This window comes from Pseudalkalibacillus sp. Hm43, from assembly GCF_054170705.1.
Genome location: NZ_CM135129.1, coordinates 2,066,015 through 2,296,700 on the forward strand (window position 1 = coordinate 2,066,015; position 230,686 = coordinate 2,296,700).

At 45.3% G+C, this 230,686-nt stretch carries 226 protein-coding genes, 25 tRNA genes, 9 rRNA genes, 4 riboswitches and 1 other annotated feature (2 of these 265 cut by a window edge); of the genes, 38 read left to right on the top strand and 222 right to left on the bottom strand.

Going from position 1 to position 230,686, the window contains the following annotated elements:
* The 4 genes from ACXQIQ_RS10945 to ACXQIQ_RS10960 all read right to left on the bottom strand — a co-directional run.
* Positions 1 to 1,396 carry the start of a VWA domain-containing protein gene (locus tag ACXQIQ_RS10945; protein WP_439302210.1) on the bottom strand. Its footprint begins 3,284 nt before the window's first position, so only the first 1,396 of its 4,680 coding nucleotides appear in the window; the start codon lies at positions 1,394 to 1,396; its stop codon lies beyond the left edge, outside the window.
* A gap of 352 nt (positions 1,397 to 1,748) precedes the next feature.
* Positions 1,749 to 2,243, bottom strand: a complete 495-nt coding sequence (locus ACXQIQ_RS10950) for a S4 domain-containing protein (protein ID WP_439302211.1) — start codon at positions 2,241 to 2,243, stop codon at positions 1,749 to 1,751.
* Between the two features lie 136 nt (positions 2,244 to 2,379).
* Positions 2,380 to 2,526, bottom strand: coding sequence for a hypothetical protein (locus ACXQIQ_RS10955; protein ID WP_439302212.1), 147 nt, complete (start codon positions 2,524 to 2,526; stop codon positions 2,380 to 2,382).
* Between the two features lie 48 nt (positions 2,527 to 2,574).
* Positions 2,575 to 3,195, bottom strand: coding sequence for a flavodoxin family protein (locus tag ACXQIQ_RS10960; protein WP_439302213.1), 621 nt, complete (start codon positions 3,193 to 3,195; stop codon positions 2,575 to 2,577).
* A 114-nt stretch (positions 3,196 to 3,309) separates the two neighbouring features.
* Between ACXQIQ_RS10960 and ACXQIQ_RS10965 the strand changes: the two genes are divergently transcribed.
* Positions 3,310 to 3,810 (top strand): hypothetical protein, encoded by a 501-nt coding sequence (locus ACXQIQ_RS10965; RefSeq protein ID WP_439302214.1) that lies wholly within the window; start codon positions 3,310 to 3,312, stop codon positions 3,808 to 3,810.
* Between the two features lie 12 nt (positions 3,811 to 3,822).
* Here ACXQIQ_RS10965 and ACXQIQ_RS10970 read toward each other — a convergent pair whose 3' ends face one another.
* Positions 3,823 to 4,359, bottom strand: a complete 537-nt coding sequence (locus ACXQIQ_RS10970; protein ID WP_439302215.1) for a GrpB family protein — start codon at positions 4,357 to 4,359, stop codon at positions 3,823 to 3,825.
* 132 nt (positions 4,360 to 4,491) lie between these two features.
* A riboswitch (purine riboswitch) is annotated at positions 4,492 to 4,593 on the top strand.
* Positions 4,594 to 4,676: 83 nt separating this feature from the next.
* Between ACXQIQ_RS10970 and ade the strand changes: the two genes are divergently transcribed.
* Positions 4,677 to 6,410, top strand: coding sequence for an adenine deaminase (gene ade / locus ACXQIQ_RS10975; RefSeq protein ID WP_439302216.1), 1,734 nt, complete (start codon positions 4,677 to 4,679; stop codon positions 6,408 to 6,410).
* Positions 6,411 to 6,528: 118 nt separating this feature from the next.
* On the opposite strand, the gene ACXQIQ_RS10980 is transcribed toward ade, so the two are convergent.
* From ACXQIQ_RS10980 to ACXQIQ_RS11000, 5 genes are all read right to left on the bottom strand, one after another.
* Positions 6,529 to 6,870, bottom strand: a complete 342-nt coding sequence (locus ACXQIQ_RS10980; protein WP_439302217.1) for a PH domain-containing protein — start codon at positions 6,868 to 6,870, stop codon at positions 6,529 to 6,531.
* 66 nt (positions 6,871 to 6,936) lie between these two features.
* Entirely contained in the window at positions 6,937 to 8,214 is a 1,278-nt protein-coding gene (locus ACXQIQ_RS10985; RefSeq protein ID WP_439302218.1) for a DUF4179 domain-containing protein, read from the bottom strand.
* On the bottom strand, positions 8,211 to 8,729 hold the full coding sequence (locus tag ACXQIQ_RS10990) for an RNA polymerase sigma factor (protein ID WP_439302219.1): 519 nt from the start codon (positions 8,727 to 8,729) through the stop codon (positions 8,211 to 8,213). The genes ACXQIQ_RS10985 and ACXQIQ_RS10990 overlap by 4 nt, the downstream gene beginning before the upstream one ends.
* A 261-nt stretch (positions 8,730 to 8,990) precedes the next feature.
* Positions 8,991 to 10,004, bottom strand: coding sequence for a C45 family autoproteolytic acyltransferase/hydolase (locus ACXQIQ_RS10995; RefSeq protein ID WP_439302220.1), 1,014 nt, complete (start codon positions 10,002 to 10,004; stop codon positions 8,991 to 8,993).
* Between the two features lie 163 nt (positions 10,005 to 10,167).
* On the bottom strand, positions 10,168 to 10,854 hold the full coding sequence (locus tag ACXQIQ_RS11000) for a YetF domain-containing protein (protein WP_439302221.1): 687 nt from the start codon (positions 10,852 to 10,854) through the stop codon (positions 10,168 to 10,170).
* Positions 10,855 to 11,209: 355 nt separating this feature from the next.
* Between ACXQIQ_RS11000 and ACXQIQ_RS11005 the strand changes: the two genes are divergently transcribed.
* On the top strand, positions 11,210 to 11,500 hold the full coding sequence (locus tag ACXQIQ_RS11005; protein WP_439302222.1) for a hypothetical protein: 291 nt from the start codon (positions 11,210 to 11,212) through the stop codon (positions 11,498 to 11,500).
* 67 nt (positions 11,501 to 11,567) lie between these two features.
* On the opposite strand, the gene ACXQIQ_RS11010 is transcribed toward ACXQIQ_RS11005, so the two are convergent.
* From ACXQIQ_RS11010 to pdxR, 6 genes are all read right to left on the bottom strand, one after another.
* Positions 11,568 to 12,479: a diacylglycerol kinase gene (locus ACXQIQ_RS11010; protein ID WP_439302223.1), complete on the bottom strand. Its 912-nt coding sequence runs from the start codon at positions 12,477 to 12,479 to the stop codon at positions 11,568 to 11,570.
* A gap of 201 nt (positions 12,480 to 12,680) precedes the next feature.
* Positions 12,681 to 14,114, bottom strand: coding sequence for an Asp-tRNA(Asn)/Glu-tRNA(Gln) amidotransferase subunit GatB (gatB, locus tag ACXQIQ_RS11015; RefSeq protein ID WP_439302224.1), 1,434 nt, complete (start codon positions 14,112 to 14,114; stop codon positions 12,681 to 12,683).
* Positions 14,115 to 14,128: 14 nt separating this feature from the next.
* Positions 14,129 to 15,586 (bottom strand): Asp-tRNA(Asn)/Glu-tRNA(Gln) amidotransferase subunit GatA, encoded by a 1,458-nt coding sequence (gene gatA / locus ACXQIQ_RS11020; RefSeq protein ID WP_439302225.1) that lies wholly within the window; start codon positions 15,584 to 15,586, stop codon positions 14,129 to 14,131.
* 18 nt (positions 15,587 to 15,604) lie between these two features.
* A complete protein-coding gene (gatC, locus tag ACXQIQ_RS11025) occupies positions 15,605 to 15,895 on the bottom strand; it encodes an Asp-tRNA(Asn)/Glu-tRNA(Gln) amidotransferase subunit GatC (protein ID WP_439302226.1) in 291 nt (96 codons plus the stop codon).
* 140 nt (positions 15,896 to 16,035) lie between these two features.
* A complete protein-coding gene (locus tag ACXQIQ_RS11030; protein ID WP_439302227.1) occupies positions 16,036 to 16,254 on the bottom strand; it encodes a hypothetical protein in 219 nt (72 codons plus the stop codon).
* A 56-nt stretch (positions 16,255 to 16,310) separates the two neighbouring features.
* Entirely contained in the window at positions 16,311 to 17,753 is a 1,443-nt protein-coding gene (pdxR, locus tag ACXQIQ_RS11035) for a MocR-like pyridoxine biosynthesis transcription factor PdxR (RefSeq protein WP_439302228.1), read from the bottom strand.
* A gap of 146 nt (positions 17,754 to 17,899) precedes the next feature.
* Between pdxR and ACXQIQ_RS11040 the strand changes: the two genes are divergently transcribed.
* Positions 17,900 to 18,820, top strand: a complete 921-nt coding sequence (locus tag ACXQIQ_RS11040) for a DMT family transporter (RefSeq protein ID WP_439302229.1) — start codon at positions 17,900 to 17,902, stop codon at positions 18,818 to 18,820.
* A gap of 52 nt (positions 18,821 to 18,872) precedes the next feature.
* On the opposite strand, the gene ACXQIQ_RS11045 is transcribed toward ACXQIQ_RS11040, so the two are convergent.
* The 4 genes from ACXQIQ_RS11045 to pruA form a co-directional block, all read right to left on the bottom strand.
* Complete coding sequence (locus tag ACXQIQ_RS11045; RefSeq protein WP_439302230.1) at positions 18,873 to 19,502, bottom strand: YIP1 family protein; 630 nt, start codon at positions 19,500 to 19,502, stop codon at positions 18,873 to 18,875.
* 207 nt (positions 19,503 to 19,709) lie between these two features.
* Positions 19,710 to 21,218, bottom strand: a complete 1,509-nt coding sequence (gene putP / locus ACXQIQ_RS11050; protein WP_439302231.1) for a sodium/proline symporter PutP — start codon at positions 21,216 to 21,218, stop codon at positions 19,710 to 19,712.
* Positions 21,219 to 21,947: 729 nt separating this feature from the next.
* A complete protein-coding gene (locus ACXQIQ_RS11055; protein ID WP_439302263.1) occupies positions 21,948 to 22,424 on the bottom strand; it encodes a DUF2306 domain-containing protein in 477 nt (158 codons plus the stop codon).
* A gap of 177 nt (positions 22,425 to 22,601) precedes the next feature.
* Complete coding sequence (pruA, locus tag ACXQIQ_RS11060; protein ID WP_439302232.1) at positions 22,602 to 24,152, bottom strand: L-glutamate gamma-semialdehyde dehydrogenase; 1,551 nt, start codon at positions 24,150 to 24,152, stop codon at positions 22,602 to 22,604.
* Between the two features lie 257 nt (positions 24,153 to 24,409).
* On the opposite strand from pruA, the gene ACXQIQ_RS11065 reads away from it, so the two are divergent.
* Complete coding sequence (locus ACXQIQ_RS11065; RefSeq protein WP_439302233.1) at positions 24,410 to 24,694, top strand: hypothetical protein; 285 nt, start codon at positions 24,410 to 24,412, stop codon at positions 24,692 to 24,694.
* A gap of 33 nt (positions 24,695 to 24,727) precedes the next feature.
* Here ACXQIQ_RS11065 and ACXQIQ_RS11070 read toward each other — a convergent pair whose 3' ends face one another.
* The 4 genes from ACXQIQ_RS11070 to pcrB all read right to left on the bottom strand — a co-directional run bounded on the left by ACXQIQ_RS11070 (position 24,728) and on the right by pcrB (position 31,208).
* Positions 24,728 to 25,927 carry a CamS family sex pheromone protein gene (locus tag ACXQIQ_RS11070; protein WP_439302234.1) on the bottom strand — a complete coding sequence of 400 codons (1,200 nt, stop codon included), beginning with the start codon at positions 25,925 to 25,927 and terminating at the stop codon, positions 24,728 to 24,730.
* A 19-nt stretch (positions 25,928 to 25,946) separates the two neighbouring features.
* Complete coding sequence (ligA, locus tag ACXQIQ_RS11075; protein ID WP_439302235.1) at positions 25,947 to 27,953, bottom strand: NAD-dependent DNA ligase LigA; 2,007 nt, start codon at positions 27,951 to 27,953, stop codon at positions 25,947 to 25,949.
* A 267-nt stretch (positions 27,954 to 28,220) separates the two neighbouring features.
* Entirely contained in the window at positions 28,221 to 30,452 is a 2,232-nt protein-coding gene (pcrA, locus tag ACXQIQ_RS11080) for a DNA helicase PcrA (RefSeq protein WP_439302236.1), read from the bottom strand.
* Between the two features lie 69 nt (positions 30,453 to 30,521).
* The gene (gene pcrB / locus ACXQIQ_RS11085) at positions 30,522 to 31,208 is read right to left on the bottom strand and encodes a heptaprenylglyceryl phosphate synthase (protein WP_439302238.1); all 687 of its coding nucleotides are present in this window, start codon (positions 31,206 to 31,208) and stop codon (positions 30,522 to 30,524) included.
* A gap of 196 nt (positions 31,209 to 31,404) precedes the next feature.
* On the opposite strand from pcrB, the gene ACXQIQ_RS11090 reads away from it, so the two are divergent.
* A complete protein-coding gene (locus ACXQIQ_RS11090) occupies positions 31,405 to 31,590 on the top strand; it encodes a hypothetical protein (RefSeq protein ID WP_439302239.1) in 186 nt (61 codons plus the stop codon).
* A 50-nt stretch (positions 31,591 to 31,640) separates the two neighbouring features.
* On the opposite strand, the gene ACXQIQ_RS11095 is transcribed toward ACXQIQ_RS11090, so the two are convergent.
* From ACXQIQ_RS11095 to ACXQIQ_RS11105, 3 genes are all read right to left on the bottom strand, one after another.
* The gene (locus ACXQIQ_RS11095; protein WP_439302240.1) at positions 31,641 to 31,934 is read right to left on the bottom strand and encodes a YerC/YecD family TrpR-related protein; all 294 of its coding nucleotides are present in this window, start codon (positions 31,932 to 31,934) and stop codon (positions 31,641 to 31,643) included.
* 20 nt (positions 31,935 to 31,954) lie between these two features.
* Positions 31,955 to 33,013 carry a DUF3048 domain-containing protein gene (locus ACXQIQ_RS11100; protein WP_439302241.1) on the bottom strand — a complete coding sequence of 353 codons (1,059 nt, stop codon included), beginning with the start codon at positions 33,011 to 33,013 and terminating at the stop codon, positions 31,955 to 31,957.
* A 61-nt stretch (positions 33,014 to 33,074) separates the two neighbouring features.
* The gene (locus ACXQIQ_RS11105) at positions 33,075 to 34,787 is read right to left on the bottom strand and encodes an adenine deaminase C-terminal domain-containing protein (protein WP_439302242.1); all 1,713 of its coding nucleotides are present in this window, start codon (positions 34,785 to 34,787) and stop codon (positions 33,075 to 33,077) included.
* A 131-nt stretch (positions 34,788 to 34,918) separates the two neighbouring features.
* On the opposite strand from ACXQIQ_RS11105, the gene ACXQIQ_RS11110 reads away from it, so the two are divergent.
* Together ACXQIQ_RS11110 and ACXQIQ_RS11115 are read left to right on the top strand one after the other, a co-directional pair.
* Positions 34,919 to 35,176: a YgaP family membrane protein gene (locus tag ACXQIQ_RS11110; RefSeq protein ID WP_439302243.1), complete on the top strand. Its 258-nt coding sequence runs from the start codon at positions 34,919 to 34,921 to the stop codon at positions 35,174 to 35,176.
* Positions 35,177 to 35,616: 440 nt separating this feature from the next.
* The gene (locus ACXQIQ_RS11115) at positions 35,617 to 35,694 is read left to right on the top strand and encodes an EYxxD motif small membrane protein (protein ID WP_439302264.1); all 78 of its coding nucleotides are present in this window, start codon (positions 35,617 to 35,619) and stop codon (positions 35,692 to 35,694) included.
* Here ACXQIQ_RS11115 and purD read toward each other — a convergent pair.
* The 41 genes from purD to groES form a co-directional block, all read right to left on the bottom strand.
* Positions 35,660 to 36,946, bottom strand: a complete 1,287-nt coding sequence (gene purD, locus ACXQIQ_RS11120; RefSeq protein WP_439302244.1) for a phosphoribosylamine--glycine ligase — start codon at positions 36,944 to 36,946, stop codon at positions 35,660 to 35,662. The two genes, ACXQIQ_RS11115 and purD, sit on opposite strands and share 35 nt — an antisense overlap.
* 15 nt (positions 36,947 to 36,961) lie before the next feature.
* A complete protein-coding gene (gene purH / locus ACXQIQ_RS11125) occupies positions 36,962 to 38,488 on the bottom strand; it encodes a bifunctional phosphoribosylaminoimidazolecarboxamide formyltransferase/IMP cyclohydrolase (RefSeq protein WP_439302245.1) in 1,527 nt (508 codons plus the stop codon).
* Positions 38,489 to 38,503: 15 nt separating this feature from the next.
* Positions 38,504 to 39,088, bottom strand: a complete 585-nt coding sequence (purN, locus tag ACXQIQ_RS11130; RefSeq protein ID WP_439302246.1) for a phosphoribosylglycinamide formyltransferase — start codon at positions 39,086 to 39,088, stop codon at positions 38,504 to 38,506.
* The gene (gene purM, locus ACXQIQ_RS11135) at positions 39,085 to 40,125 is read right to left on the bottom strand and encodes a phosphoribosylformylglycinamidine cyclo-ligase (RefSeq protein ID WP_439302248.1); all 1,041 of its coding nucleotides are present in this window, start codon (positions 40,123 to 40,125) and stop codon (positions 39,085 to 39,087) included. The genes purN and purM overlap by 4 nt, the downstream gene beginning before the upstream one ends.
* A gap of 331 nt (positions 40,126 to 40,456) precedes the next feature.
* Positions 40,457 to 41,881: an amidophosphoribosyltransferase gene (gene purF / locus ACXQIQ_RS11140; protein WP_439302249.1), complete on the bottom strand. Its 1,425-nt coding sequence runs from the start codon at positions 41,879 to 41,881 to the stop codon at positions 40,457 to 40,459.
* Positions 41,857 to 44,082, bottom strand: a complete 2,226-nt coding sequence (purL, locus tag ACXQIQ_RS11145; RefSeq protein WP_439302250.1) for a phosphoribosylformylglycinamidine synthase subunit PurL — start codon at positions 44,080 to 44,082, stop codon at positions 41,857 to 41,859. Before purL ends, purF begins: the two co-directional genes overlap by 25 nt.
* On the bottom strand, positions 44,066 to 44,749 hold the full coding sequence (gene purQ / locus ACXQIQ_RS11150) for a phosphoribosylformylglycinamidine synthase subunit PurQ (RefSeq protein WP_439302251.1): 684 nt from the start codon (positions 44,747 to 44,749) through the stop codon (positions 44,066 to 44,068). The genes purL and purQ overlap by 17 nt, the downstream gene beginning before the upstream one ends.
* Positions 44,746 to 45,000 carry a phosphoribosylformylglycinamidine synthase subunit PurS gene (gene purS, locus ACXQIQ_RS11155; protein ID WP_349409291.1) on the bottom strand — a complete coding sequence of 85 codons (255 nt, stop codon included), beginning with the start codon at positions 44,998 to 45,000 and terminating at the stop codon, positions 44,746 to 44,748. The genes purQ and purS overlap by 4 nt, the downstream gene beginning before the upstream one ends.
* Before the next feature lie 325 nt (positions 45,001 to 45,325).
* The gene (gene purC / locus ACXQIQ_RS11160) at positions 45,326 to 46,039 is read right to left on the bottom strand and encodes a phosphoribosylaminoimidazolesuccinocarboxamide synthase (protein ID WP_439302252.1); all 714 of its coding nucleotides are present in this window, start codon (positions 46,037 to 46,039) and stop codon (positions 45,326 to 45,328) included.
* Between the two features lie 31 nt (positions 46,040 to 46,070).
* Entirely contained in the window at positions 46,071 to 47,366 is a 1,296-nt protein-coding gene (purB, locus tag ACXQIQ_RS11165) for an adenylosuccinate lyase (RefSeq protein ID WP_439302253.1), read from the bottom strand.
* Positions 47,363 to 48,517 carry a 5-(carboxyamino)imidazole ribonucleotide synthase gene (gene purK, locus ACXQIQ_RS11170; protein WP_439302254.1) on the bottom strand — a complete coding sequence of 385 codons (1,155 nt, stop codon included), beginning with the start codon at positions 48,515 to 48,517 and terminating at the stop codon, positions 47,363 to 47,365. Before purK ends, purB begins: the two co-directional genes overlap by 4 nt.
* Positions 48,514 to 49,002, bottom strand: coding sequence for a 5-(carboxyamino)imidazole ribonucleotide mutase (gene purE / locus ACXQIQ_RS11175; protein ID WP_439302265.1), 489 nt, complete (start codon positions 49,000 to 49,002; stop codon positions 48,514 to 48,516). Before purE ends, purK begins: the two co-directional genes overlap by 4 nt.
* A gap of 124 nt (positions 49,003 to 49,126) precedes the next feature.
* Positions 49,127 to 49,228: riboswitch (purine riboswitch) on the bottom strand.
* Positions 49,229 to 49,304: 76 nt separating this feature from the next.
* Positions 49,305 to 49,508, bottom strand: a complete 204-nt coding sequence (locus tag ACXQIQ_RS11180; RefSeq protein ID WP_439302255.1) for an NETI motif-containing protein — start codon at positions 49,506 to 49,508, stop codon at positions 49,305 to 49,307.
* A 6-nt stretch (positions 49,509 to 49,514) separates the two neighbouring features.
* A complete protein-coding gene (locus tag ACXQIQ_RS11185; RefSeq protein WP_439302256.1) occupies positions 49,515 to 50,042 on the bottom strand; it encodes a DUF2179 domain-containing protein in 528 nt (175 codons plus the stop codon).
* Positions 50,043 to 50,617: 575 nt separating this feature from the next.
* Positions 50,618 to 50,733 (bottom strand): 5S ribosomal RNA (rrf, locus tag ACXQIQ_RS11190).
* A 188-nt stretch (positions 50,734 to 50,921) separates the two neighbouring features.
* A 23S ribosomal RNA gene (locus ACXQIQ_RS11195) occupies positions 50,922 to 53,858 on the bottom strand.
* 169 nt (positions 53,859 to 54,027) lie between these two features.
* Positions 54,028 to 54,103, bottom strand: a tRNA-Ala gene (locus tag ACXQIQ_RS11200).
* A gap of 20 nt (positions 54,104 to 54,123) precedes the next feature.
* Positions 54,124 to 54,200 (bottom strand) — tRNA-Ile (locus tag ACXQIQ_RS11205).
* Positions 54,201 to 54,304: 104 nt separating this feature from the next.
* Positions 54,305 to 55,856: ribosomal RNA gene (locus ACXQIQ_RS11210) — 16S ribosomal RNA — on the bottom strand.
* Together the 16S, 23S and 5S rRNA genes with 2 tRNA genes alongside form the textbook arrangement of a ribosomal RNA operon.
* Before the next feature lie 479 nt (positions 55,857 to 56,335).
* Complete coding sequence (locus ACXQIQ_RS11215) at positions 56,336 to 57,667, bottom strand: VWA domain-containing protein (RefSeq protein WP_439302456.1); 1,332 nt, start codon at positions 57,665 to 57,667, stop codon at positions 56,336 to 56,338.
* Positions 57,668 to 57,705: 38 nt separating this feature from the next.
* Positions 57,706 to 58,002, bottom strand: coding sequence for a hypothetical protein (locus ACXQIQ_RS11220; protein WP_439302457.1), 297 nt, complete (start codon positions 58,000 to 58,002; stop codon positions 57,706 to 57,708).
* An 18-nt stretch (positions 58,003 to 58,020) separates the two neighbouring features.
* Positions 58,021 to 58,260: a hypothetical protein gene (locus ACXQIQ_RS11225; RefSeq protein ID WP_439302458.1), complete on the bottom strand. Its 240-nt coding sequence runs from the start codon at positions 58,258 to 58,260 to the stop codon at positions 58,021 to 58,023.
* Positions 58,261 to 58,485: 225 nt separating this feature from the next.
* Positions 58,486 to 58,797, bottom strand: a complete 312-nt coding sequence (locus tag ACXQIQ_RS11230) for a hypothetical protein (RefSeq protein ID WP_439302459.1) — start codon at positions 58,795 to 58,797, stop codon at positions 58,486 to 58,488.
* A gap of 20 nt (positions 58,798 to 58,817) precedes the next feature.
* Positions 58,818 to 60,056 carry a hypothetical protein gene (locus tag ACXQIQ_RS11235; protein WP_439302460.1) on the bottom strand — a complete coding sequence of 413 codons (1,239 nt, stop codon included), beginning with the start codon at positions 60,054 to 60,056 and terminating at the stop codon, positions 58,818 to 58,820.
* 50 nt (positions 60,057 to 60,106) lie between these two features.
* Complete coding sequence (locus ACXQIQ_RS11240) at positions 60,107 to 60,826, bottom strand: pilus assembly protein TadG-related protein (RefSeq protein WP_439302506.1); 720 nt, start codon at positions 60,824 to 60,826, stop codon at positions 60,107 to 60,109.
* Between the two features lie 5 nt (positions 60,827 to 60,831).
* The gene (locus ACXQIQ_RS11245; RefSeq protein WP_458025490.1) at positions 60,832 to 61,122 is read right to left on the bottom strand and encodes a hypothetical protein; all 291 of its coding nucleotides are present in this window, start codon (positions 61,120 to 61,122) and stop codon (positions 60,832 to 60,834) included.
* Between the two features lie 95 nt (positions 61,123 to 61,217).
* On the bottom strand, positions 61,218 to 61,424 hold the full coding sequence (locus tag ACXQIQ_RS11250) for a hypothetical protein (protein ID WP_439302462.1): 207 nt from the start codon (positions 61,422 to 61,424) through the stop codon (positions 61,218 to 61,220).
* 46 nt (positions 61,425 to 61,470) lie between these two features.
* Positions 61,471 to 62,409, bottom strand: coding sequence for a type II secretion system F family protein (locus ACXQIQ_RS11255; RefSeq protein ID WP_439302463.1), 939 nt, complete (start codon positions 62,407 to 62,409; stop codon positions 61,471 to 61,473).
* Positions 62,410 to 62,413: 4 nt separating this feature from the next.
* Entirely contained in the window at positions 62,414 to 63,346 is a 933-nt protein-coding gene (locus ACXQIQ_RS11260; protein WP_439302464.1) for a type II secretion system F family protein, read from the bottom strand.
* Positions 63,343 to 64,683: a CpaF family protein gene (locus ACXQIQ_RS11265; protein WP_439302465.1), complete on the bottom strand. Its 1,341-nt coding sequence runs from the start codon at positions 64,681 to 64,683 to the stop codon at positions 63,343 to 63,345. Before ACXQIQ_RS11265 ends, ACXQIQ_RS11260 begins: the two co-directional genes overlap by 4 nt.
* A gap of 16 nt (positions 64,684 to 64,699) precedes the next feature.
* Positions 64,700 to 65,821 (bottom strand): AAA family ATPase, encoded by a 1,122-nt coding sequence (locus ACXQIQ_RS11270; RefSeq protein WP_439302466.1) that lies wholly within the window; start codon positions 65,819 to 65,821, stop codon positions 64,700 to 64,702.
* A gap of 22 nt (positions 65,822 to 65,843) precedes the next feature.
* On the bottom strand, positions 65,844 to 66,587 hold the full coding sequence (gene cpaB, locus ACXQIQ_RS11275) for a Flp pilus assembly protein CpaB (protein WP_439302467.1): 744 nt from the start codon (positions 66,585 to 66,587) through the stop codon (positions 65,844 to 65,846).
* A 7-nt stretch (positions 66,588 to 66,594) separates the two neighbouring features.
* The gene (locus ACXQIQ_RS11280; protein ID WP_439302468.1) at positions 66,595 to 67,344 is read right to left on the bottom strand and encodes a hypothetical protein; all 750 of its coding nucleotides are present in this window, start codon (positions 67,342 to 67,344) and stop codon (positions 66,595 to 66,597) included.
* Between the two features lie 447 nt (positions 67,345 to 67,791).
* Entirely contained in the window at positions 67,792 to 69,087 is a 1,296-nt protein-coding gene (locus tag ACXQIQ_RS11285) for an NCS2 family permease (protein ID WP_439302469.1), read from the bottom strand.
* Between the two features lie 140 nt (positions 69,088 to 69,227).
* A riboswitch (purine riboswitch) is annotated at positions 69,228 to 69,329 on the bottom strand.
* 77 nt (positions 69,330 to 69,406) lie between these two features.
* Positions 69,407 to 70,945, bottom strand: coding sequence for a glutamine-hydrolyzing GMP synthase (gene guaA, locus ACXQIQ_RS11290; protein ID WP_439302470.1), 1,539 nt, complete (start codon positions 70,943 to 70,945; stop codon positions 69,407 to 69,409).
* Positions 70,946 to 71,049: 104 nt separating this feature from the next.
* A riboswitch (purine riboswitch) is annotated at positions 71,050 to 71,151 on the bottom strand.
* 65 nt (positions 71,152 to 71,216) lie between these two features.
* Complete coding sequence (locus ACXQIQ_RS11295) at positions 71,217 to 73,430, bottom strand: DUF4129 domain-containing transglutaminase family protein (protein WP_439302471.1); 2,214 nt, start codon at positions 73,428 to 73,430, stop codon at positions 71,217 to 71,219.
* Entirely contained in the window at positions 73,417 to 74,682 is a 1,266-nt protein-coding gene (locus ACXQIQ_RS11300; protein ID WP_439302472.1) for a DUF58 domain-containing protein, read from the bottom strand. The genes ACXQIQ_RS11295 and ACXQIQ_RS11300 overlap by 14 nt, the downstream gene beginning before the upstream one ends.
* Positions 74,679 to 75,653 (bottom strand): AAA family ATPase, encoded by a 975-nt coding sequence (locus ACXQIQ_RS11305; RefSeq protein ID WP_439302473.1) that lies wholly within the window; start codon positions 75,651 to 75,653, stop codon positions 74,679 to 74,681. Before ACXQIQ_RS11305 ends, ACXQIQ_RS11300 begins: the two co-directional genes overlap by 4 nt.
* 407 nt (positions 75,654 to 76,060) lie before the next feature.
* Positions 76,061 to 76,813: a hypothetical protein gene (locus ACXQIQ_RS11310; RefSeq protein WP_439302474.1), complete on the bottom strand. Its 753-nt coding sequence runs from the start codon at positions 76,811 to 76,813 to the stop codon at positions 76,061 to 76,063.
* 143 nt (positions 76,814 to 76,956) lie between these two features.
* Positions 76,957 to 78,600, bottom strand: a complete 1,644-nt coding sequence (gene groL / locus ACXQIQ_RS11315) for a chaperonin GroEL (RefSeq protein ID WP_439302475.1) — start codon at positions 78,598 to 78,600, stop codon at positions 76,957 to 76,959.
* 86 nt (positions 78,601 to 78,686) lie between these two features.
* Positions 78,687 to 78,971 (bottom strand): co-chaperone GroES, encoded by a 285-nt coding sequence (groES, locus tag ACXQIQ_RS11320; RefSeq protein WP_439302476.1) that lies wholly within the window; start codon positions 78,969 to 78,971, stop codon positions 78,687 to 78,689.
* 225 nt (positions 78,972 to 79,196) lie between these two features.
* Between groES and ACXQIQ_RS11325 the strand changes: the two genes are divergently transcribed.
* Both ACXQIQ_RS11325 and ACXQIQ_RS11330 read left to right on the top strand, forming a co-directional pair.
* Positions 79,197 to 79,904, top strand: coding sequence for a CPBP family intramembrane glutamic endopeptidase (locus ACXQIQ_RS11325; protein WP_439302477.1), 708 nt, complete (start codon positions 79,197 to 79,199; stop codon positions 79,902 to 79,904).
* Positions 79,905 to 79,906: 2 nt separating this feature from the next.
* Positions 79,907 to 80,113 carry a DUF4305 domain-containing protein gene (locus ACXQIQ_RS11330; RefSeq protein ID WP_226552732.1) on the top strand — a complete coding sequence of 69 codons (207 nt, stop codon included), beginning with the start codon at positions 79,907 to 79,909 and terminating at the stop codon, positions 80,111 to 80,113.
* A gap of 406 nt (positions 80,114 to 80,519) precedes the next feature.
* Here the strand turns inward: ACXQIQ_RS11330 and tatC are convergent, their stop codons facing one another.
* Genes tatC through moaC form a run of 4 tightly spaced genes read right to left on the bottom strand, consistent with a single transcriptional unit; the run spans position 80,520 to position 82,665 of the window.
* Complete coding sequence (gene tatC / locus ACXQIQ_RS11335; protein ID WP_439302478.1) at positions 80,520 to 81,272, bottom strand: twin-arginine translocase subunit TatC; 753 nt, start codon at positions 81,270 to 81,272, stop codon at positions 80,520 to 80,522.
* 18 nt (positions 81,273 to 81,290) lie between these two features.
* Positions 81,291 to 81,482, bottom strand: a complete 192-nt coding sequence (locus tag ACXQIQ_RS11340; protein ID WP_439302479.1) for a twin-arginine translocase TatA/TatE family subunit — start codon at positions 81,480 to 81,482, stop codon at positions 81,291 to 81,293.
* Positions 81,483 to 81,513: 31 nt separating this feature from the next.
* A complete protein-coding gene (locus tag ACXQIQ_RS11345; protein WP_439302480.1) occupies positions 81,514 to 82,155 on the bottom strand; it encodes a redox-sensing transcriptional repressor Rex in 642 nt (213 codons plus the stop codon).
* 24 nt (positions 82,156 to 82,179) lie between these two features.
* Positions 82,180 to 82,665: a cyclic pyranopterin monophosphate synthase MoaC gene (gene moaC, locus ACXQIQ_RS11350; RefSeq protein ID WP_439302481.1), complete on the bottom strand. Its 486-nt coding sequence runs from the start codon at positions 82,663 to 82,665 to the stop codon at positions 82,180 to 82,182.
* 220 nt (positions 82,666 to 82,885) lie between these two features.
* On the opposite strand from moaC, the gene ACXQIQ_RS11355 reads away from it, so the two are divergent.
* Both ACXQIQ_RS11355 and ACXQIQ_RS11360 read left to right on the top strand, forming a co-directional pair.
* Positions 82,886 to 84,814: an ABC-F family ATP-binding cassette domain-containing protein gene (locus tag ACXQIQ_RS11355; protein WP_439302482.1), complete on the top strand. Its 1,929-nt coding sequence runs from the start codon at positions 82,886 to 82,888 to the stop codon at positions 84,812 to 84,814.
* 522 nt (positions 84,815 to 85,336) lie between these two features.
* Positions 85,337 to 86,338 carry a hypothetical protein gene (locus ACXQIQ_RS11360; RefSeq protein ID WP_439302483.1) on the top strand — a complete coding sequence of 334 codons (1,002 nt, stop codon included), beginning with the start codon at positions 85,337 to 85,339 and terminating at the stop codon, positions 86,336 to 86,338.
* Positions 86,339 to 86,564: 226 nt separating this feature from the next.
* Here ACXQIQ_RS11360 and tsaD read toward each other — a convergent pair whose 3' ends face one another.
* The 42 genes from tsaD to ACXQIQ_RS11570 form a co-directional block, all read right to left on the bottom strand.
* Complete coding sequence (gene tsaD / locus ACXQIQ_RS11365; RefSeq protein ID WP_439302484.1) at positions 86,565 to 87,581, bottom strand: tRNA (adenosine(37)-N6)-threonylcarbamoyltransferase complex transferase subunit TsaD; 1,017 nt, start codon at positions 87,579 to 87,581, stop codon at positions 86,565 to 86,567.
* A complete protein-coding gene (rimI, locus tag ACXQIQ_RS11370; RefSeq protein WP_439302485.1) occupies positions 87,581 to 88,030 on the bottom strand; it encodes a ribosomal protein S18-alanine N-acetyltransferase in 450 nt (149 codons plus the stop codon). Before rimI ends, tsaD begins: the two co-directional genes overlap by 1 nt.
* A 9-nt stretch (positions 88,031 to 88,039) precedes the next feature.
* Positions 88,040 to 88,732, bottom strand: a complete 693-nt coding sequence (tsaB, locus tag ACXQIQ_RS11375) for a tRNA (adenosine(37)-N6)-threonylcarbamoyltransferase complex dimerization subunit type 1 TsaB (RefSeq protein ID WP_439302486.1) — start codon at positions 88,730 to 88,732, stop codon at positions 88,040 to 88,042.
* On the bottom strand, positions 88,713 to 89,183 hold the full coding sequence (tsaE, locus tag ACXQIQ_RS11380; RefSeq protein ID WP_439302487.1) for a tRNA (adenosine(37)-N6)-threonylcarbamoyltransferase complex ATPase subunit type 1 TsaE: 471 nt from the start codon (positions 89,181 to 89,183) through the stop codon (positions 88,713 to 88,715). The genes tsaB and tsaE overlap by 20 nt, the downstream gene beginning before the upstream one ends.
* Before the next feature lie 21 nt (positions 89,184 to 89,204).
* Positions 89,205 to 90,170 (bottom strand): thiamine-phosphate kinase, encoded by a 966-nt coding sequence (gene thiL, locus ACXQIQ_RS11385; protein ID WP_439302488.1) that lies wholly within the window; start codon positions 90,168 to 90,170, stop codon positions 89,205 to 89,207.
* 108 nt (positions 90,171 to 90,278) lie between these two features.
* Positions 90,279 to 91,229, bottom strand: coding sequence for a threonine ammonia-lyase (gene ilvA, locus ACXQIQ_RS11390; RefSeq protein ID WP_439302489.1), 951 nt, complete (start codon positions 91,227 to 91,229; stop codon positions 90,279 to 90,281).
* Positions 91,230 to 91,284: 55 nt separating this feature from the next.
* Positions 91,285 to 91,872, bottom strand: coding sequence for a 3-isopropylmalate dehydratase small subunit (gene leuD, locus ACXQIQ_RS11395; RefSeq protein ID WP_439302490.1), 588 nt, complete (start codon positions 91,870 to 91,872; stop codon positions 91,285 to 91,287).
* 15 nt (positions 91,873 to 91,887) lie between these two features.
* Positions 91,888 to 93,300: a 3-isopropylmalate dehydratase large subunit gene (gene leuC, locus ACXQIQ_RS11400; protein ID WP_439302491.1), complete on the bottom strand. Its 1,413-nt coding sequence runs from the start codon at positions 93,298 to 93,300 to the stop codon at positions 91,888 to 91,890.
* A gap of 87 nt (positions 93,301 to 93,387) precedes the next feature.
* On the bottom strand, positions 93,388 to 94,503 hold the full coding sequence (gene leuB, locus ACXQIQ_RS11405; protein ID WP_439302492.1) for a 3-isopropylmalate dehydrogenase: 1,116 nt from the start codon (positions 94,501 to 94,503) through the stop codon (positions 93,388 to 93,390).
* 34 nt (positions 94,504 to 94,537) lie between these two features.
* Positions 94,538 to 96,079 carry a 2-isopropylmalate synthase gene (locus tag ACXQIQ_RS11410; protein WP_439302493.1) on the bottom strand — a complete coding sequence of 514 codons (1,542 nt, stop codon included), beginning with the start codon at positions 96,077 to 96,079 and terminating at the stop codon, positions 94,538 to 94,540.
* Complete coding sequence (gene ilvC, locus ACXQIQ_RS11415; RefSeq protein WP_439302494.1) at positions 96,066 to 97,091, bottom strand: ketol-acid reductoisomerase; 1,026 nt, start codon at positions 97,089 to 97,091, stop codon at positions 96,066 to 96,068. Before ilvC ends, ACXQIQ_RS11410 begins: the two co-directional genes overlap by 14 nt.
* A gap of 23 nt (positions 97,092 to 97,114) precedes the next feature.
* Positions 97,115 to 97,639, bottom strand: a complete 525-nt coding sequence (gene ilvN, locus ACXQIQ_RS11420; protein WP_439302495.1) for an acetolactate synthase small subunit — start codon at positions 97,637 to 97,639, stop codon at positions 97,115 to 97,117.
* Positions 97,636 to 99,345: an acetolactate synthase large subunit gene (ilvB, locus tag ACXQIQ_RS11425; RefSeq protein ID WP_439302496.1), complete on the bottom strand. Its 1,710-nt coding sequence runs from the start codon at positions 99,343 to 99,345 to the stop codon at positions 97,636 to 97,638. Before ilvB ends, ilvN begins: the two co-directional genes overlap by 4 nt.
* A gap of 65 nt (positions 99,346 to 99,410) precedes the next feature.
* Positions 99,411 to 99,677, bottom strand: a complete 267-nt coding sequence (locus ACXQIQ_RS11430) for a hypothetical protein (protein ID WP_439302497.1) — start codon at positions 99,675 to 99,677, stop codon at positions 99,411 to 99,413.
* 30 nt (positions 99,678 to 99,707) lie between these two features.
* On the bottom strand, positions 99,708 to 101,375 hold the full coding sequence (ilvD, locus tag ACXQIQ_RS11435) for a dihydroxy-acid dehydratase (protein ID WP_439302498.1): 1,668 nt from the start codon (positions 101,373 to 101,375) through the stop codon (positions 99,708 to 99,710).
* A gap of 18 nt (positions 101,376 to 101,393) precedes the next feature.
* Positions 101,394 to 102,296, bottom strand: a complete 903-nt coding sequence (gene ilvE, locus ACXQIQ_RS11440; protein WP_439302499.1) for a branched-chain-amino-acid transaminase — start codon at positions 102,294 to 102,296, stop codon at positions 101,394 to 101,396.
* Positions 102,297 to 102,592: 296 nt separating this feature from the next.
* Complete coding sequence (locus ACXQIQ_RS11445) at positions 102,593 to 103,369, bottom strand: hypothetical protein (RefSeq protein ID WP_439302500.1); 777 nt, start codon at positions 103,367 to 103,369, stop codon at positions 102,593 to 102,595.
* Between the two features lie 126 nt (positions 103,370 to 103,495).
* A tRNA-Asp gene (locus tag ACXQIQ_RS11450) sits at positions 103,496 to 103,571 on the bottom strand.
* A 100-nt stretch (positions 103,572 to 103,671) separates the two neighbouring features.
* Positions 103,672 to 103,748 (bottom strand) — tRNA-Met (locus ACXQIQ_RS11455).
* Positions 103,749 to 103,896: 148 nt separating this feature from the next.
* Positions 103,897 to 105,036, bottom strand: a complete 1,140-nt coding sequence (locus ACXQIQ_RS11460; protein ID WP_439302501.1) for a trans-sulfuration enzyme family protein — start codon at positions 105,034 to 105,036, stop codon at positions 103,897 to 103,899.
* Positions 105,037 to 105,160: 124 nt separating this feature from the next.
* On the bottom strand, positions 105,161 to 106,498 hold the full coding sequence (locus ACXQIQ_RS11465) for a glycoside hydrolase family 30 protein (protein WP_439302507.1): 1,338 nt from the start codon (positions 106,496 to 106,498) through the stop codon (positions 105,161 to 105,163).
* A 21-nt stretch (positions 106,499 to 106,519) separates the two neighbouring features.
* Entirely contained in the window at positions 106,520 to 107,866 is a 1,347-nt protein-coding gene (locus ACXQIQ_RS11470) for a GH1 family beta-glucosidase (protein ID WP_439302502.1), read from the bottom strand.
* 14 nt (positions 107,867 to 107,880) lie between these two features.
* Positions 107,881 to 108,693, bottom strand: coding sequence for a carbohydrate ABC transporter permease (locus ACXQIQ_RS11475; protein ID WP_439302508.1), 813 nt, complete (start codon positions 108,691 to 108,693; stop codon positions 107,881 to 107,883).
* A gap of 116 nt (positions 108,694 to 108,809) precedes the next feature.
* Entirely contained in the window at positions 108,810 to 109,709 is a 900-nt protein-coding gene (locus ACXQIQ_RS11480; RefSeq protein WP_439302503.1) for a carbohydrate ABC transporter permease, read from the bottom strand.
* A gap of 56 nt (positions 109,710 to 109,765) precedes the next feature.
* Positions 109,766 to 111,079, bottom strand: coding sequence for an ABC transporter substrate-binding protein (locus ACXQIQ_RS11485; protein ID WP_439302504.1), 1,314 nt, complete (start codon positions 111,077 to 111,079; stop codon positions 109,766 to 109,768).
* A gap of 141 nt (positions 111,080 to 111,220) precedes the next feature.
* The gene (locus ACXQIQ_RS11490) at positions 111,221 to 112,228 is read right to left on the bottom strand and encodes a LacI family DNA-binding transcriptional regulator (protein ID WP_439302505.1); all 1,008 of its coding nucleotides are present in this window, start codon (positions 112,226 to 112,228) and stop codon (positions 111,221 to 111,223) included.
* Positions 112,229 to 112,520: 292 nt separating this feature from the next.
* Positions 112,521 to 112,636: ribosomal RNA gene (rrf, locus tag ACXQIQ_RS11495) — 5S ribosomal RNA — on the bottom strand.
* A 73-nt stretch (positions 112,637 to 112,709) separates the two neighbouring features.
* Positions 112,710 to 115,646 (bottom strand): 23S ribosomal RNA (locus ACXQIQ_RS11500).
* A 248-nt stretch (positions 115,647 to 115,894) separates the two neighbouring features.
* Positions 115,895 to 117,446 (bottom strand): 16S ribosomal RNA (locus ACXQIQ_RS11505).
* A gap of 258 nt (positions 117,447 to 117,704) precedes the next feature.
* Positions 117,705 to 117,781: transfer RNA gene (locus ACXQIQ_RS11510), tRNA-Ile, on the bottom strand.
* 10 nt (positions 117,782 to 117,791) lie between these two features.
* Positions 117,792 to 117,865, bottom strand: a tRNA-Gly gene (locus ACXQIQ_RS11515).
* An 8-nt stretch (positions 117,866 to 117,873) separates the two neighbouring features.
* Positions 117,874 to 117,950, bottom strand: a tRNA-Pro gene (locus tag ACXQIQ_RS11520).
* A 4-nt stretch (positions 117,951 to 117,954) separates the two neighbouring features.
* Positions 117,955 to 118,031 (bottom strand) — tRNA-Arg (locus ACXQIQ_RS11525).
* 30 nt (positions 118,032 to 118,061) lie between these two features.
* Positions 118,062 to 118,147, bottom strand: a tRNA-Leu gene (locus tag ACXQIQ_RS11530).
* Positions 118,148 to 118,210: 63 nt separating this feature from the next.
* Positions 118,211 to 118,296: transfer RNA gene (locus tag ACXQIQ_RS11535), tRNA-Leu, on the bottom strand.
* Between the two features lie 8 nt (positions 118,297 to 118,304).
* Positions 118,305 to 118,380, bottom strand: a tRNA-Lys gene (locus tag ACXQIQ_RS11540).
* A gap of 6 nt (positions 118,381 to 118,386) precedes the next feature.
* Positions 118,387 to 118,461 (bottom strand) — tRNA-Gln (locus ACXQIQ_RS11545).
* Positions 118,462 to 118,489: 28 nt separating this feature from the next.
* Positions 118,490 to 118,565: transfer RNA gene (locus ACXQIQ_RS11550), tRNA-Asp, on the bottom strand.
* A gap of 24 nt (positions 118,566 to 118,589) precedes the next feature.
* Positions 118,590 to 118,664: transfer RNA gene (locus ACXQIQ_RS11555), tRNA-Glu, on the bottom strand.
* A 17-nt stretch (positions 118,665 to 118,681) separates the two neighbouring features.
* Positions 118,682 to 118,772, bottom strand: a tRNA-Ser gene (locus ACXQIQ_RS11560).
* 3 nt (positions 118,773 to 118,775) lie between these two features.
* A tRNA-Asn gene (locus tag ACXQIQ_RS11565) sits at positions 118,776 to 118,850 on the bottom strand.
* Between the two features lie 171 nt (positions 118,851 to 119,021).
* Positions 119,022 to 119,471, bottom strand: a complete 450-nt coding sequence (locus ACXQIQ_RS11570) for a SprT family protein (RefSeq protein ID WP_439302350.1) — start codon at positions 119,469 to 119,471, stop codon at positions 119,022 to 119,024.
* A gap of 137 nt (positions 119,472 to 119,608) precedes the next feature.
* Here ACXQIQ_RS11570 and cmpA point away from each other — a divergent pair, with 137 nt between their 5' ends.
* Positions 119,609 to 119,722 (top strand): cortex morphogenetic protein CmpA, encoded by a 114-nt coding sequence (gene cmpA / locus ACXQIQ_RS11575; RefSeq protein WP_221569009.1) that lies wholly within the window; start codon positions 119,609 to 119,611, stop codon positions 119,720 to 119,722.
* A 19-nt stretch (positions 119,723 to 119,741) separates the two neighbouring features.
* Here the strand turns inward: cmpA and ACXQIQ_RS11580 are convergent, their stop codons facing one another.
* The 14 genes from ACXQIQ_RS11580 to acpS all read right to left on the bottom strand — a co-directional run bounded on the left by ACXQIQ_RS11580 (position 119,742) and on the right by acpS (position 131,039).
* On the bottom strand, positions 119,742 to 121,904 hold the full coding sequence (locus tag ACXQIQ_RS11580) for a Tex family protein (RefSeq protein WP_439302349.1): 2,163 nt from the start codon (positions 121,902 to 121,904) through the stop codon (positions 119,742 to 119,744).
* Positions 121,905 to 122,079: 175 nt separating this feature from the next.
* Complete coding sequence (locus ACXQIQ_RS11585) at positions 122,080 to 122,685, bottom strand: PP2C family serine/threonine-protein phosphatase (protein ID WP_439302348.1); 606 nt, start codon at positions 122,683 to 122,685, stop codon at positions 122,080 to 122,082.
* On the bottom strand, positions 122,678 to 123,430 hold the full coding sequence (gene sigB / locus ACXQIQ_RS11590) for an RNA polymerase sigma factor SigB (protein ID WP_439302354.1): 753 nt from the start codon (positions 123,428 to 123,430) through the stop codon (positions 122,678 to 122,680). Before sigB ends, ACXQIQ_RS11585 begins: the two co-directional genes overlap by 8 nt.
* 7 nt (positions 123,431 to 123,437) lie before the next feature.
* Positions 123,438 to 123,911: an anti-sigma B factor RsbW gene (gene rsbW / locus ACXQIQ_RS11595; protein ID WP_439302347.1), complete on the bottom strand. Its 474-nt coding sequence runs from the start codon at positions 123,909 to 123,911 to the stop codon at positions 123,438 to 123,440.
* Positions 123,908 to 124,243 (bottom strand): STAS domain-containing protein, encoded by a 336-nt coding sequence (locus ACXQIQ_RS11600; protein ID WP_439302346.1) that lies wholly within the window; start codon positions 124,241 to 124,243, stop codon positions 123,908 to 123,910. Before ACXQIQ_RS11600 ends, rsbW begins: the two co-directional genes overlap by 4 nt.
* A gap of 61 nt (positions 124,244 to 124,304) precedes the next feature.
* Positions 124,305 to 125,318 (bottom strand): PP2C family protein-serine/threonine phosphatase, encoded by a 1,014-nt coding sequence (locus tag ACXQIQ_RS11605; protein ID WP_439302345.1) that lies wholly within the window; start codon positions 125,316 to 125,318, stop codon positions 124,305 to 124,307.
* 11 nt (positions 125,319 to 125,329) lie between these two features.
* Positions 125,330 to 125,731, bottom strand: coding sequence for an anti-sigma regulatory factor (locus ACXQIQ_RS11610; RefSeq protein WP_439302344.1), 402 nt, complete (start codon positions 125,729 to 125,731; stop codon positions 125,330 to 125,332).
* 2 nt (positions 125,732 to 125,733) lie between these two features.
* Positions 125,734 to 126,090 carry an STAS domain-containing protein gene (locus ACXQIQ_RS11615; RefSeq protein WP_226552216.1) on the bottom strand — a complete coding sequence of 119 codons (357 nt, stop codon included), beginning with the start codon at positions 126,088 to 126,090 and terminating at the stop codon, positions 125,734 to 125,736.
* 11 nt (positions 126,091 to 126,101) lie between these two features.
* The gene (locus ACXQIQ_RS11620; RefSeq protein ID WP_439302343.1) at positions 126,102 to 126,926 is read right to left on the bottom strand and encodes an STAS domain-containing protein; all 825 of its coding nucleotides are present in this window, start codon (positions 126,924 to 126,926) and stop codon (positions 126,102 to 126,104) included.
* A 289-nt stretch (positions 126,927 to 127,215) separates the two neighbouring features.
* Positions 127,216 to 127,566: a type II toxin-antitoxin system PemK/MazF family toxin gene (locus ACXQIQ_RS11625; protein ID WP_221569017.1), complete on the bottom strand. Its 351-nt coding sequence runs from the start codon at positions 127,564 to 127,566 to the stop codon at positions 127,216 to 127,218.
* Positions 127,567 to 127,570: 4 nt separating this feature from the next.
* Positions 127,571 to 127,855: a CopG family ribbon-helix-helix protein gene (locus ACXQIQ_RS11630; RefSeq protein ID WP_439302353.1), complete on the bottom strand. Its 285-nt coding sequence runs from the start codon at positions 127,853 to 127,855 to the stop codon at positions 127,571 to 127,573.
* Positions 127,856 to 127,991: 136 nt separating this feature from the next.
* Positions 127,992 to 129,149: an alanine racemase gene (gene alr, locus ACXQIQ_RS11635; RefSeq protein WP_439302352.1), complete on the bottom strand. Its 1,158-nt coding sequence runs from the start codon at positions 129,147 to 129,149 to the stop codon at positions 127,992 to 127,994.
* A 249-nt stretch (positions 129,150 to 129,398) separates the two neighbouring features.
* Positions 129,399 to 130,409 (bottom strand): LolA family protein, encoded by a 1,011-nt coding sequence (locus ACXQIQ_RS11640; protein WP_439302342.1) that lies wholly within the window; start codon positions 130,407 to 130,409, stop codon positions 129,399 to 129,401.
* Between the two features lie 270 nt (positions 130,410 to 130,679).
* Positions 130,680 to 131,039, bottom strand: coding sequence for a holo-ACP synthase (gene acpS / locus ACXQIQ_RS11645; RefSeq protein ID WP_439302341.1), 360 nt, complete (start codon positions 131,037 to 131,039; stop codon positions 130,680 to 130,682).
* Between the two features lie 121 nt (positions 131,040 to 131,160).
* Here acpS and ACXQIQ_RS11650 point away from each other — a divergent pair, with 121 nt between their 5' ends.
* Entirely contained in the window at positions 131,161 to 131,751 is a 591-nt protein-coding gene (locus ACXQIQ_RS11650) for a rhomboid family intramembrane serine protease (RefSeq protein ID WP_439302340.1), read from the top strand.
* A 34-nt stretch (positions 131,752 to 131,785) separates the two neighbouring features.
* On the opposite strand, the gene ACXQIQ_RS11655 is transcribed toward ACXQIQ_RS11650, so the two are convergent.
* The 9 genes from ACXQIQ_RS11655 to ACXQIQ_RS11695 form a co-directional block, all read right to left on the bottom strand.
* On the bottom strand, positions 131,786 to 132,577 hold the full coding sequence (locus ACXQIQ_RS11655) for an STAS domain-containing protein (RefSeq protein ID WP_439302339.1): 792 nt from the start codon (positions 132,575 to 132,577) through the stop codon (positions 131,786 to 131,788).
* Positions 132,531 to 133,223: a cobalamin B12-binding domain-containing protein gene (locus ACXQIQ_RS11660; RefSeq protein ID WP_439302338.1), complete on the bottom strand. Its 693-nt coding sequence runs from the start codon at positions 133,221 to 133,223 to the stop codon at positions 132,531 to 132,533. The genes ACXQIQ_RS11655 and ACXQIQ_RS11660 overlap by 47 nt, the downstream gene beginning before the upstream one ends.
* A 16-nt stretch (positions 133,224 to 133,239) precedes the next feature.
* A complete protein-coding gene (locus ACXQIQ_RS11665; RefSeq protein ID WP_439302337.1) occupies positions 133,240 to 133,611 on the bottom strand; it encodes a globin family protein in 372 nt (123 codons plus the stop codon).
* Positions 133,608 to 133,913 (bottom strand): antibiotic biosynthesis monooxygenase family protein, encoded by a 306-nt coding sequence (locus tag ACXQIQ_RS11670; protein WP_439302336.1) that lies wholly within the window; start codon positions 133,911 to 133,913, stop codon positions 133,608 to 133,610. The genes ACXQIQ_RS11665 and ACXQIQ_RS11670 overlap by 4 nt, the downstream gene beginning before the upstream one ends.
* 141 nt (positions 133,914 to 134,054) lie before the next feature.
* On the bottom strand, positions 134,055 to 135,488 hold the full coding sequence (locus ACXQIQ_RS11675) for a PH domain-containing protein (RefSeq protein WP_439302335.1): 1,434 nt from the start codon (positions 135,486 to 135,488) through the stop codon (positions 134,055 to 134,057).
* A complete protein-coding gene (locus ACXQIQ_RS11680; RefSeq protein WP_439302334.1) occupies positions 135,481 to 135,960 on the bottom strand; it encodes a PH domain-containing protein in 480 nt (159 codons plus the stop codon). The genes ACXQIQ_RS11675 and ACXQIQ_RS11680 overlap by 8 nt, the downstream gene beginning before the upstream one ends.
* 153 nt (positions 135,961 to 136,113) lie before the next feature.
* Positions 136,114 to 137,355, bottom strand: coding sequence for a D-alanyl-D-alanine carboxypeptidase family protein (locus ACXQIQ_RS11685; RefSeq protein WP_439302333.1), 1,242 nt, complete (start codon positions 137,353 to 137,355; stop codon positions 136,114 to 136,116).
* 116 nt (positions 137,356 to 137,471) lie between these two features.
* The gene (locus ACXQIQ_RS11690) at positions 137,472 to 137,897 is read right to left on the bottom strand and encodes an NUDIX hydrolase (protein WP_439302332.1); all 426 of its coding nucleotides are present in this window, start codon (positions 137,895 to 137,897) and stop codon (positions 137,472 to 137,474) included.
* Positions 137,898 to 138,029: 132 nt separating this feature from the next.
* A complete protein-coding gene (locus ACXQIQ_RS11695) occupies positions 138,030 to 138,833 on the bottom strand; it encodes a hypothetical protein (protein ID WP_439302331.1) in 804 nt (267 codons plus the stop codon).
* A gap of 239 nt (positions 138,834 to 139,072) precedes the next feature.
* Here ACXQIQ_RS11695 and ACXQIQ_RS11700 point away from each other — a divergent pair, with 239 nt between their 5' ends.
* Together ACXQIQ_RS11700 and ACXQIQ_RS11705 are read left to right on the top strand one after the other, a co-directional pair.
* Entirely contained in the window at positions 139,073 to 140,329 is a 1,257-nt protein-coding gene (locus tag ACXQIQ_RS11700; RefSeq protein ID WP_439302330.1) for a helix-turn-helix domain-containing protein, read from the top strand.
* A gap of 12 nt (positions 140,330 to 140,341) precedes the next feature.
* On the top strand, positions 140,342 to 140,623 hold the full coding sequence (locus tag ACXQIQ_RS11705; RefSeq protein WP_439302329.1) for a hypothetical protein: 282 nt from the start codon (positions 140,342 to 140,344) through the stop codon (positions 140,621 to 140,623).
* A 27-nt stretch (positions 140,624 to 140,650) separates the two neighbouring features.
* On the opposite strand, the gene ACXQIQ_RS11710 is transcribed toward ACXQIQ_RS11705, so the two are convergent.
* The gene (locus ACXQIQ_RS11710; RefSeq protein ID WP_439302328.1) at positions 140,651 to 141,166 is read right to left on the bottom strand and encodes a DNA-3-methyladenine glycosylase I; all 516 of its coding nucleotides are present in this window, start codon (positions 141,164 to 141,166) and stop codon (positions 140,651 to 140,653) included.
* A gap of 148 nt (positions 141,167 to 141,314) precedes the next feature.
* Here ACXQIQ_RS11710 and ACXQIQ_RS11715 point away from each other — a divergent pair, with 148 nt between their 5' ends.
* Both ACXQIQ_RS11715 and ACXQIQ_RS11720 read left to right on the top strand, forming a co-directional pair.
* Positions 141,315 to 141,905, top strand: coding sequence for a sigma-70 family RNA polymerase sigma factor (locus ACXQIQ_RS11715; RefSeq protein ID WP_439302327.1), 591 nt, complete (start codon positions 141,315 to 141,317; stop codon positions 141,903 to 141,905).
* Positions 141,886 to 142,740 carry a hypothetical protein gene (locus ACXQIQ_RS11720; protein WP_458025508.1) on the top strand — a complete coding sequence of 285 codons (855 nt, stop codon included), beginning with the start codon at positions 141,886 to 141,888 and terminating at the stop codon, positions 142,738 to 142,740. Before ACXQIQ_RS11715 ends, ACXQIQ_RS11720 begins: the two co-directional genes overlap by 20 nt.
* A gap of 43 nt (positions 142,741 to 142,783) precedes the next feature.
* Here ACXQIQ_RS11720 and ACXQIQ_RS11725 read toward each other — a convergent pair whose 3' ends face one another.
* Together ACXQIQ_RS11725 and argS are read right to left on the bottom strand one after the other, a co-directional pair.
* Entirely contained in the window at positions 142,784 to 143,194 is a 411-nt protein-coding gene (locus ACXQIQ_RS11725; RefSeq protein WP_439302325.1) for a VOC family protein, read from the bottom strand.
* Positions 143,195 to 143,207: 13 nt separating this feature from the next.
* On the bottom strand, positions 143,208 to 144,908 hold the full coding sequence (gene argS, locus ACXQIQ_RS11730) for an arginine--tRNA ligase (RefSeq protein ID WP_439302324.1): 1,701 nt from the start codon (positions 144,906 to 144,908) through the stop codon (positions 143,208 to 143,210).
* Positions 144,909 to 144,957: 49 nt separating this feature from the next.
* Positions 144,958 to 145,173: a binding site (T-box leader), on the bottom strand.
* A gap of 222 nt (positions 145,174 to 145,395) precedes the next feature.
* Here argS and ACXQIQ_RS11735 point away from each other — a divergent pair.
* On the top strand, positions 145,396 to 147,243 hold the full coding sequence (locus ACXQIQ_RS11735; RefSeq protein ID WP_439302323.1) for an LTA synthase family protein: 1,848 nt from the start codon (positions 145,396 to 145,398) through the stop codon (positions 147,241 to 147,243).
* A 253-nt stretch (positions 147,244 to 147,496) separates the two neighbouring features.
* On the opposite strand, the gene ACXQIQ_RS11740 is transcribed toward ACXQIQ_RS11735, so the two are convergent.
* On the bottom strand, positions 147,497 to 148,795 hold the full coding sequence (locus tag ACXQIQ_RS11740; RefSeq protein ID WP_439302351.1) for a Glu/Leu/Phe/Val family dehydrogenase: 1,299 nt from the start codon (positions 148,793 to 148,795) through the stop codon (positions 147,497 to 147,499).
* Positions 148,796 to 149,208: 413 nt separating this feature from the next.
* On the opposite strand from ACXQIQ_RS11740, the gene motA reads away from it, so the two are divergent.
* Together motA and motB are read left to right on the top strand one after the other, a co-directional pair.
* Positions 149,209 to 150,012, top strand: coding sequence for a flagellar motor stator protein MotA (gene motA, locus ACXQIQ_RS11745; protein ID WP_439302322.1), 804 nt, complete (start codon positions 149,209 to 149,211; stop codon positions 150,010 to 150,012).
* Positions 150,005 to 150,763, top strand: coding sequence for a flagellar motor protein MotB (motB, locus tag ACXQIQ_RS11750; RefSeq protein WP_439302321.1), 759 nt, complete (start codon positions 150,005 to 150,007; stop codon positions 150,761 to 150,763). The genes motA and motB overlap by 8 nt, the downstream gene beginning before the upstream one ends.
* 50 nt (positions 150,764 to 150,813) lie before the next feature.
* Here the strand turns inward: motB and ACXQIQ_RS11755 are convergent, their stop codons facing one another.
* Together ACXQIQ_RS11755 and ACXQIQ_RS11760 are read right to left on the bottom strand one after the other, a co-directional pair.
* A complete protein-coding gene (locus ACXQIQ_RS11755; RefSeq protein WP_439302320.1) occupies positions 150,814 to 152,028 on the bottom strand; it encodes a hypothetical protein in 1,215 nt (404 codons plus the stop codon).
* Positions 152,015 to 152,563 (bottom strand): sigma-70 family RNA polymerase sigma factor, encoded by a 549-nt coding sequence (locus tag ACXQIQ_RS11760; RefSeq protein WP_439302319.1) that lies wholly within the window; start codon positions 152,561 to 152,563, stop codon positions 152,015 to 152,017. Before ACXQIQ_RS11760 ends, ACXQIQ_RS11755 begins: the two co-directional genes overlap by 14 nt.
* 193 nt (positions 152,564 to 152,756) lie before the next feature.
* On the opposite strand from ACXQIQ_RS11760, the gene ACXQIQ_RS11765 reads away from it, so the two are divergent.
* From ACXQIQ_RS11765 to ACXQIQ_RS11780, 4 genes are read left to right on the top strand one after another with little or no spacing between them, the layout of a single operon-like run.
* Positions 152,757 to 154,253: a spore germination protein gene (locus tag ACXQIQ_RS11765; RefSeq protein ID WP_439302318.1), complete on the top strand. Its 1,497-nt coding sequence runs from the start codon at positions 152,757 to 152,759 to the stop codon at positions 154,251 to 154,253.
* Positions 154,254 to 154,268: 15 nt separating this feature from the next.
* Complete coding sequence (locus ACXQIQ_RS11770; RefSeq protein WP_439302317.1) at positions 154,269 to 155,360, top strand: GerAB/ArcD/ProY family transporter; 1,092 nt, start codon at positions 154,269 to 154,271, stop codon at positions 155,358 to 155,360.
* The gene (locus ACXQIQ_RS11775) at positions 155,360 to 156,439 is read left to right on the top strand and encodes a Ger(x)C family spore germination protein (protein WP_439302316.1); all 1,080 of its coding nucleotides are present in this window, start codon (positions 155,360 to 155,362) and stop codon (positions 156,437 to 156,439) included. The genes ACXQIQ_RS11770 and ACXQIQ_RS11775 overlap by 1 nt, the downstream gene beginning before the upstream one ends.
* Positions 156,440 to 156,498: 59 nt before the next feature.
* Positions 156,499 to 156,837, top strand: coding sequence for a DUF3905 domain-containing protein (locus ACXQIQ_RS11780; RefSeq protein WP_439302315.1), 339 nt, complete (start codon positions 156,499 to 156,501; stop codon positions 156,835 to 156,837).
* Between the two features lie 45 nt (positions 156,838 to 156,882).
* On the opposite strand, the gene ACXQIQ_RS11785 is transcribed toward ACXQIQ_RS11780, so the two are convergent.
* From ACXQIQ_RS11785 to ACXQIQ_RS11795, 3 genes are all read right to left on the bottom strand, one after another.
* Positions 156,883 to 157,656 (bottom strand): SDR family NAD(P)-dependent oxidoreductase, encoded by a 774-nt coding sequence (locus ACXQIQ_RS11785; RefSeq protein WP_439302314.1) that lies wholly within the window; start codon positions 157,654 to 157,656, stop codon positions 156,883 to 156,885.
* Positions 157,657 to 157,770: 114 nt separating this feature from the next.
* Positions 157,771 to 160,410 (bottom strand): cyanophycin synthetase, encoded by a 2,640-nt coding sequence (cphA, locus tag ACXQIQ_RS11790; protein ID WP_439302313.1) that lies wholly within the window; start codon positions 160,408 to 160,410, stop codon positions 157,771 to 157,773.
* Positions 160,407 to 161,234, bottom strand: a complete 828-nt coding sequence (locus tag ACXQIQ_RS11795; RefSeq protein ID WP_439302312.1) for a cyanophycinase — start codon at positions 161,232 to 161,234, stop codon at positions 160,407 to 160,409. The genes cphA and ACXQIQ_RS11795 overlap by 4 nt, the downstream gene beginning before the upstream one ends.
* 288 nt (positions 161,235 to 161,522) lie before the next feature.
* Between ACXQIQ_RS11795 and ACXQIQ_RS11800 the strand changes: the two genes are divergently transcribed.
* Entirely contained in the window at positions 161,523 to 162,011 is a 489-nt protein-coding gene (locus ACXQIQ_RS11800) for a hypothetical protein (RefSeq protein WP_439302311.1), read from the top strand.
* A gap of 78 nt (positions 162,012 to 162,089) precedes the next feature.
* Here the strand turns inward: ACXQIQ_RS11800 and nadE are convergent, their stop codons facing one another.
* Positions 162,090 to 162,929 (bottom strand): ammonia-dependent NAD(+) synthetase, encoded by an 840-nt coding sequence (gene nadE, locus ACXQIQ_RS11805; protein ID WP_439302310.1) that lies wholly within the window; start codon positions 162,927 to 162,929, stop codon positions 162,090 to 162,092.
* A 279-nt stretch (positions 162,930 to 163,208) separates the two neighbouring features.
* Here nadE and ACXQIQ_RS11810 point away from each other — a divergent pair, with 279 nt between their 5' ends.
* Positions 163,209 to 163,271: a hypothetical protein gene (locus ACXQIQ_RS11810; protein WP_458026115.1), complete on the top strand. Its 63-nt coding sequence runs from the start codon at positions 163,209 to 163,211 to the stop codon at positions 163,269 to 163,271.
* A 303-nt stretch (positions 163,272 to 163,574) separates the two neighbouring features.
* On the opposite strand, the gene ACXQIQ_RS11815 is transcribed toward ACXQIQ_RS11810, so the two are convergent.
* From ACXQIQ_RS11815 to ACXQIQ_RS11825, 3 genes are all read right to left on the bottom strand, one after another.
* Positions 163,575 to 163,958 (bottom strand): DUF302 domain-containing protein, encoded by a 384-nt coding sequence (locus ACXQIQ_RS11815; protein WP_439302309.1) that lies wholly within the window; start codon positions 163,956 to 163,958, stop codon positions 163,575 to 163,577.
* A 105-nt stretch (positions 163,959 to 164,063) separates the two neighbouring features.
* Positions 164,064 to 165,107 carry a peroxiredoxin family protein gene (locus ACXQIQ_RS11820; protein ID WP_439302308.1) on the bottom strand — a complete coding sequence of 348 codons (1,044 nt, stop codon included), beginning with the start codon at positions 165,105 to 165,107 and terminating at the stop codon, positions 164,064 to 164,066.
* A 48-nt stretch (positions 165,108 to 165,155) separates the two neighbouring features.
* Complete coding sequence (locus ACXQIQ_RS11825) at positions 165,156 to 165,728, bottom strand: class I SAM-dependent methyltransferase (protein WP_439302307.1); 573 nt, start codon at positions 165,726 to 165,728, stop codon at positions 165,156 to 165,158.
* Between the two features lie 102 nt (positions 165,729 to 165,830).
* Between ACXQIQ_RS11825 and ACXQIQ_RS11830 the strand changes: the two genes are divergently transcribed.
* Complete coding sequence (locus tag ACXQIQ_RS11830) at positions 165,831 to 165,995, top strand: hypothetical protein (protein WP_439302306.1); 165 nt, start codon at positions 165,831 to 165,833, stop codon at positions 165,993 to 165,995.
* Here ACXQIQ_RS11830 and ACXQIQ_RS11835 read toward each other — a convergent pair.
* From ACXQIQ_RS11835 to ACXQIQ_RS11890, 12 genes are all read right to left on the bottom strand, one after another.
* A complete protein-coding gene (locus ACXQIQ_RS11835) occupies positions 165,988 to 166,767 on the bottom strand; it encodes a sulfite exporter TauE/SafE family protein (protein WP_439302305.1) in 780 nt (259 codons plus the stop codon). The two genes, ACXQIQ_RS11830 and ACXQIQ_RS11835, sit on opposite strands and share 8 nt — an antisense overlap.
* A 68-nt stretch (positions 166,768 to 166,835) precedes the next feature.
* The gene (locus tag ACXQIQ_RS11840; RefSeq protein WP_439302304.1) at positions 166,836 to 167,063 is read right to left on the bottom strand and encodes a sulfurtransferase TusA family protein; all 228 of its coding nucleotides are present in this window, start codon (positions 167,061 to 167,063) and stop codon (positions 166,836 to 166,838) included.
* A gap of 31 nt (positions 167,064 to 167,094) precedes the next feature.
* Positions 167,095 to 168,228 (bottom strand): MBL fold metallo-hydrolase, encoded by a 1,134-nt coding sequence (locus ACXQIQ_RS11845; protein WP_439302303.1) that lies wholly within the window; start codon positions 168,226 to 168,228, stop codon positions 167,095 to 167,097.
* A gap of 20 nt (positions 168,229 to 168,248) precedes the next feature.
* Positions 168,249 to 168,644, bottom strand: coding sequence for a DsrE/DsrF/DrsH-like family protein (locus tag ACXQIQ_RS11850; RefSeq protein ID WP_439302302.1), 396 nt, complete (start codon positions 168,642 to 168,644; stop codon positions 168,249 to 168,251).
* A gap of 24 nt (positions 168,645 to 168,668) precedes the next feature.
* On the bottom strand, positions 168,669 to 169,232 hold the full coding sequence (locus tag ACXQIQ_RS11855; protein WP_439302301.1) for a sulfurtransferase TusA family protein: 564 nt from the start codon (positions 169,230 to 169,232) through the stop codon (positions 168,669 to 168,671).
* Between the two features lie 27 nt (positions 169,233 to 169,259).
* A complete protein-coding gene (locus tag ACXQIQ_RS11860) occupies positions 169,260 to 169,568 on the bottom strand; it encodes a rhodanese-like domain-containing protein (RefSeq protein WP_439302300.1) in 309 nt (102 codons plus the stop codon).
* Positions 169,569 to 169,639: 71 nt separating this feature from the next.
* Positions 169,640 to 170,125: a DsrE/DsrF/DrsH-like family protein gene (locus ACXQIQ_RS11865; RefSeq protein ID WP_349409187.1), complete on the bottom strand. Its 486-nt coding sequence runs from the start codon at positions 170,123 to 170,125 to the stop codon at positions 169,640 to 169,642.
* A 142-nt stretch (positions 170,126 to 170,267) separates the two neighbouring features.
* On the bottom strand, positions 170,268 to 170,528 hold the full coding sequence (locus ACXQIQ_RS11870; protein WP_226552281.1) for a metal-sensitive transcriptional regulator: 261 nt from the start codon (positions 170,526 to 170,528) through the stop codon (positions 170,268 to 170,270).
* A gap of 237 nt (positions 170,529 to 170,765) precedes the next feature.
* Positions 170,766 to 172,895, bottom strand: a complete 2,130-nt coding sequence (locus tag ACXQIQ_RS11875) for a heavy metal translocating P-type ATPase (protein WP_439302299.1) — start codon at positions 172,893 to 172,895, stop codon at positions 170,766 to 170,768.
* A complete protein-coding gene (locus ACXQIQ_RS11880) occupies positions 172,882 to 173,256 on the bottom strand; it encodes an ArsR/SmtB family transcription factor (RefSeq protein ID WP_439302298.1) in 375 nt (124 codons plus the stop codon). The genes ACXQIQ_RS11875 and ACXQIQ_RS11880 overlap by 14 nt, the downstream gene beginning before the upstream one ends.
* A gap of 178 nt (positions 173,257 to 173,434) precedes the next feature.
* On the bottom strand, positions 173,435 to 174,052 hold the full coding sequence (locus tag ACXQIQ_RS11885; protein WP_439302297.1) for a Type 1 glutamine amidotransferase-like domain-containing protein: 618 nt from the start codon (positions 174,050 to 174,052) through the stop codon (positions 173,435 to 173,437).
* A gap of 9 nt (positions 174,053 to 174,061) precedes the next feature.
* Positions 174,062 to 174,745, bottom strand: a complete 684-nt coding sequence (locus ACXQIQ_RS11890) for a VC0807 family protein (protein ID WP_439302296.1) — start codon at positions 174,743 to 174,745, stop codon at positions 174,062 to 174,064.
* Between the two features lie 165 nt (positions 174,746 to 174,910).
* Between ACXQIQ_RS11890 and ACXQIQ_RS11895 the strand changes: the two genes are divergently transcribed.
* Complete coding sequence (locus ACXQIQ_RS11895; protein ID WP_439302295.1) at positions 174,911 to 176,467, top strand: hypothetical protein; 1,557 nt, start codon at positions 174,911 to 174,913, stop codon at positions 176,465 to 176,467.
* 62 nt (positions 176,468 to 176,529) lie between these two features.
* Here the strand turns inward: ACXQIQ_RS11895 and argH are convergent, their stop codons facing one another.
* Positions 176,530 to 177,924 carry an argininosuccinate lyase gene (gene argH / locus ACXQIQ_RS11900; protein WP_439302294.1) on the bottom strand — a complete coding sequence of 465 codons (1,395 nt, stop codon included), beginning with the start codon at positions 177,922 to 177,924 and terminating at the stop codon, positions 176,530 to 176,532.
* Positions 177,917 to 179,152, bottom strand: a complete 1,236-nt coding sequence (locus ACXQIQ_RS11905; RefSeq protein WP_439302293.1) for an argininosuccinate synthase — start codon at positions 179,150 to 179,152, stop codon at positions 177,917 to 177,919. Before ACXQIQ_RS11905 ends, argH begins: the two co-directional genes overlap by 8 nt.
* 165 nt (positions 179,153 to 179,317) lie before the next feature.
* On the opposite strand from ACXQIQ_RS11905, the gene ACXQIQ_RS11910 reads away from it, so the two are divergent.
* Entirely contained in the window at positions 179,318 to 180,832 is a 1,515-nt protein-coding gene (locus tag ACXQIQ_RS11910; RefSeq protein WP_439302292.1) for an HD domain-containing phosphohydrolase, read from the top strand.
* Between the two features lie 216 nt (positions 180,833 to 181,048).
* Positions 181,049 to 181,810, top strand: a complete 762-nt coding sequence (locus tag ACXQIQ_RS11915; RefSeq protein ID WP_439302291.1) for a SurA N-terminal domain-containing protein — start codon at positions 181,049 to 181,051, stop codon at positions 181,808 to 181,810.
* 277 nt (positions 181,811 to 182,087) lie between these two features.
* Here ACXQIQ_RS11915 and ACXQIQ_RS11920 read toward each other — a convergent pair whose 3' ends face one another.
* Both ACXQIQ_RS11920 and ACXQIQ_RS11925 read right to left on the bottom strand, forming a co-directional pair.
* Positions 182,088 to 183,140, bottom strand: coding sequence for a FecCD family ABC transporter permease (locus ACXQIQ_RS11920; protein ID WP_439302290.1), 1,053 nt, complete (start codon positions 183,138 to 183,140; stop codon positions 182,088 to 182,090).
* A complete protein-coding gene (locus tag ACXQIQ_RS11925) occupies positions 183,137 to 184,147 on the bottom strand; it encodes a FecCD family ABC transporter permease (RefSeq protein ID WP_439302289.1) in 1,011 nt (336 codons plus the stop codon). Before ACXQIQ_RS11925 ends, ACXQIQ_RS11920 begins: the two co-directional genes overlap by 4 nt.
* 174 nt (positions 184,148 to 184,321) lie before the next feature.
* On the opposite strand from ACXQIQ_RS11925, the gene ACXQIQ_RS11930 reads away from it, so the two are divergent.
* Positions 184,322 to 185,296 (top strand): ABC transporter substrate-binding protein, encoded by a 975-nt coding sequence (locus tag ACXQIQ_RS11930; RefSeq protein WP_439302288.1) that lies wholly within the window; start codon positions 184,322 to 184,324, stop codon positions 185,294 to 185,296.
* A gap of 42 nt (positions 185,297 to 185,338) precedes the next feature.
* Here ACXQIQ_RS11930 and ACXQIQ_RS11935 read toward each other — a convergent pair whose 3' ends face one another.
* From ACXQIQ_RS11935 to ACXQIQ_RS11965, 7 genes are all read right to left on the bottom strand, one after another.
* Positions 185,339 to 186,034: a hypothetical protein gene (locus tag ACXQIQ_RS11935; RefSeq protein ID WP_439302287.1), complete on the bottom strand. Its 696-nt coding sequence runs from the start codon at positions 186,032 to 186,034 to the stop codon at positions 185,339 to 185,341.
* Entirely contained in the window at positions 186,031 to 186,906 is an 876-nt protein-coding gene (locus ACXQIQ_RS11940; protein ID WP_439302286.1) for an ATP-binding cassette domain-containing protein, read from the bottom strand. Before ACXQIQ_RS11940 ends, ACXQIQ_RS11935 begins: the two co-directional genes overlap by 4 nt.
* Before the next feature lies 1 nt (position 186,907).
* Positions 186,908 to 187,276, bottom strand: coding sequence for a GntR family transcriptional regulator (locus ACXQIQ_RS11945; protein WP_439302285.1), 369 nt, complete (start codon positions 187,274 to 187,276; stop codon positions 186,908 to 186,910).
* 249 nt (positions 187,277 to 187,525) lie between these two features.
* Positions 187,526 to 189,040, bottom strand: a complete 1,515-nt coding sequence (locus ACXQIQ_RS11950; protein ID WP_439302284.1) for a sodium/proline symporter — start codon at positions 189,038 to 189,040, stop codon at positions 187,526 to 187,528.
* Complete coding sequence (locus ACXQIQ_RS11955) at positions 189,037 to 189,177, bottom strand: hypothetical protein (protein WP_439302283.1); 141 nt, start codon at positions 189,175 to 189,177, stop codon at positions 189,037 to 189,039. The genes ACXQIQ_RS11950 and ACXQIQ_RS11955 overlap by 4 nt, the downstream gene beginning before the upstream one ends.
* Before the next feature lie 20 nt (positions 189,178 to 189,197).
* Positions 189,198 to 190,139, bottom strand: a complete 942-nt coding sequence (locus ACXQIQ_RS11960; protein WP_439302282.1) for an ornithine cyclodeaminase family protein — start codon at positions 190,137 to 190,139, stop codon at positions 189,198 to 189,200.
* 64 nt (positions 190,140 to 190,203) lie between these two features.
* Positions 190,204 to 190,992 carry a VOC family protein gene (locus ACXQIQ_RS11965; RefSeq protein ID WP_439302281.1) on the bottom strand — a complete coding sequence of 263 codons (789 nt, stop codon included), beginning with the start codon at positions 190,990 to 190,992 and terminating at the stop codon, positions 190,204 to 190,206.
* Between the two features lie 136 nt (positions 190,993 to 191,128).
* On the opposite strand from ACXQIQ_RS11965, the gene ACXQIQ_RS11970 reads away from it, so the two are divergent.
* The gene (locus tag ACXQIQ_RS11970) at positions 191,129 to 191,713 is read left to right on the top strand and encodes a DUF6944 family repetitive protein (protein WP_439302280.1); all 585 of its coding nucleotides are present in this window, start codon (positions 191,129 to 191,131) and stop codon (positions 191,711 to 191,713) included.
* A 36-nt stretch (positions 191,714 to 191,749) separates the two neighbouring features.
* The gene (locus tag ACXQIQ_RS11975) at positions 191,750 to 191,890 is read left to right on the top strand and encodes a hypothetical protein (RefSeq protein ID WP_439302279.1); all 141 of its coding nucleotides are present in this window, start codon (positions 191,750 to 191,752) and stop codon (positions 191,888 to 191,890) included.
* 77 nt (positions 191,891 to 191,967) lie between these two features.
* Here the strand turns inward: ACXQIQ_RS11975 and ACXQIQ_RS11980 are convergent, their stop codons facing one another.
* Both ACXQIQ_RS11980 and ACXQIQ_RS11985 read right to left on the bottom strand, forming a co-directional pair.
* Entirely contained in the window at positions 191,968 to 192,105 is a 138-nt protein-coding gene (locus ACXQIQ_RS11980) for a hypothetical protein (protein WP_439302278.1), read from the bottom strand.
* A gap of 77 nt (positions 192,106 to 192,182) precedes the next feature.
* A complete protein-coding gene (locus tag ACXQIQ_RS11985; RefSeq protein ID WP_439302277.1) occupies positions 192,183 to 193,454 on the bottom strand; it encodes an MFS transporter in 1,272 nt (423 codons plus the stop codon).
* Positions 193,455 to 193,594: 140 nt separating this feature from the next.
* Here ACXQIQ_RS11985 and ACXQIQ_RS11990 point away from each other — a divergent pair, with 140 nt between their 5' ends.
* Positions 193,595 to 194,884: a GntP family permease gene (locus tag ACXQIQ_RS11990; RefSeq protein ID WP_439302276.1), complete on the top strand. Its 1,290-nt coding sequence runs from the start codon at positions 193,595 to 193,597 to the stop codon at positions 194,882 to 194,884.
* A 68-nt stretch (positions 194,885 to 194,952) separates the two neighbouring features.
* Here ACXQIQ_RS11990 and ACXQIQ_RS11995 read toward each other — a convergent pair whose 3' ends face one another.
* The 7 genes from ACXQIQ_RS11995 to sigW form a co-directional block, all read right to left on the bottom strand.
* Positions 194,953 to 195,729: a 3-hydroxybutyrate dehydrogenase gene (locus tag ACXQIQ_RS11995; protein WP_439302275.1), complete on the bottom strand. Its 777-nt coding sequence runs from the start codon at positions 195,727 to 195,729 to the stop codon at positions 194,953 to 194,955.
* A 91-nt stretch (positions 195,730 to 195,820) separates the two neighbouring features.
* Entirely contained in the window at positions 195,821 to 197,623 is a 1,803-nt protein-coding gene (glmS, locus tag ACXQIQ_RS12000) for a glutamine--fructose-6-phosphate transaminase (isomerizing) (RefSeq protein WP_439302274.1), read from the bottom strand.
* Positions 197,624 to 198,085: 462 nt separating this feature from the next.
* Positions 198,086 to 199,438, bottom strand: coding sequence for a phosphoglucosamine mutase (gene glmM, locus ACXQIQ_RS12005; protein WP_439302273.1), 1,353 nt, complete (start codon positions 199,436 to 199,438; stop codon positions 198,086 to 198,088).
* Between the two features lie 30 nt (positions 199,439 to 199,468).
* Complete coding sequence (locus tag ACXQIQ_RS12010) at positions 199,469 to 200,737, bottom strand: CdaR family protein (protein WP_439302272.1); 1,269 nt, start codon at positions 200,735 to 200,737, stop codon at positions 199,469 to 199,471.
* Complete coding sequence (gene cdaA, locus ACXQIQ_RS12015) at positions 200,730 to 201,554, bottom strand: diadenylate cyclase CdaA (protein ID WP_439302271.1); 825 nt, start codon at positions 201,552 to 201,554, stop codon at positions 200,730 to 200,732. Before cdaA ends, ACXQIQ_RS12010 begins: the two co-directional genes overlap by 8 nt.
* A 252-nt stretch (positions 201,555 to 201,806) precedes the next feature.
* The gene (locus ACXQIQ_RS12020) at positions 201,807 to 202,445 is read right to left on the bottom strand and encodes an anti-sigma factor (protein ID WP_439302270.1); all 639 of its coding nucleotides are present in this window, start codon (positions 202,443 to 202,445) and stop codon (positions 201,807 to 201,809) included.
* Between the two features lie 11 nt (positions 202,446 to 202,456).
* A complete protein-coding gene (gene sigW, locus ACXQIQ_RS12025) occupies positions 202,457 to 203,026 on the bottom strand; it encodes an RNA polymerase sigma factor SigW (RefSeq protein ID WP_439302269.1) in 570 nt (189 codons plus the stop codon).
* A 180-nt stretch (positions 203,027 to 203,206) separates the two neighbouring features.
* Between sigW and ACXQIQ_RS12030 the strand changes: the two genes are divergently transcribed.
* Positions 203,207 to 203,383 (top strand): Spo0E family sporulation regulatory protein-aspartic acid phosphatase, encoded by a 177-nt coding sequence (locus ACXQIQ_RS12030; RefSeq protein ID WP_439302268.1) that lies wholly within the window; start codon positions 203,207 to 203,209, stop codon positions 203,381 to 203,383.
* Between the two features lie 74 nt (positions 203,384 to 203,457).
* Here the strand turns inward: ACXQIQ_RS12030 and ACXQIQ_RS12035 are convergent, their stop codons facing one another.
* The 15 genes from ACXQIQ_RS12035 to ACXQIQ_RS12105 form a co-directional block, all read right to left on the bottom strand.
* On the bottom strand, positions 203,458 to 204,255 hold the full coding sequence (locus ACXQIQ_RS12035) for a glycosyltransferase family 2 protein (RefSeq protein ID WP_439302267.1): 798 nt from the start codon (positions 204,253 to 204,255) through the stop codon (positions 203,458 to 203,460).
* A gap of 116 nt (positions 204,256 to 204,371) precedes the next feature.
* Complete coding sequence (rocF, locus tag ACXQIQ_RS12040) at positions 204,372 to 205,271, bottom strand: arginase (RefSeq protein ID WP_439302266.1); 900 nt, start codon at positions 205,269 to 205,271, stop codon at positions 204,372 to 204,374.
* Positions 205,272 to 205,488: 217 nt separating this feature from the next.
* A tRNA-Ala gene (locus ACXQIQ_RS12045) sits at positions 205,489 to 205,564 on the bottom strand.
* A gap of 1 nt (position 205,565) precedes the next feature.
* Positions 205,566 to 205,639: transfer RNA gene (locus tag ACXQIQ_RS12050), tRNA-Gly, on the bottom strand.
* Between the two features lie 38 nt (positions 205,640 to 205,677).
* Positions 205,678 to 205,753 (bottom strand) — tRNA-Lys (locus ACXQIQ_RS12055).
* Between the two features lie 17 nt (positions 205,754 to 205,770).
* A tRNA-Tyr gene (locus ACXQIQ_RS12060) sits at positions 205,771 to 205,855 on the bottom strand.
* Between the two features lie 38 nt (positions 205,856 to 205,893).
* Positions 205,894 to 205,969 (bottom strand) — tRNA-Thr (locus ACXQIQ_RS12065).
* A gap of 78 nt (positions 205,970 to 206,047) precedes the next feature.
* Positions 206,048 to 206,123: transfer RNA gene (locus ACXQIQ_RS12070), tRNA-Val, on the bottom strand.
* 8 nt (positions 206,124 to 206,131) lie between these two features.
* A tRNA-Glu gene (locus ACXQIQ_RS12075) sits at positions 206,132 to 206,206 on the bottom strand.
* Positions 206,207 to 206,222: 16 nt separating this feature from the next.
* Positions 206,223 to 206,298 (bottom strand) — tRNA-Thr (locus ACXQIQ_RS12080).
* Between the two features lie 3 nt (positions 206,299 to 206,301).
* Positions 206,302 to 206,376 (bottom strand) — tRNA-Asn (locus tag ACXQIQ_RS12085).
* A 25-nt stretch (positions 206,377 to 206,401) separates the two neighbouring features.
* Positions 206,402 to 206,517, bottom strand: a 5S ribosomal RNA gene (gene rrf / locus ACXQIQ_RS12090).
* A gap of 202 nt (positions 206,518 to 206,719) precedes the next feature.
* A 23S ribosomal RNA gene (locus ACXQIQ_RS12095) occupies positions 206,720 to 209,656 on the bottom strand.
* 249 nt (positions 209,657 to 209,905) lie between these two features.
* Positions 209,906 to 211,457: ribosomal RNA gene (locus tag ACXQIQ_RS12100) — 16S ribosomal RNA — on the bottom strand.
* Positions 211,458 to 211,694: 237 nt separating this feature from the next.
* Positions 211,695 to 211,919, bottom strand: coding sequence for a hypothetical protein (locus ACXQIQ_RS12105; protein ID WP_226552480.1), 225 nt, complete (start codon positions 211,917 to 211,919; stop codon positions 211,695 to 211,697).
* Positions 211,920 to 212,080: 161 nt separating this feature from the next.
* On the opposite strand from ACXQIQ_RS12105, the gene pdaB reads away from it, so the two are divergent.
* Positions 212,081 to 212,845, top strand: coding sequence for a polysaccharide deacetylase family sporulation protein PdaB (gene pdaB / locus ACXQIQ_RS12110; RefSeq protein ID WP_439302403.1), 765 nt, complete (start codon positions 212,081 to 212,083; stop codon positions 212,843 to 212,845).
* A gap of 18 nt (positions 212,846 to 212,863) precedes the next feature.
* Here the strand turns inward: pdaB and ACXQIQ_RS12115 are convergent, their stop codons facing one another.
* The gene (locus ACXQIQ_RS12115; protein ID WP_439302402.1) at positions 212,864 to 213,448 is read right to left on the bottom strand and encodes a KinB-signaling pathway activation protein; all 585 of its coding nucleotides are present in this window, start codon (positions 213,446 to 213,448) and stop codon (positions 212,864 to 212,866) included.
* A gap of 143 nt (positions 213,449 to 213,591) precedes the next feature.
* Here ACXQIQ_RS12115 and gerD point away from each other — a divergent pair, with 143 nt between their 5' ends.
* Complete coding sequence (gerD, locus tag ACXQIQ_RS12120) at positions 213,592 to 214,218, top strand: spore germination lipoprotein GerD (RefSeq protein ID WP_439302401.1); 627 nt, start codon at positions 213,592 to 213,594, stop codon at positions 214,216 to 214,218.
* A 40-nt stretch (positions 214,219 to 214,258) separates the two neighbouring features.
* Here gerD and ACXQIQ_RS12125 read toward each other — a convergent pair whose 3' ends face one another.
* The 24 genes from ACXQIQ_RS12125 to rpsE form a co-directional block, all read right to left on the bottom strand.
* Positions 214,259 to 215,290 carry an Mrp/NBP35 family ATP-binding protein gene (locus ACXQIQ_RS12125; RefSeq protein ID WP_439302400.1) on the bottom strand — a complete coding sequence of 344 codons (1,032 nt, stop codon included), beginning with the start codon at positions 215,288 to 215,290 and terminating at the stop codon, positions 214,259 to 214,261.
* A gap of 123 nt (positions 215,291 to 215,413) precedes the next feature.
* Positions 215,414 to 216,139 (bottom strand): N-acetylmuramoyl-L-alanine amidase CwlD, encoded by a 726-nt coding sequence (cwlD, locus tag ACXQIQ_RS12130; RefSeq protein WP_458025521.1) that lies wholly within the window; start codon positions 216,137 to 216,139, stop codon positions 215,414 to 215,416.
* Between the two features lie 67 nt (positions 216,140 to 216,206).
* Positions 216,207 to 216,644 carry a DUF2521 family protein gene (locus tag ACXQIQ_RS12135; RefSeq protein ID WP_439302398.1) on the bottom strand — a complete coding sequence of 146 codons (438 nt, stop codon included), beginning with the start codon at positions 216,642 to 216,644 and terminating at the stop codon, positions 216,207 to 216,209.
* Positions 216,645 to 216,872: 228 nt separating this feature from the next.
* Complete coding sequence (locus ACXQIQ_RS12140) at positions 216,873 to 217,493, bottom strand: TetR family transcriptional regulator (protein WP_439302397.1); 621 nt, start codon at positions 217,491 to 217,493, stop codon at positions 216,873 to 216,875.
* Positions 217,447 to 218,721, bottom strand: coding sequence for an MFS transporter (locus ACXQIQ_RS12145; protein ID WP_439302396.1), 1,275 nt, complete (start codon positions 218,719 to 218,721; stop codon positions 217,447 to 217,449). Before ACXQIQ_RS12145 ends, ACXQIQ_RS12140 begins: the two co-directional genes overlap by 47 nt.
* Before the next feature lie 566 nt (positions 218,722 to 219,287).
* Positions 219,288 to 219,680, bottom strand: a complete 393-nt coding sequence (rpsI, locus tag ACXQIQ_RS12150; RefSeq protein ID WP_439302395.1) for a 30S ribosomal protein S9 — start codon at positions 219,678 to 219,680, stop codon at positions 219,288 to 219,290.
* Between the two features lie 19 nt (positions 219,681 to 219,699).
* A complete protein-coding gene (gene rplM, locus ACXQIQ_RS12155) occupies positions 219,700 to 220,122 on the bottom strand; it encodes a 50S ribosomal protein L13 (protein WP_226552479.1) in 423 nt (140 codons plus the stop codon).
* Between the two features lie 186 nt (positions 220,123 to 220,308).
* Positions 220,309 to 221,049: a tRNA pseudouridine(38-40) synthase TruA gene (gene truA / locus ACXQIQ_RS12160; RefSeq protein WP_439302404.1), complete on the bottom strand. Its 741-nt coding sequence runs from the start codon at positions 221,047 to 221,049 to the stop codon at positions 220,309 to 220,311.
* A 21-nt stretch (positions 221,050 to 221,070) separates the two neighbouring features.
* Complete coding sequence (locus tag ACXQIQ_RS12165) at positions 221,071 to 221,868, bottom strand: energy-coupling factor transporter transmembrane component T family protein (protein ID WP_439302394.1); 798 nt, start codon at positions 221,866 to 221,868, stop codon at positions 221,071 to 221,073.
* A complete protein-coding gene (locus ACXQIQ_RS12170) occupies positions 221,865 to 222,731 on the bottom strand; it encodes an energy-coupling factor ABC transporter ATP-binding protein (RefSeq protein ID WP_439302393.1) in 867 nt (288 codons plus the stop codon). The genes ACXQIQ_RS12165 and ACXQIQ_RS12170 overlap by 4 nt, the downstream gene beginning before the upstream one ends.
* Positions 222,707 to 223,546 carry an energy-coupling factor ABC transporter ATP-binding protein gene (locus tag ACXQIQ_RS12175; RefSeq protein WP_439302392.1) on the bottom strand — a complete coding sequence of 280 codons (840 nt, stop codon included), beginning with the start codon at positions 223,544 to 223,546 and terminating at the stop codon, positions 222,707 to 222,709. Before ACXQIQ_RS12175 ends, ACXQIQ_RS12170 begins: the two co-directional genes overlap by 25 nt.
* A 434-nt stretch (positions 223,547 to 223,980) precedes the next feature.
* On the bottom strand, positions 223,981 to 224,343 hold the full coding sequence (gene rplQ / locus ACXQIQ_RS12180) for a 50S ribosomal protein L17 (RefSeq protein WP_226552452.1): 363 nt from the start codon (positions 224,341 to 224,343) through the stop codon (positions 223,981 to 223,983).
* Between the two features lie 43 nt (positions 224,344 to 224,386).
* A complete protein-coding gene (locus ACXQIQ_RS12185; RefSeq protein WP_226552450.1) occupies positions 224,387 to 225,331 on the bottom strand; it encodes a DNA-directed RNA polymerase subunit alpha in 945 nt (314 codons plus the stop codon).
* A 180-nt stretch (positions 225,332 to 225,511) separates the two neighbouring features.
* Entirely contained in the window at positions 225,512 to 225,907 is a 396-nt protein-coding gene (gene rpsK / locus ACXQIQ_RS12190; RefSeq protein WP_349409142.1) for a 30S ribosomal protein S11, read from the bottom strand.
* Between the two features lie 19 nt (positions 225,908 to 225,926).
* On the bottom strand, positions 225,927 to 226,292 hold the full coding sequence (rpsM, locus tag ACXQIQ_RS12195; RefSeq protein WP_226552446.1) for a 30S ribosomal protein S13: 366 nt from the start codon (positions 226,290 to 226,292) through the stop codon (positions 225,927 to 225,929).
* Positions 226,293 to 226,313: 21 nt separating this feature from the next.
* Entirely contained in the window at positions 226,314 to 226,427 is a 114-nt protein-coding gene (gene rpmJ / locus ACXQIQ_RS12200; protein ID WP_003322638.1) for a 50S ribosomal protein L36, read from the bottom strand.
* A gap of 175 nt (positions 226,428 to 226,602) precedes the next feature.
* Entirely contained in the window at positions 226,603 to 226,821 is a 219-nt protein-coding gene (gene infA, locus ACXQIQ_RS12205; RefSeq protein WP_093073147.1) for a translation initiation factor IF-1, read from the bottom strand.
* Positions 226,814 to 227,134, bottom strand: coding sequence for a KOW domain-containing RNA-binding protein (locus ACXQIQ_RS12210; protein ID WP_226552443.1), 321 nt, complete (start codon positions 227,132 to 227,134; stop codon positions 226,814 to 226,816). Before ACXQIQ_RS12210 ends, infA begins: the two co-directional genes overlap by 8 nt.
* 17 nt (positions 227,135 to 227,151) lie before the next feature.
* Positions 227,152 to 227,898, bottom strand: coding sequence for a type I methionyl aminopeptidase (gene map / locus ACXQIQ_RS12215; RefSeq protein ID WP_439302391.1), 747 nt, complete (start codon positions 227,896 to 227,898; stop codon positions 227,152 to 227,154).
* A complete protein-coding gene (locus ACXQIQ_RS12220; protein ID WP_439302390.1) occupies positions 227,898 to 228,548 on the bottom strand; it encodes an adenylate kinase in 651 nt (216 codons plus the stop codon). The genes map and ACXQIQ_RS12220 overlap by 1 nt, the downstream gene beginning before the upstream one ends.
* A 72-nt stretch (positions 228,549 to 228,620) precedes the next feature.
* Positions 228,621 to 229,910: a preprotein translocase subunit SecY gene (gene secY, locus ACXQIQ_RS12225; RefSeq protein WP_439302389.1), complete on the bottom strand. Its 1,290-nt coding sequence runs from the start codon at positions 229,908 to 229,910 to the stop codon at positions 228,621 to 228,623.
* A complete protein-coding gene (rplO, locus tag ACXQIQ_RS12230; RefSeq protein WP_439302388.1) occupies positions 229,910 to 230,350 on the bottom strand; it encodes a 50S ribosomal protein L15 in 441 nt (146 codons plus the stop codon). Before rplO ends, secY begins: the two co-directional genes overlap by 1 nt.
* Before the next feature lie 33 nt (positions 230,351 to 230,383).
* Entirely contained in the window at positions 230,384 to 230,572 is a 189-nt protein-coding gene (gene rpmD / locus ACXQIQ_RS12235; RefSeq protein WP_226552433.1) for a 50S ribosomal protein L30, read from the bottom strand.
* A 13-nt stretch (positions 230,573 to 230,585) separates the two neighbouring features.
* Positions 230,586 to 230,686: the 3' portion of a 30S ribosomal protein S5 gene (gene rpsE, locus ACXQIQ_RS12240; protein WP_439302387.1), read on the bottom strand. Its footprint extends 400 nt past the window's final position; only the last 101 of its 501 coding nucleotides appear in the window; its start codon lies beyond the right edge, outside the window; the stop codon is at positions 230,586 to 230,588.

The window sequence follows — 230,686 nt, forward strand, 5'->3', positions numbered from 1 at the left end:
CTTCTACCCTTTGGCGAACTTCTCCATCAATATTGCTGGATTGAAGGAGTGAGACTTGGACATTCACGTCTTCAGGCTTACCGACTGTCGTATTTTCAGGAGACAACTGAATCGTTGCGTTTTCGATTTTGAATGTCGGTAGGACTGTAATTGGCTTTTTACTCGTTGCGGCAATCTTCCCAGTTTGTTTATCCTTGATTTGTACGATTACCTTATACTCCCCAGGTGCGTGATCTCTGACTTCCCAACGCAATTCCTCTTCCACATTGACCGCTTCAATGTCTCCACCAGGTGTTTCAATAAATGCAAGAACTTGTACATTCCCGGAGGCGGAATCGTAATTTGGTTTGATCAGCATGGTTTCATAAGCAGAGAATTCGGTGGCTGGAATCTTATCTGTTTCTGAAATCTTATATAGTTCGATATCTGAAATGGATACACTTGTAGCTTCAAGGTAAGATTTCAAAGATTGCAGTGCTAACAAGGTCAGATACGGATCGTCTTCCCAACTCCCGTTTTCTTTTTGAACGGAAAGGACCTTTTCATGCACCCGATTCACTGGCTGAAGGCCATCGGTTTGTAAAATAGCCTGATAGGCTGTCAGGGTCCGTTGGAAAGCGACACCTTCCATTCCCATAGTCTGATCTTCTTGTTGCAAAGAAAGAAGATAATCACCAGCATGCTTGAGAGAGGCTAAGATTTCTTTCGAGGTTGAACCGCTGGTTACGAGATAATCATTAAGAAGTAGAATGGTTCGTGAGGTGACGATGGCATTGCCTGGTCCTTTTTGATTGAAAGCCCAGCTGCCATCTTCAAGTTGTTCATTCAAGAGGTAGGTAATTGCTTTCTGAATTGAAGCATCATTACCTTCTATGTTGTTGATGAGTTCATTAAGTACTAAAACTGTGTCAAAAACATCACTTTCATATCCTTCCGCAGCTCCCCAACCCCCATCAGGATTTTGTGAGTTTAGGAGTTTGCGAATTGAGTTCTGGCGAGATTCACTATCTTTAATAAACGGGAGAGTTCTCACCATGAAATCGTTGTTAGGATATTCCTGACTTTCTAGCCAGGCTGATGCTTTTGTTAGTGCTCCTTCGTCGATTGAATAGGATTGAAGGTATTTTGCAATTTCAGAGGTGTTCCTTATTTTTTCGGCAGGAGCAGTACCCCAATTACCTTCTTCGTTTTGGTTCTCGATCAACCAGCTTTCTGCCTGTGTAATCACCTGTTCAACTGCTTCACTATCTGAAGCTGATACAGATGCTGTCATCCCTTCAGTCATGTTTTGCTGTTGAGCTTGTCCCATAGATGGAAACACAGTAAAGAAAATCAAATTACAAATTACTGCATAAAGTAATACTCTTTTACTGTACAACTGTTTAAAATTGAACACATTATATCCCTCCTTGTCATTTTTTCAATTTTAATATCGACCCTAAGAACCACTATCGAATGAGAACAAAGAACCATTTAATGGATTTATTTGTAATTTATAAGATTTTTTTCAAGTAATCTGGGTGTAAAGGCTATTCTAGTTAATAGAAACAAAGGGTCATAGTGCCTAGAACTAGAACTGCGTGGAATACGTTTTCTCATTTACAATTATATTGGGTATATAACCTTACCCCTGTAATGATTTTTTTGAAAAGATTTGAGGTGGAATTGTGAAGTGGTTAATGGGGTGGGCTCGTAAAAACGATAAAAAAAGCAAGCCCGAAGCGTTGACCGCTCAGGGCTTGTTTACGTTATAGCATAATCAAGATTTGGTCTGTGGTTTTTAACTTAGTCGAGGGTTTGATTGGTCGGTTGTTGATCTGGATCGTTCCTTCCTGGATGCGTTTGTTGATTTCCGTACGGCTCCATTCATCGATTTGTTTGGCAATCGTTTTATCGATTCGGAAGTTTCCTTCGACTTCAGATAACTCTATCTGGACTTGTTCAATCCCTTTATCCGCATATTCTTCAATAGGGATCTTACATACTTCGTTGGTTGCTTCTTTCTCCTCTTCCACCACTCTTGCGTGGCCGGTATAGGCCTGGTAGATCTCCAGCTTCTTGTTCCATGTATGGTTCTTTTCACATTTATAGATGGCGAACCGGTAGATGTTCTTTCCATTCGCGTTATGGCGGCGGATCATCGTGTCCGTGAACTGGACTGTCTTTCCACAGTTGCTGCAATGTTTTTCAATCGTCATATCTTGTGCCTCTTGAAGAGACCATGTCATTTGTACGTTCTGCATTTCCTTCACCTCGTTTTAGATGTAAGGAAACGTAACGCTTCTATTTGGACACCTTGCAGTATGAAGTTTTTTGAGCAATATAAAAAGGTTCCCCGAATAAGGGAACCTCAGAATCTGTACATGCTGCAGATTTCGGTTACGTTCCTTTGTAATGGGTTTGAGACAGACCGCTCCCGTTCAGCACGCCTTCAAAAAAGCTGCTTCGGTAAGCGTCTATATCCAAAATGTGTTCCATTACAAAGTAGTTGTTGGCATACAGGTAACCTGAAATCCTTTCTTCCAAATAGATTAACCTCAGTTTACTAGATTGTTCCAGTTTTGGCAATATGGTTTACGCCATCACATTCCCTTCAGCTGGGATCGGGTTTTCTTTCAGGATGCGTGCCATGTGCATAAGATTATGGGTCATCGTTTTGACATTGTTTTGTGTAAAGTCGTTATCGCGTCCTGCTTCCATATAAGACGGACCAGGACCCGCTTCTCCAACCCAATAGGTATCCACGTTCGGTGGTATCGTGAAACCGATGTGAGATAACGCATATAAAATCGAGCGGGCGGCGTTCTTCGCACCGTCTTCGTTTCCGGTGATGACGACGCCTCCGACTTTGTTGTAGTAAACCGCTTGTCCTTTTTCATTCGTATGATTGCTTGCGCCGTAAAGGCGTTCGATTGCGTGTGCCGCGATACTGCTCTTTTCACCTAACCAGAGCGGCGTTCCGATGATCAGGATGTCGGCTGCTTTCACTTTTTCATAGATTTCAGGCCAGTCATCCCCTTCGCCCGTGTTGTCGGTGATGCCGTAGCCGATGTTGTAATCCGCCAGCCGGACAATATCGTAGGTCACATCGTGATCCTTGAAGATCTTCAGGGATTCATCGATCAAGGCTTGAGTGTGGGACGTTTCATCGCTTTTCTTCAAAGAACAATTGAGTACGACAGTATGTAGTTGCAAGAATGATCTCCTCCTTTAACTTCGTATAGGGTTCATTCCCTTAATCCGAATACATTAATCCTCGGCTCAGTATGGTAAAATGTGGGCAACACATGGCATGGAGGTGTTGGGTTGATGCGCATGAGTTGGCAGATAGTTGTTTCGGCGTTGGTTCTTTTGATGGTCGGCTGTACGGCGGAGGAAACGATGGAGAAGAAGGTCGTTTTACCAGAAGATGCTCCTGACTTTGTAAAAGTGGAAGATATTGAAGCAATCGACTGGGACCGAACAGCAAGTGAATTCGGAGACCGGGGCATGATTGGAAATGAGGGTAAGACTGGGATCATTGGTGCTGATATGCCCGTTTTGGAAGGTCAGAAATGGATGTGGCACTTGTGGGATGTATCACCAGGTGAAGAAATGACAGTGGTCGGTGTACATAAAGATACAAAATCCGTTGAGAAAGTACTGACGAATCCTTCGAAAGAGACCTACTGGTCGTTGGAACTAGCTGGGCCGAATAACGGTGCTGATGTTCATCGACCTTCGAATGTACGTGTATCGAAAGAAGGGAAATGGGCTTTCCTCGTCTATGTGAATGGAGAATTGCACGACGTTGTGGTGAAGGAAGTATAAAACGCCCTGGATTCAATCCAGAGCGTTTTTCCTATTTAAGATCTGATCCACGAACACTTTCTTTCCATCAGTATAAGCTTTTTCGTTTGTCGGGTACTGTTGTGCAAGCTGTTGTTTATGTATCTCGTATTCTTTGGCTGTCTCTGGGTTCTCGTTCAAGTAATCTCGGAAAAAGGTATGCTCCTGCCACCAGCTCCCATTGTGTTCAACAACGTGGAGGATGTGGGTTTTGGTGAGATTCTCGAGACTTGAGAACTTCGCGAAAACCACCTTCCCCTCTAGAATGACCTTTTTCAAACGGTAGTAGCCGTTTTCTTTCAGCTTGTCCTCATCAAACTTTTCTACATCACTCATAGATTCTACACCAACAAGAATATCGATGATCGGCTTTGCTTCTATGCCATTGATGGCAGTGCTCCCCATATGCTGAATGTCAGTGGTATGTTCTCCTATGATGGAATCGAGCAGTTCTTTTTCTTTTAAAAATAACGCTTTCCAATCTGAATCGTGCGATGCTAAAACGACCTCTCCTTTATTCACTCCGAGCACAAAATCCCTCCCGTACTTTTTCGCATCACTCTAATCTACAGGGTTCTAGAAAAAACTTCACAGTCCTTCTTTTTAACTTTCCGTTGACACGGTCTTCATCGGCGTATAAAATGTGTCTTAATATTTTTTAATGCAAAATAATATAAACCCGCTCGTATAATATTGGAAATATGGTCCAAAAGTTTCTACCAAACTACCGTAAATGGTTTGACTACGAGAATGAAGGTCGGAGTCCTGTGCGTAAATAGTCTGCGATCCTCCTTCTCTATGTCAAACCCTAGGTATCTAGGGTTTTTATTTTTCTGGGAGGGGTCATTATGAAACAGAATAGAGATCAATTGAAAAAACGGATTGCCGTTGCAAGTGGGCAAATGCCTGCAGATACAGTTATTAAAAATGGAAGGATCATAGATGTCTTCAACCTTGAAGTCATTAAAGGGGATATTGCAATCGCTGACGGTATGTTCGTCGGCATCGGGTCGTACGAGGGCAAACAGATCATTGATGCGGAAAACCGTTATGTTTGTCCTTCGTTTATTGATGGTCATGTACATATCGAGTCGTCCATGGTGACACCGGCTGAATTCAGCAAAGTCGTCCTTCCCCATGGTGTTACGACTGTCATCACAGATCCGCATGAGATCGCCAATGTCTCAGGTGAAGAGGGTATCCGCTTTATGCTGGAGAACTCCGAGGGTCTTCCCCTGGACGTCTATTTCATGCTTCCTTCCTGTGTCCCTGCAACGTCTGTTGAGAATTCAGGAGCAAAATTGTCGGCGAATGATCTGGAGCCTTTTTACAATCATAAAAGGGTGCTCGGTTTGGCCGAGGTGATGGACTATCCAGCGTTACGCTCTGGCGCTGATACGATGGTCGATAAGCTTGTAATGACCTCTCAGCACACGGGCCAAATGGATGGTCACTTAGCCGGTCTGGATACGGACGCCATCAATGTCTATAAGGCTGCCGGGATTGGAACGGATCATGAATGCAATACAGTCGAGGATGCAATAGAAAGGTTACGGCGCGGGATGTATCTGTTGATCCGTGAAGGATCGGTTGCAAAAGACCTGAAGTCACTAATTCCTGTCGTGACTCCGAACAATGCCCGCCGTTGTCTCTTTTGTACGGATGATAAGCACCTGGACGATCTCATGGTGGAAGGTAGCATCGACCATAACGTTCGTTTAGCAATTGAGTGTGGGTTGGATCCGCTGATGGCGATCCAGATGGCCTCACTGAACGCCGCCGAATGTTACGGATTGAAGCAGAAAGGTGCGATAGCGCCAGGATATGAAGCAGACTTTTTACTATTGGATGATCTGGATTCTATCACGATAAAAGAAGTCTATAAGTCAGGGCAGCTGGTAGCACGTGATGGAGAGTATGTTGGAGATCTACAGGAAAAAGCAGAGCCAAGTTCTGAGCTGCAAAACACAGTGAGGATTCCAAGTTTAGATGAAGCCGACCTGCAGATCCCTATTCGGGATGATGGTACTGCGAATATCATTGGAATCATTCCGAATCAATTGAACACCACCCACCTTCAGGAGTCGGTTGAAATTGAGGATGGACAGTTTACATCTTCTCTGGAAAAAGATCAGCAAAAGTTGGTGGTCGTAGAACGACATAAGAACACAGGGAATGTGGGATTAGGAATCGTAAAAGGATTTGGATTGAAGAGTGGCGCAATCGCGACCACCATTGCACATGACTCCCATAACATTGTTGCAACGGGAACGAACGACGGAGATATCCTTAGAGCGATTCAAGCTCTACAGGAGATAAGAGGCGGGCTTGTCGTGGTTAAAGATGGTGATGTGGTGGCATCGCTCTCTTTGCCAATTTCAGGCTTGATGTCGGGTGAAGGATATCGTTCGATGGCTACCGGTCTCCAACAATTGAAGCAATCACTCGTGGATGTTGGATTTGAAGGTGGATTCAATCCATTCCTGACCCTATCCTTCCTGACACTGCCCGTCATTCCAGCCTTGAAACTGACAGACCTCGGACTCTTCGATGTGAACCAGTTTAAGCACATAAAAGTGTGAGTGCCAGGTACGACAATTTACCCCTTGCGCCACAAGGAATTGAAAAAAGTGCCTGGCACCGATTTCGACTCGTTGATACAACTGAGTTTGTGATCGGTGCCAGGCACTTCATTTTGTTTTAGAGTCGGTTGTTGACGGTTGTGGCGAACTTGTCGGGTTCTTCATCCATGATTTGTGTAAAGGTGAATTGATCCCCTTCCACCTTCAGATAATACCGCTTAGTAAATAGGCGTCTTTCTAGTTTGAATGTGTGTACATCCTGATAGGGGAAGAGTTCTGTGTACTCGCCGCCTTCCACATTTGCATCACTGATAAAGATAAGGCGTAAAGTAGTTGCTGCGAGCAATCCCGGACGTGGTACCTTGCTGTAATGGTAGACGTTGATGGAACAACGAATCGTCAATAAGATCTGTTCGTCTTCAACTAGTAGCTTTTCGATTGAATTTACAGTAGCATGCATGAAATCGCTCCTGACATTCTGTTTGTACTTATTACGAATCAATCCAAGAAAAGTTCCCTTTCATACTCACTTAAGCGGCACTGTGATTGAGTCTTCCAACGGTTCAATAGCTTCATACTCTGTAATGTGCAGGGACGAGTCCCCTTGCAGAACACCATCAAAACGAAGTTTTAAAACTTTGAGCAAACCATCTTCTGTCTCTTGATAGGATGGCGCATCGACTGATTCTAATGAAATCGAGCGTTCATCCCCGACTAGTTCTGCTTCCAGTACACTGAAACTCTCATCTGCGGTTAGAGTAATTTCGGTTTTTCCGTCCACTTCTTTACTCTGATTAACAGACACTTTTTGATTTCCTATCTGATATGAGCCTGGTTTTACCGGAATCTTCGTATCGGAAGAATAGGTAGTCAAAGCACCATCGAGATAAATCAACAACTCTTCCACATCACTTAATGGGTCGAACTCAACGTTGAATGTATAACCGAGCAACCCTGAAGAAGTCCCTTGTCCTTGCTTCCGTATAGTGTTTCCATCGGCTTTAAGGCGGACTTCAAATCCATCGGAGATCATCCCACTGTTCCATGCCTCTTCGTCTTTTACGTGAATTTTTCCAGTCAAGACAGTTTGGGTAGGTGTTGCCACCAAATCCTTAAAAACGAAGTCTGCACTGTCTGTCTCGATGGTCTCGTTGATCTTCTGCTTATACTTCGTCATCATCGCTTTCGAACGATCAATTTCAAAAGGAATCTCCACAGTAGTCCCAGGTTGATTATCCATGTGTAAATGAAAAGTCAATTCTTTCGCAAACGGATTCGGAGGCTTATACGATTGGGTAATTGTCACGGTTGTATTGTCCTCGCTTGTCATGGCTGTGCCCGAAGTTTCTCTGGTCTCAACAAGGAAACCGTCTATCGTAGCCCTTGTGCTGGAGTAGAGCTCATCAGCATTTTTATTAAGGTCATAAAGCGTGTAGAAGAGAATCAGTTGATTATCATCCAGCATCAAGCCATCGAGCGTGACCTTTCCTCCGTTCAGAAGTTCCGCACTTTTTCCGATGACCTGCCCTTTCCCTTGTTCGTTTAGCTCGCTCAGTGAGTCAGTGAGGATCTCATCATACCCAAGAATTTTCTTTCCGTAATAAGCAATCGTATCGAATTGGTAGGTGAAAAAGAATACAAAGATGAATGAAGCAGCAAGAAGGAAACCTTTTTTCCATTGATTGTTCCGTTTTGGTGGTGTCTCGTTCAACTTCTGACGAAGACGTGTTTCAAAAGAATCTGGCGCTTTCAAGGAGCGCATTTCTTCTCCATCTTCTTTCAGTTTCTTTTCAATTTCCTTCATAGGTATTCACCTCCCAATAATTCTTTCAGCTTCTTGAGACCGGTTGAAATCCTGGATTTGACCGTGCCAAGAGGGACTTTCGTGATCTGCGCAATGGTTTCATAATCATAATCCAGCCAGTATCTTAACTGAATCGCTTCCTTCTGGTCGTGATTCAAACGTTCTAAGTGGGTTTTCACGTCCAACTTGTAGATGGCAGTGTCTCCTTCTTTATTTAGGAATGATTCGGGCGTATTTTCCATGACCGTTACCTTTTTCCGTTTCCTTAATGTATCGTGACACTGGTTGACGAGAATCGTTTTGCTCCAGCTATAAAAGGATGCTCGTTTTTTCAGTTTGTTGATTTTTTCATAAAGGATGACGATCATGTCCTCTAACGCATCCATGGCGTCTTCTTCATGTCTTAAGTAGCTATAGGCAAGCCGATAATACTCATCTTTTCTGGCAAACACCAACTGTAACAGTGCTTCTTTATCCCCTCTTTGTGCTCGACGCACCAACTTATCGATCTCCAATGGCTCTCCCCCACTTTCTTACCTGTTAGAGTCGTGAACCCCACAAAAAGTTCATTCTTATTTATGATTTTTTTAAGCATCACTTAGAAGTGCCAGGCACCTTTTTAGAAGCCCTGATATTCAAGGAATCCTAAATGGTACCTGGCACCGATGAATTTTAATTAAACGTTTGTTTGATTTTACAAATGTTGATAGGACAGTGGTTTAGGTCATTTAATCAAATGTTTGTTTGAAATGTTGAGAAAGATGTCGATGGCCTTATTAAGCTTTTTTATATGTACTCATCATACCTTTTAACACATTTGTGGGTATCGGTTTCCCTTTTACCCAATCCTGGAATTTGAGCTCCAATGTCTCACCTTTCGCAACTTTGGTCAAGAGACGGTCTTCGTCAAACAGGTAAGCGAAGGTATGTAGTGTTCCGAAGAACTGCTCATAGTCTTCAAAGAACATCGGTGATTCTGGATCACTGAACCACTTGAAGACCTCTTCCCCATCTGCATGCTTCGTATCAATTGCTTCTTGTCTCGCTTTTGAATGGCCGAGCCGCTCTCGGTTGAAATGGCTCATTCCGGCATCCTGAAAGTGGTTCGTACATGCTAACGCCTCTTCTCCTGAGCGAACCACTACTTTTTCCGGTGCCGTTTCCACAACCGCATGATTTCCGTTTTGGTCCCCGATGGAATAATTGTAGGAGCAAGCGTGTGGGAGCTCTTTCAACAACTGGATACAGTCATCCGTCGATTTACACAGGTCCGCCATCATCCGGACGATTGTACTGCTCATAAACCCCGTCACCTGGTTCGCGTTGTTCACAAAGTGAAGAGCAGTCGCCACGCCATGCTCGTTGACGCTCTCATGACGTCCCATCTGGTGAAGGGTATATCCAGCACTTGCAGCAGCCTCCGTCGGCTGGCTGAAAACGAGCTGATGATCATAAATCGCAGGAGAAAAATCATAGTTCCGTACCAGATAATCCTGAGTGACTTTGGAAGAACAGCCGATGGCTTCCAGCTTCGGTAAGTCGTATCCGCTGAACAAGCGCAAAGCTCTCTCGAAGGACATCTCAAGTGCATCTCCTAAGCCTTGAATCTCATCTAGTAAATGTGGAGCGAAGCTTTTGAAAACCGCTGTTGTCTCGTTCACATCAAACGGCACGTGCATAAAGTCTTTCATCCAATATAGACTCTTTGGATCCAACTGCTTCCCCTGATTATAGCCAATCTGATACGCACTGCCTCTAAACTCCAACACCTTTACCTCGAAATTCCCCAAAACTGACGCCCCCTTATGGTATACTTTTCCATCAGTTTACCATAAAAGTACCTGGCACCGATTAGAAATGCTTGATTATCAAGGCTTCTAAATCGGTGCCAGGTACGGAATCTACGTTCAATCAAACGTTTGTTTGAAGTGCGTTTAAATTTGTCGAATGGCTCTACTCATCTTTCCGGTCTACGTAAAGGGAGCCATCTTTTTGCACCTCAGCGTAAAACACTTCCCCTGGTGAGGTGATGTCCACTTTCCGTAATTGCTGCTCCAACCATAGAACATTCAGGTTCAGTTTGGCTAAGTTCTCCTCGGACACTTCTCCATCAGAAATGACTTCTGTGCCGATTGGAATGACTTTCTTTGAACTCATCAAATTCAGGTCTGCCTTGGTCACCGTCTGCTTTTGCTCTTTTTTCATAACCGATAACGTTCCGTCCGTTTCGAAGATCGCATAATCTACATCGGCCAGGCTGAACACGTTTTTCGATCGTAGCATCATATTCAATGAATCCATGTCCAACCGGGCACTCGACATGGCTCCTTCTACAATCTTTCCTCCTTTAATGACGATGAGCGAATCTCCGTTCAGTAGCTTCCGGGATGATTGGAATTTGAGATTGAGATATCCAATGGCTACTGTGAACAGTGACCATCCTACAAGCCCATATAGCCCATTCCTTATACTGAGTGCATTGTCGGCTGCCAAAGACCCAGCGATGTTTCCGATCGCCACCGCAGACACAAAGTTATGGAAAGTGATCTGGCTCAGTTCTTTCCGTCCCATCAACCGCGTTAGTATCAGTAAAGCGACGAAAGACAGCACTAACCGAATCGATAATTCATAGAGGCTCATTTCTATCCGACCTTTCATAGTCATTATCGTTAATGTAACCTACTTTCCTACGAATAATGTTCGATACGAGGTTTAAGAAGGTATATAATGTCAATAAGAGGAGGTTTTGAGTATGGACTTTTTTGGTGCAGGGTTTCTTTTCTGGGGTTGTATCATCGCATCGCTAGTTATCTTGATCTACTCCATCACGAAGCGAGACTATTCTTATACCATGATTAGCGGGTTTATCCTGTTTCCCGCGACCCTTTACTTCCTTGGCTCACCCACTCTTTGGTGGATTGCACTCTTTCCATTCCTAATATTCAGCTTAGCCACATACATAAAAAGAAAAAGCAGCGTCTAGGAGGCTTTCATTATGACCGATATTGTTCTGTTGGTTGCCATCAGTTTCAGTTGGATCATTTTCAGTTGGCTGGTCATTTATTTTCACAAAAAAATGCAATGGTATATCCTCCCCTATTCCGTTTTCCAATTAGGTGCAACCCTTCTTGTATATAGCATCACTTTCGTCAAAGGATGGGCAGGCATAGCCTATGGCAGTATCGGACTGCTGATCATCAGCATTTCATTGTTTTTATTATTGATTGTAAAACTCTATTACCGCATGAAATATAAAGGCCTAATGGAAGAAACGGAATATATGTAGGCATGCTTTCAAGGTAAAAGTTCAATAAAAAAGAGTTGAATCCATAGTGGATCAACTCTTTTTTGCTTTAGTCGATATTCGTTTCGAAGCGATTTTTCGGGACGATCATCTGCAGGTGGTGTCTCAGGTTTACGAACTCCCCTGGTAAAAGCCCACCGTATTCCCCGTCGAGGTTCAGCTGCATCTTTTCATCCGTATGGATTTTCACGCGTCTCGCTTTTTCATAGATGACATGCTCATCTCGGATGTGGTCACCTTTGATAGCAAGGGTCGCCACGCGGATGAATTCAGCCAGGTTCGCTTTTTTCAAGATGACAAGGTCGAAGTACCCGTCGTTGAACTCAGACAGTGGTGCGAGTTTTTCAAAACCGCCGACCGAATTCGTATTCGCCACAAGGAATAACATAATATCGCCTTCGAACACTTTGTCATCGTACTCGATCTTGACGTTCGTCGGACGGATCGACGGCAGCATTTCCATCCCTTTCAGGTAATAGGCAAGCTGGCCAATCATCGTCTTCATCTGGCTCGGCACCGCATACGTCAACTCAGTCAGCTTACCGCCACCGGCGATGTTGACGAAGTATTTGCCATTTACGCGTCCGATATCAACCGGAATGTCGACGCCTTCACACAGCACGTTCACAGCCCCTTCAATCGTACGAGGGACGCCTAGGGCGCGTGCAAAGTCATTGGTCGTTCCTGCCGGGATGATGCCCATCTTCGGTCGGTTCGGAAGCTCGGCAATACCGTTGATGACTTCGTAGATCGTTCCGTCTCCCCCAGCTGCGATGACGAGATCGTACTCCCTCTCCACTGCTTTCGTTGCTGCTCTTGTTGCGTCACCTTCGTCGGCACAAGTGGCGTGAGTGGACGTTTCATAGCCTGCCTTCTCGAGTTTTTCGAGTATGTAAGGCAATTGACGTTTCACTTGTTCCCGCCCTGATGTCGGATTATAAATCAATCGTGCTCGTTTCATAAGGATCACCTTTTTTAACTTTCTATCTATCTGTTTACGTCATAGGCTCCAGTTTCGTGTCAGGTTTGTGCTAATTTTTTCTAACTCATCTTATTATAGTGACCTGTCATGCAAAATGCAAAGTCCTAATTTCACAGGACAAGCAGATTATTTTTCCAATCAGAAAGGAAGCCCGTTAATGGGGCTTCCCTGCACATTTCGTTATCGTTTGTCCATTTCTTCAACTAACAATTTGTTGACCATCGGCGGGTTCGCTTTCCCTTTCGTCGCCTTCATTACCTGGCCGACGAGGAAACCGAGTGCACGGTCTTTTCCGTTCTTGTAGTCTTCGATTGATTGTTCGTTTTCATCTAAAATGCCTGTCACGATCTTGCGAAGCTCACCTTCATCAGAGATTTGGACAAGTCCTTTCTCCTTAACGATGACTTCTGGGTCGCCACCGTTTTCAATGAGTTCCTTGAAGACTTTCTTCGCGATCTTAGAAGAGATCGTTCCTTTTTCAATCAGGTCGATCATTTTCGCGAGGCCATCTGGCGTTAACGCGACTTCGTCGATCTCCTTGTACTCTGCGTTCAAGTATGCGGACACTTCACCCATCATCCAGTTGGATGCGGCTTTCGCTTCTGCACCTTGTGCGAGCACTTCCTCAAAGAAATCGGACATTTTCTTCGACTGTGTTAAAACCATCGCGTCATAAGCAGGCAGCTTCATGTCTTCGATGTAGCGCTGCTTACGTACGTCCGGAAGCTCAGGGATTTCTGAGCGGACGCGTTCGATCCAATCTTCGTCGATGGAAAGACCAACGAGATCCGGCTCTGGGAAGTAACGATAGTCGTCAGATCCTTCTTTAACACGCATGAGGATCGTTTTCTTCGTTTGCTCATCAAAACGACGGGTCTCTTGCAGGATTTCTCCACCGCTAAGCAGTTCTTTTTCCTGACGGACTTGCTCGTGCGCAAGTCCTTTTTGAACGTTCGCAAAGGAGTTCAGGTTCTTCAGCTCTGCCTTCGTACCGAACTTCTCTTGTCCGACTGGACGGAGGGAGATGTTTGCGTCGCAACGCAATGAACCTTCTTCCATTTTACAATCGGAAACTTCCGTATATTGCAGGATCGCTTTCAATTTTTCCAAATAAGCGTATGCTTCTTCCGGCGTACGGATGTCCGGCTCGGATACGATCTCGACGAGCGGTGTTCCTTGACGATTCAAGTCCACAAGGGAGTGTGTGCCGTCGTCCGCGTGCATCGATTTACCAGCATCCTCTTCCATATGAAGACGCGTGATCCCGATTCTCTTTTTAACGCCATCAACTTCAATTTCAATCCATCCGTTTTGTCCGATCGGCTTATCAAATTGCGAGATCTGATACGCTTTCGGGTTGTCAGGATAGAAGTAGTTTTTACGGTCGAATTTCGTTTCGCGTGTGATTTCACAGTTCAGTGCCATCGCAGCGCGCATTGCGAAATCTACTGCTTGTTTGTTCACGACAGGTAGAACCCCTGGGTGTCCGAGACAGATCGGGCACACGTTCGTGTTCGGCGGTGCACCGAATTCTGTGGAACAGCTACAGAAGATCTTCGAGTTCGTTTTCAGTTCTGCGTGGACCTCAAGTCCAATGATCGTTTCAAAATGCATCTCTTCGTCCCCCCTTACAATTCCGGCTTGTTTTGATGATGGTCAGTCGCTTGCTCATAAGCGTGCGCTACGCGATAAACCGTGCTTTCATCAAATGCTTTTCCGATGATTTGTAGTCCGACTGGCAATCCGTTTGAAAGTCCGCATGGAACGGAGATCGCTGGTACGCCTGCAAGGTTCACAGGGATCGTCAGGATGTCGTTCGCATACATCGTCAATGGATCGTCGATTTTGGAACCGATTTTGAAGGCGGTCGTCGGCGTCGTCGGTCCAAGGATGACATCATATTTTTCAAAGACTTGGTCGAAGTCGTTCTTGATCAATGTACGTACTTTCTGAGCTTTCTTATAATATGCATCGTAAAAACCAGAGCTTAGCGCGAATGTTCCAAGCATGATTCGGCGTTTCACTTCGTCCCCGAACCCTTCGCTTCGCGTTTTGTTGTAAAGCTCAAGCAGGTTCTTCGCGTCTTCCGCTCTTACGCCGTAACGGACACCGTCAAAGCGTGCGAGGTTGGAGGATGCTTCGGATGAAGCGAGCAGGTAGTAAGTCGCTACACCATATTTGGAGTGAGGAAGGGATACTTCTTCCCACTCAGCACCCATGCCTTCTAAGACTTTGAGGGCTTCCATGATGCGGTTTCTGACTTCTTCATCTACACCTTCACCAATGTATTCCTTCGGTACAGCAATTTTGAGACCTTTTACATCGCCTGTGAGCGCTGATGTGTAGTCTTGCTTGTCCACGTTTGCAGATGTGGAGTCCATTGGGTCGTGACCTGCAATCGCTTGTAGCAAGAACGCATTGTCTTCAACCGTGTTCGTGATCGGTCCGATCTGGTCGAGTGAAGAAGCGAATGCCGTAAGTCCGAAACGGGATACGCGTCCGTATGTCGGTTTCAGTCCGACAACACCACAGAATGCAGCTGGTTGACGGATGGAACCACCTGTATCGGATCCTAATGAGAAAAAGACTTCTCCAGCAGCAACGGATGCTGCTGAACCACCAGATGATCCACCTGGTACATAGTCCGTGTTCCATGGGTTACGCGTTTTGAAAAATCCTGAGTTTTCGTTCGAGGATCCCATCGCGAATTCATCCATGTTCAATTTTCCGATTGTGACGGTTTCCGCTTCGTTCAGCTTCTGTACGACTGTCGCGTCATAGACCGGTACGAAGTTGTCTTGAAGCTTACTTCCGTTCGTCGTGCGGAGGCCTTTCGTCGAGATGTTGTCTTTGACTCCGATCGGTAGACCGAATAAGAGTCCGCGCATCTCGTCGGTCCCCATTTTACTATCAAGGAAGTTCGCCTGTTCGCGCGCCGCTTCTTCATTCAACGTCAAAAATGCTTTCACTTTCTCATCCACTTGGTGGATCCGAGAGAAGGAAGCATCAACGAGTTCACTGACTTTCATTTCTTTCTTATGTAAAGACTCGTGTAGCTCTGAGATCTTCTTATCAAATAATGACATCGTCCGTTTTCTCCCTCCCTACTCTAGAACTGCTGGAACTTTGATAAGTCCGTTCTGCTTGTCTGGTGTATTTTTGAGTGCTTCTTCGTTGTTGAGCCAAGGCTTCGTTTCATCCTCACGAAGAACATTCTTCATATCTAAAACGTGTGTGGTCGGTTCCACATTTTCTGTATCGAGTTCATTCAGCTGTTCGGCATAACCGATGATGTCGTCCAACTGTTTCGTAAACATGTCCGCTTCTTCATCTGTCATGTCCAGACGAGCAAGCTTCGCAACGTGCTTCACTTCTTCTTTCGAAATTCGAGACAAATCGTCCACCTCCAAAAAATCGTACGTATTGCAATATACTGATGATACCAAAAAGAACTGCAGAGAATCAACACAAGACCCAAACACACTCATGGCGTTTAATTCCAGGGAACTAGGATTCCACTTTGATTTCGCATCCCTCAGTCCACATTTCCGCTCTTTCGGGTTGTTTCTCTGCTTTTTCGAATCACTTCGTCGCACTTTCGCACCACTTCTTTGCTTTTTCGAACCGCTTCTCCGCTTTTTCGAACCGCTTCTCCGCTTTTTCGAACCGCTTCTTCGCTCTTTCGAACCACTTCTCCCTCTATTCGAACCGCTTCTCCACTCTTTCGAACCGCTTCTCCACTCTTTCGAACCACTTCTCACGCAAATGAAGTTTCATCAAGAACAAGGATCTGGATAACCGCCCGCCCCTTTAATTATTCGTCAGCTGTAAGGCGATCAACGTGGCAAGTTGAGTGATCCCTTCCGTATTTTCCCGGTCACTGAGTGTTGAGTAGCTGAGTCGGATCGATGGAGTTGGCGCATCGGTCACATAGCACGCGCTACCTGGTAAAAAAGAAATCGAGTGTCCTTTCGCTGCAACTTGCAAGGCTCCTACATCAACCGTCTCGGGTAGCTCCACCCACAGGTTCAATCCGCCTTTCGGAAGTTCATACTGCACTTTGCCTTCCAAATAGACTTCGAGAATTTCCGTCGTGATGTCCCTTCTGATCTGCAAGGCAATCCTGAGCTTCTCGAGATGGTCCTTCATCCGCTGCGTCCTCATGAACGGGAGGATCGCTTTCTGGTTCAACAAAGGGCTCCCGACGTCCATCGAAGCTTTCGAAATATACAAAGCTTCATATAGTGACTCGTCCGCAATTAACGCTCCGATCCGGATTCCCGGTGCCATCGTCTTACTGAACCCTTTCAGGAAAATACAATGCCCCGACGTATCAAAGTACTTGATTGGCTTCGGCGGCAGCATACCATCAAAGTACACTTCACTGAACGAATCATCCTCGACGATCAAGAAACCGTATGTTTCAGCAAGCTCGAGCAGTTCTTTCCGACGCTTCTCACTCATCGTCCGACCTGTCGGGTTCTGGAACGTCGGATTGACGTAAACGAGCTTCGGAGGAGCTACCTCGCATTGTTCCTCCAACACATCCATTCGCATTCCTTCTTCATCCATCGGGATCGGCAATATCGCATTCCCGCGGTTCATGAACGTATCAATTGCCGCCCCGTAACATGGACTTTCCACCGCCACCGTGTCTGTCGCGGTCAAAAACGTATTGGCCACAATGTTGATCCCCTGCTGGACACCGCTCGTAATCAGGATGTTCTCCGCTTCCGCCCTGTATCCGAGCTGATGTTCCAAATACTTTGTAACCTCACTTCTCAGCTCCTCATCCCCTTCCACCGGTCCATAAGTCGTTAAAATCATCGGGTTGTCATCGAGGATCTTCTTTGTCTGTTGCGCGAGAAAATGACTCGGCAACAGTCCAGGTGACACGACCGCTTTGGAAAAATCGTAATGGCTTTTCGTCCGGTTCACCAAATACTGAGACCGCTGAAGAAGCGTCGAGAAAACCTCCTGCTCATCACTTCCTTCTATAAACGGCTTCGTTTTGTGTTTACTTTTTACGAATGCCCCTTTTCCTTGAAGGATTTCGATATGTCCCTCTTCTTCCAACCGCTGATACACTTTGTTCACTGTGAGGTAATTGACCTTCAGTTCCGTTGACAGCTTCCGTAACGATGGCATTTTTTCACCGTCAGGCATAGATCCGGTCTGAATCCGGTTCAAAATCTGGTGGTAGATCTGCTGATGGATTGGCGTGGCGGATTCCTTTTGCACCACGAGCTTCATGATGACACCTCCTTTGCAATCTTTTTCTCTTACTCTTAGTAAACCTCACCGGCGAACCATTTTCAAGACTAAGTGTTATACATGAACACCAACTGTTATACACCTCAAGTTTTATACTTCTCTTACCGTTAAAAGGAGGTTTTCATATGATCTTTCTCAACTATTTGCTCGTATGTGTTATATTCGGCACCACTTTTCTGTTTATCAAAATTGGCATTGAAGCAGGAGCGACGCCGATCTTATCAGGTGGTGTCCGGTTCACCATCGCCGGTTTGCTCGTTCTTGCTTACTTCGCGATAAAACGAGACCAGGTGAAGCAAGCGTTACTCTCAAAACCACTGATTGTCGTGGGATTCTGCATTACGTTCATGACGTTCTCAACGTTATACTGGGCAGAGCAATTCATTACGTCTGGTCTTGCTGCGGTCCTGTCGGCTACCGGACCGATGATGATTCTGCTCATCCTAAGACAACGAAAAGAAGCTACGCTGGATTCTGTACAGATTCTCGGGCTCGGCATCGCACTCGTCGGTGTTCTTTTCATCTCATTACCCGGCTTTTCGAGCGCGATCTCATACATGTGGGTGATTGGTTGCATCGCGGTCTTAATTGGAGAATTCGGCTATGGATATGGCTCTGTTTTTTCAAAACGGTACTTTGCGACCGAGCATCGCTTCTCGCCTTTTCTTATGAATGGTGTGCAAATGTTCTACGGGGGACTAATGCTGATGGCTTTTTCTTTCATTGTGGAAAAACCAAGTTTCCCATCACTCGTTGCGAACCCGAACGCTCAGCTATCCATGCTTTACTTGATCCTCATCGGATCGATCGGTGGGCACGGGCTATACTATTGGCTCATCTCCAAGACGAATCCCGTCTTTCCGTCGACATGGTTGTATGTATCACCACTCATCGCCATTTTCGTAGGTTATCTGTTTTTAAAAGAAATGGTCACACCGTTGATGATATTAGGTGCGTTCTTCATCATATTCGGCGTGTTGTTATCCAACCGGCATTCGATTGTGAAGCTCGTACGGAACGGCGAAGTGACACGTTCAAATTTTTAACGATGTAAAAAAGGACCGATTTTTGCAGTTCGGTCCTTCTTTCTTACAGTATTCAAGTAACGATAAAGAAGATGAGCAATCCAATTAGAAAGATTGGGACAAGAACAACCAGTGCACTAAGCAAGATATTCCCTACTGCTTTCCATGAGGAGAACTGCTGAGCTTCAGCAATACTCTTAATGAGTATGATGATTCCCCATACCATTATTACAATATCAATAGCTCCAATAATAAAGAAAAGGGTAGTCATACCAGGATTGCTCCCAATCACGCCTAATTCTGACGTAAACATCTCACGCCCGAATATGAAGAGTTCGATAATCCAGATGATTAAACTTAGGATTGTAGGAACATACGCCCAAGCATAAGCAATCCTTATCTCCCTCTTACTTCCTGCTCCTCCGATCCATTTCCCCGTCCAGTGGATCAGAATGGCTCCTAGATGAATAGAAATGATTCCACCGATGGGACCTAAAATAATCGCTAAAAAAAGGATAGGCAATAGTGGCGTATCATCCCCCATTCCTGTTCCCGCAGCACGATTAAGTGTGCTTGTGATCCCTGCTATAACCGCAAGCAAATATATGTACTTGGTGCTTCCAGTGTCTAAAATCCTGCGGATAGTCTTACGTGGACTCGTCCAAATCGTCAAAAAAGCTTTGTTTAATACTGACTGATCCATCTTTTCCTCCTTTATATCACTTTCAGTACCAGGCACCATTTTTGAACCCCTAAGGCTCTAAGGACGAAAAATGGTGCCTGGTACTGATCTAAGATTCTCAGTTTAAATACCCAATATTTGGGTACAGTCAAACCATAAGCTTATTAATGGTATGAAAACAAAAAAGGACCGGCCCTTACAGGCCAGTCCTCGTCACTCTATATCGAATTAAACTTCGTCGACAACTTCGTCAAATTCGTTTTCGATTGTTTCTTTTGGTCCTTTACCCATCATACTTACGACCAAGATTGCAATAGTCGCAAGGATGAATCCTGGTACGATTTCGTAAAGGCTGAATGGAATGACTGCTGCAGATTGCTCTGCTCCTTCAGGTGGAGTAGATAGCATTTTCCAAACAACAACTGTTACAGCACCAGTAATGATACCAGCAAGCGCACCGTTACGCGTCATGCGCTTCCAGAATAGTGACAAGATGACAACAGGTCCGAATGCGGCACCGAATCCTGCCCAAGCATAACTAACAAGTGTCAATACTTTACTGTTCGGGTCGGATGCGATGAAGATTGCAATCAATGCAATTCCAAGTACGGCGAAACGGCCAATCCAAACGAGTTCTTTCTCGCTTGCATCTTTACGTAGGATCGCTTTGTAAAAGTCTTCTGCAAGAGCACTTGATGAAACAAGTAGCTGAGAGTCGACTGTACTCATGATCGCCGCTAGGATCGCTGCAAGTAAGATTCCAGATACCCAAGGGTTGAACAATACTTGCGTGAACAAGATGAATACTGTTTCAGCGTCTGCACCTTCAAGTGGGCTATCAGCAAAGTATGCGATACCCGCTAGACCAGTGAAGATGGCACCGAATAGTGAAATAACCATCCAACCGATTCCGATTACACGAGCTTTCGGAATGTCTTCTGGTGATCTTACCGCCATAAAACGAGTAAGGATGTGCGGTTGTCCAAAGTAACCCAGACCCCAGGCAAGTGATGACACGATTGCGAAGAATCCTGCTGCACCACCCATACCTGCCATGATGTCTACATATGCAGGGTCCATGTTACCGACCTGGTTGATCGTTTCATTCCAACCACCAAGTTCGTTAATGGCAACAATCGGTACGATGATCAATGCTAAGAACATCAAGATTCCTTGAATGAAGTCTGTCCAACTTACTGCGAGGAATCCTCCCAAGAACGTGTAAGAGATGATGACGATTGCACCAATCCAAAGTGCTGACGTATATGTCATATCAAATGAAGATTGGAATAGTTTCGCTCCTCCTACAAGTCCTGAAGCCGTATATACGGTAAAGAAGAATAGGATTACGATTGCTGAGATAACACGTAAAATTTTCGAGTTGTCACGGAAACGGTTCTCAAAGTAGTCCGGAATCGTGATGGAATCCTTTGAAACTTCCGTGTACGTACGAAGACGTTTCGCAACAAACTGCCAGTTCAAGTAAGCACCGACAGATAGACCGATTCCGATCCATGCTGCGCTCATTCCGCTTGCGTACATTGCACCTGGCAAACCGAGTAAGAGCCAGCCACTCATATCCGAGGCACCGGCACTGAGTGCTGCAACTCCCGGAGTCAGGCTTCTTCCACCAAGGACATAATCAGATAAGTTACTTGTTAGACGATAGGAAATGATTCCGATCGTCAACATGACGACTAGATAGATTATAAACGTTGTTAACGTAGGTAAATCCATGAATTAATTCTCTCCCTTCGATTCTACGAAATATGAAATGACTGATAGTATGACGACTAATGGCATGGGTACGAGTAACCAAAACCAAGTTGCTGCTGATAGACTGAATTCTTCCACGAGAGCACCTCCTGTACGTTTATATACAATCATTATGCAAAATGAAAACTTCCTCGCGATCCGCGATATTCCGCACTTGTTGTCACCATTAAAAACCATAACATAATATAATGTTAAGAACATTGTGATAATTATTAAATTACAAGTCGGATGTATATTTATTCAATTTAAATGGAAATGAAAGCCTTTTCTCGGGAATAATATAATATCTATTCAAAAAAATTTATGAAGATTAATTTAAGGATTTATTTACCAATTATCGTGATTTACAACATGTCATCCCTCCTATATTTTGCCCTAAACGTGAAAATTATTATGCAATAACACCTGCCGAAAGGCCTATTTTTAGCCGCTATACTTTTATATACCCACAAAAGCAAAATGAAACCCATTCATTTGGAAACTCCGAGAAGCGAGCAGTGCCAGGTACCAAAATGAACCCGTTGGCCCCCAACGGTTCTTTATTGGTACCTGGCACAGTTTTGCATCCTTACTCCTGCAAGGCTTCCCTGAGCGTACCTGGTACGCCCAAAGGGATGTCCAATCAAAAAACACCGCTGATCAGCGGTGTTTCTCATTTTAGTAGATGCATGTTTTATTCATTTCCCACATTTAAGAAGCTGTAGGAAGCTTCCGTTTCTTTGTACGTACATACTTTTTGGTCACTCGTGCAATCATCGGTGTTCCGATGATTGTAGGTAGGAACCAGAATAGGAGTACTGGTAGTTCATTCAGCACGGGAACCTTTTCAATGTTGACGACGATGGTCGCCGTTATGATACCTATGTAGGAGCCGAGCATGCCACCGATATGCAATCGCATCCAATTTTTCCACATCCGTTTTCGAGCAAGATAACCGATGAGTGCTAGCCCATAGGAAAACAGTGCGATGTAAAACAGATACGCGCTTTCATTCCAATTCCAGATTGACATGACGACTGCGGTGATAAATACCAACACATACGAACCGTGATAGACTTCCCCCAATAACGTATGCTTTCCCTTTCGTTTACGGGCTCGTGCTGCCAGCGCTCCGACAATGATACAGATCATCCCCGTAATGATATGTACAATCAAAAAATACTCCATCAACCTCACAACCCCTACTCTTTGTAAATATGGAACGTTTTTACATTACCATACATTAGGAGCTGTGAGACCCTCAAAACAGAATTTCACATAAAAAAGCCGAGGACGACCAAAACCTACCTAATATAAAAAACCCCCTCAACAAGTGAGGGGGTTCCGCATGTAAATCTATTCTTCTTACAATCCTTCAGACGTTGTCTTCGGTTGCATGTGTTGTACCAGGTAGTCTGGTCCTCCAGCTTTGGAGTCTGTACCGGACATGTTGAATCCACCGAATGGTTGGTATCCAACGATTGCACCTGTACAACCGCGGTTGAAGTAAAGGTTCCCAACATGGAAGTCTTCCTTCGCACGCTTGATCTTCTCACGGTCGTTCGTAAGAAGGGCACCTGTCAAACCGTACTCCGTGTTGTTTGCAATCTCAAGCAGGTGATCGAAGTCACGTGCTTTACTGAATGCTACAACTGGTCCGAAGATTTCTTCTTGCATGATGCGAGCTTTTGGATCTAGATCAGCAAAGATTGTTGGTTGGATGAAGTAACCTTTAGAGTCATCACCTTCACCACCAGCCATCAAGCGGCCTTCTTCTTTACCAACTTCGATATAGTCCATGATCTTGTCATATGCGCCTTTATCAATAACTGGTCCCATGTACGTGTTGTGGTCCATCGGGTTACCAGTAACGAGTTCTTTCGTCAATTTTACTGCGCGTTCCAATACTTCATCATAGATGTCTTGGTGGACGACTGCACGGGAACCAGCAGAACACTTCTGTCCAGCGAATCCGAATGCAGAGTATACGATTGATTGAGCAGCTAGATCAAGGTCAGCGTCAGCATCGACACATACTGTATCTTTTCCGCCCATCTCAACGATGACACGCTTCAACCATTTCTGGCCGTCTTGGATTTTCGCAGCGCGTTCCCAAATACGTGTACCGATGTCACGTGAACCTGTAAAGCTGACAAAACGTGTACGAGGGTGATCGACTAGATAGTCTCCCACTTCAGAACCGCTACCAGGCAAGTAGTTCAATACGCCTGCTGGCGTTCCAGCTTTCAACATCACGTCAGCAAACCAAGCTGCAACGACTGGTGTCGCACTTGCTGGCTTCAGGATGACAGTGTTACCCGTTACGATCGGTGCAACAGTTGTTCCAGCCATGATCGCAAATGGGAAGTTCCAAGGAGAAATCGTGATCCCTACTCCAAGTGGAATGTACTTGTATTGGTTGTGCTCAATTGGACGACTTTGGATCTGTTTACCGTCTTTAATTTCGAGCATTTGACGTCCATAATACTCTAGGAAGTCGATTGCTTCGGCTGTATCAGCGTCTGCTTCCTTCCACGGCTTACCTGCTTCTTTTACCAACAAAGCAGAGAATTCATGCTTACGGCGGCGAATTTCTGCAGCAGCACGGAATAGTACGTTTGCGCGCTCCTCAGGATCTACCTTGCGCCAAGTTTCAAAAGCTTTGTCCGCAGATTGCATTGCTTTTTCAGCAAGCTCCTGGTTCGCTTTGGAAACACGACCGATGACCTCTTCTTTATTTGCTGGATTGTAAGACACAATCTTCTCATCCGTAGAGACATATTCTCCGTTGATGATTAGGTCATAGTCTTTACCTAATAGTTCTTTCTCGACTTTTTTCAAAGCTTCTTCAAAAGCTTCACGATTTTCCTTAACGGAAAAATCGGTAAATGGCTCGTGTTTGTAAGGTACTACCATAAGATGAACCCCTCCAATTTCCCAATAGAGTAGTATTGAAAACGCATACATAGTTTTCAATTACAACCTCATTCTACCCTATTAAATCTCCGCTTTCAAACATTGAGGAATAGTCAGAATATTTTATTTAGCCTAGCCTAATATTTCTTCATTTTTCTCGTAAAATCTCCCGTTTTCACACTTTCACAAATGATGTTCCAAACAAAGGAAATTCGGGAATACAAAAACGTACAAGAATTCTTGCAAGGAGGGTCACCATGTCTGATGTCGACATCCTCATACCTGGCTATATCATTACATTTCTACTCATTTTCGCTCTTACACTCTTCTATGTGATCAAAAAACCCTATGTGTCGGTTCTCTTGATTCTGACCCTATTCGTTGTAGAAGAAGGCATCGTCACTGCGGTTTTCTTCAAGCTCGCCTTCCCGATCGGCAGCGGTATATTCGCGATCGCCTGGACTTACATCGGCTTGATCGGTATCGTAGTCGGCGTCATCATCCTATTGATTACGCTTTTGGTCAAAAGAAAAAATCCCTGAACCGCTATCGAACGGTTCAAGGATTCAATGAAATCAATAAATATGGACGACGGAGTCATCTTTCGATGGATCCGACACGATGAGGCTTTCCTGCTCATCGAGTGACGACTTGATGTTCACTTCGACAATCTCATCAGGGAAGTATTGCTTCACAAGATAATTTACATACTGCGTGAAGGATATAACCTCAGATTTCCCTTTGAACTGCATCGGAATTTCGATCGTCAGTTTCGAGATCTGGTCGTTTCGGTACAACGCTTCGCCGATTACACCGATATAGTTCGGGAAGTACTCTTTAATTTTACCTTCAAACTGGACGAACCGGTTGAAGTCCTCTCGATGATCTTCTTCCGCTTTGCCAGATGGGAAGAAGTAATACTTCTCATCGACGTCTTCCCAGTCCACTTTCGTCGAGCCGCCTTTCACGACAGCTTTTCCAAAGTAGTTCCCCGGTACGACTGAACCGTGCTCTTCCTCATAAAACAGGGAGATGACAATCGGTACATCCTGAAGTTCCGGATGCTGACGAAGCCTATTTACGACTTCCTGACCGGTTTTCGCCGCATACTTCTTCACGTCGTCCGCATCGAGTTTCTTGTCTCCCTTATGGATAAGGCCTTTCTCATCACGGACGGTGTAATAGTAAGTCGAGTTGAATGCCAACGCTAGCGATATGCCGCCCAGCTTGACGCTGTCTTTTCCACTGTCCTTAAGGTAGTTCTGCTCAAGGATATAAGAAAGGATCTTCGGATTGTTGCTGTGCATTTCTTTCTTTTGATCGACGCCGGCTTTTTCATACACCTCTTGGTCAAAGCCTGGGTTCAAGCCTTTTTGGATCAGGCCGGATCTTGCTTTCCCTTCTTTTTCACTCGAGCGCTTCAACCAGTTCCGGATCGTCGTCTTATCGAGGTACTGTCCTTCCTGGAAGTAGTAATCGTCGATTGCAAACGTACCCTTCGATAGTCGCATCAATCCGGTTTCCATTTCATCGATATCGATTCGGTTGTCGACACCATAACCGATTTCTCCACGTGCTGCACCGGGCTCATAGTTTTTCAACGACTTATAATATTTATCATCAGTCGTATTGATATTTTGAAGCGGAATCGCTTTTTCATTTTCGTTATCGCTTTCTTCTTCCACGACGGGATCTTTCTTCAAGTTGTCGAACGGAAGACAGCCAGACAAAAGGATTAAAGAGGCACTCAGAATTACGAATAGCTTTTTAAACATCCCCTAAACTGCACACTCCTTAGTTATTCAGCTTATTGATAAAAGTTTGTTCATCCCAGACGTCGATTCCGAGCTTCTCTGCCTTCGTAAGCTTCGAACCTGCGTCCTCTCCGACAATCAACAGGTCCGTGCTCTTGCTCACGCTGCCAGTCACTTTTCCACCAAGCCGTTCAATTTCTGCTTTCGCTTCGTTACGCGAGAGTTGATGCAGTTTTCCAGTCAGAACGATCGTCTTCCCGCTGAACGGGGAATCGATGTTTTCCGTTTCGCTGCGCTTCAACCCTTTATATTCCATATTGACGCCTACACGTCGCAAGTGATCCAATAAATCATCCACTTCAGGTTTTTCAAAATAGAGAACAACCGAATCCGCCATGATGTCACCGAATTCATGGATCGACGTGATGTCTTCACGAGTGGCTTTTTGCAAGTTTTCCATCGTTTCGAAGTGTTCTGCGAGCGTACGAGCCGCTTTCGCACCGACATTTCGAATCCCGAGTCCGAACAATAGCTTCTCGAGCGAGTTGTCTTTAGATGCATCAATTGCTGACAGCAAGTTATCAACGGATTTCTCACCCATCCGCTCAAGCTGGAGGAGTTCCTCCCGTTTCAACTCGTACAAGTCTGCAACATCCTCAATCAATTTTTCATTAAAAAGCTGGGTGATGACCTTCTCACCGAGGCCGTCAATGTTCATCGCATTCCTCGATACGAAGTGAATCAACCCTTCACGAATCTGAGCCGGACATTGCGGATTGATACAACGCAATGCAACTTCGTCTTCAATGCGGACTAGCTCGCTTTCACACTCCGGACAGTGCGTCGGCATGTGGAAGTCCTTTTCGTCACCTGTACGCTTCTCTTCAATGACGTTGACGACTTCCGGTATGATGTCGCCTGCTTTTTTGACAATGACATAGTCACCGATCTTGATGTCCTTCTCGCGGATCAAGTCTTCATTATGAAGCGACGCACGCTTGACAGTCGTTCCAGCCACTTGGACTGGCTCGAGAATTGCCGTCGGTGTCACGACTCCTGTACGTCCAACTGTCAGCTCGATGTCCTCAAGTCTCGTTACCACTTCTTCAGCAGGGAACTTGTACGCGACAGCCCAGCGCGGACTCTTCACGGTAGTTCCAAGCTCATCCTGTTGATCGAGTGAATCTACTTTAATGACGATGCCATCGATCTCATAGTTCAAGTCAGGTCGCTTTTCTACCCAGCCGTTCACATATTCGATCACGTCTTCAATCGTGTCACACCGTTTCCATTCCGGGTTCGTCTTGAAGCCGAGCTTGCTCAAGTAATCCAGGCTCTCGCTGTGGGATTCGATGTTCACGCCTTCATATTGACCGGCACCATAGACAAAAATGTCGAGGTTACGGCTCGCGGCGATTTTCGGATCCAGCTGACGCAATGAACCAGCGGCTGCGTTCCGAGGGTTTGCGAACAGCTCGACACCTTCTTCTTCACGGGCTTCATTCAGCTTTGTGAAAGACCTTTTCGGCATGAACGCCTCGCCACGGACTTCCAGCGTCGCTTCTTCTTTCAAACGGAGCGGAATAGAACGGATCGTCTTTAAATTATTCGTGATGTCTTCCCCTATTGTACCGTCGCCTCGGGTCGCCCCACGCGCAAAACGCCCGTTATCATAGAGAAGCGAAACAGCTAGACCGTCGATCTTCAATTCACACACGTATCGGACTTGGCCCCCGACCCCTTCACGCACACGACGATCGAAGTCACGAAGGTCCTGCTCGTTGAAGGCATTTCCGAGACTGAGCATCGGTGTACGGTGCTCGACCTTCTGAAACCCTTCGAGCGGCTCTCCACCGACACGTTGTGTGGGAGAATCCTCCTGACGCAGGTGCGGGTATTCTTGCTCGAGCTTCATGAGCTCATGGAGCTTCGCATCGTATTCCGCGTCGGGAACGGATGGTTTATCCAGTACGTGATACTCATAATTATATTGATTGAGGACCGTGCTTAATTCCTCGATTTTGGTCTTCGCTTGTTCCTCCGTCATCACTTTACCTCTTTCCTATATCAGATAAAATTTCTTCGAAATACACTCCCTTTCCGCGGCCGAACCGCGAGCCTCACTTGCACAGGATGTGCTGGCTTCGACGTTCACCACAGGATGTGGTGGGTGTTAGTCGAAGAACCTTAGTGATGGTTGACCCGTATGTTCGCTGTGGGGTCTCGCCTGGCTCGCTATTCCCGCAGGAGTGTCGTGTATTATCTTCGAAATTTCAAAATCATGAACAAAGCCAACAGTTCTCTTACTGTTAGATCATGCTTTCTCAATCGGCGCAAACTTCGCCAGCAAGCGCTTGATGCCTGTCGGTTGCGGAAACGCGATATCAAGCTCGAGTGAATCGCCTTCACCCTTCGTGCTCACAACCGTTCCGACACCCCACTTACCATGCTTCGCCTTATCGCCTACATTCCAATCCAGCCCTTCACCACTTGGACGGGCAGGCATTTTACGATGCGCACGTTGAGGAGCTCCTGGTCTAGAGGCAGCTCCGCCAGGTCCACCCGACGTTTTCATCCAAGGTAGGGTTTCCTTCTCTTCGTTCATCGATTCCACGAGCTCTTCCGGGATTTCGTTGATGAAGCGAGACGGTGCGTTCATCGTCGTTTTACCGTACAAAGTACGCATTTTCGCGTTCGTCAAGTACAGTTCTTCCTCTGCACGAGTGATTCCGACGTACGCAAGTCGGCGCTCTTCTTCCATCTCATCCTCTTCAAACAGAGAACGACTATGCGGGAAGATGCCTTCCTCAAGGCCCATCAAGAAGACGACCGGGAACTCAAGCCCCTTCGCTGAGTGCAACGTCATCAAAACGACGCCGTCTTTCTTCTTGTCTTCTTCGTCATCATCCATCTTATCGATGTCGGCGACGAGGGCGAGATCTGTCAAGAATGACACGAGGCTTTTGTCTTCGTTCTGCTTTTCAAATTCCTGTGTAACGGATAGGAATTCATCCAAGTTCTCGAGACGACTTTGCGATTCGATCGATTTTTCCTTTTTCAACTCTTCTTTATAACCGGTCTTGTCCAACACTTCTTCTGTCAGTTCAGTCACAGAGAGGTACTCCTGCATTTTCGACCAGTTCATCACTTGATCGCGGAACTCCGTTAGACGGTTCACGAAACGAGCACTCAAGCCCATCTGCTCGACTTCACCTAACGCTTCCATGACAGAAAGGTCATGCATCGCCGCATATTGGACGATTTTATCAAGCGTAGAAGATCCGATTCCACGTCTCGGTACGTTGATGATCCGGCTCAAGCTGATATCGTCATCTGGGTTGGAAATGAGACGCAAGTACGCCAGGACGTCCTTGATTTCTTTTCTGTCGTAGAACTTCGTACCTCCGACGATCTGGTATGTGATATTTGATTTGAGGAGCGCTTCCTCTATAACACGGGATTGGGCGTTCGTCCGGTATAAGATCGCCATTTCAGAAGGCTTTCGCCCCTCTTGTAGCATCTCCTTGATCTTCCCGACGACGAAAAAGCTCTCTGTCTGTTCACTATCCCCTTGATAGTAATGGATATTCTTACCTTCTGTATTTTCCGTCCACAGATTCTTCGGTTTTCGACCTGTGTTGTTCTGGATGACCTCGTTCGCCGCTTGAAGAATGCGTTTCGTCGAGCGGTAATTTTGCTCAAGCAAAATGACTTCTGCATCAGCATAGTCTTCTTCAAACGATAGGATGTTCGCGATGTCTGCTCCACGCCAGCGATAAATCGACTGATCCGAGTCACCGACGACACAAAGGTTACGGAATCGATCTGCTAACAGGTTGACGAGCACGTACTGCGCACGGTTCGTATCCTGATACTCATCGACATGGATGTATTGGAACTTCCGCTGATAATGCTCAAGCACTTCCGGTACACGCTGGAACAGCTTGATCGTCGACATGATCAAGTCGTCGAAGTCGAGCGCATGGTTTTTTCGAAGTTGCTTTTCGTACACTTCGTACACATCGGCTGCGACCTCTTCAAACAGTCCGGATGCGACTTTCTGGAAGTCATCCGCCGTTTTCAGTTCATTTTTCGCTGAACTGATCGTTCCGAGAATGCTACGCGCATCGAACTTTTTCGAATCGAGGTTCAAGTCCTTCAACGCCTGTTTGATCACTGACAGCTGATCCGTCGCATCGAGAATCGTGAAGTTGCGGTTGATGCCGATCCGGTCCGCATCTCTTCGTAAAATCCGTACGCACATCGAGTGGAACGTGGAAATCCAAATGTTGTCCGCTGCCGGTCCCGTGATGGCTGAGACCCTGTTCTGCATTTCGCGAGCCGCTTTGTTCGTAAACGTGATCGCGAGAATGTTCCACGGGGCGACTCCTTTTTCCACGAGCAGGTATGCAATCCGATGCGTCAGCACACGGGTCTTTCCACTTCCCGCTCCCGCCATGATCAATAATGGTCCTTCTGTATGTTTGACCGCTCTTTTCTGCTCAGGATTCAGTCCTGAGAGCAGTCTTTCAACGATTTGTTGCAATTTCAACACCACCTAAGCAAACGTATGTTCTTACTATTTATTTTACCCTAACGGTTCTGGTTTTACAATTTAACCTTTGACGACTTTTACCGTACTGAGTGCTGCGTCCAAGTCTTCATAAATGATATTGCCGACGACGATCGTGTCTGCGAATTGTGCCATCTCTCGTGCCTGTTCCTTGTCCTTGATTCCACCGCCATAAAAGAATCTCGTCTTATCGAGGACGGTGCTCACATCTTTTACAAGGTCGACTTCCCCATATGTACCGCTATACTCCAGGTAAAAGATCGGCAGACGGAACATGTGCTCAGCCATTTCGGCATAAGCTAGAACATCTTCCGTATCGAGATCTGAATTCGCTTCTGATCGTTGAGCAGCCTTCGACTCACCGTTGACGATGCAATACCCTTCCGTCACAAGCTCGTTCCAGTTGATGAGATGTCCGTACTCCTTGATCGCCTGATGGTGCAAGCCGACGATCCAATCTGGATTCTGGCTGTTCAGCACACTCGGCACAAAATAAAAATCGAACCCTGGTGTGATCGATTCGATGTTGGATACCTCCAACACACAGGGAACGGTGTATTTCCGTATACGAGAAAGAAGGTCGATCGTATTCTCAAGCGTAACCCCGTCACTTCCGCCGACGATGACCGCATCAGTACCGGATTCACAGATCTGATCGAGCGCTTCTGGCGTGATTTCCTTGTTCGGGTCCAGCTTGAACACATGCTTCCACTCTTTATATTCGAACATCGTGTGACCTCCTCAATTTACACTTCCTCTAAGGATTATAACAGAAATGATGGGGCGGAAAAACAAACGGCACAAAGGTGACTGGTGACAAAATCATGAAGTACTGCATCCTACCTATCTACGGACTTTTTTGGTATAATTTGGTTGTGTAGTACCGGATCGTCTGATAACTCGAATCAAGGAGGTCTTCTTACATATGAAAAAACATCAAATGTGGGCAGCGATTCTATCGTTCAGTGCAGGAATCTTAATCTACCTAGGGTATGCACTTGCTGAAAGGATCCAATATGCTCCCACGATCGGTTGGATCAGTGCCTTGATCTGCTTGATCATCGCTTACAAACACGCATTGAAAGCGCACCGGTATAAACAACTCTTATAACATGAAAAAACGTCTGCTTCCCACCCCGGATGCAGACGTTTCGTTGTTTATTATTTTTCCTTCAATCGGTCGAGCGCCATTTCGTACGTGTCGTTGCCGTAGTTCAGGCAACGTTTTACACGAGAAATCGTTGCTGTGCTCGCGCCTGTTTCATTTTCGATCTTATGATACGTAAACCCTTCACGTAGCATGCGCGCTACTTCCAGACGCTGTGCCAACGATTGAATCTCGTTGATCGTCGCAAGATCATCGAAGAAACGATAGCACTCCTCGCGGTCTTTCAATGTGAGGATCGCATCAAAGAGCTGATCGAGCGTTTTTCCTCTCAATTTATCAATTTGCATCCCTTGTCACTCCTTCCAATCTATTCCCATGTTACTTTCGAGCTGAAATCCGAGCCAGGAACGAAGTTGACCCACGTTTTACCTGGTACGAATGGAACTTCCACGCCATCCTTCACCGGTATGATGCGGCCATTGTCGTTCTTCCACTGGACTTGTTGCGCCTTCCCGTTCTGGATCAGAACCGCATTGCCACCGCTCGTCAGATTCACATCCCGGCGGCCGACGTTGTCCACGATCTTATGATTTGTAGATACGATCAAAACGTTTTCCAGTTCGACTGGTGTCTCCGTTTCCCGATCGACGGTCTGCTCATTATTCGTTGTATAACGGTGATAAAGTCCTTTATCGGTATCAAAGCGATATTCGACCTGGTATTTGCCGTAGACGACCTTCACATCTTCAGCAGGTTCGCCTTCCGTTGCTACTCCTTCCACATCTTCCTTGAAAGTGAAAGACGGAATTTCCTGTTCCAGCTCGTAGCCTTGCTTTTTCGACTCTTTCATGATGTTCTCATACGAGATGTATGAATTGTGCGGTGCTTTTCGGAAGCTGACACGCTTGAACAGTGTCCCATCGTAATACAACCCGTTGATGGAGTCAATATTGCCCGATGTGAGCATCGTCTTCGCATCAGGACTCCAACCGTGGTGCACATAAATGGAATCGAATCCATTCGCTAACCGGACATAGTAATCCCGTGCACTTCGGACAGGGCCGATGACGTCAGGCTCTTCACTTTGAAAAAGTGCGACCAATCGAGTGATGCGACCTTCTGCCAACACTTCATACACGAGATCGGCTTTATGTAAGCCGGACTGCTGACGGGCTTCCGGCGCATTGTTCACCATTACAGCCACAACGCGTGGATGTAACGCCTCATCTGTTCCTTTACCCGTTAATGGAAACGTGTATGCAAACTCAGGCTCTTCTGGTTCCTCTTCTGTCGGTTCTTCCGTTTTCGGTTCTGGATCCTTTTGATCCTTGGAATCTTGATCCGAAGACGCTTTCTCTGACTTACAAGCGGCAAGCAACAGGAACACGGCAACGAGACACGCAACCAGTAACCACTTTTTATTCATTTCAGTACAACACCCCTAGTTTTCCCTTTTTTCCCTTCTCTATCTCTCTCTACTTTATAGTTTAACGCATTACAACAGGAAAGAGTACCTCATTTTTTAAAACATCGACGATTCCGCTTGGTGTGATGCGGATGTACGGTAGATGTGTCGATGAGAAGAACAATAGGCTGTAGATCGGATCGACGAACGTGTAGCCTCGATCTTTCAACGCGTGAACGAGTCGATCTTGCTGTTCCATGACCACTTCCATAGGCTCAGTCGAAAATCCTCCATTCAGCGTGAGCGGAATTTCACAGACGACTTCTCCGTTTTCGACGAGCACGATGCCTCCACCAATTTCCTTCATCCGTTCAAAAGCAGCAAGCATATCCCTTTTGCTTTTACCGATCAGAAGGATGTCTCCGCTGTTGGAGTATGAGCTGACAAAACCGGACACGTGCGTCGCGAAGCCTTTCAGCATCGTACTGATGCGCCACTTTCCTTTGTGATCGACCAGACTGAAAAAGCATTCATCATGTTCCTTCGAGAGCTCCTCGACCCCAAAGTCCACCTCGGATTTATACGGTTTCGTAATGACCGCATTAACCATATCGATTCCGGCACGAGCCGTTTGATGAAGATCTTCTTCAGTAAGTGTCCAATCGAGCGTATACGGCTTGATGTCGTAACGGCTCCAGTCGAATTCGGTGGCCGGCTCATCCTGCACCCACACCCCTTTTGATAAAACCTTTTCAGGCGTCGGCTGACGTGGATCCTCAAGGATATTCAAATTCGCGAGGCGACCTGGTGCCACCATGCCATGCAGGTGGTCCATTCCGTAGTGGCGTGCGATGTTGTAGGACACCATCGCGTACGCGTCTTCCAGCGGCACCCCTTTATCAAGCGCAATCCTGAGCACCTCATCCGTCACCCCATTTTTATAAAAAGTAGGTGTCGAGCCGTCCGTCGTCATCATCACCCGGTCAAAGCTCGAAACGCCGATGCGGAGCATCTCCTCGAGGATTTCCGGAAGATCCGGGCGGATGGAAGAGTAGCGGAGGGACGTCGTATATCCGAGAGACATCCGGAGGACCGCTTCTTCACCCGTCATCGCCTCATGATCACAATCTACGCCGAGCACGGCCATCTTTGTGAGCGTGCGTTCAGAAGCACCCGGCAAATGTCCCTCGACTTTTTTGCCGCGACGTTTCGTCTCCTGCATCCAATGAAGGGTCTTGTCGTCCCCTTTCAATACTTGAGGCCAATTGGTCAGCTCGCCGCCCTGCAAGACATACGGATGATCGAGGAATTGACGGAACAGCTTATCCGAGAACACTTCCTCCTCATTTTGCAGTTTCGTCTGAGAGTCGTAACGGCACCACCAGTAAAAGGAATATGGTAATTCTTTGTTGATGTCATCCATGAAAGAAAGCGCTTTCTCGTGAGGCAAAGGAAGGAGCATCAAATTGTCGCTGATGAACGTTGTCGTCCCTCGTTTTGCTGCATAAGAAGCGAACGTCTGGGGATTATAAAGTTGAAATGGATGGACATGAGGTTCGATGTATCCAGGCACGATGTATTTGCCTTCGCAATCGACGATTTCACATCCCTCATGGTTGTGCGGCATTCGATCGCCGACATAGACAATCCGATCTTCATAAATCCAAATGTTTGCGTTCAACCACTGACGCAATACGTTGTTCAAATAGGTCGCATTCTGCAACACGATCGTAGGTGGCGTTTCACCCTGGATCACTTGTACATGGGTACGGAGCTGCTGCTTCGTCCAATTCATGAAATATCACCCCGGTTGTATGTATGTTTTTTACGATGAGATAAATGTCAGTATTTTTAAAATATACGCACGTTTAATCTTACCACAATCCTTTACATTCCTACAGTACCTAAACGAAGGAGGAACAAGGTATGAAGCCAAATATCGGTACCGGAAACGCTCTACTTCGGATCACGATCGGTCTGACGATGGTCGGTGTTGCTACCGCTCGCATGGGGCGTAAGTCCGGAGAAAACCACTTGATGATGATGCTGATCGGCTCGATGAAAGTCGCTGAAGGCATCACGAAATACTGCCCGATGACTGATCTATATAAGCGTGGCCAGGAATTCAACCACATGGACCTCGCCTCCATGACAAAAGAAGGCTCACCGATCAACCCGTCTTGATGAGGGTATGATGCGATGTGAGAGGTGCTCTTGCGGGGTGCGATATCCGCATTTTTCCGTTTTCGGGGTGCGCAAGACCTTCTTGCGGGGTGCGAAATCCGCATTTTTCCGTTTTCGGGGTGCGCAAGTGCCTCTTGCGGGGTGCGATATCCGCATTTTCCCGAGTTCGGGGTGCGCAAGTGCCTCTTGCGGGGTGCGAAATCCGCATTTTCCCGAGTTCGGGGTGCGCAAGTGCTTCTTGCGGGGTGCGAAATCCGCATTTTCCCGAGTTCGGGGTGCGCAAGAGCCCCACAGAATTAACTCCAACACTTTTTCTAATGAGAAAATCGCTGCTCTAGCGATTTTTCCGATTACAAATCAAAAAAGCTCCCGAATTGGGAGCTTTTACACTAAAGTTGAGGTGAATCTCAATGCAAGTTCTCATGGAATACTTGACCGACATGCTGTTCGTCTACATCATGATCATTGGAGCAATCGTCGCGTTTATTTACTTCCTCGTAAAGAAGAGACAGACTTGATGGCTTTATCTGCGATATCCGCCCGGTAAAAGCTGCCTACGCAATGGAGCTTGCCCATCTCTGCGTAGACGAGTTTCTGAGCAGCTTCCAGATCTGCCGCCTTGTGGGCCAACAGAAGGATCCGTCCGCCATCGGTGACCAGTCCGCCTGACTCACCGTTCTTCACACCTGCGTAAAATGTGAGCGCATCCGCCGAAACGACCTCCAGCCCTTTAACCCGAACGCCTTTGTGGTACGCTTCCGGATAGCCGCCGGATGCGAGTACAACACCGACATACGCATCATCAGACCACTTGAGCTCGATCTTTTTACCGTCCAATAATGATTCCATCACATCGAAAAGGTCGGTTTCCAGACGCGGCAGCACGACTTGCGTTTCCGGATCCCCGAAACGAGCGTTGAACTCGATCACTTTCGGACCATCTGCTGTGAGCATCAATCCTGCATACAAAATCCCTGTGAACGGTGATCCTTCCTTAACCAGCGCATCCGCCATCGGCTGCAAAATTCGCTCAACAGACTCCGCAACCACTTCCTCACCGATAAGCGGTACTGGCGAATAAGCGCCCATGCCACCGGTGTTCGGTCCGAGGTCGCCATCGAAGGCACGCTTGTGATCTTGCGAGATGACCATCGGCAGAACTGTGGAACCGTTCACGAACGCCATCAACGAGAATTCTTCCCCTTGTAAAAATTCCTCAATGACGACGCGCGCACTCGCGTCACCGAACTTCGTCTCGACCATCATCGAATGGAGCGCTTCTTCCGCTTCTTCCATCGTCATCGCGACGACGACACCTTTTCCTGCTGCGAGTCCGTCCGCTTTAATAACGATCGGTGCACCCTTTTTCAACAAGTAATCGCGTGCCTCCCCGTAATCGGTGAACGACGAGGAGAAGGCAGTCGGGATGCCATACTTGTCCATCAATTCGTTCGCATACGTTTTGCTGCCTTCAATGAGTGCTGCTGCCTTGGTCGGACCGAATACACGCAACCCGACCGCTTGGAAACGATCGACGATACCGTCCAACAACGGTTGCTCTGGACCGATTACCGTCAAGTCGACGCCGTTCTCTTTCGCGAATTGAACAAGGGCTTCATGGTCGGATTCCGGAATCGCGACGCAATCCGCGACATCTTCCATCCCGACATTCCCTGGTGCGACATACACTTTTGATACCCGCTCAGACTGTGCCATTTTCCATGCCATCGCATGTTCACGGCCACCTTTTCCAACGATTAGAACTTTCATCTAGACCCCTCCTCTTTAGTGTTTGAAGTGACGTACGCCTGTCATGACCATCGTGATCCCGTACTCGTCCGCTTTATCAATCGATTCCTGATCACGGATCGAACCGCCTGGTTGGATGATCGCGGTTACGCCAGCTTTTGCAGCTGCTTCCACCGTATCACTCATCGGGAAGAATGCATCAGACGCCATCGATGACCCTTCCACATTCGCACCTGCCTGCTCAAGCGCAATTTTCGCAGCACCGACACGATTCATTTGACCGGCACCTACGCCGATCGTACGGTTGTCCTTCGCAAGGACGATCGCGTTCGATTTCACGTGCTTGACGATCTGCCATCCAAGCTTCAAGTCCGCCCATTCCGCTTCCGTCGGCTCACGTTTGGTCGCCACCTTCAACTCCGCGTTGTCAAAACCATAGTGGTCTTCCTGCTGGATGAGCGCGCCACCTGAAACCGACTGAATGCGTCGGTTCACTTCCGTCGCCACCGTCTTCGGTTCAATCTGTAACAACCGTAAGTTTTTCTTTTCCGTTAAAATGGAGCGGGCTTCTTCAGAGAACGAAGGGGCGATGATGATTTCTAAGAAAATCTCGCGCATCATCTGAGCCGTTTCCGCATCGACCTCTTCATTCGTCGCAACGATTCCACCGAAGATTGAGATCGGATCTGCTTCGTACGCAAGCTGGTACGCTTCCGCTAACGTTTTACCAACACCGACGCCACACGGATTCGTATGCTTGACCGCTACGACTGCCGGCTCATCGAACTCCTGGATGATTTGAAGCGCTGCATCCGCATCGTTGAGGTTGTTGAACGAAAGCTCCTTCCCGTGAAGTTGCTTCGCTTTTGCAATCGTAGAAGGATCTCCGATCGGCACCTCGTAAAAAGCGGCCTGTTGATGCGGGTTTTCCCCATATCGTAACGACTGTTTTTTCTCATATGTAATTGTGTAAGTCTCCGGGAACTCTTCTTCCGTCAAATATTGAGCAATCAGCGCATCGTAAGCCGCTGTGTGACGGAACACTTTTGCCGCGAGACGTCGTTTCGTCTCAGCCGACACCGCACTGTTCGTCTTCAATTCTTCCAAAATCGGAGCATAATCCGCCGGATCGACCGCCACCGTCACGGACGCGTGGTTTTTCGCAGCCGAACGAAGCATGCTCGGACCGCCAATATCAATGTTCTCAATTGCATCTTCAAACGTCACATCTGGCTTGGAAATCGTCTCTTTGAACGGATAAAGGTTCACGACCACGAAATCAATCGGTGTGATATTGTGCTCCCCGATCTGTGCCATGTGATCTTCGTTCTCTCTCACCGCAAGCAAGCCACCGTGGATGTTCGGGTGGAGCGTCTTCACACGTCCGTCTAAAATTTCCGGAAACCCGGTCACATCAGATATGCCGGTAACCTTCAGTCCTGCTTCTTCTATCGCTTTCTTCGTGCCTCCTGTCGAGACGATCTCGATCCCTTGTTCAATCAAGCCTTCTACGAATGGAATCAGCCCTTCTTTGTTGGAAACACTCACTAATGCGCGCTTCATGCTCCTGCCCCTTTCTCAGTTTGAATTGACTTCAGCTGGATGTAATAGTTTTTGTAAAACCTTCGGGTAAAGCTCATGCTCCACCTCATGGATTCGTTTCCGCACATGGTTCTGCGTATCATCTTCATAGACCGGCACAGCGACCTGCTCGATGATCGGCCCTGTGTCCATCCCGTTATCGACGTAGTGGACGGTAACGCCGGTTTCGTTCACGCCTGCCTCCAGTGCCTGTCCAATCGCGTCCTTTCCAGGAAACTCAGGCAATAAAGAAGGGTGGATGTTGACCATCTTCCCCTCGAATTCGTTCAGCAACGTCGGACCGATCAAGCGCATGTAACCTGCCAGCGCGATGAAATCCACCTCTGCATCATTCAATTTTTCTAAGATCTCTGTTTCGAATGCTTCTTTATCGACGTACGTTTTCGGTGAAAAAACGAATGACGGGATGCCATGCTTTTCCGCTCGTTCAATGGCCTTCACCCCCGGCTTGTCACAAACGAGCAATGTGATTTCCGCTTCTAGCTCTCCCGTTTCAACCGCGTCAATGATCGCCTGGAAGTTCGATCCCGAGCCGGATGCGAATACCGCGATGTTCTTCAATCGAGATCTCCTCCTTTGTACGTAATGCCTTCCCCTTCTGTCACCTGTCCAATCTGGTACGCTCTTTCCCCTTGTTCAATCAGCTTCCGCATCACACCGTCTGCCTCTTCTGGTTTTACAGCGAGTACCATTCCGATTCCCATGTTGAATGTTCCGAGCATATCCTTAAGCGAAAGATCCCCTTCTTTTTGCAATAAGGTAAAAATCGGATGTACCGGCCATGAACCGAAGTCCACTTCTGCATGCAATCCTTCCGGAAGCATGCGCGGGATGTTTTCTGTGAAACCGCCGCCTGTGATGTGCGCGATTCCACTAATGTTAAAATGACGGACCACTTCGAGGACAGGCTTCACATAGATCTTTGTCGGTGTTAAAAGCACTTCTCCAAGCGGTTTATCGAGTTGATCAAACGTTTGATTGAACTCGTAACCCGCCTGTTCAAGCAATACTTTTCGCACGAGAGAGTAGCCGTTGCTGTGGATCCCGCTGGACGCGAGACCGATCAGCACGTCGCCGTTCTCTACTTTTTCAGGCGTGATCAGTTTCGATTTCTCCGCAACTCCTACTGTAAAACCAGCAAGGTCGTATTCCTCCGGATCATACATGCCAGGCATTTCAGCCGTCTCACCGCCAATGAGGGCTGCGCCTGCCTGCTTGCATCCATCCGCAATTCCTTTGACGATCTGTTCAACTTTCTCCGGGTCTAATTTTCCGGTTGCGATGTAATCGAGAAAATAGAGCGGCTCCGCCCCTTGTGCGACGATGTCGTTCACGCACATGGCGACCGCATCGATCCCGATCGTGTCATGCTTGTCCATCTGGAAGGCGAGCATGAGCTTCGTTCCGACTCCGTCTGTTCCGGAGATAAGCACAGGTTCTTTTACGTCGAGCTTCGAGAGGTCAAACATGCCGCCGAACGCGCCGATACCCCCCAGTACCTCAGGCCGCATGGTTTCCTTCACATGCTTTTTCATGCGATTGACCGCTTCATACCCCGCCTCCACGTCGACTCCTGCCTGTTTGTATGCTTGTGCCATAAAAACTCCGCCTCCCTATGATCTATTTGATAACTGCTCAGATCCATCAGTAAAAACTTATTTATTCGGAAGCTTTTTTCTTAAAAAAGCTCACGTTATTTGATTTTTCCTGCGTATCGTTCTCGAAATTCGGGGATTCCTCATTTTCGGTAACGGTAGAGCTCCTATCCTTCCCCAAATTTGGGATTCGCTCACTTTCGGTAACGATAAACTCCTTATCCTTCCCCAAATCAGAGTTTCGCTCACTTTCGGTAACGATAAACTCCTTATCCTTCCCCAAATCCAGGTTGAAGATCATTTGGGGAAAGTTAGCACCTGCTATAGAGTCCGTTTACTTAAATACCAGCTCTTTTTCGTGTGGTAGTACGGTGTCTGGGTAGATTTCCGTCGGGTACTTGCCTGTGAAACAGCCTAGGCATTGCCCACAGTTCGGTTCGCTCTGATTCCGCCCAATGCCTTCCAGCATGCCGTCCACACTCAAGTACTCGAGTGAATCCGCCCCAATGATCTCACGGATCTCCTCCACAGAGTAGTTCGACGCAATCAACTCTTCCTTCGAAGAAATGTCGATGCCGTAGTAGCACGGGTGAGCAATCGGCGGTGAACTGATGCGCACGTGGACTTCAGTAGCCCCTGCATCACGCAACATTTGCACGATACGTCGGCTCGTCGTCCCACGGACGATCGAATCATCAACCATTACGACACGTTTCCCTTCCACGATTCCACGAACCGGCGACAGCTTCATTTTCACGCCTTGCTCACGCAATGCTTGAGAAGGCTGGATGAACGTCCGTCCGACATAGCGGTTTTTGATCAACCCAAGCTCATACGGAATCCCTGCCGCTTCGGCATAACCGATTGCCGCTGAAATACTGGAATCCGGTACACCTGTGACAACATCCGCTTCCACGAAGGCTTCAGCCGCCAAGCGTTTACCCAAGTTTTTACGAGCGGTATGGACGTTGATATCATCAATATGGCTATCTGGCCGGGAAAAATAAATATACTCCATGCTGCAGATCGCCCGGTTCGTCGAGGACGTGAACGAATCCGTCTCGAGCCCCTCGTCATTGATGATCAACAGCTCCCCAGGACGCACGTCCCGGATATATTCCGCGCCGATGACATCGAACGCACACGTTTCAGAGGCGACGACATACGCGTCGCCGATTTTACCAAGAGACAAAGGACGCAATCCGTTCGGATCCTGAGCGGCCATGATGCCATTCTCGGTCATGATGACGAACGCGTAAGCCCCCTTGATCATCGACAGTGCGTTCTTCACCTGGTCACGCAGATTATAAAGACCGCTGCGCTTAATCAGATGCGCGAGCACTTCCGTATCGGATGTCGTCTGAAAGATACTGCCTTGCGCTTCGAGCTGCTGCTTCAGCATGTTGGCGTTTACAAGATTGCCGTTATGCGCAAGCGCCAGGCCGCCACGCTGAGATTGGAATACGAGCGGCTGGACGTTGGCATATTCCGTGCCACCAGCCGTCGAGTAACGCACATGCCCAATTGCCGCTTTCCCTGTCAACGTGTTGAGCTCGCCTTTGTTGAACACTTCCGTCACGAGCCCGCTGTTTTTATGAAATTTCACCTGTTCGCCGTCTGTCACCGCAATACCAGCACCCTCTTGCCCGCGGTGCTGGAGGCTGTGGAGACCGTAATATGTGAGCTGCGACGCGTCCTGGTGACCCCAGATCGCGAACACGCCACATTCTTCGTTTAAACCTTTGATGTCAGCAAACATGGAATAGCTCCCTTCCAAGCTGTCTCGAGCTCATCTTTCGTCGCCGAAACGAGCTCTTTCCCTTCTGGTGTATCGATACGTAGCATTGCGCGATCCAGTACGAAACCGATCTTCGTCGCGTCTACGAGACTTTCAAACTGCTCCGCGTTTTCCGGTTTGACGGATACGAGGAAACGAGACTGAGATTCACTGAATAGTGCCGCTGCTTCCTCTCCTGATAGTGTGACAGATGCGCCGAGTTCCGCGTCCATCATGGATTCCGCTAGTGCCACCGCTACTCCACCTTCTGCTACATCATGAGCAGATTGGACGAGACCCCCTTGAATCGCTTGTAAAAGTTGAGATTGATAGCGGGATTCTTTTTCCAGGTCAAGCTCTGGTGCTTTACCCGAAATTGATCCTTCTAATAGTTTCTGAAGCTCACTTCCGGAGAATTCCGGCTTCGTTTCACCGATCATGTAGATGACGTCTCCTGCTTCTTTAAACGCTTGCGTCGTGACGTGGTCGATGTCATGGACAAGTCCGACCATGCCAACAACCGGCGTTGGATAAACCGCGACGCCATTCGTTTCGTTGTACAATGAAACATTTCCGCTGATGACTGGTGTTGATAAGGTGCGACATGCATCGCTCATCCCTTCAACCGCTTTCTCAAGCTGCCAGAAGATTTCCGGCTTTTCAGGGTTTCCGAAGTTCAAGCAGTCTGTAATAGCCAATGGTTCTGCTCCAGAACACACGATGTTCCGCGCCGCTTCAGCAACTGCGATTTTACCGCCGACTTCAGGATCCAAGTATAGATAGCGAGAGTTACAGTCTGTCGTCATCGCCAACGCTTTACGCGTTCCGCGGATCCGGACGACCGCTGCGTCTGAACCAGGTGAAACAACCGTGCTCGTGCGAACCATATGATCGTACTGATTGAACACCCATGACTTGCTTGCAATCGTCGGCTGAGCCAACAGTTTCAACAATGTATCTTTGTAATCTGTGATTTGTGGTTGGTAAGCTTCTTGCGTTTGGAACGCTTCATAGTATGCAGGGACTGCACTCGGCTTGTGGTAAACCGGTGCTTCTTCCGCCAATGCATCGACCGGAACGTTCGCAACGACTTCACCGTTATGAAGCAAGCGAAGTTCTTTTTCCTCGATCACTTGACCGATCGTGACTGCTTCAAGTTCCCATTTATCGAAAATCTGCTTGATTTCGTCTTCGCGTCCTTTTTTCACAACGATCAACATACGCTCTTGAGACTCAGAAAGCATCATTTCGTAAGGCGTCATGTTCGTTTCACGTTGCGGGACAAGGTCGAGATTCATCTCAATCCCAACGCCTGACTTACTCGCCATTTCGCTCGAGGACGAAGTCAGACCTGCTGCGCCCATGTCCTGGATGCCAACAAGTGCATCTGATTGGACAAGCTCCAAACACGCTTCTAGTAAAAGCTTTTCCATGAACGGGTCGCCGACCTGAACTGCCGGACGCTTTTCCTCTGACGCATCGTTCAATTCTTCCGAAGCGAACGTCGCACCATGGATACCATCGCGTCCAGTCTTTGCACCAACGTACATGACCGAGTTGCCGATTCCGTTTGCCTGACCCTTTTGGATGTCCTTATGATCAATCACGCCGACACACATCGCGTTCACGAGCGGATTGCCTTCGTAAGAAGCATCAAACTGCACTTCTCCACCGACTGTCGGGATACCGATACAGTTTCCGTAACCTGCGATTCCAGCGACAACCTCTTCGAACAAATACTTCACTCGATCAGAAGTTAGCTCGCCGAAACGAAGAGAGTTCAACAAGGCGACCGGACGCGCACCCATCGAGAACACGTCACGGATGATGCCGCCCACTCCTGTTGCTGCCCCTTGATACGGCTCGATGGCAGACGGGTGGTTGTGGCTTTCAATTTTAAAAACGACTGCTTGATCGTCACCGATATCGACGATTCCAGCCCCTTCTCCTGGACCTTGGAGGACGCGCTTGCCTTCTGTCGGGAACTTCCGTAGAACAGGCTTCGAGTTCTTGTAGCTGCAATGCTCGGACCACATGACCGAGAAAAGCCCTGTTTCCGTATAATTCGGAAGACGGCCTAAGATCGATTCGACCATACCGAACTCGCTATCGTTCAAGCCCATTTCCTGATAAAGCTTCTGTTCCTTGATCATTTCTGCATTTGGTTCATGAAGTAGTGACATGTGCTTCCCTCCAAGATTTCACGATTGATTGAAACAGCTTCAGTCCGTCCGCGCTACCGAGCAAAGCATCTACCGCTCGCTCTGGATGAGGCATCATGCCAAGGACGTTTCCTCTTTCATTCGTTATGCCTGCGATTCCGTGTCTGGAACCGTTGATGTTTTCTGCATAGGTGAACGCGATCTGGTTGTTTGCAGCGAGCTTCGTGTATGTCGCTTCATCGCAGTAGTAGTTGCCTTCACCGTGTGCGACCGGAATCGTGATCTTCTCCCCTTTTTCATAAAGAGAAGTAAACATCGTTTCGTTGCTCGCCACTTCAAGCTCGACCTGCTTACAGATGAATTTCAGTTTTTCGTTCCGTTGCATAGCGCCTGGCAACAATCCTGCTTCTAGTAAAATTTGAAAACCGTTGCAGACACCGAGGATTGGCTTGCCTGCCTGGTTCGCTTCGTAAATCGACTCCATCACGTTGGAAAAGCGAGCGATGGAACCACTTCGCAAGTAGTCTCCGTACGAGAATCCACCCGGTATGAGAATGCCGTCAAAGTGCTTCAAGTCTTGGTCGTCATGCCAGACGTACTCGACTTCCTCTCCCAGCTCGTCCTTGATGGCGTGGTACATGTCTATGTCACAGTTGGATCCTGGAAAAACGACGACGGCGAACTTCATTGAGGAATGACCTCCTCGATTTCATACGTATAGTCTTCAATGACCGTGTTCGCAAGAAGCTTCTCGCACATTTCTCGTACTTGCTGATCGATGTCGCCATCTTCTTTCTTTAGCGTCAATTCAATGTATTTTCCTACGCGTACATCTTCAACTGTGTTGTAAGTGAGACGATGGAGCGAATCTTTCACAGCAGCTCCTTGTGGATCTAGAACACTTTCCTTTAAAGTGATGAAAACTTTAACGTTATACATGAAATCGGCCTCCCCGAGTGGTTGTTTTTTATCGTTCATAGATTTGTTGTTCTGTGAAATTCACTTCGCTTTCCGCGGGCGATCCGCAAGCCTCACTTCCACAGGATGTGGTGGCTTCGACGTTCACCACAGGACGTGGTGGTACTTAGTCGAAGATCCTTATTAAAAGTGCGGGGTCTCGCTTGGCTCGCTTATCCCGCTGGAGTCTCGTGAATTTCCTTTCACAACAACTTTTTTTCTTAAAAAACACAACATTCTTAAAATTTTTCATATGGAGGGTTCCATTTCGGAACCCTTTTATTCTATTGATCTACTAAACGCTTGCTTAAGGCGTAATCGTCAATCGTTCCAACAGCTTACTGTATGTGTCGGTCAAACTTCCGAGGTCGCGACGGAACACGTCTTTATCGAGCTTCTCTCCCGTTTCTGCATCCCACAATCGGCATGTGTCAGGTGAAATCTCATCTGCGAGCAGGACGTCTCCATCCGGTCCGATGCCGAACTCGAGCTTGAAATCGATCAAGTCGATGTTCAGAGATTTGAAATATGGCACGAGCACTTCGTTTACTGCTAGACCCTTCTCTCGTAAAAGGGCCAGCTCTGTTTCCTCGATCAGACCGAGTACGCGGATGTGATCACGCGTCAACAACGGATCACCCAGGTCATCGTTTTTATAGTAGAACTCTACGATCGTCTCTGGCAGCACTTCGCCTTCTTCCATCCCTAAACGGTGAGCAAGCGAACCGGCCGCAACGTTCCTTACGACGACCTCTAACGGAATGATCTGGACGTTTTTCACGAGCTGCTCGGTTTCCGAAAGCTTTTTCACAAAGTGGGATTCGATCCCTTTTTCACGGAGCTTCTCGAACAATAACGCTGAAATCTCGTTGTTCAATCGGCCTTTCCCTGTGATCGTCAATTTCTTTTCGCCGTTGAAGGCGGTCGCCTCATCTTTATACTCGATCCAGACGATTTCTGAATCGGTCGTTTCATACACACGCTTCGCTTTCCCTTCATACAGTAACGCTTGCTTTTCCATCCAACGTTCCTCCTCGCGCCTGTGCGGCGGTTTACTCAAGTCCAACGCGTTTGAAAATGTTGTCTACTTCCTTCAGGTGGTAGTTGTAGTCGAAACAGTCGTCGATCTCTTCTGGTGAAAGCATATCGGTCACTCGCTTTTCCCCTTCGATCAACTCTCTGAACTGGATGCCTTTCTCCCAAGCTTCCATCGCTTTCGGCTGCACGAGGTCGTATGCTTCTTCACGGTTCATGCCCTTGTCGATCAGTGAAAGCAACACTCTCTGCGAGTAGATCAAGCCGTACGTTCTCGTCATGTTGCGTTTCATGTTCTCCGGGAACACTGTCAAGTTTTTCACGATATTGGAGAATCGGTTCAGCATGTAATTCAATAGGATCGTGCTGTCCGGAATGATCACGCGCTCAGCGGACGAGTGCGAAATATCGCGCTCATGCCATAAAGACACGTTCTCCATCGCCGTTACCATATGGCCTCGAATCACACGCGCAAGACCAGTCATGTTCTCAGAGCCAACTGGATTACGCTTATGCGGCATTGCGGAAGATCCTTTTTGTCCTTTTGCGAAAAATTCCTCGACTTCACGCGTCTCACTCTTCTGTAAGCCTCGGATTTCCGTTGCGAACTTCTCAATTGATGTCGCGACGAGTGCGAGCGTTGAAATGTAATGTGCATGTCGGTCACGTTGCAACGTTTGTGTGGATACCGGTGCACGGTTCAGACCAAGCTTTTCACACACATACTCCTCAACGAACGGAGGGATGTTCGCGTACGTCCCGACCGCTCCTGAAAGCTTTCCGAAACGGATGCCTTCCACCGCTTGCTCGAGACGCTCTTTGTTACGCTTCATCTCTTCGTACCAGAGCGCAAGCTTCAAACCGAATGTCGTCGGTTCGGCATGGACACCGTGCGTTCTTCCCATCATCACCGTGTGCTTATGCTCTACCGCTTTTTCTTTTAAAATCTCAATGAACTTCTCGACATCCGCCAGTAGTATGTCATTCGCTTGCTTGATTAAGTAGGATAGGGCTGTGTCAACGACGTCTGTAGAAGTCAGTCCGTAATGGACCCATTTGCGCTCTTCACCAAGTGTTTCCGATACCGCTCTTGTAAAAGCGACCACATCATGGCGCGTTTCCGCTTCGATCTCATTGATGCGGTTCACGTCAAAACCAGCGTTTTCACGGAGCTTCGCAACGTCCTCTTTCGGAATGTCGCCAAGCTCTGCCCATGCTTCACATGCAAGAATCTCTACTTCGAGCCATGCTTTGAATTTATTTTCTTCTGTCCAAATCGCACCCATTTCAGGTCGTGTATAGCGTTCAATCATTTTACTTCCTCCAAGTTGTCTTTTTGTTGTAAGTTCTTAACGATGGTTTCTGCTTGATCGACTGCATCTTCTAATGAATCGTTTATGATCGTAAAATGTCCCATCTTCCGTTTGTCCTTGATTTCCTTTTTCTCATATAGATGAAGATGGACATCATCAAACAATGGTGCAACTTCCAATATCGTCGCAGCGTCTTGTCCGAGCAAGTTCACCATTACGCTTGGCTTCAGCAAGGTCGGCTTTCCAAGCTTCCATCCGCAAATTGCGCGGATATGCTGCTGGAATTGCGAGAACATACAGCCTTCAATCGTATAATGCCCAGAATTGTGTGGACGCGGTGCCAATTCATTGATATAAATGCCCTCATCATTCGTCAGGAACATCTCGACCGCCAAAGTACCAACTAGCTCTAACCCGCTCGCAATCTTTCTCGCAAGGCTTTCCGCTTGTTCCAGGCTCGCTTCCGAAACACGCGCTGGAACGATCGATTGATACAGAATGTGATCTTTATGGATGTTCTCGGCAACCGGGAACGTTTCCGTGTCACCACTCGTGTTCCGAGCGACGATCACCGATATCTCTTTTGCAAAGTTGATTTTCTTCTCTAACACACACGGAGTACCACCAGCAAGCAACTCTTCTGCTGCCTTCAAATCTTGAGGCGCCTCAATCATGACCTGACCTTTCCCGTCATAGCCGCCACGGGTCGTTTTCAAAATCGCTGGATATCCGATTTTCTCAAGCGCCGGTTCAAGTTCTGCCCACTCGTCAACCAGTTCATAAGGGGCGACTTGAACGCCAATTGCTTCAAGCGTGCGCTTTTCCTCTGCCCGGTCCTGTGTCACTTGTAAAAGCCGGCTGCCCTGTGGCAGATGGTGATTCCTCTCCAACCACTCAGCTGTCGCAAGGTCGACATTTTCAAATTCGTACGTAATGACGTCACTCACTTCAGCCAATTTCGTGCGTGCTTCCTCACTCGCATAGTCACCTACAATTTCGATGTCGGCAATCAATCCACACGGAGAACCTTCTGTCGGATCGACGGTCGCTACCTTGAATCCCATCTCTTTTGCCGCAATCGCCATCATCCTGCCGAGCTGACCGCCACCCAATATCCCGATCGTTTGAGGAGGTAAAATTGGTTTCATCATATCAATTCACCACTGCTTTCCAACACTTTTTCTTTCGTTTGGTTTCGTCGATTCTGAAGTCGAGAAGCTACATCCTCTGAAGTCGTGCCTATAATCTGTGCCGCTAAAAGTCCAGCGTTCGTCGCGCCTGCTTTTCCAATCGCAACCGTTGCGACCGGAACTCCGCCAGGCATCTGGACAATCGATAGAAGCGAATCCAGACCATTCAGAGCTTTCGATTGAACCGGAACTCCGATGACCGGCAAGGTCGTCTTCGCTGCGACCATACCCGGAAGATGTGCGGCTCCACCAGCCCCTGCTACAATGACCCGGATCCCTCGATCACGTGCTTCCTCTGCATATTCAAACATGAGTTCAGGCGTACGATGAGCCGATACGACTCGCTTCTCGTACGGAATTTCAAGTTCTTCAAGAACCTCACACGTATGTTTCATCGTCTCCCAATCCGATGTACTTCCCATAATGACACCTACTAATGCGTGCATGACCTCACCAAACCTTTCCATCTATGTACTACCTATTTTTGTCCGAAAAAAAGACCCAGGATCTTATTTGTTTCTCTTGGATGTGAGAAAGCATAATAAATCCTGGGCACGTTCCATTTCTGGCATACCGTTCGCTTTCCCTCATAGTCCAGTAATTTACGGTTACCGGGTAGAAACTTATGGGCCATATCCCCAAGATTATATGAGAGCTTTTTGATTCAGTTATATTGTAACAACGCCAAAACGCGTATGTCAACGAAAAATCGAACGTTGGATAAATTTACGAATCAAATGTTCGGATTTCACTGTAATTTACCTTCAAAAATCACTTTTTGTCGTAAATATTCCACGTCTTTCTTCCCATTTTGCGTCTTTTCTTGGAAAACCGGCTCTTCCATCCGCCTTACAGGCATGTAGCCTTCTTTCTGCATGCGATCGAGGCAGTCTGAGATGCTCTCGTTTTCCAATACTTCGAACTTCTTCTTTTTCGGTTTGCTCTTATCCATCGTTCGTTACCTCCGTACTGCCTTGACCCAGAACCCTCCATAGAAGGCTTTCGGTTCATGCGAGATGATAAAGGCTTTCTCATCCATTTGCTTTACCGTAGAGTATAGATCGTATTCGGATTTTCTCGAAGTCAGGATCTGCATCATAAGACGTGGACCATCTCGTCCATCCGCGAGCCAGTTTGTAACACCATAGCCCTTGTTACGAAGAGCCGATGGAATGTCTGAATCGAATTCTTTCGTGATTACGTTGACTGTGATGTAACCAAGTGCAAGCTTTTCTTCGATCTTCATACCGACGATGACGCCGATTCCGTAACCGACCGCGTAGGCGATCAGGTTTTGGATTTCATTCAGGTTTTCGAGTACGATTCCAAGTCCGATCACGTAGATGAGGACTTCAATGACACTTGTCGCCGCTGCAAGATATCGCTGGTTTTTCAACGTCAGGATCATACGCAGCGTGAAGAATGTTACATATACAATGTTGATGATGAGAATGATCGCAATCAATATATAGCCATTTTCAAGCACTTTGTAAAACCTCCAAAACTCAAGTTTTCATTTTTTGTAACTCTTAGGATAGCACGAAAGTTTGTGAAAGAAAAAGAGGAATCCTTGAAATGGAAAGATAAATTTGATTTCTCTTAGAAGAATATATTGATTTCTTTGAAATTCACTCCCTTTCCGCGGGCATTAGAAAAGCGCAAGCGACCCGGGTAGTCACGTAGGTCACTGGAAGACTGACGAGGAGGCTGTGGCCGCCACAGGAAGTCTGAAGTGATCCAAGTGACTGGGAGCTGAGCTAGACATTTCTTCTTAGGTCTCGCCTGGCTCGCTATTCCCGCAGGACAAGGAAAACTTCGGCAGCGTTACATCGCACGAAGAAAATGCGAATTTCATTTTCGAGGAGTGTCGTGAAGTTGCGTGCGAAATCAATACTCTATTACATAGAAGTATCTTCTTTCGTGGTATTATAAGTCTTCCCAGATTTAAATAAGAAAAAATGAAAAAAGAACAGCTTAATAGCTGTTCTTCAAATCATTATAGTTTTTGCTTTTAGGCACAAAAAAAGATGAAACGACATGGTGTACGTTTCACCTTTTTACGCCCGGCGATGTCCTACTCTCACAGGGGGAAGCCCCCAATTACCATTGGCGCTGAAGAGCTTAACTTCCGTGTTCGGCATGGGAACGGGTGTGACCTCTTCGCCATCATCACCAGACTTGCGATTTGTGATAACCTTCGACCTTCTGTGTCAGCTTCGTTCGCTCTCATCCTCATGTACAAGCTAAGTACACTCCGGTGATTCCTCACTAGCTTCCTTGAATCTCTCGATTCTGACAAATCTTTATTTAGTTGAAGGAACCATTCCTTCAAAACTAGATAACGGTTCTTGAAAACGTAAGTATTGTGGTTAAGTCCTCGATCGATTAGTATCTGTCAGCTTCACGTGTCACCACGCTTCCACACCAGACCTATCAACCTCATCATCTCTGAGGGATCTTACTCGCTTGACGCGATGGGAAATCTCATCTTGAGGGGGGCTTCATGCTTAGATGCTTTCAGCACTTATCCCGTCCACACGTAGCTACCCAGCGATGCTCCTGGCGGAACAACTGGTACACCAGCGGTGTGTCCATCCCGGTCCTCTCGTACTAAGGACAGCTCCTCTCAAATTTCCTGCGCCCGCGACGGATAGGGACCGAACTGTCTCACGACGTTCTGAACCCAGCTCGCGTACCGCTTTAATGGGCGAACAGCCCAACCCTTGGGACCTACTTCAGCCCCAGGATGCGATGAGCCGACATCGAGGTGCCAAACCTCCCCGTCGATGTGGACTCTTGGGGGAGATAAGCCTGTTATCCCCAGGGTAGCTTTTATCCGTTGAGCGATGGCCCTTCCATGCGGAACCACCGGATCACTAAGCCCGACTTTCGTCCCTGCTCGACTTGTAGGTCTCGCAGTCAAGCTCCCTTGTGCCTTTACACTCTGCGAATGATTTCCAACCATTCTGAGGGAACCTTTGGGCGCCTCCGTTACACTTTAGGAGGCGACCGCCCCAGTCAAACTGCCCACCTGACACTGTCTCCGAACCGGATCACGGTCCTGGGTTAGAATTTCAATACCGTCAGGGTAGTATCCCACCGACGCCTCCACCGAACCTAGCGGTCCGGCTTCTAAGGCTCCTACCTATCCTGTACAAACGATACCAAAATCCAATATCAGGCTACAGTAAAGCTCCATGGGGTCTTTCCGTCCTGTCGCGGGTAACCTGCATCTTCACAGGTACTATAATTTCACCGGGTCTCTCGTTGAGACAGTATCCAAGTCGTTGCACCTTTCGTGCGGGTCGGAACTTACCCGACAAGGAATTTCGCTACCTTAGGACCGTTATAGTTACGGCCGCCGTTTACTGGGGCTTCGATTCAGAGCTTCTCCCGTAAGGGATAACCCCTCCTCTTAACCTTCCAGCACCGGGCAGGTGTCAGCCCCTATACTTCGCCTTACGGCTTCGCAGAGACCTGTGTTTTTGCTAAACAGTCGCTTGGATCTTTTCACTGCGGCTCTCTCGGGCATACACCCTATCAGAGCACCCCTTCTCCCGAAGTTACGGGGTCATTTTGCCGAGTTCCTTAACGAGAGTTCTCCCGAGCATCTTAGGATTCTCTCCTCGCCTACCTGTGTCGGTTTACGGTACGGGCACCTCTTTCCTCGCTAGAGGCTTTTCTTGGCAGTGTAGGATCAGGGACTTCGGTACTTTAGTTCCCTCGCCATCACAGCTCTGCCGTATGGTGGACGGATTTGCCTATCCACCGGCCTTGACTGCTTGGACGCGCATATCCATCAGCGCGCTCTCCCTACCTTCCTGCGTCCCCCCGTTGCTCAAACGGAAAGGAGGTGGTACAGGAATATCAACCTGTTGTCCATCGCCTACGCCTTTCGGCCTCGGCTTAGGTCCCGACTAACCCTGAGCGGACGAGCCTTCCTCAGGAAACCTTGGGCTTTCGATGGAGAAGATTCTCACTTCTCTTTTCGCTACTCATACCGGCATTCTCACTTCAAAGCGCTCCACGAGTCCTTCCGGTCTCGCTTCTCAGCCCTTCGAACGCTCCCCTACCACTGTACCAAAGGTACAATCCATAGCTTCGGTGATACGTTTAGCCCCGGTACATTTTCGGCGCAGAGTCACTCGACCAGTGAGCTATTACGCACTCTTTAAATGGTGGCTGCTTCTAAGCCAACATCCTGGTTGTCTGGGCAACTCCACATCCTTTTCCACTTAACGTATACTTGGGGACCTTAGCTGATGGTCTGGGCTGTTTCCCTCTCGACTACGGATCTTATCACTCGCAGTCTGACTCCCGTGGACAAGTTCCTGGCATTCGGAGTTTGACTGAATTCGGTAATCCTGTGGGGACCCCTAGTCCAATCAGTGCTCTACCTCCAGAACTCTCACCACGAGGCTAGCCCTAAAGCTATTTCGGGGAGAACCAGCTATCTCCGAGTTCGATTGGCATTTCACCCCTACCCACACCTCATCCCCGCACTTTTCAACGTGCGTGGGTTCGGGCCTCCATTCAGTGTTACCTGAACTTCACCCTGGACATGGGTAGATCACTCGGTTTCGGGTCTACGACAACGTACTCCTTCGCCCTATTCAGACTCGCTTTCGCTGCGGCTCCGTCTTCTCAACTTAACCTTGCACGTTATCGTAACTCGCCGGTTCATTCTACAAAAGGCACGCCGTCACCCGTTAATGGGCTCCGACTACTTGTAGGCACACGGTTTCAGGATCTCTTTCACTCCCCTTCCGGGGTGCTTTTCACCTTTCCCTCACGGTACTGGTTCACTATCGGTCACTAGGGAGTATTTAGCCTTGGGAGATGGTCCTCCCAGATTCCGACGGGGTTTCACGTGTCCCGCCGTACTCAGGATCCACTCTGGAGGGAACGACGTTTTGGCTACAGGGCTGTTACCTCTTCTAGCGGGCCTTTCCAGACCGCTTCGCCTACGCCGTTCCTTTCTTACTCCGTATAGAGTGTCCTACAACCCCAAGAGGCAAGCCTCTTGGTTTGGGCTGATTCCGTTTCGCTCGCCGCTACTCAGGAAATCGCGATTGCTTTCTCTTCCTCTGGGTACTAAGATGTTTCAGTTCCCCAGGTCTGCCTTCTCATACCCTATGTATTCAGGTATGGATACTGTCCCATTACGGACAGTGGGTTCCCCCATTCGGAAATCTCCGGATCAAAGCTTACTTACAGCTCCCCGAAGCATATCGGTGTTCGTCCCGTCCTTCGTCGGCTCCTAGTGCCAAGGCATCCACCGTGCGCCCTTCATAACTTAACCACGTTATGAATGAACTTACACTTTACTTACTTTGTCATTAAATGACGTTTCGATGTCTTGTTTTCAAGAATTTTCGTTATCTAGTTTTCAAGGAACGTTTCTATCATTCTACTAAGAATGATGTGTTTATGAATTATAAAACCCTACCAACGGAATGTCAATAGGATAATGGTGGAGCCTAGCGGGATCGAACCGCTGACCTCCTGCGTGCAAGGCAGGCGCTCTCCCAGCTGAGCTAAGGCCCCAAAAGGTTTATATTCAAAAATGGTGGGCCTAAGTGGACTCGAACCACCGACCTCACGCTTATCAGGCGTGCGCTCTAACCAGCTGAGCTATAGGCCCGAACAATCTTGTTATATATGATGTAAAACAAGCTCATTCAAAACTAAACAAAAGCCAAAGCGTGTTGCCCCGAAGGGCTGTTATGTCCTAAAAGGACTCCTTAGAAAGGAGGTGATCCAGCCGCACCTTCCGATACGGCTACCTTGTTACGACTTCACCCCAATCATCTGTCCCACCTTCGGCGGCTGGTTCCAAAAGGTTACCTCACCGACTTCGGGTGTTACAAACTCTCGTGGTGTGACGGGCGGTGTGTACAAGGCCCGGGAACGTATTCACCGCGGCATGCTGATCCGCGATTACTAGCAATTCCGGCTTCATGCAGGCGAGTTGCAGCCTGCAATCCGAACTGAGAATGGCTTTATGGGATTCGCTCAACCTCGCGGTTTTGCTGCCCTTTGTACCATCCATTGTAGCACGTGTGTAGCCCAGGTCATAAGGGGCATGATGATTTGACGTCATCCCCACCTTCCTCCGGTTTGTCACCGGCAGTCACCTTAGAGTGCCCAACTGAATGCTGGCAACTAAGATCAAGGGTTGCGCTCGTTGCGGGACTTAACCCAACATCTCACGACACGAGCTGACGACAACCATGCACCACCTGTCACTTCGTCCCCCGAAGGGGAACCTTCTATCTCTAGAAGTAGCGAAGGATGTCAAGACCTGGTAAGGTTCTTCGCGTTGCTTCGAATTAAACCACATGCTCCACTGCTTGTGCGGGCCCCCGTCAATTCCTTTGAGTTTCAGCCTTGCGGCCGTACTCCCCAGGCGGAGTGCTTAATGTGTTAACGTCAGCACTGAGGGTGGAACCCCCCAACACCTAGCACTCATCGTTTACGGCGTGGACTACCAGGGTATCTAATCCTGTTTGCTCCCCACGCTTTCGCGCCTCAGCGTCAGTTACTGGCCAGAGAGCCGCCTTCGCCACTGGTGTTCCTCCATATATCTACGCATTTCACCGCTACACATGGAATTCCACTCTCCTCTCCAGTACTCAAGTCCCCCAGTTTCCAATGGCCCTCCACGGTTGAGCCGTGGGCTTTCACATCAGACTTAAGAGACCGCCTGCGCGCGCTTTACGCCCAATAATTCCGGACAACGCTTGCCACCTACGTATTACCGCGGCTGCTGGCACGTAGTTAGCCGTGGCTTTCTGGTTAGGTACCGTCAAGGTACCGCCCTATTCGAACGGTACTTGTTCTTCCCTAACAACAGAGCTTTACGACCCGAAGGCCTTCATCGCTCACGCGGCGTTGCTCGGTCAGGCTTTCGCCCATTGCCGAAGATTCCCTACTGCTGCCTCCCGTAGGAGTCTGGGCCGTGTCTCAGTCCCAGTGTGGCCGATCACCCTCTCAGGTCGGCTACGCATCGTCGCCTTGGTGAGCCCTTACCTCACCAACTAGCTAATGCGCCGCGGGCCCATCTGTAAGTGATAGCTAGAAGCCATCTTTCAACTTTCCACCATGTGGTGGTCAGTATTATCCGGTATTAGCCCCGGTTTCCCGGAGTTATCCCAGTCTTACAGGCAGGTTGCCCACGTGTTACTCACCCGTCCGCCGCTGATCTCAGGGGAGCAAGCTCCCCATTGATCCGCTCGACTTGCATGTATTAGGCACGCCGCCAGCGTTCGTCCTGAGCCAGGATCAAACTCTCCAATAAAGTGTTTGATTGCTCATTAAATGTAAATCGAAATTGATTCGGGGTTTTTATATAAAAACCCGTTTCACGCTTGGCTTTTGTTCAGTTTTCAAAGAGCTGTTTTCGCCTCTCTCCCGAAGCGACTTTTCTAATATACCATCCATGTTATAGACGGTCAACCATAAATCCGAAAAAAATTAAAAAGGATTTTAAACGGTATTAGTGAATGTATTTTATATAGTAAGAAAGTGCTGTAAAGGATGGTGGTCTAATGTGTACAGAATCCTATATTCAATGATCTTCCTACTTTCGTTCTACGGGTTTTTGCAATTGATGAAATTGGTCTTCCGATACATAGTCCCTTACAGTTCCATGGCCGATATCGTACATATTTGTTTAGCCATTGTAATGGGGGTACCTTTCTCTTCGCTCATTGCAGGGTGGCTGACTCCTTTTAGAAGGAAAGAAGAATAGCCGTCGCAGGCTATTCTTCTTATAGTTTAATTGTTTTTCTGTTTTTCATCTAATTCTTTTTGTGCTTGTTTGTGAGCTTCTTCTAATTCTTTTTCCAATTCATCATGACGTTTTTGACTGTATTCCTTCATTGTTTCAGAGCGTTGATAAATCATATCTCTCAAATCTGAATACATGCCCTCTTTCAGCTTTCCTTCATCTTCAATACCGTCTAAGAACCCAGTCAATAGGTTATATTCTTTCTTTGCAAATACGGAGAAGTTGTCATTAATCTTTCTTAGCTTGTTGGATTGGTCTAAATACCAGGTGTTGATATTTATTCCCTCTTTCACATTGTCGAGATCTCTATATATTCCTGCTTTTACTTCATCAACAAACTCCTGCAAGGATTGTTGAAGGTCAGCTTGAGAGTTTACGTCCTTATATTTTCCCCCACCTGCTTGTGCGGTTGCTTTTAATTGTTTCTTGCCTTCTTGGTTTAAGTTAAACCCTATGACATTTACGGTAATGTTTAAGTCCGATTCATGAATTTCTTTTGCAGCCTGGACCGGATCCCCATCACAGGTTTCTACACCATCACTGATGACATAAATGATGTTCTCCACTTCATTACCATTTGCACCTTTAAAATCATCCTTTGCTAACTGTAGCGAAGATGCAATCGGCGTCCAGCCAGTGGGCTTAAACTTGGATAGAGCTGTTTGGAAGTTTTCTTCATTATAGGTGTTCAAAGGATAGACCATTTCACTGCTGTCGCACGACACTTTTTTATCACTATCCGCATTACTTCCTTTGTGACCATAAACTCTTAATGCCACTTTCGTCGATGGATCAAGGTTACTAGCAGCTCGTTTCAACGCTGATTTTGCAAGATCCATCTTCACACCGCCTGTCACCTGTCCAGCCATACTACCACTGGCATCTAATAGAAAGACGATGTTTTTTGGCTTCTTCTGTTCCCCTTCAGCTGCGTTCACTAAATAGGTAGGGTCGAAATCATCATATTGTTGATTAACTTTCTGATAAGGGAACGCCCCATTTGCAATCATAAAGTCATAGATTTGTTCAGTTGAAACATCACTCGGTAGGTCCTTTAGCTCTTTTACAAAATCTTCTTCTAGCTTTTGAGTATCAATTTGGTCTTCATCTTCTTCAAAAATAACTTCCGTATATTTTCCTGCTCCCTGTTCAATGATTCCTTCCGCGTCAGTAGCCGCTTCAGGATAATCGAACGTTTCCTCTTGTTTCTCTTTTGGCTTTTCTTTTTCCTTAGATGCTTCACCACTTGAATCGTTTGAGCATGCTGTGATGAATACTACTAATAGAATAAGAGATATAATCGAATACGCCCTTTTCATATTTTTCCTCCTCAAGTCGTGTATTGTATTATGTAAAATTAGATTTGATTAATGATATAAAGTGCCCAATAAAAGATAACCGTCCAAAAGAAAGCTTGTCCTGCAAGACGTAAGGTGATTCTTTTCGCGTCATTACGCTTGCAGATGTGAGCCAATATGAAAAAGAAATAGCCGATCATAGATAATCCGAAAAGAACATACATCCAAGGAGTTGGATTGACGAGGACCAATCGGTTCCCCTGTATATCTCCTGTCATCAAGAAAGTCATGAACAGAAGCAATAGAGCTCCACCAAAGGAAGCCCACTGTACGATGGACCAATCTTTACTACTCACTAATACTCACTCCTTGAATTAGTTGAAATCACCACGTAGGTACCAGACGAACATTAATCCACCTACTATAATAGCAATCCATGTGATGGTTTGGGCGATGACTTTACCGTTAACCACACCACCATTTCTTCTTCGGACCTCTGCTAAAGTTACTGTGAACACGGATATGACGGTTAATCCAACGAACCAATTAAACCACCATGGCCTTTCAATCATCTTACGGTTTCCTTCACCAACCGGTTCAGTAACTGCAAACATTACCCCTACTGCGCTAATGATGATTAGATAACCTAATATTTGAAATAATCTCCACGTTTTATCACTCATTAGGTTCAACCTCAGATTAAGAATTACTAATTAAGTTAGCCGGTTAGATCCCTGAATAGAAATATAACTCCCCAAAGAATCCGATGTACAAGAATGTTTGGATTATAACTCCAGCATTTATATTCCCGAATGCATCAAAAAAAGACACTTAATCTACTAATTAAAATCTCCTCTTAAATACCAAATAAACATAAGGAAACCTACTGTTATAGCAATCCATAGAAATGTTTGACCGACTACTTTACCTGTAACTTCTCCCCCATTCCGGCGACGGACCTCTGCTAAAGTTACTGTAAATCCAGAAACAAGTAACAGACCAATTAACGGGTTAAACCACCAGGGTCTTCTTACCATTTGATATTCCCCATTACCAACTGGTTCAGCAGTTAAATAAACCGCAAAGAAACCTCCGACAATTATGAATGTATAACAAAATATTTGTACATATTTCCATGTCTTGTCACTCATTAGTTACTCCTTACTAGTAATTATTTGTTCCCTTTTGAATCTACTTTTTGATCCATGTGATTTGACCAGACATCACTTAACTGTTTCTTAAGATATTCATATGAATATTCTACACTCGAATTATTTACAACTTTATTTACATAAGTATCAGGTATCACGAATGATAAACCTACAGCTGAACCTATGAGAAAGTCCATTGCAGTCGCATCACCTTTATAGGCTTGCATCGCAACATTTGAAAAACCACCAATTACCGCACCACCAAATAAATGAGTAGCAAACACTTTAAATGTTCTTACAGAACTTAACAAGCTTTTTGTTAGACCAAAACCAAGTGGTGCAGTTAGAAATGTTACACCTACATCAAAGAACATCTCACCTCTATCTAATTCACCTGTTAAAGCAAAGTTAGTTATATGTGAAAGAAATGTAATAATCGCTAAAGGTGATCCAACCTTTAACCATGCCGCTCCCAATCCTTTCGCCACCTGCAACCCTGCTCTCAAGCCGCTACCACCAGTAGCAAACCTGTTCAAGATATATCCTAGTCTCATAGATGCGAGCTGTCTTCCTCCGGCAATTCTTAAGGCATTCAGCCCTGCTCCTACAGCCCCAATTGCCTGGCCTACACCACCAAGGATTGCGCCTCCTGCAGTCCATCCTAGTGCTCCAGTGAAACTATAGGCATCGGATCCTCCGTTCAGAGCATAATAGAGTCCGCCGGCGAGACCTGCTCCTACTATAGCAACAGCTGCAACGGGTGCGGAGATGATACCTGCAGCAGCAATACCAACCGCTGCGGCTCCCACTCCAACAAAAGCGAGAGAAGATTTGACCCAATCAGGTGTTGCTTCCCAGACATCTCCAGTCCATTCAGTAAAGTCACCCCATTTATTCTTGGTCCAATCCCAACCGTCTGAAGCTTTATCCTTCGTCCATTCCCAGCCGTCAGAAAACTTACCCTTGGTCCACTCCCATGTATCTTTTCCAGCTTCTATCGCCGGATCAAAAAAGTCACGGGTTTTATCAACAAAGTCCCCAGTAATATCTTTCGCTTTTACAAACCAACCAACAAGCCCACCAGGATCATTGTTCTCATTTTCACCAGAACCGTCACCATCTGTACTGGTCAGCCCGTTATCTTCATACTCATAATTGCCGATGTTCGCACTCACACTTGCGACGGGTATGAGCAGAGCAAACAACGTGACGAATAAGATGATCATCCGTTTTTGCCATGTTGCTTTGGAATCCATCATTTCCTTTCCTCCCGAGTTTTCCCTAACCTGTTCATCTCGCCCTAGTTTCACTAGTTACATTCGATGTCGATCCCTTTCGGCTGTTTGATCGTCGCGGAAGCGTCTGCATCAATTCCTTCGAATAACTCATCATCGACTGTGACAAAGCTTCCGTCTTTTTCTGATTCTACGAAAATCTTGAATTCACTCTGTTTGAAATCTACAGTTACGTTGCGGTCAGCTCCATTTTTCTTTGCATAATCTTCTGCAGCCTGACGAATCCGTTCCATGTCTCCTTTTACAGCTGAGCAAGCCATCGAACTAAGCTCATCATCATCATAAAAATACTTTAATGCTTCAACCGGATCGATTTCAGCATCTGGATCTTCCAGCCAATCTTTTAAACTAGGTGGCATTGTCGCTTTTTTATAAATTTTGTTCACTTCATCAATGAGTCCATCGAATATCGTATCTGGATTAGGTGGGGGCTCAGTTTCTTCTCCCTCTCCACCTTCTTCACTTCCATCATCTTCTTTTTTATCATCAAAAAGGTCGCGCAAGTCTTCCAGTTCAGACTCGATTGCATCCGTATACTTTTCTTCATAGACCAACCTAGCCTCTTTCGCAGCTGCTAGCACAGCGGCATCCGCACTCGTCTGGCTGACCCGTTTTGAAATGAACACGTTAAAGAAATCGAAAAACATGAAACTGATAAAAATGGAGGCAAGCAGCATACCTACGATGACTAGGAGCATACTGCCGCCACGTTGATTTTCCAAATACTTTTTCACGTTGATCAATCCTCAATTTCTTCCTCTTTCGGTATCGTTGCATCCGCGTCCAAAGTATAATCAATTTGCCCTACAAGCGGTATGGATACCGTTGGAACTTTGACGACTACTGTAACGGTCACTTCTTCGCCGTTGTCTTCGGTATTTACACTTTCTAATTCCAAGTTCCCAGCAGAAGTTTTGGCTACTTCAGCAGCATTTCCATCCACCGCTGCCGCTCGTGCACCATCACGAGCAGCTGATTCAGAAACAACAACTGTGTAGGCCACTAGGGCCATCTGCCAAATGAACATCATGGCGAGAATCACCATCGGGAATACAGCTATGAATTCGATCAGCTGTGACCCACGCTCATTTTTTGTGAGTTTTTTTAGTCTCCTGAACATATCCGTTACATATCGCTGATCATTTGTGCAATTTTTTCTTTAATCGCATTCGCAATGTCTGTAGCCCCTCCACCTTGTAGGGAACTTGCAATTGCGCCCATGATTGCTAATACAACCAGCCCTAAAGCTACCCACTCCAACGCCTGAGCTCCTCGTTCATTTTTTACATATTTATTGAGAGCAGACGTCATCTTTACATACATTTTCTTCATAATAATATCTCTCCTTTATGGTTAGTAGATTTATAGTAAACCCTTCTTAGAAGAAGGAGTCTAAACCGAATGCACCTGGATTATAAATGACATTCAAGATGAGCATGCCGATAATCAGGAAAAAAACGGCTGGCGCAACAAAGAATGTCGTAACTAACGTAATTTGTGGACTCGCTTTCGCTGCTTTCTCTTTCGCTTTGAATCCACGCATCGCCCGTAAGTCATCCGCCTGAACTTTAAACGTTTCAGAAACCGGAACGCCTAAGGACGAACCTTGCAGCAAGGAAGAGACAAGCATCTTCAACTCTTTGGAAGAGTTTCGATTCAACAGGTTTTCATACGCGGTACGTCTCGGTACACCTAGTTCAATCTCCCGGTTGAACCGGTCGATCTCTTCACTCAATGGGCCCGTCAGCTGTTTCGTCACCTGTTTCAATGCCCCGTCTAAGCTTACCCCAGCCTGCAAAGTGACGCTCACAGTATCTAGGAAATCCGGCATCATCGTACTGATTTGTTCCTGGCGTTCTCTCGCCCTCAACAACAGCCAGAGATTCGGACCGAAAAAGCCTCCTAACGGAAACAGTAAAAGGACCATCAAGCTGAACGGCATACCAAGGAATACATAAAAAATCGAAAAAGTCAGCCCACTCAATCCGAGCACGAAACGCATGCCATAAAAGCTTTCCAATCTTAAACCGAGTGGATTCCCTGCTTTCACCAGCAACAGCTCGTCCTTCTCTTTGTCAGAGAAAAACGGGTATTTGATGCCGGTTGGACCCGCGTATTCAGAAGCTCTGATCAAAGGGCCGGCAATCCGCTCTCTCAGCTTTCGCTTACGCTTCCGTTGCCCCTCTGAAATCTGGACGTGCGAGAGCAATCGTTGCTTTTTCGCTATGAATAGATAGACAAACACAAACCCAATCAATAAAAAAAGTAGAATGAGACTGAATAACAACACTGCATATATACTGAATTGTGGGCTCATTTGCCTACACCCTTATCCTTGTAATTCGTTTGATGAGTAAGAACGCTACACCGATCATGCATGCAAAAACCACGAGCAGGATCAATCCGAATGTCGTGAAGATGACATTCAAAAAGCCTTTGATGAATAAGTTCATCATCACCGCCATCAAGAGCGGCATGATGACGAGAATGTACGCGACCGACTTGGATTCTGCCGTAACGGTTTGAATCTCTTTGTAAACGCGCGCCCGCTCTTCAAGCGTTCCTGCCATCAGTTCCAAAATCTCGGCAAGGTTTCCTCCGACCCGTCTTTGAATCAGGATGGTACTCACGAATATATTGATTTCGTTGCTCGAAACCCTTTCGCGGAACCGGTCCATCACTTCATCCAGATCGTCCCCCAACCGAAGTTGCTGATCCATCAACTTGAACTCCGGACCGGATGGGGCTTTGATCTCATTTCCGACCATCGCGATGCCTTGTGGAATGGTCTGTCCTGCCTTTACAGCGTTCGCCATCATTCGGCAAATCTCAGGCAGCTGTTTGTTAAAGCTCTCATTCCGTTTGTTCTGCCTTGAACTCAAATACAGCTTCGAAGCAAGCCACGTAATCAAATAAGATAAAGCCAGTCCCATGAAAGCGAACAATCCTAAAATGAAGTAGCTGAAAAACCAAAGTGCCGCCATAGTCAGGATATAGATTCCCATGTATTCAGATGGCTGCAATCCAATGTTCGCCTGAACAAGTTTCTTTTTCAGATCCTCGGCCAGTTCGGAGTTGTCAAATCGATCGCCAATCAATAACACAAAACTCTTCCGCTTAAATTGAGCAGAATCTTCAAACCATACTTCTGCCCTCTTCGACGTTTTTTGGATGTTGAGCATCTTCTTGAAGTAAAAAATCGCCAATATGAATGAACATAACGAGGCACTCAACGCAATCCACGTTCCGATCATGCGAGCACCCCTTTCTCGAACATCGATTCAGGGATGTCGAGTCCGAATGCTTTGAATCGTTGGAAGGCTTTCGGTATGTAGCCGGTGGACTCGAAATGACCTTTAACCGTTCCATCCGACTTCACACCCGTCCGCACAAACCGGAAAATATCTTCAATGACGATTTTACCGTCCTCTTCAAAAATCTCAGCGATACTGACGATTTTCCGCTGACCATCCGTTTGTCTTGAGGTTTGGACGATCAGGTCCAACGCTCCGACGAAATAGCCTCGGATGACATCGACCGTCAACGAGAGCCCAGACATGATGACCATCGCTTCTAATCGACCTAATGCGTCTTTTGGTGAGTTCGCATGGACCGTTGTCAACGAACCTTCGTGTCCTGTGTTCATCGCTTGAAGCATATCAATTGCTTCTGAACTTCGAACCTCACCGACAATGATTCGGTCGGGCCTCATCCTGAGGGCGTTTTTGACAAGTTGACGGATCGTCACTTCTCCTTTCCCTTCCATATTGGCAGGTCGGGCTTCCATCCGGACGAGGTTGTCGTAGGTGAACCGCAATTCCGCCATGTCCTCGATCGTGACAATCCGCTCGCCACGAGGAATCGAGTCGGACAATACATTCAGCAGCGTCGTCTTCCCGCTCCCTGTTCCACCGGATACAAGCACGTTCAGCTTCGCCTGGACAGCCGCTCGTAAAAAATCCCCCATCCGGTCGGTAAAGGAGCCAAATTCAATCAAGTCCTCCATCGCAAACGGCGTTTTATTGAACTTCCGGATAGAGATCGAGGGCCCATCTAGTGTAATCGGCGGGATGACCGCATTCACACGGCTTCCGTCCATCAAACGCGCATCGACCATCGGTGAACTTTCGTCTATTCGACGACCTAATGGTGCGATGATCCGATCAATGATATGACGGATGTGCTGGTTATCTTTAAACTGGATATCCGCTTGTTCCAACTTCCCGCTTCGTTCGATGTACACTTCCTTCGGGCCGTTCACCATTATTTCTGTGATCGAGTCATCTTGCAGGAGCGCTTCAAGAGGCCCGTATCCGACTGATTCGTTAATGATCTGGCGGATCACCTGATCCATCTCATTTTGCGGGATGATGACACGTTCCTCTTCAATCATCTGTTTGACCAAGCGTTCAATGGTCTGTTTCCGTTCTTGTGGTGGCAACGTCGTGATCGACTCCAAGTTCGATTCTTTGATCAACCGGTTTTTATAATGTCTGACCCAGGATTCCTGCTGTTCGTTTTCCACATCCCAGCGATCCTGTTCGTTCGATTGCACCGGTGTATATCCGGATGCTTTTTGTAACCAGGACATCTCCATCACCACCTTTTCACAACAATACTTTTTCTACATAGGATCGGACATCTTTCGCTGGCTTGAATTGTCCGCGATCCTTCTCTTTTTTGTAAAAGCTCTCGCCCATATTCAAGTAAGGCTGGAGCGCAAAATAATCGGAGCGTACTGACGCATCCACTTCTTTACCGATCAGCTTCGAAATATCCTTCGGACCGAGTTCGCTTTTCGGGTGTGCGCGGTTCAACAGAATCGAAAGGTTTCCACGGTTTCCGAGCTGAAATCGCTGGAACAACTCTGAAGCATGTTTGAAGCTTCGCAACGAGAGACTGTCCGGATTTAGAATGTAATGGATATGTGTCGCCTCGTTCAATCCCGTGAAGCTGATCGTATTGATGGATGTCGGCAAATCCAAGATCACATGGTCGAAATGAGCTCTGCACGTCCGGATGACCTTCGTAATCAATTCCTCTGAAATTGCTTCTGCTTTCGCAGGATTAGAGGGGCCTAATAAAATGTAGTTGCCTGTCGCTTCATCGCGTGTCGCCACATTCTCGATATGGTTCAAAGAGAGCTCCTGCATGACCGGCTGTAGATCGACGTATGATCGGTTTTGCTGGATTCCGTAAATGGTTTCCAATCCACCGAACTGCGCGCTCAGATCAATCAATATCACTCGTTTGTTGTGGTGGATTTGCAGGGATTGCGCGATCATCGCTGCCATCAACGTCTTGCCGCTTCCACCCTTCGCGCTGTAAAACGCTTCGACTTTCCCCCCACCGAGTGACGCTTCCCCAAAGCTCTCTTGCTGTTTACGTACTTTTTCCTTTGCAGATACCACAATCTCATTCAATCTGGATTGCTCTTCCGGATAGACGACCACATCATAAGCGCCCGCCTTCATCCATGCTCTTCCTTCGTCGAAAGAACGATTGGAGGTGATGCCGATCAAGAAGCTGGAGCCAGGAGCTGTGAAATTCTCCGCCTCGTTCAATGATTCATAGTCGATAAAATAAAAGGTATGATTCGATTGTGTCGAGAAGGATCGTTTCCATTCTTCATTAACTGCTGCATCTATTCCATGAGCTTCCAGGATGTCTGAGAGAGATTGTTGTAATGCTTCATTTTTTGTAATGATTAGTGCTTTCATTTGGCTCATCGATCATCGTCTCCTTTATCCATCACTGCTCATCTTTCTTAGCATCTTGTTTTGGTTCAGCTGGTTTTTGTTCCTCTTTTTTCGGTTGTTCTTGTTTTGGTTCTTCTTTCTTTTCCTCTGTCGGTTTCTGCTCCTGTTGCTTCGGTTCTTCACCCTTCGTGACTTGGTTCACACGGAGAACCCGGATTTGTTTGGCCGCATTTTGGGTGAAGATCAGTTTTTCTGCATCTTCAACAGACAAGGAAACTTTGATTGCTGGTGGTCCCTCTTCTCTTTCTTCCATCTGGACGACCTGGACATTTTCTAAAAGGCGCTGTGTGGTTACCCCTTTTTCTTTGTTTTCCAACACGGAAATGACATCAACAAGATCCCCTTCCGCTACGCCTTGATCAACGAGTACGTTTTCTCCTGGGTTTAACCAGACCACCCTATGGTTGGCAGGTATATCAATCTTTTTCCGGACGACGCTTTTCGTCACAAGGTCTCCTTCTTTCAAATTGACGATCGATATGGAGTCTTCGATATCATCGGATTTTTGAATGAACGAATCGACTTGGGCCGTTTTCGGCATTTCAACCCATTGGATATCGCCCGCTTCCAAGGTTGTGTAAGATTGGATGTCACCATCAGCTGCAGCGACCTCTACGGTTTCACCTAATGATTCTTGGGCCATCTGGATTTGGTTGATGATGAATCCGGCTGCTACTACCGCTAACAGGAAAGCTAATGTTAGAAAAATGAATGCTTTACGTTTTGCATCAATCATTGGTTCGTCACTCCATCACATTTAAGGTTGGTCGAGAAATTAGGTGTATGAAAGGTACATGTATAGGTAGATTGTCTTTATCCAACTTGTATTGTTCAACGTCGTAGTTGTCCAGGTTCAGATCGTGCTCGATCCCTTTTTGAACAAGCCACACGTTTTGGCTTCCATTTTGTTCAAGAACGCGTTGAAGCTCTTGGTTGATTGATTCGATTTGCGAGATTTGCTCGTCGTCCTTTTCTTTAATCACCAGTTTGAAAGGCTTTTGAGTCGGTTTTTTATTGAGGGATAAATGGTTCTTTTCGTTAAACGCTTTTGGTACAGGTGTGAGCAACCATTCTTTGGCTGAATGGATACAACGTTCGATTCTTTGATAGGTTGTTGAGGTATTGGGATCGGCAGGCTGACTTAACTCATGAATAAGCATCAAGATCAGCGCTCGATTTTGATGAATGGGATACACCGTTAACCGCTGCTCAGGAAACAACCAGTTTTGTAGTTTCTTAAGTACATTCGCATCGGTATACGAGGGGTCATATAGATAGACGATTTCTGATACGTCTCTTAATTTGTCTCTGAAGAAGTGGATGTGATGTTCTTGACTGTAGGGTTCTAGATTGAGAGAACGCTTCAGAAAGCGACCAGAAGATTCTTTCAAGACATCCTGTATAGGTAGAGGCCCATTCTTTGTATGTACAGGCTTTGGATATACATTTTCGTAATCGTACCTTCCTAAAGTCTCATCAATTACAATCATCATCTTTACCTCCACATCATTCGAACGGCTCAACCGCAATGTTTGACACAAATATGACAAATTCTGTTCATATCATAAGGAAAAACTACCAAACAACCAAAACTAGGTCAAAATAACTTTTATTCTGACAGTGTTATTTTTTGTAAAAATATATAGCCTTATGGACTATCCCCTTGAATTCAAGGTTTTTCACCTGTGAAAAGAGGGGTAAAAAAGCCTTTGTTTCTATATATGGAAAATTTAACCTTAAACGCTTCATATATTTAATACCTCTCTCACAGACCTTGATAAACCTGTTTTTTTATCAATATTAAAAAAAGAACTATATTTCAATATAGTTACAAATATAATCATTCTATTTCATTTACTAGGACCTATCTCTCAATCTTGCTTACACATATAAAAAACCGACCTAAGCAGGTCGGTTTGGTCATTCTTATGGATTTGAAGTTACGCGAGAAACGCAAAATATAAGATGAAGATGAAGAACATCCCATACATGATCGGGTGGACCTTTTTCCCATCCCCCTTCACGATCATCGTGATCGGATACAGGATGAAACCAAGCGCTATTCCAGTAGCGATACTATAGGTCAAAGGCATGGCAATGATCGTGAGAAATGCCGGTGCGGCAATTTCGAAGCGATGCCATTCGATTTTACCAAGTACGCCTACCATCAGCACACCCACTATGATTAACACCGGTGCCGTGACAGATGGAGTGATGACGCCTAATAAAGGTGAAAAAAGTAATGCCAGTAAGAAGAAACCAGCTGTTACGACGGAACTGAAGCCCGTTCTTCCCCCTGCTGCTACTCCTGATGAAGACTCAATGTAAGCCGTTGTTGTAGATGTACCTAGGACCGATCCGATTACAGTCGCTGATGAGTCAGCCAGTAACGCACGTCCTGCTCTAGGTAATTTGTTCTCTTTCATCAGTCCTGCTTGAGTGGCAACTGCCATCAATGTTCCTGCTGTATCAAAGAAATCGACGAACAAGAACGTCAGGACGACTACAAGCATATCAATCGTCGTAATCTGATCCAGATACGAAATAGCCACACCAAATGTCGGTTCTAAGCTTGGTACAGCTCCAACGATGCCAGACGGAAGTGGGATCAGTTTGAAGATCATTCCGACAATCGCCGTAATGACCATCCCGTAAAAGATACCGCCTTTCACTCCTCTAACCATGAAAAGGACAATGATGATGAGTCCGAAAATCGCCAGTAGCGTCGACCCGTTTGTCAGGTTCCCAAGTTGTACGAGCGTTGAATCGTTATTCTCTACTATTCCAGCGTTCTGCAAACCGATGAATGCGATGAAAAGACCGATTCCGCTTGCTGCCGCATATTTCAGTTCTTGCGGGATCGCGTTGATGATCGTTTCGCGGATCTTCAATAGCGTGATGACGATAAATACGAGTCCTGAAACGAGCACCCCTGCCAGTGCCGTCTGCCACGGAATCCCCATGACCATGACGACCGAATAGGTGAAAAAGGCATTCAGTCCCATACCTGGTGCCAGTGCGATCGGGTAGTTTGCGAGCAGACCCATGATCAGTGTTCCGATGGCTGCCGCTAGTGCCGTAGCAACAAAGACAGCCCCCTTGTCCATCCCGGCGTCCCCTAGAATGGCCGGGTTGACGAATAAGATATAAGCCATAGATAAAAACGTTGTTAAACCTGCAATGAATTCTTTGCGATATGTTGTACCGTGATCTTTAAAACCAAAAAATCGTTCCATTCCCCAACACTCCTATTTGTCTATGAATCTTCTAACAACAAGTAAATAGAAAAAGCTCCAGGCAGGTTACCTGGAGCTTTGAATGACAAGGGAAAAGAACGAAACAGCAAGGAAATCTATTCAATATAGATGGACCTATGTTCTTTGATCTATCCCCTCGTAGTCAAGCCATTTACGGTAGCCTGGTAGAAACTTTCGAGCCCTATTCTCGATATTATACGATGGTTCTATGATGTGATTTTCTAAAGTGTACAGTTTTTGACGAATATTGTCAACAGAAAACCCGAACATTGGTTCATTATCTTGCCTTATCGTTCGTTTATTCCCACTCGATTGTGGATGGTGGCTTAGAAGTCACATCGTACACGATACGATTGACATGATCGACCTCATTTACAATCCGCGTCGAAATGCGCTCAAGCACATCCCATGGAATGCGAGCCCAATCGGAAGTCATACCGTCGATAGATGTAACCGCTCGGATTCCGACCGTATAATCGTACGTACGCGCATCACCCATGACACCGACACTTCTCATGTTCGGGAGAGCGGTGAAGTATTGCCAGATGTCACGGTCAAGACCTGCGTTCTTAATCTCTTCACGTAAAATCGCATCCGAATCACGGACGATTTTCAGCTTCTCTTCCGTCACCTCTCCAAGAACACGGATTCCTAGACCTGGTCCAGGGAATGGCTGACGCCAAACGATTTCGTCCGGCAAACCAAGTTCTGTACCGACTTTACGAACCTCATCCTTAAAGAGTGTGTTCAACGGTTCAATCAATTGGAACTGCATGTCCTCTGGAAGTCCACCGACATTGTGGTGTGACTTGATCGTTTGTGCTGTGTCCGTTCCACTTTCAATGATATCTGTGTAAAGCGTTCCTTGCGCAAGATATTGGATACCTTCGAGCTTCGCAGCTTCTTCATCAAATACGTAGATGAACTCATTCCCGATGATTTTACGTTTCTGTTCTGGGTCCGAAACACCTTCAAGCTTGCTGAGGAAACGATCTTTCGCATCAATTTTGACCACATTCATATTGAAGGAATCACGGAACGTATCCATGACGCTGTCTGCTTCACCTTTACGCAGAAGACCATGATCGACGAACATACAGATGAGTTGATCTCCAACGGCCTTGTGGATCAGTGCTGCAACGACGGAAGAATCAACGCCACCGCTTAAGGCACAAAGTACTCTTTGATCACCGACAGTATCGCGTACTTTCTGAATTTCGTCTTCAATAAAGTTTTCCATAGTCCATACTGCTTCACACTTACAGATGTTCTTGACGAAGTTCTTCAGTAGTTCGTCGCCGTGCTCACTGTGTCGTACTTCTGGGTGGAATTGCACGCCGTATAAATTACGAGAAGGGTCACTCATTCCAGCGACAGGACAAGACGGGCTTGTCACATCGGTCTGGAACCCTTCTGGAGGAGCGACAACCAGGTCCCCATGACTCATCCATACCGTTTGTTCTTCCGGTAAGTCTTTATAAAGGTCATTCATGTTACGGATAGCTACAGTCGCTTTTCCGTACTCACGGTGGTTTGCCTTCTCTACCTTCCCACCGAAGTGGTGCGTCATCAATTGCATCCCGTAACAGATTCCTAAAATCGGAATACCAAGATCAAAGATCCGCTCATCACATTTAGGAGAATCCGGCGCATAAGCACTGTTCGGTCCTCCAGAGAAGATGATCCCTGTCGGGTTGAGTTCCTTGATTTTCTCAGCCGTAATCTTATGGGAATGCAGTTCACTGTACACCCCTAAGTCACGGATTCGTCGTGTAATCAATTGATTGTATTGCCCGCCAAAATCTAGAACGATAATCATTTCTTCAGTTACTTGCATGAAAGTCAGCCACCTCTCAAACGAATTGTGTAATTGCTTCTTTTTTCCAGTAGATATAAAGAAAAAGAACCCAAACCATTGAAGGCAGGGTCCTGTTATGTGCGCAAAACAGTGCCTGCCTTCATAGTCAGACCATTTACGGTGATCTGGTAGAGACATTCGGGCCATATCCCCGAACATATATGAAGGAAGTCATTAATCCATATACTCCGCGTGACAAGGTGTCACACCTTAAAATATGGATTAATTCTAACAGCCACTATAATGACGGTCAAGGTCGTATCCTTTTAATTAAATTTTCCCACAATTCTTTCGTATCCGTCCAATCGACAGGTTGATCATTTTGACCATATCGCGCTTTCTCATACTTCCTCGTCAAGATCTTCATATCGCCTGTATCGAGGTAGCGATCCACTTCGATCGCGTATTCACGTAACGTTTGTTGTGGGCGTTTCTTCACATCGTATTGCTCCAACAACCATAGCAATCTATGGTAAGCGTCCTGGAACACTTGCTCATCTTTCCGTTTTCTGAATCGCCATAGGAAAAATTTGTTCAACCACTTCTTTCGTGTCAAATAACCGAATCCTGCTCCTAAGACGAGAAGGCTGATGAGACTGATTGCAATCCACTTCAGCCAGTTGAGTACTTTATCCAGGTTGAATGGAAGCTCGAATCCGCTAGATTCAGAACCATTCTCAAGGTTCTGATTCTGTTGATTCTGCTCATCCTGCTCGACTGGGACATCCAGATTCGTATCGTCTTCTTGATAGTCATCTACGAAGTTCCCGAGGTCTCGGAATCCTCTCGTAGGCTCGAAAGGTACCCAACCTACCCCTTCAAAGTACACTTCTACCCAAGAGTGTGCATTCGAATTTGTAACCTCGTATTCCCTGACTCCATCACCGATGGTCTCCTCGTATTCTCCAGCTGTAAAGCCTTTTACCCAACGTGTCGGAATTCCGATCGTCCGGAGCATAACAGCCATTGATGTAGAGAAGTTATCACAATAACCAAGTTTCGATTCAAACAAGAATTGGTCGACATAATCCTCGTTCCGGTCTGGGACCGCGACATCTTGAGTATTGTAACCGTAACCGTTGTCCGCGAAGTATTGCTCGATCGCTTTCGCCTTACCATACGGATCATTGATTCCAGCCGTAATGTCTTGAGATAACGTTCTCACTCTCTCAGGCAAATCTTCTGGGAGCTGTAAGTACCGTTCTTGAATGAACCCAGGGTACTGCGTGCTAGAATTTCTAAGCATCGCTTCTGAGAACTCAGGATACTTATAGTTCACCGTATAAGTCTCAAGGCCAGACTCTCCGGCTTCTTCAAAGGTCATCAATTTACCCGTAACCGAGTTCATTTGGTAATCGCGATTTTCTTCACTATCCACAGCAGTCAATTGACCCGGATAGATGATGAACGGATAAAGTCCATTCTTCACTACTTCTACCTTTGCCGTTAAGTCTTCCGTTTGGACATCTTCCCCGTACGTCAATGTGTGTGGGGAATCCGTCGTGATGTTCTGAGGGTTCACTTGTTCACTTGCCGGATCAGCTGGCTTCGTATCCCATCCGAGACCGGTATATACTTCTTTCGATTCTACTCTCCAATAGTGCACTTCACTGATTTGCGTGCGGAAAACCGGTGTATCATCGAATACAAAAGGTCCTCCCAAACGGCTGTCATTCGTACCGTAACCGATCTTCTGGATACCGCCGCCTCTGCCCGTTCCTTCACCTTCGCCAGCCTGACTTCCGACTGCCGTAATGAACGGAACCGGATCCGGCCATTGAGGAGCTGCTTTCGGCGCAAGATAGCCGAGTACAGAAGAGAACGAGATTAATAGTGCAAGTGGTATGACCCACATGAGCGGGAACTGGTTTTGATAAACCCGGAACCCTTTTTGTTCAATGATCCGAATGAATCTTAAGATCCCTAATAGCACAAATCCGATGATCACCGTACGGACGATCGCACCAGATGCATCGTAAGCTGTGAAGGTATCGACCACAGTGACGTAAAGGACTGTGATGATGAAAAACAGGAAGATTCTCCTCGCCTGGATCAGCCAGTAATGCATCAGATAGCTGATGAGCCATAAGAGCACAAGGAATAAGAACGTCCTGCTCAAGTTACTCATACTATCCCAATCTCGGGCGAACGCATGTTGAGAGGCGTTCATCAAGTCATTGACCAAGTAGCTCACCCATTGCACATCAAAAAACGAGACAGGAAAATAAATCGTATGCAAGGCATAGGCTAATGCCAACAATTTAATCGGGAACGAGACCCAAATGGAAAGCTCGAAATAGGAGATTGTAAATAGAAATGCTGAGAACAGCACGAAAATCGAGAGATAATTCGTATTGGTAAAAGTCGATAGGGGACGTAACCATTCCCAGAATAGCAGGAATCCGAGCATATAAAGAAGGAACGAGCCCATCGTAAACTTTTGACGATCATCAACTCGTGGCATTTTGAACACCCGCCTTCACAACTTCACTGAAGTCGTCAATATTGACTGTATACACGACGATGTTGCGGGCTCTCAGCCTCGTCAACACGTGTTGTTCTTCTTTCGAGATCACTTTTTGCTTTGAAATATAGAAAAAGATCGTCTGGACCTGATTGCCAGACATCCGTTCAAGCATCTGAATGAAGCCATCAGACATATCGGGTGAAATGATCATCACGGATAGCCCTTTCGACATTTCGTGAGCTTCATGCTTCAATACACCCGTCAGAGAAGACTTCGTATCCGGTTGGATCCGAGCGAGATGTCCCATCCATTTCGACTCGAAGTTCTGACCTGATTGGAAAGACAATTGCGTATGCTCTCTTGAAACCGTATGGAATTCCACCGATGTTCCGCTGCTGATGGCATGCTTCAGCACTGAGGCAGCAAGCGATACAGCTCTTTCGAATAGATGCTGTCCATTTCGTTGATACGTTGGATTGCTCCCATCTAAAAACACGACGAAATCATCGTTCCGCTGCGTCTCGAATACTTTCGTGACGAGCTTATTAGAACGAGCGGTCGCCTTCCAATGGAGCCAGGACAACTTATCTCCTGGCGTATAGTCCCGGATGCTGACAGCAGAAGTAAAGTCTTGCTGTGCTTGTTTTCCGGTCCGTTTCATACCCGACGGATTCGTCTCGAATATGTTCCAACCTGCAAGAGGTTGCGTTTTAGGATACACTTGAATCGATTTTTTCTGAGGTATGGAAACGGTTTTCGTTATGAAACCGAACAGATCTCCAGTGTCCAAAGAGATCGCCTCAAACAAATGGATGCCACGAGGCACTGGTTTGATGAGATACGAATAAGACGCTTTCCGTTTGAACAAAGGAAACAGTAGCGCTTTTGATTGCGTTTGATAGACATACTCTCTCTCATTCGCATGATTGACGAGTAGTCCCGGTAACTCATCATTGATTACGAGGTAGAATAACGGAATCGGATAGCGACTACGTATATTAATCGTCACTTCTACCGTTTCACCTGCTATGAAATTGGATTTATTGATTTCGCGCTCCACTGTGATCTGAGTAAGCGGGAATAATAACACGAAAACGGTGTACAACACGAGCGGAAGCACGGAATAGAACAAGAACCAGCTGACGAAACCACCTTGAAACATGGCATAGGAAAATGAGCTTGCGATCAGCAGGATGATGCCCAAAATCCCTAATGCTGTACGATAACGCGCAAGCTGTTTCTGGATCATACTTTTTCTTTCCTAAGGACCGGAACCGGCGTGCGTTCCAGGATTTCCTCGACGACCTTTTCAGGTGTATACCCATCAAAACGAGCTTCCGGCTTTAAGATGATCCGGTGGCAAAGGACAGACTTCGCCAAATATTTGATGTCATCCGGTACGACGTAATCTCTGTTCAACAAGAGAGCATACGCTTGAGCAGTCTTCATAAGCGCTAATGATCCACGCGGGCTTACGCCAAGGTGGATTCCGCTATGCTTTCTTGTGCGGATGACGAGGTCGATAATGTATTGCTTTACGGACTCCTCGACAAAGACGGATTTGACTTGTTTTTGAAGCTTCAACAGGTCGTCCAAATTCAGGACAGCCGTCAATTCATCAATCGGTTGGGCTTTTTCATTACGGGAAAGGACTTGCATCTCCTCACTTGCAGTTGGGTATCCCATCTTGATCTTCAACAAGAAACGATCCAATTGAGCTTCCGGTAACGGATACGTCCCCTCATACTCGATCGGGTTTTGTGTGGCCATGACAAAGAAAGGTTCCGGTAATTTGTGTGTGAACCCATCGACTGTAATGCTTTGTTCTTCCATCGCTTCCAATAGAGCAGACTGTGTCTTTGGAGAAGTACGGTTGATTTCATCCGCCAATACGATGTTCCCCATTAACGGCCCTGCTCTGAATTCGAATTCCATGCTTTTTTGGTTATATATCGAAACCCCGGTTAAGTCCGAAGGCAAAAGGTCTGGTGTAAACTGGATACGGTTGAATTTCGCACCAACAGATTGCGCGATGGACCGTACCATCATCGTTTTCCCTACACCCGGCACATCTTCTAGCAAGATGTGTCCACCGGTCAAAAGTGCGACGATGCTCAATTCAGTAGCCTGGCGCTTTCCAACCATGACGTTTTCTACATTATCCACCACTTGTTTGAGTTGTGGATGATAAGACTCATACCTTATGTTATTCGCTGCCATTACAGTTTTCCCCCTTAATATGTTCCTACCGCTAAGTCCCTGACTGATACCCCAAAAAATCTTATCTATCCTTAACTAATTCGAAGTATATTGACAAATTCCTTGTTAATTTGAAATATTCACTCACATTGTAACAAAATGGCAAGTGGATTGATACTTTGAATGCTTCGTTGGTAGAGAATTTAAGTATTGGATACATATATATTTGTAAAAACATCTCAGGTTCACAATTAAAGAGGTTGTTGGTTGTCGATTATTCACTCACATTTTGTAGATATTTCTCAGGAAATTGTTATGATTTGTAGATTGATGCATCAGGATTTTCTACTTCTCTGATTGTATCGCCTGGCGATACGCCGAAACAAAAAAGAACCGACCATTTGTTTTGATCAGCTCATAAAATAGATTTATTTCTTGAATATGGAGAGTAAACCACTCCATTTTCCTTTAGGTCTATGTTGTATCGCTTCTTCCAATCTTTTATTAAAATCATTCTGTTCGCGCCATTCTTTGATTTGTTCTTCTCTCATGCTCTTCATTTCATTTTGTAATTGCTCACTTCTATGTTGTTCTTGCTGCAGCAATTCTTCATAATGTTCTTTCTCTTGTTGTATCAACGTTTCGTACTGCGCCTTTTGTTGCTTGGTCAAATTCTCGATTTTCACATTCGTTTTCTGTGCAGCATTTCCAATACTCGAACTGATCGCATGATGATCCTGCTGAAGGCGGGATACAGTTGTTTTCAGTTGGGCCATATCGCTTTTCAGTTGTACATTCATCTCACGTGTAGCAGCGAGTTCATTCACAACTACCCTTAAGACGTCTTTCAATTGATTCGGATCGTATGGTAAGCTTTCAACATTTTCATATGTATCGGGTAGCGATATATCAGTTTCATCGGGGACTTTCAATCTTTCTCTTTGTTGCTCCACAAGGTCTTTTGCTGTATCGTCAAGGGGCTTTTCCGTATCGCGTAACGCTATAAGCGCACCAACATCACTTTGTACAAAGATACGTCGATCGCCATCTTTCAAAAATTCATAACCGTTCCGCTCCAGGATCTGCCCATATTTACGTACAGTAGGAGTGGCAATTCCCACTTCTTCTGCTACTTCTTTGGTAGAGAATGCTCGTTCATTCGGTTGTATATCGCGTCGCATATCGGGCCTCCTTTACTATTAAATATGATGGTTTTCGACATGAATTGCAACATATATCGGCAAGCGATACATAATTGTAATATCGCATAAAAAAAGACTACTTCCTCAACAGGAAGTAGTCTTTTAAGGGTGTGGCGCATGAATTACATCATGCCGCCCATTCCACCCATTCCGCCCATGCCGCCCATGTCAGGCATGCCACCGCCGCCGTTGTTTTCTTCCGGCTTATCTGCGATGACTGCTTCTGTTGTAAGAAGCATTGCTGATACGGATGCAGCGTTTTGTAGTGCAGAACGCGTTACTTTTGTAGGGTCAACGATACCAGCGTCGATCATGTTCACCCATTCTCCAGTAAGTGCGTTGAATCCAATTCCAAGGTCTTCACCTTTCAAGCGCTCAACAACAACAGATCCTTCAAGACCAGCGTTGTGTGCGATTTGACGGATTGGCTCTTCTAGTGCACGAAGAACGATTTTCACACCTGTTTCTTCGTCTCCAGCAGTTTCAATCGCTTTAACAGCTTTCAGGACGTTTACAAGTGCAGTTCCACCACCAGAAACGATTCCTTCTTCAACTGCTGCACGAGTTGAGTTCAATGCGTCTTCGATACGTAGCTTACGTTCTTTCAATTCAGTTTCAGTTGCTGCACCGACTTTGATGACAGCTACTCCACCAGCAAGCTTCGCAAGACGCTCTTGTAATTTTTCTTTATCGAATTCAGAAGTTGTTTCTTCTAATTGAGCACGAAGTGTGTTTACACGAGAAGCGATTTTCTCAGTGTCTCCAGCACCTTCAACGATTGTCGTGTTTTCTTTCGTAACGACAACTTTAGAAGCTGTACCTAGTTGACCGATGTTTGCAGATTTAAGATCAAGACCGAGGTCTTCTGTGATCACTTCTGCACCAGTCAATGTTGCGATGTCTTCAAGCATCGCTTTACGACGGTCACCGAATCCAGGAGCTTTGACAGCAACTGCATTGAATGTTCCGCGAAGTTTGTTCACAACGAGTGTTGCAAGAGCTTCACCTTCAACATCTTCAGCGATAATTAGGATCGGCTTACCTTGTTGTACCACTTGCTCAAGGACAGGAAGAACTTCTTGGATGTTGGAGATCTTCTTGTCAGTTACAAGGATATAAGGATTCTCAAGGACTGCTTCCATTTTGTCAGAGTCAGAAACCATGTAAGGAGAAGCATATCCGCGGTCGAATTGCATTCCTTCAACGACTTCTAGCTCTGTAGCGAATCCTTTAGATTCTTCGATTGTGATAACGCCGTCGTTTCCAACGCGCTCCATCGCTTCAGCAATCAATTGACCGACTTCATTGTCACCAGAAGAGATTGCAGCAACTTGTGCAATTGAGTCGCGTCCTTCGATTGGCTTAGAAATTTTCTTAAGTTCTTCAACTGCAGCAGCAGTCGCTTTTTCGATACCTTTACGGATGACCATCGGGTTTGCACCAGATGTTACGTTCTTCAAACCTTCACGGATCATCGCTTGTGCAAGGACTGTCGCTGTAGTCGTACCGTCACCAGCAACGTCATTCGTCTTGCTTGCAACTTCGGATACAAGCTTTGCACCCATGTTTTCGAATGCATCTTCAAGTTCGATTTCTTTTGCGATTGTTACACCATCATTCGTGATTAGAGGTGAACCGAATTTCTTCTCAAGAACCACGTTACGTCCTTTTGGTCCAAGAGTTACTTTTACAGCATCTGCAAGAGCGTCCACACCACGAAGCATGGAGCGACGTGCGTTTTCACTAAACTTGATATCTTTAGCCATTGTTTAAAGAACCTCCTTGATTGGTTGTATGTAGGGAAAGACTTCCCTTTCAATTTTTAACTGTTAAAAAGAGAATCTCGGATGGATTAGCCTACGATTGCTAGTACATCAGATTCGCGTAAGATTAAGTATTCTTTACCTTGATATTTCACTTCAGTACCAGCGTATTTTGAATAGATAACTGTGTCGCCTTCAGATACTTCAAGTGCAACTTTTTCTCCGTTATCCGTTACTCGACCTGCACCTACTGCAACGATTTTTCCTTCTTGCGGCTTTTCCTTCGCAGAGTCTGGAAGTACGATTCCGCTAGCGGTTTTTTCTTCGCTTTCAACAAGCTCAATGACAATACGATCACCTAACGGCTTTAACAAGTGAAACACCCTCCTCAAGGATTTTGATTTTAATTATTAGCACTCTAAATAGGTGAGTGCTAATTCCATTTATAATATTAATCAACTTTCATTTTTTTTGCAAGAGATAACCTGAAAATTTTTGTTAGGTTTCTGTAAAGAAAAGCGCGAAGTCATAAGAAAGGTATTATTGGCAATAGTATGTTAAAATGGGGCATTGAATCTGTCACGAAAGAGGAGAACAGTTTGAATAAACGTTATGGATGGGTACTCATCACTTATATATTGATCTTACTTTCCGGGGTCATTGGCGGACCTATTCTGATCGGTCTCGATGTCCCTCGTGAAAAGATCCCTGGGCTTTGGAACGTAATCAGTTTTTCAATCGGAATCGTGATCATCTTTCTGATTTTACTGCCGGAATGGCGGAACCGGGAGGATCGTGAGGAACGCGCTAGTGTTCCTGCAACGATCGGCTGGTCGATCCTAGGTATTCCGATCGTTTTCACAGCACAGATTGTAGCTGCTACGATTGAGATGCAATTTTTAGGCGTCGAACCAGGTTCAAAAAATACAGAAATGATCGTCGAGCTGACGTTGTCAGTGCCACTTCTGATTCTTGTGGTTTCTGTCTTCGGTCCTATATTGGAAGAAATCGTGTTTCGGAAGGTAATCTTTGGTACACTCTATAAGCGAACGAACTTCTTCATTGCTGCACTAATCAGTTCACTTGTGTTCGCTGTCGTCCACCGTGACTTCAGCCACATTCTGGTGTATGCGGCGATGGGCTTCACACTCAGCTTCCTGTATGTGAAAACAAAACGATTGATTGTACCAATTATTGCTCATGTGGCTGTCAATACGACGGTCATGCTCGTCCAGGTCGTCTTTCGAGACGAGATCATGAAACTTGAAAAACAACTAGAGAACATGCAATTCATTATTGGAGGCTGATTATGAGATTTTCACCAACCTTCTGGATATTTGCCTATTTGATACTAGGCGTGATCTTTACGTACTTGGCCATCTTTTATGCACGAGAAGACGGCGTCTGGTCGTTCTGGCCGATCCTGAACATGGCACTCGCTGCCTATGACTTCTTCAACGCATACCGAATGTTCGAGTTACGTAAAAAAATAAAGCAGATGAAGAAAAAGGATTGATCCTCGGGGGTCAATCCTTTTGTTATGGCTTTAAGGGACAGTAAGTGCCTCTTACTGTCCTTCATTTCGGGTTTCTGCTGTTTTTGAGGACAGCAAACGACTCTTTCTATCCCTCATTTTGCGTTTCTGCTGCTTTTGAGGACAGAAAGCACCTCTTTCTATCCTTCATTTCGGGTTTCTGCTGTTTTGGAGGACAGCAAACGACTCTTTCTATCCCTCATTTTGCGTTTCTGCTGCTTTTGAGGACAGAAAGCACCTCTTTCTATCCCTCATTTCGGGTTTCTGCTGTTTTGGAGGACAGTAAGCACCTCTTTCTATCCTTCATTTCGGGTTTCTGCCACTTTTGAGGACAGAAAGCCCCTCTAAACTGAAAAAAGCGGCCAGTTCGGCCGCTTTCACATTATATTTATTCTTCTTCTGACTGTTCTGCTTCTTCCGCTGTTTGCTGTGATTTCTTGTAAGCGAAACCTGCTATAAAGATGCTGACTTCATAAAGGATGATCAACGGTACGGTCACCATCATGTGCGAAATCAGTTCCGGTGGTGTGATCAACCCTGCAAGCACGAGCAATACGAAATAGGAATACTTTCGAATTTTACGTAAAAAGTCGGGTGTCACGAGTCCGAGTCTCGTCAAGAACATGATGACGACAGGGAACTGGAACAGGATTCCGAATGGCAATGTCAGACGGAAAAGGAAATGGAAATATTCATTGATTCCATACTCTTCTTCTACTCCAAGCAGATCGGACAGTCCGTTCATAAAGTCGATGACGAATGGAAATAGAATGAAGTAAGAAAACGAAAGTCCGCCTACAAACAAGATGAAGGTAAGCGGGATGTACATCAACGTCACCTTACGCTCTTTCTCATAAAGGCCTGGACTGATGAACGCCCAAAGCTGGTAGAGCGCGACGGGTGAAGTAATCAATATGCCTATCAGAAAAGCAAAATCCAGAAATACACGCAGAGGGTCGGTCAGATTGAATACGTTCAACTCTAAGCCTGCAGCCTCTGGTGTCTGCTTCAAATACTGAATCAATGGCATTGCTAGGAAGAATCCGGCGATGAACGCCGCTATGAATACAAGTATGACGATGAATATCCTTTTTCGTAGTTCTTCAATATGTTTCTGAAGTGTCATTTGTTGATTCGTCATACAAAACTACCTTCCTAACTAGTCTTCATCTCTGTTCTTCTTGTCATCTTTTTTCTTATCTGTATCGTCGTCATCCACAAGCCCTTTCGTTGCGGTCTTGAATTCACGCAATGTCTTTCCTGCTGCTTTTCCAAGCTCAGGCAGCTTTTTCGGACCGAAGATCAATAGTGCGACGACTCCGATGATAATCCAACTTCCTGGACCAAGCATATTGGTCACCTCCTCAAGTATCTTTCTCAGATCATTTATCCAACGGGTAATTTTTCAAAAAGTAGATCAATGATTGGAGTTCTACAGCTAAATCAATATGATGAATTCGGACATTGTCTGGTACGTTCAAGCGGGCGGGGGTGAAATTCAGAATCCCGTTCACACCGATTTCGACCAGCTCATCCGCTACCGTTTGGGCGGTTTGAGCAGGAACGGTCAAAATCGCGACCGACATGTCCTTCGTAACGTGTTTCTTCAAATCTCCCAAATGATGGATCGGTACTCCACTGATCGTGGTACCGACTTTACTCTCGTCTACATCGAATGCTAACTCGATTCGAGTGTTGTCGTTCTTCAAAAAGTTATAATTCAGAAGGGCTGTCCCTAAATTCCCTACACCGATCAGCATCACTTTCGTCACTTCATCCTGATCGAGTGTCTTTCGGAAAAAGGTGAGCAGATAATTGACATTGTAGCCATATCCCTTCTTCCCTAGTGCTCCGAAATAGGAAAAGTCTCTGCGGATCGTCGCAGAATCAACCTTGACCGCTTCACTTAGCTCGGAAGAAGAAACACGCAGCTTCCCTGATGAGGATAAGTTTTTTAGAAATCGATAATACAACGGCAACCTTTTTGCGGTCGCTTGAGGTATTTTTTGATCATCAACGCTCATTAGGTTCCTCCAATCAGTAGAACACTACTCGTTTTCGTACAGGTAATCTCCGCTTTTCCCACCCGTTTTTTCCAATAGATAGGTCGGGCCGATCACCATTCCTTTATCAATCGCTTTACACATATCGTATACGGTTAAGCCGACGGCAGATGCAGCTGTCAATGCTTCCATTTCAACTCCGGTATTCCCCTTCGTCTTCACGGTCACATCAATCAACAATTCATAATCTCCCTCTGTTATCCAGTCAAAAGAGATATCTACCGATTTCAGTGGCAATGGATGACACATGGGTACGATATCGGGCGTCTTTTTCGCAGCCATGATCCCAGCGACCTGGGCAACCGATAAGACATCACCCTTTTTCACATGGTTTCCTTGAATCGCTTCATAAATCTCTTCGGAAACTTTGACGCTGCTTCTCACGCGAGCCGTCCTTACCGTTTCCTCTTTTTCAGAGATGTCCACCATCCTGGCGCGACCTTGTTCGTTAAAATGCGTGAAATCGCCCATTCAATCACCACCTAAAAGAGACTATACACCATTTTTATCAAAAAGTAAGGCATGATTGCAGTAAAAATATCACAAATCGTTGAAAATTGTAGAGTTGCCTGAGCTTTCCATCATAAGCTACACTAATAGTAACTGTGTTTCCATGGTGTTATGAGGGTTTCGGCAGGTTCATTCAATGCCAGCACGCTGTAACCACCATGTATGAAAGAGGTGTAACAACATGATCGTCATGCAAGCCCAAGACATAACCAAATATTATGGTGCTGACCTTATTTTATCGAATATTAAACTTGAAGTACAATCGCGGGATAGAATTGCCCTAGTCGGACGGAACGGAGCTGGAAAATCGACGTTGCTGAAAATCGTCAGCGGACAGCTATCCTACGATTCTGGCGCTGTCATGAAGCCGAATGAAATCGAAATCGGATATCTTGCGCAAGATGCAGGCTTAGAATCTGACAATACGATTTGGGAAGAGATGATTAAGGTTTTCGACCATCTCCACCAAATGGAAGAACAAATCCGTGCGCTCGAAACGAAAATGGGACAAGAGCACGTTTTGAATGATGAGACCGTATATGCGAAGGTGCTATCTGAATATGATGCACTTCAGCAGAAGTTCCAGCTGAAAGGCGGATATCAGTACGAGAATGACATCCGATCGATCCTTCATGGGTTCCGTTTTTACGAAGAGGATTATGGGAAGCCGATCTCTTCCCTCAGTGGTGGACAAAAGACACGACTAGCTCTTGTGAAACTTCTACTGACGAAGCCGGACCTATTAATCTTGGACGAGCCTACGAACCACCTGGACATCGAGACCCTCGATTGGCTGGAAAGTTACTTGCAATCCTACCCGGGTGCATTATTAATTGTCTCCCACGACCGGTACTTCTTAGACAAGGTGGCCACACAAGTTTATGAGATTTCGATGACGAAGAGTAAGAAGTACCTCGGAAACTACAGTAAGTACCTTGAGGCCAAAGCAGAGCAATACGAGCAAGATTTGAAAGAGTTCGAGAAGCAGCAATCGGAAATCGCGAAGCTTCAGGATTTTGTCCAGCGGAACATCGCCCGTGCTTCAACGACGAAACGGGCACAGAGTAAACGGAAGCAGCTTCAGAAGATGGAGGTCCTCGACCGACCTGATGGCAGTGAGAAATCAGCCCAGTTCGGCTTTAGAATCGAGCGTCAAACCGGGAACGATGTCCTGAAATTGAACCGGCTTGCGATCGGTTATGAAGGAGAAACGTTAATCGACGACATCGATCTTCACATTCAGCGTGAAGAAAGCATAGCGCTCGTTGGACCTAACGGCGTCGGAAAGTCGACATTGATCAAAACGATCATGCACCCTGATCGGAAGCTAGGTGGAGCGATCCAATTCGGCTCCAACGTCAAAATCGGCTATTACGACCAGGAACAAGCGGATCTGAATAGCACGAAAACGGTCTTACATGAGCTTTGGGACGAGTTTCCGACTCATCAGGAAAAAGATATCCGTACTGTATTGGGGAACTTCCTGTTCAGTGGTGACGATGTCCTGAAAGGTGTCAATGAATTGAGTGGTGGTCAGAAGGCACGTCTCGCGCTTGCGAAACTGATGCTCCAGAAAGCGAATGTGCTCATTTTGGACGAGCCGACGAACCATTTAGATTTAGATAGTAAAGAGGTTTTGGAGAATGCTCTGATTGATTTTCCAGGTACGATCCTCTTTATTTCCCACGACCGTTATTTCATCAACCGGATCGCTTCAAGAGTCATCGAGTTATCCACATCTGGATTGGAGAACTTTCTTGGGGACTATGATTATTACTTGGAAAAGAAAGCCGAACAAGCTGAATTTGAACGTCTCGAGCGTGAAGAACAGAACGTGAATCAAGATGTGAACGTCAGTGACCAGAAAGAACAGTTCCAAAACGATAAACAAGCAAAAAAAGAAGAGCGGAAACGACTTCGCCGTATTGAAGAACTTGAAGGACAGATTGAGGCTTATGAGCAACAGATCGAGGAAATCGAACATGAACTGAGCCAACCAGACGTCTTCCAGGATTATGAGAAGAGCCAAGAGTTGAACCAAAAGCTTGAGGAAGCAAATGAAGGACTCGAATCATTGATGGAAGAATGGGAAGGATTACAATCTGTATAATCAGGGAAATGAGAGAATGATTTGCATGTTGAATCGAACATGTTGAAATCTTCTCTCTTTTTTGTTTATAAGTAGATACACATATACACAGAATCCACAGGGTTATACACAGGTTAAATAGCACTTTTTCGGTTTTAATGTCGTTTTTTCCACATTATCCACAGATTTTGTTCTAATTATCCACAAACAGTTATTCACACGACCAGGTGTTTATTTCCCAAGTGTTCCGAACGTTTTCCACAATGTTCACAACTTGTGGATAAGCTTTTTCCACATCGCGTTCCGACTACATTCGACACGAACATACAGCTCTTTTGTATAAATATGCTCATGGATATTCACCGTTTATGCACTCATATACATGAATAGATTCGTATGCAGGTCAAGCCCCCTTCTTTCCGTACCAGGTACCGAATGGGAACCCTTGGCACTTCTGACATCTTTTTCGGTACCTGGCACTGTTGAAGGTCTTCCCTAGTTGTACTATTCTTGTAAAAGTTGATTAAAGGAGGATACATAGCTATGAACAGGAAAGTGATACATACTTTGTTTGTAATGGGATTGATTCTACTCCTCACAGCTTGTGGTGGAGACGAACAATCAAGCACCGAGGAAAACAACAATAAGGAAGAAACGACAGATGAGTCTCCAGATCAGCAATCGGATGACAATAAAGATACTAAGAAAGAGAAACAAGGGGATTATGAGGTTACCCTTTCAGGAGAAATTGAAATTGAGAAGAAGACAATCACAGTAAATGGAGAGACGAACCTTCTTCCCGGTTCTGACATTTACATCCTTGGCCATGCATTCCAAGGTGCCATCATTGGTTCTTCACCAAAAGCCCAAGTGGCTGAAGACGGTTCATTCACACTTAAGACGAAGTTTCCAGATGACTATGATGCGCCTCTTCGGTTAGAAATTCGTTTTACACCTGAGTTTCAGGATGATCAGATTGAAGAACACTACACCAAAACTGGTGAGAAATTAAAAGGAGATTTTGTAAGACTCCATAAAGAAAGCGAAGGCCTCTATAAGAAAATCTCCTATATGGCCTATATTGAAGACCCAACAAAAAACCAAACGTTAAAAATCGAATCTCCTAACTTTGAAAAACCATCAGATCAGGGTGACCCCAAGGTCAGATTGGAACCGAAAGTCGAAAAGAAAACGGATGACTACATCATTATTACCGGCAAATCAAACCTTGTAGAAGGTACCCACATTGAAGCTTACACCGAAATCCCAGGATACATGGTTAGGGGATATACCGATAAGGTTAGAGTAGAACCAGATGGATCTTACAGATTGATTATTCCCAATCCAGAACAACAAAAAGAGTTAAAAGGGAAAATTCCAGACTACCAGATTAATCTCCAGGTAAAAAAATACTCTCAATGGGACAACTTTGTTGAAGCCTATGGAAAAGAAGCCGAACATTTCCAAGGTCCTCACCTTAAAGAAAACTCACACAATGGTGACAAAAGTATTGAAGTGGTTTTACCTATAAAAGTAGAGAAATAAAATGATAACCTGCGCTCATGCTTGATCACTCTCAAGCACGACGCAGGTTTTCTTTATTCCTGATTTTCTTCATTTAAACGCCTCAACTTACCACCGTTCACCATTCACTAACTGACATATAACGGGCGCAGAAAGACTATAGTCCGCTTTCTTTTTCCGACAAAATCTCTCCTGACAACATCAAAAAGAACCCCGAGCAATCAACTCAGAGTTCTTCTTCAACCTTTTAAAACGCTTCTAAATCCAATCCTGGATTTCCGTTCAATTTCATGTCTGCCCGTCTACCTTTGTTGTACTCGATTGAGCCAGCTGCCGCAATCATCGCCGCGTTATCGGTACATAACCAAAGCGGTGGAATCGACAACTTGATATCCGTCGATTCAAATCGCTCGGTCAAGCGCTCTCGTAAGCCTTTGTTCGCAGCCACTCCACCTGCGACGACCACTTGCTTCACATCATAAGCTTCGGCTGCTCGATACGTCTTCTCGACCAACACGTCGATGACACTCTCCTGGAAGCTCGCGGCCAGATCATTCGGCGCAATCTCTTCTCCACGTTGCGTAGCATTATGAAGCGTATTGATGACCGCCGACTTCAATCCACTGAAGCTGAAATCGTACGAATCAGGCTCCAACCAAGCACGCGGTAAGTCAATCGTAGGTTCGCCCTCCTGGGCCATCTGATCGATATGAGGACCTCCCGGATAAGGAAGCTTCAACGTTCGCGCGACTTTATCATAAGCTTCACCAGCAGCGTCGTCTCTCGTTTCACCAATGATTTCAAACGAGCCATGCTCCGCCATATAGATGAGCTCTGTATGTCCTCCAGAAACGACGAGCGCAAGCAACGGGAACTCCATCGGCTCGATCAGCCGGTTCGCATAAATATGGCCTGCGATATGGTGCACGGCGACAAGCGGAATACCATGCGCCAGTGCCAACGCTTTTGCCGAATTCACTCCAATCAACAACGCGCCCACCAATCCAGGGCCTTCTGTCACAGCAATCGCCGTCAGGTCTTCAAACCCGACGCCTGCTTCCTTCATCGCTTCTTCAATCACAATCGTGATCTGCTCGACATGGTGACGAGATGCGATTTCGGGTACGACACCACCGAACCGCTTATGACTTTCAATCTGCGAGGCGACGACATTCGAGAGCAGTTCCGTCCCGTTTTTCACGATGGCAGCTGCCGTCTCATCACAGCTCGTTTCTATTCCAAGTATGATTTCATCTTTAGCCATTATAAATTCACCCACATTACTAATGCGTCTTCTCCGTTGTCTGTATAATAGTTCCTACGGATTCCGCCATTTTCAAAACCGTATTTTCGGTACAGTTTCTGAGCGACTTCGTTACTCACACGGACTTCGAGCGTCATCGTCTTCGCCCCCATGATCCGTGCCTGTTCCATCGCCTTTTTCATTAAAGCATCGCCATACTTCTTCCCTCTGAACCTTGGAATGATTGCGATATTGGTCACGTGCGCTTCATCTATGATCACCCAGATGCCACAATAACCGACCGGTTCGCCTTCTGCCTCTAGAATGAGATACGTCGCAAACTGGTTATTCACGATTTCATTATAAAAGGCCGTCCTACTCCACGGGTTCGGGAAAGAGGCTTCCTCGATATTCATTACATCATCAATGTCATCCAACGTCATGACTCGGAACGTCAAATTTTCCACCATGTATGGCACCTACTTTTTTTGGTTCGCAATCCACTTCGCTTCCGCTTCCGCGAGTTGATGATAACTCGGCGTAAAAGCATGTGGATCTTCATCTTCACCGCGGATCCCGAGTGCAGCAAGTTCTGCAGCACGTGGACTATGATCTGCGATGTGACCGAAAACAGCTCGGTCTCCCATCAGTTCCTCAATCTTCTCCTTATGAAGATCAAGGTCATTTCCTAAAAACAATACCTTTTTTGAATCTTCCTTCAGCATCTCAACCCAATCCGTCAACTGGATGATGCGCTCCTCCTGGACGAGTTGGAACTGTCCATCTATATTGCCGTAAAGACCGGTATAGATCTGACCACGCCTGCCATCAAACAACGGACAAACGAGGCCGTCGAAATACTTCCCGTTCTGTGCGACAACTTCGAGGCTTGAGACACCCGTTATCGGAATGCCCAACGACCATGCCATCGTTTTAGCAACTGAAACACCGATCCTTACACCTGTGTAGGATCCAGGTCCTTTTGCCACGATGACCTTATCCAGTTCGTCCGGTTTCACATCCACCTCTTGCAAAAGGCTTTCAATCGCCGGCATGAGCCTTACGGAATGGTTCTTTTTCATATTCGTGGTCAGTTCACCAACGATCTTGTCGTCGATGATCACTGATATCCCCATAACAAGGTTGGATGTATCAATCGCTAAAGCTTTCATTCATAAACTCCTCACATAGCCTGTAAAATCGTTCGCCTTTCGGTTCCAGGGTCAGCTCACGTTCCTCGTCGCCCGATCGTCGGATCACAATGTCCAGACGGTCTTCAGGCAAAAATTCTTCAATGATGTGTGCCCACTCGACGACCGAAACGCCTTCTCCTTCAAAATACTCATCGAAACCAAGATCCTCATCACTATCCTCTAACCGATAAACGTCCATATGGTAGAGAGGCAGTCGACCCTGGTACTCCCGAATGATCGTGAAGGTCGGACTTTTCACGACCCTTTTGATATGTAAACCTTTCGCAAGTCCTTTCGTGAACGTGGTCTTCCCTGCTCCCAGGTCACCTTCCAACGTGATGACATCACCCGCTTGAAGGTGCTCTCCTAGCCGTGCAGCCGTTTCCATCGTTTCTTCAGGACTGTTCAGTTTGATTTCGTAAGACTTCATATGGTATCACCTATTCACATTTCACCTGAAATGGTTGTATCCTTTTTTTCCAATCGGTAGGAGTTCCTCACCTTTCTTCAACATCACTCGGGCAGGACCTTCATTCACCGTACCGATTTTGTATAACGGCTGATTATGCTCTCCAAACCGCTTTCGCAACGAATGCCAATCTGCCTCAGAGACGGTTCCGACCAATTGGAAGTCTTCTCCGCCATATAGCATCCATTCAAGAACTTGTTCTTTTTGAAAAGAAGCGAATTCTTCAATGAAAGGCAAGCATTCTTCATCTAAAATGAGCTGGACATTGCTCGCTTCTGCGATTTCATTCGCTTCACTTGCGAGCCCGTCGCTAATATCATTTAACGCAATTCTATACCCACTACCCGCAAGAAGCAACCCGGCGTTTACTTGCGGTTGAGGTAATTGGTGCGCTTCAATCAAACGTTTGATTGAAACCTCTTCTTTTAATAGCAAATGCAACCCAGCCGCTGATAAACCGACCGGTCCTGTCAGGAAAACGACATCGCCTGACCTGGCATTTTTCCGTAAAAGTTTCCGGTCTTGTTGGACGCGACCGTGAACGGTGACCGAAACGACGAGCGGCCCTTCCGTTGACACCGTATCTCCGCCAATCAGGTCAATTTGAAAGTCTTCTGCAAGGTCCGCCATCCCTTGATAGATGTCACGGAGCTCTTCTTCCGTCCAACCTTTTGGAATCGCAATCGATACGAGGTAGAATTTCGGTGCGCCTCCCATCGCGGCGATATCACTCACATTGACGGCAAGTGCTTTGTGTCCAATATGATAAGGAGACATCGTTTTCCGGCTGAAATGAACGGATTCCACCATCGTATCGACACAGAGGATATCATCATATCCCGCTTCCGGTCGCACGAGAGCAGCATCATCCCCGATCCCTTCAATCAAGGTCGGCTGATGGTGTTTTTTTGGCGTAATCGTTTTTATCCATTCAAATTCATCTTTCACCGTTAACGCCCCCTTTAATCACGGCTTTGCATATAAAAACCTTAGGCTTCGCTCCTAAGGTTTTCTTCTTCATATTTTATCCTATTTTCATGAAAAATCCCACTCTGCTCAACCGGAAGCGATGGATTGCTTCCCTTCCGTCTGTTCGCTTAATTTTTGGTATTCTGTGAGTCTGGAAACATCTACGTTCCCGCCGCTCACGATACATCCGATTTTTTTGCGAGCTCCTGCCACCTTTTCAGCTAGGACAGATGCTACTGATGCCGCTCCAGCTCCTTCTACTAACGTTTTTTCCCGTTCTAATAGGAAAAGGATTGCTGAGGCGATTTCTTGCTCGTTCACCGTAACGATGTCATCGACGAGCCGGTCAATGATCGGATACGTCAGTTTCCCCGGCTTTTTCACGAGAATCCCGTCCGCTATGCTTTTGACACCACTCAGCGGAACGGTATCTGTTCCTTTAAACCGATCATAGGTCGCGGGAGCCCCGCTCGCTTGTACGCCGATCACTTTTACATGAGGGCTGAACGTTTTGACCGCCATCAGAGTGCCGGAGATTAATCCCCCTCCACCGACCGGAACGACGATCGTATCGAGATCAGGACATTGCTGCAGCATTTCAAGTGCTACCGTCCCTTGCCCCGCCATCACCTCTTCATCATCAAACGCATGGACGAAGGTTGCTCCTGTTGCGAGCATTTCTTCTCTCGCAGCTGTATACGCTTCCTGATACGTTTCTCCCGTCAGAACGACTCGTGCTCCGTAAGATTCCGTGGCTTGAACTTTGGCTTGAGGGGTTTTCTTCGGCATGAAAACCTTGGCCGTGATCAATCGTTGAGAAGCCCCGAGCGCAACTCCCTGAGCGTGGTTGCCGGCTGATGCACAGACGATTCCTTTAGCCGCCTCCTCTTTTGTTAACGAGCAGATTTTATTGAGAGCGCCTCTTAGCTTGAAAGAACCGGTCCGCTGTTGATTTTCCATCTTCAAAAACACATCGTGGCCTGTCATCTGATTCAACGTGCTCGATTGTTTCATGGGCGTCCGGTGGACATTGTGCATCAAATTCTCCGCGGCTTCAACGACCTTATGACCTTTTAAAAAATTCCCAACACACTCACTCCTGTCTCATTTTTTCATATTGAGCGATCTGCTCTTCATACGTTAAGGTGATCGAAATCTCATCCCAGCCGTTCAACAGCATCTGCTTCCAATAAGGATCAATGTCGAAGGTGGCTACGAGTCCGTCTTCGTCTTGAACCGCTTGTTGTTCTAAATTGACCTTCAATTCGTACGGTTTCTGTTGGGCCTTCTTTTGCAGCTGCTCCACTTTTTCTTTGGATAGCTGGATCGGTAACATGCCATTTTTTAAGCAATTGTTGTAAAAGATATCGGCAAAACTCGGTGCGATGATGACCTGAAAGCCGAAGTCCTGCAACGCCCAAGGGGCATGTTCCCTTGAAGAACCGCATCCGAAATTCTCTCCACCGATTAAAATAACAGCTTGGTCATACTGCGGTTCGTTCAGCGGAAAGTCTTTTCTCGGCAGACCGTCGTCATCAAAGCGCCAATGATAAAAGAGGTACTTACCGAACCCCTGACGGTCGATCTTTTTCAAAAATTGCTTCGGAATGATCTGATCGGTATCCACATGATTCCGTTCAAGTGGCAAAACCCGACCCGCAATTTGTTGGATTCCGTTCATCCGGTACCCCCTCCTCTAGTTTGGTACTGCCATCAGTTGGCGCACATCTGTAAAACGTCCTTCCACTGCCGCAGCTGCAGCCATCGCTGGACTGACGAGGTGCGTTCGAGCGCCATTGCCCTGGCGTCCCTCAAAGTTCCGGTTCGACGTGGATGCGCACCTTTTTCCAGGAGGGACGACGTCCTCATTCATCGCCAGGCACATACTACATCCCGACTCTCGCCACTCGAAACCAGCCTCTAGGAAAATGTGGTGTAAGCCTTCTTGTTCCGCCTGTTGCTTGACCGATTGTGAGCCCGGAACGACGAGCGCGGTAACCGTATCCTTCACCTTTTTCCCTTTTAAAACGTCAGCCGCAGCTCGTAAGTCACTAAGCCTCGAATTTGTGCACGAGCCGATGAACACATAGTCGACGGCGACCTCAGAGATTTTTGCGCCACCTGTGATGTCCATGTAATCTAAGGCTCGTTGGACACTATCTCTTTCAGTGCTGTTCTCGTATTGTTCAGGGGATGGGACCGTGGCACCGATTCCGACGCCCATCGAAGGGTTCGTCCCCCACGTCACTTGAGGCTCGATTTCTTCTCCGTTGATTGTCAGTGTCTTGTCGTACTCTGCACCTGGATCTGAAGCGAGTTCCCTCCATTTTTCAGCAGTAGCTAAAAACTTCTCTCCTGCGGGTACTTGACGCTTCCCTTTTAAATAGTCGATGGTGACTTCATCCGGACTGATGATTCCAGCTCTCGCACCCGCCTCTATGGACATGTTGCACACCGTCATCCGCTCTTCCATCGTCAGGCTTCGGACTCCCTCACCCGTAAATTCGATCACGTGCCCTGCCCCGACATTAACACCGAATTTGGCGATGATCGCTAAAATGAGATCCTTCGCGGTCACACCGAAACCGAGCTTTCCTTCCACATGGAACTGTAAGGTTTTCGGCCGTGATTGCCAGAGCGTTTGTGTCGCAAGAACGTGTTCCACCTCGCTCGTTCCAATGCCGAAGGCCAGCGCACCAAAAGCACCATGAGTGGACGTATGACTATCTCCACACACAATCGTTTTTCCAGGCTGGGTCAATCCTAGCTCTGGCCCGATGACGTGGACAATTCCTTGATCCGGGTGATCGATGTCCGCCAGTTCGATTCCGTATTGCTCGCAATTTTGCTGGAGCCGGGTCATTTGGGTCTTGGATACCTGATCGTTGATGACAGAGCGGTTGATGGTAGGAACATTATGATCCATCGTGGCAAAAGTGAGATCCGGCCGCCTTACCGTCCGTTCTTTCATCCTTAAACCCTCGAACGCTTGAGGGGACGTCACTTCATGTACGAGGTGGAGGTCGATATACAACAGATACGGCTTCCCTTTTTCCTGATAGACAACATGTTGATCCCAAAGCTTTTCAACGATATTCCTCGGTTTCATGACAGTTACCTCCACTTCGGTTTGTTGGATGAGACTTTATGAGTGCATCATTTTGGGATTTCCGTGTTTTCGTGCACTCATACTCATTCACATATAAGCAGCTAAGATTCCGGACATCGCGTAATTCGGTTGGAAGTGCTCCACAACGTTTTCGCTCATCTCACTTGTCGTGCAAACCGGACCGATTTTCTCGATTCCCTCCAGGTCACCGGTTCGATAGCCGGCATTGAGCACTTCTTGCACTGCTTTTTCCACCTGGTCTGCTTCTTCTTCCAAACCGAAGGAATGGCGTAGCATCATCGCGACAGACAAGACCATGCCGAGTGGATTCGCTCGGTTTTCGCCCGAGATATCCGGGGCGGACCCATGTACCGGCTCATACAGTCCGAAGCCGTCTGCCCGAAGACTTGCTGATGGCAACATCCCAAGAGAGCCCGTCAACATGGAGGCTTCATCACTCAAGATGTCGCCGAACATATTCTCTGTGACGATGACGTCGAACTGCTTCGGCTGATAAACGAGTTTCATAGCCGCTACGTCTACGAGCAAATGCTCCACTTCAACTTCGGGATAATCAGCAGCCACCTGTTCGACAACCTCTCTCCACATCCGGCTCGATTCCAGCACATTCGCTTTATCGACAGACGTCACTTTCTTCCTGCGGGTAGCTGCGAGATCGAAGGCCTTACGGACCACGTTCTCAATCTCTTTTTTCTCATATTGAAGGGTATCGACCGCTACTTCTTGATGCTGACCTCTTCTTTCACGAGGTTCACCAAAATATAAGCCTCCGGTCAGTTCCCGTACGATGACAAAATCCACACCATCTACGACTGATCGCTTCAATGGCGAAGCATCCCTCAATGCTTCAAATGTCTTGATTGGGCGGTAGTTGGCAAACAATCCGAGTTCTTTACGGATGCCAAGCAACCCTTTTTCTGGCCTCAGATGGACCGGATTGTCCTCCCATTCCGGACCTCCTACTGCTCCGAGCAGTACCGCGTCACTTGATTTGCACAGCTCAAGGGTTTCCGCAGGTAATGGAGTGCCATGACGGTCAATGGCAACACCACCAATGTCTCCTTGAAAGACCTTGAATTGATGTCCGAATTGCTCTTCGACGGCTTTCAAAACATCCAAGGCGGCGCTCATCACTTCTTGTCCGATTCCATCTCCAGGTAGTACTGCCACTTGCTTTTTCATCATAATCCCTCCAATTTTATAAGAAAGATGTAAGTTAAACCGTTGCTTTCTGCTGATCATGCTGGCGAACGCTCCGGACCCGATTGACTGCGTCGAGGTAGGCTCGTGCTGACGCTTCCAAGACGTCTTGTGCGGTCCCTCTTCCACTCGATTGGACTTCGTTGCACTTCACCTGTACATACACTTCTGCCAGTGCATCTCTTCCTCCACCGACCGAATGTATCTTGTAATCTAAAAGGACGACGGAATCTTCAACGAGCTTCTCGATCGTATTGTAGATGGCTTCAACACTCCCAAAACCGGTCGCCGCTTCCTGCGTGTACGTTCCATCCGGCTGAACGACTGCAATCGTCGCGGTCGGAATGTTGTCCATTCCATACTGGACTTGCAAACTCTTCAACTGGTAAACCGGTAGTCCCTCGGCTTCGGTCTGTTTCTCCATCAAGATTGCAAAGATATCTTCATCGGAAACTTCTTTCTTTTTATCCGCCAACTCTTTGAACATCCCGAAAGCATCGTTCAGCTTTTGATCGGTCAGTTTGAATCCCATGTCCTTCACCTTCATCTTGAAGGCGTGGCGTCCGGAATGTTTTCCGAGAACGAGACGATTTGTTTGCACTCCGATCAGTTCGGGACTGATGATTTCGTAAGTGGATTTCTCCTTCAACACGCCATCCTGGTGAATACCGGATTCATGAGCGAACGCATTGTTTCCAACTACGGCTTTGTTCGCAGGTACACTCATGCCCGTCAATTTGCTGACAAGATTACTCGTACGTTTCAACTCATCGAGCTTCAGTCCGGTTTTCGCTCCATAAAAATCCTCTCGGATGTGAAGCGCGACAGCGATCTCCTCAAGACCTGTATTGCCGGCCCGTTCACCGATTGCATTGATCGTCCCTTCGACTTGATCCGCTCCGTTTTCAATCGCAGCAAGCGTATTAGCCGTAGCCATCCCTAAATCGTTATGGCAATGGGCGGATAGCTTGACCTGGTCGATGTTCGGTACATGTTCTTTTACGAATCGGAAAAGATCTCCGTACTCCTCAGGGGCCATATAACCGACCGTATCGGGAAGGTTGATGACCGTCGCACCTGCATCAATCACTTCCTTGATGATTTTCACGAGAAAATGTCGGTCTGACCGGCAAGCATCTTCAGCTGACCACTGCACATGAGGGAATTTCTTTTTCGCGTACTTCACCGATTGCACCGCTGTGTCCAATACTTGATCGGTCGTCATTTTCAGTTTGTACGTCATATGGATCGGCGACGTTGCCAGGAATACGTGCACCCTCGGCTCCGTCGATCCTTTCAGCGCTTCCCACGCCGCATCGATGTCTTTCTCACTCGCTCTTGAGAGACCTGTGACTGAACTCCCTTTTACAGCTTCCGCAATTCGTTTGACCGATTGCTGATCTCCTTTGGAGGCTGTCGGAAAACCTGCTTCGATGATGTCTACGTTCAGTCGCTCCAGCTGATGAGCAATCTCCAGCTTTTCTAACAGATTCAGATTCACCCCTGCCGATTGTTCACCGTCTCTAAGCGTCGTATCAAAGACATCAATCTTTGCCACTGAACACCACTTCCTTTTTCTCATCTTTCTTGATGAACGGCATCAACTCTCTCAACTTGCGTCCGACGACCTCGATCTGATGGTTCTTCTCCCGCTCGTTTGTTGCGTTGTATACAGGACGGTTCGTCTGGTTTTCAAGGATCCATCCTTTCGCAAAAGTACCGGACTGGATGTCTTCCAGCACCTCTTTCATCCTTGCCTTCGTTTCCTCGTTCACGACACGAGGTCCTGATACGAAGTCACCCCATTGCGCGGTATCTGAAACGGAATATCTCATTCCCTCGATGCCACCTTCATACATGAGGTCGACGATCAGCTTCAGCTCATGGAGACATTCGAAATACGCGACTTCAGGCTGATATCCCGCTTCAACGAGCGTTTCGAAACCTGCTTTCACAAGGGACGTCAATCCTCCACAAAGGACCGCCTGTTCACCGAACAAGTCGGTTTCCGTCTCCTCCTGGAATGTTGTTTCAAGAATCCCTGCCCGGCCTGCGCCGATTCCTTTCCCATAAGCGAGTGCCAGTTCATCTGCCTGACCGGTGACATTTTGATGGACACCGAACAATGCCGGGACCCCAGCACCACTCTCAAACGTCCGCCTCACAAGATGACCAGGTCCTTTAGGGGCGACAAGGAACACATCAACGTCGGCTGGAGGAACAACTTGATGGAAATGGACGTTGAAACCATGCGCGAAGGCGAGTGCTTTGCCTGGCGTCAGTCCTGGCTTGATTTCCGCTTCGTACACTTTCGGCTGCCATTCATCAGGCAAGAGAACCATGACGACATCAGCTTCGGCACTTGCTTCTTTCACTGACTTGACTTGAAAACCGTCCGCTTCTGCCTTGTCCCACGACTTCCCTTTCCGAAGGCCGACAACAACGTCGAAGCCGCTCTCCCGTAAATTCTGTGCATGGGCATGACCTTGCGAACCATATCCCACAACTGCCACTTTCCTGCCTTTCAGAACGTCATCCTTCACATCATCGTTATAGTAGACTTTGACCATCTCTCATCATCCTTCCAGGTTTTTTATTTTAATAGCGTATATTGCTTCAGATCGGTGACGGACTTCTGGAATCCGCGGGTAAAAGCGGTCAGTCCCGTCCTCGCGAGCTCTTTGATTCCATATGGCTTCAACAGCTCGATGATCGCTTCCACTTTTTCCGTATCGCCGGTCACTTGAACCGTCAATGTGTCCCTCGACATATCAATGATCAATGCACGGAACGGCTCAACGATTCCGCTGATTTCAGATCGTGTCTGTCCCGTCGCTAGTACTTTGATCAAGGCGAGCTCTCTCGCGACAATCGCCTGATTCGTGATATCAGAGACCTTCAACACATCAATCTGTTTGTTCAGCTGCTTCAACAGCTGTTCGATCTGCCGGTCATCCTCTACATTGACGACGAACGTCATTTTCGAGATTCCTTCCGTTTCGGTATGCCCGACCGTAATGCTCTCAATGTTGAAATGTCGCTTCGTAAAGAGACCTGTCACCCGGTTCAATACGCCACTATGATTCAGAACCGTCGCCGTTACGATCCTCCGTTTCATGGTCTCACTCCGATCATTTCATGAAGTCCGGTTCCAGGTGCAACCATCGGATACACATTCTCTTCTGCACACACCCGACAATCGATCAATGTCGGTTCCTCATCGTTCAACACTTCAGATAAAAGGAACCGTGCCTCCTCCATCGTCGAGACCTTATAGCCTCTTACACCGTATGATTCAGCTAGTTTGACGAAATCGGGCTGGGTCATGAATACCGATTGCGAATACCTTTTTTCGTAAAATGATTCCTGCCACTGACGGACCATACCGAGCGAACCGTTATTAACGATGACGATTTTGATCGGAAGACCCATCTCTTTTAAAAGGATCAGCTCTTCAGAGGTCATTTGAAATCCACCGTCTCCAACGACGCTCACCACCCGCTTATTCGGTTTCGCCAGTTGGGCACCGATGGCAGCTGGAAAACCGAATCCCATCGTTCCAAGTCCTCCTGAGGTGACCCAGCTGTGTGGATTATTGAACGTGTAATACTGGGCTGCCCACATCTGATGCTGCCCGACGTCTGTCGTCACAATCGCGTCTCCATCCGTCAACGTGTGGATCTCTGATATCAGCTTTTGCGGAGAAATTCGATCTCCGACTACGTTGCTCCAATAAGGAAACTCTTGCTTATACCGGTGAAGATGCATCAGCCACTCATCGCACATGGCGCTTTCGCCAGGTTCATCAATCAGCTTCTGTAGCGCTTCTTTCGCGTCTGCCACAACCGGGATATGGGTCTCGACGTTTTTACCGATTTCAGCTGGATCGATATCGATGTGCGCAACGGTCGCGTTTGGAGCGAAGGTCTTCAGATTACCGGTGAGCCGGTCATCAAAACGTGCCCCGATACTGATAAGCAAGTCACTTTCATACAAACCCATGTTGGCTGCGTAACACCCATGCATACCTCCCATTCCAAGGAATAGAGGATGGTCAGCCGGGAAGCCACCTAACCCTAGCAGGGTGTGGACGACCGGGATGTTTTTCTTTTCGGCGAACACCTGCAATTGATCGGATGCTTTCGCATGCAATACTCCTGCTCCTGCTAAAATGACAGGCTTCTTCGCTGATGAGATGGCTTCGTTCAGCTTTTTGACTTGTAGCAAGTTTGGTGACTTCGTCGGCTGAAAACCGGGTAAGTGAACCTCACCGTCGAACTGGACATCTCCCGCGAGCGCTGAAACATCTTTCGGGATATCGACGAGAACTGGACCTGGCCGACCCGTCGTTGCAATATGGAACGCTTCTTTCACAATTCTAGGGAGGTCTTTCAAGTCTCGAACTTGATAATTATGTTTCGTGATCGGCATCGTAATTCCGGTTACATCTGCCTCTTGGAAGGCGTCTGTGCCGATGACGCCAGAGGCGACTTGCCCTGTGAAAATGACGAGTGGCAAGGAATCCATCATCGCGTCTGCAATGCCGGTAATCAGGTTCGTCGCTCCTGGACCAGAAGTTGCGATGACGACCCCGGCATTCCCTGAAATTCTGGCATAGCCTTCTGCAGCGTGGATCGCACCTTGTTCATGGCGGGCAAGGACGTGTTTGATCGGGTTTCGGTATAGTGCATCGTAAATCGGTAATACTGCTCCTCCTGGATAACCGAACACAACTTCGACGTTTTCCTGCTTCAAGGCGTGAATCAGAGTTTCAGCTCCTGTCAGCCGTTGCCCTTGAGGTTCAGCCTTTACTTTAGCCTTCATTTCAATCTCCTCCCTGTTTGTCAATACTTTTAACTCAACTGCAATAAGAAAAGCCTTTCCACCCACTACGACACTAGTTCGTTTCGTAAGGGTGAAAAGGCTGAGAACATGCTTTTCACGGTACCACCTTCGTTCAACGCACCTTCACAGATGCGTTCTCGTTGAGTGGATGAGTTGTCCGTCATCCATCCACTCTTTTTGATAACGGGTATAAAGCCATACCCGACCACACCTACTGAAGGTTCTTTCAGAGCAGTACTCAGAGGAGATGTCGTGAATGGATGTATTACCGGTTTCCAGCAAACCCGGCTCTCTGTGAATACGTCTTCCATACACTTTTGCCTCGTCGACGCTTTGCTATATTAAACTTTCATGATTCCACCTGTACTTGCTGATGTAACGAGCTTTGCATATCGGGCTAGATAGCCTTTTTTGATTTTTGGAGGAGGCTGTTCGAAACTCTTCCTCCGCTCTTCCAACTCTTCCTCTGAAACCATCAGGTTGATGGACCGATTTTCAAGGTCGATGAAGATCGAGTCTCCATCCTCGACGAACGCAATCGGACCTCCTTCTGCTGCTTCTGGAGAAATATGTCCGACAGAAATGCCTCGGGATGCGCCTGAAAAACGACCATCTGTAATCAATGCGACTTCTTTATCCAATCCTCGTCCGGCAATAGCCGAGGTTGGCGCAAGCATCTCCGGCATTCCCGGGCCGCCTTTCGGACCTTCGTAACGGATGACGACAACATCTCCTGCCTGGACGGTTCCGTCATCTATGCCTTGCTGCGCTTCGTCCTGCGAATTGAAGCAAATCGCTTTTCCCATGAACGTCTTGATCGATGGATCGACTGCGCCCACTTTGATAACGCCACCTTCTGGAGCGATGTTTCCGTTCAGGATGGACAATCCTCCGACTTTGCTATAAGGATTATCCTTTCGCCGGATGACTTGATTGTTCTTGATGTCATAAGGCTCAACGGTCTCATACAGCGATTTGCCTGTAACCGTAATTCGATCCTTGTTGACCAGCCCTTCGATTTGACAGAGCTCTTTGATGATGGCACTGATCCCGCCTGCCTGATGGACATCATCCATCGTAAAATCAGAAGCAGGACTGATTTTTGCCAGATAAGGTGTTCTTTCCGCAATTTCATTAATCCGGTTCAAGTCATATTCGACTTCTGCCTCATTGGCGATTGCAAGCGTGTGTAGGACGGTGTTCGTCGATCCGCCCATCGCCATGTCCAAAGCAAAAGCATCATCGATTGCTTCTTTCGTGATGATATCTCGCGGTTTGAGGTCCTTTTTAACCATATCAACGAGATGATGGGCCGCTTCCCGAATCAAACGATGACGTTCATCCGATGTGGCAACGATCGTCCCGTTACCCGGTAAGGCAAGTCCAACCATTTCCATCATGGAGTTCATGGAGTTGGCTGTGAACATTCCAGAACAAGATCCGCACGTCGGACAAGCATTCTGTTCAATATCAAGCAGTGCTTCAGCCGACATTGTGCCCGATTGGTGTGCGCCCACTCCTTCAAACACGGAGACGAGGGATAGTGGCTTTCCGTCCTTTGATGTGCCGCCTTCCATCGGACCACCTGAGACAAACACTGACGGAACGTTTGTCCTTGCTGCTGCCATCAGCATCCCAGGTGTGATTTTGTCACAGTTCGGTATGAAGAAGACGCCATCAAACCAGTGGGCATTGATGACAGTCTCTGCAGAATCAGCGATGATTTCCCTACTCGGCAAGGAATATCGCATACCGATATGTCCCATCGCAATCCCATCATCAACCCCGATCGTGTTGAATTCGAACGGGATGCCTCCTGCTTCCCGGATCGCCTCTTTCACCACTTCAGCGAATTTATTCAGGTGCATGTGACCCGGAATGATATCGATGTAGGAGTTGCATACGCCGATGAACGGCTTTTCGATATCTCTTGTTTTGACGCCAGTCGCTCGCAACAGGCTTCTGTGGGGCGCGCGGTCGATTCCTTTCTTGATTTTGTCACTTCGCATCTTATCACCACCTATTGCTTAACCAGCTTGGATTTTTTCATGCGCATAGACTTGATGACCATCTTCCGTTACGGTTTTTCGGAAAGCTTCAAGGAGTTGGTTTGTCATTTCTCCTGGTTTACCTTCTCCAATCAGTCTCCCGTCGACCTTCACAACTCCGATGACTTCAGCAGCAGTGCCGGTCAAGAACACCTCATCTGCTGTATAGACATCGTGTCTCGTGAACACTTCTTCACGCATTTCAAATCCTAGCAGATGAGCAATTTCCATGATGGCATTTCGGGTTACCCCTTCTAGAGCACCGACATAGCCAGGTGGTGTTTTAATGACATTGCCTTTGATGATGAACACGTTGTCCGCCGATCCTTCCGCGACATAACCTTGATCATTCAGCATCAGAGCCTCACTGACCCCAGCGAGGTTCGCCTCGATCTTGACGAGGATGTTATTTAAATAATTCAATGATTTCACTTTTGGGGATAAAACATCAGCGCGATTCCTTCTGCTTGCAACCGTCGCAATCTCGATTCCTGTTTCATACAGCTTTTCTGGAAAAAGTGCAAGCTGTTCTGCAATGACGATCACTTGAGGCTCCCTGCAGTGTCTGGGATCTAAACCTAAATTCCCGACACCCCTTGATACGACGACGCGCACATAAGCGTTCTGTAATTCATTTCGTCTGAGTGTCTCTGCAACGATCTCCGTCAATTCTGCCTTGCTGTATGGGATCTCAAGCATGATGGATTTCGCTGAATCGTATAAGCGATCAACATGCTCTTTCAGTCGGAACACATTACCGTCATACATTCGAATACCTTCGAACACCCCATCTCCGTATAGAAATCCATGATCATACACAGACACAACCGCATCCTGCTTGTTCACATAGCGGCCATTCAGGTAAATCCATTGTTCGCTCATGTCGATCGCTCCCTTCTAGTTAAATTTAATGGGTTAGTACTGTAAAGCTCGAGCGCGTCACAGCACTGTTTTTTCTTGGTTGCCGACAATATTACTCCCGTTCTTTAAGAAGGTCAACCTTATTTTTTGATAATTTCGACTAATCAGTTTTTTGGGAAACGCTTACATGATATTTAGAACAATGTTTTTGTGGTTTTAAATTTTTTTTATAAAGGGGGGAAATCGTGGCTTTGATCGTAGAGGAATAGGTCCAATGAATCAATTTAAAGACAATAAAAAAGACCCGAACGCTTATGTTATTGGTCAGCAATCGCGATGTCTGCATTCACTTTCGTAAAGAGGGTTTCATCCTGGAATATCTCCATGTTCCATCCCCGCGCCCAAGCCCAATGGTCGATATGCGTCACCATATAGGTGCGAGATACATGATGCTGGGCGTCTGCATTTTTCAATCCGACTAAGATGGAATCGTCATGTACAAAAAAGACAAACAACGATAGCGCTGATTCATCAAAGTCTTTCAAGAATTGATCTGTGGCTTTATAGATCTGTCCGTTGTTATCCTGATCGAATGACTGGATAAAGGCATCTTCAAGTATTCTTCCTTTTTCAGTAATCGTATCGACTTGTATGTAATTCACACCAAGATCGTCGAAGTCAAAGGACAACGTCTCTCCATACCAGGCGTCCTGGAACGTATAATCCCATCTAACGTCCCCTTCATACCTTTTAAACGGCTCTCCTAATGTTTCAACAACATGCTCTTTCGTATCACCAACAAGAATTCCGTTCACACTGAAAGACTCGGTATACGGCTCGAAATCAATGTAAACGGAAGCTGCCTCTTCACCTTCTTGAGGAGGTTCTTCCTCATCAGTGGCTGCGGTATCCTCAGTTTCTTCTGTCGTCGAAGTCGTATCTTCTGGGTCACTTTCTTCCGTGGTATTTTCCTCTTGATTGGTGTTTTCTGCACCTTCTGTTGTTGGTTTCTCTTCCTCTTGTTGAACGGCAGGCTCTTGGCTGCATGCAACAAGAAACAGGATTCCAAGGAACAGTACAACCCACTTTTTCATCCACACACTTCCATCCTATGTTTATTATCAAATACGTTTAATGGCTTTATTTTATATGAAAATGGTCATCTGTAAAACCGTTTTTAGGCATAAAAAAAACACGAAACCTTTGTTTCATGTAAGTAATGGCGGACCCGACCGGATTCGAACCGGCGATCTCCTGCGTGACAGGCAGGCATGTTAACCCCTACACCACGGGTCCTAATTATGTATTAAATGTTTTTATTTTAATTTGGTTGCACCTAAAGGTACCACTATCTAAAACTAGCTATGATGTTTAATCAACGTAGTAAGTTTTAAATTGGTTGCGGGGATAGGATTTGAACCTACGACCTTCGGGTTATGAGCCCGACGAGCTACCAGACTGCTCCACCCCGCGCCGATACTATTATGTCGCCGATAAGTTCGGCTTGTCCTCTTTCAATCGGACAATTACTAATATACCATGTGTAAATACGAGATGCAACCTTTTTCTGATCTTTTTTCTAATATGGGAAAGTGCTGCCAATGACAGGCAGCACCACCTCTTATTGTAACGCCTTATCAAAAGCTTCTAAAATATCCTCGTAGTCTTCAATTCCAACCGAAATTCGGATCAGATTCTTTTTGATTCCTAGTCGTTCTTGTTCTTCTTCCGGCAATGCCCGGTGGGAGGTTCCCATCGGATAGGACACTGTTGTTTCGACTCCAGCAAGTGTAGGGACAACGCCGATCCAATCTAATTTTTCACAGAACGCGTTCGGATCGACATCTTCACTCAAGAGAATCGACACAATCGCTCCATTCCCTTTTTCCGATACGAATTCTGGGTAGTATACTTTCTCGATAGACGAATGCTCTGACAAAAAGTTCGCCAATTTCTGCGCATTATTCGTGTGCCTCTCCATCCGCACACTCAGCGTTTTCAATCCTCTACACGTGAGCCATGCTTCAAACGGGCTGAGGTTGCTCCCGAAGTTCATCACTTTGCTCTTCGCTTTTTCGATTAACGGCAGGTCTCCGACAACGACACCAGCAGTGATATCCGAATGTCCACCAATATACTTCGTCGCACTATGTGCCACAATGTTAATCCCTTTCAAATACGGTTGTACAAGGTATGGTGTGGCAAATGTATTATCGATCATCGTTTTCAAATTGAACTCTCTGCCAATCTCCACGACTCTTTCAATGTCTTCTACTCGTAAAAACGGATTCGTGACCGATTCCGAATAGAGCAATACTGTGTTGGATTGAATCGCCGCCCGGATCGTCTCTTCTGATGCGAAAGAAACGAATGAAACTTCAATCCCCAGGGATGGAAGCTCTTTTGCGAGCAGCTGATATGTACCACCATAAAGGTCTTCACAAGCGACAATATGTGAGCCTTGCTCAGCAACTGCTAGAATTCCTGCTAGAATAGCTGATATCCCAGACGAAGTCGCAATCCCTTTTGGAGCCCCTTCTAATTGAGCGACACCCGTTCCAAGGTCATCCGTATTCGGATTACTGACTCTGGAATACATATAGGGAGATTTGCCTTCAAAGTACCCTTCCAGCTCCTCCAAGTTCTTGAACTTGAAAGCTGAAGTTTGATAGATTGGCTGCGCTTTACTCGTTGACTCTGACTTTAGCCTTTTATGAAAATGTACTGCCTTCGAATCGAAACGGAATTTTTCCACGTTCATCGCCTCCATTATCAGTTAATATACCATGATTGAATCGTCAGATAAATTAACAGAGACTCAACATACAAAAAAAATCACCGCATAGTTAGGCTATAGGCTAGTTAAGCACAGGTACGTAAGATGATTACTCACCAACAAGCACAGTTGAAATGGAATGCGCTGGCATTTCAATGGTTGTTTTCTGTCCATCGACATCAGATTGGACAGATAAATGCTCTTCTCCTTCATTCATCATTACGATTACGATTTCTCCTGACGGATTAAGGAAAGCTGCAGATTGAATTTCATCGCTTCCAGCTGTACATGAAATCCTTACGGCACCTGGTTTGATATATTTACTGAAATGGCCGATGTAATAAAAGGAGCTATTATAGTGGATCTCGTCCTTTTTCGTATCTACAATCACTGGGGCGTCACAGTAATTTCCGACATGGTTCGGTCCGCCTTCTTCATTCAGTACGAGATTCCAGTCGATCCACGCCTCCAAGTAATTGTTCAAGTCTCCTAAGATGTTACGGGCGTATCTTTCTCCCGTATGCCAGGCACCAAGCTGTACACCACCTTCAATACATCCTTCTGTGAAAATCAGATGCTTGTCAGGAAACTCATTGTGCACTTTTGAGAGATTATCAAACTCCTCAGACACATACCAATGCAAGCCTGTCCCCCAAACATATTTGCTCGCTTCCGGGTCAGACAATACTGTCTTCGCACGCTCGTAGACCACGTCTCGATTATGATCCCATATGATGACCTTCAGGTCGCTTTTTCCTCTTGTATGTAATAATGGCCCTAGATGGTTCTTGATGAAATCTCGTTCTTCTTCTGCGGTATAAAGACAGGAATCCCAAACCTGCTTCGCTTCAGGTTCATTCTGGATCGTGATTCCCCAAACCGGAATCCCTTCCGCCTCCATCGCATCAATATACTTTAAGTAGTACTCTGCCCAGACAGGTTGGTACTCGTCCAACAGTTTGCCACCATGGTTCATTTCCTGATTGCTCTTCATCCAAGGTGGTGGACTCCATGGAGAAGAAACAATCTTCAGGCTTTGCCCCGCCACTTTTTCAGCATCCTTAATCAAGGGTATGACAAGCTCTTTCTCACGATCAATCGAGAAACTCTCAAGCTCTGTATCTCCATCTTCCACATACGTATAGTTTCCTAAGGAAAAATCACAGCTGTTGATATGTGTTCTCCCGAATTGGTATCCGAGGCCCTCTTCAGGATGAAAATAACGATGAATAATCTCATCCCGCTTCTCTTTACTCATCAACGAGAGAGAATGAGCGGTAGCTTCAGTAAAAGCACCGCCAAACCCTAAGATTGTTTGAAAGGTCTGATCGGGATTGATTTGAAGGTCTATCGTTTTTGAACCGGTTTCAACAGGCGACGGACTCTTCACTTGCAGTCTGTCACCTGTGTCTTTTGCCGTCTGGATATGGGTAACCGTTTTCGTTATCACCGAATTGCTCCTTTCTAATCATGCATCTAGTGGCAGGACGGTCCCTCTATTCTTGACGATTTCGGCATACCACAACGCACTATCTTTCCAAATTCGTTCTTGTGTTTCGTAATTGACATAAATGATTCCAAACCTTTTATCATAACCAAAGCTCCACTCGAAATTATCAAGAAGAGACCATAGGAAATAACCCTGGATGTTCATTCCTTCTTCGTTCAGCTCATATACCGCTTGAAGATGCTTTTCGATATATTCGATTCGTTTTTGGTCATGCACTTTTCCATCTACGAGTTGGTCATCATATGCCGCTCCATTTTCAGTGATATAAATAGGGAGATTCGTATACTCATCCCTTAATCTCCTGATCAGATCCTTGAACTCATCAGGCGCGATATCCCAGCCCATTCCAGTCTTTTCATAATCTGAATGAGCACCTTTCGACAGGAAGTCATTTGCCGCACTGAATTCGACGATTCCCCGACTGTAATAATTGATACCAAAAAAGTCACAAGGAGTCGAAATGATTTCAAGGTCACCTTTTTGGATGAAGTCATAAGAGTGCACATACTTAGAAAAGAGATTCATCATATCGACTGGATAGCTACCCTTGAACACTGGGTCTAAGAACCAACGATTTGAATACCCATCAGAGTTGTTTGCTGCAAGTTGATCATTCACAGAATCCGTTTTCGGATAGACAGGGGATAAATTCAAGGTAATCCCGATCGGTGTCTTTGAACTGAATTCTTGCTTAAGCATATTTACCGCTCTTCCATGAGATAGCAGCATATGGTGAACTGCACGGACTGCTTCATCAAGATTCGTGTGTCCTGGTGCGTGCACGCCCATGTGGTATCCTAAGAATCCTGCACACCACGGCTCGTTATGGGTGATCCACGATTCTACCAATCCATCAAGTTCACGGAAACAAGCTTCTGCATACTCAAGGAACCAATCAACGGAATCTCTATTCACCCAGCCCCCTTCTTCATGCGCCCACATAGGAAGGTCCCAGTGGTATAAGGTGACAGCTGGTTTGATTCCTTCTTCCCTCAACCGTCTCGCCAACGTTTTGTAAAATTCCATGCCTTCCGGGTTATACTCGCCTTTTGCTGGGAAAATACGTGGCCAGGCGATTGAAAAACGGTAAGAATCAACACCGAGATTCTTGATGATCTCGATGTCTTCTTCGTAGCGATTGTAGTGATCACATGCCACATTTCCGTTATGTTGTTCATACACTTTTCCTGGTTCATCACAAAATACGTCCCAGATAGAAGGCGTTCTTCCACCTTCCTGGTGAGCTCCTTCAATTTGATAGGAGGACGTTGCTGTACCAAATGTAAAATGCTGATCAAACTTCATAAACTTCCACTCCTCTATTCTTTGACTGCTCCAGCAGAGATGCTATTAACGATGTATTTAGAAAAGAACAAAAAGGCGATCATGATCGGAACAACCGAGATAGCAATTCCTAAATACATGGATCCTAAGTTTTGTGCAACTTGAGACCCTTTCAAAAAGCCCATCAAAACAGGTAACGTATACTTCTCAGGTGAGAATAAGATGACTAAGGGCATGATGTAATTGTTCCACGAACCGATAAACGTGAAGATCGACATCGTTGCGACGGCAGGCATCATAATTGGTATTGCAATCGTATGGAAGATCTTCCACTCACTTGCCCCATCAATCCTTGCCGCTTCAATCAAGCTTGGGTGTAAGGTCGTTTTAATATATTGGCGTAAAAAGAAAACGACAAACGGACTAGCTGCCGCAGGCACGATAAGTGGTATGAACGTATCCAAGATTCCAAGCACTTTACTCAATTCATAAAATCCGATCAAACCGAGCTGACCTGGAACCATCATCATCACAAGCATGAATACAAAGAGAAAATTCTTTCCCTTGAACGTATAAAAAGCGAAACCATAAGCAGTCAGAGCTGAAATGTAGCCTGACAAAACAGTGACAAGGACGGATATGATCAGGCTGTTCTTGAATCCATTCCATATGTTCACATATTCCATCATCGTATTGTAGTTTTCGAGCAGTGCACTGCCTGGTATCAATGTAAAACCAGTTAAAATGGCATCATTTGAACGAGTCGCATTCACAATCATCATCAAGAAAGGGATGAAACAAGCAATAGCCAACAGGATCAGAAGGGCGTATATGACTCCCTTAATCATTGATTTGCGCTTGTTGGGTTTTGGTTTTTCGGGGGCTACCTTATTTGGACCCGCCTTCTTTTGGACAAGACGCTTTTCTGGGACACCTTTTTCAATTTCCGTTCTGTCTATCATAATTACACCTGCCTCGCTTGTTTACGCTCGTTGCGATACATGGATTTGAATACGATTGCTGAGAAAATGATCGTAATCAGGAATAGACCATAAGCAACAGCAGACGCATATCCATAGTTGCTATACTTGAATGCTTGATTGTACAAGTACAAAACCATCGTATTTAGCGATCCATCTGGAGATCCTATTCCGTCCGTCAATAGCATAGGTAAGTCAAAGAGTTGAAGACCACCAATTAACGATGTGATCATGATGTATAAGAGAATCGGCTTCAACAATGGAAGTGTAATATGGAAAAATGTTTGTACTCTGCTTGCTCCATCAATCAATGCAGCTTCGTAGTAATCCTTTGATATTCCGGATACCCCTGCCATAACAACGATGAATGAGTGTCCGAACCACATCCACGTAAGGATCAAGGAAACGGAGAGTTGGGCAGTCGTCGGTTCATTCAACCAGTTGATCGGTTCAGAGATCAGTCCGATTTTCAACAGAACCATATTGAGAGATCCATGCTGCCAATCCAGCAATATTCCGAACAATAAGGCCACTGAGCTGACGGTAATCAGATTGGGAAGGTAAAAAATTGATCGAAAGAATGCCAACCCTTTCATTTTCACTCTCATATCAGAGAATATCGCTGCCAATATCAAAGCGATTGTAATTTGCAACGCAAAATTGATGCCCCAAATCTTCCATGTATTGAAAAATGCTTCTACAAAATACGTATCTGTAATCAGGCGCTTGTAATTTTCCAGTCCTACGACTTCCGCACTTCCACTACCACTGTAATTTGTAAAACTATAATAAAAAGTGAGGATTACAGGGTAAATACTAAATACGAGAAAAATAATCCAAAACGGGGCTACGAAAATATAGCCATAACGATTCAGCTTATTCATTTCCTCGCTCCTTTCAAAAGAGTAAGCGGTATAGACATATACCGCTTACGTTTTTATTACTTATTAGGGACTTTCAAATCCGGGTAAGCATTTTGAACTTTCTTATAAAACTCTTTGATTGCTTCTTCTTTCGTTTTCTTTCCATCTACATATTCTTGAACGGCATTCCCGTAGAATGTATCAAGCTGTTGGTCGTACTTTGTTACAATACCAGGCTCGATGCTTTTCGCTTGTTCAAGGAAGAATTGATAGTTGTTTTGACCACCCAGGAACTCATCACTGAAGTCATCTTTGATTTCATTCGTAACTGGAAGGTAGGAAAGAACATCTCCTGTCTCTTTCGCCCAATCTGTTAAGAACTCATCATCTTGCGTCATCATTTTCACAAAATCATATGCTAGCTCTTTATTCTTCGATTTATTGTATACACCTAACCAAGTACCACCCCAGAAGTAAGGGCTTGGACCATTTGTTACCGCCCAGTCACCTGCAGTATCTTCTACATTTGTCTTAAGTACGCTGTGAAGACCCCAAGTAGGAAGAACATATGAAAATACTTGAGTCTCCGTTTCTTTCCCGCCTTCTTTTACCTTGATCGGCTTATCCATTGCTTCAAACCATGATGGAGACCATTCTGGCGCGAGGGCTGTATAATTGTTTTCACGTAATTTCTTAGCCGTATCTAAAAAGGCAACTTTCTGTTCTGTAAGTTGGATTTCATTGTCTTCATTCACCCATGGCTTAGGATTATCTCCTTGGGAGAACCATCTGATCGATCCCTCATCCGGGAACATACGGTAACCCTTTTCTTTCATCTTCTCGGCTACTTCAAATACTTTATCCATTGAAGAGAGCATTTCACCTACTGCATCAGGATCATCTGTACCAAGGACTTCCTTCGCGATGCTTCGTTTGTAGTAAAGCCCACCAGGAGTTGTTTGCCAGGACAATGCTCTCACGTTACCATCCTGGTCTTTACCTAAATCGAATACATAAGGTACATAGTTGTCGGATAATTCATCAACGTTATATGGCTTTTCTGAAAGGTTTTCCCAATATCCTGCGTTAACCCACTGTTTCAAAAACGCGATTTCTCCAGTAAATACGTCCGGTGCGCCTACACCACTTTCAAGCACAGGCTTTAATTTCGTTGGATAATCTGCGATTGGCACAATCGTCAGTTCCACCTTCACACCGTTTTTCTCTTCAAATTTTTTGATTGGCTCTTTCAATTCATCTGTAAATGACCAGATTTTGAGATCGACCTTTTTTCCATCTTTTGTTTCTCCTGATGTATCTTTGTTTGAACAACCTGCAATCACCCCAATGACTAAAACGAGCGACATCATCACACCTACGATTTTTTTCATGTTTTTCCCCTTTCAAAAATGGATTTATAAGAACGAAACCGGTTTCGAAACACTCTAAAAAATTTTCCGAAACCGGTTTCGTTTTAACTAAAAGTTAAAGCTTTCATAGCAGAAAGCGGTTTCATTTTAACTTGACTATTACTATATAGTTTTACATGATTCTCTCTCAATTAATTTAACTGGAATAACTTCCTCTGTGATGATTTTCTTATCTTGAACCATTTGCTTAATCAATAACTGAGCAGCACGTACTCCTAATACATCTGTATCTTGTCTTACCGTTGTCAGTTTAGGGGATACATAGCTCGCCATTTCAATATCATCGTATCCAACAATAGATAAATCATCAGGAATTCGGATTCCTCTCGACTTTGCAACTTCCATCGCCCCGATCGCCATATGGTCACCAGCAATGAACACAGCAGTCGGTGGTTCGTCTAAGTCTAAAAGGGTCTTCATTGCTTCGGCACCCTCTTTTATGGAGAATAGCCCTCCATTGACAAGATACTTCTCATGGAGTGTCAGTCCAAGCTTCTTCATCGCTTTTTTGAATCCTTCAATCCGGACTTTCCCAGCATGGATGGTTGAGTCCCCTGCAATGTGGGCGATTTTGGTATGTCCGAGTGAGTACAGATATGTAATGGCTTGTTCCGCACCAGAGAGGTTATCAGACAGTACAACACTACAGTTCTGATTGCTCATGTCTATTACCACAATCGGAAGGTTACTCTGGATCATTTCTTGTACTTGTGGATCATTAGGGTCTGAACAGATAACCACGATTCCGTCCACTCCACGGTAGAGAAAGTGTTCAAGGTAACTGATGTCCCTGTTTCGTAAGTTTCTTGAGGCAATGATTAAATCGTAACCCTCTTTTTCCACATGCTTACGGAAACTTTCAATAATGGCATTGAAAAATGGATGCTTCATCCCTACTTCATTGGCTTCAGAAAACATTACACCAATTGTCCAGGATTTTTTAGTTGAAAGTGATTGAGCGTGTGCATTCGGTAAGTAGCCCATCTCGGCTGCAGTCTGAAGAATGATATTCTTTGTCTTCTGACTGACATCGGAATAATTGTTCAGAGCTTTTGAGACAGTCGTACTTGAAAATCCGGTTCTTTTGGCAAGGTCATAGATTGTTATCATTGCTTATCCCCTCTATATCGAAAGCGCTTTCGTTGATGCTAATTATAAATGACGAAAATCTAATTAGCAACACTTTTTTGGACAAAATGATTTCTTCGTTACCATGAGCCGGATACCTTAATAAACATCTGGCTTTTAACCACAAAGAAGTGATTTATCGCTTTTTTGGATTGTTTTTTGTGTGGAGCAGTAAAAATCATCTCTTTGAAGAGAAAATGAGGGCACATTTTCTTCCTTATTGTCTTGAAAAAATGCACAAAAAAGAACAGCCTCATAAGGCTGCTCTGTTAGTGCCCGGCGACGTTCTACTCTCACAGGGGGAAGCCCCCAATTACCATTGACGCTGAAGAGCTTAACTTCCGTGTTCGGCATGGGAACGGGTGTGACCTCTTCGCCATCGTCACCAGACTATGAAGTTGAAGGAACCATTCCTTCAAAACTAGATAACGGTTCTTGAAAACATCTTCGATGTTTAAGTATTGTGGTTAAGTCCTCGATCGATTAGTATCTGTCAGCTTCACGTGTCACCACGCTTCCACACCAGACCTATCAACCTCATCATCTCTGAGGGATCTTACTCGCTTGACGCGATGGGAAATCTCATCTTGAGGGGGGCTTCATGCTTAGATGCTTTCAGCACTTATCCCGTCCACACGTAGCTACCCAGCGATGCTCCTGGCGGAACAACTGGTACACCAGCGGTGTGTCCATCCCGGTCCTCTCGTACTAAGGACAGCTCCTCTCAAATTTCCTGCGCCCGCGACGGATAGGGACCGAACTGTCTCACGACGTTCTGAACCCAGCTCGCGTACCGCTTTAATGGGCGAACAGCCCAACCCTTGGGACCTACTTCAGCCCCAGGATGCGATGAGCCGACATCGAGGTGCCAAACCTCCCCGTCGATGTGGACTCTTGGGGGAGATAAGCCTGTTATCCCCAGGGTAGCTTTTATCCGTTGAGCGATGGCCCTTCCATGCGGAACCACCGGATCACTAAGCCCGACTTTCGTCCCTGCTCGACTTGTAGGTCTCGCAGTCAAGCTCCCTTGTGCCTTTACACTCTGCGAATGATTTCCAACCATTCTGAGGGAACCTTTGGGCGCCTCCGTTACACTTTAGGAGGCGACCGCCCCAGTCAAACTGCCCACCTGACACTGTCTCCGAACCGGATCACGGTCCTGGGTTAGAATTTCAATACCGTCAGGGTAGTATCCCACCGACGCCTCCACCGAACCTAGCGGTCCGGCTTCTAAGGCTCCTACCTATCCTGTACAAACGATACCAAAATCCAATATCAGGCTACAGTAAAGCTCCATGGGGTCTTTCCGTCCTGTCGCGGGTAACCTGCATCTTCACAGGTACTATAATTTCACCGGGTCTCTCGTTGAGACAGTATCCAAGTCGTTGCACCTTTCGTGCGGGTCGGAACTTACCCGACAAGGAATTTCGCTACCTTAGGACCGTTATAGTTACGGCCGCCGTTTACTGGGGCTTCGATTCAGAGCTTCTCCCGTAAGGGATAACCCCTCCTCTTAACCTTCCAGCACCGGGCAGGTGTCAGCCCCTATACTTCGCCTTACGGCTTCGCAGAGACCTGTGTTTTTGCTAAACAGTCGCTTGGATCTTTTCACTGCGGCTCTCTCGGGCATACACCCTATCAGAGCACCCCTTCTCCCGAAGTTACGGGGTCATTTTGCCGAGTTCCTTAACGAGAGTTCTCCCGAGCATCTTAGGATTCTCTCCTCGCCTACCTGTGTCGGTTTACGGTACGGGCACCTCTTTCCTCGCTAGAGGCTTTTCTTGGCAGTGTAGGATCAGGGACTTCGGTACTTTAGTTCCCTCGCCATCACAGCTCTGCCGTATGGTGGACGGATTTGCCTATCCACCGGCCTTGACTGCTTGGACGCGCATATCCATCAGCGCGCTCTCCCTACCTTCCTGCGTCCCCCCGTTGCTCAAACGGAAAGGAGGTGGTACAGGAATATCAACCTGTTGTCCATCGCCTACGCCTTTCGGCCTCGGCTTAGGTCCCGACTAACCCTGAGCGGACGAGCCTTCCTCAGGAAACCTTGGGCTTTCGATGGAGAAGATTCTCACTTCTCTTTTCGCTACTCATACCGGCATTCTCACTTCAAAGCGCTCCACGAGTCCTTCCGGTCTCGCTTCTCAGCCCTTCGAACGCTCCCCTACCACTGTACCAAAGGTACAATCCATAGCTTCGGTGATACGTTTAGCCCCGGTACATTTTCGGCGCAGAGTCACTCGACCAGTGAGCTATTACGCACTCTTTAAATGGTGGCTGCTTCTAAGCCAACATCCTGGTTGTCTGGGCAACTCCACATCCTTTTCCACTTAACGTATACTTGGGGACCTTAGCTGATGGTCTGGGCTGTTTCCCTCTCGACTACGGATCTTATCACTCGCAGTCTGACTCCCGTGGACAAGTTCCTGGCATTCGGAGTTTGACTGAATTCGGTAATCCTGTGGGGACCCCTAGTCCAATCAGTGCTCTACCTCCAGAACTCTCACCACGAGGCTAGCCCTAAAGCTATTTCGGGGAGAACCAGCTATCTCCGAGTTCGATTGGCATTTCACCCCTACCCACACCTCATCCCCGCACTTTTCAACGTGCGTGGGTTCGGGCCTCCATTCAGTGTTACCTGAACTTCACCCTGGACATGGGTAGATCACTCGGTTTCGGGTCTACGACAACGTACTCCTTCGCCCTATTCAGACTCGCTTTCGCTGCGGCTCCGTCTTCTCAACTTAACCTTGCACGTTATCGTAACTCGCCGGTTCATTCTACAAAAGGCACGCCGTCACCCGTTAATGGGCTCCGACTACTTGTAGGCACACGGTTTCAGGATCTCTTTCACTCCCCTTCCGGGGTGCTTTTCACCTTTCCCTCACGGTACTGGTTCACTATCGGTCACTAGGGAGTATTTAGCCTTGGGAGATGGTCCTCCCAGATTCCGACGGGGTTTCACGTGTCCCGCCGTACTCAGGATCCACTCTGGAGGGAACGACGTTTTGGCTACAGGGCTGTTACCTCTTCTAGCGGGCCTTTCCAGACCGCTTCGCCTACGCCGTTCCTTTCTTACTCCGTATAGAGTGTCCTACAACCCCAAGAGGCAAGCCTCTTGGTTTGGGCTGATTCCGTTTCGCTCGCCGCTACTCAGGAAATCGCGATTGCTTTCTCTTCCTCTGGGTACTAAGATGTTTCAGTTCCCCAGGTCTGCCTTCTCATACCCTATGTATTCAGGTATGGATACTGTCCCATTACGGACAGTGGGTTCCCCCATTCGGAAATCTCCGGATCAAAGCTTACTTACAGCTCCCCGAAGCATATCGGTGTTCGTCCCGTCCTTCGTCGGCTCCTAGTGCCAAGGCATCCACCGTGCGCCCTTCATAACTTAACCACGTTATGAATGAACTTACACTTTACTTACTTTGTCATTAAATGACGTTTCGATGTCTTGTTTTCAAGAATTTTCGTTATCTAGTTTTCAAGGAACGACTTGCCCATGGATGGGCTGACTTCGACGTTGTCACAGGACGTGACGTAGTTAGTCGAAGAATCCTTTGAAAGAACATAAGCTCTTTCAAAACTAAACAAAAGCCAAAGCGTGTTGCCCCGAAGGGCTTATGTCCTAAAAGGACTCCTTAGAAAGGAGGTGATCCAGCCGCACCTTCCGATACGGCTACCTTGTTACGACTTCACCCCAATCATCTGTCCCACCTTCGGCGGCTGGTTCCAAAAGGTTACCTCACCGACTTCGGGTGTTACAAACTCTCGTGGTGTGACGGGCGGTGTGTACAAGGCCCGGGAACGTATTCACCGCGGCATGCTGATCCGCGATTACTAGCAATTCCGGCTTCATGCAGGCGAGTTGCAGCCTGCAATCCGAACTGAGAATGGCTTTATGGGATTCGCTCAACCTCGCGGTTTTGCTGCCCTTTGTACCATCCATTGTAGCACGTGTGTAGCCCAGGTCATAAGGGGCATGATGATTTGACGTCATCCCCACCTTCCTCCGGTTTGTCACCGGCAGTCACCTTAGAGTGCCCAACTGAATGCTGGCAACTAAGATCAAGGGTTGCGCTCGTTGCGGGACTTAACCCAACATCTCACGACACGAGCTGACGACAACCATGCACCACCTGTCACTTCGTCCCCCGAAGGGGAACCTTCTATCTCTAGAAGTAGCGAAGGATGTCAAGACCTGGTAAGGTTCTTCGCGTTGCTTCGAATTAAACCACATGCTCCACTGCTTGTGCGGGCCCCCGTCAATTCCTTTGAGTTTCAGCCTTGCGGCCGTACTCCCCAGGCGGAGTGCTTAATGTGTTAACGTCAGCACTGAGGGTGGAACCCCCCAACACCTAGCACTCATCGTTTACGGCGTGGACTACCAGGGTATCTAATCCTGTTTGCTCCCCACGCTTTCGCGCCTCAGCGTCAGTTACTGGCCAGAGAGCCGCCTTCGCCACTGGTGTTCCTCCATATATCTACGCATTTCACCGCTACACATGGAATTCCACTCTCCTCTCCAGTACTCAAGTCCCCCAGTTTCCAATGGCCCTCCACGGTTGAGCCGTGGGCTTTCACATCAGACTTAAGAGACCGCCTGCGCGCGCTTTACGCCCAATAATTCCGGACAACGCTTGCCACCTACGTATTACCGCGGCTGCTGGCACGTAGTTAGCCGTGGCTTTCTGGTTAGGTACCGTCAAGGTACCGCCCTATTCGAACGGTACTTGTTCTTCCCTAACAACAGAGCTTTACGACCCGAAGGCCTTCATCGCTCACGCGGCGTTGCTCGGTCAGGCTTTCGCCCATTGCCGAAGATTCCCTACTGCTGCCTCCCGTAGGAGTCTGGGCCGTGTCTCAGTCCCAGTGTGGCCGATCACCCTCTCAGGTCGGCTACGCATCGTCGCCTTGGTGAGCCCTTACCTCACCAACTAGCTAATGCGCCGCGGGCCCATCTGTAAGTGATAGCTAGAAGCCATCTTTCAACTTTCCACCATGTGGTGGTCAGTATTATCCGGTATTAGCCCCGGTTTCCCGGAGTTATCCCAGTCTTACAGGCAGGTTGCCCACGTGTTACTCACCCGTCCGCCGCTGATCTCAGGGGAGCAAGCTCCCCATTGATCCGCTCGACTTGCATGTATTAGGCACGCCGCCAGCGTTCGTCCTGAGCCAGGATCAAACTCTCCAATAAAGTGTTTGATTGCTCATTAAATGTAAATCGAAATTGATTCGGGGTTTTTATATAAAAACCCGTTTCACGCTTGGCTTTTGTTCAGTTTTCAAAGAGCTGTTTGTATGTCGTCGTTTTTTTGGCGACTTAAGCAATGTACCATTTTCGCAACTACAGTGTCAATAACTTTTTTGAGAAAGTTTTTGTCTTGTTTGAAATCGATCATAAAGAGAATCAACGTGAATTGAAAGGCTCTATATTTCGAAGGAGTTGTATAAATGGTGGGCCTAAGTGGACTCGAACCACCGACCTCACGCTTATCAGGCGTGCGCTCTAACCAGCTGAGCTATAGGCCCATAATTTGAATGGAGCGGGTGATGAGAATCGAACTCACGACCAGAGCTTGGAAGGCTCTTGTTTTACCACTAAACTACACCCGCATATATGATGGTCGGGAAGACAGGATTTGAACCTGCGACCCCCTGGTCCCAAACCAGGTGCTCTACCAAGCTGAGCCACTTCCCGTAAATGGCGCGCCCGAGAGGAGTCGAACCCCTAACCTTCTGATCCGTAGTCAGACGCTCTATCCAATTGAGCTACGGGCGCATGTTAATGAAATGAGATATGAAATTTATATGGTGCGGTCGAGAGGACTCGAACCTCCACGGGTATACACCCACTAGCCCCTCAAGCTAGCGCGTCTGCCATTCCGCCACGACCGCTAAATGGATATTCAAACTAGCGATGCTTTTCTGTAAAACCGTGTTGCACCATTTAATGAATAATGGTGCGGGTGGAGGGACTTGAACCCCCACGTCGCAAGGACACTAGATCCTAAGTCTAGCGCGTCTGCCAATTCCGCCACACCCGCAAAGAAAGTGGTGAGCCATGAAGGACTCGAACCTTCGACCCTCTGATTAAAAGTCAGATGCTCTACCGACTGAGCTAATGGCTCGTTAAATGGCTGGGCTAGCTGGATTCGAACCAACGCATGACGGAGTCAAAGTCCGTTGCCTTACCGCTTGGCTATAGCCCATCGATTTAACTAACATTTTTAATATTAATGGCGGACCCGACCGGATTCGAACCGGCGATCTCCTGCGTGACAGGCAGGCATGTTAACCCCTACACCACGGGTCCATCGTATTTCTCCAATAAAAAAAGTGGTGACCCCTACGGGATTCGAACCCGTGTTACCGCCGTGAAAGGGCGGTGTCTTAACCACTTGACCAAGGGGCCAAAATGAATAATTAGAATGGCGGAGAAGGAGGGATTTGAACCCTCGCGCCGCTTACACGACCTACACCCTTAGCAGGGGCGCCCCTTCAGCCACTTGGGTACTTCTCCATATGGCTCCACAGGCAGGACTCGAACCTGCGACCGATCGGTTAACAGCCGATAGCTCTACCACTGAGCTACTGTGGAATAAAGTGTGATTCGTTTTTTAGCGACAATAAGTATCTTACAACAGATAAAAACCGAAGTCAATATCTTTTTTTATGTTTTTAAATCTTTTTTTGCTTTGTCTTGTCGATAGGACGCATGTCCTTATCGCGACTTAATTAAAGTAACATAATCTAAAGTCTTAGTCAATGACTATTTGAGAATTAATTTGCCTCTACATTTCCCACAACCATACTTTCTCGTATCGACCTTCCGCTTACGCGGGTATAGTTGCCCGCACTTTTTACATAGGTAGTTGTATTTCACCTGTTCTTGTCTGCGCTGTCCGGGAATCACCTGACAATAACGACTGCCGCCCACTCGCTTCAACAACTGCTTAAAATCTTGATCACGGTGGCGATATCCTCTTCCAAGCAAATGTAGATGGTAGTGACATAGTTCGTGCTTGATGATGCCAACGAAGGCGTCCATTCCGTTCACTTCCAGTTGTTTAGGGTTGAACTCAAGATCATGGGAACCGAGTAAATAACGACCTCCTGTCGTCTTCAATCGATTGTTGAAACGCGCTTCATGCACAAATGGTCTATTGAAGTATTTTGATGAGATGTCTTCGACTAATTGCTGAAGCTCGCTCTGTTCCATCTGGATCCACCCTTCCCCTTCTTCTTATATATTGTGCCAAAACTCTTCTGAAATGAAAAGTAAAGAGAAGTCACGAACATTGGCAAGCCGTGACACATAGACTAATAACCACCCTTAGGAAAGTGAGGAGGGCTAACATGCCTTACTGGTTCAAAAAGCAGTTAAGGAATGCGTACTTCAATAAAGACCGTTATCAGATCAAATTACTCAACCAATGTTGGTTCTTTTACAGAAAAAAACACTGCTCCTAAGAAGCAGTGCTTTTTGTTTTTAATGACTTACCATCGTTAAGGCGATTCTTTGTTTTTGGAGGTCGACTTGTTCGACCCAGACTTTGACGACTTCTCCGACATGTACAACGTCCATCGGGTGTTTGACGTAGTTCTTACTTAGCTTGGAGATATGGACAAGCCCGTCTTGCTTCACACCGATGTCAACGAATGCACCGAAATCTACGACATTTCGGACTGTACCTTCAAGCTCCATTCCTTCTTCCAGATCCTCCATCTTCAAGACGTCCGTCTTCAATAGAGGTTTCGTCACTTCATCACGAGGGTCTCTGGATGGCTTCACAATAGCATCAATGATATCTTTTAGTGTCAGTTCGCCAATATCAAGTTTTTCAGCGTACTCCTTAATATCTAGAGATTGAAGCTTCGTTCGGATCTCTTCTGTTCCGATTTCTTTTTCCGTTACACCAAGTAACGCAAGAAGCTTTTTCGTATCGTCATAGCTTTCCGGATGGATCGGAGTCTGATCAAGTGGATTCTTTCCATCAATGATTCGTAGGAAGCCGATACACTGTTCATAGGTTTTAGCCCCAAGCCTCGGGATCTTCTTCAATTGGACCCTGCTCTTGAACTTCCCTTCTTCCTCCCGCTGCTTGACGATGTTGTTCGCGACGGTTTTTGAGAGACCTGCGACATATTGCAATAAGGAAGGAGAAGCCGTATTGACGTTCACACCAACCTGGTTTACGACCGTTTCGACAACGAAAGTCAGTGAATCGTTCAATTGTTTTTGCGCGACATCGTGTTGATATTGTCCGACGCCAATCGATTTCGGATCGATTTTGACGAGTTCAGATAACGGATCCTGCAATCTTCTTGCGATGGATACCGCACTTCTTTCTTCTACTTTCAAGTCCGGAAATTCCTGTCGGGCTACATCAGAAGCCGAATACACACTGGCCCCAGCTTCATTGACGATGATATACGCAAGCGGACGGTTGAGTTCCTTGATGAGATCCGCTACGAATTGTTCTGTTTCCCGAGATCCGGTTCCATTGCCGATTGCAACGATTTCAACATCGTGCTTTTCAATCAATGCTTTGAGGATGGACTTGGATTTTTCAATATCGGAACGAGGTGGTGTTGGATACATGACACTGACATCCAATGTTTTACCTGTCTCATCTACGACTGCAATTTTACAGCCGGTTCTATACCCCGGGTCGACGCCAAGCGCTATCTTTCCTTTCAATGGTGGTTGTAGTAACAGATGGCGCAGGTTTTCCGAAAAGATCCGGATGGCCTGTTCATCTGCTTTTTCCGTCAGTTCGTTTCGGATATCCCGTTCGATAGAAGGTGCGATGAGCCGCTTATAGCCATCCAGGATTGCTCGCTCGATGTTCTCCCGTGTAGAGGAGCCTGGTTGCACATACTTTTCATTCAACTTTCGCAAAATCTTGTCCACCGGTGCGATAGTAGAGACTCTTAATACTCCTTCTTTTTCGCCTCGGTTCACAGCAAGTGTACGATGGGGGACGATTTTCTTCACCGGCTCCTGATATTCGTAATACATCTCATACGTTTTTTGGTCGGATTCATCCATCTCTTTCTTTTTTACTTTCGTTTCAATGATCCCCTCTTGGAACGTGAGTGATCGAATCCAGGTTCTGTTATCCGAGTCATCCGAAACCCATTCTGCGATGATGTCTTCTGCTCCTTGGATTGCATCCTCTACAGACTGTACTTCTTTTTCCTTTGATAAAAACGCTGTTGCTTCTGAATCCAGGTCAATCCCTTTAGGTTGCTCCATGATCAGATTAGCTAACGGCTCCAAGCCTTTTTCCTTAGCGGTCGTGGCACGCGTCCGTTTCTTTTGCTTATAAGGGCGGTATAAGTCTTCCACCTGCTGAAGCTTTGTGGCGTTATGTATTTCTGCTCTCAATTCGTCCGTCAGCTTATCTTGTTCTTCAATTAAACGTAAAACTTCCTCTTTTCGCTTTTCGAGGTTGTTTTTATACTCCCATGCCTCAGAAACATTCCGTATTTGGACTTCGTCTGCGGCACCTGTCAATTCTTTACGATAACGTGCAATGAACGGTACTGTATTCCCTTCTTCCAGAAGGTCGATGATGTTTTTCACGTACTTTATGGAAAGTTTCGTTTCACTCGCTACTTGTTTGATGAGTTCATTGTTTCCTTCCAATCTTGTTCCTCCTCATTCACTGTTCAAGAAATCTTAGGTTGAGCCAAAGGCAAAGCGATGCTCATGACTTACTCGCTAGATACCCTCAAGCGCTGTGTAATCTCAAGTGTACCATAACTAAGTTGCCTTTTTTAAAGCACAAAAAAAGAGCCTTCCCTTACGATGAGAAAACTCTTTACGTCAGTTTACCAATGACACATGTCATATCGTCTACGGTTTCCATACATTTTTGCTTCAAATAGCTAGCAGCAATTTTCGGGCTTCGAGCGCGCATGACATTCCGCTTATCAGGAGAGCTCAAATCAACGCCATCGGAATAAGCGATGAACATCGAGCCTTCTGGATATTCAATCCGTCTCACATCAAATTTCGTCGGCTTACCAGAAAGGAATCCTGATTTAGGGATCGCATGGACCAGCTTTCCTGATGGTAACCCAATGACCAATCGGATATTTCCAATGCCACAATATTCTAAGACCTTTTCATTGAAATGGACTTTGAATAAGGTGAGTACAGCACCCCGCGATTGCGACAGAGCATCATTGCACAGTTGTATCAACGTTTCTACGTCCTGCTCGTGGTGTTCTTCCACAACCTGGACGGCTTTGGTCGATGCATCGTGCGCAGCTTGACCACTGCCGAGACCATCAGCCACGAGACAAACGAAGTAATCCTCCGTTTCTTTCGTGAAGTAGCTGTCTCCATTGCACTGTCCCTCTATTTTCGATCTTTGAAATGTACTAAGATCGATTCTTTGATGTACTGATTGCTCCTCAATCATTTAAAGCCTCCGAAGAATCGACGCGAATCGCATCTTTTAATTTTTCAAGCGCTCTACGCTGAAGCCTCGATACGTGCATTTGAGAAATGTTCAGTCTTTTACCTGTCTCTTTCTGGCTTAAATTCTCAAAGTACGTACATTGGAGAATTTCTTGTTCTCGTTCTGAGAGTACACCGAAAGCTTTTTGTAAAAGCATTCGTTGATCCGTTTGCTCGTATCCGCTTTCTGTACTTCCTACCAGATCCAACAAGGTTACGGTGCTTCCTTCTTGATCAGCCTCGATTGAGCTATCGACTGATAAAGCTTGATAACTCTTGCCCATCTCCATCGTTTCAAGGACTTCTTCCTCTGAAGAATCTAGATATTCTGCGATTTCGGCTACCTTCGGCGAGCGTTGCAGTTCATTTGTCAGCTCTTCAACTGCTCTTTTGATCCTAGGGCTCAGTTCTTTTATTCTTCTCGGAACATGGACGCTCCAAGTCTTATCACGGATGAATCGCTTGATTTCACCGATGATTGTCGGTACGGCAAACGACTCGAAACTTCTTCCGAAATCAGGGTCATAACGTCGAAAAGCAGCCAGTAGACCAATCATGCCAACTTGCACTAAGTCATCGTGGATGCTTTTCCCCTTCGAAAATTTACGAGCAAGTGAATGTACCAGGTCCTGATAATGCTCTACCAGAATCGTTTGGACTTCTTGATTTTCAGGATCTTCTCGTAATTGTTCTAATAATTCATAGATGTGGTCTTTATTGTGACGGGGCTGGCTTGTATTGGTCGACACTTGCATCCACCCCATCTCTGTTCAGGTATTTCGTCATCATAACTACAACTCCAGCGTCATCGCTAATATCTACTTTATCCATTAGCGTTTCAATCAAGAAAAGCCCCAACCCTCCTTCGTTGATTTGCTCAACTGGTTTTCCATTGACGGGTCCGGTCGTTTGCTTGATCTTGTTGACATCGAAGCTCTTACCTTTATCCATAACAGTGATTTCGAGTTTATCTTCGAACATACCATAAGATAGACGAATCTTACCTTCATCAGAAGAACCATATGCATGATTGACCGCATTCGTAATCGCTTCTGATACCGCAATCTTGATATCTTCTATTTCATCAAACGTATATCCCATACGACTAGCGATACCTGAAACTGTCAAGCGGGCAACACCGACAAAATCAGGCTTCGCTGGAATCGTCATTTCGATTAGATCGCTCATCGCGCCTCCCCCTCTGCTGTAGGTTCAATGTTCATGACATCTGTCAATCCAGTAATTTCAAACAGGCGTTGTACGCGTTCAGTCATACCGGTCAACGTCAATTTACTGCCGTGCTGCTGAGAGGATTTCAAAGCTCCAACGAAAACGCCTAGCCCTGTACTGTCCATATATTGCACTCCACTCAAGTTGACGATGATTTCGTGTCCTTCCTTTTGAGTGGATTGGATTAATGTTTCTTTCAGTTTCGGAGCAGTATAAGCATCCACTTCTCCGTTCAAGATCAATTTTTCTGTATGTTGTTGCGTTTCTTCCTTTTGAATTTGTAAGTTCATTGTTCTTCCCCCTTGGTATATAGGCATGCATTATTATATCCATACCACTTCCGGAACAACCTTAAACCGACCTTTTCAAAATAATCAAGGTAAAATCATCCCTCAATTCAAATTCCTGTAATTCCTCCAGGTCGGAATAAACATTGTCCACGATTTCTTGTGGTGATAAATGCATGTATGATCGAATTAATGAAATTACTTCTTCCCTCGAGATGAAGCCACTGCTTGTCCGACACTCTGTCACGCCATCAGATAATAAGACGATCATGTCACCGATCTCGACCGTCTTCTCATATTGCATATATTTTGTCGATCTAGAAACGCCTAACACAAGACCTTTCGCCATGAACTCCTCGAAGTCATTGGTCTTTGCATTGTAATAAAACCCTGGCTCATGACCGGCACCTGCATAAAAAAAGCGATGGTGCTCTGCATTATAGTGACCATAGAACATCGTGATGAACATCGTCGGGTCCACGTTCTGCTCCACAACTCTGTTCAAATTCTCCAGGACGTAGCTCGGGTTGTTCTGCTGCTCCGGTAAACTATCCATCGCGTATTTGATCATGGACATACAGAGAGCAGCAGGTACACCTTTACCAATGACATCTGCAACTGCAACACTGATCGATTCCTGGCCATTTTGGACAAAGTGATAGTAATCTCCGCTCATCTTCTTAGCAGCTTTACTGATGACGCCAATTTCAAGACCATCTATATCCGGAATATCTCCTTGAAGCAAGGTTTGTTGCATACTCGCAGCAACCTCGATTTCAGACTCAAGTGCCATCTGTTTATCCCTTAAAATCTGGTGCTCCCTGTAGGCCATACCATAGCCCATCATCACTTCAATCAAGAAGTCAAAAGAATCCCTAACCTGTTCGGGAATATCCCCATTCAAAGACTCTAAGACAGTATAGTGTATATTGATAACCTCTTCAGGGGAGATGTTCTGCTCAATCATCTTTCGACTGAACTGCTGTGCTTTATATAATGCTTGTTCTGTTCTTCCACTTAGGTAAGCAGATAAGAATTGTTCATATCGCTCTACTAGGATTCCCTTATCCCCCAACATGCTTTATCCTCCTAACGGAGCCATTTCGTAATCGATATCTCAGTCCCTACATTCACTGTAGATTGTATCGCAAACTCATCCATGAGTCGTTTGACACCCGGCAGACCTGCTCCTAGTCCACCTGATGTTGTATATCCATCTTCCATCACTTTGCGGATATCCTGTATTCCCGGACCTGTATCATTTGCACTGATGCGCAACCCTCTGCGGTTCCCCTCTTCAATAGGTTCAATGCAAATTCTTCCGTTCCCTGCATATAGATATATATTTCGGGCAAGTTCGGATATCGCTGTCGTGATTCTTGCTTGATCTACACTTGAAAAACCTAACTCTCTCGCCAAGTCTCTCCCTAGTTGTCGTGCGCTGACAATATCCCATTCATTCCGGACATCTACACAGGATTGGACGGTCATGTTCATCCCTCCAAATCCAGTCGAAGTTTATCTAACCCTTGTTCTAAATCTAAAGCAGTCGGCACATCTCTCATATTAATGCCTAAATCGATCAACGTAATCGCAACCGGTGGCTGGATTCCCGTTAAAACCACTTTCGCACCCATTAAGTTTGACATCTTCACGACATCACCTAATACCTTTGCGATAAAAGAATCAACCATATCCACAGAAGTAAGATCGATGACGATCCCTTTTGCTCCGGTATCATGGATTTTTCCAAGCAGGTCCTCTTGGAATTGAAGCGCCGTCTTATCATCAAGCTCTACTTGAATGGAAATCAATAGATATTCATGTAATTTAAGAATTGGTACTCTCATCCGTAGCCCTCCTAGGATAAGGATTCAATTTTTTTATTCGTAATTTCTAAAGCGGATTCCACGCCTTTAAGCAAAGTGCTTCTTGTTGGGAAATCACTTAGATCAATCCCTAGGTTCACGATCGTCTGTGCAATCTCAGGACGAATCCCTACCAAGATGCATTTCGAACCGATCAGACGTACTGCTTCTGCCGCTTGGATGATATGATGGGCAACCATTGTATCTACAACAGGCACACCCGTTATGTCAATCAATACAACCTGGGAACGGTTTTCAATTACACCGTCCAACAGGTTTTCCATGATTAATTTCGCTCTTTCTGTATCAATCGTTCCAATCAATGGCATCACACTGATATGTTCAAACACCGGAATCAATGGTGCAGATAACTCAAGCAATGCCTTCTTCTGTACCGACACAGTGTTGCGCCAATTTTGGGTAGAAAAGGAGACGATCGACTCAAACAGATTATCAATCGATTGATCGAATTCCTCAAACGTATCCATGACATAATCAATGTCTTCTTTCTCGCTGATGATCGTCTTCAATCCAATGCGTCTGAATACTTGGAGACCTTTCGTCACATAACTGAGCGGCCATCCAATCTGGACTGTCCTTTCAAAAAAATCTTGAAGGTCTGATCCAATTTCATCACGTTGTTCAACAACGTGTTTCATCAAGCTATTTATAAATTCAGTATTCGAATTCAGGAATACCTCTTTAGTAACTGTTGTTAGTTCACGCTCGTCCTCTCTGAAGTTCAACATTTGATTTTGCCATGCGTCTTCAATAGAAGAACGATTCTGTTCCATAACTTCATATACGTTTGAGTTCATCCCTATGCCTCCGTTCGTTCGATAGTCATACATAAAAATATTATTTCATTATTATCCAAATCTTTCAACGGTTTTGGTCTTAGAGCCACAATTTAACATTTCAACAAGAATGCATCCGTCGTTTAAATAATCGAAATGCGGGGTAAAAATGAGTACATCGAAGTCCATTTTTAACAAATTTGTTCCTAATCAGATCTTTTTTACTACATAAAACATTCTGCACTCCGAGAATTTTTTAAACAACAAAAAAAGCCGCTTATTTCAGCAGCTCCGTACCCTTTAAAAAATGTTAAAAATCAATGAGCCCTAAGCTGATTTGTAGAGCGTCATCAACTTTCTTCATCATTTCGTCATCTAAATGTGTGATTTTATCTGTTAATCGTTGCTTATCGATGGTTCGAATTTGTTCAAGTAAAATAACTGAATCTCGTTCGAATTTGTATTTTTTAGCACTGATTTCAACATGAGTAGGTAGTTTAGCCTTCTGTATCTGGGCTGTAATGGCCGCGACGATCACTGTTGGACTAAACCGGTTACCGATATCATTCTGTATGATCAATACCGGCCGGATACCTCCTTGCTCCGACCCTACTACTGGAGAAAGATCTGCAAAGTAAACGTCGCCACGCTTTACTATCAAATCATTACACCCCGCTTACTAAGCGGTCCAAAGTTAGATCAGCTTCCTCCTCGGCAAGAAAGGCTTCTGATGCAATGTTCAAGTTGATTTTGGCCATTTCCATATATCCTTGACGCATGGATTCACGGATATGGCGACTTTCCCGTTCTCGCAGATACATTTCGGTTGCTTGATGAATAAACTCGCTTCTATTCAAGTTCTCGTTCATAATCGCTCCGTCCACCTCTTTTATCAGTTGCTCCGGTAAGCTTATTACGATTCGCTTTTTGTGCAAATCAGACACAAAAATCCACCTCCAGCTAACTGCTTCGATCTCTCTGAAAATCCCTTATTAATAGTACCATTAGAAACCCATTATTGCAAAGCCATCTTGAGGCATCTCCGTATAATCCATTCGCCAAATTATGCCGAATTCCTTTAATAAATTACGAATTATTTAGGATTTGATTCATTGTTTCAATGATCACATTATTTTTTTTGTAGATTCTCGGCACTCTTGAAGAGATCAAGCAGGGTATTTCATAGTTGATCGTATCGTTTTGCATAGCGATGTCATCAACGGTGATTTCAAGACCTTTCTGCTCACCGACCAATGTGGCTTTGGTACCTACATCCACCTTGTAAGGCAGCCTGATCAACAATTGATCCATACAAATCCTGCCGACGATTTTGCAATAATGTCCCTCAACGAGGACATGGCCTTTATCGGCATAACGGCGGGGCCAGCCATCTGCATAGCCGATCGGAACAGTCCCGATCCACTCTTTTTCAGACGCTTCGTAAGTCGCCCCGTAGCTGACCGTATCGCCAGGACCAATCTGCTTTACATGCGTCAGTCTGCTATGCAAGGAGAAAGCCTGTTTCAGAGAAAACGGCAATACCTCTTTCATTTCCTCGGATGGCGAAAGGCCGTATAGCGAGATGCCTACACGGACATATTGCTGCTCATATTCCGGAAAACGGATAGCGCCTGCACTGTTGCCGAAATGGACGATTTCAGGAGTGATTCCTTCCTTCTTCATCAGAGAAAGGTAGTTTGAGAACCGGCTCATTTGTTGATTGACAAGCTCAGAGTCTAGTTCATCAGCAGTCGCAAAATGCGAAAAAGCCCCTTCTAACTTCAAACTCGGATTTTGTTTAATTGTATTAATGATTAGCTTTGCCTCATTTTCATCATTTATACCAAGCCGATTCATACCGGTATCAAACTTCAAATGGAGTGTGAGAGGCTGAGAGGTCTCCTCCAGGGCTTGTAGCCATTCATTTTGGAATACAGTCAAGGTGATTCCATACCTCGCGGCTTTAGAAGCATATTCAGGAGCGACCCATCCTAGAACCAGGATCGGGACCTCGATCCCATAGCTTCTCAGCGCAATCGCCTCATCGAGAAGCGCAACGCCGAGGTAATCGACTCCACTCTCAACTACGTGCTTTGCGACTTGTTGTGCACCGTGACCATACCCATTCGCCTTCACAATCGCCATCACTTTCGTTCCGCCTTGTAGATGGTTCTGTATATTCACGTAATTTTCTTTGATATAATCCAAATTCACTTCGACCCACGTATCTCTGTAAAATTGCATGCTCGAAACGACTCCTACACCTAGTTTCCTTCTATTGTACATGAACCACCACAAGCGGGTAAATTCTTTGTTGGTGCCTGGCACCGATTTCGACCCCTTGATACAGCTGGATTCCTGATCGGTGCCAGGCACCTTCCGAAAACCCTTGCGCCAGTTGAGATCCTAATCGGTACCTGGTACCAATCACTTCACTTCAAAAAAACAGGCTGAAAAGAATGGTGGTATCTATTCTTCCAGCCTTATAACCTTTTATTTGCCTTGCGTACTCATCATCGATGAAGCGATGGCTGCCATGTCTTCCTCGGTCAATTCGTTGGAAGCCAGGTAGTAATCGACTCCATTCACTGACCAGCTCAACGTCTTTCCGCTCAAGACACCGACTGCGAAACCGAGGTCAACGAGGTTCCCTTCGTCCATCGTAAGCATTTTCGTTGCTGGAGTGACGACCGCCTGTCTTTGGATGATGGTAAACGACTGATCACCCGCATAGGTCAGAATGACTTCGTCCCCATCGTTATTGGCCAACTGGTTCAATAAAGCCGTACCTTCTGGAACGTAGTTCGGGAATACCGGCGTCAACGCTTTTTCTTCAGAAGAAGCCATTGTCGGCACTTCCAGTTGAGCCCCCTCCATGTTCCGCTCCATATCAAATTGTCCATCATCAAACTTCGCATTCATTTTCGTGTTTTTGAACTTTACGTCCACCAGCACTTTCATGTCTTTATCCATGACTTTGACCTTGCTCGGCATCAAGCTCGACTTATCAAGCGTGATTTCCTGCTGGTAAAGATTTTTGTTCTGGTAATTCGTTTTCGTATTGAACACGTAACCCTTTTCTCCAGCCTTGAAGTTACGCTCATCATCATTCAGTATGTCACTAACCAGAGATTCCATTAAGTACACTTGGCTGCTGTTTTCCGGCCATTCGCTTTGGAAACGGAAGCTTTTGTTCAACGCAGGTGTCAGAACAAAAACGCCTTCGCTGTTGCGCAAGATCATCTGGCTCTGATCTTTTTCGGCATTTTTCAAGCTCACCCGGTAAAAACTCGGTTTCTTGTGCCAGACTTCGATTTCATAGGTGATTGGCTGCTCCCCTGTTTGCAGCGTCATGGTTGCTTCCGCTTTATAACCTGACATCTTCTTCATCGTACCTTCCAAGTCAGAAAGTACATCCTGTTGACTCTTTGATCCACAAGCTGCTAAAGCCGTAATAAGAAGTGCAATGACAAGAAGCGAGAGTGCTCTTTTCAAATTTTTCATCTCCTTTGCCTCATATAGATGACAAAAGAGGGACGTTACATACGTAAGGATAAGATGGTCTGTGTCGCGCATGCCGCCAGGGGCATACTCACATCAGATTGCTATTTGTTCGAGAAAAACTGAATCCGTGAATGCAAGCATCTGTCTGAATCTACACCCCCTTGTTCGTAACCTTTGGCGGTTGCATCCACTCGACCATCTGCACATATGCATCAGCGTTCCCTCTAACCGCACTACAAATATATGAGACAACTTCTTGCAATATGCAGACTAGCTTGACGAGCTTTCAAGGATTACTTGCGCAACTGCGTACTCTTTACTGTGTGAGATGGAGACGTGCGTCACCCAGTCAGAGGTTGCCTTCAACACAGGCTTTCCTTTTTCGTCTGGTAAAATTTCTACGTCCTGCCAGCTCAGCTTCTCCCCAATTCCTGTTCCGACGGCTTTCGCATACGCTTCTTTCGCCGCGAACCGACCTGCAAGAAATTCCAGCTGCTTCCTTCCTTTCAACTTCTGAAAATAGCTTCTTTCCTCCACAGTAAGAACACGCTCAGAAAATTTTTGCTGTCGTTCATGTGTATGTTCAATCCGAACTATCTCCACGATATCGATTCCGATTCCGACGATCATGAGGGGACCACTCCTTTCTATACTGTTAAAATCACGCATTCAGACTTGGTAATCTGAATATGGTAAACTATATGGACAACGTAACACTTTCAAAAAATCCACCGGCAAATGAGGGATTGCTATGTTTGTCCGAACTGAAAATTTCCGTTCATTCATTCGATTTTATCCTATTATCTCCATAATTATCGGGATTCACATCCTGCTTTTCATAGGGGTCAACCTGTTTCCAGCATTATTGAGGCTGACAGCAGGCATCAACATTTACATATCAGCAGGGGAATATTGGAGGCTCGTGACGCCAATCTTCATCCACGAAGCTTTCCCGCATTTTCTCTTCAATTCCTTTTCATTATACCTTTTCGGTCCTGCATTAGAACGACTGCTAGGTAAATTCAAATTCATCATCGGTTATCTCGGGGCAGGTGTTGTCGCCAATATCGCCACTCTCATGCTTCAGGGGCCGTATTACTCACACATCGGTGCGTCTGGTTCGATCTTCGGCCTGTTCGGACTTTATGTATACATCATCTACGCACGTAGAGAATTAATCGACCAACAAAACAAACAAATCGTCTTGACGATCCTGATTCTGAGTCTCGTCATGACCTTCGTCACACCTCGAATCAACATACTCGGTCACCTGTTCGGTTTGGTGGGCGGTGCCGCTCTAGGACCGATCCTACTGACAGGCAAACGATTCAGAAGATCATAATCCATTAAAAAAACAGGAGCCATCCGGATCCCCGCTATCTGCGGTATCGAGATCCAGCTCCTGTTTTTGTATGTTTCACCAGGTCACTGATGGCATCTTTCAAGGTCGAAACAAATCTCAAGTGATATTCCGTATCCAAATGATTGAGGACAACCGCTTGCTGAGGTGTAATTCCAATAATGATAGCTTCGATCTGCCCCATATACCACAACGTTTTGAACAGCTGCTGTAACTCTTTGAAGCCTTTCTTCGTAATATCACCCACACCCGTAAAATCGAAGTAGAGTCGCTCTTGGTTCCTTCGATGAGCATTATCGAGGATATTTTGTGTAATAAGCTCCATCTTTTCGTCCGTCAGATCACCGAAAAGCGGAATCAGTGCCGCATCATCTGTCAGCGAGATGAATGGACCGGAAAGTTCATTGATTCTGTGTAATGCCGATTCCAATTCATTCTTCTTATCTAACAGCTCGAAATTCGTATTCTGTAAACGTGATCGAAGACGATCGATCTGTCTCGACAACTTCTCGTTGTGAGAATTCTTCTCTAAACAGATGATTTCACACGTACTGTCTGTATTCCAGGACATACGGATTTCAAATAATGAAAAAGGATTTTGGAACGTCTTCATGACGAGCTCGAATTCGGTATCATCACTCTTGAATTGGAGGTATTTTTGCGCTTTCTCCATGCTGTCTCCATCCACCAGTTCAAGGAACCCGTCTACATTCGGGAACAACTTCTCAGCTAAATGAGACCGAGTTCGGATTTCATAGTCCTTACTGATTTGAAAATATGGAATTGGAAGGTTGATTACGTTTGCCATCTGAGATCCCCTCGTTACTTAATGCTTCCAGCCACGTCTTTACCTCTTCGATACCTTTAAGGATGACCGTTTCTTCACTGCAATATTGCCTTAAATCATATAAACCACTGAGTCGCCCTCCAACCATCATTGTCGGACCGTTTGGAATTCGACTGAGTGTTTCAACGTAGTCTTTCAATTTCGGTAAATGATAAAGAATGGCTACAGAGACCCCGATCAAATCCGGCTTCCATTCTTTCGCCTGAGTTTCTGCATATTCAAGCGGAAGGTTCGCTCCGAACAACCGGACCTCCCAGCCATAAAATTCAAAAAGGCTCGCGATCATCTTTGTACCCAGATAATGCTGCTCATCTTCGAGACACAGGAACATCGCCTTCTGACCTGTTTTCTTCCCTATTTTACTCGTAATGAACCTGTATCGGTATTGAGAAAGCACATAATCGCATGTAGCTGTCGCAAGGTGCTCATCTGCTACCGAGACTTCATTATTCTCCCAAAGCTCTCCGATATGTTGCATCGATTTCGTCAGTAAATCAAATACGCTAAGCACGTTTTCCTTCTCAGGCAATTCATCGATCATGTCTTCACAGCTCAATTCATCACCATTCAACAAGTACTTTGTAAACCTTTGGACATCCGCTTCCATCGTCTCACCGCCTGCATTATTCTGACGTCTTTATCTCAGATGTACTCAAAGCCTTTAACGCTTCATCCAAAGAAGCTTCATAATGCTCTTTTCTTTCTTCTTCAATATCATTATCCATTACTTGCTTGATTATCTCAAAGTTTACGCGTAGGTGCTCAGCACTCATGCCATGTTTTTGCAGGATTCCGTTCAACCAAAGCGCATAATCGACGAAAAATTGTACATTGTCCAATTCATATGACGTTTCCAGGTACCTGAGATGGTGCTCGTTGTCTTCGCGACATTTACGAACTCCTTTTTCACCGAACTGCTCTTTCAAATTCGGGTATCTGTCATATAACTCTTCTACGACTCGGTCAACTACATGCGGGTACAGGACCTTTTTCATTCCGCCACCACACTGAACATCTGGACCTTCGGGACAATGCCCGCCAATTCTTTATCTGGATACTTCTTTTCGAGCTCATGAATCCGTTTGAAGTCATCACTCCGCACCCAATTCAAATAGCTCTTCTTATCTTCGAACTTGATTTGGACCGTCAATTCCTCAGGTGATTTATCATTCTGAAGCAATTCAAAGGACATGAACCCCTCCGCCTGGTCGACTTGCCGAGAACGATTGCGATAGATGTCGATGACCTCTTCTGTCTTTCCTTCCGGTACTGTGACCGTGGAGTGGACGATAAACATGGAATGACCTCTTTTCCGAAAAATGTATTATAGCTTTCTGCACTAATCAATCGTATTCCTGTTTTTTCTTCTTAAGAATTTTTGGTAAAAAGAAACATGCTCCTTATGATAGGAGCATGAATACTTTCATCGTAACATTTCTTAATTCGATTCTCGAGTGTACCATCCGAACGCTTCCAGACTTTCTTTCAAGTCGACATCCTTTAGGTGGAAGTTTCTACCTACACCTGCTGACAAAATCGCCGTCTTCATGGTAGCCAGTCGCTTTCGTCTTTGGAAGAAGGATTCCATCACTTCGAAGTCTTGCATTCGCCTTTTCTCAGTAATCAACAGTGATCTGGAAAAGAAGCGCGATTGCATATAGAACGTTTTTTCCTCGACCAACCATTTGCCATCTTTATAACGAAGTATTCCAAATAAGGCGAGAACGGCTATCGGTAAAAGAAGCAGAATCCACAAGTTGGATGGAAGCCACCAGAACGCTGGAATCAAGATGACAGAAGGCAACACGGCCCGGATGAGATAGCGTCTTAACGACCGCTTCGGTAATGCATGCATATTGGACGGCAATTCATAGCCAGGCAAAATCTTCTTCAACTCATCATTCAATCTGGACCGTTTGATAATCGGGAGAAGCATGGCGGATACGCCTACTTCAGGCCCTGCCCCGCCGGCACTCTCCACATGGACAGTCGAATATCCGAATGGTTGACGCAACACATTCTCCACGACCCGTACCCCTTGGACACGTTGCAACGGGAAGGTCAACTCTCGCTTCTCTAACAGACCTCTTGTGATGACAATCCGGTCCTCATATCGCTTCAACTGGAAATTGGCATATTTCAAAATCACGCCCATGAACGATATGAACCAAGCAATGAAAACCGAAAAGAATGCCATCGCTGCAATGATGACCCAGCTGAAACCGCTCAACCAATTGAATGCAGTGACATAAAAGTCCTCTGGAATGAGCGCATCCAACTGCGAACCGAACGTACCGACAAGCGGAAGGGTTACACTCAATCCCCCGGATGTTGAAGCCGCAATAATCAAATCTTTCAAGGAGAGTGTATAGGTGTATGCAGGCAATTCTTCTGTCTGCTGAACCTCGGCTTCTTCTTCGTTTTGTCCTGTGCCATGGTCACGCAGTAGAGCTGTGAGACGATCAGCATCGGATTTGTTGATGGCGGAAAGAGAAGCCTCAGCACCCACGCCACCACCTGCTGTTTCAATGTTCACTTTCACCACGTTAAAAATACGATGTAGGATTCCTTGAGTATAATCGATCGATTGGATTCTCTTTTTCGGAATGTACCGTTTCTTCCGGATGAATACACCGTGTTCGATCTTCAATTCTTCTCCCTCGATGTGATAAGTGAATCTGAGCCAATGGATGAAGCCATAGACGGCAAGAAAGAAGATGAACAGGAAAGGTGCATACGTCACCCAGGGCAAGCCAGTTTCATTCCCTGGACCGAATAGGAAGAAGATCGCCAACGGGATGATCCACTCTCTTAACATTTTCAGAAACGACAATCCAGCTGCTAATGGATGAAGGCGAGTCGGTTCAAACATCTTCTTCTGTCACCCTTGCCATATTCGAGATGAAGTCCCGGACTTGATCAGCTGTTTCATTATCGAGCGCAGGAATCTCATGGATCGTAGCGGCAGTAGAGATCGTAACAGAAGAAAGGTTGTAATGACGCAACAACGGTCCCTGTTTCGTATCCACATGCTGGACGCGCACCATCGGAATCAACACTCTTCGAATGATGAATAATCCAAACTTCAATTCAATTTCATATTCTCTTACTTCATATCGCCATATTCGATAGCGGATTTTCGGAACCACTTGAATCATTATGTATGAAAGGAGGATCGATAACACGATGACGACAACAGGCACCCATATAGGAAGGTCGGTCAGTGTGACCAGCACAACACTTCCGATGGAAACCGCCAGGAAAAACAAACTGTTGAGTGCACCACTGATTCTCCAGACGGAAAGGGCTTTCGGAGCGATTTGTTGAGACGGTTCTTTACGCATGAATATTTAGTCCTTCCTAGCTGAAATATAGTCCGTTCAGCTTCTGAATGTATTATAACGTAGAAATGTCCGATTTCCTATAAAAGTAAAAAGGATGCACGTCCTTGTCTCACCTGATGGTTTAAATCCACAGCAGACAAGTCAGTGCATCTCTTATCTTCTAAATTGATTGATTTCATCTAACATCTTATCCATACGGTCTCGCTTCCGCCTTCTCTTCAATTTCAGGCGGTATCCATTCAGAATGAACAACATAAGTAAAGCTCCTAAGCTGACCAGAATGAACACAGCCCAGGACGGACCTTCTTCATTCTCCGGCTGGACATCTCCCATCACCGCTTCCGTCGGCTCGGAAGATGCTTTCGCTACACTTTCTTCAGGAACTTCATCTGGCAGTAACGGGAACGATGCGAGTTCTTCATCGACCATGTTGGTGACGACGAGATTCCCTTCAAGATCCACGGTCGTTTTGAACCTTTCACCGATGGGCTGTGTGAAGAATTTGTCTTCCTTCAGGGTGTATTCTTTCCCCTCTTCATCCACCAGGACGGTCCCCTGTTCGATCTTCTTCGTTTCGAAATTCTCGAATCCGTAATCCATCAGGGCAATTGTGTCAGCGTAAGCTTGCTCAGAGGTGTCACTTTTCATCGTCACAGCGATGTAAGAGGTCTCCCCTTTTTTTGCAGCCGTAACCAACGTGTGCTGCGACTGACTTGTATACCCATTCTTCACGCCAAAAGTGCCATCGTATCTCCATAGAAGCTTGTGATGGTTCACCAGTGTCGTATCCCAACCTTTTCCGATCCAAGGTAGGGTTTTCGTACCGACGATTTTTTTGAAATCCTCATTTTCCAAGGCGTACTGGGTGATTTGCGCCATATCCGATGCAGTAGTGTAATGATTTTCATCATAGAGCCCACTCGGATTGACAAAATGAGTATTTTCAAGACCTAGCTGATCGGTGGCGAATGTATTCATTTGTTTCGAAAAGTCTTCAACGCTTCCTGCAAGATGTTCTGCGATTGCGATTGCTGCATCATTTCCTGAATTGATCATCAGCCCTTCAACGAGCTGTCGAAGTGGCAATTGTTCTCCCTCAAGCAAATACACTCTCGTGCCTTCAACAGTTGCTGCTTTTTTACTGATGGTGACTTGCTCATCCAGTTGACCTGATTCAATCGCGAGGATCGCTGTGACGATCTTCGTGATACTCGCGGGATACATTCTCTTTTCAGAGCCTTGATCCAACAGGACTTCTCCAGTGGTTGCGTCCACTAAGATGAACGTCTCACTGAACAAGTTGTCTGGTCGATCGGATTCAGCATATGCATGGAAAGGGATAAGCCAAAACGCGACAATGAGGAAAGATGTAAGGAAGCAATTCACCTTTTTCATTTTGATTAGCCCCTATAGTTTATTGTTATCTATATAGTATTCGTATGGTTCGGGTAATTTGACAGGACCTTGTCACTATTCCCATTTTCTTTCATTAGAGGCTGATCCGCAAAACATTATTTCCCAATTTGATAGGGTTTTGAGGCTTTTTCCAAGAATTCTTGTAGGATTCGTAGGTCTTCAGGGAATGAAAGGGACATTTGAGGTAATTCTTCAAGTGAAACCCAACGGATTTCATGAATGAGCTCGTCTGGATCCTGGATAGTTGGTTGCCCACCTATGATTTCCACCTGGAAGTAATGTACTGTCACATCGATTCCATATGAATATCCTCTTTTGACGAACAGTTTTGACTGCGTTTTTCCTATGTAACCCGTTTCTTCTTCCAACTCTCTTAAACAGCATGCTTCAAATGATTCGTTCTTGTTTTTCCCTCCGGAAGGAATGGACCATCTTTTCGGTTCATCTCGTTTCCCTTGTAACACCATCAAGACTTTATCTTCATTGATACATAAAGCTGCCGAGCCTTCCCACATATACATCGCTCCCTTCCCGTACTCCTTTCACATATGAGGAACGATTTCCTCGTCTCATCTATGAACGTTTCATGACAGCTCAAGTCTTTCACCATAAAAATAGACCAGTCGAATGACTGGTCTATAACTTCTATTATATTAGAAATTCACAGTTCGGACTGGCATGCTGCGGCGGGAAATCGCTTCTTTTCCAGTCCGCAAGTTTAATAGGGAATAGCGATCGGATCGGCCCGTCTTAACATCCAGCTCTTGAATCAAAATGTCCTTCCCTTTTACAAAAAGGAACCTCGGACATATGGATACATCGTACTCATGTGTAATTTCATATTCTGCATCCAACATGAGGATCTTTTTGGGACTATCCTCTGTTAGAGGATAGGCTGAAATATATAGACTCTCTTGGAGCACAAGGATATCTGCGGGTGCAAAGTGAGTTCCAAGTTCCACGAAATCAATCGAGCGTCCATTCAAAATATATAGTCTTGCTGTGTCGAGATCGACAACATAAGTTGAGACACTAACGGCATCATTATAGAAGTTGACGTCCCATATGAATCCATCAATCTCCCATTCATGTACGAGTTTCAAGTCTTCTTTCGCAAACTGATACACAAACCCGACTTCCCCGTCACCTTCACAAGCGACGACCACATATTGATCGAACTCGTAAATGTTCGGTGTACCTACTACCTTTTTCTTAAGGATCATACCCGTACGTTCGTTCATTGCGACCAGGTCGTATTTCCCTTTTCTGTCAATCGGATAATAATACCAGTTATTGTTCTCTGCGTCGAGGAGAAGTTTCTTTTTCTTTGTTTGGGTATTTTTCACTATTTTATGTTCTGTCGTTCTTGTCGATTTTCCTAGGCTAGATTCGCGAGAAGCATAAAACGGGTCTTTCGGTTCGTGGCGGTCGTGAAATAAATTGTTCATATTTCCCATTATGCTATCCTCCCATTCATGTCATAATTAAAACAAGAACATTCTTACTATGATAAGTGTTGTAATCTTCTCAATAGAGTGAAAAACTAGTTTGAAAGACTAACTGAGATTTCCTTTTTGTGTTATATTAATTTTATCAAAGGAACATATGGTCCTGTATTGGGAAAAATGGTAGTTTTGATAGACAATATTTGAGGGGTTTTCGGGTCAATTTTCCCAAGTTTGGGAGGGGGGATATTTTGATAGGACAAAGAATAAGATATTACAGGAAAACAAAAGGCCTCACTCAAGAAGAACTAGCCAAAGGGATTTGCTCCGTCTCTTACCTCAGTAAAATAGAAAACGGCGACGCCAAATCCAGTGAAGACGTCATCCAGCTCTTGTGTGAAAGGCTTGAGATATCTCCAGAAAGCCAAGAACTTGATGTGAACATCCTTGGGATGTTAAATGAATGGAATTATTTAATAATTGTAAGAAAATTTGAAGAGGCAGAAAACCTTCATAATAAAATTAAAGAATACTTACCTTTTATTGAAGATCCTGATTTACTTACCAGATATGATTTATTCCTCATCAGGGATAACTTAGTTAAATATAAAATTAAGGAAGCTACAAGTTTATTAAAAAAAGTAGATAAGCTTCAAGAAATTAGTTCCGATCCTTCAATAAATCTATATTATTTCTACGTTAAAGGACTTCATTCATATCTTATACAAGATTATAAACAAGCTATAACCTTTTTTGAAAGAGGGGAAACATACCTTACTCAGACTCCTCTAAATCAGGTTGAAAAAGGAGTTTATTATTATAGTGTTGCTCTTACACACAGCTACTTGTTCCATAGTACGTCCGTGATGACCTATGCATATAAAGCTCTCGAAATCTTTGACAGAGAGTACCATTTTAGCAGAAGTTCAGACTGTCAAATCCTGCTAGGTATCGCAAATAGGAGAATTAAAAGTTATTCACAGTCTGAATACCATTTTCACCAAGCTTTAAAATTCGCAGAATCATTTAACGATAATAAAAGCTTAGGAATTATTTATCATAATTTAGGGTTTTTATTTTCAAATAAAAATGAGCCTGAATCTGCTATTGAATACTATTTAAAAAGTATCTCAATTAAAGAAAACAATGACCTTAAAAACCTGGCAAGCACATACTTTCTAATAGCCAAAGAGTATTTAAACCTAGGAGATCAAAAGCTGTCATTAAAATGGTTGGATAAAACTAACAAGATATTAGAAAGCGAACCAAATGAAGAGTATCAAATACATGCAGTAATTCTAATGTATCGGTTAGATAATGATTTAGATAAGGATTTTGAAAATTACATTAAAAAAACAGCTATTCCATATTTCAAAGAAAGAAATGTGTTAGAATATGTAAGAGAATACTCTACATTGTTAGCTGACTATTATTACAATAACACTCAGTACAAAAATGCTAGTGAGTTTTATAAACTAGCGTTAATAAATAACAATAAAATTACCTAAAGGGTGTGTGTGATGAAAAAGAAAATTGTTTCAGTATTATTTATAGTCACTCTATCGTTATTAATTATTAGTGGGTTTTCACAACTCAATTACAATACTCCAGTAACTCATGATAACAACCCGCCAGTGAAGTCTGAATATCTTACACATGATAACAACCCGCCTATGAGCATTATTGCTCATGATAATAACCCACCAATGAGTTATAAGTATTACGCACATGATAATAACCCACCAATGAGTTATAAGTATTACGCACATGATAATAATCCGCCACCAATGATAAGACTTTAAAGAAGGCATCCGCCTTCTTTTTTTATCTTATTTATTGTTCATAAAACACGCTTCACTATGATCAGGTTGGATGAATCCTGCTGCCATGAGGAAGCTTTCTGCTGTAGTCAGTCCTACGTGTTTGAAAGTCTTCTGAATGGCTTTTTGCTTTTCAATCGTCTCCTCTGGCAAGGAATCGAAGAAGTTTTTCAGGCTGCCATGTTGTTGAATCAATTCCTTTGCTACATTTGCGTTGTGTATTGTAGCTTCAATCTTCCTTCTATGGCGGACAATCCCCTTATCTTGCAATAACTCTTCCACTTTTTCATGATCGTAATTTTTCACCTGATCAATAGAGAAAGTTTCGAAGGCTTTCCGGAAGTTTTCACGCTTATGTAATATCGTTTTCCAGCTTAGACCGGCTTGAAAAATCTCAAGAGTGAGTGCTTCAAATAATGCATCATCTTCATAAACGGGTTGACCCCACTCCTCATCATGGTAATCGATGAGAAGAGCGTCTTCCTCACACCATTTACATCGCGTCAATTCTTTCGTCTTTTCCATTTCTGAACCCCCGTCCTATATAATATAGATAACAACTTACCCACTTTAACTTTACTTGTTTCTTTAAATAAATTCTATGGTTTCTGAAACGTAATTCATTTGCCCTACGTCTGTAGGTTAAAGAGCGCAAAAAAAGGAGGTCAGCAGGTTGGAAGAATATCAACCGAGGCAACGGTCGAAGATACAGTTGGATAAGATCATCGGACGTTACCCGAAAGAAGAAATCATTGAACATATGATGGATCAATACGGGGAGAAATTAACCCGTCTTGCGTATACGTATGTGAAAGATTGGGGTCGGGCTGAGGACATTGTACAGGATGTCTTCGTCACTTGTTATACGAAAATGGATTCATTTCGCGGTGAATCCTCAGTAAAGACATGGATCTACAGGATCACCATCAACCGGTGCCATGATTACCATCGTACTTGGTCGTTCCGAAACCTTCAATTTACAGATAAAATTTCTCGCTGGATGAAAGGAGACTCCAAAACTCCTGAAAGTGACCTGCTTGCCAAGGATGAGAAGGAAGCCCTGGCCAATCAAGTCCTTTCACTCCCCGTCAAATATCGAGAAATTCTATTGCTGTATTATTTTGAAGAGCTTTCCGTCCAGGAAATCAGCCTAATGCTCTTTATTAATGAATCGACCATTAAAACACGCCTACATCGCGGAAGACAAATGTTGAAAGAAGCTATCTCATCGGAAAGGAGCATGGATGATGGAAGAGCAACTTAAAGATTTGAACAAAACGCTGAATAAAATGTTGTCGACGGAAGATCGATTTACAGAAAAGCAGCGTCAACATATACGAGATAAAATCGCCAAAAAACGTTCTGGTAAATTTTCAACCCTATTTTCCAACTGGAAACCGATCGTGAGTACTGCCGTGACATTGGTGTTATTATTTGCAGTCGCTCAAATGTTGTTTGATAACATCTCTCTGAACGGCGTTAATCATACAAGTGAAAGTGCAGACTCAGCTAAAGAAAGTACCGAGAGTAATTATGCAATGAAAGATGAAGCTCATTCGGGTATGGCTACTGGTGAGGGTTCAGACGTTGCAGAAGGACAGTTAGATAAGGCTGCTGAAGAGAATGCATCTCCACCTCTTGACCCAGAACCAGATGCAGTGGTGCAAGAACCTGTGTTACCTCTTGATGAAAAGCTTATAGAGGTTTATGAACAGCTTAAAGCTTCTCAAAACCAGAAAGCACTCGAAGGACTCGGTGTCTTTGAAGTAATGCAAATTTATTTTCACACCTCAGAAATGGAAGACTACGAGACACAGTATATGTTATTGTATCAAGATCCCGCAGGAGTAATGGTGTCGAAGAAATTATACGCTGATGAAAGAAATAAAGGCCCTGCAGTATCACGGAAGAACTCAAAACTGTTCATTGAAGAACTCAAACAAGTCGATCGGTTTGAGATCATCTACCTCAAACATGACACTGGCAACCCAAGAGCTCGGGTGGCATGGGGACCACAAGGCGAAAATCGAAAGAGCTTTCAACTTATCAGGGATCAACAAAAAGATATTTGGACTGTAATGATGGCACCCATGCAATAAACTGAAAGGCTGAACCGCAACGGTTCAGCCTCTTCTATGTCCATTATTGTGGTGCTACAATCTCAACCTTGATTCTGTCAGGGTCTTCGAAATAGACGGCGTAATAATTAATTCCACCTGCATACGGATGACGATCTTCATAAAGGATCTCGATCCCTTTTTTCTTCAATGCTTTTGTCAGTTGATCCACATGTTCCCTGCTTTCTGCATGAAACGCCAGGTGATTCAACCCGACACGGCATCTGTGGTATGGGACATCCATATACTTCTTCTCGGTCTGGACGAACACGAGATACGAATCGGATAATTTATAACTCTTTCCTTGCTCCCACTTCTGATATTCGGAATATCCCAGCTCCGAGAGCAGCCAGTCCCAGAAATCCAACGACTTCTGAAGGTCGGACACATACAGTTCGATATGGTGGATCAGACCTTTCTTTTTCTTATGGTTCAATTCGGTCACCTCTTTACATTTTCTCCGGTGCCTTTATGCCGAGCAGACGTAATCCTTCTTCCAATACGACAGTGACAACTTTCACTAAATGAAGTCGTCCTGATTGTTCTTCAGCTGTACCTGATAGGATACGAACTTTTCCATAGTATTGGTTGAAGTAACGGGCCAACTCGATGAGATATCGAGAAAGGATGGAGGGTTCATATTCCTTGTAGGCTCGTTCGATTACTCCCGGGAATTTCTCCAACGTAAGGACAAGATCCCATAAGTACGGCTCTTCTACATTATATGGCGCACCATGACCATTCATATCCTTCCATTCGCCTTTATCCAATAAAGTACATGCTCTTGCGTAAGTGTACTGGATATAAGGACCCGTCTCCCCTTCAAAGCGAAGCATCTGTTCAATGTCGAACTCGACATCATTCAAACGCGATTGTCTCAAGTCATTGAAAATGACCGCACCGACACCGACCATCTCCGCAACAGCCTCTTTGTTTTCGAGACTCGGGTTCTTAGTCTCAATGTTTTCTTTAGCCCGCTCGATGGTCTGCTTCAATACTTCTTCAAGCAACACCGTCTTTCCTTTTCGTGTCGACATCTTCTTTCCGTCCTGCAAGATCATCCCGAACGGAATGTGCTTCATATCGTCCGCCCACTCGTATCCTAGCTTCAGAAGCACTTTTTTGACCTGTTCAAAATGGAGGGATTGCTCGTGACCGACAATATAGAGCGATTCTACAAAGTCATACGTATTCTTCCGGTAGTGTGCCGCAGCCAAATCCCGGGTTGCATATAGGGAAGCTCCGTCTTTCTTTTTGATCAATGCGGGTGGAAGATCGAAATCGGAGAGATCGACGACCATCGCTCCTTCGGACTCAACGAGAAGTTTTTTCTCGATCAATTCATCTGCGACTGCCTGCATTTTATCGTTGTAAAAAGATTCTCCATGGTAAGAGTCGAAGGAAACGCCCAACAAGTCATAGATTTTCTGGAATTCCTTTAGTGACTCATCTCGGAACCATTTCCAGAGCTTCGTCGCTTCGACGTCACCGTCCTCGAGCTTTTTGAACCATGCTCTTCCTTCATCATCCAGGCTCGGGTCCTCTTTCGCTTTTTCATGAAATTCGACGTATAGTGCATTCAACTCTTTGATCGGGCTTTGCTTGACTGCTTGTTCATCGCCCCATTTTTCATAGGCTGTCATCAGCTTTCCGAACTGTGTTCCCCAGTCTCCCAAGTGATTGATTCGGACCGGTGAATAACCGTTCTTCTCAGCTAGATTAGCAATCGCGTTTCCGATGACAGTTGAACGCAGGTGTCCCATCGAGAAAGGCTTGGCAATATTCGGAGAGGATAAATCCATCGGAACCGATCCTTTATCTTGTACTGGGGCATTTCCGTAATTCGAGCCTTTCGATAGCACCTCGTTTATGACCTCTGTGGTTACGGTTTTCTTTGGTAAAAATACATTCAAATAAGGGCCTTCAGCCTTGATGGTATCAAATGCTTCTGAGCCTCCCAGCTTCTCCTCAAGCTCTTTTGCGATGTGGACAGGGGATTTTCTCCATTGTTTGGCTAGGATGAAGCAAGGAAAAGCCAGATCTCCCATCGAACGATTTGGAGGGATTTCCAATAGTCGCTTGATCTCCTCCACCGTTTTGTCCTCGATCACTGTCTTTAGTTGTTTAGCTGTATAATCTTGAATCGTCACATCTTCCACTCCCTTTTCTATGACAAATAAAAAACGCCTCTCAATCATATTGAGAGACGAGAATTCCCGCGGTACCACTCTAATTGTCCAATTCTGAAATTGGACCTGCTTGAGCCCCTTTAACGCCAGGGTGCGTCCCATCCTACTTTGTTTTCGGACGAGCTTTTCAGAGGTGCGTTTCAATGACAGGGTCATGCTGGACTTCCACCAACTCCAGCTCGCTTCGATGAACCTTGACATTTACTCTCCTCATCATCAAATTTGGTAATTTTTAATCATTATAGTCAGATTTTGCGTAATACGCAACACCAACGGGTATAGAAAATGGATAAAGGTAATCAGGATGGGTACCGAACTTTTCCATATGATGGAATTTTGCTATCATGGAAAATGATTGAAATGTTCTTGGAACTTTATTCGTTCTTGTTCGTCTATACAGTGAATACCCATTCACATAGATGTCACTGGCAACTGGGAGGTAGCTTTCATGAAAGAAAGAGAACGCTGGTATCAAAACAGCTTTGCTTTTACCGCATTACTGTTATGGATCAAAACATATCTCGTTTATAAATTAAGCTTCAATTTACCTACGATGAACTGGAAACAAGAATTGATTCTGATCATCAATCCTCTAAGTTCTGTCTTATTCACTTTAGCACTCATTTATTTCTTCCCAAAAAGATTCCATAATCGAACGACGTGGATTATCGCGCTCATCTTTTCGATCGTACTCTATGCCAACACATTGTATTATCGATTCTTCAATGACTTCATCACCGTACCCGTGTTATTTCAAACGAATAACGTCGGCGATATCGGAAACAGTTTGATCGCCCAAACGTATTGGTACGACATCTTTTTCTTCTTAGACATTATTTTGATCTTTTATTTTGTAAAGAAAGGGTTCCTTAAGCCTTCCAGCTATACGAAGCGTAGTTTAGTCAAGCTTCTTGCAGTGGCTTCCATATTCTTAACGGTCAATTTGACCCTTGCCGAATCGGAACGCCCACAACTTCTGACGCGTACGTTCGATCGTGAATTGCTCGTGAAGAATCTCGGTACGTACAATTTTCATATATACGACCTTCTTCTCCAATCCAAAACGACTGCCCAAAAAGCACTCGCTGATAATGTTGATGTCGTAGAAGTAAGGAACTATACGGATCAGAAAAAAGTTCCTGCAAACGAGGAGCTATTCGGAATTGCAGAAGGTAAAAATGTCATTTTGATCTCGATGGAGTCGACGCAGCAATTCGTCATCGGTCGAGAAGTTGGCGGTAAAGAAATCACCCCTTTCTTGAACGATTTCATCCAGGAAAGCTACTATTTCGAAAACTTTTACCATCAGACTGGACAAGGAAAAACATCCGATTCGGAATTCCTGTTGGATAATTCCTTATACCCGTTGCCCAGAGGGGCTGTCTTCCAAACGCATCCTCTGAACGAATATTACGCAACCCCTGAGATCATAGAGGACCATGACTATCATAGTGCGGTGTTCCATGGAAACAACAAAAGCTTTTGGAACCGGGACATCATGTACAACACGATGGGCTATGACGAGTTCATTTCTGAGGAGTACTACTCCATCAACGAAAACAATCAAATCAACTACGGTTTGAAGGATAAGCCTTTCTTCGAACAGTCGATGGCGTACTTGAAAGAAATGCCACAACCTTTCTATGCGAGATTCATTACGCTGACCAATCATCATCCATATAAGTATCATGATGAAGATCAGGCGATTCCAACTTTTCAAACGAATGATCCAATCGTAGATCAATATCCAGTAACCGTAAATTATACGGATCAGGCGATTAAACAATTCATTGATCAGTTGAAAAAAGAGAACCTGTATGAGGACTCGATCATCATCATTTATGGAGACCATTATGGTATTTCCGAACGGCATGATAAGGCGATGGCTCAAGTATTGGGCGTGGATGAAATCAGCCCGTTCGATAATGTTCAATTGCAACGCGTGCCATTGATCATCCATATCCCTGGCATGGATGGAGAGACGATTTCTCGCGTCTCTGGTCAGATCGATTTGAAACCGACGATTCTCAACTTGCTCGGCATTGAGGATCAGGGCATCCACTTTGGTACGGATCTTTTCTCAGATGAACATGAAGATATTGCAGTCTTTCGAGATCGAAGTGTCGTAACAGACAGATATGTATGGACATCGGACATGTGCTATGAACGTGAAAGTGGAAAAGAAGTGTCTGTTGAATCATGTCAGGAAGCCAAGGATCAGTTGAAAGAACTGGACTTGTCAGACAGTTTGATTTACGGGGATTTACTACGATTTTCGAATTTTGCCATTGAATAAGAAACTGAACCATAATGAACAGAGCTCGACATAGACTAGTCGGCTCTGTTCTTTTTTAATCTCGCTCACCGGTTTCAGTGGTTATAAGCCCATTTCAGAGATTTTAATCCAAAATGAGCAATTATAGGCCGAAATCGGAAATTATAAGCCAAAATCAGAATTTATAAACCAAATCCTGAAATTATAAGCCAGAATGAAAAAAGCTGACACCAAAAGGACGGTTCAACCCTCCTTTTGATGTCAGCCACATCTTTTAACAATCAATGGGCATTTCCCAGTTTTTAATCCATCCTCTTGCGATCATCGCTTTGGCGAGCCTACCTACGCCGACGAGATAAGCTGCTTCCCGCATTTTCACACTTTTAGCGTTTCTCATATCGTAAACGGCTTTAAACGCTTCCTCCATTTTCTCTTCGAGCTTTTCAATAACTTCGCTTTCTTTCCAGGAGTAGTGCATAGCATTCTGCACCCACTCGAAATAGGAGACCGTCACCCCGCCTGCATTACACAGGATATCAGGAATAACGAAGACTCCCTTATCCTCTAAGATTTTATTTCCTTGCGGTGTCGTCGGTCCGTTTGCAGCTTCTGCCACTATTTTCGCTTTGATCCCCTCTGCATTATCACCAGTGATCTGGTTCTCTAATGCCGCTGGTACTAATATGTCACATTCTAGCGAAAACAGGTTCTCGTTGGACAGATGTTCACTGTCAGGGAATCCTTCCACTGTCCCATTTTCCTCGACAAAATCAATCAATTCCAACACGTTCAAACCATTTGCGTTATAGGCGCCACCTTTTGCATCCGTCACTCCAATAACCTTGACGCCGCTTTCTTCTAAGTACTTCGCTGTAATGGATCCGACGTTTCCGAACCCTTGGATGACAGCGGACATTTTATGAAGATCCATATCCAATCGTTTCGCTGCCTCTCGAATCGTGATGACCACTCCACGGCCAGTCGCTTCGACACGACCTTCAGAGCCACCGATAATCAGCGGTTTTCCTGTAATGAAACCAGGCACATTATGCCCTCTCAGCCGATCGAACTCATCGAGCATCCACCCCATGATCTTCGGACTCGTGTTGACATCCGGGGCCGGGATATCCTTCTCTGGTCCCATAATCGGTTCCAGCTCACGGATGTATCCTCTGCTCAGTTCTTCTATTTCACGTTCGGATAGATCTTCGGGATCGACGATGATGCCGCCTTTTCCTCCACCGAACGGTATACCTACGATCGCTGTTTTCAATGACATCCACATGGAGAGTGCGATGACCTCGTCCTCATCCACACCTGAGTGGAACCTGACTCCCCCTTTCGTAGGTCCGAGAATGTCTGTATGTTGAGCCCGGATTCCTGTGTAGTTTACGACATCTCCATTATCTCTCCTCACAGGTATGGAAACCTTCATGATACGTTTCGGTTTTTTTAATATGTCATAGACACCTTCTTGTAGATCGAGTGTCTGGGTCGCTCTTTCAATTAAGCGCTGAGCAATATGGTACGGATTGGTGATTTCAGCGCCATCCTTCTCTTCTTTTGCTGGCATTTCAGACTTCACTTTGCCAGACAATTCTTTGACCAGGTCCTCATCTACCAGGTCTTTCAAATCATTAATGTCTTCGATGCTTTTGTTTGCTGACATCTGACAACCTCCCATTTTGACAGTACTTAATACCTATGTTTCCTATCTGTATCCTCACGAAACCTCAGTCGACTTCTTTGAGGTTAGTATAACCTCAGAGGAACAATTTCAACTCAGCATGATGTTTGTCGACAGGTACCACTTCACTCTAACTACTACCAAACGCTTAGTATTAATTCCAAATACCTATTAAACAATCGGGGAAACTGTGTCGATATGAAAGGTAACGATAAGAGATTTTTGACACATTTGACCTGATCGAGATTTAGTCAACATTGAGATATTCTAGAATGATTTAAAGTGAGGATGACCTTTATATGGATAAAGCTTCAGTGATCGGTATTTTTCTTGGGGTAATTGCGATAGGTGTAGGTATGGTGCTGAAAGGAGTAAATCCTACGGCATTATTCAATCCGGCGGCATTGCTGATCATTTTTGCAGGAACGGCTGCATCCGTGTTGATCGCGTTTCCACTGAACGAAATCAAGAAACTACCGAAATTATTTAAGATTCTGTTTACCGATAAAAAAACAACAACCGTTGAGGAACTTGTCCCTATTTTTGCAGAATGGGCAACGATTGCAAGAAAAGAAGGCCTTCTTGCATTGGAAGCACACGCTGATGACATTGACGATCCTTTTTTGAAAAACGGGATGAAAATGGTCATTGACGGTCAGACCCCTGAGTTCATCAGGGATGTAATGGTTGAAGACCTTGCAGCGATGGAGGAACGTCACGAAAGTTCAGCTGCCATCTTCACTCAAGCCGGTACGTATGCACCAACACTCGGTGTTCTCGGTGCCGTTGTAGGTCTGATTGCAGCACTTGGAAACCTGGATGACATCGAAGCGCTTGGACATGCCATTGCTGCAGCGTTCATCGCGACCTTGTTCGGAATTTTTACAGGGTATGTCTTGTGGCACCCTTTTGCGAATAAGTTGAAACGTAAATCCAAGCAAGAAGTAATGGTCAAACAGGTAATGGTGGAAGGGATCCTGTCCATTCAGGACGGGGCATCTCCAAGAGTCATTGAAGATAAGTTGAAGATCTACATTCCAGCGAACCAAAGGAATGCCGAAGCTCCTGTGTTACAGCAGGAAGGAGAGGGGATCAATGCTTAAAACCCGGAAAAAGAAAAAAGAAGAACACATCGATGAATCCTGGCTCATCCCCTATGCAGATATGCTGACATTGCTGTTGGCCCTCTTCATCGTCTTGTTTGCGGTGAGTACGGTTGACGCTGCGAAATTTGAGAATATGGCCAATTCATTCAAAAGTGCCTTGAACGGCGGAACTGGTCCACTGGATTATACAAGTCCAGTCAGTATCGTTGAACAGACTTCGATTCCGACGAGCGAAAATGCATTAATACCGACAGATGACAGAAAAACGAACGGCGAACTGGATCAACTGCAATTACAGGAAATCAAAGAACGAATTGATGATTATATTGAAGCAAACGATCTGAACAAAAGCTTGAAAACGACGCTTACAGAGAGTGGACTGATCATCACCATACTGGACAAAGCATTGTTCGACTCCGGGAGTGCTGAGATCAAAGAAGGTGCTTTAAACCTGGCAAAGGAAATCTCTCAATTATTAGTGACAGATCCTCCTCGACAGATCGTCATCGCTGGGCATACAGACGATATCCCGATCAAAAACACCAACTTCCGCTCCAACTGGGAGTTGAGTGCGCAACGTTCCATCAACTTCATGGAACTTCTGCTTCAGAACAATCAGCTCGACCCTACGAAATTCAGTCAGGCAGGATATGGTGAATACCAACCAGTCGCGTCAAATGACACACCTGAAGGACGCGCGAAGAACAGACGAGTGGAAGTGAAGATTCTTCCTTTCAATGCACAATAAGCACAAGTAAAGGGCTCCCCCTAGCGGAGAGCCCTTTTTTGTATGTTCAATTATGGTCGAATCACATTTGGTGCTTTCAAAACAGGTAACGTACCACTCAATTGATAAGGTCCGATTTGTTCAATTGGTGCATTGATGAAATCCACTTGTTCATAGCCAAATTGATTAGCCGCCATGAGGATAGACTCCAGCATCGCAACAAATTTCATGTTGTCTTCAAGTGTCGTCCCTTCCGAAAATTCGATGGTAACCTTCTTTCCGTCTTCAGTGATTTCTTTGAAGAAGACGTTCTCTAGTATCGTCTCTTGGTAGCCAAAGCCTTCCATATCTTTGCTCATCCAATGCAGTGCATCTTCAAACGTCCTTAGTTGTACATCTCCATTCAACTGTATCCCATTGACGAGCAGCAACGTGCCTGTATCGGTAAGGATTGCGCTGACCCCTTTTTCGGGTGCACTCACTTCAATGGTTTCAATCGAACCTAAATGGGAGAAATCATATCCGTTCTCACCTTCAGTTTTAAATGTAATGTAGTCATAACCTAAGCTATGCGCAGTGCCCTTGACTGTATTGACAAAAATACGTTCGCCAGTAGATCCTTGAATTGCACCCGACTTTATATCGACCACAAACGTATTATTTGGGTATTCTAACAGGTTTACACTTGCTAATCCTGACTCCGATAATCCTAGTTCTTGTGAAGAAATCGATGATAGAGCCTGCTGCAATGCTTCTACTCTAGATAACTCTTTCTCAGCCAGGAAAGATACTGGCACGACGCCCATTGCTTCCTGATCCGGATAGTAGGTGGTAACCACTTGTTTATCCTCTGGAACCTCCGTTATCCCTGCATGATATTTAAACTCTTCTTCCACTTGCGCATACGGCACTACTTCGGAAGTATCCGCTGCCTCTTCTGTCGGTTCGGCAGGTTCCACTTGCTCAGAAACCGGTGCTTCTTTCTCATCTGGTGATTTTGTGCTTGTTGAAAGTGCCGAGCCATTTTCTTCTTGCGAAATCTCACCTTTTGGAAGATCGAATTGGTCCATGATTGTCGGAGATATGATGGCTGCTATCGCTAAAATACAGGCAGCCGCTAAAACAGGCATGAATCGAAACGGTTTCGCCTTTTTCTCTGATTCTTCTTGTCCCATTTTATTTTGAATTTGATCGAACAACTCCTCTTTAGATCTTGAGTCTTCCACTTTCGGGAATTCTCGGAGAGTTTGTATGATCTTTTCCTCATTCCATTTAGATTGTCCCATTTGACAATTCTTCCTCCTTCTTGCTGTCGTCAAGGATTCCTTTCAATGTCTTCAGTGTCCGATGTTGGACGGTTTTGACTTTCCCTTCTGTCCAACCCATGATGGACGCTGATTCACGAATTGAAAACCCATGGATGTATCGCAACAGAATCAGTTCTCTATGCTCAGTCTTGCACTGTTCTAAGGCTGTGTATAATTGTTTCACGGACTCATTCTGCTCTATGATTTCATCCGGAAGACGATCTGGATGCACCAACTGATCCTTTCTGTCATCTATGTTGAAAACACCAAAGAATGTCTTACTCTGTCGCTTTGATTTCCGTATGTGATCAATGGCCACATTACGCGCGATGGAAAACAGCCAAGTCTTTTCACTGCTGTCCCCTTTGAACTTGTCATAGGAATGCATGACTTTGATGTAGACATCCTGTACAAGTTCCTCAGCTGTATCCCGGTCTCGTAACATGTAGATCAAGAACTGATATAGTGACTGGTGATAGTCAACATATAACCGGTTAAATATGTGTTCCACCACGATTTTCTCCCCCTCTTACCTACTTAGTCGTTTTTCTCAGAAAAAAGTTTCAAATACGGAATTTTCATTTATAGGACATTTTTTATATTTACGGATTAAAAACATTTCGTTTCTTCTAGTATCGCATAGTTTTACAAATTTTTGGTAACCGTAAAACTAAATAGGTCTGCACTCTTGAAAGGGGGGATATGTGATGTTTAAGTGGCTGAAAAAAACCAACAAAAACACAAATGAAGAGCCAGCAACCCTTTCGGACCTTTTTGATTTAGCCCGTAACTCCGAGGATTTTGTTCATTATGAACTCGTTAATATACACGGCTCTGTTTGGATTTCTTATTTAAAGACGCTTGTGGATATCGAAACTTTACATCGCGATGTCTTACCTTATTTACAACAAAACAACCTGAAATCCCTACAGGAAATCAAAGGCTACATACCGATCGAGGGCATGGAAGTTACGAAAGATGTAACAAAAATAAAACGGCACTTCCTGAAAGGTTACATCATCATTCAATTACGCCAGAAGAGCGATGAATGTCTTCTGATCAAGGCGTTATCCAGCTCTACTCGTGAGGTTGCAGCACCCGAGATTGAATTCAGTGTCTTGGGACCGAAAGAAGCATTTGTAGAATCACTCGACACGAATATCCACTTGATTCGAAAAAGGTTGCCCGACATTCATCTGAACGCAAAAGAAATCAAAGTCGGGACAAGGTCCCACACACGGATCAACATTCTATATGTATCAACGGTAGCAAATGAAGAAAACGTACAAACCGTTATCCAAAGAATTGAAAACATAGAGTTCGATCAGATCAGCGACAGCTCATTCATCACTCAACTGATTGCAGACAACCAAAATTCGCCCTTCCCACAGCTGATTGATACGGAAAGACCCGACCGAGTGGCTTCTGTCTTAGGTGAAGGTAAGGTCGCCATTGTGGTAGACGGTTCCCCACAGGTTTTGATTGGTCCAACGAACCTGTTGGAGTTCTTCTCTGCTTTCGAGGATTATTTCTTGAATTGGCATCTTGCGACAACTTTCCGTCTTATCCGGATGTTTTCGGTATTTTTCTCTGTACTGGCAACACCGATCTATGTTGCTGTCATGACCTTTCACTATGAGCTGATTCCAAAAGATTTGCTCAGTACATTGATTACCTCCAGGAGCACGGTGCCGTTTCCACCCATATTGGAAGCCCTCATTTTGGAGCTCACAATTGAACTTTTACGTGAGGCAGGAGCAAGACTGCCGACCAAGGTCGGTCAGACCATCGGTATCGTAGGAGGTATCGTAATCGGGACGGCGTCCGTTGAAGCAGGTCTGACGAGTAACGTTCTACTCATTATCGTCGCATTATCTGCTCTCGCTTCCTTTACGACTCCCGTCTACAAGATGGGTAATACAATTCGACTGATTCGCTTTCCGTTTCTCTTTTTCGCGCAATTATGGGGTTTGTTAGGAATTGTCATCTGCTTCTGTTTTGTATTGGTCCATTTATTAAGGCTTGAATCACTTGGGCGACCTTATTTGCAGCCCTTATTCCCTCCCCGCATTGCAGATTTCAAAGATACCATCGTACGATTACCTTTTGCTTCACAATCGTTGAGGCCTGTCAATTTGCAGACTCAACAAACGAAACGGTTCGATAAGAAGAAAGCAAAGAGTAAAAATGACATCGACGAATGATGGAAGGAGCATTGTATGAGTACATCAATCAAAGATCGATTCCTTGTGTCGGCTGGCTTAGCTTTCTTTTTGACTCATACCATGCAAATCGGAATCGGGGTATTAGGATATGAACGTTATATCGCCCGTGATGCTGGGTATGATTCCTGGTTGTCCATCATCCTTACGAGTATCACGATCCACATCATCCTTTGGATGATGTATACCATGATGAATAAGGAAAAGGGAGATTTAATCTCTATTCACAGAAGGGCATTTGGAAAATGGATAGGAAACTTCTTCAGCTTTCTATTTGCCCTCTATTTTTTAGCGTTAGGAATTACAGTTCTACGAAGTTATATAGAAACCGTCCAAGTATGGATGTTTCCCAACTTGAATTTATATTGGTTTTTATTTGTATTTTTACTACTCACTTATTACACAATTTCCGGTGGATTCCGTGTTGTAACAGGAGTGGCTTTCTTTGGAGTCCTCATCCCATCCTTCCTTATATTCTTTTTATACTACCCGTTTCGTTACGGAGATTGGAATTTTATTTTTCCTGTTATGAACCATTCGGTAAAAGAAATTTTCCTTTCATCTAAGGTAGCCGTATTGGAGTATATCGGTTTCGAGGTTCTGCTTATGATCTATCCATTTATCAAAAACGGGGAGAAATCACAGAAATGGGCCCAACTGGGGATCCTCTTTTCTACTTTCATCTATGTTGCGGTAGCCCTGGCTTCATTCATTTATTTCAGTGAGGAACAATTGCAGCGGATGATATGGGCGACATTAAGCATGTTCAAAATCGTGGAGTTTCCTTTCGTCGAACGATTTGAATATATCGCAATCGCCACTTGGGCGCTCATCATTTTCCCGAATGTCTGTATTGCCTTTTGGTGTTCAAGCAGAGCCGTAAAACGCCTTGCACCCTTTAGACAGCGCTGGGTCTTAATCGTGATGTTGTTGATTGCATACGTGATCAATATCGGCCTAGAAGATCGAAAATATATTGATATGTTCATCAACGGCATTTCTAAAAGCGGATTATACATCCTCTATTTTTATATCCCTTTCTTGTTTCTCGTTTTCCATATCCGTTTCAAAAGGAGTGCGACCAAATAATGAAAACCTTACTTGTCCTTCTTTCATGTGTAACTCTCCTAGGGTGTTCAACCAGTCCAAAGGTACTTGATGATATCACATTGGTCACCTTTGTAGGCTATGATTTAGTTGAAGATCGAGATGATAAGATTGAAGCAACAATTGCAACACCCATTTTTGAAGCTGAAGGTAAAATTCGGAATGAATTTTTCACGTCTGAAGGAGAATTTGGGAAGGATCTTGAAAAACATTTCATGTTAAACACACCTAAACCTGTAGGAAACGGAAAGCTTGAAGTAGCCATTTTCGGAGAGGCTTTTGCAAGACAAGGGGTAATGGAAGCTACAGATGTAGCCCAGCGTGACCCGAGTGTTAGTTCAAACTTGAAATTAGCTGTATATGATGGGAAGGTCAGAGATTTTGTCAAACAGCAGACTCTCCAAAATAATGATTTGGGTATTTATGTATCTAAGATCATTGAACACAACATGCAATCTGAGACAATCCCTAAAACAAACATCCATCTATTCTTTCAGTCATTTTATGCTGAAGGAATAGATCCGTTTTTACCGTTGATCGCTCTCGATAAAGGCCAAATCAAATTAAAAGGACTTGCTTTATTTAAAGATGATGAATATGTAACGAGTATCGACGAAGACATCTTATATCGATTTACAATGTTACAAGAACCTGTAAGAAGTGGGAATTTAATTATTAAACTTGAGAATCTAGAAGCTGGTGTCTCATTGTCACATATTAAATCTGAACGAAAGGTGAAGATTTCCGGCACAGCAGAAGCACCAAAGATTACGTTTCATCTCACTCTAAAAGGTTTCATCAATGAGTATTATGGAAACGTAAAAGGTATCGAAAAACAGATCAAAAAGGTTGAGGTGGAGATTGATAAACAACTTAAAAAAGAACTGGAAACCATGATTACATTCTTTCAAGAAAACAATGTGGATCCAGTAGGATTTGGAAAAAAAGCCAAAGCCCATTTCCGCAACTGGGATCATAAAAAGTGGCAGGAAGTTTATCCCGAATTGGATGTGAAAGTTATAGTCAAAACGAACATCATCGAATCTGGGGTCATCCGGTAAACATAATGTGAAGGAGATTGGTTCAAACTAACGTTATCCTCTTCTTGGAGGTGAAACGAATGGAGCGTAAAGACAAAAATCCATCCATCGAGGGAACTTTACCCCATCAAGCCAACGCCCCGATTTTCAATCAGGTCGACCAGAATGAAAGACAACCGTTTGTGAATGAATATGGTGTGACAATCGGTGATAGTCACTACGAATCCGACAATTCACCTCTCCAAAACTGGAGTGATGATGTCGATCCGTCCATCATGTCTGGAGATCAGTGGGTCCATCCTTATAATGATATAGGGTGGAATTCATCTGAAAACCGTGAGCTTGCAGAAAAGAATCAAGTACCGAACGGAAGTCCGTTCATGCATCCGACCAAGGATGTCAGCTACGCCCGCGACTAATCATTTCATAAAAAAGAGGCCGACTAAGTGTCAGCCTCTTTTCCATTAGAAACCGTATATGGTCATTCCGCCATCGACGAATAAGGTTTGTCCCGTTACATAGGAAGATGCATCTGATGCTAAGAATACCGCAGGACCGACCAATTCCGGCAGTTCTCCGACCCGATTTAAAGGTGTTCGAGAGAGGATGTCGTTCAAGTATTTTTCATCAGATAATAGATTTTCTGTCAATGGTGTCTTGAAATACCAGGGACCAATCGAATTTACCTGAATCCCATACTCTCCCCACTCCAGTGCCAGATTTTTCGTCATCTGGATCATAGCTGCTTTCGTTGCCGCGTAAACGACGCCTGTTCTTAAAGCTGTCGTGCCGGCAACAGATGCAATATTGATGATTCGACCTCCACCACTTTCTTTCATATGGACGCCGAATTTCTGTGATAGTTGGAATGCAGAGCGGAGATTCGTATCCATGATGGACTGCCATTCCTCTTCCGTGACTTCAAATGCAGGAGTCCGGATATTCATCCCGGCATTGTTCACAAGGATATCCACCTGCCCGTGATCATTGATGACGTTCTTCACAACACGATCCAGCTGATCTGCATCGGTCACATCAGTCGGGTAAATATGAGCTTGCCGTCCATGTTGACGGATTTCTTCAGCTGTTTGCTCTAAGTCCGATTCTGTCCTTGAAAGCAGGACAACATCTGCGCCTGCTTCAGCATAGCCGATTGCAATTGCCTTTCCGATCCCTCTCCCTGCACCTGTAACCACTGCGAGCTTTTCGTCCAATCGAAAGCTTGGTAACACCGTCAAAGATAACGCCTCCATCCATATAAAAAAGTCAGGTCATTCTTTACTTCAGCTTACACCATGTAGATGGAGGTGCAAAACATGTCGTATCGGAATGTCTGACTTTTTCTTGTTCTCTTATAAGGAGGAGGTTTTTCGATATTTTCGTTCGATGATTTTCCTCTTCTGCTGCTTGTTATCCTTGAAAAAGCTTTCGACAGAACTGAAAGTATCATACAAGAACAGCAACAGGTCACCTGGTTGCGATGATTCCCATGCTACTTGGAACGCTTTCCGTTCATCCAGTTCAATGATCCTTTCATTGGACGGAAGGTGTTTGGATAACACTTCATCCAATATCGCTGCTACCTCTTTCGGTTTCCGGCCCCGAAGATTTTCATCTTCCTTGATGACAACGATGTCTGTTTCTTTTCCGATGATATCCGCCATGTTCCGAATGTCCTCATTGAGTCGGTCTCCTGGAGCTGAAACGGCTGTGATAAGCCGCTCGCATGGAATCGCTCTGACCGTGTTATAGATTGCCTTCAATCCAGCGGTGTTATGGGCATAGTCTATGACAATCGTTCTTCCATCCTGGTCGATCTTATTGAAACGCCCTGGACTTTGAAGGAAATCTGGGAAGAACGACATCGCTTTCGTGCGTAACATCTCGTAAGATACGCCTAAGACATGAGCTGACGCCAGCGCTTGGAGCAGATTGCTGACATTATGCTGCGCGTATCCGTTGAATGTAATCGGAATGTCCGCATACTTCATAAATCGGTCAACCTGTCCGTCCTTTGCATGCATGATCCAGTCATCCTGGACATACCAGCATTCCTGCTTGCGCTCCATGTGCTTTTGGATGATTGGATTATCCACTTTAAGGGATGTAAATACGACAGATCCTTTCGTGTATCCCGCCATATCTGCAACCGCTTCGTCATCCGCGTTGAGGATGCTGTAGCCTTCCGGGCGAACGATTTCTGGAATCAACCGCTTCAGCTTGATCAGTTCTTCCATCGTTTCGATCCCATCAAGACCGAGATGGTCTTCCGAGACGTTCGTCACGATTCCGACATCGCAATAACGGAATGCTGTCCCTTCTCGGAGCATACCGCCTCGAGCCGTTTCGAGAACAGCCGCATCGACTTCCGGATGATGCAGTACTTTCCGGGCACTGCCTGGTCCACTACAGTCTCCTTTATCAACACAACGCTTCCCGATATAGACCCCATCCGAATGAGCCATCCCAATGGTTTTACCGCTTTGTTGCAGAAAGTGGGAGATCAGACGTACAGTCGTCGTTTTTCCATTCGTCCCAGTTACCGCAACTGTTGGAATTGCCGCATCCCGATAGTCTTTGAATAAGTAATCGATGATCGCACCACCTACATCTCTTGCTGTTCCTGAGCTTGGGTAATGGTGCATGCGAATGCCTGGTGCTGCATTCACTTCAAGTACGGCAGCCCGGCCTGGTTTGAATTCGGCTTTGATGTCATCGATGATCATATCGATTCCTGCAATATCGAGTCCGATTGTTTTGGCTGAGCTCTCCGCAATCTCGCGGTAAGAAGGATGCACTTGGTCGGTAACGTCAATGGCGAGACCTCCAGTAGAAAGGTTCGCGTTCCCTAACAATGGGATGACCCTGCCATATTCCACTACAGTATCCAGATCAAACCCCGCTTGATTCAAATATTGTTTTACCGATTCATTAATCGGTATTTTAGTCATCGGCTTTTCGTGGCCCTCTCCTCGGAGAGGGTTTTTATTTTCCTCTTCAATCAGAGATCGTACTGAATCTTTCCCATTTCCAATGACATATGGAGGTAGGCGTAGGCTAGCAGCAATCAACTCACCGTTGACGACCGTAAAACGATAGTCATCCCCTGGATAGTACCGCTCTAAAATCAATTTATCGACATCCTTCTGCTGATCGAAAGCGGAAAGTAACTCGTCCTTCGATTGGATGTTCGTTGATACGCCTTGACCTTGGCGGCCGTTGATCGGTTTCAAAACAAGTGGATAGCCTAAGTGTTCAGCTTCTTCCAACAGTTCTTCCTCATTCGAAATGACGCACCCTTCTGGAACCGGTAGGCTCACCTCATCGAGCATCCGTTTCGTCATTTCTTTATCACAAGCATACTCGACCGCAAGAAAAGAGGTTTCACTCGACATCGTCGCTTCCATCCTTTTCTGCTTACGCCCAGTCCCCAGGCGAAGTATGCTGTCGTCATCAATTTGCTCGACCGGGATCATCCGCTCATAGGCGGCTTTATAAACCGCTTCTGTACTTGGTCCTAATTTATTGGCAAAATAAAGCGCTTCTATTTTTTTCACATAAGGTTCTATGCTGACAGGTTGTCCATCTACAACGGCTTCGACAATTTCCATCGCAGCTTCGAAGGCATAGATACCGGATTTTTTCTCTTCATATCGGAAGGTGACATAATAGATCCCTTTCCGTTCACTCGTAACGGTCTTACCACGCTTCACATCGATTCCAGCAAGAGATTGAAGCTCGATCGCCATATGCTCGAGAATATGCCCCATCCACGTTCCTTCACGTAAACGCTCAACAAATCCACCCTCATAACCACGAGAGCAAGTATGGGTGTACAAACTCGGCATCGCTTCTAGCAAGCGATCTGTGAATCCAGGGATCTTGTTGGAGGGCAACTCTTCGAAATGTTCAATGTCCAACTCAAGCCAAATCGTCGGTTTATAACTATAATAATTCGGCCCAGTAAGATACTTCACTTTATTGATTTTCATTGGGCTGTTCCCTTCTCCTTCATAATTAACTGCCGATTTTCCATGTCAAATTGGTAGCCTTTCGCAATGGAGTGGAGTTGTACACCTGCGATGGTCACTTCATCACTCTCTGCTTCATCGGCAATGTCGACGAATGACAGCTTGCATCCATCGATGACTGTGACCGAATGCTCGCCGATCACCTCGAAGTATCTGCCGCCGTCCTTTACCCAGATGGCCGTGTTTTCATCGATTCCAACCCCGATAATCTGAGGGTTCTGCGCAATCGCGTATAACAATCTTCCAAAACGCGCGCGCTGCGAAAAATGCTGATCGATGACGACATCTTCGAGGAATCCGAATCCGACGCCGATTTCAACATTGATTTTGTCATGTTTGACCTTCGTCTTTCCAGACACGATCATATGCCTGCTCATGATAGCAGCACCTGCACTGGTTCCAGCGATGATCAGTCCGTTCTGCCACGCCTTCTGGACTTCCTTGAAGAAGGTCGTACCACCAATGATACTCGACAGACGATTCTGGTCACCACCCGTAATGAACAATGCTGACAGCGTACTGACCATTTGTGTATAAGGCGCTTCTTCCGCCTTACCACGGGTATCTATATGTATGAGCTCTACCTTGGAGGCACCAAGTTTCATGAATATATCCCTGTACTCACCGCCAACTTCTTCAGGATAGCCTGTCGCTGTCGTGAGTACTCCGATTGAACCGCCTCTTTCCAGGGCATCCTGTACAAAGATGGACAGCACCTCCAAATCGCCTTCCTTATCTTCATTACCACCGATGATGAACAAGTCTCCACTCGCGATGTTCGTCACGCTTCATCTCACCCTTTAACATGAAGTGATATCTTTTACCCAACAATTAACCAAGCAAAACCGAAAAATCACCCACTTTTCTAAAATGAGTGATTTTTACTATTTTATTCAGAAATTACAAGATTTATACAATTTAGTGCCAGGCACCTCAAAAAAATCCCGATTTCATAGGCTTTTTTGCCGGTGCCTGGCACCGATTTTAAACGTTGATTCACCGGGCTTCTCTGACGGTGCCTGGTACTGATAGAATAGGGGATAGACGAATTGGTGGTGTTGAAGGTGTTAGTTATGAGGTTTCTCTATCAATTGAATGTGTGGAAGAGCACGGTGATCGTGATGATTGTTTCGTTGCCTTGGTTCCTGTATATACTTACGAGGGAAGAAGGATATGAAACGGCCGTCTTATGGGCTTATACAGCTCTTGTTTATTTCATCCTGGCTTTCATCCTGTACCTCTTCTTACGGATGATCGGTAAGTTAGGCAGAACTCCGGCCAGACGGAAACTCGTCATATTCACAAGGGTGTACATCCGGTTTCATGTCGCCGCCGGGTTACATGGATTGGCTGCCATCCTCATGCATATTTCCTATATGCTATCAATCGGAAGTGCTGTAACATCCACCGGTCAGCTTGGTATACTAGCTGTGTTCTCGCTCGGTGCACTTTTGACAACCGGTTACTTACGAAAGCAGAAATCTTCTGGAAGAAGACGAAGGTATCATCGGTATACAGCCTATCTCTTTCTGCTACTGGTCCTTCTTCATATACTGTTTTGACCTTCATATTAGAGCACATACAGAAAACTAAGAAAACCCGGAAAAGGTTATTCACCTCTTCCGGGTTTCATTCATTTCTTATGCGTGCTGCTTCCACCAATCATCATACAGCGTCACTTCGCCTTCACGTTTATGACGCGTCTTCACGTAATGATTCTCGAGCTTTTCTTTCGCATCCGAATCGATTTCCTTACCTTCAAGGTAATCGTCTATTTCATCATATGTGACACCTAGTGCCTCTTCGTCCGGGAGACCTGGTCGATCGTCCTCCAGATCCGCTGTCGGAACTTTCGTATATAGCGCTTCCTCTGCTCCAAGTTCTTTCAACAGCATTTTCCCTTGACGTTTATTCAAACCGAACAATGGCGCAATGTCACATGCCCCATCACCATGTTTTGTGTAGAATCCAGTCACTGCTTCAGCTGCATGGTCGGTGCCAATGACTAACAAGTTATAATGAGCTGCTAGATCATACTGAACTTTCATTCGTTCTCGTGCTTTCGTATTCCCCTTCAGAAAGTCACTCAAATCCTCACCCGTCGCATCCCGGAATGCTTGGTACGAAGCATCGACTGCTTCCTTCACATTAAAGGTGAGCGTACGATCCGGATCAATGAATTTCAACGCTTTCTGTGCATCATCTTCATCTTTCTGCACACCGTACGGAAGTCGAACTGCGATGAACGTATACTCGTCTCCTGTGTCATCCCGTAACTCTTTTGCTGCCATCTGAGCGAGCTTTCCTGCCAGGGAGGAGTCTTGTCCACCACTGATTCCCAGGACATACCCTTTCATTCCCGTCGTTTTCACATAATCTTTCAATAAATCAATCCGTCTACGGATTTCTTCTTCAGGCGTTATGTTCGGTTCTACGTGTAATTTTTGAATGATTTCATTCTGTAAGGTCTGTAAACTCATCGTTCCCCTCCATTGACATGAAATTTAATCTATAGAATACTGTACCCCAATTCTTGGGCTGTACACAATAAGCAAGACTTTTTTCTCAATTAACTGGACATTAGCGACAGAATGCCGATTTCGTAGGAGTTTGGACGTGCCATAAGTGGTTCGTATGTATCATGAGAAATTTTTCCATAAGTGATAAAATTGTATAAATACGATAAGTTACCCTTCTCATGGGCGGTCGGCACTACACTCGAAAGGGGTGGTGTAAAGATGACAGTCTTTCAAACGTTGATGGTTACCATCTCGTTTGCCACGTTGATTATCAGCGTATTGTCATTCCCGTATAAAAAATAGACCGTCCTTGAGCTGAGCACTTAGGTCACGGTCTACTTTCGTCCAAGCCGATTCCCACATAGGGAAAAGCTTATCGTATGTTACGCAGGTGTTGGCGCACCTGCGTTTTTACTTTTTCTTGAAAATCTTTTTTTATTATATCATCACTAGCGAAGGATGTCATTGTAAAATTCATCACAAATCGAATTTTGTATTCTATTCTTTTCCCTGCTGTTGCACGCTTGAAACAGGGATCGCGTTTTGTAATGAACTTGTAACCTTTGCTTACCCTTCTATTCTATGCTTCATCCACTAAAATAGACTTTAAACACTTTTGTCCATGCAAGCGATCAAGCGTTTTTCAATGTCTTCTGCCATGTCGGTGATTTCTTGGTCATCGACCATCGTCACAAGAGAAGTCGGCTTTGGCATTCCAATTTTCGTTTGGTCACCGTCTTTGTAAACGACCATTTTACAAGGCAAGAAGTATCCAACCATGAGGTTCTGATTCAAAACACGTTGTGCTTCTTTCGGATTACACACTTCCAAGATCCTGAATTCACGGTTGAAGTCCAATCCTTTTTCATTCAATTTGCTTTTCAAGTCAAAGTCCCAAAGTACGCCAAACTGTTCTTCTTTCAACTGGTTTTCTAACGTTTCGCAAGCTTCATCAATGTTCTTGTCCGTCATGACTGTGTAGTGGAACATGGAATCATCTCCTTTTAGGTCATTTTCAATATTCATGATAACACAAACATACCCTGCTACGTATTTTGTTGTACCCGTGATGATTATTTACCAAACGCATTCCTGTTATTTTGTTACGATGTTTTTCTCCATCCATTCATATGACATTGGTCCAGCGATTTTCTCAACGATGATGCCTGCATTATCTATTATGAAAGTTGTAGGTATGGTAAAAGCTTGATAGGTTGATGCAACCTCTGCTTCCTGATCCATCAGAATCGGAAAGTTGATGCCATACTCATCGGCAAATTGCTTCACATCTTCCACTTTCTTCTCAGAGTTCGTCATATTCACGGCAAGAATTTCGATATCCTGATTCGAATATTCTTCATAAAACTTCACCATTTCAGGGATTTCCGCCTGGCAAGGTGGACACCATGTCGCCCAAACGTTCACCACTACCCTTTTGCCCCGATAATCAGACAGTCTGACCTGTTGTCCATCGAGAGTTGCAAGTTCGAATTCTGGTGCACGATCGCCGATTGCTATTCCGACTTCTGCCTTTTCATTCCTCGACATATCCGATGCATTCGAATCCGATTCAGTTAAAAGTAAATGATCGTAAATCGACCATCCTACTAAACCCATCACAATGAACAATAATAGGAGTCTCCCCATTATTGCCGCTCCTTTCTTCAGGAATATATCTATGAGTAAACCGACTATTCCGAGTGCTAGCAAAACAAATACTAGAATAGAAACCTTGAACCCCAGGATTGATTGAAGGATGATGAGGATCAGTATGCCTGTCGTCCAGCTTTTTAGGACAATCCCGACCATGAGCGAGTGATCCATCTGATCTTTCTTCATTTTGTAGATAAGGTAGGCAGCTCCTGAAATCAACCCAAGCCACACCCCTTTTACACCACCTGTAAAATACAACAATGACATTGGATGATCTATGACCATAAAAGGTTGAAAGAGTATAATACTACCTTTCCAGACCAATAAACCAATCAGGACAGCATTGAAGATTGTATCAACGTACTTTTTCCTCTCAGCATGATTATGTAATTGTATCTTTGCAACGACAAATCCTACGATGATGGTGACAGCTAAAAGGATCCATTCCGTCCGGATGATCATGCTCCCGATTTGAATATAGCTCATCATTTACTCCTTCATATGTATGGAGGAGGTATTAAACCTCCTCATCTACTATTGTTGGGATAAAGCTTTAACCCCATATACTTTTTCATTTTCATAGATAACGGATGCATGAAAACCATTCTTCTCAAGAGTGTCAATGAGATCTTGCGGAGCAATCCTCTCATGTGAAGGAGGTCCCATTTCAGGGTATTCCTCGGGTTTCCACTCTAGCAACACGATTTCAGCACCCGGCTTTGATATCCTTCTGAACTCTTCCAAAGATTTATCAATATGATTTACTTCATGGATGACGAATGCGACGAACACCAGTTCAACCAATCCGTCGCCCAATTGAATCTCTTCAAGATCACTTTCAACATATTCTATATTGGATACACCTTTTTCAGCCGCATATTCTTTCAACATGTTGAGCATCTCAGGTTCTATATCTACAGCATAGACCCGTTTGGTTGCTTTGGCAAAAGGAACCGCAAAATACCCGTTTCCTGCTCCAAGATCTGCAATAGAAGCTTCACGATTTAGTTGCAAGATTTCCATGATTTCTTGAATTGGCAGTATCTTTTTCCTTTCTTCACTGAACAATTTTGCTGCTTTTTCAGGCTTGAATCGTTTCTCTGACAAGTCTTCCCACTCCCTTTTGTTTGGAACCTATTCTACATTCATGCTATAATCCTTAGTAATCACATAGGAATTAAATTTTTTTTAATTGGAGGTGTCTATCTTATGAGCCTTCTCAAAGATACATGTCCCGTTTGTAAAAAGCCTTTATATAGTAAAGGACAGGGATTCTTTAACTTGAAGACGATCAAGCAATGCCCGGATCGACATTACGAAAAAGAATTTCACCCTGCCCTAGAAACGTATATTGAAACATATAAAGTCAGCTGAAGATATCCAGCCAAATCTTAATGGATGTTGCTACGATCAATAGTGCTAATATCCATTGCAAGATCTTCGTGTTCACTCTTTTACCGAAGTGAGCTCCTAATGGAGATGCAATCAAGCTGGCAATCACCATGATGATGGCTGGAACTAACAGCACCTGACCTGTCGAAATTTTCCCGACCGTGGCTCCGATTGATGATATGAACGTAATCGCAAGTGACGTCGCGATCGTCATACGCGTCGGGATTTTCAAAACGACGAGCATGATTGGTACTAGAATGAACGCACCTGCCGCTCCTACGATACCTGCTCCGACTCCGACAGCAAAAGCAAGTCCAGCTGCTAACCATTTGTTGAACGTGACACTGTTCATATCTTGATCGTCCAACCCTTTCTTAGGGATGAACATCATGATGGCTGCGATGGTCGCCAAAATTCCATAAACGATGTTGATGCCGCTCTCTGATAGGAATCTTGAACCGTAAGCTCCGATAAAGCTACCGAGCAATACACTCGAACCCATATAGATAATCAATGTTTTGTTCAGATATCCACCTTTTCGATATGCCCACACACCACCGATGGTTGCAAAGAAAACTTGAACGGCGCTGATGCCTGAAACTTCATGGGCTGTAAAGGCAGAGAATCCGAGTAATGCCGGGATATATAATAGCATTGGATATTTAATGATGGATCCACCGATTCCGACCATTCCAGAAACGAAGGAACCGACGAACCCGATCATGAAGATGGTTATGATAAATGCGATATCCATGGTCTACCTCTCCTTCTATAACCTTTTACATGAAAAGGGGCTGCTCCCACAGCCCCTTTAGTTGTTCGTTACGCTTTTTTGATCCAGAACTTGAACACGCCGTCTTCTTCTGCATCTTGAAGCAGTTCGTGTCCGCCAGACTTCACCCAAGCTGTAAGGTCACTTTTTGCACCTTTATCTGTTGCATGGATTTCTAGTACTTCACCAGAGTTGATTTCATCGATTGCTTTCTTCGTTTTTACGATTGGCATTGGACATGCTAGTCCTTTTGCATCTAATACTTTATCTGAATTCATATTTATGACCTCCTAATAGTTGTGGTTATTTTTATCCTTCTACCGCACAGCGGTTTGGTCCAATTTCCATTTCACGTTGCTCTTCATCTTCAGGGTTGATTTTACCCATATTCGTTTCACGGATTTCTTGATACGCATTCGGTTGTGGTGGAAGGTTTTCAGTCACAAGCTTACGGAACTCACCTTCATCCTCCACATTCAATCCACTGTTTTTCGCATATAGATCGCCGAGCTTCGCTTTGACAGATCCGTCTTCGTTCAATTCTTCCATCTTAGAGAAGTGTGCTGGAAGAACAACGAGTTCATCTGAAAGCTCTTTATACTTGCGATAGAGTGTATCTCTCAAGTCACCGACCCAGTCTTCAGCTTTACCAGCTAGGTCTGGACGACCGATTGATTTCACGAAAAGGATATCTCCTGTTAGTAGATATTGATCATCTACAATGAAAGAGGTACTTCCAATCGTGTGTCCTGGTGAATAGATCGGTTGTACTTGAATCTTCGTATTTCCTACCGTCAGATCATTTCCTTCTTCAAGTCGCTTATAGTCAAATGTGACTTCCGTTGCGTCTTTCGGTGGCAAGTAGTATTCTGCTCCGAAAATTTCTGCAAGCTTACGACCACCGGAAATATGATCAGCGTGAAGGTGCGTATCGGCGATATGCTTAACGTTCAAGCTTTTTTCATTTACGAATGCTTCATACGGCTCCGTCATACGGTTTGAATCGATGATCATCGCTTCTCCGTTGGATTCAACGAGGTATGAAAGGCAACCTTTACCGATACGGACGAATTGATAAATCGCTCCGCCATCTTTCAGATCACCGATTTTGACCGGTTCAAGGTGTTCACTCCATGTTTTCATCCCACCTTGGAGATAAGAAACATTTTCAACACCTGCTTCAACAAGTTGTTCACCTACGAACTTGGATGAACCTTCTTTCGCACAGACTACCAGTTTTTCAGTATCATCTGGGAGTTGATCAAGGATATGATCGACCCCTTCAATCAAATCAAAATACGGAATGTTAATCATTTCGACTGACTCACCTTCAATTTTCCAGTCTTGGTGAGCTTCTTCGTTACGAACATCCAGAATGAATAGTCTTTCATTATTGATGACTTTTTGTGCGACTTCTTTAGCCGTCATTTTTTTAAGTGCCATAATTTCTCTCTCCTCCTTTATTAAAAGGTGAGTGTGACATCAGCATTTTCAGCAAAGTCAAGGAATGTCACAGCTCCACCAACATCAATTCCATCTACAAAGTGTTCTTTCTCTAGTCCCATGACATCCATTGTCATTTGACAACCAATCAATTTAACATCCAGTTCTTGCGCCATTTCAACGAGCTCAGGAATGGAAGGCACATTAGAATTCTTGAAACCTTCTTCGTAATGCTCTTTCCCTTCTGGAATCGGCAGTTGCTTATGGCCTTCCTTATGAATCAAGTTCAATCCTTCAAATGTAAAGAAGATCGCCACTTCAGAGTCAGATGCTGCTGCTGCAGTTGCTACGTTGAATACTTTATAAGCGTCGAATAGACTACCGTTACTTGCAATGATTGCTACTTTTCTTGCCATTTGAAAAACCTCCTGATTTTTGTATTAGTCGTTTTCTGTCTCGCCATCCCATTTGGACATACCAGGGACGACGTTCAATACGTTCTTATAGCCTTTTTCAGATAATATTTGTGCAGCTCGGTCACTACGGTTTCCAGTTCGACAAACAACATGAATATTGTCTTCTTCATTCAATTCGCTCATGCGTTCTTCCAGCTCACCTAGAGGAATGGATTTCGCTCCAGGAATACGGCTGAAGGCATATTCTGCTGGTTCACGTACATCAAGTACGACGATGTCTTCATTTCCAAGCTTCGTTTTCAATTCATCGTTGTTAATGACATGAGGGTAGCTTGATTCTTCTTTCGTTTCTGCTTCACTTGCTTTGCGAAGGTAGTGTTTGAGTACATCTCCTTCTTCTTTCGTCCCGAGATACTGATGACCCGTTGACTTCGCCCATGCTTGAAGGTCTGCTGTTGATCCTTTGTCAGTCGCTTGGATTTCAAGTACCTGACCCGGGTCTACCTCTCCAATCGCTTTTTTCGTCTTTACAATCGGCATTGGGCATGCAAGCCCTTTTGCATCCAATACGTGGTCTGTTTTAATCATGTGTAATTGCCTCCTTCAGTTTGAGAGTTATTTTTTAGGTTGAGTCTGACCGTCCCATGCCAGCATACCGCCAGTCATGTTCAGGACATCGTAACCTTTTTCTTGTAAAAATTGAGCAGCTTTACCGCTACGGCCACCGGAACGGCAGACCATCACATGCTCTTCATCCTTCGGAATTTCATTGAAACGATCAGGAATCTCGTCTAGAGGAATGTGAGTGGCACCAGGGATCATTCCTTTTGCAACCTCTTCATCTTTACGAACATCAATGATACTTAGTCTTTCACTCTTCACTAATTTTTCTTCAACTTTCTTAGGTTCGATTGTTTTAACCATTCGTAAATCCTCCTTGATATGAAATCACAGTTGTACAATAGCCCCTGGGGTATTATTTTAAACATAAAAAATTAGATGAATAAGTTAACTTTACCTTCGTTCGCTTCCCCAAGGTATGCTGCAACACCTGCGTAGTCGATGTCATCCAACAGTTCTTCTTTTTGAAGACCGAGTAGATCCATCGTCATCGTACATGCGACAAGGTTCACCCCTTGCATTTGAGCCATTTCAACAAGCTCTGGAAGTGTTGAAACGTTGTGTTTTTTCATGACTTTCTTGATCATTTTTGGACCCATTCCAGCCATGTTCATCTTAGAAAGTCCAAGTTTGTTTGTACCACGTGGCATCATACGGCCGAACATCTTCTCGAGCATTCCTTTTTTCACTGGAACTTGCTCATCTTTACGGAGTGTATTCAATCCCCAGAATGTATGGAAGATCGTCACCTCGTGATCATAGGCTGCAGCACCGTTGGCAATGATGTATGCCGCAATTGCTTTGTCAAGATCTCCACTGAATAGGACGATCGTTGTTTTGTCTTTCTTTTGTTCTGTCATTTTATATGACCTCCTGTATTGTAATTGACTTTATATACTCATACCCCTATAGGTATTATAATACTTAAAAATAAAAAGGTGTTCTTGATACCCCTAAGGGTATAATATGACACATTAGATAATGTGTCAACACCTTTGTTTTTTATCGGCTTTTGACAAGTAGATTGACAGCTTCTTGGATGAGCTCCTCTGTGTTTTCGCCCTTATCCATTTGCTCACGCACACATTGCTCAAGGTTTGTTCCAACAACTAACCCAATCGTACGATCCAGCGCACTACGGATGGCTGACATTTGCGTAACGAGGTCCTTACAGTCTTTTTCTTCTTCCATCATTTTGAGGACACCACGAACTTGTCCTTCGATACGCTTTACGCGGTTTTTCATTTGATCTGTATATTCCATGAGGTGTGGACCTCCTTTCAAATACTTACTTTTAATACCCCTATGGGTATAATACAACATCTATACAATAAATGCAAACCCATCTGCTTTTACTTCATTTCTTGAATCCATCTTACCCGTTTGCTGCATGCGGTTCAAGTCTTCTGCTTATACCCCTGAGGGTGTAAGCAGTGCCAGGCACCTCAAAAGAAAGAGATGATATCAAGCTTTCTGAGAGGTACCTGGCACGGTAGGTCTTTAGTCTTTCAACCGGAGTAGGCGTAGGCCGTTCAGTGTGACGAGTAGTGTTGCCCCCATGTCGGCGAAAATGGCAATCCATAATGTCAGCCATCCTGGCACGACTAATAAGAGCGCTACAATCTTGATTCCGATTGAAAAACCGATATTCTGTTTGATGATGTTCAGCGTTTTACGGCTTAACTTGATTGCGTATGGTAATTTACGGAGATCGTCTCCCATCAAGGCGATGTCTGCCGTTTCAATGGCGGTGTCGGTTCCTGCACCGCCCATGGCGATTCCGACTGTTGAAGATGCCAATGCAGGAGCATCATTCACGCCATCTCCAATCATGGCGACACTGCCATACTTATCTCTATATTCTTTAATATAATTGAGTTTTTCTTCAGGTAAGAGCTCTGCCTTCACCGTTGTGATGTTCATCTGTTTAGCAATGCTTTGGGCCGTCCGTTCATGGTCACCTGTGAGCATGATTGTATTTTTGATACCCAATTGATGCAGGGCTTTGACCACTTCCGGACTTTCCTTCCGAATCGTGTCGGCGACAGCGAATACCCCTAGCAGTGCTTTTTCCGTTCCGATCGCAAGCACCGTTTTCCCTTCTGATCTAAGTCGATCAATGGCCAGGTCGGTGTCTTCGGTAAGAGAGAGGTTTAGGTCCTCGTTGAAGAGCGAAATGCTCCCTGCGTAATAAACCTCCCCAGCAATTGTTCCTTTGATACCCTTACCGGTAATGGAAGTAAAGGATTCTAAATCATCATTGTCGACATCCACTCCCGCTTGATCTGCTCTTTTTAAAATGGCAGATGCGAGAGGATGCTGAGAACGGCTTTCCAACAAGGCTGCGATCTTCAGTACCGTATCTTCGTCATACCCCTCAAGGTTGATGATGTCGGTCACTTCAGGTACACCATTCGTCAATGTACCGGTTTTATCAAACGCAATGGACTTCAGCTTGCCAGCTTCCTCGAGATAGACGCCTCCTTTGACCAATATCCCGTTACGAGCTGCATTTCCGACAGCTGTCACAATGGACACTGGCGTAGAAATGACGAGTGCACAAGGGCAACCGACTACGAGCACTGCAAGACCTTGATAGACCCACTCGCTCCAATTTGCTCCGAGTAATGGAGGAATGGTCGCCACTCCGATCGCGATTAAAATGATCGCAGGGGTATAATACTTCGCAAATTTATCGACGAAAGATTGGGAAGGCGCACGTTCTTCTTGTGCCTCTTCGACCAGATGAATGATTTTGGAGAGGGTCGTGTCTTCCACACGCTTCGTAACCTCAACCTCTAGAAACCCTTCTACATTCAGTGTACCCGCGAAAACCTCGTCTCCCTCGTCCATCTGGACAGGTACGGACTCTCCTGTAATCGCTGATTGATTGATGGAAGAGCTTCCTCTTGTCACAACTCCGTCCATCGCGAGTTTTTGACCAGGTAAGACAATCATCGTATCTCCGACTTGGACGTCATCTACTGGAATGGTGATTTCTTCTCCGTTTCGACGAATCGTCGCCTCTTTCGGTGCAATTTCCATCAATCCGCGAATCGATTGCCGGGCCTTATCCATCGAATAAGCTTCAAGGATCTCACTGATGGCGAATAGGATGACGACCATCGCACCTTCGCCCCATTCACCTATGATAGCGGCCCCGATGATCGCAATCGTCATCAGTGTTCTCATATCAAAATCAAGACGTATCAGGTTTTTTAACCCCGTTTGGAAAAGGCGATAGCCTCCGACAAGGATGGACCCTGCATACAGCCCGTTGGACAGTAGTGATCCTTCCCCATTTGCAAGACTTAGCGACCAACCGAGAACCAGAAGAATCGCAGAAATGACAACATTCAGATGTTTTTTCAAGAAGGGCTCTTTCGTCTCTTCTTCCTGCTCATGATCCGGTCGGACTCTCAGGTTTTCGAAAGCGCCTGCCTTTTCAATTTCTTTTATATCTGCTTGACCTGTAATCGTCAGCTTAGAAGCTGTAAAGTTTACTTTTGCATCAGAAACACCATCCAGGTGTTTCACGTTCGTTTCGAACTTTTTGGCACAGTTCGCTCAGGTGAAGCCTGATATTCTATATACTTTCTGCTCTTGGCTCAATTGTTCAGCTTGTTCCAATGTGTTTCCCCTCCTCTAGGTGAGAGAATGCCATTTGGATGATTTGTCGAACATGATCATCGTCTAATGAGTAGTATACGAGTTTTCCTTCTTTTCTATATTTCGCAAGTCCCATATTCCGAAGCAAACGTAAATGATGGGAAGCTGTCGCGACGGTACAATCCACTATATTGGAAACATCACATACGCACAATTCGTCCTCTAACGATAAGGCGTATGCAATTTTGATGCGTGTATCTTCAGATAATGCTTTGAAGATCTTCGCTACAGACATTGGATCTGTTTCAGCGATGTTCCCTTTGATCCGATTCACCTTGTCTTCATGCACACATGTGACTTTACAAACATCTTCCTTCGCCAATCCATTTCACCCCTTATCATTCAAACGTTCTTTTGAATATTAGTATAAGGATCGCCAAGCTTCCATGTCAAGTGCCAGGCACCAAAAATAAACCCTTGGTACAACAAGGTTTATAAACGGTACCTGGTACGGATGAAACAATAAGAAAACCCGGATCTGGCATTCAGATCCGGGTTAATCATTTCCATCTTTCAATTTTGCCATAGGTTTGAACAGTGCCATTATGAACGATGAGTCCCGCACGATCTTTGCACGCATACACCTGTCCGGTTAAACCGTCTTTTACTTCTTCCATATGGTCACTAACCTTACCGGAATGCGGCAAAAAATGAACATCCACTAATCCAAGTCCATTCAAGTCGTCTAATCCGATTTCATTCGGATCCAGAAACTGAGCAGCCTCGATAGTAGAGGTCATGATCATCGCTCCTGCACTTACCCCTATGAGTATACCCCCTCTTTCGACAAATGACTGCAAAAAAGGAATCATCCCTCGCTTCCTCAGGTTGTTTAAAAAGTAAAATGTATTCCCACCAGAGAGATAAATCGCATCACATGTTTTCAATTGCTCTAAATGGATATCCTCGAATTCTTTGTCGATATCAGCATAATAAAACTCATCAAACCCGAATTCCTCCAAGAATGGCTTCGTTTTATGGAAAAAGAACCTCGTTTCATCATATTGAGAAGGTATATACCCGAGCCTACTACGCTCCGATACGATCGATTGCATTTCATCCTTCAAAGCGTGATCCAATGTCTCATCAATACTGCTCAACAAAATCAAATTCCCCATTCTGCACAATCAACCTTTCTGTCCATCCACCACTTTCGCTTCAGTACTTTTGTTCAAGCTCGAATGCCGGAACATTTCCTGAAATGCCTTTTCCCCTTGAAGAAGTTTCGTTATGTAGACGAATCCGATAACCGTAAATATGGAGAATCCCCAGCTGATCACTTGTCTTGCGATCAGTCCTTTATCGAAAGCCTCGACGCCATATTCTTGAATCAGCCAGATTTTAAATGTCGCCTGAATCACGTCCCGCAACGCAAACGCCACCGTAATCAACGTAAAAATCATGAAGATTTTCTTCTTATTGAATAAAGGCTTAAGTTTCGACTTCTCGAATCCTTGCAATTCCATCAAATCAAGTCCGAAGTATAAGGCAATCGGCTTTTTCAAAACAGCCGTCCCGATAAATAGGAGCGCCATCGCATATCCATAGAAAACATTATTCCATAATAATTGCATTGCTGAGCCTGCCAATACATCCAAAAGGGTTCCTACCACCAGGTTCCCTAGCATGAACAAACCGAACACATTCAGTTTTCTGATCTCATAGAACCGGTAAATACTATAAAGGATACCAGGTACAGATGATACGAGCATCGCATAATAATCACCGATCAGATCTCGTCCCCCATGCCAGACGATCAACGGGAATACGACATAGAACACAATATCCAGTACCGCTACGTAACGCTTCATAACATGCTCCTTCTCTATCTTTTACTAACATAGATTCGGTCTTCATTTACAAATCCCTTTTATGAAAAATGACAAAAAGTGAAACTATTCCTAGAGTCGACCGTATGGTACGATAACGAAGGAATACATAAATTGACATTCACGTTACAAAAGGGGGACCATAATATGGTGCGACACGTGAAACGAAAAGGCACACTTTATCTGCCTTTACTATTACTCATCGTGATGATCGGATTATTGACCGTCCATCACGCTGGCAAAGAACGTGACCTTACATCAGAAGGTTCGAGCAGAAATATAGTCGTCACCGAAGGGGCGAAAGGGAAAGTCTTACGCGTCGATAAGACAGATTCCGGTTATGACGTTCATTATAATGAAGACGATCAACTGACGAATCTGCAGCTGAATGAGACGTTGGAAGTCACAAAAAAAGAAACACTTCCTGTTGAGTTGAGCTTATCTTCAAAGTTCTGGGCGAAAGAAAACAAAGCGATCTATATCGAAAAGAATGAACTGATCCATTTTGATGGTGATAATAGCGAGATTGTAGACACCGAAGTCCAAGGGTTAACGTCCGCAGAAAACGCCGTCTATTATTGGAAAAAGAACCGTATCTTCAAATTGGATACGAGTACCCTAATCACTTCTGAACTTGCACAAACAGATCTTCCTATTAGTGGGCTTTTTGCAAGTGATGATACTGATGGATTGTATGCTGCTGTCGTTAAAAGAGAGGACCTGTCGTTTGACGTTCATGTTTTTGAAACCAAGGAAGAAAAAGCGGACAAGTCGTATACCTTCAACCTTCCTTCATTATCGGGAGAATTGGTGGATACCGTCGACCTGTCTCAAAACGAGGAAGGTATCCATTTAATTTACACAACAAGACAAACCCATGCTGGTACCGTTACGATCAGAGGCTACTATAATCTATTTACCGCCTCCCAAGAAGAACCTTCATTTAAAGAAATTAAAGTCTACGATACATTTACGAACAGCCGCATGAGGGTCGTTGATGACTTCAACCTCATTCTGACGGATGACGGACCGGAAGTCACCTTATCTGCTAGAGGGATGATTACAGCAAAGATCCAAAGCTGGAATGTGTACAAGGCCAAACAAGTCAAACCAGAAAGATGGGTGGCGAACCACATCAGTGCGACGACATCCATTTCAAATAGTCACCAATATGTAAGTGAAGGTGAAATTTTCTGGCTCGACTATAAAGGGAAGAACGTGAAATTGATGGGGGTTTCCGATCAACCTGTACTCGTCCAAAAGGCACAGGAATACCAACCGAGTGATTTTGTCCAAGGATTTTTTACAGGGATTTCTTCGCTTCCGTATGGATTCATCCTGTTATTGGTATCTGTCATGTGGATTGCGCCTGCCGCGATTCTCTTGTTCTGCATCTCGTTCTGGAATGAAGATGCTATTGAGCAGAAACGAAGCTGGGTGCGCTACAGCGCAATCGGATTGTTCGCCATTTGCCAGTATTACTTGATGCAGCAATTCTTCACACCGATGTTCGATAGATTTTCACCCGAATATCTATCGTTTCCTTCCTACTCCATCTTCTTGCCGATCTTGATTGTGTTGTTGAGTGCTCTATTTACACAATTTGTACGTCAGAGACAATGGAGCCTGTATCAAGAATTCGGTTACTTTACGATGTTCAATACGCTGATCGTCATCTTCCTCGTTTCACCTTATATCGTTTAAAAAAAGAGGTTGCCCCAAATTGGGCAACCTCTTTTCATCATGTAATCTGTCGTTACATCCTGCTACGTTACAGGTGCTTCCTTTTTAAGCAGCCTCGTCTCTGCTAATTCAATCTGCTTACGGACTTGCTGCTGCGAGGTTCCACCCTCACTATTCCTTGCGGCTACGACATTTTCCGGTTTCAGAACATCGTACACATCCTCATCGATCAGCTCGCTGAAAGATTGATACTCATCCATTGATATGTCGCACAAATATACCTTCTGTTGGATGGCACGGAGCACGATCCTTCCGACTACGGAGTGCGCTTCTCTGAACGGCATCCCTTTTGTCACGAGGTAATCTGCCAGATCAGTGGCGTTTGAATAGTCCTCTGCTACCGCCTTTCGCATCGCCTTCACATTCACGTTCATCGTATCGATCATCGGAGCAAGAAGCTTCAGCGTCCCTTCGACTGTTTTTACCGTGTCGAACATCCCTTCCTTATCCTCCTGCATATCTTTGTTATACGCTAGCGGCAATCCTTTCAAAACCGTCAGCAATCCCATCAAATTTCCATACGTACGACCTGTCTTTGCTCGCAACAGCTCTGGAACATCGGGATTCTTCTTCTGCGGCATGATACTCGAACCGGTGCAGAAGGAATCATCTAGTTCGATGAATCCGAATTCCTGACTCGACCAGATTACCATTTCTTCGGATAAGCGAGAGATGTGCGTCATTATAATGGACGCAATGGAAAGGAACTCCAGTATGAAATCCCGATCACTCACAGCATCCATACTGTTCGGATAGACCGATTCGAATCCGAGCAATTGCGCTACACGCTCTCGATTGATGGCGAAGGTCGTTCCTGCCAATGCACCTGCTCCTAGGGGTAACACATCGATCCGTTTCAAGCTATCAATCAATCGCTCTTTATCTCGTTCTAGCATCCAGAAGTAAGCCATCAAATGATGGGCAAAGGAAATCGGTTGGGCTCTTTGCAGGTGGGTATACCCCGGTATGACGGTTTCGACATTCGACTTCGATTGACGTAGGATAGCCAGCTGCACCTCATCAACAAGACCGATGATTTCAATCGTTTTTCTTTTTAAAAACAAATGCATATCCGTCGCCACCTGATCGTTCCGGCTTCGACCTGTATGAAGCTTTCCACCGACATTTCCGATTTCATCTATCAAGTGCTTCTCGATGTTCATGTGAATGTCCTCGTGCTCAACGGCGTACTCCAATTCACCCCGTTCTATTTTCCCCTTCAAGGCAAGCAGGCCATTTCTGATCAAGTTCGCATCTTCCTCTGAAATGATCTGGCACTCACCAAGCATTTGGACGTGGGCCAGACTTCCCTCAATATCTTCAAGAGCGAGCTGCTGATCGAATTCAATCGACGCTGTGAAGGATTCTACCCATTCATTCGTTTCTTTCGTAAAACGTCCGCCCCATAACTTAGACATACGATTTCCCCGCTTTGCCAACGATCGACTGATTGTTATGAGCAACTTCTGCATGGACTTTCGTAGATAATCCCCAAAGCTTGATGAAGCCGACCGCTGCATGGTGGTCGAACAGATCGCCTTTGGAGTAGGTAGCCAGTTGTTCATTGTATAAACTATGGGCGGATTGACGACCCACGACGGTTGCGTTTCCTTTATGGAGCTTGATGCGGATCGTGCCGGTCACTGATTTCTGCGTCTCGTTCACAAACGCTTCTAATGATTGACGCAACGGCGAATACCATAATCCTTCGTAAATGAGCTTCGCAAACTGTTGTTCCACTTGCTGTTTGAACTGCGTCACTTCACGAGTGAGGGTCAGGAATTCGAGCTCTTTATGCGCTTGTATCAGTAGTAAGGCTCCTGGATTTTCATATACTTCACGGGACTTGATGCCGACCAGTCGATTCTCGATATGATCGATACGACCAAATCCATGCTTTCCACCGATCTCATTCAGTTTCTCGATCAAGTCGACAAGTGGATAATTCTGTCCGTTTATTGAAACCGGTGCACCTTCTACAAAACTGACTTCCACGTATTCAGGTACATCCGGCGTCTGTTCAATTGGATTCGTCCACTCAAACGCGTTCTCGGGAGCTTCCATCCAAGGGTCTTCCAATACCCCAGCCTCACATGCGCGCCCCCAGATATTCGCGTCTATGGAAAACGGATTGTCGAGATCCACTGGAATCGGAATCCCCTTTTCCGTTGCATATGCGATTTCTTCATCACGTGTCATCCCCCATTCACGTACAGGCGCAATGACTTGGAGATCCGGATTCAACGCTTGGATCGATACTTCGAAACGCACCTGATCATTCCCCTTGCCAGTACAACCATGGGCAACCGCGACTGCCCCTTCTTGTTCAGCCACTTCAACCAACATCTTCGAGATGAGTGGGCGGGAAAGTGCAGAAGATAATGGATATTTGCCTTCATATAAGCAATTCGCTTTTAAAGCTGGCATTAAGTATTCCTCTGCAAGTAATGCTTTTGCATCAATGGCGATCGATTTTACTGCTCCTACATCAAGTGCTTTCTGTTTCACTTTTTCAAGATCTTTCCCTTCACCGACATCCAATCCTAACGCGATCACATCATAACCGTATTTTTCTTGAATCCATTTGATTGATACAGAGGTATCCAATCCTCCAGAATAGGCTAAAACCACTTTCCCTTTGCTCATCCAGCTCCACTCCTTTGTTGTATTTTTATTTATTTGTTTGTATGTTTATTCAATTAAGTTACTGGATGACCCCGAGAATGTCAATACTTTTTTCGGTCAAAAAACACGTAATTACGACTTTGATATGATATATTGAACCTATGTTACAGGAAAGAAGTGGAATGAATGACGATTTATACTACATTCATCAAACAATTGGTCAAAAACTATTTGATCGGCTCTTTCATTGCTGTTGGAGGCATTGGAAGTATGTTCATCTTCCAAACATTGACCTTATCCCCACGAGAAACGTTCTATATGCTGCTTATTCTTGGTACTTCACTCATGATCATGATCGGGTGCGAACTTTTCACCCTTCGTAAACACTTGATGCCGATTCGCTATGTACTGACAGATCCGCATCCTACGAAAGAACGAATCATCGAGAGCTATAAACAAACGGAGCGGTTTCCGATACTCGCTTTCAAACGGACGATTGGACCTCACTTGTTCGGATTGTCCATTCCCGCATCGACACTGGCCTATCTCTTTATCCAGCTAGATCTATTGGGTATTCCTTCCATCTACATTTTATATGCCATTATAGGAGCCGTGCTGGTCGCAAGTTTTCACGGCATGATAGAATACTACCTGACTTCTAAAAGCATTCAGCCGGTACTGGAGCATTTTCGCGCCGAGTCAATCAAGCGGTTCGATCATGATCCGTCTGCTACCTCAGATGTCCTCATGTCGATCCGAAAGAAGTTTTTATTTGCGACGATCTTTTTGAGCGTATTTCCGCTCTTATTGTTCAGTCTCGCGTCACAGGTCCGATTAGGTGAACTAGAGTCCATCCAGTTGGTTGAATATTGGAGCTGGGCATTATTGATCCTCGTCATATCCGTCGCCTTTTCTCTTACTGGATCTTATTTATTTTATCGGGATATCGGAAACCCGATCGATCAACTGACGGATTCCATGAAGCAGATTGAAAAGGGGCGATTTGTGCAGTCCTCCAATACGTATACGGACGAATTCTCCAATCTGGTGAACGGTTTCAACCAGATGGTCGATGGGCTGGAAAAACGTGATCGAATGAATCAACAGCTGATTGAAAGCTTCTATTCTGTCATGTCTATGACTCTAGATGCGCGGGACCCGTATACAGCGGGCCATTCCAAGCGTGTCTCCGATTTCTCAGTCCAGATTGGGAAACTAGCAGGTCTATCCGACCATAAGCTTACTGATTTGAAAAATGCATCTCTACTGCATGACATTGGCAAAATCGGCGTCCCAGACTTCGTACTGTTGAAGGATGGTAAATTGACAGATGAAGAGTTTGATTGGATCAAAAAGCATCCGACCATCGGTGCGAACATTTTAAAGCAGGTGCAGCCTTATAGCGCGATGGAACCACTCATCCCTGGTGTGTGTTATCACCATGAGCGGTATGACGGTAGAGGATATCCGGAAGGTTTGGAAGGTAAAGAGATCCCTGAATTCGGACGGATCATTGCCGTCGCTGATGCGTTCGATGCTATGACTTCCGATCGTCCATACAGAAAAGGGATGCCGGTTGAAAAAGCTTTACAGATTATTAAAGAAGGTGCCGGAACCCAATGGGATCCGCAATATGCCAACCTCTTCGTAACACATATGGAACAATCTGTCCTTGAAAAAATCCCGGTATCATCTTTCTAACAGCGCTCCTTACAGGAGTGCTGTTTTTTCTTATAAGGGGTTTACGAGTCCCAACATTTGTATTACCATTAGGGACCAATTGGGTATGACAATCACCCAAGTTGTAAAGTCTACCATATGGTGACAGAAATAAAATCTCAGTTCGAAGGATATAAGCAGAGGCAACACAACCCTTCCTCTACTGAAGACAATTACACATCGAAAGGAGAATTTTCCTTGAGAAAAATCATGTATGGGCTAATCGCAGCTGTTTTTGCAATTGCATTGACTGCATGCGGTGGTAATGAAGAAAGCAAAGAAGGAAAAGATTCAAATAAACAAAACGCTGGTGAAAAAACAGAGCAAACCGAAGATCAGGCAAAACAGATGGAAGAAATGAAAAAGAAGCTAGAAAAGCAGAAGGTTGAAGGAGATCAAGTCGTTGTAACTGTCAACGATGCAGAAATCAAAGGTACTGAATACAACCGCTTCTTAGAGCAGTATCAAATGCAGTATCAGCAAATGGGACAAGACCCTACATCCAAAGAAACAGCTAAAAAGATGAAGGATCAGATCATCAACAGTATGGTCGATTATGAAATCGTCCTGCAAGAAGCTGAGAAAAAAGGCTATGAAGCTTCCGAAGACAAAATCGATAAGCAATTCGAAGACTTCAAAGGTCAATTTGAAAATGACAAGAAGTATCAAGAAGCACTCAAGCAATACGACTTGACCGAAAAAGAATTGAAGCAAGAAATCGGAGAAAGTATCCAATATACAACTTACGTTGAAAAAGAAATCAATGTAGATGAAGTTTCTGAGAAGGAAGTCAAAGATTATTACAACAAGATGAAAGAAGCACAAGGTGACAAAGCGCCGAAGTATGAAGAAGTGAAAGATCATATCAAGACACAATTAGAGAATCAGAAAAAGAATAAAAAAGTCACTGAAAAAGTGAAAGAGTTGAAGAAAGACGCTGACATCACCGTCAAGATTTAATTCAAAAAAGTAATAAAAAAGAAGCAGCTGCATGGCTGCTTCTTTTTTAGTGGCTGTTTTCGCAAACTTTGTTGCTCTTGAAAGTTGTTGATTTCCGCTTCAGGATGCTCGCTTTCCGCGGGGCGTGCGGTGAGCCCAATCGTCGCTTTGCGACATTGATTGGTCTCACCTGTCCCGCTGATCCCGCAGGAGTCTCGCACCTTGCGCTTCAATCAACTTGCACAAGGCGAGTTTTAAAAAATGAAACAAAAGCAACAATCTTTTAGAAAAGAGCTTTTTATTTGTTTCTTGAACGATAGAGTAAGTAAATAAAGTAAGGCGCGCCGATTGCTGACGTGAAGACTCCTGCCGGAATCTCCAATGGTGAAAAGGCGGTTCTCGCGATCAAGTCTGCCCCCATCACGAGCAATGCACCAATTAACGCTGATGTAGGAATCAATGCTCCGAATGAGGAACCGACCAGTTTCCGACCGATATGCGGTGCCATCAATCCGACAAAACCGACGCCTCCAACGAATGCAACAGCGCCTCCTGCCAGTGCAGTGCTGAATAAAAGCAGGATCATCCTGTCTTTCTGAACGACACTTCCGAAGCCCTTCGCCAGTTCATCCCCCAACTCTTGTATATTCAACCTTCTCGCATAAATCCAAACGAGGAACAGTAGAATCAATACCCATGGTAGTAAGGTCGTAACCTGGCTCCAGTTCGCCCCGTTCACACTACCTGTAATCCAAATCTGAGCCTGGGTCGCCAGATAGAGCGGACCGAATAGTATCATCATGTTCGTCAATGCCTGCATAGCTGCTGCAAGGCCGATCCCGATCAACACGAGACGGATTGGCGTGACGCCATTTTTCCAAGACAACAGGTACACAAGTAATCCTAACAGGAGTGCACCTAGAAAGGCTGCTACAGGGAGCCAGCTGATGCTCACCGTCAATGCACTGCTTCTTTCTCCACTGAAGATGGTCAAAAAGGTCACAACGGCTAGTGATGCACCACCGGTGATTCCGATGATATCCGGAGACGCAAGCGGGTTACGGATAATGCCTTGCAATATGGCTCCAGATACAGCCAACGCCATACCTGCAAGGAGTGCCAAGACAATTCTTGGTAAGCGGAACGAAGTTATGACTAACTCGTTCATGTCACTTCCCATGCCGAAAAATGTTTTAATGACTTCTATAGGATGAATCTTCATTTCACCGATACTTACACTGAGTATGGTGAGTACGATGACAGCGGAAGCCAGTAGAATAATGTATAACAAGGCTTTCTTGTCAACGAGGTAAGACAACCATTTGGACCGGAAGGGTTGGTACTGACTCATAGCTTATTCAACCCCCTTCTAGCGATATAGATGAAGAATGGTGTTCCGATCAATGCAGTCATCACGCCGACGGGTACTTCTTTTGGCATGATGATGTATCGCGCACCGATATCGGCAATAAGTAACAATATCGCTCCAAGTAAAGCACTATAAGGTATGACCCATCGATAGTCGATGCCTACTAAACCACGGGCGATATGTGGAATGACGATCCCGATAAAGCCGACGGGACCCGCTATCGCTACAGACGATCCAGCGAGCAAGACGATGACGACAGCTGCACCGATTTTTACGAGGGCCGTTTTCTGTCCTAGACCAGTTGCAACATCGTCCCCCATCGCAAGCAGATTCATCTGTCTAGTAAGAAGTAGAGAACCGATCCATCCGATGATAAGGTAGGGCAGCATTGCAGTGAGGATTTCAAGCTTCCGGCCTTCGACTGAACCAGTCAGCCAGAATAGCACTTCATCCAATGCTTTTTCATTCAAGGCGAGCATCCCTTGAGTCAATGAAGAAAACATCGCCGCCATTGCAGCCCCTGCAAGCGTCAATTTGACAGGTGTCAGTCCATCCCGTCCTAATGTTCCTAAGAAATAGACAAGCAGTGCTGTCACCATCGCCCCGAAAAAGGCGATCCATGCAAATTGATGGATGGAGGAAACAGAAAAGAATGTGACAGCAAGGACGATGAAGAACCCCGCTCCTGCATTGATTCCGAAAATGCTTGGTGATGCGAGCGGATTTCGGGTAATGCCTTGCATCAATGCTCCAGCGATGGCGAGACTCGCCCCGACTGCAGCTCCGATGAGTGCCCGCGGCACACGACTTTCTTGAATGATGATGTGTTCATTCGTTCCATCAAAACGTTGGAAGGAATCAAGTACCATCCCCCAATCCACTTTCGTATATCCATACACGATACTGCACCCAATAAAAATGACGACAAGAAGTGCTCCGATAAACATTCCTATCGTTTTTTTCGTGTTCGTATTTAATAGTTCTCTCATATGTATAGACCTTTCCATATCTTAAACTTTCCCATTTAAGTCTATAAGTCTAGACAGTTACTGTCAATGATAATCATTATCAATTTAATGTTGACAGATGATGAAAACGGTTATACACTACTAATTGTGAATGAGATTCATTATCAATATATACATATATAGGAGGAACAACATATGCGTAAATGGAAAGGCTTTAGCCTATTCTCACTTATTTTAGCGCTTGCAGTCGTACTAGCAGCGTGTGGTGGATCATCTAAAGAAGGATCTGACCAAGAGAAAGAAAAAGATGCTGATTCAGGAGAAAAGTCATCTTACACAGTCGAGCATGCAATGGGTACGACTGAAGTCCCTGAAACACCTGAGAAAGTAGTCATCTTGACGAATGAAGGAACTGAGGCGCTTCTATCTATGGGTGTCACACCAGTCGGAGCTGTCCAATCTTGGTTAGGTGACCCTTGGTATGAGCATATTAAAGCCGATATGGAAGGTGTCGAAGTCGTCGGGACGGAGAGTGACATCAACCTTGAAGCGATCGCTGCACTTGATCCAGACTTGATCATCGGTAACAAATTACGTCAAGAAAAGTTCTATGAGCAATTGGATAAGATTGCTCCAACCGTCTTCTCTGAAACGTTAAAAGGTGATTGGAAAGAAAACTTCGAGCTTTATGCAAAAGCATTGAATAAAGAAGAAGAAGGAAACAAAGTGATGGCTGACTTCGACCAACGTGTGGAAGACATCAAAGGTAAACTTGGCGACAAAGTGAACCAAGAAGTTTCCGTAGTCCGCTTCTTGCCTGGTAAAGCCCGTATTTATATGAAAGATTCGTTCTCAGGCGTCATCCTTGAGCAGCTCGGATTCAAACGTCCTGAGTCCCAAGATCAAGCGGAATTTGCTGAAGAAGTAACGAAAGAGCGTATTCCGGATATGAACGGAGACATCCTCTTCTACTTCACTTTCGAAACAGGTGAAGGTGATGCAACAAAAACGGAAGAAGAATGGACGAACGATTCCCTCTGGAAGAACCTTGATGTTGTGAAGGAAGGCAACGTACACAAAGTCAGTGACGCAGTTTGGAACACTGCCGGCGGCGTACGTGCTGCAAACCTCACGCTCGACGACATCGAAAAACATTTTGAAGTGAAGTAATGACTAGTAAGACGTGCAAGCCAATTGGCTGCACGTCTTTTTTTAGGATTGATAATGTAATGGCGCATTGCGGAGCAACGGGAAAGTAGCGAACAGAAGGACCAAACCGATCAATCCGAATAAACTGAACCCGACCAGGCTATCGAGTGTGAACATCCACTCAATGAAAGCGTCATATGCGACGGTTACGTGAAAGATATAGCCGATGAATGCAATGACAGTGAAGCCAATTGAAAATCGGATGAAGCCGAAACGGAACCATGTAGCCGCTATGAAAAATGTAATGCCGAATAACGCTAATCCTGCCATAATATCAATCCATACATAATCCAAAAACCCGTTGTAGGAAGACATCATTCCTGTGTGAAGAAATTCAAACCCTAGAATACCCCGCTCCGTAAGCATACCGAGAAACGCATAAAGCACATTGAACAGAAACATATTGATGAGGACCATCAGGAGGCCCATCCCATAGAACACTTTCAAATATTGAATACGGGTACTTCCAAATCCGATCGCATATTTAAAGGTGTTGGTGATCGCTATAATCGGATACACCATGAATAAGCCGATGTATAACGGACCTGATATGCTTGTTGAAAAACCGGTAGGGTCAAGGGTGATACCAAATATGATCCAAGCAGTTGCCAACAACAGGGTAATCAACCACATGAGTTGAGAAATCTTTCGAATATCCGAATAAATCAATCTAGCTGTACCACTCATTGATGACATCATACTTTTACCTCCTCTTGTTCACTTGTCAGGTTAATCAAGTAATCCTGCAGGTCTGCTTTCTCTACCGTCACTGGATGGGCTCTCCCTACATCCTTCCACTGATCCGTATAAAGTTCATCTATCATCACCCTTGTGATGTGACTGAGTTCTTCCCTTTCGAGAACCTTTACATCTGTCGTCAGTTCAGTGATTTTAGCAGAATCCCCCGTTAACATGACCCCTCTGTTCCTGAACGTTTCCATCTGTTCATGTAGGATGATGTTTTTGTTATGCACAATGGCAATGGATTCACATAGAGGTTGAATTTCATTGATGTGGTGGGTGGAAAGCAAGAAATGTCTTGGATGTTCTTCATAACTGTCCATCAAAAATTTATAAAACTGTTTTCGGATGACCGCATCCAGTCCGTTCGTCGGTTCATCAAGGATGGTGATGTCCGCATGACTCGAGATGCCGATGATGAGCTGCACAGCCGTCTTCATCCCTTTGGACAACGCCTTCATTTTCTTCTTAGTCGGAAGTTTGAAGAGCTTCAGCAATTGCTGGGCCGTTTCATCACTCCAATTCGGGTGGTACGCTTTCGCAATGTGAAGAACTTCTTTCACTTTCCAATCAGGGTTGAACGGATGGTTCTCTTGCATGAAACAGAGATATTTTTGTGCTTCGTCATTGTTGTATGGCATTTGATCCATGATGCGGACTTCTCCATCGGTCGGAGCATAGATTCCTGAGATGAGCTTCATCACGGTCGTTTTCCCTGCGCCATTCCTACCCCAAAGACAGGTTATCGTAGGTTCCGTTTCTTTGAACGTAACCTTCTGCAATACCGGCTCTGCGTGATAAGAGTAGCTGACTCCATTCAATTCAATCATGTCATTCACCCTTTCCTGTTTTAATCAAATCGATCACGGCATCCACACTTAAGTGGATCCGCTGTGCTTCCCTAAGCAATGGTTCAATATAATCTGCATGAAATTCGTTCTTCCTTTGCTCAATCAACTGTTGCTTCGCTCCTTCTTTCACGAACATCCCTACACCCCTTTGTTTGTATATGATGTTTGAATCCACCAGCGTTTGGAGCCCTTTCCGAGCCGTTGCCGGATTAATGTTGTAAAAACGGGACAGCTCATTCGTCGAAGGAACCCGTTCTCCTTCTTTCATGCGCCCTTCTACAATCTCATCCATGATCATCGTAGCAATCTGGTGAAAAATCGGTTGTGATTCATCTAATGTAGGCTTCAAGCAGAAACCTCCTTTCTCAACCTTTAATCATGTATATGCAGAACTTAGTTGGTTAGTTACTTATGTAACTAACTATATTACCTTCTCCATAAATTGTAAAGCATTTTTTGGAAAACTTTTCTTTACCATAAAAAAAGCTGACCCGAAAATTACGGGTCAGCTCAAATGAGTCTTCCACTTTTTGATTTTCTATGATTGAGCTACTCATAGCTTCTTTATGGGTAAGTCATATTTTTTTACAAAAATTCATCAAGAAGCTAAGTCATCAATCGTTTCTTCTGCATCTGCTGGTTTTTTCGTAAATAGACTCACGCCAACTGTGACAAGTAAGGACATGAGAAAGCCTGGTACCGCTTCATACGTGATGCCAAACAGGATATTGGAGAAAAACGCCTTCACATCCCCAAGGAAAACATACGTCCACTCAGGTTGCTTTTTGACAAGGATGACGGTAATCAATCCGACGATCATTCCCCAGAAAACACCCTGTTTCGTCGTACCTTTCCAGTAAAAGGTGAGTAACAACGCAGGTCCGAAGCACGCGCCTAGGCCGCCCCACGCAAAAAGCACCATCCAGAAAACGAATTCTTGTGCAGAAAATGCAAGCCACACAGACAGCAGCATGAGTAACCCAATAGAAACTCGGCTGTATAGGACGAGTTTTTTACCATCTAATGTTTTTCCTTTTCCAAGCAGACGATCATAGACATCCCGTACTAAGGAACTAGATCCCACCAGGAGCTGACTGTCCGCACTAGACATGATTGCTGCCAATATGGCGACCAACAAGATCCCCATGAAAAACGGGTTCAGCAATTCACTCCCTAATGAGGTGAACACCGCTTCCTGGTTTTCATCAGGTAACGAAGAGATGTCAGGGAAGTAGGCACGTCCGGCTAATCCGACCATGATTGCGCCCCATCCCATCACAACATTCCAGATCGAACCGATGAGAGCTGCTTGTCTCATTTCTTTAATGTTTTTCAAAGACATATAACGTACAAGAATATGAGGATTGCCCGGACTTCCGAAACCGATACCGACCAAACTCATCGCTGCACCGAAACCGAAGCTGAACACACCGTAATAGGAAGGACCCTGGTTATTCAATGCATCCAATATCGGCCCGAAACCGCCTAACCCTATGATGGCGACAATCGGAAGGACGACGAGGGACAAGAACATGAAACCGGCTTGTAACACATCCGTCTTACTGACCGCATGGAAGCCACCGAGAACGGTATAAGCCAGTAAGATGATCGCTGTAAACCACATGCCTCCTGTCGTCGAAAAACCGAGACTAGAAGAGAACGCTGTACCGCCGGCCACAACTTGGCTTCCAACATACGCAATCATGAAGAACGCAATAATCAGTGCGCTTGTAATCCGTAATAGATTGGACTTGTCTTTGTATCGGGTCTCCAATATATCCGGAACGGTAATGCTGTCTGTTTTTTCACTGTACTTCCGGAAACGCCTTGCCACAAAAAAGAACATGAACACTTCGACAGTGATGAAACCGGCTAATGCCCAGACTGCGAGGAGTCCGCTCGCATATGCCATACCGGTCACACCAAGAACAAGCCAGCCGCTCCGTCCAGAGCTGACTGCACTTAAGGCTACAGTCCACTTACCAAGACCTCTTCCAGCGAGGAAGAAATCTGTCAGTCCACCCGAGCTTTTCTTCGAACTCGTCACTCCGATGAGCAGTAATAAGAGCAAGTAGATGACCAAAACGGTGATCGTCAGAGGATGGGCACTCATTTTGGAATGCCCCCTTCCTTGTTCACTTCAACACTTGCATTCTTTTCTTTCTTCCCAGTCACGAAATAACAGATGATGGCTGTTAAGATGATGCCGACTGGTACGCCAATCAATCCCATGAATATCTCAAAATTCATTGTTCCATCTCCTTTTGTCATTATGTACGGGTTGCTTTGTATCGGACACTCTGTTCGTAGATCGTTTTTGCCGTAATCAAATCATACAGAGCCATCCCAACGGATTTGAATACAGTAAACGGTTGTTCGATCTCATTGGATCTGTCCATGAATTCCGTAAGGGAAGAAAATCTTATCCCATCTCCATGTAATTCTTTCGCTTTCAACATGTCTCCTGATTCCTTGAGAGCTGTTGGAGTATCCACGAAAAATGTCTGCTGGATCTTTAACAGAGACTCCGGGAGTTCTTGCATGTCCGGTCTGAACGAACCGACCGCCACAATATGCTTTCCTTCCCAAAAGCTCGGCTCACGATCTGGTAATACAGGCGTTGAAGAAGTCGTAGTCGTCACGATGATATCCGATGATTCGACGAGCTCTTCTACACTCGCAGATTTTACGGTTACATCTGGATAAGCTTCTCGGACCCGGTTCTTGAACGCTTCAAGTTTTTCAGGGCTACGGTTATGTAAATAGACTTCTTCAATATCCCTGACGGCCATCCCGGCTTCGAGATGACTCCACCCCTGAATACCTGTTCCGACGATCCCTATGCTTCGAGCAGATTTCTTAGAAAGATATTTCATGCTCAGACCACCGATCGCTCCTGTCCTTAGTTCTGTAATTGCCGTACCGTCCATGAACGCTAAAGGCTCCAACGTATTTCGGTCATGGAGGATGACCGATGCATGAATCGTCGGCTTTTGGAGTTCTCGATTTCCAGGTGCTACTCCTGCAAGTTTGATCGCATAATAGTCGGGGTCAAAGGAAGGCATGATCAGTACCGTATTTCCTTCATCCTCCATATGCATCCGATCGATCATCTCCATCTCCCTGTTCTCAGAAAGGTAAGCATCCATTTTTTCAATCAGTTTCCCCACAGTAACCTTTTCACGTATTTCCGTTTCATTGATCAGCTTCATGAAGCTCTCACCTCCTTTTTTTCACATAATAAATAAAACGATGTCTTTTTTCAAACTATTTTGTCTACTCGTGGAAATGATAGGCCCCGCCAGCCATCTTTTGCAAACCATTTGTAGTGGATCCTTTAATGCCTACAATGACAGGGTGAGGCGAGAGATCTCTGAAAGAGGAATCAGAATGGTCATAAAAACGAACCGACGTCCAATGAATCCGCAACTCAAAGTATGCACCGAATTCATCCTGCTTCTCTTCGGGTTGTCGTTCAGCCATTAATACAGAACCGTATCGATCAGCCCACACTGATGGGTTTACGCAGTTAAAACCAACATAGTCTAGCTCTGAGCGCCCTGTAGGATGTTCCATAAGTGCGGCCAGTTCACGTTCACGAACGGTATCCGGTTGTCCCCATTCGATGAAGAATGGATATCGAATCGGTGAATGATCATCCTGTTTCAAGAAAAGCATCGACCATTCCAATAAAGATCCATCCCCTTTTTTCCGTTGACCGTGCACAGGTCCTATCGTTTCATGTCCTTCGGCTTCCAAATGATCTTTCAAATTCAGTAACCTGTCCGTCCGGAAAGCCAGTTGGGAGAACCCCTCTCGTTCCGCTGCAGCATCCCAGGCAATTTGTTGAATCAATGGGTTATCCGAATGTTCAGCGACTTGCCTATTTTGGATGCCGATCCATTCAATGTAGGCTAAGCGCTCATAAAAGCTCAAACAATTATACGTTCCCCAGTTGGGATGATCACCTCCATAAAGGGCATTCAAGCCGAGCAATTCAAACGCATTTTTCGCACTTTCGGGCTGTTTCGTAAAATGGACTACATGATCCAATCCTGTAATCATCCGCTCACTTCCTTTCCATATTCAATTCAGTACAAGTACCTCGTTCGATTTCCATCCAACAATGTCCTTTTTCAACGAACAACGTTTTCATTTCGGTATATAGTAATCTAAGAACGGTCTTTTGGGAGGGCGTAGGATGTTTCCGAAATTGCTGGAGGTTGCAGGCGTATGGATTCAAGCTTTAGGAACCTTCATCAATGCTTCCGGACAAACCGTCATCGTTCTTGAAAAGGATGAAAATAATGTAGAGGGAAATTCTCTTGCCTTGATTGGAAACGGTGTTGAAGCATTCGGAAACTCTTTGCAGGCGATTGGTAAAACCAACACCGAACCTGAGAACAGCGATGGAATTTTGGGAGCCTGGCTGCAATCGGCAGGAAACATTACGAATAGTTACGCCGCCTACCAAATCATCCGAGGATTTGAAATTGAGGGATTGTTTCTGGACCTTTTCGGAGACTCCATCCAATCGATCGGTGCGTTTCTGGAGTCCTTGTCTCATTTGGAGGGTGAGCTCATTGAAGCTGAACTCGCATCCCGAGGGCAATTGCTCCAGTCATTCGGCGGGATACTCGAAGCGATTGGTGTTCTGTATATTTTAAAAGACAACATGGCGGAAGGGATTCAGATCCAGGCTTTCGGAAGCTATGCTCAGACCGCAGGAGCCACTTTAACTGCCATCGCGATCACGAAAGATTTCTTATCGACCGAATCTACATAGCCTGGATTGGGGAAGTTAATCTTGAGGTGATGTGAAATGAGCCAGGAAAGACGCATGATATGGTTCGGATCCTTTTTAGGTGGAGCCATCCTTCTTCTTTTCAGTGCAATCGGACTCAGTCAATATTGTAAGAACGTCGATCTAATGCCGAAAGTAAGATCAGATCAAGAAAAATGATGAAACAGCTTGGCATTTTCAGCGCATAAAAAAGGACCTAAGCTTGTTCAACTTAGGTCTTTTCAGCGTCATTTTCATTAACATGGATTCAAGAAAGTTTGTTTGAATTCCACTTTCCTATCTTCTGTTTGTAGCTTCAAATCTTTTTTCAAGGCAGGATCGGATGAGTACTTCACTGGTCTTGTCTTCTTGTCCAACGGCTTTAACACTTGCATACTCCCCCTCCTCGCTAAAATGGTAAATTACTTATTCCCTCTTTCGCATAGTTCGAAACCTATTTTCTTCATTTTTTTTAAGAAATCATTCTTGGTGCGACATCGGCCTTCGAATTCTGCTTCTTAATGACAAGAACGAACAAGCTTGCTAACCCACAAAAGACGCCGGCTAATAAAAATGCCCACGTGTAGGAGTCGAAGATTTTGTATATCACTCCACCAGTAAAGGCAGCTACGGCTGCACCCGCTTGGTGTGAAGCGAAAATCCAGCCGTATACGATTCCGCTTTTTTTCACTCCGAATATTTGTCTCGAGATGCTGATTGTCGGTGGAACAGTTGCAATCCAATCCAAACCGTAAAAAATGGAGAAAATCGTCAGCAATACAATCGAACCTTCAGAGAGAGCAAACGGCAATAATAAAAGGGATGCACCCCTCAACAGGTAATACCAAAATAAGAGCCAGCGATTATCGAAACGGTCGGACAACCATCCGGAAATCGTCGTGCCGATCAAATCGAAGATGCCCATGAACGATAATAACCAGGCAGCCGTTACAAGAGGGATCCCATAGCCGATACAGTAAGAGACGAAATGCGTTCCGATCAGTCCACTTGTGGAGAGTCCGCATATGAAGAAACTCCCTGCAAGGAGCCAAAATGCCTTCACCCTGACTGCTTCCTTCAATCCGTTGAACGCAATGACAATTGGATTCCTTTTATGTATTTCCTCTTCTTCCTCTGATTCCACCTCTTGACCATACGGTAAGACTCCGACATCCTTGGGTGAATTCTTCATAAACAATAGGATAATCAATAGCATCAAGGCACAAAGTACGAGAATCAATCCAACTGCATGACGCCAGGAATAGTTTTCGATGATCAATGCCAAAACCGGAAGTAAGATCAATTGACCCGTTGCAGTGCTCGCGGTCAGTATTCCGACTGCTAGACCTCTTCGTTCTTCAAACCAACGATTCGCGATATAGGGGCTGAGGACGGTTAAAAACAAACCAGAACCAAGTCCAATGATGACACCCCAAATCAAGATGAGTTGCCACGATTCTTGCATCAAGAAAGTGAGTAAGATACCCCCAAGCAACGTGGTCATGGAGAGCACCATCATCTTCTTCAATCCGAGGACTTCAATCAACGCCGCCATAAATGGCCCTGAAATGCCGTACAAAAACAAACTGATTGCAAAGGCTAACGATATGATGGACCGATCCCAGTTGAACTCATTCTCAAAAGGATCGATGAACACGCCGGAAGATGATCGGATGATCCCCGCTACAATAATGGAAAAGAACGTAACAATCAATATGACCCAGCTGTAATGGATCCTTTTCATACCCTCACCCACAATCCGTATTTCCCTTGAGAAGATTATTTCACAACCGGCAAAAAAACACCAACAGGAATGTTTCTCATTGAAATACGTTATCTGGACATATTAAGGTCAAGAAATGATTTTTTAGGAGGACCTAAGAAATGATCAGTATCCTTATCGGACTCGCATTATTGATGTTACTCGCTTACCTGGGCTGGTCTATCATTTGGATTGCACCACTGGTTTCCGGTATTGTCGCCATATTAAGCGGGATGGATATCCTTGATACGTATACAGGTACATACATGGCTGGTTTCGTCGGTTTTGCCAAGTCGTACTTTCCGATCTTCTTATTCGGAGCGATCTTTGGAAAGCTGATGGAAGATACCGGTGCTGCACAATCGGTAGCGTACAAAATATCAAACGTCATTGGAGAAAAACGCGCCATACTAGGGATGCTCCTATCCGCTGCCATCCTGACATATGGGGGCGTTAGTTTATTCGTTGTCGTATTCGCCGTGTATCCGTTGGCCGTCGCCATGTTCCGGAAAGCAAATGTTTCTAGAAAGCTGATTCCATCCACTTTCGTTCTTGGCGCATTCACTTTTACGATGACCGCTATACCAGGAACACCGCAAATTCAAAACATCATCCCGATTGAAACATTCAAAACATCAACGATGGCAGCACCCATTCTTGGGATCGTTGCCGGATTGATCATGGCTGTCGGTGGTTTCTTCTACTTGAAGTTCCGAGAGAGACAACTTACGAAAAAGGATGACCTTTTCACCGAGCCTAAAGGGGATAATCAGGTGAACAGCGTAGATGAAGATGAACTCCCGAACTGGATTTTATCGGTCATTCCACTGATTGCTGTCGTCATCACCTTGAACGCATTTGAAAATATCAGTATCCTTACTGCCTTATTGATTGGAATCTTACTCATCATGCTCTTCAACTATAAGCAATACAAAGCATTCATCGGTTCCATCAATGGCGGAGCTTCGGGGTCGGTTTTGGCAACAATCAATACGAGTGCAGCCGTTGGTTTCGGATCCGTGGTAACCGCTTCTCCTGGCTTTGATACGGTAAAAGATCTCATCTTCTCTATCCCGCTCAGTCCATTCTTTTCTGAAGCATTTGCCGTCCAATTACTCGCCATGATTACCGGTTCTGCTTCCGGTGGTATGGGAATTGCGTTGGAGGCTCTTGGTGAGGAGTATTACAATATCGCTACCAACAACAATATGAGCCTTGAAGCATTTCACCGGATTACATCCGTAGCTTCCGGGGCGTCCATTTTACCCCATAATGGTGCGTTACTGACGTTGTTCACTGTAACAGGCTTGACCCATAAAGATTCGTATAAGGATGTATTTGTCGTCGGATTGCTCATTCCGATGATTGCAACAATCGCGATCATCTTCCTTGCGATGATGGGTATCAACTAAGCTGATCCCAATCAACAAATACAAAAAAAGCTCGACCCGTTTTGGGTTGAGCTTTACTTATGTGCATATTACTGAGCAGTGTATCCAGCATCGATTACAGCTGCTTGTCCGGTAATACTTTTCGCTTTTTCACTGACAAGGAAGATTGCGTAGTCAGCTACTTCCTGAACTTGAATCAGTCTTTTTTGAGGTACGAGTGGATAGATGACTTCTTCAAGCGCTTTTTCTTTTTCGATATTCCGGGTCTTCGCCAAGTCTTCCAATTGGTTTTGAACCAATGGTGTGTCGACATATCCTGGACAAATTGCGTTTACAGTGACTCCATGATCTGCCCCTTCTAATGCAGCTACTTTCGTCAAACCGATAACCCCATGTTTCGCACTGTTATAGCCCGCTTTTCCAGCGAATCCAATCAATCCATTGATGGAAGCCATGTTCAATATACGCCCGTAGCCCTGTTCTTTCATATGTGGGAAGGCGTACTTGATTCCATAGAAAGGACCTTTCAGCATGATATCGAGGATCAAATCGAATTTCTCGCTTGGAAACTCTTCAACTGGTGCGACGTGTTGGATGCCGGCATTATTGACAAGAATGTCGATCCGTCCAAACGTCTCCACTGTTTTTTCGATGGCATTCTTAACGTCTTCTTCCTTTGCAACGTTTGCCACAACACCTTCAACCGTATATCCCTGGGCATTTAAGCTGTCCACCGACTCTTTCAATGTATCTTCGTTAATATCATTCAACATGACCTTTGCGCCGGCTTTGGCAAATTCCGTAGCAATCTCTAAACCAATACCCTGCCCTGAGCCAGTGATAAGGGCTGTTTTACCTTCAAGCATGATGAGCATCCTCCTTAACATTCATTCACGCTTAGATTACCCAAAAATAAAAAATCCTTGCAGTTATGGAAACCTGCAAGGATTTGGTTCGTTATTCTACAGTAACTGATTTAGCTAAGTTACGTGGTTTATCTACGTCGCAGTCACGGTGCAGTGCTGCGTAGTAAGAAATCAATTGTAATGGGATGACACTCGCAAGAGGTGTGAGCAATGGATGCACATCCGGAATGACGATGCGATCTTCTTCATCCGCAAGGCTTTCTGTACTGATCGTGCATGTATAAGCTCCACGAGCACTCACTTCTTTCACGTTTCCACGGATGCTCAAGTTCACGTGTTCTTGTGTCGCAAGTGCAATGACAGGTGTTCCTTCTTCAATCAACGCGATTGTACCGTGCTTCAGCTCTCCTCCAGCGAATCCTTCTGCCTGGATGTAAGAGATCTCCTTTAGCTTCAGCGCACCTTCTAAGACAACATGGTAGTCCATGCCACGTCCGATGAAGAAGCAGTTGCGTGTGACAGACAGATATTCACGAGCGATTTTTTCGAATTCTTCTTTCTGATCGCATAATGCTTCAATCGCATTGGAGACAATACTCAATTCCTTCATCAAGTCGAAGTCCATGTCGACTCCTTTTGACTTCGCTGTGTCAGCTGCAAGAATCGATAGAACAGCGATTTGTGCTGTATAGGCTTTCGTTGAAGCGACCGCGATCTCTGGTCCTGCGTGCAGCAACAATGTGTAATCCGCTTCACGGGACAGTGTCGATCCTGGTACGTTCGTGATGGTGAGTGCTTTATGACCAAGTTTCTTCACCTGCACGAGTACTGCACGGCTGTCTGCCGTCTCTCCACTTTGAGAGATGAAAATGAATAATGGCTTTTCAGAGAGCATCGGCATGTTATAAGAGAACTCACTCGCAATATGCACCTCAACAGGTACGTGAGCGACTTTTTCAATCAGTTCTTTCCCGACAAGACCAGCGTGATAAGACGTTCCACATGCGATGATGTAAACACGGTCCGTTTTCTTCATCGCTTTACGGATATCGTCATCGAGTTTCAGCTCATCTTTTTCGTTTTGATACTGGTTGATGATGTTACGGATGACGATGGGTTGCTCATCGATTTCTTTCAGCATGTAGTGAGGATACGTTCCTTTTTCAATATCAGATGCATCAAGCTCTGCTGTGAACGGTTCACGTTCCTTTACTTCACCATCTAAGTCTTTGATTGTCACTTCATCCTTAGATACAAGGACAATTTCCTCATCCATCAATTCAACGAACTGATCGGTCTTCTGTAGCATTGCCATAGAGTCACTAGCTACGACGTTGTAGCCATTTCCTAGACCGACAAGCAATGGACTTTTATTTTTCCCGACATAAATGACTTCCGGGTTTTCATTATCGAGTAACGCAAGTGCATAAGAACCCTTCAATAGAGAAAGCGTTTCGCGGAACGCTGCTTCAACTTCAAGGCCTTCCTTTACGAAATGCTCGATCAATTGAACGATGATTTCTGTATCGGTTTCACTCGTCAATTCAACATCCTTCAAGAATTCCTTACGTACTTGAGTGAAGTTTTCAATGACTCCGTTATGCACAAGCGTAAAACGTTTTGACGTACTTTGGTGAGGGTGCGCGTTCGTCTTACTTGGTGCACCATGCGTCGCCCAGCGTGTATGTCCGATTCCGATCGTCGCTGGTACATTTCCATCTACGTTTTCACGAAGTGTAGCAATACGTCCCTTTTCTTTGAAAACATGAACACCTTCGTCGTTCATGACAGCGATACCTGCAGAGTCATAACCGCGGTATTCAAGTTTTTCTAGCCCTTTTAATAAAATTTCTTTCGTATCTTCATTTCCGATATAACCAACGATTCCACACATAGAAATAAACCTCCCTGTTGGGGGGCAATCAGCCTCAAAAAAGGGGATGATCGATCCCCAACATCTATTTGTTTTTGTTACATCGGATCCATCCCTTTGTTCACCAAGTCGCCTCAGTGTTTTCAGTATGGATCTTCCGGTCGATGTAAACCGAGAGGTACCCGCCGATGATTCGATAAACCTCTTTCCTCGTCAACTATTTCGTTCACCGCCGCGGTGTCGGAAATTTATCCGATGAAATAGTCCAGGCGCTTTTTGTTGCGTATTCCTTACGATCCTCCTTTCTTTGCTCGAATGGAAATATCATACACCAGAACAAAAACAGCGTCAATGATTAATTCTTCTTTTCCTATAGCTTTTCCTATTATGGTCAAAACCTTATATAAATTTATGCAAAAGCAGCTCGTTTCGTGTGCTCGAGCTGCCCTGCATAGTATTCGAATCGAATGTCGATTTATGACCTTACTGTTGAATGTACCCCATTTCACTTTCTACTACACGTGCAATTTTGTCTGCATAGGCTTCACACAGCTCTTCAGTCGGTGCTTCAACCATGACGCGGACGAGCGGCTCTGTACCAGACGGTCGTACAAGGACACGTCCATTACCATTCGTTTCAGCTTCTACGCTTTCAATCGCTTCTTTAACGCTAGGGTTTTCCATAACTTTATGTTTATCGGTCACCTTGACGTTCTTCAGGCACTGAGGGAACTTCTTCATTTCCCCTGCCAATTCCGATAATGGTTTGTTCGTCAACTTCATGATGTTCACGAGTTGTAAGGCAGAAAGCAGTCCGTCTCCAGTCGTACCATGGTCCAAGAAGATGATATGACCCGATTGTTCACCACCGAGGTTGAAATCACCTGCACGCATGCGTTCCATCACATAGCGGTCCCCGACAGCTGTCTGTTCGGATTGAATATTCGACTCTTCCAAGCCTTTGTAAAAACCAAGGTTACTCATCACAGTTGATACGACTGTATCATGCTTCAATCTGCCTTCATTGTAGAAGTGCTTCGCACAAATGAACATGATCTGGTCTCCATCGACAATCTGACCGTTCTCATCTACAGCAATCAGACGATCGCCATCACCATCGAACGCAAGACCAATATCTGCTTCTTTTTCTTTCACAAGCTCAACCAATTTTTCTGGGTGAGTCGATCCGACACCATCATTGATGTTCAATCCATTCGGGGATGATCCGATCGTTGTGATATCCGCATCCAAGTCGGCGAACAAATGAGGTGCAAGTGAAGAAACAGCACCGTGTGCACAATCCAATGCAATACGGAGGTTCGAGAAATCCTCGTCGATCGTTTGTTTCAAGAACTGCAGATATTTCTGTCCACCCTCGAAATAATCACTCACAAGTCCAAGATCCATTCCTGTCGGTCTAGGTAACTGATCCTCATCCTGATCGATGAGCTCCTCAATTTCCTGTTCTTGTTGATCCAACAGTTTAAAACCATCTGATCCGAAGAACTTGATTCCATTATCTCCAACAGGATTGTGTGATGCCGAAATCATGACACCAGCCTGAGCACCTAATGCTTTCGTCAAATACGCTACACCTGGCGTAGAGATGACGCCTAACCGCATCACTTCCGCACCGATGGATAAGAGTCCTGCTACCAATGCTCCTTCAAGCATGTGACCAGAAATCCGTGTATCTCGTCCAATGATGATTTTTGGCTTTTGGGTTTCTTTCGTCAGAACATAACCGCCAAAACGCCCTAATTTGAATGCTAATTCAGGTGTTAGTTCGGTATTTGCTACACCTCTGACTCCGTCTGTTCCAAAATATTTACCCATTAATTCAATCGCTCCTTCTTCCCTTATACATTAGGCAGTTCTTTCGCTGATGGTTAAGGTCGCTTTCTTCAACTTCGAGTCATACGTAAAAGATTCCGGTAACTCAACCTCGATATTTACGTCATGCTCTCCGTCTGATAAATCTTCAGCATCTACAAAAGCAGTAATCTTATCTTCTGATAAAGCATTCAAATCTTCTTCCTTACCGGAGACCGTCAAATCCATAACGCCATTTTCAGGCTCTCTGATGGTCCCTTCCCGGTCTTCTCCTAATCCCATGATCTGAATTGGAAGGTCTTTGAATGTTTTCGTACTTGCCGTTTCATTCGGTGAGTCCCCTGAGGAATCTTCCACCTGTTCAACATCAATGATGACTTTCACTTTCTTCGGTGAGGTATAGAATGCTCCGTCTGGTAAAGGAACCTCCACCTCTATAGTCTCATCCTCGGTGATGTTGCTTAAATCAACAGGGATGTTGATGGTGTCCAGCTGATCCAAGACATCTTTTGGTGCATGGATCGTAATTTCCTCTTCTTCCGCTGTGATGGATCTTACTTCAATGCCATCAGGGACGGAACCTTCCCGTTCGATGGATACAGGTAGATCTTTACTAGGATTATCGATTGGTACTGTCACTTCTGTTGTAGAAGGATCAATGACAATATCAATCGGATCATAACTCTTGTTCAGTGCTTGGATCTTGACTTCACGTGTGAACGTCTCTTTTGCATCGCCGACATTGATGAAAGCTCGTACATATTTAATCTCATCAATGATTTCTTTTGCACCTGTGATTTCAATTTCATCTTGTTCTATTTCAGGCGTGCCAGCAATGTACCCATCCGCAAGCTGATCTTCATCCAGCAGCTGAACGGTTACAGGGAACGTTTCTGTTTTCTTCTCGTGAAGCGTAACCGTTACGGTCGGTTCCTCAAATGTGTACTCAATCCCATTCGGAATATTATCTATTTTCAAGTTCGCTTCATATTGACCGGGGCCTTTATCAGACAAGTCGACATAAGCTGTCTGACCTCTCTGCAACCCTAATTTTGTAAGGTCTGCTCTAGATCCGTTGAACTCAACTTTCACACGATCCGGTAAGCCCATAAGAACATATTTATTATCATCGTATTCAGCTTCAAGTGGAACGGTTTTAAATATTTCTTCTCCGGTTGTAGGGATCTCCGTGTTCGTTTCATTCGCTTCCTGATTCGTAATATTGACAGACGTGTACATCATTAGAGCGACTAGAAAGGCAGTTATTTTTACAAACCAATGACTCTTAAGCAATCTATCCATCTTTCTTCCCCCTCCAGTTCCACTTCGATGAGGAAGTTGCTTTAGATTTATTCATAATCTCGGCCTCTAATAGTTTTCGTAACATCTCTTCATCTAAGTTACGGTACAGCTCCCCATTTTTCGTCAGGGAAACATGCCCAGTTTCTTCAGAAACCACCAGTGTCAGTCCGTCTGTCACTTCTGAAATACCGAGTGCTGCACGGTGTCTCGTTCCGAGTTCCTTCGAGATGAATGGACTCTCCGATAATGGCAGATAACTTGCAGCTGACAAGATTTGATCGTCATTGATGATGACAGCTCCATCATGTAACGGTGTGTTCGGAATGAAAATGTTGATCAACAACTCGGAACTCAAATGTGCATTGATCGGAATTCCGGTTTCCACATAATCATCCAACCCGGTTTCTCTTTCAAGTGTAATCAGAGCTCCGATACGACGTTTGGCCATATAATTGGTCGCCTTCATCAACGCTTCTATCGTCTTCTGATTCTTCTCTTCTTCAGCAATCATCCCTCTAGAAAAGAACCTTCCCCGTCCTAGCTGCTCAAGTGCTCTCCGCAGCTCAGGCTGGAATATGATGATGATCGCCAAAATCCCGTATGTAATCGCCTCATTCATGAGCCAGTTCAACGTGTTGAGCTTGAAGATACCACTGAAGAACCAGACCGCCACAATGACGGTGATTCCTTTCAACAGTTGAATCGCCTTTGTCCCTTTGATAAGCATGATAAGTTTATAGATCACATAGGTGACTAAGAGGATATCTATTATATCGTTTATGTAGTTCAATACGTTAAAGTCTCCAACGGGAAACATCTCGTCATCCTCCAAACTGATCAACTTAGAATCATTGTTTCCAACAATGGTCAGTTTGTTACTAGTGTAACTCTTACATTATATCATAATTTGCAGCTATTTCTATTTTTCGACATTGAGGTGTATTCTGTCTCCGTTGTAAAGGAATAATTAATGTTCTCTACCAAATTCGATCCCTTTCTGCGAAAACGTGAAAAAAGGACAGGCTCACTTGTTCATGCCTGTCCAATATGAATGCCTATTGATAAAATCCTACTCATGATCGGATACAAACCAGTTCTTGATGCCCATGAATCCTTCTTTCAACCTGTACCAGACCCATTCCGTTACTTGATGGATTTCTTCACTTTCACCGGCTATATGCCCTGCGGAAGCCAGATAGTGTTTTCCGTTGATGACAGTCACATTTCCTTCTACCATCCCAGCAATTTCAACATCACCGTTCCGTACGACTAGATCTCCTTTAACGGTTTCTCCTTCTGGAACGATGACACGCTTGCTCTGTTCGTCAATCTTCACTTGAGCACCGTTTGCGGTGACAGAGATCGGGTTATCCTTGTTTCCTCCCCATTCACTGTAAATGGATCCTGACATCAATATCAGAAATACAACAGCTGCTGTCAGGAGCGGATGATGTTTAAACCATCTGCGCATTTTTGAGGTGGACTTTTCACGTGGTAACCGTTCCATCACTTTTGAAGTAAAACCATTCGGCGCCTTGATCGAATGATGACTTACGAGCATTCGATCCACATTTTTCAATTCCTCGAATTGTTCATGACAATCCGAACATCCCTTTATATGTTGTAGTAATTCGATTTTTTCGAGAGGTTCAATGCTTTCGTCTACCCATTTGTGCATATAGGACGAATATTTCTTATCACATTTCATCTCATATCCTCCTATCCATCCAGATCTTTCAACCGTTTTCTAAGTGCTTCTCTCCCACGATGGATTCTTGTCTTGACTGTAGAAACGGGTATCTGTAAGATATCGCTGATTTCTTTCAGTGATAATTCCTCCAAATATTTTAAAGCTATTGCTGAACGATATTTAGGAGGCAGTTGTAGAATCTCTCTTTGTATACGTTCTTGAAGCTCAAAGGTTTCAATTTTTTCTTCAGGTAATTGTTCTGCAACTGCAACTTGTGAATAAAGGGTCAATCCTTCTCCACCCGCAACTTCTGCATCTAAATAATAATCTGGTTTTTTCTTTCTTATACGGTCGATTGTCAAATTGGTTGCAATTCTATATAGCCAAGTTGAAAATTTATGTGCTTCATTATACTTCTCGATATGTATATAAGCACGTACAAAGGCATCCTGTGCGATGTCTTCCGCCTCATGCACGTTCCCCAACATGCGATAGACGATATGATATACCTTATCTTTATATATTTCAACCAGCTCTTCGAATGCTTTCTGATCCCCTTTTTTGACTGATCTAACCAAACGCTTCACCGTTATATCCATATAGGAACCCCCGATTTTGCGATCTCAAAATTTTCCTTATACCCCATTAGTACTATCCAACTCATATTCTAACATGGGAAAACATCCAGGTGATGAATATTTTTGTTAAAAATAGGTTTATGTTTACAGATATCGGGTATTATGAGTAACAACCATTACGAGCGAAAGCAGGTGGGCGAGTTGTCAGCTGAAGAACGTTATCTATTGAACGAAATCGAAACCTCTAGAAAAAGAATGTTGACCCTGGCGAAAGAAAAACCGTTATTTTCCTCAGAGGTTGTTGAAATTAGTCAGTACTTGGATGACCTCCTCAACCGTTACGATGGAATCAAGAGTGAAATGATAAAAGTATCCTAAGTAAGCAGCTTCGACATGAAGCTGCTATTTTCTTTTTATACAGGAATAATTTTTACTGTGCATATTATGGACGGTTAGTTTTTCAGATTTAATCTATTGACTACTTTATAACCGCCTTTGATGGTGAAGTCAGGATCATATTCGTCGCCCCACCTTTTTAGAGTATTGCGGACAATCCATTCAACCGTTTCTTGGATATATTTTCGATTACGATTCGTCTGATTGTTGGAATACATGCGGTAATAGTAAATCAATTGATCAATCCATTCAAATCGGTATTTCTCAATTAGCCTTAGGAAAATATGCAAGTCATCTGCATGTCTTCCGTCGTACGGCACTACCGGCCACCCACCGATGCTTTTGACACACTCTGTTCGATAAAACCGCGGGTATGGAACATAATTGGATAGAAGGATCTCATAACGATCTTTAGGTGAACGCCCATGTGTCATAATTGTTTTCTCATATTTGGTCCTTTGTTTCCCCTTCTCATTCTCAAACACCCACATAACATTCCCTGTAAAAAGAGCGACATCACTCTCAGATTTCCCTGCTGTTTCCATCAATACTTTTAACGCATCTGAAGGTAGCCAATCATCACCATCTAACTCTAGAAAAAAGCGGGTATGGATCAGTTGCAATCCTTTGTTCAAACATTTGCCCTTTCCTAGATTTTCATGATTTTTAACCAATGTGATTCGCTCATCCTCAAGAAGAGCGCTTATTGAATCTATACTTCGATCAGTTGATGCATCATCTACCAAGATCACTTCCCAATTTGTATACGTTTGAGCATACATACTGTCAATTGCTTCTCTTAAATATTTGCCGTTATTATATGTGGGTATAAGCACCGATACTTTTTCATTCACCCTTTTTTCCTCCCCGCCCTTACACTTACTTATTCCAACGTATTCGCAATAAATTCTTATCGTGAAAAAAGGACCCTACCGAAACAATTCGGTAAGGTCCTTTTGATGAATTTCTCTTATATTAACTTTTCTCCAAATAGAGAGCCAACTAGTCCAACTGCACAAGTCGCAGTTTTGTTTTTGTCATCCAGTATCGGATTCACTTCCACAAATTCAGCAGACGTGATGATCTTCGCTTCTTCAAGCATTTCCATCGCCAAGTGGCTTTCACGATAACTGATGCCACCTAATACCGGAGTACCTACTCCAGGTGCTTCTGCTGGATCGAGACCATCAAGATCCAAGCTCAAGTGTACACCGTCTGTGTTTTTGGAGACATATTCAATCGCTTCCTCCATAACCTTCGGCATTCCCATACGATCGATTTCGTGCATTGTAAATACTTTGATGCCTTTTTCACGAATCAATACACGTTCTCCTTCATCAAGAGATCGAGCACCGATAATGACGATGTTCTCAGGCTTGATCTTAGGTCCATACCCACCGATATCCTTCAGCTTCTCATGTCCGATTCCCAAGCTGACTGCAAGTGGCATACCATGGATGTTCCCACTTGGGGACGTATCGCCTGTATTCAAATCACCGTGCGCATCATACCAGATGACACCTAAGTTATCATAATGCTTCGATACTCCAGCAAGTGTTCCGATGGCGATACTGTGATCCCCTCCAAGAACGAGTGGGAAATGTCCATCTTGGATGATCTTGTCCACACCTTCTGCAAGACGTGTACTTGCTTCAATGACCCCTTGCAGGTTTTTCAAATTCGTTTCAGTGCTAGCTACTTTCTCTCTTTGAGGGATTTCAACATCACCATGGTCTTCTACTTCATAACCAAGGTTCTCTAAGCGTTCGATCAGACCTGCATATCTCATTGCACTTGGACCCATATCAACACCTCGGCGCATTTGTCCAAGGTCCATAGGAACACCTAAGATTCCGATATTCTTGTTCATATTTTTCCTCCTCATTGATTTCGCTCCACTCTCTATTGTAGGGGTTCATCATACTGTGGTTCAACTAGACATAAACCTGTATACTTATACGCTATTTAACCGGTTTTGTCTCTGGTTTTGGATAATTATAAAGCGTTTACATTTTCTGTGTATAGCATGTGCTAAATACTAAAAAACTCTCTAAACATTTGTTTAGAGAGTTGAAGAGTTTATGTAATGGTGGAGCCTAGCGGGATCGAACCGCTGACCTCCTGCGTGCAAGGCAGGCGCTCTCCCAGCTGAGCTAAGGCCCCATGGAGCGGGTGATGAGAATCGAACTCACGACCAGAGCTTGGAAGGCTCTTGTTTTACCACTAAACTACACCCGCATATATCATAATTATATCCAATCAGAGCGAATCTAAACTGGTGAGCCATGAAGGACTCGAACCTTCGACCCTCTGATTAAAAGTCAGATGCTCTACCGACTGAGCTAATGGCTCGCAGTCTTTTAAATAAATGGTGGAGGGGGACGGATTCGAACCGCCGAACCCGGAGGGAGCGGATTTACAGTCCGCCGCGTTTAGCCACTTCGCTACCCCTCCAATAAAAAAAGACTAAATAGTCTAATTTAAAATGAAGATGGTGCTGGCCAGAGGACTTGAACCCCCAACCTACTGATTACAAGTCAGTTGCTCTACCAATTGAGCTAGGCCAGCGTAGTAATATAAGATGCTACTCATTTTTTTGTCGTCCCGATTTCAGATCGTTGATCTGTGAGACCAGCAAAGATTAAATGGTGGAGGATGACGGGATCGAACCGCCGACCCCCTGCTTGTAAGGCAGGTGCTCTCCCAGCTGAGCTAATCCTCCAATATGGATGGTGACCCCTACGGGATTCGAACCCGTGTTACCGCCGTGAAAGGGCGGTGTCTTAACCACTTGACCAAGGGGCCATTATTGAAATTTTGATGGAGCTTCCAAGCGGGTTCGAACCGCTGACCTCTTCCTTACCATGGAAGTGCTCTACCTGCTGAGCTATGGAAGCAAATGGCTCCACAGGCAGGACTCGAACCTGCGACCGATCGGTTAACAGCCGATAGCTCTACCACTGAGCTACTGTGGAATAATCATTGAAATTAAATAGGTTGGCCCGGCGATGTCCTACTCTCACAGGGGGAAGCCCCCAATTACCATTGGCGCTGAAGAGCTTAACTTCCGTGTTCGGCATGGGAACGGGTGTGACCTCTTCGCCATCATCACCAGACCATTTCAAAATGATCCACAATCACAATCCTTAGTAAGGACAAGATATATATTACTAAAAAGAAAATGCTTTTGCAAGGACTTTTTTAGAAAAATGTTCCCTCAAAACTAGATAACTAACGGTTCTTGAAAACACGACGCACAGGATGTGCTAGTGCGGACGTTGTCACAGGACGTGACGTTGTTAGTCCGCGTTCATTTTTATGGTTAAGTCCTCGATCGATTAGTATCTGTCAGCTTCACGTGTCACCACGCTTCCACACCAGACCTATCAACCTCATCATCTCTGAGGGATCTTACTCGCTTGACGCGATGGGAAATCTCATCTTGAGGGGGGCTTCATGCTTAGATGCTTTCAGCACTTATCCCGTCCACACGTAGCTACCCAGCGATGCTCCTGGCGGAACAACTGGTACACCAGCGGTGTGTCCATCCCGGTCCTCTCGTACTAAGGACAGCTCCTCTCAAATTTCCTGCGCCCGCGACGGATAGGGACCGAACTGTCTCACGACGTTCTGAACCCAGCTCGCGTACCGCTTTAATGGGCGAACAGCCCAACCCTTGGGACCTACTTCAGCCCCAGGATGCGATGAGCCGACATCGAGGTGCCAAACCTCCCCGTCGATGTGGACTCTTGGGGGAGATAAGCCTGTTATCCCCAGGGTAGCTTTTATCCGTTGAGCGATGGCCCTTCCATGCGGAACCACCGGATCACTAAGCCCGACTTTCGTCCCTGCTCGACTTGTAGGTCTCGCAGTCAAGCTCCCTTGTGCCTTTACACTCTGCGAATGATTTCCAACCATTCTGAGGGAACCTTTGGGCGCCTCCGTTACACTTTAGGAGGCGACCGCCCCAGTCAAACTGCCCACCTGACACTGTCTCCGAACCGGATCACGGTCCTGGGTTAGAATTTCAATACCGTCAGGGTAGTATCCCACCGACGCCTCCACCGAACCTAGCGGTCCGGCTTCTAAGGCTCCTACCTATCCTGTACAAACGATACCAAAATCCAATATCAGGCTACAGTAAAGCTCCATGGGGTCTTTCCGTCCTGTCGCGGGTAACCTGCATCTTCACAGGTACTATAATTTCACCGGGTCTCTCGTTGAGACAGTATCCAAGTCGTTGCACCTTTCGTGCGGGTCGGAACTTACCCGACAAGGAATTTCGCTACCTTAGGACCGTTATAGTTACGGCCGCCGTTTACTGGGGCTTCGATTCAGAGCTTCTCCCGTAAGGGATAACCCCTCCTCTTAACCTTCCAGCACCGGGCAGGTGTCAGCCCCTATACTTCGCCTTACGGCTTCGCAGAGACCTGTGTTTTTGCTAAACAGTCGCTTGGATCTTTTCACTGCGGCTCTCTCGGGCATACACCCTATCAGAGCACCCCTTCTCCCGAAGTTACGGGGTCATTTTGCCGAGTTCCTTAACGAGAGTTCTCCCGAGCATCTTAGGATTCTCTCCTCGCCTACCTGTGTCGGTTTACGGTACGGGCACCTCTTTCCTCGCTAGAGGCTTTTCTTGGCAGTGTAGGATCAGGGACTTCGGTACTTTAGTTCCCTCGCCATCACAGCTCTGCCGTATGGTGGACGGATTTGCCTATCCACCGGCCTTGACTGCTTGGACGCGCATATCCATCAGCGCGCTCTCCCTACCTTCCTGCGTCCCCCCGTTGCTCAAACGGAAAGGAGGTGGTACAGGAATATCAACCTGTTGTCCATCGCCTACGCCTTTCGGCCTCGGCTTAGGTCCCGACTAACCCTGAGCGGACGAGCCTTCCTCAGGAAACCTTGGGCTTTCGATGGAGAAGATTCTCACTTCTCTTTTCGCTACTCATACCGGCATTCTCACTTCAAAGCGCTCCACGAGTCCTTCCGGTCTCGCTTCTCAGCCCTTCGAACGCTCCCCTACCACTGTACCAAAGGTACAATCCATAGCTTCGGTGATACGTTTAGCCCCGGTACATTTTCGGCGCAGAGTCACTCGACCAGTGAGCTATTACGCACTCTTTAAATGGTGGCTGCTTCTAAGCCAACATCCTGGTTGTCTGGGCAACTCCACATCCTTTTCCACTTAACGTATACTTGGGGACCTTAGCTGATGGTCTGGGCTGTTTCCCTCTCGACTACGGATCTTATCACTCGCAGTCTGACTCCCGTGGACAAGTTCCTGGCATTCGGAGTTTGACTGAATTCGGTAATCCTGTGGGGACCCCTAGTCCAATCAGTGCTCTACCTCCAGAACTCTCACCACGAGGCTAGCCCTAAAGCTATTTCGGGGAGAACCAGCTATCTCCGAGTTCGATTGGCATTTCACCCCTACCCACACCTCATCCCCGCACTTTTCAACGTGCGTGGGTTCGGGCCTCCATTCAGTGTTACCTGAACTTCACCCTGGACATGGGTAGATCACTCGGTTTCGGGTCTACGACAACGTACTCCTTCGCCCTATTCAGACTCGCTTTCGCTGCGGCTCCGTCTTCTCAACTTAACCTTGCACGTTATCGTAACTCGCCGGTTCATTCTACAAAAGGCACGCCGTCACCCGTTAATGGGCTCCGACTACTTGTAGGCACACGGTTTCAGGATCTCTTTCACTCCCCTTCCGGGGTGCTTTTCACCTTTCCCTCACGGTACTGGTTCACTATCGGTCACTAGGGAGTATTTAGCCTTGGGAGATGGTCCTCCCAGATTCCGACGGGGTTTCACGTGTCCCGCCGTACTCAGGATCCACTCTGGAGGGAACGACGTTTTGGCTACAGGGCTGTTACCTCTTCTAGCGGGCCTTTCCAGACCGCTTCGCCTACGCCGTTCCTTTCTTACTCCGTATAGAGTGTCCTACAACCCCAAGAGGCAAGCCTCTTGGTTTGGGCTGATTCCGTTTCGCTCGCCGCTACTCAGGAAATCGCGATTGCTTTCTCTTCCTCTGGGTACTAAGATGTTTCAGTTCCCCAGGTCTGCCTTCTCATACCCTATGTATTCAGGTATGGATACTGTCCCATTACGGACAGTGGGTTCCCCCATTCGGAAATCTCCGGATCAAAGCTTACTTACAGCTCCCCGAAGCATATCGGTGTTCGTCCCGTCCTTCGTCGGCTCCTAGTGCCAAGGCATCCACCGTGCGCCCTTCATAACTTAACCACGTTATGAATGAACTTACACTTTACTTACTTTGTCATTAAATGACGTTTCGATGTCTTGTTTTCAAGAATTTTCGTTATCTAGTTTTCAAGGAACAGACTTGCCCATGGATGGGCTGACTTCGACGTTGTCACAGGACGTGACGTAGTTAGTCGAAGAATCCTTTGAAAGAACATAAGCTCTTTCAAAACTAAACAAAAGCCAAAGCGTGTTGCCCCGAAGGGCTTATGTCCTAAAAGGACTCCTTAGAAAGGAGGTGATCCAGCCGCACCTTCCGATACGGCTACCTTGTTACGACTTCACCCCAATCATCTGTCCCACCTTCGGCGGCTGGTTCCAAAAGGTTACCTCACCGACTTCGGGTGTTACAAACTCTCGTGGTGTGACGGGCGGTGTGTACAAGGCCCGGGAACGTATTCACCGCGGCATGCTGATCCGCGATTACTAGCAATTCCGGCTTCATGCAGGCGAGTTGCAGCCTGCAATCCGAACTGAGAATGGCTTTATGGGATTCGCTCAACCTCGCGGTTTTGCTGCCCTTTGTACCATCCATTGTAGCACGTGTGTAGCCCAGGTCATAAGGGGCATGATGATTTGACGTCATCCCCACCTTCCTCCGGTTTGTCACCGGCAGTCACCTTAGAGTGCCCAACTGAATGCTGGCAACTAAGATCAAGGGTTGCGCTCGTTGCGGGACTTAACCCAACATCTCACGACACGAGCTGACGACAACCATGCACCACCTGTCACTTCGTCCCCCGAAGGGGAACCTTCTATCTCTAGAAGTAGCGAAGGATGTCAAGACCTGGTAAGGTTCTTCGCGTTGCTTCGAATTAAACCACATGCTCCACTGCTTGTGCGGGCCCCCGTCAATTCCTTTGAGTTTCAGCCTTGCGGCCGTACTCCCCAGGCGGAGTGCTTAATGTGTTAACGTCAGCACTGAGGGTGGAACCCCCCAACACCTAGCACTCATCGTTTACGGCGTGGACTACCAGGGTATCTAATCCTGTTTGCTCCCCACGCTTTCGCGCCTCAGCGTCAGTTACTGGCCAGAGAGCCGCCTTCGCCACTGGTGTTCCTCCATATATCTACGCATTTCACCGCTACACATGGAATTCCACTCTCCTCTCCAGTACTCAAGTCCCCCAGTTTCCAATGGCCCTCCACGGTTGAGCCGTGGGCTTTCACATCAGACTTAAGAGACCGCCTGCGCGCGCTTTACGCCCAATAATTCCGGACAACGCTTGCCACCTACGTATTACCGCGGCTGCTGGCACGTAGTTAGCCGTGGCTTTCTGGTTAGGTACCGTCAAGGTACCGCCCTATTCGAACGGTACTTGTTCTTCCCTAACAACAGAGCTTTACGACCCGAAGGCCTTCATCGCTCACGCGGCGTTGCTCGGTCAGGCTTTCGCCCATTGCCGAAGATTCCCTACTGCTGCCTCCCGTAGGAGTCTGGGCCGTGTCTCAGTCCCAGTGTGGCCGATCACCCTCTCAGGTCGGCTACGCATCGTCGCCTTGGTGAGCCCTTACCTCACCAACTAGCTAATGCGCCGCGGGCCCATCTGTAAGTGATAGCTAGAAGCCATCTTTCAACTTTCCACCATGTGGTGGTCAGTATTATCCGGTATTAGCCCCGGTTTCCCGGAGTTATCCCAGTCTTACAGGCAGGTTGCCCACGTGTTACTCACCCGTCCGCCGCTGATCTCAGGGGAGCAAGCTCCCCATTGATCCGCTCGACTTGCATGTATTAGGCACGCCGCCAGCGTTCGTCCTGAGCCAGGATCAAACTCTCCAATAAAGTGTTTGATTGCTCATTAAATGTAAATCGAAATTGATTCAGGGTTCTTTTTAAAAAGACCCGTTTCACGCTTGGCTTTTGTTCAGTTTTCAAAGAACTTTGTCGTTTTGAAGCGACCTAATCAATATAACACCGCTAAAACTATATGTCAATAACTTTTTTCTTGTCGTTTTGACTCGTTTTTGCGGCAACAGAAAATATAATATCAAGCCACCAACGTTATGTCAATGACTTTTTTCACTTATGATTAGAAATACGATTTCTCATATACTTCACACAATCAGCAGGATTTGAAAAACGCTGAAAGATTTTAAAGACGAGCTGATATCTCTCCTCCATGGCACGCCTAATAATCCCTTCATTTCTGTGATCCTCGATATCATGTAGCAGTTCTTCAAGTTCCTTTTTCAAAAGGTATTCCATTTCTTTTACTTCTTTTTCATTCAAGACAAATCCAAGCATGGAATCAAATCCTTTAAGTGGTTTTCTTAACATTATTCCTACTTTTTCCATTTTCTATTCTGCGATACGATCCGTAAGGTCCAGACAAGTTATGGTCTATCTTGTCCCTTTTCAACATATACATGGAATTAGAGAAGTTATGCGACGGAGGAGGTAAGATCGTGAACTTTTTTTGGGTGATAAACGGTAAAAGGATGAAGCAATATCTTATCATTATCATTGCTTCATTTTTTGCAGCGCTAATTGCTTTTGTCGAAGCACAGGATCTTGAAGTGTTCAAAACGAAGGAAGGCGAACCACGAGCCATCTATAAGGGTGAGAAGAAAGGTAAGAAGATTGCACTAACTTTTGATGTGAGTTGGGGCGAAAAACGCATCCATGAAATCCTTGATCTTTTGGCAGAAGAAAAAATCAAGGATACGACTTTCTTTTTATCAGGCGAGTGGGCGGAAAGACATCCTGACATTGTGGAGAAGATCGTGAAGAACGGTCATGAAATCGGTAGTCTCGGGTATCGATATAGGAGCTACACCGAACTTGAAGATAGCGAAATCCGAAGAGATATTACAAGAGCTCAACAAGTTATAAAAGATGTTTCCGGTCAATCCACCGATCTCTTGCGACCACCAAATGGTGAATTCAACAAGAACGTTCTAGACGTTGCCGAAAAGATGAACCATACGATTGTTCAGTGGAGCATCAATCCGAATGATTGGAAAAACCCGGGTGCAGATCGTATCACGGAATCTGTTTTATCCAAGGCAAAAGGTGGAGATATCGTCCTCCTGCATGCATCTGATTCAGTGAAACAAACGCGTGATGCACTCGAACAGATCATCCAGCAATTGAAGAAAGATGGATACACGTTCACATCCGTCGGTGAGATGATCGCCAATACAGAAACGAAAAGAAATGAAATCAAATAAAAAAGTTGAGCATCGCGCTCAACTTTTTTTGCTGATCAATCGGTGTAGAATGAGAACTTGCCATGTGTTACATGCTAACAAAGGTACGATCGATAGCCATAACCAAAGCGCATCTCCTTGCTTCAACACTGGAATCCATTCAATTGTCGTAACGGCTACCATGAAGAATAATGTAGGGATAAAGGCGCCTTTGTTCGTATCCTTCATTTTCAAATACGCGACGACCGCTCCAAAAGCAACCAAGGCAATCGGTACAATGATGAAGTTCCATAATGGTAAGCCACTATCCTTAAATGCGATATAACGCAGATAAAATAGATCGAAAACGACGAAAGCTAGTACTAAAATTTGAACCCAGTTCCAAAGCTGGACTGACTTAAAGATCCCAAGCCCGAACCGGTGAATCGTCAAATAAGCGAAATAACCCATTTGGCTGATGATACTGAAAATGAAACCGAATCCCATCAACCAGGCAAGCATGACGAAGAAGCTCGCTCCACTTTCGATATCTTGCCAACGAAGAAGCAGTCCGACAATAACGGAACTGACTCCTCCTATCAATAATGTTGTAAAAAACAAATAAACCCATTTCTTTATGTTCACGTTAGAAGATCCCCTTTAATTTTGCTCGTCTCGATTGTACCAATCCACCTTGAAAAAAGCTAGTTTCCTTTATTTAGTCCGCATATTTGTCACAACTTTCTCGAACGCTAAAGGTAAGATTGATACTGAAAGGGGCACTCTAGATGAAAAACTGGATGTTCGTCCTTATAATAACGTTTGGCTTCATATATTTGCAGGGCTGTACTCCAGCTGCAGCGGAAGAGAAGGGTTCTTACGAGGAAACGAAGAAAATGCTTGTGGACCTTTTAAAAACGGATGATGGCAAAAAAGCGATCAAAGAAGTGTTAACCGATGAAAAAATAAAACAAGAAGTCGTCATGGATCAACCTTTTGTGAAGAAGACGATTGAAGAAACCCTGACATCCAAGAAAGGTCAGGACTTCTGGAAAGAGATGTTGAAGGATCCGAAAGCCGCAGAAGCTCTCGCAAAGAGTATGGAAAAGCAAAATGAAGAAATGCTGAAGAAATTAATGGACGATCCGGACTACCGCAAAAAGATGATTGAATTGATGAAGGACCCGGAACTCGAGAAGGATGTCATGGATATGCTCACCTCTCAAAAGTTCAGGGAACAGCAAAAGAAAGTCATGATGGAAACGTTTGAAAGTCCTTTGATGAAAGCACAGATTTCCGAAATGGTCAAAAAGACGGTACAAGAAGAAATCAAGAGCGGGGAATCGATGAAGAAAGATGAAAAGTCAGGTAAGTCCGGTGAAGACGGCGGAGGTTCACAGGAAAGCCAGGGCTAAGCATACAAAAAGAGGGCGACACCAGGTCACCCTCTTTTTCTTATTGTTCCACTTTTTCAATGACTTTCTTTGCAATGTCTCCATAGATCTTACCGATTTGCGAATCCTCCAGATATACGGAAGGGGCGAAATCATCTTCACGCATTTCAGGTTGACCTAATGGAATTCGACCAAGCACTTCGGTTTGCAGCTCTTCTGTCAGCTTATCCGCTCCGCCTTGCCCGAACACATACTCTTTTTCGCCAGTCTTCTTACTTTCGAAATAAGCCATGTTTTCGACGACTCCAAGAATATCGTGATCAGTTTTCAGCGCCATCGCTCCAGCACGTGCAGCTACAAAAGCTGCCGTCGGATGAGGAGTCGTTACGATGATCTCTTTACTTTGCGGTAACATCTTATGGACATCGAGCGCCACATCTCCTGTTCCCGGTGGCAGGTCGAGAATCATATAGTCGAGATCGCCCCACTCAATATCGTTGAAGAAATTGGTCAACATCTTACCGAGCATCGGTCCACGCCAGATGACCGGAGCATTCTCCTCTACGAAGAAGGCCATCGAGATCACCTTTACACCGAAACGTTCCACAGGGAAGATCTGTTCACCAGCCACTTTCGGGCGTTCCGCAATTCCCATCATATCAGGGACGCTGAATCCGTAGATGTCCGCATCAATTAGTCCGACTTTCTTCCCTTCACGAGCAAGACTTGTCGCCAGGTTGACGGATACCGTCGACTTTCCGACTCCACCCTTACCACTAGCAACAGAAATGAAAGTCGTTTCTTTCTTCGTACTTGTATTACTATTCCCTACTGGATTCTGCTTAGGTGAATCTTGTCGTTGTTCGAATCGCAAGCCAACAGATTCCACACCAGCACTCTTCAGTGCATTAACGATTTCGTGTTGAAGCTGCATTTGTTCAGGTGTATTCATCTGAGCAATTGCGATTTTCAGACTGACGTAATTTTCTTTCAGTCGGATTTCCTTCACACTATCAGCATCGACAATGCTTTTATGTAAAAAAGGTTCTTGTATCGGTTTAAGTATTTCTAATACTTGTTCTTCTGACATCATAAAAACGTGCACCATCCTTTTTAATCGCTTTCATTCAGTATAACACACTGGATTCCCGTATTTGAACGGTACTGCCTCATTGAAATGGAGTTACAGGTGTTCGTCAAAAAAGAAAACCCGTCCTTAATCTTTCGGAGCAGGTTCGTTCGTATAATATCTCATGATTCCTTGGTAGATCGATGCAGCTAGCTTCGTTTGATATAGCTGGGTTTTCAACAATTCTCGTTCGTTCGGATTTGATAGGAATCCAACCTCGACAAGAGCCCCTGGAACTTCCGCTTTACGAACCATGTAGATGTTACTGATCGGTTTTGCTTTACGAGTTGTGTTTTCAAGGTTGGAACGAATCTGATCTTGGATGAACTTCGCTAAATTTTCATTTTCATCCATTGCCGGGTTGTAAAACACTTGCGCACCGTACCACCTTGAGGATGGGATGGCATTCAAGTGGATGCTCACATACATATCCGCATCCGACGTATTGACGATTTCCGTCCTCTTTAGCAAGTCTTCCGTTTTACGATGCCGAATTCTTTGTGTCCCTTCACTGGCAAGGTCTTTATCTGTTTCACGTGTCATGATGACGAGTGCACCCGCTTGTTGTAAGTAATCCCTCAACTTGAGTGAAATATTCAAGGCGACATCCTTTTCTTGAACATTTCCATCTCCGACTGCTCCTCCATCAACACCTCCATGGCCCGCATCTAATACGATGATTTTACCTGTTAACGGAAGATTCCATGTGGACCAAGAATTGTTGGATAAGATTTGCTGATTGATGACATATAATAAGAGCGCAGCACAAAATCCAATTAAGCCCCATAACAGCCACTTTTTCCGCTTCACCATATTCCCTCCTGCATCCCGATACTTGTATATATGTATGGGACAAGTGGAGGAAATATACCATTGTCAATTAATGAAGCCGCATACGGTAACGACGTTGTCCATTCTCAAATCCTTCACGCCACCATCGCTGTACAAATGCGTCACAGCACATATGCAGGGATTCCAGCGTTTGGTCGGGTGTATAGCTCCAGAACTGCCAGTATTCGAACAGCGTGTCCGCCAAGCGCTTTTCTGTCTCTGCACTTCGTTCCTTGATGCTATCCAGCGATTCTCCGTGGTAACCGAACTTGCTGTATTCAGCTCCGAGGAGATACGCCTCGATCGCGATATCGATACATGTATCTTGAATTTCATCTTGAAACAAAAGGCTATATTGAAAAAACGGAAAGAATAACCGTTGGAATTCAGTCTTGATTCCATTCAAAGAAAGTTCACGTAATACTTTTCGTTCGAATGTCACGCGCTTTTTGTATTGTCTATCTCTAAAAGTGGTGATTACATTCATGGTTTCGCCTCCTTTACCATAGTGTTTGACCATGGTATCGAAACATACCATGGCAACTTTGGTAAAAGGAAGTATGTATAGGTGAATCCATGGGAGTAAAGCTAAAGAAAAGAAACAGTGCCAGGTACCATTCATGAACCCTTGTTGGACAAGGGTTCTGAATCAGTACCTGGCACCGATAGGAAACGCTTCAATGGCAAGGCTTCTGAAAACGTACCTGGTACGCGTTCATTGCTTTACACCTAAGATCGCTTTGAGATATTCGATAAACACTTCGGATTGTTCGCGTAATTTCACATCTTCAGAAGGCAGCATCGCGTAATCCACAGCTAGACCATCTGTATATGAAATGATCGTCCGAGCGATGGTTTCACTTTCGAAAGAAGTAGTAAATTCACCACAATCCTTCCCTTCGTCGATAATATCTGCAAAGAGCTTCACTCCGTTATAATAGCGCATTTTGCCGTACTCTCTTCTCCTGGTATCTTTTCGTCCTGTTATAAAAAACTCCAAGCTCGTCGCAGAAATGGGATGCATCTTATTATTAGGTGTTCGGTCTTCGCCAAACAAGCAAGTCAGTAGTAACTCCCAGTGAGATAAACCTTTTTCGGCAAGAAGTTTTTTTGCCTTCTCTACCGAATCACCCAACATTTCTTCAAGAAGTGATTCAAACACATCTTCTTTATTTGTGAAGTACTGATACAGACCGCCACGGCTCACATTGGCTGCATCCATGATATGTTTCATCGTTGTCTGTTCGTAACCATGCTCAATAAAAACGTCCTTAGCTGCTTCCAAGATATTAGCTCGACGTTGCTCCTTGTGTTCCTTGCTGACTTTCGGAGACATTGATCTTCCCCCGCTCTATCGTACTTTTGAATATGAAACCTAAAACAGAAATGATCATCAAAAGTGAACTTGTAATGATGAACGTCGGTATGACACCGATGACCGTCGAAAGCCACCCTCCCAGCAGCGGTCCGACAATCGTTGCTGTTGTCGTCACACTATTGATGACTCCAAACACTCTTCCCGTCATATGGACTGGAGTGTCCGTTTGCACGGCTGCCTGGAATGGTATGAATACCAACCCAGCCGTCAATCCTGCAAATACTCCCAAGATCGGTCCCCATATGATGGATAAGCTCAAGTCCACACCAGTCAATAATGCCATCATACCAAAACTAAAACCGATCCCACAAACACCAGCCAACATTAAAATCAGCGCATTATACTCTGTTTTTTTAGATAAAATGAACCCTGTTATGAACATGCCGACCCCTGCTGAGGAGACAATCAATCCGAATAGATCAGGCGAGGCTACCGACAATTCTCTGATCAATACGATGATCTGTGAATCCGACAGCTGTAAGATAAGCAGACTGATTCCCAGAATCGTCATACCCGTCAATAAATAACGGTTCCCTTTCATAAACGTCAGGCCTTCTAGTAGTTCATCTTTAAACGACGGACCTTTTGCATCGTTCAGCTCCTGTTTACCTTCAAGATCATGCAAGGTCTTTGGTAGGGCGATGATAAGAATGGCGGAAATCAAGAACGTCGCTGAATCGATATAGAAGACCGGTTGTGTTCCAAACGCCGTAACCAATAAACCACTCAGTAAAGGACCTAACACTTTCGTTCCTGAGTCAATCATGGATGTGATGGACATTGCACTCTTCATATGTGAATCCGGGACTAGTTCTTTCAACTTCCCATTCTTCGCTGGTATAAAAACAGCTGATAAAAAACCGATGGCAAACAAAAATACGTAAACCATCCAGATTGATGTTGCAAAAGCCAATCCCAAAATCAAAACGGCTCTCACTAAGTCGGATATGATCATCAGTGATTTCCGGCTGAATCGATCCGCAATCGTACCCGCGAATGGACCTAAAAGCGCCATCGGTACAGCTAGGCAAAGAATGATCAATGATACTTCCATCGGAGAAGCGTTCCACTTCAACCCAACCAATGTAATAATTGCGACAATGCTTAACCAATCACCGATACTTGAAACCAATTGAGCACACATCAAAGTAATGAAGCCTCTGTTCTTTCTTAAACCACCATCCATTATACAACCCTCCAAATAAAAACGACACTAATGTCTTTTTGTTTATTATATCGACACTAGTGTCGTTTTGCAACCCTAGTTTTCAAAAATGTACCAGGTACTGTTTTGGAACCCTTGTGCTACAAGGTGTTTCAAACGGTACCTGGCACCAATTCAAACCGCTTGTGCCGCAAGGCTGAAATTGTCGTACCTGGTACACAGATGTCTTTAACAATGCTCTTTTTAATTTCTTAAGGATTGTTGCTTTTGAACCATTCTTGTAAAAAACAGCTTGTGCCATTTGATTGGAGAGCAAGGTGCGAGACTCCAGCGGGATCAGCGGGACAGGTGAGACCATTCAATTTTTAAAAGGATCTTCGACTAAGACCCACCACGTCCTGTGGTGAACGTCGAAGCCAGCACATCCTGTGCAAGTGAGTGGGCTCACCGAACGCCCCGCGGAAAGCGAGTACCTGAAACGGAAATCAAATACTTTCAAGAGCAGCAAAGTTTACGATAACACCCTTAAACAAACAAAAAAGACCCCCAACCATAATGGTTGAGAGTCTTGTATGCGATAAATGAAATTAACGCTTTGAGAATTGTGGTGCACGACGAGCGCCTTTAAGTCCGTACTTCTTACGCTCTTTCATACGTGCGTCACGAGTTAGGAATCCAGCACGCTTAAGTGTTGTACGGAACTCAGGATCTACTTCTAGAAGTGCACGAGCAACACCGTGACGGATTGCACCAGCTTGACCAGTGTATCCACCGCCATCAACGTTAACAAGTACATCGTACTTTCCTTCTGTTTCCGTTTCTACTAACGGCTGTTTTGAAATAACTTTCAATGTTTCAAGTCCGAAAAATTCGTCAAGTTCGCGACCGTTTACCATGAAACGTCCATCACCAGGTACAAGGCGTACACGAGCAACAGAATGCTTACGACGGCCGGTTCCGTAATATTGTACTTGAGCCAAGTTAAACCCTCCTTATAATTTATCCGCGTAGTTCGTAGTTTTCAGGATTTTGTGCTTGATGTGGATGTTCGTTACCAGCATACACATGAAGCTTCTTGCCCATCTTACGACCAAGGCTGTTCTTAGGAAGCATTCCTTTAATCGCGATTTCGAGCATTTGTTCAGGACGCGTGTCACGCATTTCCTGAGCTGTTCTTGAGCGAAGTCCGCCTGGGTGTCCTGTGTGACGGTGATACATCTTGTCAGACATTTTCTTCCCAGTCAATTCAATTTTGCTAGCGTTCAATAGAATTACATGATCACCAGTATCAACATGTGGTGTGTAAGTTGGCTTGTGCTTACCACGAAGGATAGAAGCAACTTCACTTGAAAGACGACCTAGAGTTTTACCAGCAGCGTCTACCACATACCATTTACGTTCTACTTCTTTAGGCTTTGCCATATAGGTACGCAATTTATTTCCCTCCTGTTTCGTTCACTTACAAATCAATCTATTTGATTACGATTCGTGATTTTCAAAATTCGACGATTTCCTTCATCCGGGGCTAGTGGATTTCAGAAATACCAAAGAATATCTTATAATAAATAGACAACGATGTCAAGTGTGTCTCTATCATTTTGTCTGATTTTATTCATCATTCACATAACGTACTTTCCATAGATACAATCCATGACCCGGTGCGGTTTTCCCAGCTACGTCACGGTCCTTCGCTGCGAGCATTTCAGGGACATCCTCAGGGCTCTTTTTACATGATCCAATCTCCAGCAAGGTCCCGACGATAATCCGCACCATATTGTACAGAAACCCGTTCCCCTCTATCGATACGACGAGCTCGTCGTCTGTCTCTTTAATTTCCAACCGGTGGACAATCCGTACTTTATCAACGACCTCCGTTTTTGCAGAACAAAAGGACGTAAAGTCATGCTCTCCTAATAAAAACAAAGCTGCTTCACGCATCCGCTCCACATCGATCTCATACGGAAAATGGTACGTATGATGGCGTTTGAACACATCTCCATCTTCTGACCTCAGGATCCGATACCGGTATTCCTTTGCCACCACATCAAAACGTGCGTGGAATTCCGGTTCTACCTCTTTCATAGATACAAGTCGAATATCATCAGGCAGTAACGTATTCAATGCTCTCTTCCATGCATCCGGTGCAATCGTTAACGGCGTATCAAAATGGAACACCTGACCGACGGCATGCACGCCTGTATCCGTCCGTCCTGAAGCAGTCGTTTTGACCGCTTCCCCTTTATGCATCTGTTGAAGGACTTTATCCAACGTCCCCTGTACCGTCCGCTGGTCCGGTTGGACTTGATAACCGGAGAATGCTGTTCCATCATAACTGAGTATGCCGCTCATCCGTTTCAATGTGCTCACCTTCTAAGACCTTAATATGAATAAAAGAACAATCAATAAGCCGACACCGACAAGACCCAACGTATCAAGCCCTTGCCATTGTAAAAGCCGAAGCTTCGTTCTGCCCTCTCCGCCTCGGTAACCTCTCGCTTCCATCGCGAGCGCCAAATCTTCAGCACGTTTGAACGCACTGACGAACAAAGGAACGAGAAGCGGGACAAAGGCTTTGACCCTCTCTTTGATCGGTCCACTAGAAAACTCTGCGCCTCGAGCCGTCTGGGCTTTCATGATCTTCTCCGTTTCCTGCAGTAGCGTCGGGATGAAGCGCAGTGAGATCGACATCATCAAGGCGAACTCATGAACAGGGAACTTCACTTTTTTCAATGGTGCCAGGACACTTTCAATCCCATCTGTAATATCGATCGGCGTCGTCGTCAACGTCAATAACGAAGTAAGAATGATCAAGAATAATAGCCTTAAAGCAATGAAAACACCTTGTACGACGCCGCCTTCATGGATGGTCGTCCATCCCAGATCATATAAGACTGGTCCCTCTTTCGTCATGAACAAATGCAGGATCATCGTAAAAAGAATGATCCACAAAATCGGCTTTAAGCCTTTGATCATATAAGAAATCGGTACACGAGATAATAATGCTGTCCCAATCGTGAAAACACCAAGCACACCATAACTGATCCAATTGTTCGCAAGAAAGACGATGATGACGTAGAAAAAGACTGCTATGAGCTTAGCTCGTGGATCCATCCGGTGAATAGGAGATTTTCCTGGGATGTATTGCCCAATGATGATATTATCCATCATGTTGATGACCTCACTTTCAACAGTTGGTCAACTAGCTCAACTGCATCCTCCATGGTATAACCTGCCTCGAGTGTCGTGCCGAAGCGCTCCTGTACCGCTTTGATGAATCGGGTCGACTCCGGAATATCAAGACCGACATCGCTCAGCTTGTCTTCCTGACGAAAGATTTGATCTGGAGTCCCTTCAAGATACAAGGTTCCATCTGCCATGACAAAGATTCGATCCGCATATCGGGCCGCATCTTCCATACTGTGCGTAACCAGAATGATTGTAATCTCCTTTTCTTTTTGCAAAGAAATGAACAGATCCATCATCTCTCGTTGTCCACTTGGATCAAGCCCTGCTGTCGGCTCATCTAGTATCAGCACCTCTGGGTTCATCGCAAGTACACCCGCAATCGCAACACGGCGCATTTGCCCTCCACTCAGTTCAAATGGAGATCGTTCAAGGTATTCTTCATCCAAACCGACAAGTCGCAGCGTTTCTTTCGCTCTTCTTTTCGCTTCCTTCTCACTTACTCCGAAGTTACGAGGACCGAAGCAGATATCCTTTTCGATCGTTTCCTCGAAAAGTTGATGTTCCGGGTATTGGAATACCATACCGACTCGTTTACGAACTTCCTTCAATCTCTTTGGTTTTTCATCCGCTTTAATGGTCGTATTTCCGATATGGACAGATCCAGAGGTGGGCTTCAACAACCCGTTCAGGTGCTGAATGAAGGTTGACTTACCAGACCCCGTATGTCCGATGATCGCATAAAAGCTCCCTGGTGGTACATCAATGGACACATCATGAATCGCTCGATGCTCTTTCGGTGTACCTTCGCTATACACATGTGCTAACTGCTTTGTCGATAGTTCCATAATGCATCCACCAATTCTGTTTGTGTTAAGGTTGCCGTCGGTAATTCAATACCCTTCTCTGCCAACAATTCACGGATCTTCAGCGAAAACGGCAGCTCGAGTCCAGCATCCAACAATACCTCTGTTTTTTGGAAAACCTCTCTCGGTGCTCCTTCAGCGACGATTTCACCTTGCTTCATCACGATGATGCGGTCCGACTGGATGGCTTCTTCTAGATCATGCGTAATTGCGATGACCGTAATTCCGTCTTCTTTGTTCAATTCTCGAATCGTGTCATGCACTTCTTTTCGACCTTTTGGATCAAGCATGCTCGTAGCTTCATCCAAAACGATGACCGATGGCTTCTGTGCCAAAACACCAGCTATGGCGACACGTTGCTTTTGCCCGCCAGACAACTGATGAGGCTCCTTCTGTTCAAAGCCGGTCATTTGAACTTTTGATAGTGCTTCTTCAATTCGATCAACCATCTCTTCTCGAGGAACACCGTTGTTTTCCAATCCAAAAGCCACGTCATCCATGACTGTCGTGCCGACAAACTGGTTGTCCGGATTTTGGAATACCATGCCGACCTGAGATCGGATCTCCCATAGGTTTTCTTCCTGGTCGGTTGTCTTTTCATTCACAGCTACAGATCCTTCTACAGGCGTTAATAACCCGTTCAGATGCTTCGCTAATGTACTCTTCCCGGACCCGTTATGGCCCACGATGGACAACCATTCCCCTTTTTGAATCGTCAAGTCGATGTCTTTCAAACGATACGGACCGTCTGCATCGTATCGAAAGGACACACCTTGAGCCTGAATCAAATCCTTCATTTTCTAAATCCTCCTCTGTGCCTGCCCCAGACACATCTCCACTCATCTCTAACAAAAACATTGATTTCTTCGAAATACACTCCCTTTCCGCGGACGAACCGCGAGCCTCCTCGCTCACCGAGGAGCTCCGTTGTTCCATGTTCGCTGTGGGGTCTCGCCTGGCTCGCTATTCCCGCAGGAGTGTCGTGAATTTCGTTAGAAATCAACAAGCTTGTTAAGCTTCAATTCCTAGTCGCATACGCTTTTCTTAAAGAAAATAAGGCATTCACCATTGCCTTCGCAAGGGAATGCCGACCGGAATGGAACTTTTGTCGCTTTCGAACCTTTTCGTTCAATGTTTTAAAGGTACGAAAAAAAGGGCATAGAAGCAGTATCATAAGTAGATTCTGTCCCGCCCTTTTCGTCGATGTTATTGCACATGAATTTGTTGTTGATTAAACAAGTTCAATAATAACCATTGGTGCACCATCGCCGCGGCGAGGACCAATCTTCTGAATACGAGTATAACCACCTTGGCGCTCTTCATAACGAGAAGCGATGTCAGTGAACAACTTCTGGATAGCACCTTCACCAGACTCTTCGTTCGCTACTTCATTACGTACGAATGCAGCAGCTTGACGACGAGCGTGAAGATCACCACGTTTGCCAAGTGTAATCATCTTTTCAACGACTGAACGAAGCTCTTTCGCTTTAGCTTCAGTAGTTTCGATGCGTTCGTTGATGATAAGGTCTGTTGCTAGATCACGGAGTAAAGCTTTTCGTGCTGCTGAAACACGACCTAACTTTTGATAAGCCATGAGAGGTCCCTCCTTCTTTTGTTATTCTTATATCTCTACGTTCTTATTCTTCGTTACGTAAACCAAGTCCAAGCTCTTCTAACTTCTCCTGGACTTCTTCTAATGACTTCTTACCGAGGTTACGAACTTTCATCATGTCTTCTTCAGACTTTTGAGTAAGCTCTTGAACCGTATTGATGCCTGCGCGCTTCAGACAGTTGTAAGAGCGAACCGAAAGATCGAGTTCCTCAATCGTCATTTCGAGTACTTTCTCTTTTTGGTCTTCTTCTTTTTCAACCATGATTTCAGCTTTTTGAGCTTGATCTGTCAATCCTACGAAAATGTTCAAGTGTTCCGTTACGATTTTAGCTCCAAGCGAAACAGCTTCTTCAGGTCGAATGCTACCGTCTGTCCAGACATCGAGGGTTAGTTTGTCATAGTTTGTGACTTGGCCGATACGGGTGTTTTCAACCTGATAGTTAACGCGGGAAACTGGTGTGAAGATGGAGTCAATCGGAATGACACCGATCGCTTGCTCTTCTGTTTTGTTTCCTTCCGCAGGTACATATCCTCGACCGCGTACTGCCGTAATCTTCATTTGAAGATGTGCATCTTTCGACAACGTAGCAATATGAAGGTCAGGGTTCAACACTTCGACATCACTATCGTGTGTAATATCTGCAGCTGTTACGACACCATCACCTTGAACGTCGATCTCAAGGGTCTTCTCTTCTTCAGAGTAAATCTTCAACGCAAGCTTTTTCAAGCTTAAGATGACTGTCGTTACATCTTCTACGACACCATCAATGGTCGAAAATTCATGCAACACTCCGTTGATTTGAACAGAGGTTACTGCCGCCCCTGGAAGGGAAGACAACAAAATACGACGTAAGGAGTTGCCTAACGTAATCCCGTATCCACGCTCTAGAGGTTCAACAACAAATTTCCCATAAGTTGCATCGTCACTGAGCTCTACCGTTTCAATTCTTGGCTTTTCGATTTCAATCATTCAACAAACCCTCCTTCAAAACGTCGAACCTCGGCTAGATCCCGTCGATCTAACCGATAGTCCCATAAATAGGTGTTTCTAATCAGTAACCTATTATTATGCAATGATCAAAATTGTTCATACATAACCATTATAGACAGGTTTCCAAATTGTAATACTTAAGGAAAGAAACCTCAAGTATTATACACGACGACGTTTTGGCGGACGGCATCCATTATGAGGAACTGGCGTTACGTCACGGATCGCTGTTACCTCAAGACCAACTGCTTGAAGTGCACGGATTGCCGCTTCACGTCCTGCACCAGGACCTTTAACAGTAACTTCGAGGGTTTTCATACCGTGTTCCTGTGCAGTTTTCCCAGCTGTTTCGGCTGCCATTTGCGCTGCAAACGGAGTGGATTTACGAGAGCCTTTGAATCCAAGGTTGCCGGATGAAGCCCAAGAAACTGCATTCCCGTGAGTGTCAGTGATTGTAACGATCGTGTTATTGAAAGTGGAACGGATGTGAGCTATTCCACTCTCAATATTCTTTTTCACTTTTTTCTTACGAGTGTTCGTTTTACGTTGTTTAGCCATTGTGTGTTAACCTCCCTTACTATTTCTTCTTATTCGCTACTGTACGACGTGGACCTTTACGTGTACGAGAGTTGTTTTTAGTCTTTTGTCCGCGAACTGGAAGACCACGACGGTGACGGATACCTCTGTAGCTTCCGATCTCGATTAGACGCTTGATGTTAAGGGAAACTTCACGACGAAGATCACCTTCAACTTTGAAGCGGTCAACGATATCACGGATTTTAGTCAATTCTTCTTCTGTCAGGTCGCGTACGCGAGTCTCTTCAGAAACACCAGCTTCTGCAAGGATTTCCTGAGCAGTAGATTTACCGATTCCATAGATATACGTTAGTGAAATCACAACTCGTTTGTCACGAGGGATATCGATTCCTGCAATACGTGCCATTGATTAGTGCACCTCCTGTTCTTAACCTTGTTTTTGTTTATGCTTCGGGTTTTCGCAAATTACCATTACGGTTCCTTTACGACGAATAACTTTACATTTTTCGCAGATTGGTTTGACTGATGGTCTTACCTTCATCCTAAATACCTCCTTATGCCACGGACTTGCACAAAATTGTGCTGACTTCGACGACAATAATCGAAAATCCTATTGAGCGAGGCACTTCAATTCGCTTAACCGTTTCACTCACTACAGTTTGGGCTAATTCATACACCTTCAAACAAGCGCTAGGCTATTTTAACATGGAATTGTCTTACTTGTAACGATACGTGATACGACCACGCGATAGATCGTACGGAGACAATTCTACAGTTACTTTATCGCCTGGCAGAATGCGAATATAATGCATACGAATCTTACCAGAAACGTGAGCTAAGATTTTGTGACCATTCTCAAGCTCCACACGGAACATAGCGTTCGGCAGGGGCTCGATAACGGTACCTTCAACCTCGATTACATCTTCTTTAGCCATCGATTTGTTCTCCCTTCTCAAGCGTATTTGCTTGATCATTCAAGAATTTCGACACGGCGAAACGCAATTTACCGTTTGTTACACGTCCTGTTTCATCGATGCTTCGCTTTACTTCGGGCGAAATATATTGAAACAGCTCAAGATGATTGATGTTCTTCTTTTTAGCTCGGTCATATTTCCGTTTATCACCGTCAGCAATGAGGACAAACTTCTCGTCCACGATACCCACTATTACATTGATTTGACCAGCGTCCCGCCCCCGCAAGATATGAACGAATTGTCCAATTTGCGGTACCGGTTCGGATTCACTCACCATTTATCACCTTCATTTTAGGCTTTCGTTAAGATTTCATAACCATCTTCAAGAATGGCAATGGTATGCTCGAAATGCGCACAATTCTTACCATCTTGCGTAACGACGGTCCAATTATCTGCTAGTGTTCGAACATATCGTGATCCTGCGTTTACCATCGGCTCGATGGCAAGAACCATACCTGGTTTAAGCCTCGGCCCTTTTCCCGGCGGTCCAAAGTGGGGGATTTGCGGATCCTCGTGCAAATTTTGTCCGACTCCGTGGCCGACGTATTCACGTACTACCGAAAAGCCCTCTGCTTCAACATACGATTGAATCGCATGGGAGATGTTCGTGAGTCTTTCTCCAGGTTTTGCCTCTGCAAGACCTTTATATAACGATTGTTCGGTTACCTCTAAAAGATGTTGGTTCTCATCGGAGATTTCTCCGACACCGTAAGTCCAAGCTGAGTCACCATGATATCCGTTATATTTCGCACCGATATCAATGGAAATGATGTCTCCATCTTTTAGCACTTTCTTTCCAGGAATGCCGTGAACGAGTTCTTCATTTACCGATGCACATATACTTCCTGTAAAACCATTATAGCCTTTAAAAGAAGGAATTGCATCGTGACTGCGAATGAATTCTTCTGCAATCTTGTCGAGCTCTTTCGTTGTCACTCCCGGCTTGATGTGCTTCTGGAGTTCTTTATGAGTCAGAGCAACAATCTTTCCAGCCTCACGCATGATATCAATCTCGCGCGGTGTCTTTGAAATGATCATTACTTCAACCCTCCAAGGAGTCGATCGATATCTACAAATACCTCATCGATATCCCGGTTTCCGTCGATGTTACGGAGATAGCCTTTCTGTTCATAAAACTTGAGCAGCGGCTTCGATTGTTCGATATTCACTTCAAGCCTTGTTTTGACTGTTTCTTCGTTATCATCTTCGCGCTGATAAAGTTCCCCACCGCACTTATCACAAACATCTTCTTGTGAAGGTGGATTGAATATCACATGATATGTCGCTCCACATTGTTTACAGATTCTGCGGCCAGACAATCGTTCCATCAACTGTTCTTTATCGACATCGATGTTCAGAACGTAGTCGATTGAACGCTCGCTTTTGGAAAGGATATTCTCAAGCGCTTCAGCCTGTGCGACTGTCCGAGGAAACCCATCAAGCAGGAAACCGTCCTTACAGTCACTTTTGTTCAATCGCTCGTCGACGATCCCAATCGTGACCTCGTCAGGTACAAGGTTACCAGCATCCATGTAGGACTTGGCTTTTATACCTAATTCGGTTCCTTCTTTAATCGCAGCTCGGAACATGTCACCTGTTGAGATATGGGGGATACCATATTTATCAACGATCTTGGCAGCCTGGGTTCCCTTTCCGGCACCTGGCAGACCCATGAGTACTAGATTCATCTAATCCCTCCATACGGTCACAAACGTACATTGTCAAGAGAAGGGGAATACGTTGGATCCCCGTTTCTCTTTTTATTTGATGAAGCCTTTATAATGACGTTTAATTAATTGGCTTTCAATTTGTTTCATAGAATCAAGTGCAACACCGACCACAATCAATAGACTCGTTCCGCCGATTTGTAGCGATTGTGGAAGACCCGCGAACTTGATGAAAAAGATCGGCAGGATCGAAACAAGTGCCAAGAACATCGCTCCGACGAACGTCAGACGATAAAGGATTCGCACAATGTACGTTTCCGTGTTCTTTCCTGGACGGATTCCTGGAATGTATCCACCTTGTTTCTTCAAGTTCTCTGCCATTTGCTCAGGATTGACCTGAACGAATGTATAGAAATACGTGAATCCGATGATCAAGGCCGAATAAACGATCATTCCCACCGGCGTTGTATAATCAAAAGTCTGTGTGATAAATCGAGTCACTGCATTCTCATCAAAGAATCCCGCAATCGTTGGTGGTGCGATGATCAGTGAGATTGCAAAGATGACTGGAATTACCCCTGCAGCGTTCACCTTGATTGGAAGGTGCGTTTGCTGTCCTCCAACCGGCTTGTTGTTCACAACACGCTTCGCGTATTGGATCGGTATCTTACGGAGACCTTGTTGGATGAAGATGACGAATACAGTCAATGCAATGACTGCAAGCGCAATAAGTAGGACTTTTACGATACCGATGAACAATGTCTGTTCCGTACCCTCAAATTGTTGAGCGTAGAACTGGTTCACTGCACCTGGTACAGCTGCAACGATACCAGCAAAGATCAGAATTGAAATACCGTTTCCTACTCCATGAGCTGTAATCTGTTCACCCAACCACATCAAGAACGCAGTACCTGCCGTAAGGATCAAAGCAATCATCAGGTAAGTCGCGACATTCGGGTTTGGAATAAGTCCTGGAAACAAGTTGTTGAATCCGATAGACATTCCGATTGCCTGGACGAATCCAAGAACAATCGTACCATATCGAGTGAATTGAGCAAGCTTACGACGCCCTACCTCACCTTGCTTCGACCATTCGGTGAACTTCGGCACAACATCCATCTGTAACAACTGGACGATGATTGATGCTGTGATGTATGGCATGATACCCATTGCAAAAATGGAATAGTTTTGCAGGGCTCCGCCACCAAACGTATTCAGGAATCCGAATACGTTCATTTGATTTTGAAAATCAAGTACTGTCTTGTCTACATTCGGGACTGGAATGAATGTTCCGATCCGGAAGATGACAAGCATTGCTAGTGTGAATAACACTTTATTTCTTATATCACTTACGCGCATAATGTTGGAGATTGTACGGAACATTACATCACCTCAGTGTTTCCGCCCGCTGCTTCGATTGCTTCTTTCGCAGAAGCAGAAAACTTGTGAGCTTTGACAGTCAACTTCGTTTCTAGTTTCCCGTTTCCAAGAATCTTCACTCCGTCTTTCAACTTGCTGATTACGCCAGTTTCAAGAAGAAGTTCAGGGGTTACTTCTGTACCCTCTTCAAAACGGTTCAACGTTTCTAGGTTCACGACCGCATACTCGACGCGAGATGGGTTTGTGAATCCACGTTTTGGCAAACGACGTGCAAGTGGGTTTTGTCCACCCTCGAATCCTGGGCGTACTCCGCCGCCAGAACGAGCGTTTTGCCCCTTGTGTCCACGTCCACTTGTTTTACCGTTACCTGATCCGATTCCACGTCCAACACGATTGCGTTCGCGACGAGAACCTTCAGATGGCTTTAGTTCATGAAGTTTCATTATCGGCACCTCCTCATGATTTATATCGTCTTATTAAGCGTTGATTTCTTTAACTGTTACAAGGTGAGACACTTTGTTCACCATACCACGAATCGCTTCGTTGTCTTCGTGTACGACTGTTTGGTGCATCTTACGCAATCCTAGTGTCTTCACTGTAACACGTTGATTTTCCGGACGACCAATTAAACTACGAGTGAGGGTGACTTCTAATTTCTTAGCCATTCAAATTCCCTCCTTAACCTAATAGATCTTCAACTGATTTGCCGCGTAGCTTCGCAACATCTTCAGCTTTTTTGAGATTTTTTAGTCCTTCGATTGTTGCACGGACCATGTTGA

Bases quoted from the DNA above. Each gene is read 5' to 3' on its own strand.
- cphA (WP_439302313.1), bottom strand. From the start codon at position 160,410: ATGAAAATCAATAAAGTGAAGTATCTTACTGGGCCGAATTATTATAGT.
- purE (WP_439302265.1), bottom strand. From the start codon at position 49,002: ATGCACGCATTAGTAGGTGTCATTATGGGAAGTACATCGGATTGGGAG.
- ACXQIQ_RS12135 (WP_439302398.1), bottom strand. From the start codon at position 216,644: ATGAATGTAATCACCACTTTTAGAGATAGACAATACAAAAAGCGCGTG.
- ACXQIQ_RS11245 (WP_458025490.1), bottom strand. From the start codon at position 61,122: ATGATGTTCATTTGGCAGATGGCCCTAGTGGCCTACACAGTTGTTGTT.
- ACXQIQ_RS11850 (WP_439302302.1), bottom strand. From the start codon at position 168,644: ATGGCAAGAAAAGTAGCAATCATTGCAAGTAACGGTAGTCTATTCGAC.
- ACXQIQ_RS11005 (WP_439302222.1), top strand. From the start codon at position 11,210: ATGACCGATATTGTTCTGTTGGTTGCCATCAGTTTCAGTTGGATCATT.
- ACXQIQ_RS11230 (WP_439302459.1), bottom strand. From the start codon at position 58,797: ATGAGTGACAAGACATGGAAATATGTACAAATATTTTGTTATACATTC.
- ACXQIQ_RS11925 (WP_439302289.1), bottom strand. From the start codon at position 184,147: ATGAGAGAACTATTAAATACGAACACGAAAAAAACGATAGGAATGTTT.
- ACXQIQ_RS10965 (WP_439302214.1), top strand. From the start codon at position 3,310: ATGCGCATGAGTTGGCAGATAGTTGTTTCGGCGTTGGTTCTTTTGATG.
- motB (WP_439302321.1), top strand. From the start codon at position 150,005: ATGCTTAAAACCCGGAAAAAGAAAAAAGAAGAACACATCGATGAATCC.
- ACXQIQ_RS11910 (WP_439302292.1), top strand. From the start codon at position 179,318: ATGACGATTTATACTACATTCATCAAACAATTGGTCAAAAACTATTTG.
- tsaE (WP_439302487.1), bottom strand. From the start codon at position 89,183: ATGAAGTCTTACGAAATCAAACTGAACAGTCCTGAAGAAACGATGGAA.
- ACXQIQ_RS11340 (WP_439302479.1), bottom strand. From the start codon at position 81,482: ATGCTTGGTCCAGGAAGTTGGATTATCATCGGAGTCGTCGCACTATTG.
- ACXQIQ_RS11975 (WP_439302279.1), top strand. From the start codon at position 191,750: ATGAGCCAGGAAAGACGCATGATATGGTTCGGATCCTTTTTAGGTGGA.
- ACXQIQ_RS12220 (WP_439302390.1), bottom strand. From the start codon at position 228,548: ATGAATCTAGTACTCATGGGTCTGCCAGGTGCCGGAAAGGGAACCCAG.
- ACXQIQ_RS11930 (WP_439302288.1), top strand. From the start codon at position 184,322: ATGCGTAAATGGAAAGGCTTTAGCCTATTCTCACTTATTTTAGCGCTT.
- purH (WP_439302245.1), bottom strand. From the start codon at position 38,488: ATGAAGCGCGCATTAGTGAGTGTTTCCAACAAAGAAGGGCTGATTCCA.
- ACXQIQ_RS11470 (WP_439302502.1), bottom strand. From the start codon at position 107,866: ATGAAGTTTGATCAGCATTTTACATTTGGTACAGCAACGTCCTCCTAT.
- ACXQIQ_RS11720 (WP_458025508.1), top strand. From the start codon at position 141,886: ATGATGGAAGAGCAACTTAAAGATTTGAACAAAACGCTGAATAAAATG.
- ACXQIQ_RS11705 (WP_439302329.1), top strand. From the start codon at position 140,342: ATGAAAAAGAAAATTGTTTCAGTATTATTTATAGTCACTCTATCGTTA.
- ACXQIQ_RS11885 (WP_439302297.1), bottom strand. From the start codon at position 174,052: ATGGGGAATTTGATTTTGTTGAGCAGTATTGATGAGACATTGGATCAC.
- ACXQIQ_RS11655 (WP_439302339.1), bottom strand. From the start codon at position 132,577: ATGGCAAACGTAATCAACCTTCCAATTCCATATTTTCAAATCAGTAAG.
- ACXQIQ_RS11835 (WP_439302305.1), bottom strand. From the start codon at position 166,767: ATGGATATCGCATTTATCATAACCATCTTCATGATCGGGTTCGTCGGT.
- ACXQIQ_RS11820 (WP_439302308.1), bottom strand. From the start codon at position 165,107: ATGAGCTATATTCAAATCGGGAGCATGATCATCCGGACGGAATGGATC.
- ACXQIQ_RS11695 (WP_439302331.1), bottom strand. From the start codon at position 138,833: ATGGGAAATATGAACAATTTATTTCACGACCGCCACGAACCGAAAGAC.
- ACXQIQ_RS11675 (WP_439302335.1), bottom strand. From the start codon at position 135,488: ATGTTTGAACCGACTCGCCTTCATCCATTAGCAGCTGGATTGTCGTTT.
- ACXQIQ_RS12145 (WP_439302396.1), bottom strand. From the start codon at position 218,721: ATGGATGGTGGTTTAAGAAAGAACAGAGGCTTCATTACTTTGATGTGT.
- rplQ (WP_226552452.1), bottom strand. From the start codon at position 224,343: ATGGCTTATCAAAAGTTAGGTCGTGTTTCAGCAGCACGAAAAGCTTTA.
- rocF (WP_439302266.1), bottom strand. From the start codon at position 205,271: ATGAACAAGAATATCGGAATCTTAGGTGTTCCTATGGACCTTGGACAA.
- rpsM (WP_226552446.1), bottom strand. From the start codon at position 226,292: ATGGCACGTATTGCAGGAATCGATATCCCTCGTGACAAACGAGTTGTG.
- ACXQIQ_RS11765 (WP_439302318.1), top strand. From the start codon at position 152,757: ATGTTTAAGTGGCTGAAAAAAACCAACAAAAACACAAATGAAGAGCCA.
- leuB (WP_439302492.1), bottom strand. From the start codon at position 94,503: ATGAAAAAGCAAGTGGCAGTACTACCTGGAGATGGAATCGGACAAGAA.
- acpS (WP_439302341.1), bottom strand. From the start codon at position 131,039: ATGATCGTCGGAATCGGAATCGATATCGTGGAGATAGTTCGGATTGAA.
- ACXQIQ_RS10985 (WP_439302218.1), bottom strand. From the start codon at position 8,214: ATGAAGGAAATTGAAAAGAAACTGAAAGAAGATGGAGAAGAAATGCGC.
- ACXQIQ_RS11600 (WP_439302346.1), bottom strand. From the start codon at position 124,243: ATGAACTTACAAATTCAAAAGGAAGAAACGCAACAACATACAGAAAAA.
- ilvC (WP_439302494.1), bottom strand. From the start codon at position 97,091: ATGGTCAAAGTCTACTATAACGATGATGTGAAGGATGACGTTCTGAAA.
- ACXQIQ_RS11665 (WP_439302337.1), bottom strand. From the start codon at position 133,611: ATGAAAAAGGTCCTGTACCCGCATGTAGTTGACCGAGTCGTAGAAGAG.
- cmpA (WP_221569009.1), top strand. From the start codon at position 119,609: ATGCCTTACTGGTTCAAAAAGCAGTTAAGGAATGCGTACTTCAATAAA.
- pdxR (WP_439302228.1), bottom strand. From the start codon at position 17,753: ATGAAGCTCGTGGTGCAAAAGGAATCCGCCACGCCAATCCATCAGCAG.
- ACXQIQ_RS12125 (WP_439302400.1), bottom strand. From the start codon at position 215,290: ATGATGTCAGAAGAACAAGTATTAGAAATACTTAAACCGATACAAGAA.
- ACXQIQ_RS11815 (WP_439302309.1), bottom strand. From the start codon at position 163,958: ATGTTCCACTACACAGTCATGACGGACAAGAACATTGATGAAGCTTGC.
- ACXQIQ_RS11280 (WP_439302468.1), bottom strand. From the start codon at position 67,344: ATGATGATTGTAATTGATGAGACTTTAGGAAGGTACGATTACGAAAAT.
- purC (WP_439302252.1), bottom strand. From the start codon at position 46,039: ATGGAAAAGCAAGCGTTACTGTATGAAGGGAAAGCGAAGCGTGTGTAT.
- guaA (WP_439302470.1), bottom strand. From the start codon at position 70,945: ATGCAAGTAACTGAAGAAATGATTATCGTTCTAGATTTTGGCGGGCAA.
- infA (WP_093073147.1), bottom strand. From the start codon at position 226,821: ATGGCTAAAGAAGATGTAATCGAGGTTGAAGGTACCGTTATCGAGCCC.
- ACXQIQ_RS11710 (WP_439302328.1), bottom strand. From the start codon at position 141,166: ATGGAAAAGACGAAAGAATTGACGCGATGTAAATGGTGTGAGGAAGAC.
- ACXQIQ_RS11285 (WP_439302469.1), bottom strand. From the start codon at position 69,087: ATGGAACGATTTTTTGGTTTTAAAGATCACGGTACAACATATCGCAAA.
- rpsK (WP_349409142.1), bottom strand. From the start codon at position 225,907: ATGGCTAAACAACGTAAAACGAACACTCGTAAGAAAAAAGTGAAAAAG.
- ACXQIQ_RS11660 (WP_439302338.1), bottom strand. From the start codon at position 133,223: ATGGAAGCGGATGTCCAAAGGTTTACAAAGTACTTGTTGAATGGTGAT.
- ACXQIQ_RS11840 (WP_439302304.1), bottom strand. From the start codon at position 167,063: ATGAATTCAGATAAAGTATTAGATGCAAAAGGACTAGCATGTCCAATG.
- ACXQIQ_RS11780 (WP_439302315.1), top strand. From the start codon at position 156,499: ATGGAGCGTAAAGACAAAAATCCATCCATCGAGGGAACTTTACCCCAT.
- ACXQIQ_RS11870 (WP_226552281.1), bottom strand. From the start codon at position 170,528: ATGGAATATACAGATCAAATGAAAAACCGCGTAAAGCGTATCGAAGGA.
- purS (WP_349409291.1), bottom strand. From the start codon at position 45,000: ATGTATAACGTTAAAGTTTTCATCACTTTAAAGGAAAGTGTTCTAGAT.
- gatB (WP_439302224.1), bottom strand. From the start codon at position 14,114: ATGCATTTTGAAACGATCATTGGACTTGAGGTCCACGCAGAACTGAAA.
- pruA (WP_439302232.1), bottom strand. From the start codon at position 24,152: ATGGTAGTACCTTACAAACACGAGCCATTTACCGATTTTTCCGTTAAG.
- ACXQIQ_RS11855 (WP_439302301.1), bottom strand. From the start codon at position 169,232: ATGATTAAAACAGACCACGTATTGGATGCAAAAGGGCTTGCATGCCCA.
- ACXQIQ_RS11345 (WP_439302480.1), bottom strand. From the start codon at position 82,155: ATGAGCGTTGATGATCAAAAAATACCTCAAGCGACCGCAAAAAGGTTG.
- ACXQIQ_RS11475 (WP_439302508.1), bottom strand. From the start codon at position 108,693: ATGATTAAGGGAGTCATATACGCCCTTCTGATCCTGTTGGCTATTGCT.
- ACXQIQ_RS11950 (WP_439302284.1), bottom strand. From the start codon at position 189,040: ATGAGTGCCCATCCTCTGACGATCACCGTTTTGGTCATCTACTTGCTC.
- ACXQIQ_RS10980 (WP_439302217.1), bottom strand. From the start codon at position 6,870: ATGCATGCTACTGTAAATTCAATCGAAAAGCTACTAGTTGAAGACGAA.
- purM (WP_439302248.1), bottom strand. From the start codon at position 40,125: ATGGCACAAGCATACAAACAGGCAGGAGTCGACGTGGAGGCGGGGTAT.
- ACXQIQ_RS11040 (WP_439302229.1), top strand. From the start codon at position 17,900: ATGATCTTTCTCAACTATTTGCTCGTATGTGTTATATTCGGCACCACT.
- ACXQIQ_RS11690 (WP_439302332.1), bottom strand. From the start codon at position 137,897: ATGTATATGTGGGAAGGCTCGGCAGCTTTATGTATCAATGAAGATAAA.
- leuD (WP_439302490.1), bottom strand. From the start codon at position 91,872: ATGAACGGAATCCAACAAATTGCGGGTCGGGTTTTGCCACTTGAACGG.
- truA (WP_439302404.1), bottom strand. From the start codon at position 221,049: ATGAGCGGCATACTCAGTTATGATGGAACAGCATTCTCCGGTTATCAA.
- pcrB (WP_439302238.1), bottom strand. From the start codon at position 31,208: ATGTTCGAATATAAAGAGTGGAAGCATGTGTTCAAGCTGGACCCGAAC.
- ACXQIQ_RS11955 (WP_439302283.1), bottom strand. From the start codon at position 189,177: ATGAATTTTGAGATATTCATGGGATTGATTGGCGTACCAGTCGGCATC.
- purQ (WP_439302251.1), bottom strand. From the start codon at position 44,749: ATGAAGTTCGCCGTCGTCGTTTTTCCAGGATCCAACTGTGACATAGAC.
- purD (WP_439302244.1), bottom strand. From the start codon at position 36,946: ATGAAAGTTCTAATCGTTGGAAAAGGTGGCCGTGAACATGCGATGGCA.
- ACXQIQ_RS11045 (WP_439302230.1), bottom strand. From the start codon at position 19,502: ATGGATCAGTCAGTATTAAACAAAGCTTTTTTGACGATTTGGACGAGT.
- ACXQIQ_RS12170 (WP_439302393.1), bottom strand. From the start codon at position 222,731: ATGGAACTATCGACAAAGCAGTTAGCACATGTGTATAGCGAAGGTACA.
- ACXQIQ_RS11360 (WP_439302483.1), top strand. From the start codon at position 85,337: ATGAACAGGAAAGTGATACATACTTTGTTTGTAATGGGATTGATTCTA.
- ACXQIQ_RS11105 (WP_439302242.1), bottom strand. From the start codon at position 34,787: ATGAATTGGACGAAGCAGCAGCTCCGTACCCATGTACAAGTGATCCAG.
- ACXQIQ_RS11430 (WP_439302497.1), bottom strand. From the start codon at position 99,677: ATGGAAGACGTATTCACAGAGAGCCGGGTTTGCTGGAAACCGGTAATA.
- ACXQIQ_RS11010 (WP_439302223.1), bottom strand. From the start codon at position 12,479: ATGAAACGAGCACGATTGATTTATAATCCGACATCAGGGCGGGAACAA.
- ACXQIQ_RS11235 (WP_439302460.1), bottom strand. From the start codon at position 60,056: ATGATGGATTCCAAAGCAACATGGCAAAAACGGATGATCATCTTATTC.
- ACXQIQ_RS11755 (WP_439302320.1), bottom strand. From the start codon at position 152,028: ATGGGACAATCTAAATGGAATGAGGAAAAGATCATACAAACTCTCCGA.
- map (WP_439302391.1), bottom strand. From the start codon at position 227,898: ATGATCATTTCAAAGACACCGCGCGAGATTGATATCATGCGTGAGGCT.
- gatA (WP_439302225.1), bottom strand. From the start codon at position 15,586: ATGTCATTATTTGATAAGAAGATCTCAGAGCTACACGAGTCTTTACAT.
- ACXQIQ_RS11270 (WP_439302466.1), bottom strand. From the start codon at position 65,821: ATGAGCCAAATGAAAGCACTAATCATTACAAAAAATGAAGCATTACAA.
- ACXQIQ_RS11670 (WP_439302336.1), bottom strand. From the start codon at position 133,913: ATGTTTATCGTCCACTCCACGGTCACAGTACCGGAAGGAAAGACAGAA.
- ACXQIQ_RS11255 (WP_439302463.1), bottom strand. From the start codon at position 62,409: ATGAGCCCACAATTCAGTATATATGCAGTGTTGTTATTCAGTCTCATT.
- ACXQIQ_RS12140 (WP_439302397.1), bottom strand. From the start codon at position 217,493: ATGTCTCCGAAAGTCAGCAAGGAACACAAGGAGCAACGTCGAGCTAAT.
- ACXQIQ_RS11485 (WP_439302504.1), bottom strand. From the start codon at position 111,079: ATGAAAAAAATCGTAGGTGTGATGATGTCGCTCGTTTTAGTCATTGGG.
- purF (WP_439302249.1), bottom strand. From the start codon at position 41,881: ATGTTTGCTGACATCAAAGGTTTAAACGAAGAATGTGGCGTGTTCGCG.
- purL (WP_439302250.1), bottom strand. From the start codon at position 44,082: ATGTCACTACTTCATGAACCAAATGCAGAAATGATCAAGGAACAGAAG.
- ACXQIQ_RS11330 (WP_226552732.1), top strand. From the start codon at position 79,907: ATGAGATTTTCACCAACCTTCTGGATATTTGCCTATTTGATACTAGGC.
- ilvB (WP_439302496.1), bottom strand. From the start codon at position 99,345: ATGAAGGCTAAAGTAAAGGCTGAACCTCAAGGGCAACGGCTGACAGGA.
- ACXQIQ_RS11685 (WP_439302333.1), bottom strand. From the start codon at position 137,355: ATGAAAAAGGTGAATTGCTTCCTTACATCTTTCCTCATTGTCGCGTTT.
- ACXQIQ_RS11920 (WP_439302290.1), bottom strand. From the start codon at position 183,140: ATGAGTCAGTACCAACCCTTCCGGTCCAAATGGTTGTCTTACCTCGTT.
- ACXQIQ_RS11990 (WP_439302276.1), top strand. From the start codon at position 193,595: ATGATCAGTATCCTTATCGGACTCGCATTATTGATGTTACTCGCTTAC.
- ACXQIQ_RS11860 (WP_439302300.1), bottom strand. From the start codon at position 169,568: ATGGTTAAAACAATCGAACCTAAGAAAGTTGAAGAAAAATTAGTGAAG.
- ACXQIQ_RS11300 (WP_439302472.1), bottom strand. From the start codon at position 74,682: ATGATCCAGAAACAGCTTGCGCGTTATCGTACAGCATTAGGGATTTTG.
- ACXQIQ_RS11615 (WP_226552216.1), bottom strand. From the start codon at position 126,090: ATGAGAGTACCAATTCTTAAATTACATGAATATCTATTGATTTCCATT.
- rsbW (WP_439302347.1), bottom strand. From the start codon at position 123,911: ATGAGCGATCTAATCGAAATGACGATTCCAGCGAAGCCTGATTTTGTC.
- rplO (WP_439302388.1), bottom strand. From the start codon at position 230,350: ATGAAACTTCATGAACTAAAGCCATCTGAAGGTTCTCGTCGCGAACGC.
- ACXQIQ_RS11250 (WP_439302462.1), bottom strand. From the start codon at position 61,424: ATGAAGAAAATGTATGTAAAGATGACGTCTGCTCTCAATAAATATGTA.
- moaC (WP_439302481.1), bottom strand. From the start codon at position 82,665: ATGGGCGATTTCACGCATTTTAACGAACAAGGTCGCGCCAGGATGGTG.
- rplM (WP_226552479.1), bottom strand. From the start codon at position 220,122: ATGGCAAAGCCTAAAGAAGTAGAACGTAAATGGTATGTGGTAGACGCT.
- ACXQIQ_RS11260 (WP_439302464.1), bottom strand. From the start codon at position 63,346: ATGATCGGAACGTGGATTGCGTTGAGTGCCTCGTTATGTTCATTCATA.
- ACXQIQ_RS12175 (WP_439302392.1), bottom strand. From the start codon at position 223,546: ATGAAGGATTTGATTCAGGCTCAAGGTGTGTCCTTTCGATACGATGCA.
- ACXQIQ_RS11735 (WP_439302323.1), top strand. From the start codon at position 145,396: ATGAAAGAAAGAGAACGCTGGTATCAAAACAGCTTTGCTTTTACCGCA.
- ACXQIQ_RS11070 (WP_439302234.1), bottom strand. From the start codon at position 25,927: ATGTTTAAAAAGCTATTCGTAATTCTGAGTGCCTCTTTAATCCTTTTG.
- ilvA (WP_439302489.1), bottom strand. From the start codon at position 91,229: ATGCACAATGTCCACCGGACGCCCATGAAACAATCGAGCACGTTGAAT.
- ACXQIQ_RS11570 (WP_439302350.1), bottom strand. From the start codon at position 119,471: ATGGAACAGAGCGAGCTTCAGCAATTAGTCGAAGACATCTCATCAAAA.
- ACXQIQ_RS10950 (WP_439302211.1), bottom strand. From the start codon at position 2,243: ATGCAGAACGTACAAATGACATGGTCTCTTCAAGAGGCACAAGATATG.
- ACXQIQ_RS11225 (WP_439302458.1), bottom strand. From the start codon at position 58,260: ATGTTTGCAGTTACTGAACCGGTTGGTGAAGGAAACCGTAAGATGATT.
- ACXQIQ_RS11460 (WP_439302501.1), bottom strand. From the start codon at position 105,036: ATGAACGTGGAAAAATTCCGTTTCGATTCGAAGGCAGTACATTTTCAT.
- cwlD (WP_458025521.1), bottom strand. From the start codon at position 216,139: ATGGTGAAGCGGAAAAAGTGGCTGTTATGGGGCTTAATTGGATTTTGT.
- ACXQIQ_RS11610 (WP_439302344.1), bottom strand. From the start codon at position 125,731: ATGACCGTCCAATCCTGTGTAGATGTCCGGAATGAATGGGATATTGTC.
- ACXQIQ_RS11940 (WP_439302286.1), bottom strand. From the start codon at position 186,906: ATGATTGAATTGAATGGAGTCAGCTACTCTTATCACGCAGAGCCGGTA.
- argH (WP_439302294.1), bottom strand. From the start codon at position 177,924: ATGTCTAAGTTATGGGGCGGACGTTTTACGAAAGAAACGAATGAATGG.
- glmM (WP_439302273.1), bottom strand. From the start codon at position 199,438: ATGGGTAAATATTTTGGAACAGACGGAGTCAGAGGTGTAGCAAATACC.
- alr (WP_439302352.1), bottom strand. From the start codon at position 129,149: ATGCAATTTTACAGAGATACGTGGGTCGAAGTGAATTTGGATTATATC.
- ACXQIQ_RS11305 (WP_439302473.1), bottom strand. From the start codon at position 75,653: ATGGCAGCGAATAACATAAGGTATGAGTCTTATCATCCACAACTCAAA.
- glmS (WP_439302274.1), bottom strand. From the start codon at position 197,623: ATGTGTGGAATCGTTGGTTATATCGGAAATGAAGATACGAAAGAAATT.
- ACXQIQ_RS11100 (WP_439302241.1), bottom strand. From the start codon at position 33,013: ATGAATAAAAAGTGGTTACTGGTTGCGTGTCTCGTTGCCGTGTTCCTG.
- ACXQIQ_RS11215 (WP_439302456.1), bottom strand. From the start codon at position 57,667: ATGAAAAGGGCGTATTCGATTATATCTCTTATTCTATTAGTAGTATTC.
- tatC (WP_439302478.1), bottom strand. From the start codon at position 81,272: ATGACGAATCAACAAATGACACTTCAGAAACATATTGAAGAACTACGA.
- ACXQIQ_RS11640 (WP_439302342.1), bottom strand. From the start codon at position 130,409: ATGAAAAATTTGAAAAGAGCACTCTCGCTTCTTGTCATTGCACTTCTT.
- ilvN (WP_439302495.1), bottom strand. From the start codon at position 97,639: ATGAAACGGAGGATCGTAACGGCGACGGTTCTGAATCATAGTGGCGTA.
- ACXQIQ_RS11090 (WP_439302239.1), top strand. From the start codon at position 31,405: ATGAAAAAACATCAAATGTGGGCAGCGATTCTATCGTTCAGTGCAGGA.
- ACXQIQ_RS11980 (WP_439302278.1), bottom strand. From the start codon at position 192,105: ATGCAAGTGTTAAAGCCGTTGGACAAGAAGACAAGACCAGTGAAGTAC.
- ACXQIQ_RS12185 (WP_226552450.1), bottom strand. From the start codon at position 225,331: ATGATTGAAATCGAAAAGCCAAGAATTGAAACGGTAGAGCTCAGTGAC.
- ACXQIQ_RS11095 (WP_439302240.1), bottom strand. From the start codon at position 31,934: ATGCAAATTGATAAATTGAGAGGAAAAACGCTCGATCAGCTCTTTGAT.
- ACXQIQ_RS11110 (WP_439302243.1), top strand. From the start codon at position 34,919: ATGAAGCCAAATATCGGTACCGGAAACGCTCTACTTCGGATCACGATC.
- purB (WP_439302253.1), bottom strand. From the start codon at position 47,366: ATGATTGAACGCTATACACGACCTGAAATGGGTGCGATTTGGACAGAA.
- rpmJ (WP_003322638.1), bottom strand. From the start codon at position 226,427: ATGAAGGTAAGACCATCAGTCAAACCAATCTGCGAAAAATGTAAAGTT.
- ligA (WP_439302235.1), bottom strand. From the start codon at position 27,953: ATGACGGAGGAACAAGCGAAGACCAAAATCGAGGAATTAAGCACGGTC.
- ACXQIQ_RS11905 (WP_439302293.1), bottom strand. From the start codon at position 179,152: ATGAGCAAAGGGAAAGTGGTTTTAGCCTATTCTGGAGGATTGGATACC.
- ACXQIQ_RS11830 (WP_439302306.1), top strand. From the start codon at position 165,831: ATGAGCCTTCTCAAAGATACATGTCCCGTTTGTAAAAAGCCTTTATAT.
- ACXQIQ_RS11890 (WP_439302296.1), bottom strand. From the start codon at position 174,745: ATGAAGCGTTACGTAGCGGTACTGGATATTGTGTTCTATGTCGTATTC.
- ACXQIQ_RS11680 (WP_439302334.1), bottom strand. From the start codon at position 135,960: ATGCGTAAAGAACCGTCTCAACAAATCGCTCCGAAAGCCCTTTCCGTC.
- ACXQIQ_RS11295 (WP_439302471.1), bottom strand. From the start codon at position 73,430: ATGCCACGAGTTGATGATCGTCAAAAGTTTACGATGGGCTCGTTCCTT.
- ACXQIQ_RS11895 (WP_439302295.1), top strand. From the start codon at position 174,911: ATGGTGCGACACGTGAAACGAAAAGGCACACTTTATCTGCCTTTACTA.
- ACXQIQ_RS11180 (WP_439302255.1), bottom strand. From the start codon at position 49,508: ATGGATAAGAGCAAACCGAAAAAGAAGAAGTTCGAAGTATTGGAAAAC.
- gerD (WP_439302401.1), top strand. From the start codon at position 213,592: ATGAAAAACTGGATGTTCGTCCTTATAATAACGTTTGGCTTCATATAT.
- ACXQIQ_RS11115 (WP_439302264.1), top strand. From the start codon at position 35,617: ATGCTGTTCGTCTACATCATGATCATTGGAGCAATCGTCGCGTTTATT.
- ACXQIQ_RS11970 (WP_439302280.1), top strand. From the start codon at position 191,129: ATGTTTCCGAAATTGCTGGAGGTTGCAGGCGTATGGATTCAAGCTTTA.
- ACXQIQ_RS11445 (WP_439302500.1), bottom strand. From the start codon at position 103,369: ATGAAAAAGTGGGTTGTACTGTTCCTTGGAATCCTGTTTCTTGTTGCA.
- groL (WP_439302475.1), bottom strand. From the start codon at position 78,600: ATGGCTAAAGATATCAAGTTTAGTGAAAACGCACGTCGCTCCATGCTT.
- ACXQIQ_RS11055 (WP_439302263.1), bottom strand. From the start codon at position 22,424: ATGGAGTATTTTTTGATTGTACATATCATTACGGGGATGATCTGTATC.
- ACXQIQ_RS11605 (WP_439302345.1), bottom strand. From the start codon at position 125,318: ATGTTGGGGGATAAGGGAATCCTAGTAGAGCGATATGAACAATTCTTA.
- ACXQIQ_RS11585 (WP_439302348.1), bottom strand. From the start codon at position 122,685: ATGATTGAGGAGCAATCAGTACATCAAAGAATCGATCTTAGTACATTT.
- secY (WP_439302389.1), bottom strand. From the start codon at position 229,910: ATGTTCCGTACAATCTCCAACATTATGCGCGTAAGTGATATAAGAAAT.
- ACXQIQ_RS11065 (WP_439302233.1), top strand. From the start codon at position 24,410: ATGTCTGATGTCGACATCCTCATACCTGGCTATATCATTACATTTCTA.
- ACXQIQ_RS11310 (WP_439302474.1), bottom strand. From the start codon at position 76,813: ATGCGACGCGATATACAACCGAATGAACGAGCATTCTCTACCAAAGAA.
- ilvD (WP_439302498.1), bottom strand. From the start codon at position 101,375: ATGCGAAGTGACAAAATCAAGAAAGGAATCGACCGCGCGCCCCACAGA.
- ACXQIQ_RS11775 (WP_439302316.1), top strand. From the start codon at position 155,360: ATGAAAACCTTACTTGTCCTTCTTTCATGTGTAACTCTCCTAGGGTGT.
- ACXQIQ_RS12105 (WP_226552480.1), bottom strand. From the start codon at position 211,919: ATGCTTGGATTTGTCTTGAATGAAAAAGAAGTAAAAGAAATGGAATAC.
- ACXQIQ_RS11965 (WP_439302281.1), bottom strand. From the start codon at position 190,992: ATGATTACAGGATTGGATCATGTAGTCCATTTTACGAAACAGCCCGAA.
- rpmD (WP_226552433.1), bottom strand. From the start codon at position 230,572: ATGGCTAAGAAATTAGAAGTCACCCTCACTCGTAGTTTAATTGGTCGT.
- ACXQIQ_RS11490 (WP_439302505.1), bottom strand. From the start codon at position 112,228: ATGATAACAATCTATGACCTTGCCAAAAGAACCGGATTTTCAAGTACG.
- tsaB (WP_439302486.1), bottom strand. From the start codon at position 88,732: ATGAAAGCTTTAGCGATTGATACATCCAACCTTGTTATGGGGATATCA.
- ACXQIQ_RS12020 (WP_439302270.1), bottom strand. From the start codon at position 202,445: ATGAAATGTGATAAGAAATATTCGTCCTATATGCACAAATGGGTAGAC.
- ACXQIQ_RS11865 (WP_349409187.1), bottom strand. From the start codon at position 170,125: ATGACAGAACAAAAGAAAGACAAAACAACGATCGTCCTATTCAGTGGA.
- ACXQIQ_RS11800 (WP_439302311.1), top strand. From the start codon at position 161,523: ATGAGGTTTCTCTATCAATTGAATGTGTGGAAGAGCACGGTGATCGTG.
- ilvE (WP_439302499.1), bottom strand. From the start codon at position 102,296: ATGAGCGAACAATGGATTTACCTGAATGGCCGCTATGTGAACAAGCAG.
- ACXQIQ_RS11265 (WP_439302465.1), bottom strand. From the start codon at position 64,683: ATGTCCTGGTTACAAAAAGCATCCGGATATACACCGGTGCAATCGAAC.
- ACXQIQ_RS11480 (WP_439302503.1), bottom strand. From the start codon at position 109,709: ATGAATAAGCTGAATCGTTATGGCTATATTTTCGTAGCCCCGTTTTGG.
- leuC (WP_439302491.1), bottom strand. From the start codon at position 93,300: ATGAAACCGAGGAATATCGTTGAAAAGCTTTGGGATCAACATGTTGTC.
- ACXQIQ_RS11000 (WP_439302221.1), bottom strand. From the start codon at position 10,854: ATGAGCCTCTATGAATTATCGATTCGGTTAGTGCTGTCTTTCGTCGCT.
- ACXQIQ_RS11995 (WP_439302275.1), bottom strand. From the start codon at position 195,729: ATGCTTGAAGGTAAAACAGCCCTTATCACTGGCTCAGGGCAGGGTATT.
- ACXQIQ_RS11845 (WP_439302303.1), bottom strand. From the start codon at position 168,228: ATGGCACTTAAAAAAATGACGGCTAAAGAAGTCGCACAAAAAGTCATC.
- purK (WP_439302254.1), bottom strand. From the start codon at position 48,517: ATGATGAAACCAATTTTACCTCCTCAAACGATCGGGATATTGGGTGGC.
- ACXQIQ_RS11355 (WP_439302482.1), top strand. From the start codon at position 82,886: ATGATCGTCATGCAAGCCCAAGACATAACCAAATATTATGGTGCTGAC.
- ACXQIQ_RS11770 (WP_439302317.1), top strand. From the start codon at position 154,269: ATGAGTACATCAATCAAAGATCGATTCCTTGTGTCGGCTGGCTTAGCT.
- cdaA (WP_439302271.1), bottom strand. From the start codon at position 201,554: ATGTTTCCCGTTGGAGACTTTAACGTATTGAACTACATAAACGATATA.
- ACXQIQ_RS12010 (WP_439302272.1), bottom strand. From the start codon at position 200,737: ATGGATAGATTGCTTAAGAGTCATTGGTTTGTAAAAATAACTGCCTTT.
- cpaB (WP_439302467.1), bottom strand. From the start codon at position 66,587: ATGATTGATGCAAAACGTAAAGCATTCATTTTTCTAACATTAGCTTTC.
- tsaD (WP_439302484.1), bottom strand. From the start codon at position 87,581: ATGGCTAAAGATGAAATCATACTTGGAATAGAAACGAGCTGTGATGAG.
- ACXQIQ_RS11650 (WP_439302340.1), top strand. From the start codon at position 131,161: ATGTTTGTCCGAACTGAAAATTTCCGTTCATTCATTCGATTTTATCCT.
- ACXQIQ_RS11985 (WP_439302277.1), bottom strand. From the start codon at position 193,454: ATGAAAAGGATCCATTACAGCTGGGTCATATTGATTGTTACGTTCTTT.
- ACXQIQ_RS11960 (WP_439302282.1), bottom strand. From the start codon at position 190,139: ATGAAGCTGATCAATGAAACGGAAATACGTGAAAAGGTTACTGTGGGG.
- ACXQIQ_RS11935 (WP_439302287.1), bottom strand. From the start codon at position 186,034: ATGATGTCATCAATGAGTGGTACAGCTAGATTGATTTATTCGGATATT.
- motA (WP_439302322.1), top strand. From the start codon at position 149,209: ATGGATAAAGCTTCAGTGATCGGTATTTTTCTTGGGGTAATTGCGATA.
- nadE (WP_439302310.1), bottom strand. From the start codon at position 162,929: ATGAGTTTACAGACCTTACAGAATGAAATCATTCAAAAATTACACGTA.
- sigW (WP_439302269.1), bottom strand. From the start codon at position 203,026: ATGGATATAACGGTGAAGCGTTTGGTTAGATCAGTCAAAAAAGGGGAT.
- ACXQIQ_RS11620 (WP_439302343.1), bottom strand. From the start codon at position 126,926: ATGAACTCAAACGTATATGAAGTTATGGAACAGAATCGTTCTTCTATT.
- rimI (WP_439302485.1), bottom strand. From the start codon at position 88,030: ATGGTGGAAAATTTGACGTTCCGAGTCATGACGTTGGATGACATTGAT.
- putP (WP_439302231.1), bottom strand. From the start codon at position 21,218: ATGGATTTACCTACGTTAACAACGTTTATAATCTATCTAGTCGTCATG.
- ACXQIQ_RS12165 (WP_439302394.1), bottom strand. From the start codon at position 221,868: ATGATGGATAATATCATCATTGGGCAATACATCCCAGGAAAATCTCCT.
- ade (WP_439302216.1), top strand. From the start codon at position 4,677: ATGAAACAGAATAGAGATCAATTGAAAAAACGGATTGCCGTTGCAAGT.
- ACXQIQ_RS11740 (WP_439302351.1), bottom strand. From the start codon at position 148,795: ATGCCAGCAAAAGAAGAGAAGGATGGCGCTGAAATCACCAATCCGTAC.